Raw genomic sequence first — 178,469 nt, 5'->3', positions numbered from 1 at the left:
AGATACAAAAAACACATGTGAAAACCTAAGTAAAAAACTAAAAACCAGTCGGTTAATCCTAGTGAGTTTAGAAATATAAAAACAAAAAGGTCGGAAGATTTTTTCTTCCGACCACTACTACCTAAATAGGCAACCTTTTTTCACTATTAATCAAAAACTACTTACTTAACTGTAAGTGTATATTGTGGTGTTGGGTTTAAAGGACAGAAATAAACATACTCTCCTTTTGTTAATTTAGTAACATTTGTTTTTTCAACCTTACCTTCTTTAACAACTGTTGTTACATAGGCTGTTTTAATATGGTTTTCTGGTTTACTAGCATCTTTACCTTTAGGTACTAATACTAAACCTACTTCTTTAGCCGCATGATTGTTAGATACTGCAAACACATAAGATCCTTCGCTTAATGTTAACCCTTTTTGAGTAAACTCTCCTTTAGTTTGTTCTAAGGATACCGTTTTTACATTGTTCATGGCATCTTGTGCATTCGTGTTCATTGAAAATGCTAATGCGATTACTAAAATTGAAATGATTTTTTTCATGATATTTAAAATTTATTAGTGTGATTATTTATTAATTATTTTTATTATACTGCTACCGCTTCTAATGGTTGTGCCACTGGAAAATCTACAGGTACTCGTGTCGTTTGGTGTACGTAATTAGAAATTGTTTTATCTCCTACTAAAGAGATTGTATCAATTAAGTTACCTTTAGTATATCCTGCGTTAAAAAAGTTTTCTAAAACTGCTTCGTCTGTCTTTCCTCTGTTTTCTGTAATGTTTTTAGCTAATTGTGCTAATGCATTTAATTTAGAGTCGAATGAAGCTTGACCTGCTCTTAATTCTAAGATTTGCTCATCGGTAAAACCATTCATTTTTCCGATAGCGGTGTGTGCCGACAGACAGTAAACACATGCATTCACTTCACTTACTGCTAGATTAACAACTTCTTTCTCTTTTGCTGATAATGATGTTTTTGCATTTGAAAAGTTTAAATAGTTTTCTAACGCTGTATCACTATGTGCATAGGTAGCATATAAGTTTGGTACAAAACCTAACGCTTTGTTTAAGTTATCGAAAATAGCTTGATTGTTTTCGCTTACGTCTTCTCTTGTTGGTACATTAAATGTGCTCATAATTTTAATTTTTTTAAATATTTATTATTCTGAAATTTTGTTGTTTTTAATTCTGGTACAAAGATGCAATCATATAAAAGGTTATACCATGTAAGTTCTTCCTTTATGATTGTCAATTTTTCCCTTTTCTATTTTTAAGGTAAAATATCAGTATCTATATAAGGTCTTTCCACGTCACAATAGAAATCGTGAATGTGTTTTTGCTCACAATGCGTTTTAGGGCTTATGGTATTTAGCACCTTTTTTCTATTATGTGTGAATATTTCAATTAAATTGAAGATGGATATGTGTTTTAAGTTCATAACGTTTGCTGTTTAAATTATACAGTACAAAGATGCATTACAACGAGGTGTAATGAAATGAATGAATTTCCCTAAAATTTGTCAATTTTTCCTAAGAAGCAGATTTTAGTTGCTTTTTAAAATCTGAAGGAGATAAATCTGTGTGTTTTTTAAACAACCTGCTTAAATGCGATGCGTCTTCAAAGCCAATTTCGAAAGCAATTTCTTTAGCCGTTTTATTGGTGTAAACCAATAATCGTTTTGATTCAAGAACAAGACGTTCGTGAATTATTTTTAACGGACTTGTATTTAATTTAGCAAATGTATTGGATAACGTTTTTGGAGATTTAAAAAGTTTATCTGCATAAAAACCAACACTGTGTTCTTTTCTAAAATGAGATTCAACTAGAAGATTAAAACTTCTAAGTAATTCTGTTTTTGAATCTTTAGAAATGGGTGTTTCCTCAATATTATCTTTAGCTTTAAGTATACGTGTGCTTTTAATTATAAATCTGGCCATAAGCATACGCAACATTTCTGCCTGAATATTATCTTTAGTTTCTAACTCATCAACAAAAACTTCATGAAGTGTATCAAACTTTGTTCTTTCTTTTCCATTTAAGCAAATAAGGGGCATGTGTTCATTTCCAAAAAAGAGCAAACCGGCACAACCAACTTCTTGATCGTGATCCTTAATGCAATAAAACTCTCTGTTAAATTGATATACAACCAAATCTTTACCTTCTATGAATTGTAAATATTGAATGTTTGTTAATGCTAAAACACTATTGGGTTCAATTTTATAGGGAATGCTATCTACAATAATTTCTGTTATTGAATCTTTGGTTCTTATAAACGTGTACAATTCTAATTTCTTAGATTGTTTGTACGGTTCTAAAAGCAACTCATTACCTACTTTTAGAATAGCATTTGTGGAAAATTCTGAAAATAAATGTGTCATGTTTACATAGGTCTGAAATACAACAACAACATTACAAATTGTTGCGGTAAATTCCTTTAAAGACCTGAAAGATTTATTTTAATAACAATCAGATATTTACAATTAAATAAACACATGTTTTCAAAACCATAAAGAGGTATAAATTATTACTTATGTAATTTTAATTGAATACGCTTTCGCGGAATATCAACCTCTAACACTTTTACTATAATTTGCTGGTGTAAACTTACGTGCTCATTAACATCTTTAACAAAGGAATCTGATAGATTAGAGACATGAATCAATCCACTTTCTTTGATACCTACATCTACGAAACAGCCAAAGTTTGTAATATTATTTACAATTCCAGGGAGTAATTGACCTTCTCTTAAATCTGAAATGGTTTTTATATTCTGGTTAAACGTGAATACTTTTGCTTGCTCCCGAATATCTAATCCCGGTTTTTCAAGCTCTTTAACAATATCCTCTAGTGTTAGTAACCCAACAGATTCTGTACAATACTGTTTTAAATCTATTTTTTTAAGTAGATCTGCATTACCAATAAGGTCTTGAATACTTTTACCTAAATCTTTAGCCATTCTAGTAATTACGGCATAACTTTCTGGGTGTACCGCAGAATCGTCCAATGGATTTTCAGCATCTTTAATTCTTAAAAAAGCAGCCCCTTGTTCAAAAGCTTTGCCCCCTAAACGTGGCACTTTTTTAATATCATTTCTTGATGTAAACACACCATTCTCATTACGAAAATTAAAAATATTCTCTGCTAATTTTGGTCCGATACCAGACACATAACTTAATAAACTTTTACTTGCTGTATTGATATTTACTCCAACAGAGTTTACACAATGTTCTACAACTGTGTCTAACGATCTTTGAAGTTTTCCCTGATCTACATCATGTTGATATTGCCCAACGCCAATTGACTTTGCATCAATTTTAACTAATTCTGCTAAGGGATCTTGTAAGCGACGTCCAATAGATACCGAGCCTCTTACGGTAACATCGTAATCTGGAAATTCCTCGCGTGCAATTTTTGATGCCGAATAAATACTCGCCCCCGCTTCACTCACTACAAAAACCTGAATGTCATTTTTAAAATGAATCTTTCTAATTAAGGCCTCTGTTTCTCGTGATGCTGTTCCGTTACCAATAGCAATGGCTTCAATTTTATAGGCATCTGCCAACGAACTTATTTTTTTCATCGCACCCGTAGAATCACTTTTTGGAGGGTGTGGATATATAGTTTCATTATATTTTAATTGTCCTTGTGCATCTAAGCACACTACTTTACAACCCGTTCTAAAACCCGGATCGATAGCCAAAACTCGCTTTTCTCCAAGTGGCGACCCTAATAATAACTGTTTTAAGTTTTTTGTAAATACATTAATGGCAGATTCGTCTGCTTTGTCTTTAGCTATTTGTAAAGCTTCATTACTTAATGATGGTAATAATAAACGTTTATAGGCATCTTTAATAGCTAATTCTATTTGGTCTGCACATTCATTATGACTACGAATCATTCTACTTTCTATTTTGTTTAAAGCTCTATCGTTATCAATTTCTATTTTAACGCGAATAAAACCTTCATTTTCTGCTCTTAGAATAGCTAACAGTCTATGTGAAGGGATTCGGTTTAAACTCTCAGACCAATCAAAATAATCCCTGAACTTTTGAGCGGCTTCATCCTCTGCTTTTGTTTTTACCACCTTTGTAGAAATCATAGCAAAACGCTCTAATTGATGACGAATATTATTTCTAATATCGGCACGTTCGTTCACCCATTCTGCTATAATATGTCTCGCACCTTCTAAAGCATCTTCAACCGAATTGATATCGCCTTTTATATATTTAAATGCTATAGATTCTACATCATTAGCATTTTGACTCATAATGATTTTTGCTAAAGGTTCTAATCCATTTTTACGAGCAGTTTCAGCTTTTGTTTTCCTACTTTTCTTAAATGGCAAATAGATATCTTCTAATGTTGTTAAATCTTGAGTAGATTCTATTTTTTGTTTTAATTCTGGTGTTAGAACACCTTGTTCTTCTAACACTTTTAAAATGGCTTTTTTTCGCTTTTCTAAAGCTTCATACTGCTCTTTATATTTTACAATGCCTCCAATTTGAACCTCATCTAAATTACCAGTTCGTTCTTTTCTGTAACGCGAAATAAAAGGGATTGTGCAATCCTCATTAAGTAATTCAATCGTGTTTTTTACAGATTGCTCTGGGAGTTGGGTCTGGGTCGTTATAAACTTTAAAATATCAATCATTTAGTAATTCGAATTAATTGAAGGCACAAAAAAATCTCGTTTTCAAAAATAACATTGAAAACGAGATTTATGCAAGTTTATTTACAATTTTAGTTATTCGCCTGTGCTTTAGCTTCTTTAATCATTTTTTCATTAGGTAAAATAGCAATATTTACACGTCTGTTCTTTGCTCTTCCTTGAGCAGTTGAGTTATCATGCTTAGGTTGAGTTTCTCCAAACCAATTTGTAGTAAATCTACCAGAACTAAGGCCTTTATTTTTTAAATAACCAGTAACAGCATACGCTCTGTTTTTAGACAAAGTCATATTATAATTAGCATCACCTGCGCTATCTGTATGTCCTACAACTAAAATATTAGTATCTGGGTATTCTTTAAAAACGCCTACCAATTTATTTAATGTTATTTGAGAAGCTGCATTAATATTATACTTATTAGTATCAAAATAAACACCACTACCTTCATCAAACGTTATTACAATACCATCATCTACACGTTCAACTTCTGCTCCAGGGATTTCTTCTTCTATTTTTTGAGCTTGCTTGTCCATTTTATTTCCAATAAGTACACCAGCACCTCCTCCAATAACGCCTCCAATAACAGCTCCTAATTCGCCATTACCGCCTTTACCTACGTTATTACCAATAATAGCACCTAAAATAGCGCCTCCTGCTGCTCCTATTACCGCACCTTTTTGTTTATTATTGGCATTTTTTACTGCTGTGCAATTAATAAAACCAAATACAACTATTATGCTTAAAAATGTTATTACTGACTTCTTAATATATTTCTTCATTTCTTAAATTTTTTGAAATTGTTATAATTTAAATTTTACTGTAGTTTAACAAAATTCATGTTTATTGTAAACGGCTCACCATCTACGGAAACTGTTTGCTGCCATTGCATGTCTGTATTGGATAGTTCGCTAAGTTCTATTCTAAATCCTCGGTTTGTCTCAGACTTACCTTTTATATCTGTTGGTTTTAATAAGAAATGATATAACCCTGTTTCTGCATCAACTTCTTGAACAGTGAAATTGAAGTATCTATCTCCTGTTTCACAGTTCCCATTATTGATTGCATAGATTCCCGTATTATTGTTAGATACAAATTTCCAGGTACTACCTTCAAAACACTCTTTAGAAACGTCGCTCAACAATTTTATCTTGTAAGTTCCAGGTTTATCATAGCTTATTGAACTTAGTGACCAATCACCTTTAATTACTTTTTTTGAAACCCTTACGGTTTTTGATGTTCCACAGGACATCAAACTAATTATAATTAAAAAAATAAATGTGTTTTTCATAGAATTAAAATTTAATAAATGTCTAAAGTATTTACGAACTCATCTTGTTTTCAGATGTTCTTCATCTGTTTTTTCTGAAAAAATTTTCAGCCCATGATGTTTGACACAAATTAACTAAATAGGTCACTTGTTTTATACAATCACTTAGATAATAATGAGTCTAAAAAGACGAAAAAATTGTATTGAAGTTTTAAAAATTTTGGCTCAAATAATTATAGGTATAATTAACCCTTCGATATTCCGTTAATTATAAACCACTTAACACAAACAATAAACATCTACGATATGAAAAATTTGTTTTGTTTGCTTTTGATTTTCCAAATTTATAATGTGTCTTTTTCTCAAGAAAAAACGAACAATAATATTGTAGAGACAAGAAATGCAAAGGCCGATATATTTAAGTTTCATCCAAACCCGGCAGATAATGAATTATTTGTAATTGGCACTAATAAAATCAAGAGCATTGAAATTATTGACGTTCAGGAAAATGTAGTTGCTTCTTATTTTTTCAATAAGATCATTATAAAAATAGATGTTTCACAACTAAAAAGTGGTGTGTACTTTATACAGGTGAAAAATGAAAATAATAAACAGGAAACTAAAAAGTTAATTATAAAATAAACTAAGCCACTTTTTTAAGCAAATCAAAACAAGGGCATTTTTTACAGCGTTTATTTTCGCCTTTTTTAAATTTTTTACAACAACTTGTTTTTACTTTATCGGTAGTAATAATACCAATTTGTTGTAATTTTTTAATTGCCTTTTTTTTCTTCTTTTTGCCCAAAACAGAATCTAAAATTTAGATAACTTGGCAAAAATACTTATTTTTATTTAATCTAAATAAGTTTTGTTGTTAAAATTATTGAGGCGCATTGGTTGCTGCAGTTGTCACGGTTAAGTTTTCAATATCTCTATCGAATAAATACAAACCGCCTTTGTCATCACCAATCATATTAATCTTGTCAAGAATAGTACGAGCTACTGCTTCTTCTTCTATTTGTTCTGCTACATACCATTGTAAAAAGTTGTGCGTTGCATAATCTTTTTCTTGAAGGCTAATATGTACTAATTCATTAATACTTTGAGATACAAACACTTCATGTTCAAATAACTTCTCAAACATCTCTTTAAAAGATTTAAAGGTTACATTCGGTGCTGCTAACTGAGAAATTTTTGCATGACCACCTCGTTCGTTAACAAACTTTACTAATTTTAACATATGTTCGCGTTCTTCATCAGATTGTGCATACATGAAATTTGAGACACCTTCCAAGCCTTTTACCTCAGCCCAGCAAGCCATAGCTAAATAAATTTGAGAAGATTCTGCCTCTATTCTTATTTGATTATTTAATGCGTCTTCTATAGTTTTTGATAACATAATATTTCTTTTTATGTAAAGTTAAATAATTCTTTAATGTCTGTAATAATATTAAGATAAAATTAAGTCAATACCATGTGTGTTTTGCACAAAATACTTTAGGGCTAAACGATTAACTTATCTGCAACCCATTGGTTACAGCAGTATCATCTGGATTTACAAAGACCAATTTCCCATCGGGTGTTTCTGTCATTAAAATCATACCTTCACTCTCAACACCTCTTAATGCTCTTGGTGCTAGATTCACTAAAACGGTGACCCGTTTTCCAACGACTTCTTCGGCTGTAAAACTTTCTGCTATACCAGAAACAATGGTTCGCACATCAATACCCGTATCTACTTTTAAAACGAGAAGTTTTTTTGCTTTTGGCATTTTTTCAGCTTCCAAAATGGTTCCAACACGCATGTCTAGTTTCGTAAAATCTTCAAACGTAATGGTATCCTTTTGCGGTTCTACGACAGCATTTTCTACCTCGTTTGCTTTTTTACTGGCTTCTAGTTTATCAAGCTGTGCTTGAATAGTAGTATCTTCTATTTTAGAGAATAGTAATTCCGCTTTTCTTATTTTATGACCTGCTGGAATTAAAATTTCTTTTGTTTTAACTTCATTCCAAGTGGATTCCGCATCAAGTGCGGAATGACAAAGAATATCTTTTAACTTTTTTGATGTGAATGGTAAAAATGGTTCGCTCAAAGTTGCTAAAGCCGAGGCTATTTGCAGCGCAACGTACATAATTGTTTTCGTACGTTCTTCATCTACTTTAATCACCTTCCAAGGTTCTTCATCTGCTAAATATTTATTACCTAGTCGTGCCAAATTCATAAGCTCCTGTTGTGCTTCTCTAAAGCGGTAGCGCTCAAGAGAACTGGAAATTACATCGGGATACGCTTTTACCGCTGCCAACGTTTCTTCATCTATTTGAGATAATGCATTTGGCTCGGGAATCACACCATCATAATACTTGTTAGTTAACACGACAACACGATTAATAAAGTTTCCAAAAATAGCTACTAATTCGTTATTATTTCTTGCTTGAAAATCTTTCCACGTAAAATCATTATCCTTTGTTTCTGGTGCATTGGACGTTAAAGCATAACGTAAAACATCTTGCTGACCAGGAAATTCTTCTAAATACTCTGGTAACCAAACAGCCCAGTTTTTTGAGGTTGATAGTTTATTACCTTCTAAATTTAAAAATTCATTAGCAGGTACATTTTCTGGTAAAATATAAGAACCTTCGGCTTTTAACATGGCTGGAAAAATAATACAGTGAAATACTATATTATCTTTTCCTATAAAATGAACCAATTTAGTATCCTTATCTTTCCAATAGGGCTCCCAATTTTTCCCTTCGCGTTCTGCCCATTCTATAGTAGATGAGATATATCCTATTGGAGCATCAAACCAAACATAAAGTACTTTTCCTTCTCCACCTTCTGCTGGCACAGGAATTCCCCAATCTAAATCTCGGGTTACGGCACGAGGACGTAAGCCATCATCAATCCAAGATTTACATTGTCCGTATACATTAGATTTCCAATCTTTTTTATGTCCTTCAAGAATCCATTCTTTTAAAAAGGCTTCATGTTTATCTAAAGGTAAAAACCAGTGCTTTGTCTGTTTTAAAGTCGGCGTATTTCCTGTTAGAGCTGACTTCGGATTTATTAAATCGGTTGCATTATGACTGGTGCCACAATTTTCACATTGATCGCCATAACTTTCTTCATTTCCACATTTAGGACATGTCCCAATCACAAATCGGTCTGCTAAAAATTGATTAGCTTCTGCATCATACAATTGTTCTGTTACTTCTTCAATAAACTCCCCTTTATTATTTAAAGTTGTAAAAAACTCTGAAGCTGTTTTATGATGAACCTTCGCAGATGTACGTGAATAATTATCAAAAGTGATTCCAAAATCTTCAAACGACTTCTTAATAATGGCATGGTATTTATCTACGACATCTTGTGGTGACACACCTTCGTTTTTCGCTTTAATTGTAATAGGGACACCATGCTCATCACTTCCACCAATAAGTATAACATCGTTTCCTGTTAATCGTAAATAACGTGCATAAATATCTGCCGGAACATAAACTCCTGCTAAATGTCCAATATGAATTGGCCCATTTGTATAAGGAAGTGCTGTGGTAATCGTATATCGTTTAGGTGCGCTCATTTCTTTTTTAAATAAGGGACAAAAGTACGCATTTTGACTACGATTTAGAAAAAAAATGTACATTTACATTATGTCAAAAATCTCATTAATTACTGCGTTGTGTTGTATTATTTTTTTCTTTGGGGAAAAACAGCTTGCAGCACAAAATACGTTGTCAACTAAAACAAATACATTGATACAACCACCATACTTAAAAGCAGGCGATACGGTTGCCATAGTGGCACCTTCAGGCGTTTTAAAGAATAGAACTAAGGAAGTGCAACAAGCTAAAGCACTTTTAAAAAGTTGGGGATTACATGCCGTAGTTGGCAAACATGTTTTTAGTCAAGCTAATCATTTTGCAGGGACTGACGATGAACGCTGTGAAGATTTCCAAAATGCTTTAGACGATCCTAAAATAAGTGCCATATGGTGTGCTCGTGGTGGCTATGGAACGGTTAGAATTTTAGATAAATTAGATTATACCAAATTTAAACAAAACCCAAAATGGCTTATTGGTTACTCTGATATTACGGCACTGCATAATCAAGTTCATAATGTAGGCGTACAATCTATTCATGCTATGATGTGTACTAGTTTACAAGACGATTTAGGGTCTATTAAAGAAACACTTTCAACATTTAAAGATGCAATTTTTGGAAAGTCTCTAAGCTATACTTTGGAAGGTTCTAAATACAACAAAACAGGACATGTATTGGCTCCTGTTGTTGGTGGTAACTTAACCATGCTACACACCATGTTAGGCTCGAAAACTAGTATTGATACTACTGGGAAAATTTTGTTCATTGAAGAAATTGGTGAATATAAATACCATATAGATCGTATGCTACAAAGTTTAAAACGCGCTGGTTATTTTAAAAACTGTAAAGGTGTTATTGTTGGTGATATGACTAAACTTAGAAAGAACACTACGCTTTGGGGGGCTTCTATCGAACAGCTTATTTTAGATGCTTTATCCGATTATAATTTTCCTATTGTATTTAATATGCCTGCAGGGCATGAAAAAGACAATCGTGCTATGATTTTGGGAAAAACCATTAAGTTAACAATTGGTAAAGAGCGATCTACAATCGTTTTTGAGGATTAGCAGCCATCCTTTAAAGGTAATTGAATTACAACTTCGAACTCAATAGCATCAGAAATAATATCGTTTTTTATATTGGCAAACAAACCTTTTGATTGGTATTCAATACCCCATCTGGTTCTGTCGATAATAAATTTTGAATTCATTTCATACCTCCCATCTACAACTTTATACTTTATATTAAAATGAACCTGATTGGTGATATTTTTAATAGTCAGATCCGCTTTCACCTTAATGGTATTTACATTTTTATGAACAACTTCGGTAAACTTTATTTTAGCAATAGGATATTTATCTACATCAAAGAAATCCTTATTCTTTAAATGTGATACTAACATCTCATTATATTTTCCATCGGTATTTACAATGGAATTCATATTTATTTCGAAATAGCCTCCCAAGATAACATCGTTGGAATTAATAATATGTCCGTTAATAAAATTTACAGTACCAAAATGCTTATTATATTTAAACAGATTAGATCCTGTCCATTTTACAATACTTTTAGAAGTATCTATTTCTGTACGGTTTTGAATATTATATTTAAACCAACTAGCCCCTATCCATTCTACAATACCTGTATAGGAGTCTATTTCTATAAGTCTTTGAGCATTTGTGATACCTGTAAAACAAATAATGGTCGCTAGTAAAATGATTTTTCGCATGATTTATATTTTTCAGTAAAACTAGTAGCAGTACATTGAATTTTTGTAAAAAAAATGTGAAAGAAGTGTGAAACGGGTGTAAAAAGTTGAAAATTTTCATTTATTTGATTGTTCTAAATATTATGATGAAAAAACGCATTATTTCTTTATTAGCTATATTATTCTTTACACTACTAGGCTGTACGGATAATACCCCTCAGAATCATTTTTCTGAAACCGTAAAAGTAGCTTTACGAGATGCTGGCAACACACTATTGCTTGCGAATAACGATTCTACATCATTAATTCTGCCTATTACTAAATTAGATGGGAACAGGTATGAGTTAGCATTTCAAAAGAAGCTCTCTATAACCCCAGATAGCCTAGTAGTTGCAATTACCAATAGTTTGAATGCTGCTAAGCTTCCAAAACAATATATTGTTGAAGTTTTTAACTGTAAGAATGAAGGCGTATTTTATAGTTTTCAAATTAAAGGCACTACCGAAAGTGATATTATTCCATGTAAAGGCAGAAATTTACCTATAGGCTGCTACACGATTCAGATACTATTTCTCGAAAACAACCCAACACTTAAAACCTATATTACTCTTTTAGTATTATTAGCTAGCACACTTCTTTTTGGTTTTTTCTATTTTAAAAAAAGAAACTCAAAAACAAATAGAAAAGAAGTAACTTCCTATTCAAAAATTGGTGATTATAGGTTTTATAAAGACCAAAGCAAATTAATTAAAGAAGCTGTTGAAATAAAACTATCTGCTAAAGAGTGTGAGCTCATGGCGATGCTTAGCGCGAATCTAAATCAAGTTGTAAAACGAGAAACCCTTGTAAAAGAAATATGGGAAGATCATGGTGTTTTTGTTGATAGAAGTTTAGACACCTTTATATCGAAACTTAGAAAAAAATTCAAAGACGATCCTTCTATAAGTATCGTAAATGTTCATGGCGTTGGCTATAAATTGGAAGTTCTTTAAAAGGCTTCGTATTTAAACTCCAAACTGATTTAAATGATGATCTATATGTTTGTAAAACATATTATTCCATTCTTGTTTAGATAATTTACCGAAAGAATGCGATTCCCTATTATCAAAATACGTTTCTCCTAAGTTTTGTGTTTTATTTAAGTAATTGATCAGTCGTTCTTTCTCCGTCTCAAAGTTTTTCGAATCAGTAATTAAAAACTCAGGTGCTGTTCTACCATTTTTCTTATATGGTTTTTCATTGACTACTATAGATTTAACAAATAACTTTAATAGTGCTTTTTTAAAACCCCCAGGTTTCGGGTGAATATTCTCAAAAACCAGTTCATAAGTCACATTACAATGCGCTAACATTTGATCTACACTCATTTTTCCCCATTTTGGCTGAGTTGTTGTTTCTAGATTATTAATTCTGTCGATAGCAGCATTAGTTTCGTTTAAATCAAAAATATTTTTCATAATCTTTAAATGAATGAGGTTTACAAATCCTATGCAATTTATTTATTTTATTTTTATCTTCAAACTATTAATATGGGCTTTTATGACTTAAATAAAGCAGATCGAATCCTCTTGGTTGAAAAAATAACTCAAGAGATTACTAATGATCTAACATCAATTGAAACAGAAAATATTATAAAACACTTTTCTGATGAAGACACTTACATTCGTAAAACTGGTTATTTAGCTATCGGCAAGCTTTTTTATTCTAAACCAGAACTACAACCTACCATACTTTCTACATTACAGGCTCTACTAAAATTGGATGCTTCGACTACGCTTACTACAAGCCCTGAAAAAGTACGCCAAACCGTAGTAAATGCTGCTGGCGAAATTGGTAAATTTCATTTTGAAAAAGTGCAATCTTTTTTTGATACTGGATTATTTGACGAACATCATTCCGTTAGAAATGCCGTTATTGGTTCTGTAAAGAAAATGGGAGAGAAAAACCCAATTCCAGTTTTAAATTGGGCAAAAACTTATTTGAAACACCCTGAAAAAGAAATTAGACGAGAGATTTGTCACGGTATTGAGTTACGAGGACGCACACACCCTCAAGATATTTTACCTTTATTAAAAACGCTGGAATTTGATGAGACTAGACGTGTCTCAGACACTCTAATTCATGTTTTAGGACAAATTGCTTACAAAAATGGGTGCTTAAAAACGGTTGTAGCCCATCTTAATACATGGAAAAATAAACCCCTTGTTGAAAAAGCTTTAGATGAAATTATTGATGTACACGATCGTTATAAAAAGTTTGCTGTTTTAACGCAGCAGGAAGCTATTGATTATGTTGATGAGCATTATAATTCAAAATAATTACTCTGTAAAACCCTTTAAATATATAATCCTAAAAAACCACCTCGCCTCCAGTTTCTTTTGAGAAACTGAATCCACTCCTTCTTAAAAAAGAGGAGAGTTTCTAATCGGAAAATTTGCACTAATTAAGATACAAACAATGCCTTCCCTAGGAAAGGGACGCTGGATTTAAACTCAATTAAGAGTTTAAAGACGGAAAGGTTGAAGTAGCAAGTTACATTGACCATCTTTAAAAAGTTCTAAGATTTTTTTATCGTTCATAAAACTGGTTTATTACTTAATGGTCAAATAGCTAAAAGGTCTCCTTAATTATTTCGATATTTTAAAATTTATAGAAACTTGTCATGTCGAAATGAGGCACGATTGAGGCATCGCATAATCGTGGTATTTTACGTTATGTGATTTCTGTTATCGTCGAAATAACACCTCTTTTCGTATTTAAGCAAAGAGCACTCTTTTTTTAAAACCCGCGTTCTTTCTGCAATTGCTCATAAGCCATTTGCACTTGTCTAAACTTCTCTTCCGCACCCACTTGATGCTCTTTACCTAAGTGAATGACTTTATCTGGATGATATTTTTTAGCCATTTTTCGATAAGCTTTTTTAATGTCATCAACCTTAGCACTTTTATCTATTTCCAGAATTTTATAGGCATTATCGCTACTATTATAAAACATAGCTTTAATACTCTCGTAATCACGAGAGCTAATACCCAAGTATCCTGCCATCGTGTAAATTTGCCTCTCTTCATCATCTGTTACCGTACCATCTGCCTTTGCAATACCAAATAAGAAATGCATGAGTTGCAAACGCGATGGATGATCCATCATTTGTTTAATCTGCAAACAAACCTGTCTAGTTGAAATATTATTTTGATTATTAATGTTTTTAAATAGTTTGAATGCATGATTTGCGCGCTCTTTACCATACATATTTGTAAATTGCTGACGTACAAAATCCAATTCTCTTTGGTCTTGTTTTCCATCAGCTTTTATGACGATAGATGCTAATATGAGTAAACTCACTTCAAAATCACCTGATTGCGTTTGCGAACGCTGTCTGGTTTGACTTCTAGAATTACCCCTTCTGCTTTGTTGTTGCCCTTCTTCTAAAAAAGGACTGCCTTTACCGTTAGATAAAGAATCAACAAAACTCCCTATTGCCACTCCAATAATAGCGCCTATTGGACCTCCAAAAGACCAACCTAAAGCACCACCTATCCATTTTGAAACACTCATGTAAGTATATAGATTTTAATTATGACCAAATATAATATTTGTTAGTTGATTGATTCATAATTTTGTTACACAATTGGTATCTTTGCAGTCTAAAATTATTAAAATTTAAAAATATGTATCCAGCAGAATTAGTAAAACCAATGCGCGAAGATTTAACAGGTGCCGGTTTTGAAGAATTACATACTTCTGAAGCTGTTGATGCTGCTTTAGCAAAAGAAGGGACAACATTGGTCGTTGTAAATTCAGTTTGTGGTTGTGCAGCAGCCAATGCACGCCCAGGAGCAAAAATAAGTTTACAAAACGCAAAACGTCCTACTAACATTGTAACCGTTTTTGCAGGTGTTGATAAAGAAGCTGTAGATAAGGCTCGTGGTTATATGATCCCATTTCCTCCAAGTTCTCCATGCATGGCTTTATTTAAAGACGGTGAGTTAGTACACATGCTAGAGCGTCACCACATTGAAGGTCGCCCAGCAGAACTTATTGCAGAAAATTTAGTAGATGCTTATAACGAGCATTGTTAAAATAGATTCTTAAGAAAGAACATTTAAACCACGATTATCGTGGTTTTTTTGTGCATAATACGCGCAACCTATTTATCAAATTGCCATCTTATAAAAAAAGACCTATGAAACTGTATTTAAAAACTGCATTCGTTTTTACCTACCTTATTTTGTTAGTTATAGCTGGCTGTTCTTCTAACGATGATAACGTATCAACTTACGAAAGTGAATTAGCTCAACTTAGTTTACTAAAGGCAGATATTGAAACTCTGGCCAATGCTTCGGTCTGTAGTGAGGATTTCGAATGTAAATTCATTGCCTTAGGGAAAAAACCTTGTGGAGGACCGTGGTCTTATTTAATATATACGACCTCAATTAATGTAGAAGAACTACAAGCGGCTATTAAAGATTATAACCAAAAAGAATCCGATTTCAATGTAAAATGGAATATACCTTCAGATTGCGCACTTACCATACGGCCAACTGGTGTAACCTGCGAAAATAACACCTGCGTCCTTGTGTATTAAGGCTTAGTTTTACTTATTTTTGCGCATGCAAAAATTGTTATCATACCCTTTAACCTTTATTTATGCGCTGTGTTTCTTAATAACATTGCTCATATTTCATCCTATTCAATGGATAGGTTTCAATGTTTTTGGCTATAAAGGGCATAAAAAGTGTGCAGATTTAATGAACATCTGCTTAATGCGTTGTCTTCATATTTTAGGGACTCGATTTACATTTAACAATGTACATCATATTGAAACAAACCAGCCTCTTATTGTTGTTTGCAACCACCAAAGCATGTACGATATCTCACCCCTGTCTGTTTTTTTAAGAAAATATCATCCAAAATTTATTAGTAAAATAGAATTAGGCAAAGGTATTCCCAGCGTTTCATATAATTTGCGCCATGGAGGTTCTGCTTTAATCGACAGGAAAAATCCGAGACAATCTTTACCTGCTATTATGAAATTTGGTGAATACATTGAAAAGAATAAACGTACAGCGGTTATTTTCCCTGAAGGAACAAGAAGTAAAGACGGACATCCAAAACCATTTCAAACAAAAGGTCTCGAGATTCTATTTAAAAAAGCACCATCAGCTATAGTCGTTCCTATCTCCATAAATAATTCCTGGAAAACAGTTCGTTATGGGAAATTCCCTATGGGTTTAGGAACTCATATCACTTTTACAGTACACAAGCCTATAAAAGTTAGTACCTTTGCTAATAAGCAAGAGCTTATAAATAATATTGAAACTACTATTAAAGAACATATACACCCTTAAAAAATTATAGATGTCGTTAAAGAATGTTAGATTAGAAGTGATGAAGTTTTTGGAAAAAGACGTCGAATCTTTAATTGAAAAATATTTAATTCCTATTGAAAAAATTTGGCAACCGACCGATTTTTTACCAAACTCTGAAGGAGATAATTTTTTTGAAGAAGTTCGTGAAATAAGAGAACTTTCTAAAGAATTACCTTATGACTTCTGGGTTGTTTTAGTAGGTGATATGATTACAGAAGAAGCGTTACCAACATATGAATCTTGGTTAATGGACGTAGAAGGAGTAGATCAGGTGGATGGAGAAAACTCTTGGGCTAAATGGGTACGCCATTGGACAGGTGAAGAAAACCGACACGGCGATGTCCTTAATAAATACTTATACCTTTCTGGACGTGTTAATATGCGAGAAATTGAAAAAACTACTCAATACCTTATTGCAGATGGTTTTGACATAGGAACAGATAGAGATCCTTATAAAAACTTTGTTTATACGAGTTTTCAGGAGTTAGCAACTTATATTTCTCATAATCGTGTTGCGAAAATTGCAAAAGAAAAAGGCAATAAGCAACTTGCTAAAATGTGTAAAATTATTTCAGGAGACGAAATGAGGCATCACCATGCGTATTCTGAATTTGTTGAACGTATTTTTAAAGTAGACCCTAGTCAAATGATGATGGCATTTCATTATATGATGAAACAAAAAATAACCATGCCTGCTGTTTTCTTAAGAGAATCCGGAAATAAAATCAGTACGGCTTTTGATGAGTTTTCTAATACCGCACAACGTATTGGTGTTTATACATCGAATGATTATGTAGACATTCTAGAAAAATTAATTGCTCGCTGGGAAATTGACAAAATCACAAACCTTACCGACGAAGCAGAAAAAGCTAGAGATTATCTTATGAGACTTCCTGCTAGAATGTATCGTTTAGCTGATCGTATTAAGATACCAGAAAATTCATTTCAATTTAAATGGGTTGAGCCTGCAATTATTAAATAGCTAAAAAATCATTTCGGAAAAGAATATTGATTTCTAAGAATGACATAGAAAAAGATTATATCGGTCGGATAAATCTGATTTTAAAACATATAGAAAATAATCTTGATTCTGAATTGTCATTAGAATCTCTTTCTGGTTTAGCCCTTTATTCGCCATTTCATTTTCATAGAATTTTTAAAGCCATTATTGGAGAAACACTCCGCGCTTACATTATTAGAAAACGTATTGAAAAAACAGCTTCTGTATTACTGCATAAAAGACATGTAAGTATTACAGAGCTTTCACTACAATATGGTTTTAACAGCAATTCTTCTTTTACTCGAACATTTAAAAAGTTTTATGGCATAAGTCCTTCTGAATTTCGAAAAAAGAACCCAAATAAATTTAGCAAGATAAGTAACGTTGAAAGCAAGAATGGGCAAGAAAATTTAATCTCGGAAAAATACATTTGCAACATTAATAATCACTTAAATTGGATTAAAATGAATGCAAACATTGACATTAAAGAAATTCCTGAACTAAAATTTGTCAGTATTACTCATTTTGGAGTACATGGTGTAGAAGATGTATTTAACAGATTAGTAACATGGGCAAATGCAGAAGGTTTAATGAGAAGTCCTGAAACTAAAATGGCAAGAATTTTTCATGATAGTTTTAAAATAACAGACCCAGACAAAGTTCGTATGAGTATTTGCGTTTTAACAAATACCCCTTTTTCTTTAAAAGAAGATATGGATACTGGAATCATTAAAAGCAGAAAATGCATTGTCGGTCGTTTTGAAATAACACCTAACGATTTCGAGAAGTCCTGGGTTAGTCTCTTTATCTGGATGAATGAAAATGGTTATAAAAAAACTGAAGAGCTTCCTTTTGAAATATACCATAATGACTTTCGCGAACACATAGAGAACAAATGTATTGTCGATTTACATATCCCCATTGAATAAAGCAACTTCGATTTATAAAGTAATTCCTTTCATTATCGAAAGGAATTTTTATTTTTAACTTATTATGACGTCAGAAAAAATTATACAAAAAACCATAACCTTTGTAAAAGCGCAATTAACTGGTGCAGAAGGAGGGCATGATTGGTTCCATATAGAACGTGTTTATAAAAATGCGCTGTTAATTTCTAAAAGTGAGCCTGTAGATACTTTTATTGTATCACTGGGAGCCTTATTACACGATATTGCAGATAGCAAATTTCATAATGGAGATGAAACTATTGGTCCAAAAATAGCTCGAGAATTTTTATTTAAACTCAATGTAGATTCCACTGCCATTGAACACGTTACAAACATCATTGAAAACATTTCCTTTAAGGGAGGACATGAAGTACAAAAATTTTGTTCGCTAGAATTAGATGTCGTGCAAGATGCTGACAGATTGGATGCCATAGGAGCCATTGGCATAGCCCGTTGTTTTAACTATGGAGGCTATAAAAACAGAGCCCTTTATAATCCTGATATTAAGCCCAACCTAAACATGAGCAAAGCAGAATACAAGGCATCAACAGCACCAACGATTAATCATTTTTACGAAAAATTACTTCTTTTAAAAGATAAAATGAATACTGAAACGGGGAGGCAAATAGCTTTAAATAGACATACCTTTATGGAACTATATCTAAAACAGTTTTATGATGAATGGGACGGTAATTTGTAAGGTCTTCTAATTAAAATTTGTGTTATTCAACAACTTTAAATAATTTTAAATCAGAAGGTATTTTGGTTTGAAATAAAATAATGACTAGTTTTCCTTAGCAACTTCTAATGCGGTCATCTTATATTCTAGTATAGATAGTTGTTCTCCGTTATATATTATTTGTTCTGCAGTTAGATTATTATTAGAGTTTATAAAATTTAAAATTTCATTAATTTTCACGTTGTAATACTCTATTGTTATATTGATTTTATTATCTTCCATCATTGATTATTATTGAATAATATGCTTTATTTCCTTTCTATATTGCGAGGCACTTTTACCTGTTATTTCATTAAACTGTTTATTAAAATGTGAGAAATTATTAAAACCACATTCAAAACAAACATCAGCAATACTCATTTCACTTTCATTTAGTAGTTTGGTTGCATGCACCACTCTATATTCGTTAACCAATTTAGTAAATGTTTTACCTGTAATACGCTTGAAGTATCTACAAAATGCAGGAACTGTCATGCTTACTTTATCTGCTATTTCGTCTAAACTAATATGATTTTGAAAATTCCTATTAACATGTTTATAAATCAAACCAATTTTACCGCTATCCTGTGGTTCTGCTTCAAAAGCAAAGCCATCGGCGTTTAAAATAATATAGTCATCTGTTTTTGCTAAATAATTCAATATTTCTAAAAACTTTAAAACCCTATCCAAACCTTCATAATTCAGCAGATTCTCAATTTTTGGCCCAATAATCTTTTTTGTTTCTACATTAAATCGAATTCCCTTTTTCGCTCTGTCAAATAATGATGTTATTAATGCCATCTCTGGTATATTAACAAAATCATCTCCTAAAAAATTCGATTTAAACTGAACGGTTGTTTCTGTACCATTGGCTGTTAATCGGTCTGTAAAACCATTGTGAGGCAAATTAGACCCTATTAATATGAGTTGACTATTATTAAAATAAGATAAATGGGTGCCTATATGTGTTTTTCCCTGTCCTTTGTTTACATAAACAAGTTCTAGTTCTGGATGGAAATGCCAAAAGGCATTATACTTATCAACCTTGACCATATGTTGTTTAACGAGTATAGAGCTTCCAAAGCTAGGGCTAAGTTTCTCTAAAGTAGGTTTTTTATTAATCATAGCGGAGCAATTAAGTAACAAAATTACTATATATTATCTTTAAAACCTATATTCAATTATCACAATTATATACTATATTAACTTTACATACATTTAACATTCATTTAACAGATAAAATAACACATAAAATGATCAAATTTGATGTTTTTCATCTTCTTATTCCTACATACCTTTGTAGTGTTAAACGATGTAAAATACAAATTATGAAAAACGTAATTAAAACAATCGAAAAAAACCTATTATTAGTAACAATGATGTTGTTCGCTGTAATGATAGGTAACGCTACTGAAATTTCTTCTTTTAATGTTAAAGGAGATCTTAAAGGGACTGCATTAACAATTGATAATGTGAAGAAAGGAAATCTTTTATCTATAAGAGACTATAATGGTATCATCATATATAAAGAGCTAATTCAATCAACAGGTTCTTACACAAAAGGGTTTGACTTGACTGAATTACCTGATGGAAACTATTTTTTCGAGTTAGATAAAGATCTTCAAATTGAAACCATTCCTTTTGCTGTAGAAAACAATAAAGTTGTTTTCGACAAAACTAAAGAGGCTATCATTTTTAAGCCTTATATAAGGAAAAAAAACGACTTAGTTTATATATCTAAGCTTGCCCCAAACCTTGAACCATTAAAAATAAGAGTTTACGCAAGAAGTTACGACGGTGCTTTTCAATTAATGCATACAGAAAAAATTGAGGGTGCTCAAGTTGCAAAAAAAATATATAAGCTTAGAAAAGGAGGAAATTATAAAATAATACTCAATGCTAACGACAAAGAGTATACAGAATTCATTAACAATTAAGTCACAAACGTTAATTTCTTATTTAGTTTGTTTAGTTTAAATTGGTAAAGAAGTGGGTATTTTGGAGCCCACTTCTTTTATTTATTTTTAATAAATCGCAAAATATATGAAGTCCCTTTTTCTACCTGTGGTGAATAGCTTAAATAAAAAACATCATTTCCGTATTAAAAAATATTATTTAAATATTATTTGGAGTACCCTACATACAACGATTATATCAATAATAACCGTAAAAATGAATGGAACCCCATTCAAATTTTGGCTATCTGCTATTTTAATTTATGTCTTTTTTTATTGGATTATCACTAACATTCTAATAAAATTTATGATTCATAAAGAAATAAACCATATTGACGATTAGTTTAAAACAGTTTCAATTGCCCATCTTTAAATGCTTCATGCAAATCAAGATTAAGTTTAGGCATCATTTTGTTACTAAAATACTTTCGTCTGGCCAGTCGAACAAGGTTATTAATTTGTTCTGCAATTTTTCCTTCCCCTCGCATTCTTGTTTTATATCGAGAATCGTTTAAGCTGCCCCCATGACAGCTTTCTATTTGATGCAATACCTTATCGGCACGGTCTGGCATCGTTTTATAAATCCAATCCTTAAAAATTTCGCCAATAGCACCATTTAATCTTACAATAGTATGAGCAATTGACAGCGCGCCGTGTTCTGATGCTGCTTTTGCCAGAGGTAGTATTTCATGACTATTTATAGACGGAATAATAGGCGCTAACATCACATTTACAGGAATTCCGTTTTCACTTAAAATTTTAACCGTTTCTAAACGTTTTTTTATGGTTGCAGTTCGCGGTTCTAAAATACGTCTTGTGTCTTCTGACAATGAGGTGATTGATATATTCACGCCTACCAAATTATCTTTTGCTAGTGCTGTTAAAAGATCTAAATCTCTAAGAATTAAGGCGTTTTTTGTAATAATACCAACTGGGTGTTTATATTTTAAAAACACTTCTAAACATTGTCTGGTAATTTCAAATTGTTTTTCAGCAGGCTGATAACAATCTGTGTTTCCAGACATAACAATGGTGTGTGCTTTCCAGCTTTTTTTCTTTAATTGTGCCTCTAATAGTTTTGGAGCATCTTTTTTAACCAAAATTCGGCGCTCAAAATCTAAACCAGCACTATACCCCCAATATTCATGGCTATTGCGTGCATAACAATAAATACAGCCATGTTCGCAACCTTGATACGAATTCATTGAATACGTCATACCAACATCTGGACTCTCAACTTTATTGACTATCGTTTTAGGAAATACTTCCAGGTATAGCGTTTTGTTTTTATCGCTTATCTCGCCTTCTTTGCGGCAGAATTCAAGAAAGTCGTCACGCATTTCATGACTCAATTCGAAGAAACGATTAGGGACGTTGAGCTGAGCACCACGTCCTTTTATGGCAGATTTTAGGTTCATTACAGTAAAATTAAAGGTTGAATATGCTTTGAGTAGCTCTTTAAAATTACTTATAAATTCTATTCAAAAATGTTAAAGTAAAAAGAGGTTATTAACAAACTCGATATATCGAGATTCGATTATTAAAAGACATAAACCATACTTGATTTTGTAAAAAAAATCAGCTAACTTCGTTTAACGTTGTATATAAATCATTAAAACGGATTCATATACTTGATAACATTGTACGTCATGCCGAAAACTTCTAATTTCATGTTAAACTGAAAAACAAATCAAATTAAAGTACTATATTTGTAAAAATATTACAAATTTTAAACTTAAAATGGTTTTAGAAATAAAGTTAAGTAATTTTTTCTCAATTAGTGATGAAGTAGTATTGGACTTAAGAGCTGGTAATATTAATACTGAAAAATCAAGATTATTAAAGGATAATATCTTCAAATATGAGGATATTGAAGTATTAAAAACAGTCGCTCTTTACGGAGCCAACGCATCTGGAAAATCTAATATTATCAAGGCTATTCGTTTTTGCATTGCAATGGTTTATGATTCTCACAAACATAATGAGAACTCTATTTTTAATTTTAAGCCATTCAAATTCAAAGGATATTCTAATAAGCCAAGTAATTTCTTCATTCGTTTCGTACATGAAGAAATTGAATATAAGTACTCTTTTTCGCTATCTAGAAATCAAATCTTAAATGAAAGCCTTTATTATTATCCAAATGGTAGAAAAGCCAAAATTTTCACTCGTGATGAAAAGGCTGGGGAAAATAAAAGAGACAAATACTCTTTTGGAACATCTGTAATAAAAAGACCATTTGATGTTGCCGAAAGTACATCTAACAAAACTCTTTTTATATCAAGAGCAAGTCAAATGGATAGAGAGATTCCTAAAAAAATATTTCATTTCTTCCATAGTATGTTTATTAGAAGACATTCTAGTTATAGTATTAGTAATGTAGATGGTTTAATCAGAATCTATAAAGACCATTTACTAAAAGGATTGCAAATGGCAGATAGTGATATTGTCGATTTCAAGCATAGAGTAATAAAGGAAAAAGGTAAAAAAATTAGAGCAAATGTAGATACACAAGAAGCATTTTTCGAAGATGATGAATTAGAAAGTATTGAATTAAAAACTTATCATCGTTACTCGCCAAAAGTTGCATTTGATTTCATGACGGAAGAATCTGATGGTACGAAAAAATTGTTTTTCATGTTATTGACTATTCTTGATATATTAAGAAACAACAAAACTTTGCTAATTGATGAAATTGAAGATAGTCTACATCCAAAAATTGTTGATTATATTATCAAACTCTTTAATGCAAGTGATAGCGCTCAATTAATTTTTTCAACGCATAATACAAATTTATTAGACTTAAATAAATTCAGAAAAGACCAAGTTTGGTTTGTAAATAAAACAATAGATGGTTATTCTGACCTTTATTCTCTCTATGATTATAGTGATTTTAGAGATACAATGGATTTAGAAAAAGCATATTTACAAGGAAGATTTGACTCAATTCCAATCATTGATGATTCAATTGAAAATCTAAAATCAATTATTAGCGAATAAATGGCTAGGAGTAGAAGAAAATCAAAGGGTAAGAAAATTAATCCAACACTATTTGTGTTTTGTGAAGGAGATACTGAAGAGACATATATTAATATGCTAAAATCCTTATTCAGATTATCTTCAATTCAAATACATCCAAAAATTGGCGGAAACAATATTACAGAAAAGTATATTCAAAATTATAAAAAAGATAAGCCAACACATGATAAAGACATTGATTATTTAATGTATGATTTAGATGTTCCAGAAATAGTTGACAGATTAAACAAAATTGCTAATTGCACATTGCTTTTATCTAATCCATGCATAGAATTATGGTTCCTACTACATTATAAAAATCACAAAGCAAATAATGATGGTGCATATTTTTGTAAAGAATTAAAAAATAGAAATAAGACTTATAAAAAAGGTGTTATCGACAAAAAGCTAAAAGAAAAATTAACAACAAAAATCGATGATGCAATAAAAAGAGCGAAAAGCCTAGACGAATCTAAAAACCCGAGCTCAACTATATATAAGTTATTAGAAAAACTAGATGAATTAAAAAAGTAAGCACGAACGTACAATAACGTGTATAGTCAATTGCTAAGTTTTAGCTTACTTGGAAATTCCTTCGGAATTTCTTCTGGTTAGTTTTCTTTTGCTAATTTAGTTACTAGCCAACGCAACTAACCATACACGAACACCTTAAACGAACCTCCAAAAATAAAGTAAAACTTCTTTTTAAAGATAAAACCTTACTTCCCAGGAAAATCAGCCTTTCGTTTTTCTAAAAACGCTGTCGTGCCTTCAGCAAAATCGGCACTACCAAAACAAGTACCAAATTCCTGAATTTCTGTATCAAAACCATTAACACCATCTTTAAAATTGGCATTTATGGCTCTTATAGCTGCACTAATAGCAATGGATGAGTTACGAGATATTTTACCAGCTATTTTTTCGCATAAAGGCAATAATTCTTCTAAGGTCGTTACATGATTTACCAGACCATCATTTAAAGCCTTATTAGCATCAATCATTCCAGCAGTCATAATAAGCTCCATAGCACGCCCTTTTCCTATTAGTTGTGGTAAACGCTGAGTTCCACCATAACCAGGAATAACGCCCAGAGACACTTCTGGCAAGCCCATTTTGGCATTATCGCTTGCCACTCTAAAATGACAGGCCATGGCTAATTCTAGACCACCACCAAGCGCAAACCCATTAATTGCAGCTATGGTAGGTGTAGATAAATTTTCTATAAAGTTAAATAATAGTTCCTGCCCTTTGGCTGCTAACATTTTACCTTCCTCTATATTGTAATCTGCAAACTCACTAATATCCGCACCAGCAACAAAGGCCTTTTCTCCGCTACCAGTAACAATAATAACTTTGGTACTACTATCTAAATCGGCTTCTTTAAAAGCCTCATGCAGCTCATTAATCGTTTCTTTATTAAGCGCATTTAATTTCTTTGGGCGGTTAATAGTTATCGTAGTAATTCCGTTATTTTTTTCTGATAGTATATTAGTATAGCTCATAGCTTTATTTTAGTTTATTGAATAGTAATTTCAAAATCATCATATCCGGGTACACAACTCGCATCGTTACAAGTCATGAATTCAATTTCGCCTGCAACCTTAACTTTTTTGGTTTTTAGCTTAATACGCTGTTTAAAATTCGCAGAATTTTCGAAATATTTGATATTTAATTCGAAAATAGAATCGAAAGCAGTATGCCCCTTATCTTCTATCATATTTCCAACTAACTCATAATCTTCGCTATCTTCAAATATAAAAACGGTTGGTAATGGTCCTCCTTTAGGCACTTTTAACGAATACAAATGGTAGTTTGGTTCTATCTCTGCACTTATAATTAAATCGTATTCTAAATTAGACACTTTTTTTATACTAGTTGACCACTTAACTGGATCTAAAATCTGTGAATGCCCTATTGAAGTTATCAAAAAGACTAATACAAGAATTTTTTTCATTTTTATAAAATTTATACTATGTTATTCTTTAGGAAATGTTACAGTAAACGTCGTTCCCTTTTCTTTTTCCGATTTGAATGTTATGGTTCCGTTATGGGTTTCTACTATGTTTTTCACCATGGCTAAACCAAGTCCCATACCACTTGTTTTTGTTGTGAACTTAGGCTCAAAAACTTTAGTTTTATTTTCTTCAGAAACACCAGAACCGTTATCTGCAACTGTAATAACAACATCATTATTACTTGTCGCAACATTAATAACAATCTTTGGTATTTGATTTTCCGGCATCGCCTGAATCCCGTTTTTAACTAAATTAGTAACCACTCGAATTAACTGTGTTCTATCAAATTTTGCAATAATTTCTTTGTCTTCGGCTGTAAAGAAAATATAATCCTCATTAAAAATATCCAGTGCCAGCTTTACAATTTTTACAACATTAAGCGTCTCATTTTGTTGCGCAGGCATCTTTGCAAAGTTTGAAAATGCTGATGCAATAGAACTCATCGTATCAATTTGCTGAATTAACGTTTTACTATACTCGTTTAATTTAGAATGAATGTTTTCATCGTTTGCATCAAATTTACGCTGGAAATTTTGCACAGTTAAACGCATAGGCGTTAACGGATTTTTAATTTCATGAGCCACTTGTTTTGCCATTTCTCTCCAAGCCTGTTCTCGCTCACTTTTGGCTAATTGTACGGCACTTTCTTCAAGTTCATCAATCATACTATTATACGAGTTTACCAAGGTTGAAATTTCCTCGCTCGTATCATTTACATCAATCCTCTCATTACGCTTTTCTAATCTTGTTGCATTAATTTTGTCGCTAATTGTTTTTAAAGACTTGGTAATGTATTTAGAGAGTATAAAAGCAATACTAATAGCCATTAGCAATACAAACATAAAGGCTAATCCTATACGCTGTAAAAACTCGCTTAACTCTTCTTCAAGAAAATCGTCCTTTTCTAAATAAGGTAAATTTAATATCGCTATGGGTTTAGATTTTTGATCTGTAATATAAGTATAAGACGATTGGTATGTCTGTCCATTTTCCTTATGCTTATCGACATGCCTATGCGTTGCTGTATGTGAAATCGCATTCAAAATTTCAGCAGTAATACATTTGTCGGCAGCAATATTTAAACTTCCTTTAGATGATACTAATAAAGTTCCATCCAAATCATATAAATTAATTTGAAGTTTATGTATATCGGCAATATTATAAATCTCTTCTTTGAAAATTAAGGGAATATTTTCAGTTTTTATCTCCCAGGTATTTTGCTTACCATTTAAAACTTTTTTATGATGTTTTTGAATGTTTTGTTCTTTACGTTCTAAACGTCCCTTATGGTAATCGGCACTTTGTTCCTTATATTGATAAATAGCTACCGCTGCAATCAATATCGACGCCAATAGCACCAGCAAAATCATAGCGATAAAAATACGAGTACGTAAGGAGAGTTTTTTTAATTTCATTAAAAATTATAGTGCTTTTAAAAGTTCAATAAATATAGCAATAATCGAACCAAATATGTCCTTTAAATAAAGAAGTGATTTAAACTTTTTCCATTTACTAAAAAATTGCCCTTTTTAGTTCATTTTTGTCTTTTTTGCCTTCCGTAGCTCTGCTATGCAACTTAAAAAAGCCTTCAAATGATTCAAAAAATGACTAATTTTCGCTTAAACACAAAAAGTTTAAATCACTTCAAATTCAAAAAAACAGAATCAAAAAAAGAGGAACGATTCCTTTTTGGAATTTGATATTTAAGCGTTAACGTTAAGCATCAGGATTCTTATCTCTAATATTTTTATAAACCTTAAAACCTAACATGATAAGAACTCCTAAAACAAGAATCCCAACAACACCCCAAATCCAGTTGATGGCACTTTTTAAAATCACCAAAAAAATCACAGCAAAAAGGATGAATGTTGCGCCTTCATTCCAAATACGCATGAAACTTGATGTTTTTTTAACGACATTATTTTGAAGTTGCTTATAATATTGATGTGTTTTAAGATGATATATAATTAGTAGAACGACAAAGGCTAATTTTACTTGCATCCAATCCTGATAAACAAGTGTAGGGTTTAAATAAAATAGCAACAATCCAAAAAACAAAGCTAAAATAGCTGATGGCCATGTAATTATAAACCACAAGCGTTTAGCCATTAATTTCAATTGTTTCCCAAGTATTTCTTTTTCTGGTGATGACTTATGAAACGCTTCTATTTGATAAACAAATAACCTAGGAATATAAAACAATCCTGCAAACCAGGTGATCACAAAAATAAGATGAAACGATTTTATATAAAAGTAATATTCCATAGGCTAACTAACGTCAACTAGCGATTTTGACCATGATGTGATCCATTTTGAAAGCAAATTAACAAATTCGTCATCGTCATTTAAACAAGGAACCGTTGTAAAATCTTTACCACCCATTTCATGAAAAATCTCTTGACCTTCCATGGCTATCTCTTCAAGGGTTTCCAAACAATCACTAACAAACGCAGGTGTAACAATAGCCATGTTTTTTATGCCTTGTTTTCCCAAGCGTTCAATAGTTCTATCTGTATATGGTAGTAACCAAGGATCGAAACCTAAACGTGATTGAAAAGAGGTTGAGTACGTACCTTCTTTAAATTCTAATGTTTCGGCAACCAATCTGGTCACTTCATAGCATTGATGCCTGTAACAAAACTCATGAGCTTTTGATGGCGTAGCACAACAGCTGCCATCGATTTTACAATGCGATTTTGTAACATCACTCTTTCTAATATGTCGTTCTGGAACACCATGATATGAAAACAATACATGCTCGTAATTTTTATCTTCTAAATGACGTTTTATTGAATTAGAAAGTACCTCAATATAGTCCGGCTTATTATAAAAAGCTAGAACCGATTCTATTTTTAAATTCGGGAAATATTGTTGGCGTAATTCTTCTGCTAATACCGTAATGGTTTCGGTAGTCGCCATAGCATACTGAGGATACAACGGAAATAACAAAACCTCATCTATCCCTTTATCTACTAATTCCTGAAGCCCTTTTTTTATAGTCATACTTCCATAACGCATCGCTAATGCTACAGGGACATCCACCTCTTTTTGTATTTTATTTTGAAGTCTTTCTGATAATACAATCAAAGGAGACCCTTCATCCCACCATATTTTTTTATAGGCTGCAGCAGATGCTTTTGGTCTAGTGTTTAAAATAATACCCTTTACAAGTAAATTTCTTGCCCAAAGAGGTACATCTATAACCCGTTCGTCCATTAAAAATTCACCTAAATATTTTTTTACATCTTTTGGGTCTGGACTATCTGGAGATCCAAGATTGACCAGTAAAACTCCTTTTTTCATCAATAGATTTCTTTTTTACGAAGATAATGACATTACATATTTTTTAGGCGTTGTACCATATTTCTTTTTAAAAGCAGCGATAAAATGGCTAGACGTACTATACCCTACTTTAAGTCCTACCTCATTCACATTATCATCCCCAGATTCTAATAGTTTTCTGGCAACTTCCATTTTATAATCAAACAAAAAGCTAAATACCGAATCGCCATAAATTTGTTTAAAGCCTTCTTTTAACTTTTTAAGATTCAATCCTATTTCATCAGCTAACTCCTGCAAACTAGGGGGTTCTGCCATACGAGCAATAACAATCTCTTTAGCTTTTCTAATTTTAATCACATTTGTTTCATCTACTAAAAACGGACATTGCTCAACGTCAGCATCTTCACTTCTATTAAAATACAAACTCAAAAGCTCGTATGCCTTTCCTTTGTAATAAAGATTTTTAATAGATTGATTAAGATTGTAATTGATTAATTGATTTAAAACAATTGCCATTGAAGGTGAAATGACACCATCTTTATAATATTTTTTATCCTTATTATCATCACTTAAAAAAGTAATATAATCTGCTTCTTGAGAAAATAATCCATGAAAATTCTTTATGGATATTAAAATTGAAACGATCCAGGAATTAGGATCTATTTGCAAATTTATTGGTAAATCGCGCTGTGGGTTATATAATAATAAGGAGTTCTCTTCTAGAATATTTAAAATATACCGCCCTTCATTAAAAACAAACCGACTCGATCCTTTTACACAAAAATGAAATTGAATATAATCACTATCTATTTCTTTAGCAAGAGATTGCACTTTATTTGATTCGTTTTTATAAGTAAGAACCAAAGCACCATCATCTACTCTTGTTTCATCAAAAGGACTTTGAGCGACACTTTTACTAGTGTTTATTTCATCTTTCATAGCAATTTTATTTAGATTGGTTCTAAATAAATTAAGCAAAACCTGCCTAATTATCTACAAAAATATGACATTTATCATATTATTAGAAAAAATATCGTTAAAAAACCACAAACGATACTAAAAGTTCTTTCAGCGTTATTTTTTTAATAAACATCCATATACATTTGCTCTGAATTATCAGGTATCCGCATGCAAAAGTACAATATATCAAGAAGTAATTACTTTTATGCCATTGGTTTAAGTTATAAAAAAGCCGATGCAGACATAAGAGGACGTTTTAGTTTGGATGATGAAGGCAAACAAGCTTTACTTAATCAAGCTAAAGAAAATGATATTGAAAGTTTGGTAGTCACATCTACTTGTAATCGAACTGAAATCTACGGATTTGCACAACACCCTTTTCAATTAATCCAATTACTTTGTGATAATACAAGAGGTACCGTTGAAGAATTCCAAGAAGTAGCATATATATATAAAAATAAAGATGCCATTGCTCATATGTTTCGAGTAGGTTCTGGTTTAGATAGTCAGATCCTTGGGGATTTTGAAATTATTAGCCAATTGAAATCCAGCGCCCGTTCTTCAAAAAAACACGGGTTACTTAATCATTTTTCAGAACGACTCGTAAATGCAGTCATTCAAGCCAGTAAGCGTATAAAGACCGAAACGAATATTTCATCTGGTGCAACCTCGGTATCTTTTGCTTCTGTTCAATATATTTTTAATTCGGTAGAAGACGTATCAAACAAAAATATTCTACTTTTCGGAACTGGAAAAATAGGCAGAAACACTTGTGAAAATCTAGTAAAACATACTAAAAACGATCAAATCACCTTAATTAACAGAACAAAAGACAAAGCTGAATTAATTGCTGGAAAGTTTGACCTGATCGTTAAGGATTATGCTAATTTACAAGAAGAAATTAGTAACTCTGATGTTTTAATTGTTGCTACTGGGGCTCAAAGACCTACTATCGATAAGCACATTATTCAATCTAAAAAACCACTTTTAATTTTAGACTTGTCAATTCCAAAAAACGTGGATGCTAACGTTGAAGAATTAGATAATGTAACCTTGGTTCACTTAGATCATTTATCCAAAATCACGGATAAAACTTTAGAAGAAAGAAAAAAGCATATTCCTATAGCCGAATCTATTATAGAAGAAGTGAAAATGGAATTTAATCAATGGTTAGAAACGAGAAAATTTGCTCCAACCATAAAAGCGTTAAAGCATAAACTTGCAGATTTTGCTGCGGCAGAACTAGAAACACAACGCAAAAAAAATGCTGATTTTAATGAAGCTCAAGCAGAATTAATTAGCGGCAACATCATTCAAAAAATCACCAACCACTTTGCTCATCATTTAAAAGATGACAATATCTCTACCGATGAGAGTCTGGAACTTATAAAAAAAGTGTTTCAGTTAGAACCAACAACGCATGTCTAAAACCATTAGAATTGGCACGCGCGATAGTGAATTAGCACTATGGCAAGCCAAAATAGTACAACAACAACTCGAAAACTCAGGCTATAAAACACAATTGGTTCCAGTAAAATCTACCGGCGATTTAGTTCTGGATAAACCTTTGTACGAATTGGGGATCACTGGTATTTTTACTAGAACCTTAGATATTGCTATGTTAAATCATGACATTGATATTGCGGTCCATTCATTAAAAGATGTCCCAACGGTTTTACCTAAAGGCATCGTACAGGTAGCCGTTTTAAAACGAGGCAATGTAAATGACACGTTAGTTTTTAAAAACAATGAAGAGTTTTTAGGATCCAAAGAAGCCGTTATTGCAACTGGAAGTTTACGCAGACGTGCTCAATGGTTAAACAGATTTCCAACACATAAAATTGTTGACCTGCGAGGTAATGTGAATTCTCGTTTACAAAAACTAGAAGATAATGCCGATTGGAATGGTGCCATTTTTGCTGCTGCTGGCATTGGTCGTATTGGTATAAGACCTGAGGAAGCCATTAATTTAGATTGGATGATTCCTGCTCCAGCACAAGGAGCTATTATGATAACAGCTTTAGAGGAAGACGATTTTGTTAAAACGGCTTGTGCTGAATTAAATCATGAAGAAACCGAAATTTGCACCACAATAGAACGTGAGTTTTTAAATAAATTAGAAGGTGGCTGTACAGCACCTATTGGCGCACTTGCTTATATTAAAAACGAAGAGATCAATTTTAAAGGCGTATTGCTAAGTGCAGATGGCACTAAAAGAATTGATGTTACTCGTGTAAAAAAACTGGGAGAACATAGCGATATGGCTTCGTTTTGTGCCGATTTTATTATAGAACGAGGCGGTAAGCGTTTAATGGATAACATTAAGCACGCTAATAAAATAACAAACGTCTATTCAACAAAATCACTTACAGAAGACCAACGACTTCTATTCCATGAAAAAGTGGTTTCAAAAAGTAGCGATTTTATAAAAATAAGCTTGAATAGAATTCACCCTAGGTTCTTGAAAAACGAAATTCAGAATGTAGTCATCACCAGTAAAAATGCAGTGGAATCTTTAATTACTAATTATTCTTCAGCCGAGTTACAGTTTAAAAATATATACTGTGTTGGTAGACGTACAAAACGTTTAGTAGAAAATAGAATCGGTAAAGTCACTCATTTCGAAAAAAGTGCAAAAAAGCTAGCAGAGTATTTAGTTGAATATATGGAAGGTAGCGAAGTAACTTACTTTTGCAGTGATTTAAGGCTAGATGATTTACCAACTATTTTAACCGAAAACAATATAAAAGTAACCGAAGTAGAAGCCTATCAAACCAAGTATGATGGGATAAAAATAAACGATTCTGTTGAGTGCGTTATGTTTTACAGCCCATCTACCGTAAAAAGTTTTGTGCAAGAAAACGATACAGATGTTATTGCTTTTTGTATTGGAGATACCACTGCAAAAGAAGCAAAAAAGCATTTTAAAGATATTAGAATTGCTAAAGTACCAACCGTAGAAAGTGTAATTGAGTTAGTTAATGAACACTATATTTAATGGTTTATCTAACAGTTTTATTATTTGTAAAAGAAGGAAAAGAAACTATATTTAATGAATATGAATCTTTAATACTTCCAATTATAAATGATTATAGCGGAACATTAATTTATAGGATTAGACCAACACAGGACAATTTTGTAAGTTCTGAAGGCGAATTGCCTTATGAAATACATGTTGTTTCATTTGCAACTGATCAGGATTTTGCGAATTTTATAAATGATGATAAAAGGAAGCGTTTTGTGAATCTGAAAGAAGATTCTATAAAATCTACTTTCTTAGTTAAAGGTAAAAGATTGTAATAATATACCCCTGTCTGTCACACTGAGCGCGCAGTCGAAGTGCCTATAAACAGGAAGATGTTATATAAAAATTTAAATTAAAAAGATTCCCGTCTCCACGGGAATAACAAAAAAAGATGAGTATAAAGAACGATTTATTTTTAAGAGCTTTAAAAGGAGAAACCGTAAACCGTCCACCTGTTTGGATGATGCGTCAAGCTGGTCGTTACCTACCAGAATTCATAGCTATTCGTGAGAAATACGATTTCTTTACACGTTGCAGAACGCCAGAATTAGCTAGTGAAATTACAGTGCAGCCTATTAGACGCTATGGAATGGATGCTGCTATTTTATTCAGTGATATCTTAGTGATTCCTCAAGCTATGAATATAGAGGTACAAATGAAACCCAATTTTGGCCCATATTTACCAAACCCTGTACGCACTCAAAAAGACGTTGATAATGTTATTGTTCCAGACGTCACAGTAGAATTAGACTATGTATATCAAGCCATAAAAGCAACAAAAGAATTACTCAACGATGATATTCCTTTAATTGGATTTGCTGGTTCACCATGGACTATTTTATGTTATTGCGTACAAGGCCAAGGAAGCAAAACTTTTGATAAGGCCAAGGAGTTTTGTTTTACGAATCCGATTGCGGCGCATCAATTACTCCAAAAAATAACAGATACTACCATTGCTTATTTAAAAGAAAAAGTAAAAGCAGGTGTGAATGCCGTGCAAGTCTTTGATTCATGGGGAGGTATGCTATCACCAGTTGACTATCAAGAATTCTCTTGGCAATATATAAACCAAATCATTGAAGCTTTAAAAGACGACGCTCCGGTAATTGCTTTTGGTAAAGGCTGCTGGTTTGCTCTAGGTGATATGGCAAAAAGTAATGCCTCTGCTTTAGGTGTAGACTGGACATGTTCACCAAGAAATGCACGTTACCTATCAGGTGGAAATATTACGCTTCAAGGTAATTTCGACCCGTCTCGTTTACTATCGCCTCCTTCTGAAATAAAGAAAATGGTACACCAAATGATTAATGAATTTGGTAAAGACAAATACATTGTAAATCTAGGTCATGGTATTTTGCCTAACATTCCATTAGATCATGCCAAAGCATTCATAGATGCAGTAAAAGAGTATAGCCCCTCTTAATAGAGGAGAAACTACGATATAATTAAATAAATTTAAATTTTTAATAAATTAGATAGATTTTAATAGTTTAATGTAATTAATTCCCTCTACTTTGGAGAGGGCTAGGGAGAGGCTTTATGATTAAAAACATAATATTAGGAATCAAAGCATATTTCGGCGCTTTTAGTTTAATATCTAAATTAAAGCTTTGGAAATATTTTGCAATTCCTATGCTTATAAGTTTTATAACAGCCATTGCTATTTTCACCTCAGCTTATGGCTTATCTGATAACGTAGGAGCTTTCATTTCAAAAATCTGGATTTGGGATTGGGGAAAAGAAACCTTTGCAACAATTAGTTCTTTTATTGGCGGACTCTTTATTATTGTTATCGGACTAATCCTTTTTAAACACATCATCATGGCATTATCTGCGCCATTTATGAGTCCTGTTTCCGAAAAAATAGAAGCTCATTTAACAGGAAACGCTCCGCATTCACATAGAAATACAACGTTTTTAGAACAGCTTTGGCGTGGTATAAGAATTAACGGAAGAAACTTACTCATGGAGTTAGTATTAACTATTCCCATACTACTCTTAAAGTTTATACCTTTTATCAATATATTCTCTACCATATTACTCTTTTTAGTCCAAGCCTATTATGCTGGTTTTGGTAATATGGATTATACCCTAGAGCGCCACTTTAAATACCAACAAAGCACTGCATTTGTTAGAAAAAACCGAGGATTAGCCATTGGTAATGGTGTTGTATTTATCTTGTTTTTATTAATTCCTGTTATTGGTGTGATACTAGTATTACCACTTTCTGTAACAGCAGCAACCACTAAAACAGTAGAAGCACTTCAATTAAAAACAAAACTTCAAAATGCTTAGTTTTAATGGATATAATATCGCACCTATACAACTAAAAGATGCTTGGAGTATTTGTAATTTTATTGTTGCCAATGAAGACCGATTAAAACGCTATTTTCCTAAAACATTAGAACAAAATTTAACACCAGATCTATCTAAATTCTTTGTAGACAAAAAAGTAAAACAATTTCACTCAAAAGAGGAATTCTTATTTACTATTAAAGAAAATGAATCTGGTGAATTAGTCGGTCTAGTCTATATAAAAGAACTAGATTGGGATAAAAAGCAAGGAGAATTTGCCTATTGCATAGGCTACCCTTTTAAAGGACAAGGAGTCATCACAAAAGCTATTAGCTGCTTATCAGATTTCGCTTTTTCTGACTTAGGCTTAAAGACTCTTCAAATCATTGTTCATAAAGACAATATAGCTAGCGTAAAAGTTGCTGAAGATTGCAATTTTACATGGATTAAAACACTTAAAAATGAGTTTGCGCCTCCTGGAGAAGCTCTTTTAAATATGGAGTTATATGAACTGTATAAAGAAATAGAAACTTAATATGCCTCACTTTATAATTGATTGCTCAGAAAATATTTTAACAATGCAACAACCTGATACCATCATGCAGGAAGTTCATAAAGCAGCTACAGATACTGGTTTATTTGAAGAAGCAGATATTAAAGTACGCTTAAACCCTTTTAAAGAGCACTATTTAGTAGGTGGTAAAAAAGAGGATTTTATACATGTTTTTGCAAATATCATGGAAGGCAGAACGACAGAGCAGAAAGCAAACCTTTCCAAACAAATTGTTTCTCAATTAAAAACCTTATTTTCTACCATTCCTTTTATAGCGATTAACATAAGAGATTTTGAAGCAGCAACATATTGCAATAAAGATATGATCTAAACATGATTAGACCTGTCAGGTTTTGAAAACCTGACAGGTCTGGAACAGCACAACAACTTAAAATTAAAAAAGATATTAAAAATAAATCCTACCAATATTACACAAGACCGTAGCATATCAAAACTAGAAGTTATTGATAGTAAAGCAACTTTTCATGATGATATAAAAAACCTTGTTTGTAGGTCTACATAGAAATAGATGAATTTAGAAAAACTGGAAAAAGACTATTATTATCACATTTTCAATCGAGGAATAAACAGTGACATTATTTTCAAAACTGAAGATAATATGTCGTATTTCTTGAAATTAATTGAAAAACATTTAACAGAAAAAGTTGATATTCTTGCATACTGTTTAATGAACAATCATTTTCATTTAATTATTAAGGTTAATGAAGATGAATCCACGGTCACTCAATCATTTTCAAATCTTTTTAATGCTTATGCCAAAGCGTATAATAAACAACAAAACAGAACAGGAACACTTTTTGAAAGACCTTATAGAAGAATAAAAATTAAAGATGAAAATTATTTAAAAAATTTAATCTTATATGTCCATAAAAACCCTGAAAATCATAAGATTGTAAAGAATTTTGAAGATTATAAATTTTCATCATATAAAGATTACTCTACGAATAGCTACACTATCATTTCAAAAAAAAAGCCTTATATTTTAAATCTTTTCAACGATTTGAAAAATTTTAAATATACACATAACTCAGATCTATCAGGTTATGAAAACCTGATAGATCTGGATCAGCAGCAACAAAACAAAAAATTAAAAGATATCAAAAATAAATTCTATATATACATACAAAACTTACAAGATACCATCACATCAAAACTTGAAGCTATTGATGGCAAAGCAACATTTCAAGAAGATATCTGGAAACGACCAGAAGGTGGTGGCGGACGTACCCGTGTTATTGAAAACGGACATGTTTTTGAAAAGGGAGGCGTGAATATTTCTGGTGTTCATGGTAAACTTCCAAAATCGATGCAAGCCTATTTTAAAGTAGGCGATGTCGATTTTTTTGCTTGTGGACTAAGCTTAGTTTTACACCCTAAAAACCCTATGGTTCCTACCGTTCATGCTAACTGGCGTTATTTTGAAATGTATGATAAGCAAGGGAATATTATTGATAGCTGGTTTGGTGGCGGACAAGACCTAACCCCTTACTACTTGTTTGAAGATGATGCCAAACATTTTCATCAAACCTGTAAAAATGCCTGCGATAATCATAATTCAGAATTTTATCCAAAATACAAAGCGCGTTGCGATGAATACTTTTATAATACACACCGTAATGAGGGCAGAGGTATAGGAGGTTTGTTTTTCGATTATTGTAAAGCTTCAGAAACCATGACCATGGAAAACTGGTACGACTTCGTAACTGAAGTTGGCGATAGTTTCCTAGAAGCTTATGTCCCAATTGTTGAAAAACGAAAAACATTAGAATATACAGATGCCCAACGAAATTGGCAAGAAATTCGTCGTGGTCGTTATGTAGAATTCAATTTAGTACATGATAAAGGCACGCTTTTTGGGCTAAAAACTAACGGACGTATAGAAAGTATTTTAATGAGCTTACCACCTCATGTACAATGGATTTACGACCATCAACCTGAAGCTGGAAGTGAAGAAGAAAAATTAATAGATGTTTTAAAGACTCCAAAGAGCTGGGCTTAGTTATTTCCAGACAATTACCTGTTTAGATACTTTTTTAAAGGCATTATAAACGTGAAATAATCTTGCCTTTAATAATAATTTTCTGCCCTCAAGATGTCTGGTATAAAATAACTTATTCCTTCCTAAATTTATACGCCAATGTTTTTGGAATATTAATGCATTTGTTTTTTTGTCTCCAAAAATTTCTGGAACAGAATAAAAATTCTCGATATTTAAACGTCTTCTAAAAAGACTTGTCTTTACTATTAAATACCTTGGAGATTTTATAGGCTCCAAAATTTCGCTTAAAGCTGTTGAAAACAAAGAATTTTCAAACGGATTACCACCTATTAAATCACAAATAATATCACCATTATTAATACGTCTGGATTCAACATTCACTAAGCTTTTATTAGTCATTATAAACCCTAATTCAAATAAAGTATCAAGTATTGCCTGCCCAATTTTCTTTATTTTTCTATCTAGATATCCATACCTTATATAAAGCATTACTGCTTTGTACAATTTATAACCAAATGATATTATAAATGCAATCAAAAAAGTATATAAAAAATACGTAACACCTCGACTAAAAGCTATATGAATGTTTTTTAAAATGAACTCCAAATAAAATAGCAAAATTGTAAAAGATAATTCCACTACAAAAAACCACACAACATCAAAATAATAGATTTGCTTTTGTTTTTTATACGGGAGTTCTCCCAAATGATAAATCTTAGTTTCTTTTGTTAATTGAGTCCCTTTTACAATAGCCTCATCCCATTTTTTTATAATACTATTTCTGTTTTTAGCATGACTTAACGTTTGTAAATTTAACGTTTCAACATGGTCTTCTAAAATTCGCTCAGGAAATTGTAAGCGTTCAAAACTGTTTTCGATATATGATTGATTACCATTAGAAACACCAACAAAAGCTTCAAATCTTCGCCTTAATATATCAACATCTCTACCTCCATTTGACACAGTGCTATCAAGACATGCTAAATGCCAAATATTTCCTGTTTTGTTTAATTTATCTGGATCTTTTCTAATAGCCCTACCTCGCATTTGGTTTGAAGACACAAACGAACCAATAAATGATGCTAAAACTAAACTGTTTATAGATGGCGCATCCCAACCTTCTCCTAGTAAGGATTTTGTGCCAACCAAAACTTTAATATCTCCGTTTTCAAAAAGTTTAGTTATAATATTTATAATCGAATTTTTTGTTTTCTTTTTCGATCCTACCAATAAAAACTCGCTATCAACCTGTAATGGTGTGAATGAAAAATAATCACAATGCTCAATGAGATTAAAAGCCTTTAAAATAGTCTTATGAATAATAACCAGGCTTCCAGAAACTACTGCTAACGATTCTTTATTTGAAAAATACGTTCTTAAATACTGAAAAATAGGAATGACACCTATTTTATTAATCGTCTTTATTTTATTGGCTTCAGTAGTTAAAAACTCTTTTCTAATATAATCTGTTAAAACAACGCACCTTAAATCATTATCTAAACTCTTATACTCTGAAGTAACTATGCTAATAATACTTTTAAGCTTACTTGGACTGCTCGCTAAGGATTTATAAAGTAAATCTTCACCTATAAAATTTACTTTCCGCTTTTCGAATACATGTATCTTTCTTAATTCTTTTTCTAAGCTTAAAAGATATGATTCATTTTCTAATAATTGCTCCCTATCATGAATCAGTAAATTTTGAAACAAAACCTCTAACCATTCCAGTTCCAAAGTCGGAAATGTTATTGTCTCTTCTTTATTAAAACCTAATATCTCTAATTTAGTTCTTTCAATGGTTATACCACATGCATTTAAAAAAATTAGAATAGCTGAAAAATATTCAGCATTAGAATAAAGTTCCTCTAAATAAACTTCTGGTTGATTAAAGAAACGATGTTGTTTTATAAAAGAAATAAAAACATCATCGTGAAGCAATTTATCTTTAAAATCAGCAATTTTTCGTCTATACTCAACAATAAAATTAATCTCTAAATCTTCCGGTTTTGAAAAATAAACAAAGTCTTGATGCGCACATAAATCAGTCTCTTTCACCAAATCTGGAACTGCAATTTCATCATCTATTTCACCACAAAGTGTAAAATATTTTGACACTTCGCTTCTGCTACTATCATAAGGAGGTGTTGCTGTTAACCCCACAATAAAAAAAGAGCGGTTGTTTTTTAAATCAATCAAACAGTTCCACCATTCATTTTTTAAATGATGTGCTTCATCTAAAACAAGAGTCTTGATATTGTGTTTTTTAAAAAAAGCGTAGTAGTCGTTTTTATCTTCAAATGTTTTATAAAAAGCATGTAAAGATTGATAGGTTGCAAATGTAATATCACTAGGTGATTTTACATTAAAGGAGTACGACTCAAATGTTTTACTTTTAGTAAAAAAAGATTGTAGTCTATCTTCCCATTGGTTTCTAATAGTAAGTGTAGGAGCAAGAACCAATGTCTTTTCACCGAGTCGTCTTATAATTTCAATCCCTAGAATTGTCTTTCCAGAACCAGGAGGTGCTATAACGTGGAAATGGTTATCTGATATATGGTTATCAAAATTTTTTAAAAGCTTTGCTTGATAACTTCTCCAGGGAAAATTAAATTCTAAATAACCCAACGACTCATTCAATATAAACTAGGTTTTAATGATTAACTTTGCAACTGATAAAAATAACAATTATCAAGAATTTTATAGCCATAAATTATGTATCCATTAAAAAGAAATAGAAGACTAAGAACTGGTGAAGCTATTCGTTCTCTAGTTCGTGACACTATAATTACTCCTGATGATTTTTTAGTACCTCTGTTTGTTGTAGAAGGGAAAGGTATTAAAGATGAAATTCCATCCATGCCAAATTACTTTCGCTATAGTTTGGATTTACTTGAAGGTGAAGTAAAAGAATTATGGAAATTAGGTTTAAAATCGGTATTACTTTTTGTAAAAGTTCCAGATAATTTAAAAGACAATAAAGGCACAGAAGCTTTAAATCCTAATGGATTGATGCAACGGGCTATTAAAACGGTAAAAAATATATGCCCGGAGATGGTCGTTATGACCGATGTAGCATTAGATCCTTACTCGGCCTACGGACATGATGGTATTATTGAAAACGGACACGTTCTAAACGATGAAACTGTAGATGTTTTAAGTGAAATGAGTGTGTCTCATGCAAAAGCTGGAGCTAATTTCGTTGCTCCAAGCGACATGATGGATGGTCGTATTCTATCTATTCGTGAAGCTTTAGAAGACGAAGGTTTTATAAACACAGGTATTATGAGCTACTCAGCAAAATATGCCTCAGCATTTTATGGCCCTTTTCGTGACGCACTAGATTCTGCTCCGGTAGATTTAGTAAATATTCCAAAAGATAAAAAAACCTATCAAATGGATTATGCGAATCGTTTTGAAGCTATTAGAGAAACTGAAATGGACATAGATGAAGGCGCAGATATTGTTATGGTGAAGCCTGGACTATGCTATTTAGATATCGTGAGAGACATTAAAAATGAGGTTGATGTTCCTGTTGCAGTATATCAAGTTTCTGGCGAGTATGCTATGCTAAAAGCCGCAGCGGAAAAAGGTTGGCTAGAACATGATGCCGTAATGATGGAACAGGTTACAGCAATTAAACGTGCTGGAGGAGATATTATAGCGTCTTATTTTGCAAAAGATGTCGTTAAAATTTTAAACGCTTAAAGTCAAGTCATCCATTAATAAATGACTAATAATTCTAAGACAGAAATTAGTATTCTAAATGTTGGATGTTTTCTAGTTTTTGGCATGCCAGAAGCCATCTAACTTTTTAAGTAAATTATGATGTTTTTCTTTTAATAATAAATACACTCTTTGACTATGCCCGCAAGAGCATTTAATAACTAAATAGTCATCAAAGGTGTTTTTTCTTGCTGTTTTATCATGTATTGAGGGATTAACCTCTATATCTACAGCTGGTTTATCAATAACTTCACAAATTGAAGAAATAATGACACTGAATGTTTCATTACATTCTTTTTTTGCACAAGTAACTTCTGCAAACTTATAGGATGGTTTTTTGGTTGTCATAAATTTGTTTTTTTAATTATGCTACTAAATAATAAACTAAGAAGAGAAAAAACCCATACAAAATAACAGTATTTACTTACACAAGTTACAAAATAAATTTTAACTATTTTAGCCATAAATCAATTTTAATGAGTGTATTAATTTTTTGGGCAACTATTTCCATTTTCTTTTCATTTTTATGTTCAATTCTTGAGGCCGTTTTATTAACGGTAACGCCAACATTTATAAATGTGAAAAAGCAAGAAGGCAAAGACTATGCGTTTACATTAGAGCGTTTAAAAAAAGATGTAGACAAGCCGCTAATTGCTATACTTACTTTAAATACTATAGCACATACATTGGGAGCAATGATGGTTGGTATTGAAGCCGAAAAACTGCCTTATAAGCTAGAATTAGCTGGAATTAATACCGTTGGAGTCGTCTCTGCTATTATGACCTTATTAATATTAATTGCTTCAGAAATTATCCCAAAAACCATCGGTGCAACTTACTGGAAAGGCTTAGCCAATTTCACTTCAAAAGCATTAGTTGTTTTAATGTTTCCTTTAAAATGGACAGGTATCCTATGGCTTTTACAGCTCACTACGAAACTTATCGGAGATAAAGGTCATGGCAGTGTATTAAGTCGCGAAGATTTTCATGCTATGACAGACATCGCTCAAGAAAAAGGTGTATTTCAGGAAAATGAAAGTAAGATCATTAAAAATTTATTGACTTTTAAAGAGGTTTTAGCAAAAGATGTTATGACTCCTCGAACTGTTATGTTGGCGGTTGACCAAGATACGACTGTCAAAGATTTTTTTAATAAAAACATGAATCTTCGTTTTTCAAGAATTCCTATATATTCAGAAGAACCAGATGACATAAAAGGGTTAGTGCTTAAAGACGAAGTCTTTAAAGAAATGGCACTAGGTCATGGAGATAAAAAACTAGTTGATTTAAAACGACATATTATTATTGTTAACCGTAATTTACCTATTCCAAGTTTGTTCGAACAATTAGTTGAAGGCAGAAATCATATGGCTTTGGTTGTTGATGAATATGGTTCTGTAAGTGGTTTAGTAACTATGGAAGATGTTATTGAAACTCTTTTAGGCTTAGAAATTATGGACGAAAGCGATAATGTTTCAGATCTTCAACACCTAGCACGAAAAAGTTGGGAAGCTAGAGCTAAAAAATTAGGTATTTTTGATGAATAAACCTCTAAAAAATGGAAACTTGCATCATACAGTCACCTTTAGGTTATACTAAAATAAATGGTGATAATAACGGGATCTCTTCCGTTATTGTTTTAAACTCTGAAGAAAAAGTAACCGATATTATCCCGATAGAATTAGAAGATTGTGCTCGCCAGCTTAAAGAATATTTTGAAGGGAAACGCAATCAATTCAATCTAAAATTAAATCCTCAGGGAACCGAATTTCAAAAAAAGGTCTGGGAACTTCTTGAGCAAATTCCTTATGGAAAAACATGTTCTTATTTAGAATTATCAAAACAACTAGGCGATGTAAAAGCCATTCGCGCCGTTGCAAGCGCTAATGGAAAAAATCCTTTATGGATTATTGTTCCTTGCCATCGTGTTATTGGTAGTGATGGTAGTTTAACTGGTTATGCTGGTGGTTTACACCGTAAAAAATGGTTGTTAGAACATGAGAGCCCTTATAAGCAACAATCTCTTTTTTAAAATGTACAAAACCATCACTAAAATCTTAAAGAGCTTTTTAACAGATGCCCAAATTTATAAACATGGATTTAATTGGTCGCCTATGTACAGGCGTACAACAGGTAAAATTATTAAGGTTTCTAATGATTTATTGTATGTTAAAATAGCAATCCGATTAAGCATGAAAAATAGAAACTATGTAGGTTCTATTTTTGGAGGCAGTCTCTTTTCTGCAACAGATCCTATCTACATGATTCAACTTATGAATATTTTAGGTGATAACTATATCGTTTGGGATAAAGATGCTACCATAAAATATAAACGTCCCGCTAAAGAAAATGTGTATGCGGAATTTTCTTTTTCGTCTCAAGAAATAGAAAATATTAAAAATCAAGTAGCTGAAAATGGTGAGTTAGACTTGGTGAAAACAACTAATCTAGTGAATAATGAACATATTGTTTTTGCTGAAGTGATTAAAACTATTTATGTAGCAGACAAAGCTTTTTATAAAGAAAAACGTAAGCTAAAAGCAACTCAAAAATAACCTTGTTTTATTCGCGTAGAATTTTCTTATCTTTAATTTCTACAAATAAAATTGACTTATGAAATTCTTGAAAAAACTTTTTAAATGGATTGTAACTCTGTTTGGGTTACTGATTGTCCTTCTGTATATAACAGATACAGATTATCTAATAAAAGCTGTTAGAACGATATATCTAACAGGACATTCAACTGCTTATTTAGAAGACTATAAGAAATTTGATAATCAACCTATTGAAAACGGAACACCTCAACCTTGGCCTAATCATAAAGATTATAACAGCGTAAAAGAGACAGAAAGTTTAAACAACATAAATAGTGAAAATGGTACGATAGCCTATGTTATTATTAAAAACGATAGCATTTGGTTTGAAAATTATTACGACGGTTTTAATGAAGATTCGCAGTCAAATTCTTTTTCAATGGCAAAAAGTTATGTATCTGCTCTTATGGGAAAAGCCATTGAAGATGGTTATATAAAAAGTTTAAACCAACCTGTTGGTGATTTTATAACAGAATTTAGTGAAGGCTTAGCTGCTAAAATGACTGTTGGCGATTTGTCAAGTATGGCCTCTGGAACTAATTGGGATGAGGCCTATTACTCACCGCTTTCCATTACAACACGTGCATATTTTGACGATGATTTAGAAAAAGTTATGCTAGGTTTAAAAGTGGTTGAAGAGCCAGGCCAAAGGTTTAAATATTCTAGTGGTGATACCCAAATGTTGGCTATGGTTATTGAAAAAGCAACTGGTAAAAAAATGTATGATTATTTAACTGAAAGTTTTTGGAAACCTCTAGGTTGCGAGAATCCAACACTTTGGCAAGTTGATAGTGAAGGGCATGATTTGGTAAAAGCCTATTGTTGTATTGCCAGTAACGCTAAAGACTTTGCTCGTTTTGGAAAACTCTATAAAGATTACGGAAAATGGAATGGAAAACAAATTTTAGATTCTGCTTTTGTCGCCAAATCTCTTGTACCAAGATTTAAAGATGGTAGAGACTATGGATATGGTTGGTGGTTAAAAACTATTGGTAATAAAAACTTCTTCATGATGCGTGGTCATTTAGGACAGTATGTAATTGTAGAACCTAATGACAATATTATTATTGTAAGACTAGGGCATTCTAAAGGGACAAATAATGTAGTGGGAAACTTCACTTCGGATATTGATACTTACATTGAAGAAGCTTATAAGATGCTAAATAAATGATTTCGAGATTAAATTTAGAAAATATTCTATTTCTAGACATAGAAACTGTTCCAGAAACACAGTATTTTTCAGACTTAGATGAGGATAAGCAAGCCCTTTGGGATAAAAAATCTCAATACCAACGCAAAGACGAATTTACTGCCGAAGAATTTTACGATCGTGCAGGTATTTGGGCCGAATTTGGAAAAATAGTTTGTATTTCGGTCGGATATTTTAATATTTTAAATGATGTACGTGCCTTTAGGGTAACATCCTTTTATGGAGATGAAATTAAGATTCTAAAAGATTTTAAAAACTTACTAATATCTCATTTTGGTGAAACAAAGCATCTTCTCTGTGCACATAATGGTAAAGAATTTGACTTTCCTTACATTGCGCGTCGCATGATAATTAATAATATTGAACTACCTTACAAACTAAACCTTTTTGGGAAAAAACCATGGGAAGTTCCACATTTAGATACTTTAGAACTATGGAAGTTTGGAGATTATAAAAGTTATACATCATTAAAATTACTAACCAACGTTTTAGGTATTCCATCACCAAAAGATGATATTGATGGTAGTGAGGTGTGCGATGTGTATTACAAAGACAATGACATTGATAGAATTGTTGTTTATTGCGAAAAGGACACCATCGCTGTGGCTCAAATATTTTTAAGATTGCGTGGTGATGACCTTTTAATTGATGATGAAATTATTCATATATAAATGCAAGAAAACACCATTTTAAATATTAAAGACCTGTCAATCTCCTTTGGAAAAAATGAAGTGATTCACCATATTTCATACCATCTAAATAAAAACGAAATATTGGGTATTGTGGGGGAATCTGGTTCAGGAAAATCAGTATCTTCCTTAGCTATTTTGGGTTTACTTCCTAAAAAGATTTCAAAAATCACATCAGGTAGTATTAATTATAATGGGTACGATTTAACCACACTTCCTTCAAAAGCATTTCAAAACATTCGAGGAAAAAAAATTGCTATGATCTTTCAAGAACCGATGAGTTCTTTAAATCCGTCAATGGTCTGTGGAAAACAAGTTCAAGAAATATTATTACAACATACTAAATTATCTAAGCAAGAAGCAAAAGATGAAACTGTTTTATTATTTGAAAAAGTAAAACTTCCAGATGCTAAGAGGGTCTATAATTCTTATCCACATGAGATTTCTGGCGGACAGAAACAACGTGTTATGATTGCTATGGCTATTGCTTGCGAACCCGATATTTTAATTGCAGATGAGCCTACCACAGCACTTGATGTTACTGTTCAAAAGGACATTATCAAACTACTAAAAGCATTACAGGTCGACACAAAAATGAGTGTTATTTTTATTACTCATGATTTGGCTTTAATTTCCGAAATAGCAGATAGAGTACTCGTTATGTATAAAGGCGATATAGTTGAACAAGGGGATGTTTCAACTATTTTTAAAACGCCCAAACATGTTTATACAAAAGCGCTTATTAACTCGCGCCCCTTATTAGATACGCGACTAAAAATATTACCTACTATAAATGACTATTTAAACAATACAACTTCGAACGACGTTATTACAACAGAGCAACGTAAACTTCAACATGAAAAACTATATAAAAAAGCACCTCTGCTAGAGGTTATAAATGTTGAAAAAGAATATATCTCTAAATCAGGTTGGTTTACTAAACCACAATCATTTAAAGCTGTAAACGATGTTAGTTTCAAATTATACGAAGGTGAAACATTAGGATTAGTAGGAGAGTCTGGTTGCGGTAAATCAACATTAGGAAATGCCATCCTTCAATTAGACAAAGCAACCGCTGGACAAATATTATATCAGGGAACTGATATTACTAAATTGCCAAATTCTGAAATTAAAAAACTCCGAAAAGACATTCAAATTATTTTTCAGGATCCATATTCCTCATTAAACCCCAGAATTCCTGTTGGCGAAGCTATCATGGAGCCTATGAAGGTTCACAACCTTTATAATTCTGATAGCGAACGAAAAGAAAAGGTTATTGATATTTTAAACCGGGTTGGTTTATCTGAAGATTATTTTGAACGGTATCCTCATGAATTTTCTGGAGGGCAAAGGCAACGTATTGGGATTGCACGAACTATAGCATTACAACCCAAATTAATTGTATGCGACGAATCCGTTTCGGCATTAGACATATCTGTTCAAGCACAGGTTTTAAATCTTTTAAATGAGCTTAAAGACACTTTTGATTTTACATACATCTTTATTTCACACGACTTGGCCGTTGTAAAATATATGTCTGATCAATTACTGGTTATGAATAACGGTAAAATTGAAGAATTAGATGATGCTGATGCCATCTACAATGCACCAGCAAAAGAATATACTAAGAAGTTAATTGAAGCTATCCCCAAGGGATTATAGCATAAATATCTTCTTTGTTAAGTATAGTAGGCTTTTTAAAAAACGTAAATTCTCTTTAAGGGTTTCTTTGAATTTACTTTCGTTTAATGTAGGTTGTTCAGGTAGATTTGTTGCAAATTTCATAAGTTTTCAATTTATGGTAGATTTGGGGGAAATCTATAATATTTATTTGGTTTCTGGGGACAACAAATATGAAACATTTATTTAATAAATCAGATTAAAAACATAAAAAATCGATGAAATACATTTATTTTTAACATTTATATCGATTGAATCGCAATTTATACGATTTTAAAAACTTTTTAATTAAAAAAAACCCTCAAACAAAATGCTTGAGGGTTTTAATTTTTAGTATTAGAATAATTATGTTATAGTTCCATTTCTGGAATATCTCCGTTAACAATTAAGTTACCCTCGGTGGCATTCTTTATCTCTTCTACTGAAACCCCTGGAGCACGTTCCAAAAGTTTGAATCCATTATCTGTTATTTCAAGAACCGCCATATTAGTGACTATCTTTTTTACACAGCCTACACCTGTTAATGGTAATGAGCATTGCTTTAATAATTTAGATTCACCTCTTTTATTTGTATGCATCATAGCAACTATGATATTTTCGGCGCTAGCAACTAAGTCCATAGCACCCCCCATACCTTTTACCATTTTACCTGGTATCTTCCAATTAGCTATATCGCCATTTTCTGCAACTTCCATAGCTCCTAAAATGGTTAAGTCTACATGTTGTCCTCGTATCATAGAGAAACTCATAGCCGAATCAAAAAAGCTAGCTCCTGGCAATGTTGTTATAGTTTGCTTTCCTGCATTTATAACATCGGCATCCTCTTCACCCTCAAACGGAAATGGTCCCATTCCTAAAACACCATTTTCACTTTGAAATTCCACTTCTATATCGCTTCTTACGTAATTTGCAACCAAGGTCGGTATACCTATGCCTAAGTTTACATAATAGCCATCTTTTACTTCTTTAGCTATTCGTTTTGCAATTCCGGTTTTATCTAACATCTATTTTTTCTTTTTGTCATTCCCGCGTAGGCGGGAATCTTTTTAATTGAAACTTAATATTTTAAAATGGCCAGCCTTCATCACTTCGACTGCGCGCTCAGTGTGACACATAGGAATGATAATCACTTTAATCTCTTTGCCTTACGGTACGTTGCTCAATACGCTTCTCATAATGAGCTCCTTGAAAAATGCGCTGAACAAAAATCCCAGGAATATGAATTTGGTTGGGGTCTAATGTTCCTAAAGGTACTAACTCCTCAACCTCAGCAACTGTTATTTTTGCAGCGCCACACATATTAGGGTTGAAGTTCCTGGAGGTTCCTTTAAAAATTAAGTTACCCGCAGCATCTCCCTTCCATGCTTTTACAAATGCAAAATCAGCTTTAAAAGCATGTTCTAACACATACATCTTTCCATCAAAATGACGAGTTTCTTTTCCTTCTGCTACTTCAGTACCATAACCTGCAGGTGTATAAACAGCCGGGAAACCAGCTTGGGCAGCTCGACAACGCTCGGCTAAAGTTCCTTGAGGTATTAGCTCTACATCTAATTCACCTGAAAGCATCTGCCGCTCGAACTCATCATTCTCGCCTACGTAAGATGAAACCATTTTCTTTATTTGCTTTTTTTGAAGAAGTAAACCTAACCCAAAATCATCAACACCAGCATTATTAGAAATACAAGTTAATCCTTTGACTCCAAGTTTCACCAATTCAGAAATAGCGTTTTCTGGAATACCACTTAGTCCAAAACCTCCAAGCATAAGTATCATGTTATCTGACACACCTTTTAGAGCATCTTGTACATTAGCAACTTTTTTATTAATCATTTTTATTAAATTTTTACTGTATAAATTTACGTATAATTGAATTATTTATAAAATAATTCCCCAATAAGTTATTTATCAATAAAATTAAACGATTAGTATAGGATTTTGTTTGTTAAAAAAGCAATAAAAAAACCATCCGATATGAATGGTTTTTTATTTATATTAAGATAAGAGTTTATCTATTAAAAACCCCCTAAATCATCAGGAATATCATCACCAGGATCATCATCAATAGTCTCTGAAGCTTTAGAGCAATCTACATTTATAGATAAGTTTGCTGGCTTTTCAAATGCCTCCTTAGAAATATTTAACGTTTCATCTGCATAACAACTTTTCATATATAAGCCCCAAATAGGTAATGCCATAGAAGCTCCTTGCCCATATACTATAGACCTAAAATGAGCAGCTCTGTCTTCTGCTCCGACCCAGACCCCGGTTACCAGGTTAGGCACCATACCCATAAACCAACCATCACTTTGGTTTTGAGTCGTTCCCGTCTTTCCTGCTATTGGGTTAGTAAATCCATAAGGATAACCTGTTATTATTTCTTTATACTCTGGTCTGCTAGTTGCATATTTGTGTCTTAATCTTGTGCCAGACCCACCATGCGTAACACCTTCCATAAGCTGGACTGCAACATAAGCAGTTTCTTCATTTAAAACATCTCGTGTTACTGGCTTAAATTGATATAAAATAGTTCCGTTTTTATCTTCAATCGTCGTAACCATGACAGGTTTTGTATAGACGCCTTTATTTGCAAATGCAGCATAAGCACCCACCATTTCATAAACACTTATATCTGGAGTACCCAAGGCTATCGATGGCACGGCTAATATTTCTGATTCTATTCCCAAGTTTTTTGCTAGATCTACAACAGGTTGCGGACCCACTTTATCAATTAATCTTGCCGTTATGGTATTTACAGAATTTGCTAAAGCATTCTTTAAAGTCCTGGTGCCTCCATAATCATTATCTCCTCCAGAGTTCTTAGGACACCATTCTTCTGGATTACCATGTTTGTCTTTTTCTATACAAAAAGGTGTGTCTGGAAATTCATCACAAGGCGAATAATGTAATTGATCTATAGCTGCTGTATAAACAAGAGGTTTAAATGTAGAGCCTATTTGACGTTTTCCTTGTTTTACCATATCGTACTGAAAATGTCTGTAATTCATACCGCCTACCCAAGCTTTTACATGACCTGTTAATGGATCCATAGACATCATACCTGGCTTTAAAAACGATTTATAATATCGCATAGAGTCCATAGGTTTCATAATAGTGTCCACTTCTGAAGGTTTACCGTCTTCCCATTTAAAAACAGTCATTTTAGTGGGCTTATCAAATGACGCCTCAATCTCAGCATCAGACTTCCCTGCCTTTTTTAATATTCTCCATCGCTCACCTTGCCTCATTGAGCGTTTCATTAAGGCTTTAATTTCCTCTCTATCTAGCTCTAAAAATGGTGCTGTAGGATTCCTTTTAGGTGTATTTTGATTAAAAAACTCAGCTTGCAATCTAGGCATGTGTTGTTGTACCGCAGCCTCAGCATACCTTTGCATGCGTGAATCTATGGTGGTATAGATTTTTAAACCATCATTGTATAAGTTATAATTTGTACCATCTGGTTTCGGGTTCTTCTTAATCCAATCTTTCATGAACCCATCTAAATAGCCTCTAAAATACGTCGCAATACCATCACGATGAGATTGTGGTGTATATCGTAAATCTAATTCCGTTTTTTGAAGTGAATCTTTTACTGTTTCACTAATGTAATCATAGTATTCCAGCTGATGAAAAACGACATTACGTCTGTTTTTAACACCTATAGGATTTCTTCTTGGGTTATATAGTGAAGAATTTTTAAACATCCCAACCAACATAGCAGATTCTTTCATATCTAATTCACCTGGCTCTTTATTAAAATAGATCGCTGCTGCACTACGAATACCATCTGCATTGTTACCAAAATCATAAATATTAAAATATTGAGCAATAATTTCTTCTTTGGTATACTGACGTTCTAAACGAATGGCTATAATCCATTCTCTAATCTTTTGAGAAAGCTTTTCTATAATATTGGCTTTTTCCCTTCTATGAAATAATTGCTTTGCAAGTTGTTGAGAAATGGTACTAGCGCCTCCTTTTGTTCCTAAAAAAACAGCAGCTCTTATAGTCCCTCGTGCGTCAATTCCTGAATGCTCATGAAAACGTGCATCTTCAGTAGCTACTAATGCATCTATTAAATTTTGTGGTAGCTCATCATAACCAACAGGTGTTCTGTTATCATTTAAATAAAATTTACCTAAGGTTTTCCCATCAGATGAAATGATTTCGGTCGCTAAATGCGTTTTAGGGTTTTCTAATACAGTGTGATCTGGCATTTCACCAAAAGCACCCCATGAAGCTAATAGGAAAATAAGAATCACAAGAAGGACTCCTCCTGTAAATAACATCCAAAACCAACGTATATATTTTGAGAAATCTTGAGTTGTTGCTTGCTTTTTTTTTGCCATTAAACTTTATAATATTAAATATTTACTAGATGCAATTCTAAGAACATTTAGAATTATAGGGAATTCTATTTATTCGCTTTGAGATTTTTCAATTCTAAAACCAATATCTGTGATCCCTTCAAGTTCTATAACACCATTAACCTTGCCATTTTCTCTCATGGCATGTTGTATGTTAACGGTATAGTCCCCAGTTTCTTTAAAAATGACTTGTTCCTTATACCAAAGCTTATTCTCTTTAACATCGGTAAGTCCCGTGCCTAAGAGTTTTCCACTGGGATCTGCCATTCTATATTCTAATGTGTCTTTAATAGTCTTCCCATGAGGAAAGCCCATTTCAACAATTAAATACAAGTTATTATATCTATAATCATTCGTGTTTCTTAAATTAACAAACAAATTATACGCTTTTGTAGAATCTGGAGGCGTTACTTTAAAACTAATTATAGAGTCTTTATGCCATTTGTTAGGTACCGATTTATAGGTATCGAAAACACGATTAGAATCGCAGGACACAAATACTAAAGAAACCATTAAAAGAAATAAGAATACATTATTTTGTTGCATTTTTACTGTTTTGAGGTTTTCTTTTCTTTTTATTACTCCTATTATTTTTATTGTTTCTTCTCTTATTATTTTTACGTCTATTATTGGACTTTGGACTATCAAAACGTGTTAAACTATCTTGACCAACAACGTTTTCAAACTCAGCCTTAGCTTCTTCTACCAATTCTGAAGCAAATTCTTCAAGACTTGCTATTTTTTCGTTTTTCTTGTTTAAGCTAATAATTTCATTGGCCTGAGTAGTCGTAATTTTATGCCAATGATTCCATTCTCCTTCATAGGCATACCACATGTGCCCTTTAAAAATGTCTGTTTTTTGGCACACTGCAGTCCCTTTTTCTGTGTATATCTTGGTGTCTGTCTTAGGAAAGTTTTTTAAGGCATCAAGATACGTGTCTAATTCATAGTTTAAACAGCATTTTAATTTACCACATTGCCCTGCTAATTTTTGAGGGTTTAATGATAATTGTTGGTATCTCGCTGCCGACGTACTTACTGATCGGAAATCTGTTAGCCATGTCGAACAGCATAATTCACGACCGCAAGATCCAATACCACCAAGTCTTGAAGCTTCTTGACGGAACCCTACTTGTTTCATTTCTATGCGTGTTCTAAATTCGCGAGCAAATACTTTTATAAGTTCTCTAAAATCGACACGTTCTTCGGCTGTATAATAAAAAGTAGCTTTACTGGCATCACCTTGAAATTCGATATCGGAAATTTTCATTTGTAATTTCAAATCAATTGCAAACTGACGCGCCCTAACCTTCATCGGTTCTTCTTTGTCACGTGCAGAAGACCAAATATCAATATCTTTTTGACTTGCTTTTCGGTAAATTTTTAAGGCTTCTTCTTCATTATCCGATATGTTTTTACGCTTCATTTGAACGCGTACCAATTCCCCTGCAAGGGTAACCATACCAATATCATGTCCTGCCTTTGCTTGTGTGGCTACAATATCTCCAATGCTCAATGTTAAGTTTTCAGCATTCTTGTAGTATTCTTTTCTTCCGTTTTTATAACGTACCTCAACCCAATCGAATGGTTTTTCACCGTTTGGGAGCGACATATTAGCCAACCAATCGAAAACAGTTAGTTTATTACAACTGTCTGTACCACAAGTCCCATTATTTTTGCAGCCTTTGGGTTGACCGTCTTTAGTTGAGCAGCTCGCGCAAGCCATATACGTTATATATTGAATTCGTTAATAATTAGATTATTACGAATGAAGATTAATAATTCTTTTTGAAATGTAAAGATATGATTATTATGTTGACTTTAAAAAGCTAAAAATTTATTTAAATATTCTTAACACTAATTATATTTACAGGGCAGGCTTTAGACGCTCTATCACACGCATCAAAAATAATGTCGTCGTTAGATTTTACAGTAAAAAAGCCTTTTTTATCTTTTGAATGTAAAAGAACTGTTTTGCCATCTTTCTTGGACATTTGAAATTGACTAGGCGCTAATTCTACACAGTAATTGCAACCAATACACTTATTACGTTGTAAGGTAATAACAACCATTAAGCTTCTACTTTATTTTCAACAATTTTATATAATTTATCTGAAGGTCTTATTCTAAACTCTAATGGTATTGTTATCGTATCACCTTTAGATCCCATGGTTAATTTTTCATCATTTACCAACATCTCACTAACTTCCATTTCTTTTGCTCCTGTTGTAGGTCCGGTGACTAAAATAGTGTCTCCAAGAGACACATTGTAAGCATCAATTTTAAACTCACCTATTTTAGCTTTGGTATAGAAGTGTATGCCTTTACCGATATACACCTTTTTTTGAGTAGCATGTGATCCAGATCCGTTACTCCATTCACCCAATTTCTGACCTAAATAATACCCGTTCCAAAACCCTCTGTTATAAACTTTCTCTAATTCTTGCATCCAAGAAACAACCTTTTCTTTTTCATAGGTTTTATTTTCAAGACTATCAATAGCATCTCTATAACATTTAATAACTCTAGCAACATATTCTGGAGCTCGACCTCGACCTTCAATTTTTAATACTTTAATACCAGATTCTGCTACTTGATCTAAAATATCTATAGTACATAAATCTTTGGGAGACATAATATATTCATTATCTAGCTCCATTTCGAAACCAGTTTCTTGATCGATAACAGTGTATTTCTTTCTACAATTTTGTTTACAAGCGCCTCTATTTGCTGATGAGTTTTGGGAATGCAAACTCATATAACATTTCCCGGAAACAGCCATGCAAAGTGCGCCATGACCAAATACCTCAATTTCAACTAATTTACCAGAAGGTCCCTTTATTTGTTCTTTTTCGATGTCTTCGGTTATTTTCTTTACCTGACGTAAGCTTAATTCTCTACTTAACACCATCGTATCCGCAAATAGTGCATAAAACTTAACGGTTTCAATGTTGGTAATGTTAATTTGCGTTGAGATATGTACTTCTAGATCTAGCTCTCTGGCACAAGTAATTACAGCTTGATCCATTGCTATTACAGCCGTAATATCCGATTCTTTTGCTTTTTTAACAAGTGTTTTTACAATGGATAAATCATGATCGTAAATAATCGTATTTAATGTTAAATACGTTCTTACGTTTTTTGCTTTACATCGTTTTGAAATTTCGGGTAAATCATCCAAAGTAAAATTTATAGATGCCCTTGCTCTCATATTTAACTGTTCTACACCAAAATATACTGAGTCTGCTCCGTTATCTAAAGCAGCCTGAAGTGATTCAAAGTTTCCAGCCGGAGCCATTAATTCTATTTGCTGCATGCTATTTAAATTTTAAAGATTCAGACCTTCCTTTTTTGAAAATATCATTACTATTTCCTTGTCCTTTACGCAGTTCTTTTTGCGCTTCATAGGGTAACCTGTTTATTTCCATGCATTCTGTAGAACAGCAATTTTCCATGTTTTCTTTACAAGAATCACATTGAATAAATAATAAATGACAAGCAGCATTAGCACAATTAGTATGTACATCAAATGGGTTCCCACATTGATGGCAATTAGCTATAACATCATCACTAATACGCTCTGCTCTTCGATCATCAAAAACAAAATTTTGGCCTAAAAACTTATTCTCCAGGTTTTCTTCTTTTACCTGTCTTGTATATTCAATAATACCTCCTTCTAATTGATATACGTTTTTAAACCCTTTATGTTTAAAGTAGGCACTTGCTTTTTCACAACGAATACCTCCTGTGCAATACATAACAAGGTTTTTATCTTCTTTGTGGGGTTTTAAATCGTCTTCAATAATGTCTAAAGATTCTCTAAAAGTATCTACATCTGGTGTTATGGCATTTTTAAAATGTCCAATCTCGCTCTCGTAATGGTTACGCATATCTACCAAAACCGTCTTTTCATCTTCTATAAGCTCATTAAACGCTTCTGCACCTACATGAACCCCTTTATTGGTTACATCAAACGTATCATCATTTAAACCATCTGCAACAATTTTATTACGCACCTTTACTTTTAACTTTAAAAACGATTTGTTGTCTTGCTCTATAGCAACATTTAATCGAATATCTTTTAAAAATGAAATGGTATCTAAATGAGTTTTAAATTCATTAAAGCGATCTGCCGGTAATGATAGTTGACCATTAATACCTTCATGAGCGACATAGATTCTTCCTAGAACATCTAATGAGTTCCAGGTAATGAACAGGTGATCTCTAAAAATTTGCGGATTGCCAATTTTGGCGTATTGGTAAAAAGAAAGCGTTAATCGATTTTTTCCTGCTTTATCAATTAATTCGGCTCTTTCTTTCGCGCTTAATTTATTGTACAGTTGCATGCTATACTAATTTATAAGGTTAAAGACTATTTTAAAGCGCAAAAGTACAATTTTAAACAGAAGTGGGAAAGTAAATTCTCTAGGGCAAGCTTTCCGATATTTATCTCTAAAAAATAAATCTCGTTTAAACTCCACACAACTGGAGTTTTCTTTAATAAAAAAAACACCTTATGTCTAACAAAGTGTTTTTTCTTGACTAATCCGTGGTTAAAATATTAATTTATTTTCTCTAACTAATATCCCACGAATTTAGCCACCATCGGCTTTACAGTTACTATTTACAATAACAGTAACTGAAACACCTAATGCGTTTATTAAAATTGTTTGTTTGAAAAATTTCATTTAATTCTTCTTCATAGCAAAATTTCCCACTTTACTAATAGATGTAAAATATGCAAAAAGGTTGCGTGCAGGTTACTTATTTTTATTTCTAGAGTTAATAAATAAGCTTTTTTGCTTCTAAATTTATGTTGAAAACTATTATTGTATCATGATAAAAGATGTAGTATTTTAGCAAGCATAACTAGAGAAAAAAAATTATAAATGAGCAGCGAAAAAGAAGCTAAATTAAAAGCACTTAAACTTACATTAGATAAATTAGATAAAGCATACGGCAAAGGAACTGTAATGAAAATGAGCGATGCAGCCGTACAAGATGTAGAAGCCATTTCATCTGGCTCTTTAGGTTTAGATATTGCTTTAGGCGTTGGAGGTTATCCGCGCGGACGTGTTATAGAGATTTATGGTCCGGAATCTTCTGGTAAAACCACGCTTACACTACATGCTATTGCTGAAGCTCAAAAAGCTGGTGGCATTGCTGCCTTTATTGATGCTGAACATGCTTTTGATAGATTTTATGCTGAAAAACTTGGAGTAGATATTGATAACTTAATTATATCGCAACCAGATAATGGTGAGCAGGCTCTTGAGATTGCCGATAATTTAATTCGCTCTGGAGCTATTGATATTGTGGTGGTTGACTCTGTGGCAGCATTAACACCTAAAAGTGAAATTGAAGGTGAAATGGGAGACTCTAAAATGGGTTTACATGCCCGCTTAATGTCTCAGGCTTTAAGGAAACTTACTGGCTCTATTAGTAAAACCAACTGTACGGTTATATTCATTAACCAATTGCGTGAAAAAATTGGTGTTATGTTTGGTAACCCAGAAACAACTACTGGTGGTAATGCCTTAAAATTCTACGCTTCTGTTAGGTTAGACATAAGACGTTCAACTCAAATTAAAGAAACAGATGGTAGTGTTGCTGGTAACAAAACCCGAGTAAAAGTGGTTAAAAATAAAGTGGCTCCTCCTTTTAAAATGGCTGAATTTGATATCATGTATGGAGAAGGCGTCTCTAAAGTTGGTGAAGTATTAGATTTAGCTGTAGAACATGAAATCGTAAAGAAAAGCGGTTCCTGGTTTAGTTATGAGGACACCAAGCTAGGGCAAGGGCGAGATGCTGTAAAAGCGCTCATTAAAGATAACCCCGAGCTCATGGACGAGCTCGAAGGAAAAGTTAGAAAATTAGTAACAGAATAGTTAAAAAAATCCCGTTAATTCGGGATTTTTTATTTTTATACGCAACCTTTTTGCCCATTGTGCATCTACAGAGAGCAAACATGTATAATACCCTAAGTTCTTTTGCTATGAAAAAGTTTTTTGTTTTTTGTTTTACGGTCCTATTACTTGTCTCATGTAGTGTTGATGATGGACCAAATTTTAGTTTTGAAATTTTACCAGTTGAGAGTGTTGATATCCCTAGTGAATTTACTTTGGGAGAAACATACCCAATGACTGTTTCTTACCTTAGGCCAACAACTTGTCACACGTTCAAAGAGTTTTATTACTTAAAAGAAAATAATCAACGAACTGTTGCGCCGATAAACTATCTTTTTGAAAGGAACGATTGCCAGACCTTAGAAAGTGAACTAGTAGAATCTACTTTCAACTTTATAGTTACAAGTAACGGTTCTTATATTTTTAAATTTTGGCAAGGTGAAGACACAGATGGTGAAGATCAATTTTTAACAATTGAAGTACCGGTAGTTGAATAAAAAATTAAGTTTTTAATTTAATACATGTTTAATTTTGAGTTTAAACCAACTCATAGAAAATTGTAAAATTAATGATACTAAAGCCCAAGGAGAACTATATAAACTCTTTTCGAGTAAACTATTCTCTTTATGCTTGAAGTATTCACGAAATCGTGTTGAAGCAGAAGACAATCTGCAAGATGCATTTTTAACAATTTTCAAAAAAATTGAACAGTATAAAAATAAAGGTTCTTTTGAAGGTTGGTTAAAACGCATTACTATAAATACAGTATTGCAACGATACAGAAACGAAAAGGTTTTTGATATTATAAATGAAAATATAATTGAAGATGTTGAATTAGAGGTTGATGAAGACACGGTGTCCATTGATTATCTTTTGAAAATCATTCAAGAATTACCAGACAGATATAGATTAGTTTTTAATCTGTATGTATTAGATGGTTATTCACATAAAGATATAGCAGATATGCTAGATATAAATATAGGAACCTCTAAATCTAATTTGGCTCGTGCCAGAATTAGTTTGAAGGAGACTATTGAGAATTACAAGACCATGCAAAGTTTACAATCATTATAATGAGTGATAAAAAACATATTGACAGATTATTCCAGGAGGGCTTTAAAGATTTTGAAGCCGCACCTAGTGATGCTGTTTGGGAAAATATAGAGGCTAAGCTTAACCAAAAAGAGAAAAAACGTCGTGTTATCCCTATTTGGTGGCGTTATGCTGGTGTTGCAGCATTATTATTACTATTATTAACTGTTGGTGGTATTTATTTTGATAATACTGACAGCGCTCAACCAACCAATAAAATCGTAAATACTGAAGATACAACACTGCCTATAAATTCTGAATCTGAAAAAGACAATCCTAATAATTTAGATAATATAGAAAAAGATAATGCTATTGCAAAGACCGACAGTAGTGACGATAATAAAAATGAAGGACTAGACAATATTGCTACTCAAAAAGATCTCTTATCTAATCAAATAATTACTTCAAAAGAAGCATCAGTTGCTGAAACACCTGCTACTCTAGGGAATGATAGCAAAATTGAAAATAGCCTATCTAACAGTTCAAGTAATAAAAAACAGCATGCTGCTGCCAACAAATTATTAGACACAGAAGAAAGTAGTCATACTGTTGCGAATAATCTTAAAGAAAAAAACAACAGCAATGGGATGGTTGATGATTCTAAAAAGAATGCTGTTATTGCAGATAATCCCAAAGAGAAGCGTTATGTAAATCCATTACAAAACACTACCGCCATTGCTTCTAACATCGATTCTGAAAATAAAAATCATGATAATGGCATTCAAAAAAATAAAGAATCATTAATCGATAAAGAGCAAGCTAAAAAAATCATTGGTGACGCTTCAGAAAACAACCATGCTATCGCAAAAACCGAAGCTAGAAACACGGACACTGCAATTAGTGATGACTCTAAAAAAAATAGTCTTACTATAGAAGAGGCCATAGATAAAACTAAAGATATTATTGAAGAAGATGATAACGTAAATAGGTGGAGTATCTCCCCAAATGCTGCGCCTGTTTACTTTAACACGCTTGGTAAAGGTTCTTCCATAGACCCTCAATTAAATAGTAATTCTAAAAGTGGTGAACTTAATATGAGTTATGGTATTTCTGCTAGTTATGCCATTAATAAAAAGTTAAGTATCCGTTCTGGGATTAACAAAGTTAATTTAGGCTATAATACTAACAACATAGTTTCTTTTCAAGTTGTAGGGGTATCTTCAAGTAGCCGCTCATTTCAAAATGTTAATTCTGTAAAAACGTCGAACGTTAGTAATACTGAGGCCTCTTCAGATAACGTATTTATTAGTGGAGAGAGTCTAAATGCAAATGAAATTCCTGAAGCATTTTCAACATCTAACAGTTCTATTAATCAAGATTTAGGTTATATAGAAGTTCCTTTAGAAATTGAGTACGCGCTTTCAGATAAAAAACTAGGTGTAAATCTTATTGGAGGGTTTAGCTCATTCTTTTTAAGCAATAATAGAATATTCTCTGATTCGCAAGAAGGTGGAAGAACATTTTTAGGTGAAGCAAATAATATAAATAAAATAAGTTATAGTGCTAATTTAGGATTAGGTTTAAATTATAAAGTATCTAAAAAAATAGACTTGAATTTAGAACCTATGTTCAAATATCAAATTAACACATTCAATAATACATCTGGCGACTTTAAACCTTACTTTATAGGGGTTTATACAGGGTTTGCCATTAAATTCTAGGTTTTTGGTTAGATCTGGATAATGATTTTTATTAAGCTCAAAAATCATTATCGAAAAAAAACTGCTCTCCCCTGAGCAGTTTTTTATTTAATAAAGAATTTCTTTAAACCAACTGTTTTCAAAGCAGAGCCATAGGGATATTTCGCTGGTTTTATACCCAATCAAGTTGAGCATAGGTTTTGATATCAAAAGGCCAAAAACCAAGATTCTGTATTTAGATCCCCGTTTTATTCATTATGTTATAATTTTTATAATAATAAATTCATGAATCTTGCTATTTCACGGGAATGACAATTTCAACGGAAACCCAAAAAAGACAAAACCTAGGAGAATCCTTTTCGATTAAAGACTTGTAATTGCTTTAAGATAATATTTCTGGCCTTTTCATTTAAAAGCTTAGTATCATCAATACTTAAATTTTCTGTAGATAAAAATTCATGAATCTTAGCTCGCATTTTCCCTGGGCTACCACTAAAAAACGTATACGGAAATCGTTTTTTATTATCGGCAAAAGTTAATGGTACAATGGGTATTTGATGGTTTATTGCTAACCTAAAAGCACCATTTTTAAATTCATCTAGATCTATATCCTCTTCTGGCACACCTCCTTCAGGGAAAATGCAAATGCTCAAGCCTGATTTTAATCTGCGTTGCGCTCTTAAAAAAACAGCTTGTCTGCTTTTAGGTGAACTTCTGTCCACTAAAATACACGTGCGTTTATAAAAGAAACCGAAAATCGGAATTTTAGCAAGTTCTTTCTTTCCAACAAATACAAATGGATTTTTAACCGAAACCAGCATAAGCATAATATCTGCCATTGAGGTATGGTTAGCTATAAACATATAGCTTTTACCTTTCTCTGGTATTTGTTCTCGATCAATACGATATCCAAACCCCATGCCTATTAAAATCACCTTTGCCCAAACTCTGGCAATCTTAAAAAAGAACGGATACCAAGATTCTTTTAAAATAGAAATTAAAAGTATTGGGAACATTATAAATATAGGCACTCCTACAAGTATATAAAACCAAATACGATATAATACCCAGAAAATGTATTTGAAAACTATCATAAGCTTCAAAAATACTATTATAAATTGATTATATTTAAATCATATTAACTTTAAAACAATTAAAATTATGTCTTTACTTTATTCACTTTTAATTGGAGGTATTGCTGGTTGGTTAGCTGGAAAGCTAATGAAAGGTGGTGGTTTCGGAGTTCTCTTTAACATTGTAATTGGTATTATTGGCGGTATGGTTGGAAATTGGCTTTTTACAAAACTTGGCATTTCCCTAATGAGTGGTATGGTTGGTGATATTTTAACTGGAGCTATTGGTGCCTCGGTAATTCTCTTTATTGCTGGTTTATTTAAAAAATAGCTTTAAGCATACATTATATACTAAAAAGTGGCATTAGCCACTTTTTTTATTGTGCAACAAATACGTATTTTCGCAGCATTATTTAATTAAAAACAGATTCCTGCCTAGCAGGGAATATTATGGCAAGAATACTTACAGGTATACAAAGTACGGGAACACCACATTTAGGAAATATTTTAGGAGCCATTATGCCTGCTATTGAAATGGCTAATACCCCAGAAAATGATTCTTTTTTATTTATTGCAAATCTGCATACTTTAACTCAAATTAAAGACGCCAAAACATTACGGACTAACACCTATTCTACTGCTGCTACCTGGTTAGCTTTTGGTTTAGATATAGAAAAAACAGTATTTTACAGACAAAGTGATATTCCTCAAGTTACCGAACTATCTTGGTATTTAAGTTGCTTCTTTCCTTACCAACGTTTAACATTAGCTCATAGTTTTAAAGATAAAGCGGACAGACTTGAAGATGTAAACTCAGGGTTGTTTACGTATCCAATGCTTATGGCTGCAGATATTCTGTTGTATGATGCCGAAATTATTCCTGTTGGAAAAGACCAATTACAGCATATTGAAATGACACGCGATGTTGCTTCACGTTTTCATGCTAAAGTTGGTGACACTTTTGTATTGCCTGAAGGAAAAATACAAGAACACACAAAACTCATTCCTGGAACCGATGGTGAAAAGATGAGTAAGAGTAGAAATAATATTATCAATATATTTTTAGCTGATAAAAAACTGCGCAAGCAAATAATGGGTATTCAAACGGATAGTACACCATTGGAAGATCCTAAAGATTGGAAAACTTGTAATTGTTTTGCTATTTATAGTTTATTGGCAAACGATGAGCAAATAGAAACCATGAAAGCTAATTATGAAAATGGTGGTTATGGTTATGGACATGCAAAACAAGCCTTATTTGAATTGATTATTGAAAAATTTGCGACACAACGCGAACGCTATAACTACTACATGGATAATCTTGGTGAAATTGATAAGGCCTTAAATTTAGGTGCTGAAAAAGCGAAAATAGTTGCTAATGCTGTTTTGGATAGGGTTAGGGAGAAAGTAGGATATTAACTTATTCCTGCGAAGGCAGGAATCTCATTAATCAGATTATACCCCATAAATAAGTCATTTAAGGTTTTAATTATAAAAGCAACAATATTTCAATAACAAAAAAACTTCTGGTATAAGATTCCTGCTGTAGTTTATCTTGAGCGAAGACGAAAGGCAGGAATTAAACAACCTCAAACAATTTCCCAGGTAACGGTCTAATAACTCCTTTAAGTTCCATAGCAAGTAATACGCTTGCTATTTTAAAAATAGGCATCTTACAATTAATAGCAATCGTGTCTAGTTGTTGTTTTTCGTTTTCTTTTAAATATGAATAAATGGTTTTTTCTGTAGTATCCAATTCTACAAACAATTGTTTTTGTATAGCTGGTTTATTGGGTTCTTCTAATTCCCAGTTGAGAATATAGGGTACATCCAGAGGTGTGGTAAGCATATGTGCTTTTTGATGCTTTATTAAATTATTACACCCCATACTCTGGCTATCTGTAGTTCTTCCCGGAACAGCAAAAACATCTCTATTGTAAGAATTAGCAATATCTGCAGTCACCAAACTCCCTCCTTTTTCAGCAGATTCTATAACGATGGTTGCTTCACTTAAACCTGCAATAATTCTATTTCTTTTTAAAAAATTATTTCTATCAAATGAATCACTACTCCAAAAATCGGTAAAAAAGCCACCATTCTTCTCCATATCAATCATGTATTTTTTATGTGTTTTGGGGTAAATTTGGTTCAATCCATGCGCTAAACAAGCAATAGTTTGTAACTTGTTTTTAATAGCTACCTTATGTGCCGTAATATCTGTTCCATAAGCAAATCCAGAAATAATAATAGGGTTATACGGTGCTAAAGTTTCCACTAACTCTTCACAAAATGCCATGCCGCTAGTTGTAATTTTACGAGCGCCTACAATACTAATAAGCTGTTGTTGTTTTAAATTAATATTCCCAGATTGAAACAATAAAATAGGGCCATCAATACAATGTTTTAGTTTTGGGGGGTAATGGTCTCCCATAAAATAAGAGACCTTTATCTTATTCGATTTTATAAAGTCTATTTCCTTTTCTGCAGCCTGTAAATGATACGACTTAAATAAATCACTTAAAATAACACTTCCTACACCGCCAATTTTAAGCAGGTTTTGCCTCTTTTCCTTTAAAACAGCTTCAGCAGTACCACAATGTGAAATAAGACGTTTTGCTGTTATATCCCCAATATTAGGCACATGTTGCAACGCCAAAGTATAAAACAAATCATTTTCTGTCATGCTATATCATTGATTTTAAAGCTGCAATAAAAGGATTTTTATACTGTTAATAAATACTTGTGTCTAAATTTTATATGAAAGCATAATTTTTTAACTTTGTTTTATGCAATTAGAGACCTACATAAGCGATTTATTATATAGATATGAATGTGTTACCATTCCTGAGTTTGGTGCTTTTTTAACACAACGCGTATCTGCGACCATTCATGAAACCACAAATGCTTTTTATCCGCCTAGTAAAACGGTATCATTTAATGAGCAAATTCAAAAAAATGATGGTTTATTAGCACATTATATTGCAGATGTGGAAAAAATCCCTTTTGAAGTTGCCAGTAAAAAAATTGAAAAGCGGGTACATATATTAAAGAATTATCTAACTCAAGGAGAAACGCTTACTTTTAAAAACATTGGAGAGATTGTTTTTAACAGTGAAGGTAAAATTGTATTTGAACCTTCAAACCATCTTAATTACCTAACAGATTCTTTTGGTCTATCTCAATTTGTATCTCCAAAAGTAACTCGTGAGGTTTACAAAAAAGAGGTTGAAAAAATCGAAAAAGTAATTCCTATTGCTATTACACCCGAAAAGCGTAAAACGGCACCGTCCTATTTAAAATATGCTGCAATTGCTTTAGTAGCCTTAACACTTGGTGGTCTTGGTGGCGCTAATTATTACGTGAATAAAGTTGAGGAACACAATCAATTAGCACAAGAAGAAGCTGCTCAACAATTAGACTCTAAAATACAACAAGCAACATTTAATTTAAATCCGTTTCCTGCTATTAATTTAAATGTCACGAAGCAAACTGGTAACTACCATATTATTGCTGGCGCATTTAGATTTGAAGAAAACTGCAACAAAAAGGTTCAACAACTTAAAGCAGAAGGTTTCAGCGCCAGAAAAATCGGTGTTAACAGATACGGTTTACACCAAGTTGTTTATGCAAGTTACGAAGATAGACTTGAGGCTTTAAAAGCTTTAAGAACTATAAAGAACACGCATAACATAGATGCTTGGTTAGATGTTAGAAAACTAGATTAGTTTTTACAAATTCACTCATATTTTACTGCTTTAATACTTAACTTTGCCACATTATTAAATTCATGTGATGAAAGCAAACACTCCTGAACAATCTAAAACGATCCTTACCGACATGGTTTTGCCTGGTGAAACCAACCCTTTAAACAATTTATTTGGAGGGGAATTACTAGCAAGAATGGATCGCGCTGCAAGTATTGCGGCAAGACGCCACTCAAGACGTATTGTAGTAACCGCTTCTGTGAATCATGTGGCCTTTAATAGAGCCGTTCCTTTAGGGAGTGTTGTCACTGTTCAAGCTAAAGTATCTCGTGCTTTTAAAACGTCTATGGAGGTGTTTATTGATGTCTGGATAGAAGATAGAGAATCGGGAGATAAAACAAAAGCTAATGAAGCTATTTACACCTTTGTGGCGGTAGATGAAACAGGACGCCCTATAGCAATCCCCGAAATTGCTCCAGAAACTGCTTTAGAAAAAGAACGCTTTGATGCGGCATTGCGTCGTAAACAATTAAGTTTATTATTAGCTGGAAAAATAAAACCAAATGAGGCTACAGAATTAAAAGCTTTATTTGAATAAATTACAGGGTTAGTTCCTTCTTGTCAACACATAATACCTTATTTGCTTTAACACACAATTCTATATTGTCGATAATCATATTTGCTGGAATCAATGCTCTATTGTTAAAATATATAGCAGGAAATAACTTAAAGAATCCATCAAATCCTTTTCTTGATAAAAGATTCGTTCCTGTGTTGTAGCTCATGTCGGCATGAATGATACCAATAACCTTTAACCCTATTTTACAATGTTTTTTAACGGCATTGTTAGCTCAGATTTATCTAGTAGTACCATTAATGTGGCTATAATGGCATAATGTGGCAGTATAAAACTGTCTGGCAGTGTATACGTTTCTGTTTTTTCCATAAGTTACATTTTTACGTTTTACTTAAGCTTTTAAGATTATAAGTTGAGCCTACCTGTCCGGACAGGCAGGTTAATTCCATTTTTAGTGGATTTAGGTATTATAATATACAACTTGAAGTTGCCTAAATAAATGAGACAAACCCTAATAAAACCTGTGATGTTTGGAAACAAAAAAGGCGTGGAACTCAACTTATTGCACTAGAGGTACTGGTATACCGAGGAACAGCAAGCGAGCCCACGCCCAAAGACGCGAGCATCTTACTTATCACCTCGTTCCTATAAAATCACCAGTTTTCTAGCGCGAGATTCAAAGCGAATGCTTCAATATTTTTGATATAAAGAATCGCAAAATTACATAATTGAGTACAATATAGTAAAATATTTATTCAATACAAATTTGTATCGAATTAACTAGGCTATTTTTTCAAATTTTACACTATGGGAAAGTATGGAGAAATAGAATTACATCTTTTAAATATTCAATTAGGATGTGTTCTTAGACTAGCTAGACTAAAGAAAGGACTTTCTCAACACAGCCTTTCTTTAATGTTAGGCTCAAATCCAACAATGGTGGGAAGAGTAGAAAGATTTGAAAACGTTAGCGGTTGGGATAAGATATATTCTATAAGTCAACAATTAGATGTTGATTTTTCTAACTTATTTATTTTAAAAAGTAAAGATAATTTATTATCCATTGTAGAAGAGTCTTTAAAGCTTGAAAATAAACTTACTCAGGACAAAAGGGACTATTATACTTTTTTGAAAACAACAATCACGAACAAATATAATTTACTAAAGAAAAGAAGCTAAGTTATATTGTTATACAAAGGTTAGATCTTCACTCAAAATAGAAGTAATGAACGTTGATAATGCATTAAATAAACTTTTAATCGTTTTTGGCAAAAGAGTTAAAGAACTTAGAGAGCGTAGAAACTATACCCTTGAAGAGGTAGATGCACTATGTGATATAGACCCAAGCGATTTTAGCAAGATTGAAAAAGGAAAAACAAATATTACTTTTCGTACTTTAATTAAAATATCTAAGGGTTTAAATGTTAACCCTAAAGAATTATTAGATTTCAAAATAGAAAAAGATGATTTTAAATAGATGGTTTTTTTAACTACTTCCTTGCTATAATAGAATTACAAACTTCTTAGAATTTAAAGTTAAGACATCATTTAATTATGAAAGTCATTTCTTATATTTGATTTGTCTATAATAGAAATAAACGAAGCTTTATTACGTATATCCAGAAATATAAAGGAATAAACAAAATATTGTGTTTACACAATAGTTGTAACACATTATGAAAAAACTCATTTTAGGAATTTTACCTTTAATTTCGACATTATGTTATTGTCAAAATAATGTAGAAACCGACTCTGTTAATTTGAGGATATTCAATAATGGAAAATATTATATTAAGGAGGCGAAGTTAGAAATTGGCAGAAACGAATACGTAATAAAAGATGTTTGGAAAAATAAATATTCTGAATTTATAAAAGTTCCTTACATATAGAAGAATAATGGAATTGAAGTAACTGTTATTATAAAGCGAATGTTCAAATATGACGAGTGGTTTACCGCTCTAATTTTGCCGATTGACTACGTTGGAGAGAAAAAAATTGAGAGCGGAAATTATACACTGGAATTAAATACTCGACTGAAAAAAAGAGGCTCAAAATAGAGCAAAATTTAATTGAAGTAAAATAACGTGTTACAACAATGACTAACACAAAATAAAAAGCATTAAAAACGGCTTTTTATTTGAACCGTTGTGTTTAATACAAAAAACACCTTACTTTAAATTGAAAAGAAAAATTTCAAACTTTTTATCTCAAGCATACCCTTTTTATTATCAAGGGAAAGAATTATACATAATAACAGGCTTATTATTCATTATGACCCTTTTATTTGGTTATTTTTTTGAGCCTTTTGAAGTTTATCAACCTGAACATAAAATGGGATACTTTTGGATTACTTTAATACATTCATGTACTCCTGTTTTTATGGTTTTAATATTTTTTTCTTTAAAAATATCTTCATTTGAAAAAGAGAATTGGACTATAAAAAAAGAAATAATTTTAATCGCTTTGTTTTTACTTTTTGTAGGCATTGTACAATTTCTTATTAGAGATATTATCTACGATAATCCCAATAATTGGTCTTTACAATATTTTTACGAAGAGTTACGAAACACCTTTCTAGTTGGGATTTTATTTGCATTTATATTAGTACCTGTAAATCACCACAGACTAAACACTAAAAATGTCAAAAATGCAAATGCCCTTAATATTTCAAAATCAACTGCTACTATCGCTAACGAAATTTCGTCATATATAAATGAATTGGATGTTGATTCGGAAAATATTTTATACGCAAAAGCAGAAGGTAATTATGTTGAATTATTTTTAATCAACGGAAGTAAAATATTAAAAAGACTAACAATGAAAAGTTTGGAAAATATTTTGGACTCTTATTCCAACTATATAAAAACACATCGTTCTTACATTGTTAATATGAGCCAAATTGATTCTGTTTCAGGTAATGCACAAGGCTATAAATTACTACTTAAAAACTGTTCTAACATCATTCCTGTTTCAAGAAATATGATTTCAATATTTAATGAAAAGATGAATTCTCATTAAATATCTTGCTTCTCATCACTAAAGTTTGTCAGTCATCACATTTAAAAAATAACAATACTTTTTTTTAATAGTTTGATCAAAAAAATAGATTTGATGCGTAGACACGATTTAGATTGGTTAAGAGTAATAGTATTTGGATTACTAATTTTTTACCATGTGGGAATGTTTTTTGTTCCTTGGGAATTTCATATAAAAAATAATGTCATATATGATCGGTTAGTCTATCCTATGTGGTTTCTCAATCAATGGCGACTGCCCATATTATTTGTTATTTCTGGTATGGGGACCTATTATGCTTTACAAAAAAGAACCGGAGCGCAATTTACTGTGGAACGTATTAAAAGACTAGGATTACCCCTAATATTCGGAATGATTTGTATTATTTCTCCTCAAATATATTTTGAACGATTAGATAAAAATCAGTTTGCTGGAAACTATTTTGATTTTTGGCCCAGTCAATTATTTATTGGAATTTATCCAGAAGGTAATTTTAGTTGGCACCATTTATGGTTTTTGCCTTATTTGTTGGTTTTCTCAATTATATTAATCCCTTTGTTCTTCTACCTAAAAAATCATCCAAATAATAAGTTCATTTCTTGGATAAAAAGAATAACAGTTAGGCCTATAGGATTATACATTTTTATCATTCCATTATATTTCATTGAAACCTTAATCGAACCTATCTTTCCAGTTACTCATGCCTTATTAAACGACTGGTTCACTTTTATAAATTGCATAACATTATTTTTCTATGGATTTATCCTAATTTCTATAAAAGACACCTTTTGGCGTACTGCTAAAAGGTATAGAAAACACTTTTTAATAGCAGGAATATTAAGCTTTAGTATCATGCTATTTATCACACATCAATATCAAGATTCACATATAAGACATTACACAGAAGCTTTCTTTAAAATTGCTAACTTATGGTCTTGGATACTCGCTTTATTTGGATTTTCAGCCACATACTTAAATAGAAAAAGTAATTTATTAAATTATGCCAACGAAGCAGTTTACCCATTCTACATTTTACATCAGACTATTATGATTGTGATTGCCTATTACCTAATAAAATTAGATTGGTCGTTAGTTGTAAAGTCTTCAATAATGATTTTAGGCACTTTTATTTTTTCATGGTTTTTTTATGAATTCTTAATTCGTCGTTGGAAATATATTAGACCACTTTTTGGCCTAAAGAAGAAGATTAAAGTGGTACAACAAAAACGGGCACCGTGTTAAGCACTACAAAACCAAGACCTGAGCGGGATGTAGACTAAAAGAAAAGTACACCAATAATAAAAATGGTCGATTTATTGAACGTAACTATTACCAAGAGTACTTGGAGGGAAATCAAAAACGGGTAGAAAGCCGTCCGGACTATTACAAGCAAAGGCAACAGATTACCGAGTACCAGTTCGGGACGCTCAAGCGACAGTGGCATTTTACTCATACTCTGGTAAGAGGTAAAAAGAATCATAAAATTTTAAATACATATAACTTATTTAATTGAATTAATTCTCTTATTTTTATTCATAAAAGAGACTTTTTGCAAGGTCTCCCGTTCTCAGTAATTACCTATCACTGTCTAATTTGTATGCCATAAAAATATTTTCACGGAAAACAGTGTAATGTAAATAGTATTCTGTACTTACCTTTGCTTAAAAGTTCTTACTAAGAAGTCATTTAAACTTTTTCCATTTACTAAAAAATTGCCCTTTTTAGTTCATTTTTGTCTTTTTTGCCTTCCGTAGCTCTGCTATGCAACTTAAAAAAGCCTTCAAATGATTCAAAAAATGACTAATTTTCGCTTAAACACAAAAAGTTTAAATCACTTCTAAGAATAAGTTAATCATATTGTATAGAAATTTGAACAAGAAAAAATGGTATATAACTATTAGCATTAATTCTCATAATAATATAAGTAATGAAAATATTTAAACTACTAATAATTTTTAATCTAATACTAAATTATACTCCTTGTTATTCTCAAAATACAAAAATGGATAAAGAGGTAAAAGAACTCATAGCTTTAGGAAAGGATTCTATAGTAGAATTAGCATTAAAGTCCCTTAATTCTAGATCATATCAGACTAATGAAAAAGCAAGCAAGGAGAATTTTAAAAAAATAGAAGTATGCACAAACGGTAAAATAATTTATGTATCATTTTTTAATCCAATAAAATACATACCCCAAAAAACAGTTTTTTATTGTGATGTTTTAGTAGGGCTTTTAGGAGGAGTGAGTAGTAAAGATGCAGTTTCTAACCCTGCAGATTATGGTTCAACTATTCCAAACTATAAAATACCATTCTATAAAGAAACAAAAGAAATGAAGAGGAATATGCAATTTGTTTTTGAAGCAATTGACAAAAGTAATGAAATTGGATCTGTAGGTGGTATATCAAATTTTGTAGACGATATGACAATTCGCGAATATGAAAACTACTATGACATTCTTGTACTTTCAGAATCTCAAGAATCATCATACAAAATAGAAAAAATAACAGGTAAAATATATGATGATCAACATGCTCATCTTGAACCAGATCCATTTGAGATCGAAAATGAATATAAAGATATAAATTGGAATTAAGTAAAGGAATAAAACGGGTATTAAAGAATGTTTCATTAAAAACAAGAAATTAAAAAACATAGAAACTCCTACCCTACCTAATAAAATGAGGCTAAAACTCACTTAAAATTAGTCTATTAGGTTTTTCGGCATATTATATTGGCTCTTAATTGGATTCTCATTTCGAATAAATTAAAACATTTACCAAAAAATATTCTCGGCATCAAAACGGTTACTAACACAAAATAAAAAGCACTAAAAACGACTTTTTTATTCGAGCCGTTGTAACACATTTGATATATACTGTAACATATAACCGATATGTTCGTCTTATTTTTTAATCAATCTTAAAACAGAATCGGAAAATGAAAAAAACACTAATTCCCTTAATGGGAATCATTACTTTATTTACTTCTTGCAAAGAGACTCATCAAACTGAAAATATTCTAAAAAAAAGAATTGAATATTATTTAAGAGAGTGTGAAGATAATGGAGTTTCTGGTAGTATCTTAATTGCTCAAGAAGGAGAAGTATTATACTCGGGAGGACTAGGTTTAAGTGATCGAAATAAAAAAACACAAACTAACGAAGAAACCATTTTCACCATAGGCTCTATTACAAAACAATTTACTGCTTCAGCAATTCTGAAATTACAAGAGGAAGGTAAATTATCTGTAAAAGATTCTTTAGCAGGTTTCTTTGACAATGTTCCTGCTGATAAGAAAAATATTACTATTCACCAATTACTAACCCATACCTCAGGAATTATAGGAAACCTTACTAATGGAGGTGATTTTGTTTTAATTGAAAAAGAAGATTTTTTAAGTAAAGTTTTTAATTCAACTCTAGATTTCGCTCCTGGTAGTTCATATTACTATTCTAATGTTGGATACACTTTATTAACAATAATTATTGAGCAAATAACCCAACAAGATTATGAGGTATACTTAAATGACGTTTTCTTTAAAAAGGTTGGGATGGAAAACACAGGCTATATATTACCTAATTGGGATAAAAACAACATCGCATATGCTTACAAATGTGGAGAAGATAGAGGGGCACATATAGAAAAATGGAAAATAAACTCAAATAAAATATCGTATCATCAAAAAGGAAATGGGGGAATTCTATCTACACCATCAGACATGTACAAATGGTATACCACTTTAAAAGAGCATAAGATTCTTAGCGAAGAATCAACTAAATTTTTGGTAGAACCTCATGTATTGATAAACAAAAATCAGTTTTATGGTTATGGATGGGTCGTTTTAAAAAGTGATAGAAACACAAAAAAAATTGCTCATAGTGGTTTTAATGGCGTTAATTATTCCAACTTTATCAGACTTCCTGAAGAAAAAAATACCGTTATTATTTACATGACTAGTCTTGTTAGGTACGATACACGCAGAATTGGTAAAGAGATAGAAAAATTAATCTTTGATGAAAACTATGAACCTATCGTTCCTAAAATGAATAGTACTAAATATAGTGCTGGCGAAGAACCTAATAAAAACATGACTGTTATAAACAAATTTGCATCTATCTTATTGAAAATAGAGACTGAGCAAACAATAGAAAGCTTTATGAAAGCCCATATTCCTGATACTGGTAAACACAAACGTTTTAAAAATTATTTCCGTGCGATGCAAAAGGAATTTACAGATTACAAGTTAGTACACACATTAGAATACGAAGACGATACTTATGACATACTATTAGAATCAAAACGAGGAGTAATTGAAGAATTAACTCCTTGCTTTGACCTAAAATTCAATGAACAGAATCAAATTACGGCTTTTGGCTGGTGATTTAAAAACGAGTTACAGGTTGTGTTTAAAAATTACTATTTTTAGCTAAACCAAAGTTAGTTGCTTATTTATTAGCTTAATGTACCAATTGGCAGTAATTACAAAAAAATGACAGAAGTAGAGAATTTGATTTATCAGTTTGACAATACGCAAAGAGAAATAATGTTATTCTTTCATAGTATATTGACAAATGGCTATTCGTTGACAAGCAAAATAACTTTTAAGAATCCCTGCTATTACAAGAAGAGTTGGATTTGCTATTTAAAACCTCTAAAGAATGAAAAAATAGAGCTTGCCTTTATGAGAGGTAATGAATTATCAAATAATCAGGGGCTTTTAAAAAGTAACGGAAGAAAGCAACTTAGAAGTATTGAGTTTTCTAATTTGAAAGAAATTCCATTGGAAACTATTAAAGAGATTTTACATGAAGCCATATTGCTGGATGAAACAAAACCATATGAATCTAAAAGAAAAAGTTAAAATTCGGCTCTGTGTTGATCTGAAAAATTAGTATCTTTTTACACGCTATGTTACATACACAAACCATTCGTGGCAATAAAAATAATGAATTCTATGTCCAAATTATTAAAATTGAAAACAGGTGGCAAATATTAGACATAACTTAACAATTACGGCATCTGCTAAACAAGTATATGATGCAATAACATTGGAAGCTGGCTTAAAGGGTTGGTGGACACATGAAACTACTGCAAAACCACAAGAAGGACACGTAAATCATTTTAAATTCGGTGACGAATATTTCAACAAAATGAAAATTTTAAAACTGAACTCACCCAATGACGTTCATTGGGAATGTGTAGATGGAGATAAGGAATGGATTGGAACTAATTTATCTTTTGAACTGAAAGAAAAAGACGATACTACTTTCCTTAAATTTTCTCATCTAAATTGGGCAGAAGAAAGTGAATTCTTTGGATTTTGCAATCATCATTGGGGTCGATTTTTGGACAGTCTTAAATCACTATGTGAAACTGGAGAAGGCCAGCCATTTATAAAATAGGTCACTGAATATAAAAGCCTCTAATACTATGCACATTTAATTCTAAATTAGATACTTAATCAAAAGTTTGTGCTGTTTTGTATGATCATCTTGATAACAATACTAAACGATAGTAATTAAAGGACTATTAAAAAATTAAAATAGTATGAAGACAACACCCGAACATGATGCTAGAATTGCAAAAATGACATTTGCATCGGTGTATCCTCATTATGTCACAAAAGTCGAGGGCAAAGGCAGAACAAAGGAAGAACTACACCAAGTAATAACTTGGCTAACAGGCTTTGATGACAAAAAACTACAAGAACTGATTGACGAAAAAGTAACTTTTGAAACATTTTTTGTAAATTCAAAATTGAATCCAAATGCTTCTTTAATTAAAGGAGTTATTTGTGGTTATCGGATAGAAGAAATTGAAACTCCTCTAACAAGACAAGTAAGGTATTTAGACAAAATAGTGGACGAATTGGCGAAAGGCAGGAAGATGGAAAAGATTTTGCGAGAACCGAAAAATTAGTTAGTTAGTCAAGATTTGAGATGTCAATTTAAAAAACTTTATAAAGCGTAGTTACAATAACCCCTTTATCATCATTTAGAATAACAGACAATAATTGTTTTTCTTCCTTTACTTTAAAATTAAATGGTGGGGCTAATACGTTTAAACCACTTTGTTTTTTTAGTCTAATTCCCTGTCCTGAAATAATGTCTTTATTAGGTACAAAATCTCTATTAGGTAAATGCTCTGTTAAAATAACATACTTAAAACCTGTTAGCTTTCTAACTACATTTTGTACTTCTGCATTCGATACATGTTGCAGGACTTGCCTTAGTATAGCACAATCCCCAGAAGGCAAATCATCTACTGCGATATCCAAACAGTGGAACTCTAAATGTGCTTCTTTAAATTTTTCTTTATTACGCTCTATAAGACCTGCTACTATATCTACCGCAATATACTTCTTGGTATACTTTACCAATTCCTTCCCTACATTAAAATCCCCACAACCTAAATCACATACTACTAGAGGGCTTTTAAAAGAGGTTAAAAATGATGTTAAAACATTTATATATGGATTTAAGATCTCAGGATGATGCGATCCAGCACCTGAATAAAAATCAGATGTGTTACCACCCCATAGTTTCATGGCATAAACCTGTTCCATAGCATCTTTAGTTGGCCAAGGTTTCTTTATTCTTTTAGTTCCATTTTCTTTGTTCTTCATAAATACGCTATTGATCCATACAAGCTATACAAACACCTTTATACCTATTCAAATGAAATGTTAAAACTAAATAAATGCATTGCTTTGTGCTAGGCTTGCTGTTTCATAAACTTCTGTTCCGTACAACTCACATATTGAAGATTAGTGATAATTAGATAAAATGAAAGCTAATCTGTCTCAATATCTTGAAACGATGAAAAAATCACTAACAAAAACAAAGAATAACATTACATTTTATAAATCCAAGAAGCTGGATTCTCTGTTTTTGTACCTTTAGAAATTGTAAAACTCAAAATGGTTTCTCCGTTTGAAGGATTTGTAAATACGTTGCCAATAACTTGTTTGGTTAATACTTTATCTCCTTTTTTAACATTAACGCTAGATAAGTTTTTATAGATCGTTAAGTAATCTCCATGGCGAATCATTACGATGGGGTTTACGTTTTTCATTCTAAGTATTTCACTTACCTCTCCACTAAAAACAGCTCTTACTTTAGCTCCTTTTTGCGTAGCAATACGCACACCGTGACTCTTAATTGTTAATGATTTATCTATAGGGTGTCGTTGTGTACCATAACCTAATCTTACTACGCCTCTTTCAACTGGCCATGGTAATTTACCTTTGTTCGATATAAACTTAGAAGCTAAAACTCTTTCTTCGGCCGTAAGTGCAAAACTTTTCGAACTAGCCACCTTCCCTGCTTTTCTATTAGATTTAACAATAGCGGCTTTAATAATACGATCTATTTCATTATCAATTCTATCAGCTTCTCGTTGTTTTTTTCTTATTTGAGAGGCATATAACGATAAGTTCTTTTTAATTGACCTCATTAACACTTCATGTTCCTTACGCTCCGTTTCTAAAGTTTTTTGAATCTCTTTATTATCGGCAATCAATCGCTTTTTGTTTTCTTTTTGATCTTGTAAATCTCTATTTATACCTTGTAATTCAAATGTTTTAGCCTTTATAATTTCTCCTTGTTGTTTCTGGTGATCTGAATATTGTTTTATATACTGTAATCGTTTATATGCTTGTTTAAAATCGTTAGAGGATAACAAAAACATGATTCTACTTTGCTTATTTTTACTTTTATAAGACTTTACTATCATGGCAGCATAATCTTGTTTAAGCTGCTTTAATTCTTCTCTAAGCGTACTTATTTTCTTTTGATTTGAATTAATTTTACGGGTTATTAAATTAGCTTGCTGATTAGTAACTTTGATAAGATTAGATAGCACGCTTATCTTATAATTAAAATCTTCAATTAATGATATTTGTGATTTTTCTTTCGACTTATTTTCAGCCCGTAATTGATTAATTTTTTGAATTTCTCTACGTAATTCTTGCCGTCGAGATTCTAATTGCTTTTGTTTATTATTCTGTGAAAAAGCAAAAGACCCGCCTAATAAAAATGCTAGAAAAAAAATGATCGTATATGAAGACTTCTTATTTAGCATTAGAGCTTTATTTCTTTAAATCCAGATGGTATTTTAAATGGAAATCGCAATGCTTCATTTAGAGAGACATTTTTAAACTCTAAATTTATTATCGTTTCTTCATTACTTTCCAGAGCGATTACTTTTATCTTTTCTGGAAGAATCTGTTTTTCAACTTCTTGATGTGATAAATAATCAATCTGTAAATGCCTAAATTCTTTTGGTTGTGATATTTGCTGGGACTTCACTTTAAAATGTGATGGGTCTAACAAAAAGAATATCTCGAATAGCTCTCGTTGTTTTTTAGGTTGAAGAACATAAGATTTATTATCGACAGAGGCTTTATAGCCTCCATTTTTTAAATCGAAAATAGCCTCTCCTAGCAATAAATTTTGAACCTTTTGAAAATCTAATTCTGTTCCCAATAAATCACTTAAATATTTGTAATCGCCTTCAAAATAAGTGTTATCTAGTTTATTATAGAAACTTACTTTTTCTGGTGTAACTAATGCTTTTACTATCGAAAATGTGGCACTAATCCATAAAGCTTCATCTTTTTTGGCTCTAAAACTTACTGAATACGATTGCGAGTTTCCTTTTTGTATATAGGTTATTTTAAGTGTAGATTTAAGTGTTTCAAAACTAGGAACCTGTTTTGCATTTTCCTTTATTAATTGTTTTGTAGAGAGTTTATAATTAGGATCTCCTCCAGCAATTATTTTTGATGATTTACAATTAAATACTAATAGGACTAAAAGAGCTAAAGTGAATTGAGAGCGTATTTTCATTAATTTGAACTTTCTAATTGTTTTGCTTTATCACTAAACGTTTTTGCTTTTGCCGTATTGTTTAATAAACTATAGGCTTTACTTAACTGATTGTAAAAATCGGCTTCCATTTTAGTATCATCAATAATATAATCTAAACCTAGCTCTAAAGCCTCAATTGCTTTTTTGGGTTGATTTAATTTATTTAAAGCAACACCATTTATTAAATAAAATAGAGGTTGAGATGGATATTTCTGAAGCACTTCATTACTTTTTTCTTTAGCTAGGTCATACTTCTGCAAATCTATATACAGTAATAATACATTGCGTAAAACACCAAAGTTATTTGCTTCTAACTTTAATGCTGCCTCAAAGTATTCTAAAGCTTTTTCCTTATTTTTTTTAGCTAAATAGTATTGTCCTAACTCAATAAGTGTTTTACTATTATTATGGTTACCAACCATAGCTGTAGCTTCTACCAAATCTGCTTCATACTTCGGGTTATTACCAACAAAACTCACAAAATCTGTTAATACTTTAAGTTTTGCTTCTGGTTTTATTTCTTTGCTTTTAACAACAATTTTCATAGATTTAATCGCCTTTTCGGCCTCGTTATCATCTAAATAAAATTTATACAAAGCCAAATGTACTAGCTGTGAATTCGGATTAATCTTTAACAGTTCTTTAGCTGTTTCAAAGGCTTTTGCTTTTTCATTGTTTTCGCTATAACGAAAGATTAATGCCAAGTAATTAGATTCTTTATCTGGATGACTTTCTACTCGTTCTTCCAGATTCTTTATTTGATCTTTTTTACGCCCTGTTGCTTCGTAAATTTTGTTACGAATGACATCACGAGATACCGAAATTCCAAATTCTGAATCTAATTCATCCAATAACTTCAAAGCATCATCATACTTTTTAGATCTAAAATAAAGGGATGCTAAATCTTCTTTGTAGTCTGGATGATATTTAACAAGTTGCTTGATCGTTTTTATAGCTTTATCATAATCATTCTGCGATACATAAAACCCATATAACTCATCTAAAAACCATTCATTATCTGGTTCTTTGCTAACGGCTTTCTTTAATGCTTCTTCTGCTGCACCAAAGTTTTTAAGCTTATTATAATTCTTTCCTAATTCGTAATATAAAACCGGTACAGAATTATCTAATTCTATACACTTTAAAAGGGACTCAATTGATCTATCGTAATTCTCAATCCCTTTCTGCTTTAAGGCTTCATAAAAAGCTTCTTGAAACGTGTCCTCTACATTCCCTAAATCATCATCTGGTTTTTTATTAAAATCTACTTGTGCATAGCTGTTCTGTGGAAAGAATACGATTCCTAAGAGTACTAATAATATGTAGATTTTATATTTCATTTATTAATTTATTATGTGATGTCTCACTTTGTTCGACATGACGAATAAGTTTCAAATAGTGTTCCAAAACTCATTTAACGAGATTCCCTCCTACGAGGGAATGACAAAAAATTACTCTAATATTGAATAATCACCAATACTTATAGATGTATAATTGCCATCATATTTAACATGATTCCCAATCATAGCTTCATCTAAATTAGCATTTTTAATTGTGGTATTTGTTTGAATTAAACTATTCTTAACATTAGAATTCTCAATAACACTATTATTACCTATAGATACATAAGGCCCTATTGTACTATCTTTGAGAATAACATTTTCGCCAATAAAGCAAGGTTCTATAATGGTTGAGTTATCTAATTTTGCGGAAGTCGATACTAATTGTTCATCTCCATCTGACTTTAGAAAGCCTAGCATTCTTTGATTTGTTTCAATAGTTATCGCTTTGTTTCCACAGTCCATCCATTCATCAACGGTTCCTGTTTTAAATACTTTTCCTTCTGCCATCATACGTTTAATACCATCGTTAATTTGGTATTCTCCTCCATTCATAACGTTTTCATCCAGAATCTCTTGTAATTTTCCTTTTAAAACAGCAACGTCTTTAAAATAGTAAATTCCAATGACTGCCTGATCACTTACAAAGTTTTCTGGTTTTTCAACTAACTCAACAATCTCGCTATTTTTATTTAATTTAACAACACCATAAGCTTCAGGGTTCTCTACCTGTTTTGTCCAAATCACACTATCTGCTGTTGCATCTAAATCAAATTCAGCTCTAATTAATGTATCTGCATATGCGATAACTGCAGGGCCAGACAATGATGGTTTTGCACACATAATGGCATGACCTGTTCCTAAAGGTTGATCTTGACGATAAATGGAAGCTTTAGCACCTAAACTTTTAGCTAAATCTTCTAAGCTCGAAACCACATCGTCACCAAACCATGCTGGGTCTCCTAAAACAAAAGCTATTTCTTCAATAGGTTGTTTTAAGACTTTAGCAATATCTTTTACTAACCTATACACAATAGGTTGTCCCGCTACAGGAATTAATGGTTTTGGAACCGTTAAACTATGTGGACGTAGACGAGAACCTCGTCCTGCCATTGGTACTATTATTTTCATTGAATCTTGTTTTTATTCCCTCGCAGGAGGGAATCTTTTAAATTAAATTTCTATTTCAAAATAGGTTTCGACTTTAGTTTATCTTGAGCGCAGACGAAAGACTCAACCTACTACGTAACTTATTTACTTTCTTTTCAAATTTCGTTAATCGTAATTTGTCAATCACTTCACTCCCGTACTACCAAATCCACCATCACCTCTGGAAGTTTCAGACAATTCCTCTACATCAATCCATTCGGCTCGTTCGTGTTTTGCAATCACTAATTGCGCTACACGCTCACCGTTTTCAACAGTAAAATCTTCATTTGAAAGATTTACTAAAATAACCCCTATTTCTCCTCTATAATCGGCATCAACAGTTCCAGGAGCATTTAAAACGGTAATTCCTTTTTTTGCTGCTAAGCCACTACGTGGGCGTACTTGTGCTTCAAACCCTATGGGTAACTCAATAAACAATCCCGTTTTAACGATGGTACGCTCCAAAGGTTTTAACGTAATTGATTCTGATATATTTGCTCTTAAATCCATTCCTGCAGACGCTATGGTCTCGTAATTTGGTAAAGCATGATTGGATTTATTTATTATTTTAATTTGCATGTTATCGCTTTAATAATTGTTTTATTTGATTTATTTCCGAAAAATATATGATTGTCAAAAATACAATTAACATAGATATTCCCATTATATAATTCTCTCTAAATTGATAGAATGACAACCCTGAAAAACTAATAGAAAGGACTAAGTAAAGTCCAATCTTTTTAAGATTGTAGGGAATTGGATAATATTTTCTTCCAAAATAATACGATAATAGCATCATTATTGCATAAGCTACGAGAGTTGCTATAGCTGATGCTTTATAGCTATAGGCCTCGATAAATAGAATATTAATAACCAGTGTTACAACCGCACCAATAATTGAAATATAAGCTCCAAACTTGGTCCTATCGGTTATCTTATACCAAACAGATAAATTATGATAAATCCCTAAACAGAAATTTGCCAACAAAACAATTGGAACAACCCACATAGCTTCCCAATAGTCTTCACTTCTTACTATTATTGGTTTTAAAACATCAACAAAAACAACAACACTAAGTAATATAACGGCTCCAAAAGCCACGAAAAACTCCAATATTTTAGCATAGTTTTTTTGAGGATTTTCCGTTTTAGCATGACTGAAAAAGAAAGGCTCAATACCAAGTCTATAAGCTGTTGCAAACAAGGTCATAAATAATGCTAATTTATAGCAAGCTGAATACATTCCTATATGGACTTTAGCAATATTTTCGGGAAGTAGATAATCTAATAAAATGCGGTCAAAAGTTTCGTTAATTGAAAAAGCAATACCTGCAATTAAAACAGGAAGCGCATAGCGCATCATTCTTTTCCACAATTTAGAATTAAATATATATTTAGTCTTAGTATAGAACGGAAACATTAATGCTAGAGTTACTGCACTTGCTATTAAATTAGCAATAAAAATATAGCTGATTTCGAAGTTTGATTTATAAATACTTTCGAATATTGAGTCGTTAATAGCTAAGTTCTTTAAAACTATTAAGAAAAATATATTTAACCCTAAGTTAAAAACTACATTTAAAATTTTAATTATTGCATAACGCATAGGTTTTTGCATGGCTCTTAACCATGCAAAAGGGATAATAACAAGAGCATCTAGTAATAAAATCCAAATAACTAGATTAATATATTTTACATCAATACTTATTAACGATGCTATTTGATTTTGGCATATTAAGGCTATTACAAAAAAAACAATGGATGATATTATTAAAGAAATTACTGAGGTTCCTATAACACTATGTTTATCATCTTCTTTATTAAAGAATCTAAAAAAAGCTGTTTCCATACCATATGCTAAAACAACATTAAATAGTACGAAATATGAAAAAATAACCGATACTTCTCCATACTCGGCAACAGAAGATAATACACCATCGGAAGTATAAAGCGGCACTAATAAAAAACTTAACATTCGAGGAAGCACAGTTGCTAGTCCGTAAATAAATGTTTGTTTAAATAATGATTTGAGTCCGCTCAACGATTTATTTTTTATTCTGCTAAAAATACGTTTTTAGCTTATGTAAACCAAAAGATTAGCTACTACCTATTTGATGGAGCTATAGGATACTCTGTAGACGCCTTTTTGGTAATATTAGAAATTTTATAGTATAATGTCTTATTTCCTTTTTGATAGCTAATTATACATTCTGTATCATTCAATTCAAAAGGCATTTTTTTTGAAATTTTTGGGACTGAATTTCCATATTCAGCCAATGGATCACTACTCATGATAATGTCTTGCCTCTGATTAGCTTCAGATTTAAAGCGTCCTACAAAAACGGATGCACTTTTAGATTCCAACTTCACTCGCTTTCCTTTAAAATAAAGACTGTCTAAAACTATTTTGCTAGGGTTTGATTTAATTGGAATGAATACATTATAACCTGAACCGCCACCTCTAACTCCTGAAACCCAATGTTGAGAATAGACTTCTCCTATTTCTAAAGGTAGTTTATTTTCTAGTTTTTGAGTGCTGGCACATTGATAAAAACCTATTGTAATTAGCAAAAACAGTAATGAACTTGGTATATTTTTTAATGATTTCATTATAATAAGTTTAATATTTATAAATATACAATTTCAAAATTGATGCCATAAAAAAGCCTCACAAAAGTGAGGCCTGATATTATAAATACTGAAAATAAATTCTGCATTAGAAATGTAATTATTCAAAGGTTAGTGTTTTTTGAATATTTTACTTCGGTTGCTCTTCGTCTAATTATTTAAAGTTACTGTTTTTTTAGCATTTGACCTCACCTCTGTTCGGTCTAATTGTTCAACGCTTCCGCTTTTTTAGCATTTGACCTCACTCTGTTCGGTCTAATTGTTCAACGCTTCCGCTCCACCAACAATTTCTAATATTTCGTTGGTAATAGCTGCTTGACGTGCTTTGTTATATGTTAGCTTAAGTTGGTCTCTTAACTCCGTTGCGTTATCTGTCGCTTTATGCATGGCTGTCATACGTGCTCCGTGTTCACTTGCAAAAGAATCTCTAACACCCTTATAAAGCTGTGTTTTTAACGATTTAGGTATTAACTCTTCTACAATCTCTACTTTAGATGGCTCAAAAATGTAATCTGCATTATTATTTGCATCTCCTTCAACTGGAACAATTGGTAAAAACTGTTCTGTCATTATAATTTGAGTCGCTGCATTTTTAAACTTGTTATAAACGATTTCAATTTTATCAAACTCGCCTGAAACAAATTTATCCATTAATAATTCGGCAATTTCCGCAACATTATCAAAAGTCAAATCTTCAAAAACGTCACTCTTATTAGCTATAACTCTATCTTGTTTAGAGAATGCATCATTCGATTTCTTTCCTATTGCTACAACAGACACTTTTTTATCTGCATAAACAGTATCAATCAAATGTTGCGTTTGCTTAATAATGTTTGAATTAAAAGCCCCACATAAACCTCTATTAGAGGTAATAGGAACAATTAATACGTTTTTCACTTCACGTTGTGTAGAATATTTACTTCCAGAATCTGCATCTAAAGTCGCACTTAAGCTTTGTAAAAGCTCTGTTAACTTATCTGCATAAGGACGCATAGCGGTAATGGCATCTTGTGCTTTCTTTAACTTAGCAGCAGATACCATTTTCATGGCACTGGTAATCTGCATTGTTGAAGATACCGATGATATTCTGTTACGTATTTCTTTTAAATTTGCCATTTTTTCCTCTCCTAACCTCTCCAAAGGAGAGGGATTGATTCGTTAAAATTTAAAATCCCATTTCAGTTTCTCCCTTTTGGGGAGATTAAGCTCTATACTTTCCTGATAAATCTTTTGCTACAGTTGTTAATGTATCTGTAACTTCATCAGTTAATTTACCTGCTTTTAATGTACTAAGTACACCTGCATGTTTTGCTTTTAAGAATTCAATAAAATCTCTTTCGAATTCTTTTACTTTTTCTACAGGGACATCTCTTAATAAGTTTTTAGAACCTGCATAAATAATAGCAACTTGATCTTCAACAGTAAATGGATCGTTTTGAGCTTGCTTTAAGATCTCTACGTTACGTTTACCTTTTTCAATTACATTTAAAGTAACTGCATCTAAATCTGATCCAAACTTAGCAAACGCTTCCAATTCACGGAACTGAGCTTGGTCTAATTTTAAAGTACCTGATACTTTTTTCATTGATTTAATCTGTGCATTACCACCAACACGAGATACAGAAATACCTACGTTAATTGCTGGACGTACACCAGAGTTAAATAAATCTCCATCTAAGAAGATCTGTCCATCTGTAATAGAAATTACATTTGTTGGAATATATGCAGAAACGTCACCCGCTTGTGTTTCAATAATTGGTAAAGCTGTTAAAGAACCGCCACCTTTCACTAATGGTTTTAATGAATCAGGAAGGTCATTCATATCCTTAGCAATACTATCATCATTGATAACTTTTGCTGAACGCTCTAATAATCTTGAGTGTAGATAGAAAACGTCACCTGGATACGCCTCACGTCCTGGTGGACGACGTAATAATAAAGATACCTCACGGTATGCTACTGCTTGTTTAGATAAATCGTCATAAATAATTAATGCTGGACGACCAGTATCTCTAAAATACTCTCCAATAGCAGCACCTGCCATAGGAGCGTATACTTGCATTGGAGCAGGATCTGATGCGTTTGCTGCTACAATAGTAGTATAAGCAAGAGCACCTCTATCTTCTAACGTTTTAGCAATACCTGCTACAGTAGATGCTTTTTGACCTACAGCAACATATATACAATATACAGGTTCACCTGCATCATAAAATTCTTTTTGATTTAAGATGGTATCAATACAAACTGTTGTTTTACCAGTTTGACGGTCACCAATAACAAGCTCACGTTGTCCACGACCTACTGGAATCATTGCATCGATAGATTTAATACCTGTTTGTAATGGTTCTGTTACTGGCTCACGGAAAACAACACCAGGAGCTTTACGCTCTAAAGGCATTTCGTAAGTATCTCCTGTGATAGGTCCTTTCCCATCAATAGGGTTCCCTAAAGTATCTACAACACGTCCAACAATACCTTCACCAACATTAATAGAAGCAATACGTCCAGTACGTTTTACAGTAGATCCTTCTCTAACTCCTACAGAAGCACCTAATAATACAATTCCTACATTATCTTCTTCAAGGTTAAGTACAATACCTTCTAATCCACCATCGAATTCTACTAACTCACCGTATTGAGCGTTAGCCAATCCGTAAGCACGTACAATACCATCACCTACTGTTAATACTGTTCCAACTTCATCCAATGAAGCTCCTGCTTCAAAACCTGAAAGTTGTTGTTTTAAGATTGCTGATATTTCAGCTGGTTTTACTTCTGCCATCTTTAATTATGTTTAAATTTCGTTTTTAAACGCATTTCGACTGCGCTCAATGTGACAAAACGTTTTTAATTTAATGTAAATTCTCTTTTTAATTTGTTTAGTTGATTTGCAATACTTGCGTTGTATTGTATATCTCCTATGCGTAAAATGAAACCACCTAAAATGCTTTCATCTATAATGTTTTCTACTTCAACGTCTTTACCAGTAAGTTCTTTCGCTTTTGCTAAGACTTTTTTCTCTAAATCTGCTGTTAAAGCAACTGCTGTTGTAACTGTTGCTAGTTCAATGCCTTTTGATTGATCAAATAATTGATTGTATTTTAAAGCTACATGTCCTAAAATATCAATTCTATTATTATTAACTAAAGTATCTATTAAGCTTAAAGTTGTTTTATCTGATTTTTTAAAAACCTCTAATAAAACGGCTTTTTTTACTGAAGAACTGATTACAGGACTTTGAAGTGTATCGTTTAAGTCTTGACTTTCTGCAATAGTATCAGCAATTAACTTCATATCGTTATTTACAGCTTCAGCTGTTTTTTGATCTGATGCTAAGCTTAATACCGCCTTTGCGTAACGTATTGCTGCTCTTGCTCCTGCCATTATGCTTCTGTTAATGATTTTTCACCTAACATTGTTTCAACCAATTGTAATTGCTTGTCTTTGTTAGATAATTCATTACGCACTACTTTCTCTGCAATATCTAAAGATAAACCTGCTACGTGATTTTTAAGTTCAGCCATAGCCGCTTTCTTTTCACTTTCAATAGCGGCTTGCGCTTGCTGAATCAATTTATTAGCTTGATCTTGAGCTTCACCTTTAGCGTCTTCAATCATTTTATTTTTGATATCACGCGCTTCCTTCAACATCGTTTCTCTTTCTGTTCTAGCTTCTTTTAATAACTTTTGATTATCAGCTTGAAGGTTTTCCATTTCTAATTTTGCTTTTTCAGCAGAATCTAATGCATTTTTAATACCTTCTTCTCTATCATTAACTGAATCTAAAATTGGTTTCCATGCAAATTTCTTTAATAATAAAACAAGCAATACAAATAAAAGTGCTTGCCAAAAAAACAATCCTAATGAAAACTCTTCAAGTAATTTTTCCATAATTAATTTATATATCTAAAATAACTTTTGTTTAATTTTAAAAGAACAGCTATAACCAACCGTTATAGCTGTTTCTCTTTTTTGTTTGGTAATTATACTGCAAATAAAGCAGCAAATCCAATACCTTCAATTAAGGCTGCTGCAATAAGCATAGCCGTTTGAATTTTTCCTGTAGCTTCAGGTTGACGTGCAATTGCTTCCATAGCTGAACCACCAATCTTTCCGATTCCGATTCCTGCTCCAATTACTACTAAACCTGCTCCTACGATAGCTGGAATTTCCATAATATATATAATTAAAAATTAAACATTCAATATTAAATTCTCACCTTTCACTTCGGCTGTGCTTAGTGCAATGTGAGAACGATACTCTTATTATTTAATGTGCTTCATGATGATCGTGTTCTTCAACTGCTGCTCCAAAATATAATGCAGACAACATAGTGAAGATGTAGGCTTGAAGTGCTGCTACTAACAACTCTAAAATTCCTAACACAAATGCTAACAAAAATGATAACGAGCTCCCTAACCAATTTTGGAAGGTAAACATCATTGCAATTAAACTCATTAATACAATATGTCCTGCTGTTATATTTGCATATAAACGTATCATTAATGAGAATGGTTTTATAATAGTTCCTAGCAACTCAATTGGTGCTAAAATTATTTTCATTGGAACTGGTACCCCTGGCATCCAGAAAATATGTTTCCAGTAATCTTTTTTTCCTGAAAATGTCGTAATCAAATAAGTAATAATTGCTAAACAGAAGGTTACGGCAATGTTATTTGTTACATTAACACCAAGTGGTGTTAATCCGAATAAGTTTATTATCCAAACAAAGAAAAACACAGTCAATAAATAACTCATATATTTCTTATAATGTTTTTCTCCAATATTAGGGCGCGCTATATCATCACGAATATAAAGTACGATTGGCTCCAATAAACGCCCCATGCCTTTTGGCATGCCGTTATTCTTTTTATAAGCTTTAGCCATTCTACTAAACATGAAAAACATGATTAAAAATACCACAATAATCATTGTAACGTTTTTAGTTATAGAAAAATCTAAAGGTTTTTCATTAGTGGCATGATGATGATCATCTAAAACAATCTCTCCGTTTAAACCATCAACTTTATATATTTTGCCGTGATGTTGCTTATAAAAGCTCCCACCTACCTCAGCAACTGTTTCACCATGATGGAATTTAGAAGAAGAAAACACTTTTAAACCATTATCCCAAAGAATAACTGGTAATGGAAAGCCTACATGCTTATGCTCACCTTTATCTGTTGTATATGAAAACAAACCGAAATCGTAGGTGTCTTGTAAGTGATGTTGAATATAAGCTTTTCTTTCTGCCTCTTTATCGGTTTTCGATTCATCGTGACCTCCTTGTTCTTTACCAAAAGAAACAAAGGTTACTAAAAGCAGTAATAATGTAATTGGTTTTAAAGATATTTTTCTACGCATATTACTCTAAATCATAGTGGCTTAAAAATCGCTGCAAAGGTATGTTTTTATATCAAAAACAAAAACAATTTTGCTTTTTATTTTAAAGGATTGTTTTAATGAAAAAATAATCCTGACTAATCCAGTTTATTTAACCATTTACTTAAGCTTGCAGATTCTAAAATTAAACCAAAAACATAAGGCACAAAAAAAGCTGCAAACTCAAGTTTGGCGATGTTATTGTCTAGCTTATAAAAAGGATAAAACACCATGAAAAAGACAGCAAATTTTAAAAAACTGCCTGCCAAAAACAAAAAACCTAACTGACTTTTGTATTTTCTTTTAAGTAGATAAAGCACTCCAAAAATAACAATGACTAAAACAAGATTTACGATATATGATAATATGATTCTATTTTCAAAAAGCGGAAAGTTTAAAACATGTAATATGCCTAAATGAATGCAAAAAACCGCCGTTAAAAGAATAACAGCTTTTATTATAAAATTAATAAAAGGGTTCTTCATTAATTATTAATTCTATTGACTTGCTTGAGAACAGCATATAACGAAATAGCAACCCCAGAAAGTGTCATAATTATAATATATAGTTTTTCACCGTCATTATAATTAGTATCGAGCCACTTACCTAGAAGTACAAACAGGTAAATAGTGATTCCCATTTGCAGGCCTATCCCTGTAAGAATAGCAGCATTTTTAAGCTGTTTTTTCGGTTTCTGGTCTTTGTCTTTGTTGTTGTTGTCCACCTTTATTCATTTCTTTTACGGTGCCTTTCATAATACAAGTTACATTAAATGTAGCTCCAGGCTCAACAGCTAGTTTCCCTGCAACAACCTCACCTTCAATAAAAGCAGATGTTTTTAATGTTAATGTACCTGATAGCGCTAATTTTCCGGAAAATTTACCTTCAAAATAGGCATCAGTGCCATTTAAAGTTCCTTTAATTAAACCTGATTTACCAACAACTACTTTTCCTGAAGTTTTAATATTTCCTTCTATAATGCCATCAATTCTAAAATCGCCTTCGCTATTAAAATCACCAACCATTTTGGTGCCTTGCGATATAATGTTTTGACTTGGTTTTCCTTCTACCATTTGTTTTTCTTTTTTATTATCGGAGAACATAATGCTATTAATTTAATTATTATCTACATTTAAATAGACATCCAAATTTTTATGAATTTGAACAATTTGATAATTTTCAGATGCTATTGCAAAATAGGGTTCTTTTATTTTGTTTTTATCTTCTTCAACTATTAATTGACGAAATGCTTTTGCTACTTCTGCGTTTTTCAGTCCATGAACAACCACAAATACTGTACTAGAATTATACACATCAACAGAAGATTTTAAATCATAATATTTTATATTTTTTAAAACATCATCCAAGCTTTTTTGAAAGCTAGAAACTTCTTCCATTTCTGGATTTTCAAACTTAAAAATAATTTTGTAATTAGTGGTTATATTATCATCAGAAATAAAATCTTTATTTATAAGCTTAGGCAACATACTTGTTTCAATATTTTGAGCCTGTAAACCCTCTTGTGTATTTGCATAAGTAATAGCCACGTAATTGACTGCTTTTTTATAAGCGTCATATCCGTGCAATCTTCCTATGGCTGTAGCCTTTAACAATTCGAATTTTGGCACCATTGCATTTCCATCAAACATATTTACATACATTTCACTTTTAGAGATTACTTCAGCATATTTCTGATTTTGATGTTGCTCATAAAGTGCTTCGTATAAACTTTCCGGACTGTTTTCATCTCGCCCTGATGCTAATTCTGGATTGCTTAAAATAGTAGCATATCTAGAATCTGGATATTTTGAAATAATCTCATTCTTAGCTATTTCTGCTTCACTTTTTTCGCCTAAAACTTCATAAATCTTATATAGATTATATTTAGATGGTAATATTAATCGTTCTTCAGGGTTACTTTCAAGTAAATTTTGAAATTTACTCTTCGCTAATTCGTATTCTTTAAACTTCTCTTTATAAATTAATCCTAATTGATAATAAGCATAGTTACGTTCTTTAGATATGCTATCAATTTCTTTTTCTTCAGAAGGAATTTTAGAGATGTAAAATTGAGGGTCGAACAATTCTTCTTCTGTTGCCGAAGCTAAAATATCAACATTGTCTACACCATCATTAATGCTTCCAGATTTTACTTTGCTAGACCATCTCCAATCGTCTTCTAAATTTCTATCTCCCCAAGTTTTTATGAATTCATTTTTTCCATATGCTACTGTAGTAGGATTATAAAAATAAAATACAGTTGCTTGATTAGGCGTACCTCTTTGAGGGTTTTGACCTCCAAATGCATTATTAACTGTTTCTAAACCGGTATTGCGTTTTGCAGCTTCTTCTCTTTTATTCTTCTCTTCTTCTTCTTTTGCTTTAGTTTTTAGTTTCTCAACTAATGACTCAAAGAAAGTTAACCTATCTGCTTCAGAAAAATTTACAAGTCTTAAAATACTATCATTAACCTGTGCTTTTGCCTCATAATAAATAACATCTTCCAAATTATCTCGCTTACGCTTAATAACACGATACGGCTTTGAGTTTAAAACTAAAGTTCCTAATGTACTATCGTAATATTCACCTGCAGCTTTATAAATCGACTTGTCAAAATTCATGTCCCCAAGAATCTCGTAGTTTCTGGCTTTTAATAATTTGTCTCTAGAATTAGTCCGCAATGATTTATTATAATAAGCCGTAGCTAAAGAGTCTGATTGATTATTTAAATGGTATTCTCCAATTTGATGATAAATTTTATCTAAGTAAGGCCTATTTTCTCTATTTTCCTGAAGCTCTGTAAGTAATTCTGTTAACTCTAACTTATTACCATTCTCATAATCGAAATTTTTAATTTTTTCAATATGAGCACCTATCATATAAATTCTAGGTGTTTTTCGGTTTAATTCAATCACTTTATCAAATGCTATGTTTGCACTATCCTTTTTACCTAATTTATTATACAATTGCCCTTGTATAAAGCGATAACGTCCACGTTCATCATTACTCTTAGTTGCATTAGATGCTATTTCTAATTGTGTTATAGCACTATCTATAGATTTTGTATTTAAATATGCTTGCGCTAGCATGGATGTAGCATCTGCTAAGTCTTGACCTCTTAAGTCCTCTTGATATAAGAGGCGTTTTAAATTTTGAACCGCTAAATCGTCGTTATCTAAACGAATATTTGTTTTTTCACGCCAAACTTTTGCTTGATTTATCTTATCACTAGCTGGATATTTGTAAAGGATATAATTAAATGCTTCTAAGGCAGGTATAAAACGCTGATCAAAATATCTAGACTTTCCTAATAGTAAATAAGCTTCGTCCATTTGTGGGTTTTTTTCTTTCCCATCAATATTCATACTGTGTTTCTGAATAGCTTTTACAGCCTTTTCTTCTGCTCTGGTAAAACTTTCATTTTTAGATTGTCCAGGTAGCACAACCTCATCAAATATCTGCATACGTTCTATAGGAAGAACATCCCAATAGTTATCTGTATAACCTTCATTAAGGCTTAGCCTTCCTTCTTCTAGAGCGTTATAACCATTATAAAGCGTATTAAACTCTGCAGCAACAGCATGGAAGTTTCGAGTTATAAATTTGTCCTTTTTTCTGGAGCAACTTACAACCAATAAATTAGCACATAGAATAATTAATATCGCTTTAGAAGGTCTTTTCAATACTAGTATTTTTTAGTCTAACTAAATAACTGTAAACTCACACAAATATTATGTAAGCAGGTAAAAATAAACATCTTTTTTGATTAACCTATAAAATCATACGACTTTTGGGTTAAAAGTCTCTTGCTAAGTTTTGGAATTATATGCGACTGTCTGGGATTAATAAGTGTTTTCTTGCAGGCCCACAGAGATACTAAGTTTCTAGTATTAGCTGTGTTCTCTCGCTAAGGCGCAAAAACGTTAAACTGAGACCTAATACTGATCACTGTATCCCAAGACTGCTAACTGAAATTAATATCTTATGGATAAAAATCTCTTGCTAAGGCGCGGAGGCGCAAAGACGGTAAACTGAGACTGAATGCCCCCTACAGAACATCCATTCCAGTAAAATGTACTTCAAGTTCTTTTAATGTAGCTTCACTAGTTTTTAAGTCTTTTACGATTTCGCCTTTCTCAAGTACAACAATACGTTCACAAACATCGGTAATATGCATTAAATCATGACTGGATATTAAAACGGTTGTACCCTGTTTTTCTGCCAAATCCTTAATAATTTCTTTAAGGCGAATTTGAGTAGTTGGATCTAAGTTTGCAAAAGGCTCATCTAGAATAATAACTTCTGGATTCCCTATTAAAGCAGCTACAATTCCTGCTTTTTTCTGATTTCCTTTACTTAAATCGCGTAAATATTTTTTCTGTCCTAATATTTCTCCATGAAAAAAGTCTTCAAACTGTGCCACTAGCTTATCAACATCTGCTTTGTTTTGTTCTCGTAATTCTCCAATAAAATAAAAATATTCTTCGGCAGTTAGATAACCTATTAAAAAGCTTTCATCAATAAAAGCAGAAGTAAATGGTTTCCAATCTTCACTTTTATTAACTTGAACTTCATTATTTACTATATGACCTGTTGTAGGTTGTATTAAATCCAATAACAAACTAAAATAAGTGGTCTTACCTGCTCCATTATTACCAACGAGTCCAAAACTCTGTCCTTTTGGAATTTCTAAAGCGTCAATTAGTAAAACTTTATTGTCTTTATATTTTTTTGAAAGATTTGATGTTGTTATCATATTTCTGTTTATTAATTGTCTTGATTAAATGCATCAATCATTTTGTATTTTGATTCTAAATATTTTTTTGTGATAAAAAGCATCAACTTTTGGTGAAAAATTATTCCAATAACCCCTATAAGACCCATGACTAAACAACCTATCTCGAAGCTGAAAATGGCATAAAAAATACCAAAAATTACTGCAGGGATTATCATTAAAGGAATTCCGATAAGCCACTGCACAGCACCTGTCCCTTGATAATTAAAAGCCGCTTTTTGATCTAAATTTATTTTTTTTCGGTTAAACGAACCCCCGTACATAATTACATGGGTATTAACGCCAATATTGTAAATAGCAGCTGCAAAATGAGCAAGTAAAATTTTCCAACCAAAATAAACATATGGAACACCTAGTACAAACATAATAACAACACTCATTGCCATGAGCATAAATTTAGATTCTAAATATCTTTCATATTTTATGTTCTGACTCATAAGCATCTTATAATAGCTACTATCCCAAGCTGGTATAAACTGTCCAAAGTTCATTAAAAAAATACCTGTGCTAAAAATGCCTATAAAAATAAAGAACCAAGGCTTGTCTATATAAGTGGGTTGAGGATAAAAGAACAACCCATAACATAATCCTAATAGCAGCATCCAAACAGTAGATTTTGAGCGTTTGTTGCGCCAAATCAGTTTCAAATCTAATTGCATGAATGGCGCTATATCACCAAAGTTTTTAGTCCATTCCAGATTAGATGTGTTTACCTCAATCACTTTATTCTTTAGAGATGCATCAAGGAAAAGCTTTTTTCTAAGTATTCTAAAGTTTATATAGTACACGACTATCAAGATTGCTATTAGAACACATATTAGAATAGGGTTTTTGTAAATAGCGTTGAAAGCATTTGATAAGATATTGCTAAATGAAATAATGCCAAAATACTCTAGAGTATATAAAACACCAGATGTAATAGTTAAAGGTAAAAAGGCTAAATCTGTTTTTGATGAAAAACTTTCTATAATAAAATTTAAAAAGTTATTTATTTGTGTGTAAATTATTAATGCTAGCATCCATGCTAAAACAGAATTGACAGGATAGTCTTTATAAATAAGGGTAATTCCAAATGGAATAATAATAAAAAGTGGTAAAAAATTGAAGAACGATAGGGTTGATTTTCCTAAAACATAATTAACAATTTTATGACGTTTAATTGGTAGGGTTAGCAGAGGCATAACACTCATAACAGGCAACTTCTGAAAGAAAAAGCGAAACATTAAATCGCCCAAAATCCAATAGAAAATAAAATTATTTACAACCAGTAACGGATCTGCATCTGGAAATAACTTATTTAATGCAGGATACAAGCTAAGACCAGTTCCTAGAAACATTAAAAGTAAACACAAACCAAGAAAACCCATAAATATTTTAACACCTATGCTTTTTCCAATATTAGGATCTCTAAAAGCGGATTTCCACTCTAGATTTATAAAATGCTTAAACATATATTGGGTTTAGTTATATTTTTGAGCAATCCCTTGTACTTCCATACCCCAAGATTGTCCAAACATCATTGCTTTTTGAGTTAAACCTAGTTGTTTTTCTGATAATTTCTTACCTAATTCTGTTTTATAAAAAGCAACCAATTCTTTAATCTCATCTATAGTAAATTCAGCCATATAAATATCGGCCATTTTAACATATAGTGGCTCTAAAGTTTTATTCGCTTCATTAGTATAAGCTTCTTTGTTGGCTTCTGAAACTCCCGCACCAATTTGTCCGATAGCACTTTCAAATGCTGCGCCCGCACCAGTAAGTTTTATAAATTCAATTGTTACATTTTTAAATTCAGTATTTTCTTGAGCTTTAACAGTTATTGTTAACATAAGCAAGCATACAAATAAGATTTTTTTCATTTTCAGTGATTTTATTGGTTAATGTTTAAATTTATGATTATTAGTTTATACGTGTTAGTAACTTTTTTAACAGAATTGTTACGGTCAAAGTTAAAATTTGCAAATCAACTTTATTACTTTTGTCAAAAATTTATATATGTCATCATTCCACAAACTTACGGTTGCTGAAATAAAAAGAGAAACTAACGAATCTATTAGCATTGCTTTTAATATTCCTGAAAATTTAAAGGACGCATTCACTTTTAAAGCAGGTCAATATATAACTCTAAAAACTGTAATTAAAGGGAATGAAGTAAGAAGGGATTATTCTCTGTGTATATCCCCTAAAAGTGGCGAATTAAAAGTTGCTGTAAAAGCTGTAAAAGATGGTACCTTTTCATCATATGCCAATAATGAATTAAAAATAGGAGACACCCTAGAAGTTGCCCCACCAAAAGGGCGCTTTGTTTTTGAGCCTAACGATTCTAAAACAAAAAACATTGCTGCATTTGCTGCGGGTAGTGGTATTACTCCAGTTTTAAGTATTATTAAGTGTGCTTTAGAAGAAGAAGTTTATAGTCAAGTTATTTTGGTTTATGGCAACAAAACAATGAAAGACACTATGTTTCTCAATGAACTTTTGGAGCTTCAACATGCATATAAAGACCGTTTTTCTATTCAGTTTGTATTTAGCCAGCAAGATGAAGATGATTCAATTTTTGGACGTATTGAAAAAAGCACCGTTAATTATGTGATGAAAAATAAACACAAACATGTAGAGGTTGATGCTTTTTATCTTTGTGGACCAGAAGCCATGATTCATACTGTAAAAGATGTTTTGACAGACCATGGTATTGACGAAAATCGTATACATTTTGAGCTTTTTAAGGCTGCCAAGCCAGCAGAAATAAAAGAAGAGCTTGTAACAAATGGTAAAACAAAAACAACCATTATTGTTGATGACGAAGAATTCTCATTTGAAATGCCTCAAAAACAAACTGTACTTGAAGCAGCTTTAGATGAAGATATTGATGCTCCTTATTCTTGTCAGGGAGGTATTTGCAGTAGTTGTTTAGCACGTATAAAAGAGGGGGAAGCAACCATGAGACAAAACAATATTTTAACCGAAAATGAAGTTGCCGAAGGCTTAATTTTAACATGTCAGGCACACCCAACTACACCGACGCTTGTCATAGACTTTGATGACGTTTAAAAGGCACTTTTTTAGAATATAAGTACACAAATTATATCACAATTTTCAACCTTGGATTGTCACAAATAATTTCAAATATTAATCTTCAATTTTTACAAAAAATATGCTATACGTTATTTAGTAACCGTAACATCTGCAGATGAAACGTTTTTACAACGAGCTATTGAAATTATAGAAAAGTATATGATGAACACCGAATTCAATGTTAAATTCCTTGTTAAGGAGATGAATTTTAGTCGCTCTAATGTTTTTATAAAATTCAAAGAATTAACAGGTTTGTCTTCTGGTGAATTTATTAGAAATATTCGTTTAAAACGTGCTTTACAGCTTTTAGAAACAAGTGACCTATCTGTATCTGTAAGAGATAATTTATATGACTGGTTTTAATATGGCTTCCTATTTTTCTAAGTGCTTTAAAAAACAATTTGGTGTTTTACCGAGTGAATACATTAAAAAAATGAAAAATGACGAAAAGATGAATAAAAATCAACTTGACAAATAACAGAGAATAACTTTGTTTTTATACTATTTCAGCGATTTTTTCAATAATCTTTTTTGGAGAAATACTTCTTGACGCTTCTTTATAACTTTCCGGATACTTATTACCATAAATAGACGTAGGAATTTCTGGAAACTGGTTTTTGTCAGATAATAGAGTATAACTTTCTGGTTGATTAAATGGTGTAAAACCAGCAAATGGGTGAGTTACTCCCCAAATAGTTACAACTTTCACCCCTAACATCGCTGCTATATGTGCATTACCAGAATCCATTGAAAGCATCGCATCTAGGTTTGAAATCACATCTAATTCTTCATTAAGTGATAGTTTACCCGCAACACTTATTACATGATCCAAACTTTTTTCAAAATCATTTAAAATAGCTATCTCTTTTTTACCTCCTCCAAATAAAACGACTGTATATTTTTTTGATAGCTCAGCAATAACCTCCTTCATTAAATTTAGAGGGTACATTTTGGCTTCGTGAGCAGCAAAAGGAGCTATTCCTATCATTCTTTTTGAATCTGGTTTTAAAAGCTCTTGAACCTCTTTTTTTAAAATGGCTTTTTTTGGAAATTTTGGATTTGATAAATTTAGCTTAAAGCCTAAACCTTCAAACACATCCGCATACCTTTGATGCGTTGTCTTTAATTGCTGAAATATTTTACCAGAAACCAACGCTTTCTTTTCTGCCCTACCTTTATCAATCTGACTGAACGGTGTTCCAAGAAAAAAAAACTTTAAAATGTTACTTCGTAGAACATTATGTAAATCAGCTACGACATCAATCTCTAGCTTTTTTAATACTTTAGAAAGTTTAAAAAGTCCCCAAATACCTTTATGTTTTCCTTTAACATCAGCAGGAAAAACAGTAACATTTTTTAAGTCTCGAAAAAAAGGCGTGAAAAAGGCGCGAGTAAGCACTGTAATTTTAACTTTCGGATACTGCCTGTTTAATGCTTGCAACACAGGAACAATCATTGCAACATCTCCCATTGCCGAAAGACGAATTACTAAAATATGTTTTGGATGTTTTGGCATCTCATTCAACAAAGATGAGATCCTGAAACAAGTTCAGGATGACAAAATCTTATTTTTGTCCTCTCAATACTGGGTTTAACTCATCGTCATTGTACATCTTCATTTGTTTATAAACCTTCATGTACTTATCCCCTTTTTCAATATCACTAAGTAAGGTGTCAATAGCTGTAGATAAGTCGACACGTTGCTCTAGTAAAATATTCAATTTTTTCTGGCAAGCATCTCTATGAGCATCTGAAGCATCTGTTCTTGTAGCTTCTTCATTCATATGATAAATTTTCAATGCCAAAATAGATAACCTGTCTACTCCCCAAGCTGGGCTTTCAGTATTGATCGTCGCATCAGCTTTCGCTATAACAGCATTATATTTTTCAAGAAAATAGCTATCAATATATTCAACCATGTCCGTTCTATCCTGATTTGAAGCATCTATTTGTCGCTTCAATGTTAAAGCCGCAACAGGATCTATTTGAGGATCTCTTATAATATCTTCATAATGCCATTGTACCGTATCAATCCAACATTTTCTGTATAATAAATGCTCTAATAAACGACTCTTATCATATGCATTTTCAAAAGGTTGGTCTACTGTATTTATTACGTGATATTTTTCAATAACATCTTGAAATATTTTATTGGCTTTTTCTGTAAACATGTTGTCTTAATTTAAAGTACAAAGATACTTTATATTTAATTAACTTTACTATTCAAAAAACAATATACGCACCATGAATGTTCACAATATCTCAAAAGAAAACTCTGTATTAAATACTTTTATTTCTGAAATTAGAAATATTAATATTCAAAAAGACAGTATGCGTTTTCGAAGGAATATTGAACGTATAGGTGAAATTTTGGGTTATGAAATGAGTAAATCTTTAAACTATAGTATATCGAAAATTGAGACTCCTTTAGGGAATTGTAATATTGAATTATTAGATAATAATATCGTTTTATGCTCTATTTTAAGAGCTGGTGTCCCTCTGCATAACGGACTCCTTAATTATTTTGATACTGCCGAAAATGCTTTTATTTCGGCTTACAGACATCATAAACACGATCCCGAAAGTTTTGAAATTATTGTAGAATATTTGGCTTGCCCAAATTTAGAAGGAAAAACACTCATTCTTGCAGACCCCATGCTTGCAACAGGGCAATCCATGCTTGCAACATTTGAAGCCTTAAAACCATTTGGAGTCCCAAAAGAAGTCCATTTAATTAGCGTTATTGGAGCTCAAGAAGGTGTTGATTTTCTTGAAAGTAATTTTGATAGTGAAACACATTTGTGGATTGCTGCCATTGACGACAAACTAAATGATAAAGGTTATATTATTCCTGGACTTGGTGATGCAGGCGATTTAGCTTTTGGAGAAAAGCTACAACAATAAGGTTATAAATGGAACTATAATAAGTAAAGAAAGAAAGACTTCCTTAAACCATTTTTCCTGAATAACCTCAACATAATTTGTTATAATTATAACTATTGGCGCAAAAATAAATAGAAATTCACTTCCGTTTTTTTCAGGAGCTTGAATTACTATAAAAAAAGCAATTACAGCAGATACAATAATGATTTTAAAAGAAGCTCTAAAGGCTTTTTTCTTCTTTTTTATGTTTTGTAAATAAAATATAGATGACCATACTCCGAAAGACAACAATAATGTAATAGCAACTAAGAACTTTATTGAGTTATAATTACTAAAATCGTAGCTAACTTTTGGTGGGAGATTAAATATTTCGAAAAAACTATCGTATATAATTATGGAAGCACTTATGGACAGTACAAAAATAGTAACGACCCCTAAAAAAGGGATAATCCAGTGTCTCAATTTATTATCTGTATATAAAATCAGAGAAATCAATATTAAAGCAAAAAACAAAATAGCCCAAAAATAAAAGAGGGATGCAATTGCAATCCAAAAAGCAGCATCAAACAATTTATTTTTTACTCTTTTTTGAGATCGCAAACTCATTATACGCCTTAGTCCTAAAAGAATAAAAAAATTAGAGAGAATGATCTCTGTATTACTAGTGGTTTGTGTAATTAACAACAAAAACAAACTAAAAAATAAGATTTCATAGTTATTTTTCAATGTTAAATTGTTCTTACTAACAATAAAGCTTAAAAGTAAAATGGAAGCATAGCAGACTAAAATTAGCATAGTTTGTTTTAATACAACCACTAATGTTATTGGTTTGTTTATTAACTCAACTCTAGCTATTATAAACGCTAAAAATGTAATAAAAAAAACAATGATGAAGTTTATGGATTTAGATTTACTAAAAATGCTTGTTATCATTAACTCTTTTTGTATTTTTGCTACGTAAATATACTAACTAAAATTAGTTAAAAACAATAAATATAACCCATGAAAGATTTCTTTTACGCTATACAGGATTTATTTGTTAACGTTCTTTTTGCTCCATATGACGCTTTACGGGCTCTTGAGCTAGAAAACTGGTTTGCTGCAAATACCGTTTCTTGGATTTTCCTTATTATTGGCTTTGTTGCTATGGTTTATTGGATGAAGCAACTTAAAATATTTAACGATAATAATGAAGAAGACAAAAGTGTTTCTTCACACTCATTTTTGTAAAACCACTTTCATTATAAATTTACTTGAATGAAGAAGTGTTTATCTTCTTCTTCTTTATATAAATTCATGATGTAATTAGTTTAAATCGAATCCTATATCCTTACGATAATTCATCTTATCGAAATGTAGCTTTTCTATATTTTGATAAGATTTTTTTATGGCTTCTTGGTATGTGTTTCCATATGATGTTATAGCCATAACACGCCCCCCAGAAGTCTTTATTTTACCTTCATTCAACTGAGCACCAGCATGAAATGGTATTGAATCTTGAATATTTTCTATCCCTGAGATTTCTTTTCCTTTTTCATATGCTTCAGGATATCCTCCAGATACCAACATAATCGTTGTTGCTGCTCGTTCGTCTATTTCTATATTAATTTTATCTAATGTACCATTAGACATTGCTTGAAGGATTTCAACAAAGTCATTTTTTAGTCTAGGCAATACCACTTCTGTTTCTGGATCCCCCATACGGACATTGTATTCTATCACTTTCGGGTCGTCTCCAACTTTAATAAGCCCAATAAATACAAATCCTACATAAGGTAAATTATCTTTCTTAAAACCGTTAATAGTAGGTTTTACAATACGTTCTTCAATTTTATTAAGGAACTCGTCTGTTGCAAAAGGAACAGGGGAAACGGCACCCATACCACCTGTGTTTAATCCTGTATCTCCTTCTCCTATTCGTTTATAATCTTTTGCTGTTGGTAGAATTTGATAGTTTGTACCATCCGTTAGCACAAAACAGCTTAATTCTATTCCATCTAAAAATTCTTCAATAACCACTTTAGTGCTCGCTTCACCAAATTTGGCATCAACCAGCATACTTTTTAATTCTGCTTTAGCTGCTTCTAAATCATTTAAAATAACCACTCCTTTTCCAGCAGCTAGTCCATCTGCTTTTAAAACATAAGGTGCTTTTAAAGTTTCTAAAAATGCATACCCTTTTTCTACGGTCTCTTTCGTAAAACTTTCATACGCTGCCGTTGGAATATTATGTCTATATAAAAATTCTTTAGCAAACTCTTTACTGCCTTCTAATTCTGCTGCTACTTTTTGAGGCCCTATAACAGACACATGTTTAATAGCTTCATCAGTCAAAAAATAATCATGAATCCCATTAACCAAAGGGTCTTCAGGGCCAACAACAACCATATCTATACTTTCATTCAAAACAAGTTCTTTAATCGCATCAAAATCATTCACTCCAATATTTACATTCGTTGCGATTTGAGCTGTCCCAGAGTTTCCTGGAGCAACAAATAGTTGTTTACACTTTGTGCTTTGTGCAATTTTCCAAGCGAATGTGTGTTCCCTTCCTCCAGAACCAAGAATTAAGATATTCATTGTATTGTGTTTTTAGATTCCCATTTGCATGGGAATGACCATTTATTGTTTTTCAATGCTTTTGCACTAAAAGTATTTTCTCGAATGCAAAAATAAAACTAATGCCACGAATACACGAATATTTTTTATTTACTTTACAGAACAATTTTATCCTCATTTATTTTGAATCTATTTAATCTTTCTTTAAAACTTAAAGGCTTTCCCATACGAAAAGCTAAACTCGCTTTGAAAGAGATTCAAAAGAAAAACGATACTGAGTTTAAAACTTATGTTGAAACCAAAAAACAAGACATCGTTGCTTATCATCTAAAACATAATTCGTTTTATAAATCGTTTGCAAAAAACACGAATCCATTAGATTGGAGTTCTGTTCCAGTTATGACAAAAAAAGATTTGCAACAACCACTAGAAACACTTTTGTCTGATGACTTTTCAACAAAAAACATTTATATAGATAAAACCTCTGGAGCTTCAGGAGAGCCATTTGTTTTCTCTAAAGATAAATTTACCCATGTATTAACTTGGAGTGTTATAATGGATCGGTTTTCCTGGTTTAATCTTAATTTTAACACCACAAAACAAGCACGATTTTATGGTATTCCTCTGGATAAAAAAGGATATTATACCGAAAAACTAAAAGATTTTATTAGTAATAGGTACCGGTTTAATGTATTCGATTTAAGTGATCAAGCTCTTGAAAATTGGTTAATTGATTTTAAAAAGAAGCCTTTTGTCTATATGAATGGTTACACAAGTCCTATTCTTCAATTTGCAAAATATCTTCAGCGCAAAAACATCATACTTAAAACTATTTGCCCTACTTTAAAAGCTTGTGTAGTAACGTCTGAAATGCTTTTTGAAGATGACAAAAAACTCATGGAAAAACAATTCGGAGTTCCTATCGTTAACGAATACGGTGCTTCAGAATTAGATTTAATTGCTTTTGAAAATACAAACGGTGAGTGGATTATTAATAATGAAACATTATTTGTTGAAGTTTTAGACGAAAGCAATAATCTCTTATCAAATGGTGAAAAAGGACGCTTAGTAATTACTTCTTTATATAATAAATCGCAACCATTTATAAGATATGATATAGGCGATATAGGGGTGCTTTCAAAAAAAAGCACTCTGAAAAAACCTATTTTAGAAAAATTAATAGGGAGAACAAATGACATTGCTATGTTACCTAGTGGTAAAAAAGCAGCTGGGTTAACATTTTACTACATTACGAAAAGTATTATTGAAGAGGATGGTAGCGTTAAAGAGTTTGTTATTGAACAATTAAAGCTTGATACTTTTAAAATTTACTATGTTAGCAACAGTGATATTCCTCCAAACAAAAAGGAAATGATAAAGAATGAAATGAGACATTATCTAGAGAGTGGACTTACTATCTTATTTGAAAGACAGACAGCATTAAAACGTTCGAAAAGTGGTAAATTGAAACAATTTTCGTCATTAATACAAACCCAAGAATGAATATTACTATAGTTGCCGGTGCCCGACCTAATTTTATGAAAATTGCTCCTATTATTGAAGCTATTGAGAATAAAAAAAAGGATGGTGTTCATATTAATTATAGACTTGTACACACTGGACAACATTACGACAAAAACTTAAGCGATACTTTTTTTGAGGAATTAAATATCCCTTTCCCAGACAACAATCTCGATGTTAAAAGCGGGACACAAGCAGAGCAAACCGCAGCCATTATGATTGGTTTTGAAAAGGAATTAGAACAAAATCCATGTGATTTGGTTATGGTTGTTGGTGATGTAACCTCAACTATGGCTTGTACCATCGTTGCTAAAAAAGCAAATACAAAAGTAACACATATTGAAGCTGGAATTCGTTCTGGTGATATGAAAATGCCTGAAGAAATTAATAGAATTGTAACAGATAGTTTAACCGACTACTTTTTTACGACTTCAATCTATGCTAATGAAAATTTGACAAAACTCGGTATTTCAAAATCGAATATCTTTTTTGTTGGCAATGTCATGATTGATACACTTTTAAAAAATGAAACTAGATTAAAAAAACCCATGCTTTGGGAGGATTTGGGCTTATCAAATAAAAAGTATCTTGTTATGACACTACATAGACCTAGTAATGTAGATGAAGAAGTGCTTCTAAAAAAATTAATCACTCAAATTATAACATTAGCCAAGGATTATCCTATCATTTTCCCAGTACACCCCAGAACCAAAAAGCTTCTAAGTAGTTTAGATTTAAATTTTAATAACCTTCATTATGTAAATCCACTAGGCTACTTAGAGTTTAATTATTTAGTAAAAAATGCTTTTGCTGTATTAACGGATTCAGGAGGTATCACCGAAGAGACTACTGTTCTGAATGTGCCTTGTATTACGCTTAGAGATTCTACAGAGCGCCCTGAAACTTGTGACATTGGAACCAATGTATTAGTTGGAAACGATTCTAAAAAAATTGAAAATGCTTTTAAGCTATTGTTTTCAGGATCTTGGAAACAAGGAACTGTTCCTAAGTTATGGGATGGATCTGCTTCAAAAAGAATTGTTGATCATTTACAGGGTATTTATAAGTTATAATGAAAGATATTCTCATCATAACCAATTATTTTCCTCCAGAGACGGGAGCAGCTTCAAATCGTATTTTTCATTTGGCAGAAGGTTTGCAAAAACATAATTTTAAAGTATCTGTTATAACGCCTTTACCTAATTACCCAACAGGTAAAATTTTTGAAGGTTATAAAGGGAAATTTAAGTATTCTTCCACAAAAAATGATATCACTGTTCATCGTTTATGGATTTATGCCAGTAACTCTAAAAATAAGCTTTTACGCTTAATAGCCATGTTGTCTTATAGCTTTAGTTTATACTGGTTTTTTACATGGAATAAAATCCCGAAAACTGTTATTATACAATCTCCCCCATTGCTTGTTGCATTTACTTCTGTTTTCTTTTTGCGTTCTAAAAAACGAAAACTCATTTTAAATGTAAGCGACTTATGGCCCATTGCAGGATTAGAATTGGGTGCTTTTAAAAAGAATTTCAGTTATAAATTACTCGAAAAAATTGAACATTTTAATTATAAACATGCTGATTTAATTTTAGGACAGAGTAATGAAATTATAAGTCATGTGAAATCTTTATTTCCTAAAAAGGATACTTTTTTATATCGCAATTTTCCAGATTTTATACCTCCAAAAATTTCTAAAACGGTAACTCGAACAGGAAAACTAAAAATTGTATATGCTGGTTTATTAGGCATAGCACAAGGAATATACAAATTGTGCCAAGAATTAGATTATACTTATATTCAATTTCATATTTATGGTACTGGTGTAGAACAAGATAAGATTCAATCTCTTATTTCTAATAATCCAGAATTAGATATTATATATCATGGTGAGGTCTCAAGAGATAAATTACATGAAGCTCTTATGAGCTATGATTTAACCATTATCCCATTGTTAAATAGAATCCATGGATCTGTACCTTCAAAAATATTTGAATACGCTAGGTTGGGCTTACCTATGATTTATTTTGGTGGCGGTGAAGGAGAAAAAATAATTAAACAATATAATCTAGGCTGGATTGCTAAAGTGGGTGATTATAACAATTTGAATGCTACAATTTCCAGAATTAAACCTTCGGATTTAGAATTAAAAAACGGAGAACGAATAATAAAAACGGCTATTGAATATTTTGACTTTAATAAACAATTAGATTTGTTAGTTGAAAAAATCTAATAGGCTTTTTCTTCTCCTTTAATGGCATTTAAAAATGTTTGTAGCATAATCTTTAAATCCAATAATAAAGACCAGTTTTCAATGTAAAAAATATCATATTTTACACGATTAATAATGTCTTTTTCTTCTTCTATTTCTCCCCTAAATCCACTTATTTGAGCAAGCCCAGTAATTCCTGGTTTCACAAAATGTCGCACCATAAATTTATCTATTCTCTGTGCATACATATTAGTATGACTAACCATATGTGGTCTAGGTCCAACAACTGACATATTTCCAAACAAGACATTAAAAAATTGAGGTAACTCATCTATACTTGTCTTACGAATAAATGCTCCTATTTTTGTAATTCGTTGATCTCCTTTTGTTGCCTGATGCAAATGAGCCTTTTCATTTGGCCTCATAGATCTAAACTTATAACAATCAAATTCCTCATAGTTAAATCCATTCCTTGATTGTTTAAAAAACACAGGACCTTTAGATTCTAGCTTTATCAATATGGCCAAAATTGGTGTTAACCAAGACAATACAAACACAATAATAAAAGAAGAAAATAGGATGTCAAACAATCGTTTAAGAAATTTATTTAATGACTCTTGTAATGGTATTTCTCTTATGGATAAAATTGGTATATAATCATAATATTCATATTTAAGCTTCCTTGAAAAGATATCCTTATTATCTGGAATAAACTTGAGTTCTCTCAAATTATTATCAGCAAAATCAATCAATTGATTAATTTGTTTATTGGACAATGCAGATACAGAAAAATATATTTCATCAATATCATTATCTATAATGTATCTTAAACATTTTTCTAAAGAAAAATCTCCCTCATTAACATTAAAATCACCTTTAAACTTATATCCAAAGTCTAGTCTTTTGTTGAATGTTTTTATTAGTTGCCTTGTCTTTTCATTCTCACCAATAACTATAATATTTCTGGTATTACCACTTAATACCGATCTATATTTTTTTAATAAAATAAGTGTTAAAACCTTAAATATAGAGATCAATAAAAAAATCAGCATTAAATAATTTGCTAACCCTAATCTACTAATATTAGGTTGTTTAAAAAACCCTATATAGGCATAAATAATAATTGCAAAAAACACTATTTGCCTTAATAAAAGTGTTATGATTTGAATTATCCGAGTGTGTCTTTGAACTTCATAAAAATGATTTATAAAAGATATCGTTATCCACATTAATGAAATATAAGCACTGAACACATAGACATTTATCAAGTTTATCTCAAATAAAAAGACGGCACCATTTATAATTCCCAAATCGACTAAATACGAAATAGGTTTCAAAAACCCTGAATATCTTCCTTTTTTGTAACTCAAACTATCTCTTTATATGATCTTTAAAATCTTTATGATCTCTCTTATGCAAATCTTCCTCAGATAAGCTCTTAAAATAGTTGAAGGTTTTTAACATACCCTCTCTTCTTTCTATTTTTGGTTCCCAATTTAATATTTTTTTTGCTAAACTAATATCAGGTTGTCTTTGAAGAGGATCATCTTGCGGTAGCTCCTTATATATTATTTTTTGATTCACCCCGGTTAATTTAATGATTTCCTCGGCAAAATCTTTAATGGTTATTTCATGAGGATTTCCAATATTAACAGGGTAAGAATAATCACTAAACAATAACCTAAAAATACCTTCTATTTGATCATCTATGTAACAAAATGATCTAGTTTGAGATCCATCACCAAATATAGTTAAATCTTCTCCCCTTAGTGCTTGTCCCATGAACGCAGGAATTACACGTCCATCATTAAGTCTCATACGAGGACCATACGTGTTAAATATGCGAACTATACGTGTTTCTAAACCATGAAATCTATGATAAGCCATAGTTATAGATTCTTGAAAGCGTTTTGCCTCATCATAAACGCCTCGAGGACCAATAGTGTTTACATTTCCATAATAATCTTCTGTTTGGGGATGCACTAACGGGTCTCCATATACTTCGGATGTTGAAGCAATTAGGATTCGTGCTTTTTTTACTTTTGCTAAACCTAAAAGATTATGGGTTCCTAAAGAACCTACTTTTAATGTTTGAATAGGGATTTTTAGATAATCTATAGGGCTTGCTGGTGAAGCAAAATGTAATATATAATCGAGAACGCCTTCAATATTTATAAACTCAGTAACATCATGTTCAATAAATTCAAAATTTTGGTGATTATCTAAATGAATAAGGTTTTTTTTATCACCAGTAATGAAGTTATCCATACCAATAACATAATAACCTTCATTTATAAATCGATCACATAAATGCGATCCTAAAAATCCAGCAGCTCCTGTAATTAGGACTTTTCTCATAATAACTTAGTTTCCTGTTCCTATATTATAATAGATAAACCCTATTTTTTCTAGCTCTCCTTTATTCAAAAGACCTCTGCCATCAAAAATAAAAGCAGGCTTTTGCATATTTTTATAAATACCTTCCCAATCGTAACTTTTAAACTCATCCCATTCTGTTAAAATAGATATCGCATGAGAATTCTTACAAGCCTCATAAGGGTCTTTATTTACGGTCAATAAGCTTTTGTTTTCACTTGACGAACGAGTATTTAGATAATCTAAATCAGTATATACTTTTTCTTTTGGAACCTTAGGGTCGTAAACAGATATCCTAGCTTGTTCATTTAATAAATTATCGGCAACCTTAATAGCTGCAGATTCACGAGTGTCATTTGTATCTTTTTTAAATGCCCATCCCAAAAATGTTATTTTTTTTCCAGAAACTGTATTATATAAAGTGCTTACAATATTATCAGAAAAACGATTTTTTTGATGTTCATTCATTATAACAACTTGTTCCCAATAATCAGCAACTTCATTTAACCCATAACTTCTGGCTATATAAACTAGGTTTAATATATCCTTTTGAAAACAAGATCCACCAAAGCCTACTGAAGCATTTAAAAATTTTGAACCAATTCTAGAGTCCATTCCAATAGCTTTTGAAACTTCCTTTATATCTGCTCCTGTTTTTTCACATATTTCAGACATCGCATTTATAGATGAAACACGTTGTGCTAAAAAGGCATTTGCAGTAAGCTTAGAGAGTTCTGAAGACCATACATTAGTTGTTAATATTTGCTTTTTAGGAACCCAATTTGAATATATCTCTACTAAAGCTTGAATGGCAACCTCCCCTTCATTAGTAGAAGTATCTCCTCCAATTAATACTCGATCCGGTTTTAATAAATTCTGAACAGCAGTTCCTTCTGCTAAAAACTCAGGGTTTGATAAGATTTGAAATTGAACACCATTTCCTGTATTATCTAAAATACTTTTAATAGCAGATGCTGTTCTTACTGGAAGGGTTGATTTTTCTACTACTATTTTGTTTTGTTTTGCTACTTTGGCTATTTGACGAGCACACAATTCGATATATTTTAAATCCGCAGCCATTCCTTTCCCTTTTCCATAGGTCTTTGTAGGTGTATTTACAGAAATAAAAATCATATCGGCTTCATCAATAGCTTTACCTACGTCTGTTGAGAAAAAAAGATTTCGTCCCCTAACTTCTTTAACTACATCATTCAATTCAGGTTCGAATATTGGTAGCCTGTTAAGATTATTATCGTTCCAGGCTGCAATTCGAGAAGCGTTAACATCTACAACAGTTATTTTAATATGTGGACATTTCTGAGCAATAATAGACATAGTCGGACCTCCCACATAGCCTGCTCCAATACAACAAATAGTTTTTATTTTCATTAAAAAAGTCTATAAAACAAAAATAAGAAAGTAACTTGGTTTATGATCAATCTAAAGAAATATGTTTAAAACTTTTCTCATTTCACCTATCTATTAAAAGTAAATTTTAGTTGAAAAACTAAAACAACAAAATATGGAATAACAGGAGCGTTAGTGAAAAAACTTCCAGCAAAAACAGCACATAAGCCTAAAAATAACATTGGAATTCTTAGCTCAATATTTTCTGTAAAAGTTCTTATAAGAATTCCATGAATCAAATAAATGTAAATAGCACCACCTAATAAACCAAAAAACCAAAACAAATCGATTATTTCTATCTCAGTACGTGCTATATGGAAGTTCGATCCGCCAAAAAGGAAATTAACCCAAGTCCATTTCTCCCTTATATAAGGAATTAAATCATTTGGTATAGATTGATTCCTAGTAGAAAAAATCATAGTTATTAACCCTTCTTCTTTATAAATTTGATACAATATATCAAATTTGCTTTTAAATATTTCTACTATAAACACTCTTGAAATAAAGATAATACCACTTACAAAACTAAAAATGGTTAAAAATATCTTTAAAGAAAATCTTTTGTATAAAATATGTGACAAAAAAAGAAAATTGAACAAGAAAATCGTTTTAGTAGCAACAATAAAAGACATGATTATAGACACTATCAAAAAAAGTGAATTCTCTTTTATCTTATTTTTAAGATACTCATTGTAAAAGTAAAGAATATAAATACAGTAAACATAGCTTGAATGGCTAGCATGTAAAAACATACCATTATATCCAAACCTTCCATTTGTACCAGGGTACGTTTGAAAAATATCAATTGAAAAAACACACCCAAAAAGAATCGCAATAGAGTTGGTTATGAAAATAAGTTTTAAAATTTTATCGACTAATCTTAATTGAAAATATAAAACTTTTTGATCATCTAAATTCTGAGGTTTTAAAGCATAAAACAGTATGAAAACAAATAAGTATCCATTTAACGAGTAAATGTTTACAATAAACTCATTTAAAGAAAATCGAGGAAAGAGAAAAAAATGACCAAGAAAATATACTACAAAAAAAGTTAAACAAACACTTATAAGAATTCTCCAGTTTTTCTTTTTCCTTTTAAAAACATATACTAAAATTAAAATTTCAAAAACTAGTTTTACTAAACCTGAAACCCGGTTAAAGTCACCCCCATTAAATTTTAAAATCTTACTTATAAACTCACTTACAAAAAAAATCACTAAAATTAATGCAGGCACATAATAAGTTACGTTATAAAAATCACACTTTTTTAACATAGTTAATATTCCACTTAATCAAAAACTTAAAAATGCTACTAATATTCCATAAATTATATTTACTAAAAATATTTTTTGCACTAGTTTCATTTAAATGATGAAAAACTGAAGTATCTGAATCTCCTATAACTTTAAGTCCCTTATCGTGCGCCTCAAAACAAATATCTATATCCTCACAATACAAACGATATCTTTCATCCAATAACATGTTATTGTTTTTCATTAACACGTTACTTATTAGCATACACGCTCCTAAACACCAATCAATATCTGGACCCGCCATTGTCTTTTCATTAATAGCTTTTAATAGTCCCAACCTTTTTTTTAATACAGTAAAGAAACCTGGAAACTTTTTCCATGTTATTTGCAATCTACCATCTGGGTATTTTAATACTGGAGTAATTATACCAATAGAGGCATCCAACTCCATCTTATTATATAATATACTTATAAAATCTGAGTCAAAAAAAGTGTCTGGATTTAGCAATAAATAATATTTGGTATCAATATTAAAGTGCCTTATTAAATCGTTATTGTTTTTAGAAAAGCCTTCTAATTTTTTTTTCGCTAAAACATTAGCTTTATATGGGCTTTTTTGTAAAATTTCTAAAGTGCCATCAGAAGAACAAGCATCACAAAAAAAAACATTTGTAATTTTAAAGCGAACTAGAGAATTAATCAGTTTATGAATATACTCTGAATGATTGTGAGTAACAACTAATACAGATATGGTTGAATTCATTAAAGCTAATATTTATTTATTTTTTGCTGTACCACTTCCAAACAATTTATTTTTTACCTGAACAAGATTGTTATAATTTGCTGCCACAATCTTTTTTAAAGCAGATGATTCTTCATCTGGAAACCAATCTGTTGTTCTTGGTTTTTCGATTAAATTAACATGTTCTGTGTAAGCATATGTTGCAATTGAAGTTCGATATTGTCCTTCAGGGAAATTTGTCATTGCATATCCATGTAAGGTATACCCTCGAGTCTGCTGAATAATTAACCTATTAAAAGGCACTCCTAATTTCTCTTTATCACCAGTTCTTAAATCCTCTATATCAAGATGCCCTTTATATTCCTCTTTCCAATCTTTATTTATATATAAGAGCAAGTTCATATTCCTAAACCAATTTTTATATAATGGATGATAATTAAAATCTAAATGCATGTCTAAGAAGCTATTCTTTTTACCTTGATGTATACCTCCTCCATGATTTTCTGGATCTACAAATACTTTTTCGGAAGAAATAAAAGATAAGAAACTATTCATCCTTTCAGATTTCAAATCCTCATATAATTCATCGAACACATTACCTAAAACCTTATAATTTGACTTCTCAAACTTATTATTAGCAAACATATAGTCCTTACTCTTATTCTCTAAATCAGGAATAGCGTCATAAAGTTGAGTTAATTTATCTTCATCACAGAAGTTATCAATTATTAAATAGGGAAATGGGTTGGCTGTTAAATAATTCAACCTCAACTGTTCTTTGTTTTTTTCAATTTGTTCGAAATTTATCATCCTCTCTAAATATTATTTTATATAAATTAGAAATAAAATCTTCAAAAGAATAGCCTTTCAAATATAATTGTCTAGATTTCTCATCTACATTTGTAGACAGCAAACTATTTATATCAGAAAACACTTCTTTATTGATTTCACTTATTATAAGCCCATTCCCGTTTCTTACGACTTTTTGACTAACGACCTGTTTTGTTGTAATGATTCCCAAGCCAAACATAAGAGCTTCTATGTAAACCAAGGGATACACTTCAGAATTCTCTTCACTAGTAAACAAAAGTAATGAATGTTTTTGAAAGATTTTCTTTTTCTCTTCTACACTTTCTATAGCACCCAAATATTCAATAAAATTATATTTTTTCAAAAGACAATTCAACCTTTGCTCCGTATAAGCATCTAAAACACCTCCACATATAGTTAATTTATAGGGGGTTTTCATTTCTTTATACATTAAATCACAAAAGTCACACAGAAAGTCAATTCCTTTTAAAATCGATAAATTAGAAAAAAACAACAGTTTTTGCTGTTTAGTGTCTGTGCTGTTATTTGTATTGTAATCTGGTAAAGAATTATCTAATAAATAAATATTATTTAAATAACTCAAATTCCGTAATTGCCTTTTATTTATTACTACAACATTGATATTTTTCAAGAGTTTCTTTAGAAATGTTGAACTCCTATTTTCATGTCCATTTTCATGTATATGAAGTGTAATTTTATGTGATAAAAATTTACTAGTAATAATAAAAAATAAATCTCTATAGTATGCAAAACCTTTTGCTGTAAAATTAATGTATACAAATGATTTTCTGGGAATACTCAATATCTTCAATAATATTTTAAAAGATTGTATTACCTTAGAAAACTCAAACCTTCCAAAATTACTAAATTCTCTAGCTTGGGCTAAATCGATTAATTCTAAATTAACTCCTTTATCTCTTAATTTTTCAATGATATGGTTAGATATAATCTTAACACCATTGTTTGGGCCTGAAATTGGAAAAACAACAAATAACTTATTCATATAACGTTTAAGGCTTTGATAAACTCTTTTCTTTCTTTAAATGGAACAAAAAGCATGAAAAAAAAACAAAAAAAACAATTCCTTTATTTCTAACTAATGCTGACTCAGTTAAGCTAAAAACAAAAAAAATGATTCCAATTGCAATCAAATAATTATTCCCTTCTAAGAGCCCTCTCCTAAAAATGATCAAAAATAAAACTATTAAACCAATAAACCCGAATACTCCTGTATAAATAAACTCTGTAAGGTATTGGTTATGCGAATTAAAATTCCTTTCAACACCATGTCTGAAGTTATTACGATGATAGCATCTTAATAATTCCTCTTTCTCATCACCTGGGGCTACACCAATCCAAAAATTATCTAATATTAAATCGACAGAGCAATATAGCTTCGCCATTCTTGCTTTAACAGCTGTAAATTGAGTTCCTGAAAAATCCCTGTTCACTAAATCATTCTTCAAATCTAACCCCTTAAACTTGTTATAAATAAAAAAAGAAGAGAAAATCATTGATGCCAAAAACAATAATACTACTATCCCCTTCATTATTGAATGAATTTTTTTTAGGCGTATAAGTAATATTGAAAAGTATACGAGAACAATTAGGGTCAAAGCTGTTAAAAGAAAAGAATTAAGCAAAAATGAAATTATGGTAAAAAGTAGAATACATAATAGCCTTAACACTGGTTTCAATTTAATAATCTCATCATTTTCAAAATAATCATTTCCAAGAATAAATATTGAAAACAAAACATAAGTTCCAAAATATATGGGATGTATTTCATCAAGTACATTGGTAAATTCTATATATGAGAAGAAATTCCCATTTATTTCATTAAAAGGGTTTAACGATCCAAAATACAATGTTTTCTTTGTGGCTACTATTAAAATAATAAAAACTGCGACCAGTATAGAATAGACAAACCATTTCAATATTTTTTTAATCAAACTACTGTTTATGTATTTAGTAAAAGAAAAACAAATCAAAGGTAAAACTATAAAAAGTAAACGTTGCTCAAGTTTTTGAAATCCTATTTTCAAATTAGCAGTATATAAAAGTGCAATTATCATTAAAGCATAAAGAAATATGTACGCTGTATAAATAGACTGCCAGATTCTCTTATCTTTTTTGAACTTAAAAAAGTAAATTATACTAGTTGATAATCCTAAAATAACAACAATGTTATTGAATAGCATCCAAAATGGAATTGTAATTGCCATGCCAATAAAAAAAGCTTCAACAATAGCATTAAATACTTTCTCTCCTTTCATCTAAATTATTATTATGATATAATACAATCATTAAATAAAAAATAAATAATGTGTCGAAATATATAAAAACATTATCTGACAAAAAGAGAATATTCATAAAGATTAATATTGGAACAGCCTTAGCACTTACCAAATTTATTTTAAAGAAAGTAATTAGCCATATTAAATAAGATACAATTCCTAATTCCAAAATTATTTTCAAAATATCTGAATGAAGGAAATGAATATTTGGAAAGTTTTCTTTTAAAAACAGATTTGTTGAACCTAGTGAATTGCCGAAAAGTAAATTATCATCAAAATGATTAACACTATCTGTATAAATTCTTAATCTTCCTTGTGTAAAATGATTTGGGCTTAAACCCGTTATATCTTTTATAGCTGCGTCAAAGTTACCTTGAATAAAATTATATATAATAATTAACAAAGCACTATTTAAAACAATAAACCAAACAAATGCTCTATTTGGATTAAATGTTTTCTTTCGATATTTATAAAAAAACCAAAAAATTAGAAGCGCTAAACAAGCCGCAAGAATCGAAATTCTTTTAAAGGCGAGTACAAAGAATAAAAGAGCAATAAATGCTCTTAATTTTCTTCTCTGCAAAATATAATGCAACGAAAATAAACCAAATGGAAATGCCATCCACGATTCAGTAGGCATAGTAGAGGTTCTTAAAGCATCAATAAACTCGTTAACAATATTTGGGTTGAAAAAAAACTGACTATTGCCAACAAAAAAGACAATACCGTATACAACAAATAAATAATCTAATATATTGTGTATGGGTGTTTTTATTATAGATGTAGATACTATTACTGCTAAAATCGGAATTAATATTAAAACCGATTCTTCTATAAATCTTATAGAAAGGTTAAAAGTAAAAAGAGAATAAATAAAGTTGATAATTATAAGCACCAAAAAAAGTTGAAGGTTCTTTATAGGAACTCTATAAACTTTAATCTTTTTATAATTTATTAGTAAAAATAAAGAGAAAAATATTGGAATAGTATATTTAATGTACCTCAAACTAGATCCTATATTTGTTGCTACTACAGACATTCCAATAAACAGACATAGTAGCAAAAGGAGCAATGTGCTTTTATTAATTTTAAGACTCATTTAACAATGCGCTTAGATTAAAATCATTCTTGCTACGAAATTCTTTAAAAAGATTATCTTTTAATAACTGATGTTCGTAATACTTCACTTTGCATCCAAACTCTTTTGCATAGAACAATAGAGATGTTGCAAAGCCATAAACAGTAAGGTTTGGATTATTCAAAATTATTTGCTCGAACGCAATATTATCAGGAATAACCTCTACTTCTTTATTTTGATCAACTATAATTCTTAATATTTTGTCTTTGTTTTTAGAATTTTGAGCTGGATGAAATTTAACTGCTATTCGATCACTTTTAATATCGTTTAGAATAACCTTGATCCCTTCTAAAAACGGCTTTAGGTTCAAATTTCCTTGTTCAACAGCGCCTTCCAGAACCAAAACGTGATTACTTTTTAAAGTGTATTGAGCGACCTTTTCAGAAATCATTTCTACTCTAACGATCTCATAAGGCAGACCTTCAAACCCTTTTGATGTAACTGTGTAAAAAATAGGATTTATACTTTTCTTAAACTTTCTAAGATCAAAATTTTTTATAAAGAAGATTCTTCCCTTACCTACAAACGGCAATAAATTCAATATTCGCTTAACGACACCCTTAACAATACTTTTCTCTTTAAAATGCATAAAATAGTTTGAGTAAGCATTTACTCCCTCTTCTATAATATGTAATTCTTTACAATTAGTATTGGTTCCTATTATTTGCATTATTGGGTGAAATACGTGTGGCAAAAAAACCCTAAATTCTTCATCTTTCAATACATTCTTTAAAACATTATCAACATCTTTAATTAGTGGTAATTTTTTATTAAAATTTAAAACGCCAAAAGAATCTAATTCATTGTGAATTAAGGTAAAGTCTATACACTTTGATTTGGATAATGCATCATTCTGATACGATCGAGAAATTATATATATCAAAGAATCTGGGTTAAAGCCTAAATACTTTATAACACCTTTAGCAACAAAATATGTAATATGACTATGTATATAAAAGATATTCTTCATAATTTTCGTTTAATAAAATTGATCAATAAAGATTGTTTCATCACAAATATAGTTACCACATAGTAAAACATAGCCATAGGAACTATGTAAAAATTATGTTGTACAAAATAGCCACCGTTATAAACTAGATATAATGGTAATATAATAAGTATCGAGTAAATCAATACTTTTAATAGGTACACCATTGGAAAATAAGTAAAAAAGCTAGTTGACAGTCTTTTGTTTATAAAACCTATAGGGATTAGCACAGTAATATAACTTGCTATCAATGTTGCAATAACAGCCCCCATTACTCCGATTCTGGGAATGAGTATCAAGTTACAAACCACGTTAACTATACCACTCGCAATAACATGAACTGAAGCGAAATTCTTTAGCCCTATAACCCCCATATAAATACTAAAAGGAAAAACTGACAATAAAAACCGTAATGTGTATATTCGAAAAATTTCTCCAGAATACTCAAACTTATTCCCAAAAAGTAGCACTATAATTTCTGTTGAAAAGAAAAAGCAAAAAACAATTATGGGTAACAATAATAATGTTATTTGCTTTATGGTTTGATTTGTTAATTTTAAAGTTTCTAAGATTTTGTTTTGATCAAGCAATAGAGCTATTTTGGGAGTCGCTATAGTAAAAAAAGAGGTAGTTATTACACCTATAAATGGAATATTAAATGCTCCCACCTGATATAGTGCAAAAACTTCAGGAGACTCCATAGATGATATCATATATTTATCTATCTGCATATTTAATATGCCTGCCAAAACCAAGAACATTGTTGGTATAATAAATTTGAACTCTTGCTTATTAACAATAAGATTTTCACTTACTTTAATGTTTTTTAATGTTTTTACAAATGGTATAAACAATAGTGTAAACTTCAGAACTTCATATATCATAAAAAATGATAAAACATAATTTACGTTTAAGTTATTAAACCCACAGTAAACAAACCCAAACAAATAAAGAAATAGAAAGCTAGCACTTACACCATTTAGAAAATTAAGCTTATTTATAAAAAGATAGTAATTAGAGAAAAAAGCATTAATGACTTTAAAAAACAAAATAACAACAAAATAGCTATTGAATTTTGTAAAATAATCATTTTGAAACCATTTGAGAAATTGGTTGTCTAAGACAGCTATAACAATACTAGACATAAATGCAAATGCAATCATTGAAAAGAAAAACCTTTTAAACAGAGTATTTCTCATGACATTTGTGACATGTTTTCCAATAAAAAAGTTAAGAGAGGTCGGAAAAGCTGAGGAAACTGTGACCAAAAAAGTTACAATTACAAAAAACTGCTGTAACTTTCCAAATGTTGACAAATCTAAGATTATTCTTGCAAGACCAATATTTAAGGTAAGTGTTTCAAAAAGTTTAATTAGATTACTGAAACTATATTTAAATTGTGTTTTCAAAACTAAATACCTTCTAAACTTATAAAATTATCTATGTATTTATGCTTTAATTTTTTCAATTCGAAATTATTATAACCATAAAAAGTAATATTGTTAAATTCGGCTGCCTCGTAATCATTTATTGAATCTCCTATGAGACAAGTTTGGCTTTTGTTATAACTCTGTTTTTCTAAAAGCATTGACACTAGTTGTTTTTTGGGAGTTGGAGAACCATGGATAGAGATAAAATATGAATCAATACCTAGCTCTTTACATAAAAATCGTAATTCTTCTTGATCTGAACCAGAAACGATATGAAAACAATACTTATTGAAATTTTGTTTAATAAAATCTACCGAATCCTGAATTAAGTTTTCTGGATTTACAAGCTCTTTTCTCATGAGTTTCGAAAACTCATTAGCATATAGTAAAACCTCTTCCTCAGTAATAGACATTCCTAAAATCTCCTCATAAAAATATCTAATTTTCACATAACGAGAAAGCCCACCATTATTGCTATGAAATGTTATTAACCGATCAACTTCCTCATTAGTAAAGCTATTAAAAATCTTTCTAAATCCCCAATCTCTTATTGCCATGGAATCAAGAATAACGCCATCAAAATCCCAGAGTATAGTATTCATTATTTTGTAAAATAAACATTATCATGAGTTACTGACTCATCTAAATCAATCCAAGCTCTAGCAACAGCTAAGTCAAGAAAATCATCAATGTCTACACATGCCCTCTTGTTTAATTCCATTTTATATGGATTAACCCCATGAAAATAATTCCATTTTACCATCTTCTCCCTAGGAGCAATTAATATTCCATCTGTTACAAAATAATAAACAGGTAACTCTTGAGAAGGTACATGCTTAACACCTAATTCATAATTCATAGGTCCATTTTCATCCCATAAATATCTTTTAAAAGATTCTACACTTATAAGTGAATCATACTTGTTTTCTTCTAAAACCTCTTTTTTATAAAGCTCTATCCCTTCTTCGTACATCTTAGGAAAAACCAAAGGGCTTGTGCAAGTTGCCCAAACAATATTTTCCCCTTTAACCGATTCGGCAATATGAGCAACTACTTCTCCAAAAGATTTAGTTTTTTCATCGCAGTACTCAGGTGCTCTTTTATGGGTTTCCACACCTACTTCTTTTGCAAAATCCAACATCATATCAGAGTCTGAAGATACAACGATTCTATCTATGGATTTTACATTTTTTAATTGCATTATTTTATACAATAACAAGTTTGTTCCTCCAAATGGGGCTATATTTTTGTTTTTAAGTCTACGACTGCCTGCTCTTACAGGGATAATTGCTGTGAATTTATTACTCATGTTTAATTTTTTTTATTTTACTTTTAAGGGCTTCCATTAAAATACCATAATCTACAGAATATGATATATAATTGATACCTAACTTTTTCCACTTTATTGCTATCTCAATCGAATCGCAGGCACTCTCACAATTGGTGTTATTCCTGAAAGTTCAGCTGCTCTTATATGACTCTCGATTGTTTCATATGAGGCATTCCCGTGTTCGTTATGCAAAATAATAAAATCAAATCCTGCATAACCAGCAATTTCAACAACAGAACTATCCAATGTTTTTAAAAAAATCCCAAATATATTATGATTAAGTTTTCTTTTGAAATTAGTTATTAATTCATGTCTCATATTCTAAAAGCTTTATTTTAGATAAGAGTAAATAGATCGCTTTTTTAAACTATATCTAGTATCAGTAATGGCAATTAAGTTTAAGTTCATTTGCTCAAATTTATCTATTAGATATTGATTTTCAACTGAAAGCTCTAATTCTTTAGTGCCTAAATTTTCTCCATACCCATCATAGCCAGCCAAATATATATTCGCAGCTTTAAACTCTAAAGATATTTGAAGCGCTAATGCAAAATACGAGTCTTTATATTTGTCAGTAAAATTAACGCTTTCTAATTCGTATGAACTTTCTATTACTTCTTTAGGAATAAAAGTCCCCATCTTTCTTGGATATGGAGGCAAAATGCAAGTATAGGATTGATTGATTAAGTCACTATTGAATATTTTTTGCATTCTATATCCTTCACTCCCTACCAAACAAAAAAATTGTGGAATATCTAGACCCTTGTAATAACCGGCATTCTTTGTGCTTGCGTGAATTACACAAGTATCTTTATACGATTTTATAAACTGTTTAATCGCATTTTTGTGGTGTACAGCACTTTCCCCTCCTCCTATTATTAAAACATTTTTAAAACAAGTTATAGAAAAGTCAAAATTAGCTAATTTTTTATTGTCCATGATGCTACCACTTTTATTTCGTAAGGCAGTAATAATGCTACTGATTGGGTAAGTTTGCTTTGAAATCCACGACATTACATCTTTTTGAGGTTGTGATAAAATACCAGATACCATATAAGGTAAGTTCGTTCCCCATTCATAATGCTTCTTTAATTTTTCAAATTCTGTGACAAGGCTACTTAATTCAGTAAATGATACATGAAAAGCATTGATGCTTTCTAAATATGTTAACAATAATTCTGTTTTTAAATTGCCCGCACCTCTACCCATTCCAGTAATTGTAGCATCAACTAAACTACAGCCATGATCCATAGCAGTAAGAGTATTAATTAATGCCATTTCCAAGTTATTGTGTCCATGAAAGCCTATTGGCACATTAGTTTTAGATTTAACCAAAGATAATACCTCTATTATATCATTAGGCAAAACTCCACCAAAAGAATCTACCATGTAAAAGTAATCTATAACATCATCTATACCATCCAACAAATCTAAAAAAGAAGTATCCTCTTTCCAACGAGACATATACATTACATTGAATGCTACTTCAAATCCCATCTTTTTTACTTTTTTAGCTAAAGTAATTGCTTGCTTAAAATTTTTTGGATCAATAGCCATACGTACCATTGAAATATATGGAATACATGGTTTTAATAAAGCATCTATATGTTCTTCCCTTATATTTTTCTCATCTAGAATAATAACTAGTTTTTTTGAAGGCATTAACATCTTCAAAAACTTCATTACATACTCAGGGCAATAAAAATACTCACCTAAATATCCATCCAATGGAATGCTTCGGTATCCTACTTCTACATAGTTTATAGGTAAGGCCTCCATTGCTTTACAATATTCGGTTACTAATGCTTTATCAAAATCCCAGTTTGTATAATATCCCCCATCCCTAAGTGTACAGTCTAAAAGTTTAACGTTATTCATTTGAGCTTTCATTAAAAAGATTATTTACAATATTATCTACATTAATACTAATTAAAAAAGGATCATAAACACCTTCAATAGCTTTTCTTTCATAAGTATTTGAAGATGTTTTTTGCTCTAAATACTTGTTAGGTCTAAAATATTTTGACAACTGAGCTCCTTTAAAAGAAAAATGTTTTGCTCCATTAGAAAAACTAATTTCCTCAATCCAAATGGGGGTTTCAATCTTTTTCACACCTACATCTAATCTAATTTTTATTGGGTGAATGCCCTTAGGCAAGTTAAATACAATATTTTGACAGTCATCTCGTCCTTTTATATTAATCTCTACGATGTCATCTGGGTGATATTGACGGATTATTTTTTCAGAAAAATATAATTGAAACTTATCATCTTCTATGACCTTAGCTTTAATAATAACTGTCATATAGTCATTCATTATAGAACCAGTTATATTGTTTTTTCCTTCTTCACCTTTATTTTTACAATTGGTTATAAGCAAAATACAGTTCAAAAATAATAATTTTCTCACAGCATTCTAACTTTATATTAATTTTAAACAGTTTATTAAACTGTCCCTCCAATTAGAAATCTCAATTTCCAAAACAGATTTTATTTTACTCTTATCCATTACGCTATAAGCTGGACGCTTAGCGGGTGTAAAATATTCACTAGTACTAACAGGATGCGTTTCTATAGTCGTTTTTGTAATTTCAAAGATAGCTTTAGCAAAGTCATACCAACTTGCCATACCTTCATTGCTATAATGGTAAAGACCAAAATAGTTACTCTTGTTGGAAATAAGGTTTAGTATTACTAATGCTAAATCCTTTGCATAGGTAGGTGTTCCAATTTGATCATTTATAATACTTAACTTGTTTCTCGTTTCTGCTAAATACAACATGGTTTTCATAAAATTATTCCCATGTTCTGAATATAGCCATGAGGTTCTTATTATAAAATGCTCTTTTAAGATATTTATTATTGCCAATTCTCCTTGCAATTTCGTTTCTCCATATACACTTATGGGATCAGCTTCGTCTTTTTCAATATAAGGTTTAGAAGATAAACCATTAAATACAAAATCAGTTGAGACCTGAATTAATGTAGTGTTATACATTTTACATGCTAATGCTAAATGTTTAGCTCCTAATACATTTATTTTATAAGCCTTTTCCTTTTCTTCTTCTGCCTTATCTACAGCTGTGTAAGCTGCGCAATTGATGCAATAATGTAATGGTTCATTTGCTTGAAAAAAATCATTCACTGCCTTCTCATTGCAGATATCTAATTCTAGATAATCAGTAAAAACAAATGATAATCCGTTATGTTCTTTTGCGACATCTTGGATACATTTTCCTAATTGCCCATTAGCTCCTGTTACCAAAACCTTAATCATAATATTGCTTTTTCAAGTTTTGGTAATATTAAATCTTTTTCTGAAACAATAAAATCTGATTCATTTAACTGCCAATCTATATTCAAATTCTTATCATTAAAAATAATTCCAGCTTCCGCTTCCTTATTATAAAAATTATCACATTTATATGAAAAAATAGCAGTGTCACTTAAAACAATGAACCCATGAGCAAAACCTCTGGGAATGAATAATTGATTTTTATTTTCTTCTGATAACTCTAGAGACACATATTGACCAAAAGTTTCAGAGTCTTTTCTAATATCTAAAGCTATATCTAGCACTTTTCCTTTAATAACTCTAACTAATTTTGCCTGTGCAAACTCCCCTCTCTGATAATGTAAACCTCTTAGTACGCCTTTTGAAGAAAAGGATTCATTATCTTGAATAAAACTAATGTTTTGTCCAATTAATTTGTTAAAGTTATTCTGATTAAAACTTTCAAAAAAATAACCTCTATTATCTTCAAAAACTTTAGGTTCAAGAGCAAAGCACCCCTTTAGTTTAGTTTCTTTTACTCTCATTATTTATTTCTAAGTAATCCTAACAAATTTTTACCATAACCACTTTTTAATAGTGGTTGTGCTAAGTCCTTAAATTGTTCCTCGTTAATATAGCCCATTTCGAATGCTGCACCCTCAATAGCTCCAATTTTCAAACCTTGTCGTTCTTCAATAACTTCAACAAACTGAGATGCTTGCATTAAAGATTGAAAAGTACCAGTATCTAACCATGCAGTGCCTCTATCTAAAATACTAACATTAAGTTTCTCTTGTTTTAAATATTCTTTATTAACGTCTGTAATTTCAAGTTCGCCTCTATAACTAGGCTTCATATTTTTGGCAATTTTTATCACAGAATTGTCATAAAAATAGATACCTGGAACTGCAAAATTAGATTTGGGTTGTTTAGGTTTTTCTTCAATGGATATAGCTTGTCCATATTCATTAAACTCTACCACGCCATAACGTTCTGGGTCATGAACTCTATAAGCATAAATAACTCCTCCATCTGGATTATTGTTCGCCTGTAAAAGTTTGGCTAATCCCGTACCATAAAAAATATTATCGCCTAAAATCAATGCTACTTTATCACTCCCTATAAAACCTTCTCCTATAATAAATGCTTCCGCTAACCCATTAGGAGCTTCTTGAACGGCGAATTCAAACTTACAACCATACTTTTTTCCATCTCCTAATAAATCTTGAAATAATGGTAAATCTTTAGGGGTTGATATGATTAATATTTCATTTATTCCCGCATACATCAGCGTAGACAATGGATAATAAATCATTGGCTTATCGTAAATAGGCATTAATTGCTTACTTATTGATAGTGTTAATGGATGCAGCCGAGTTCCTGAGCCTCCTGCCAATATGATTCCCTTCATTTAATATTATATTGTTTTTCGTTATACAACTTATAATCTCCGCTAGTAACACTATGTAACCAATTTTCATTATTAAGATACCAATCTATAGTCTTATCTAACCCTTCTTCAAAGGTTACTGATGGTTTCCAGCCTAATTCATTTTTAATTTTATTTGCATCTATAGCATATCTTAAATCATGACCTGGACGATCTTTTACATAGGTTATCAATTTTTCTGATGTTCCTTGTGAAACATTTAATTTGCCATCCATTTGTCTACATAGTAGTTTAACCAGATCTATGTTTTTCCACTCATTGAATCCGCCTATATTATATGTTTCTTTATTTTTTCCTTTATGAAAAACTAAATCGATTGCTACAGCATGATCTTTTACATAAAGCCAATCCCTCGTGTAATTTCCATCACCATAAACAGGTAATGGCTTGTTATTTATAATATTATTTATGAAAAGAGGAATTAACTTTTCGGGAAATTGATTTTCCCCATAATTATTTGAACAATTCGTGATTACATAAGGTATATTATAAGTTTCTCCATAAGCTCTTACAAAATGATCTGAGCTTGCTTTTGAAGCAGAGTATGGTGAATTTGGATCGTATGCGGTAGTTTCAGTAAATAGCCCTTTTTCTCCTAAAGTACCATAGACCTCGTCTGTACTAATATGATAAAACAACTTATTAACATAGTTCTCTTTCCAAATATTTTTAAAAGCATTTAAAAGAATCATTGTTCCAATAACATTTGTTTTAACAAAGGCTAGCGGATCTTTAATAGATCTATCAACATGAGATTCTGCCGCTAAATGTATAACCGCATCAAATTTATGTGTCTCAAACAACTCATTTATGAAATCACCATTGGTAATATCTCCTTTTACAAACGAATAATTTGATTTATTTTCAATATCACTTAGGTTTTCAAGATTCCCTGCATAAGTAAGTGCGTCTAAATTAAAGATATTGTAATTAGGATATTTCTCTACAAATAATCTTACAACATGAGAACCAATGAATCCTGCACCTCCAGTTATTAAAATAGTCATATACTATATTTTATCTTTATAACGTTCTAAAAATTTAACAGCTCTTAAACAAAGTAATGTTATAAAAGTAAGCCCCATTAAAATAATCACGTAATATATTTTAGGACTAACCGATTTACCCAAAAAATCTTTACTGTTATCTATTGTTCCACTATCTTGTTTACTAGATGTGATTTCAATGATATGTTCCTTATCGGCTATCTCTCTTTCAATTTCAACTAACTCTTTTCTTAATTGCAAATCTTTGGTATAAAGATCGAATTCTTTGGTTGAACTTTTATTACCTCTTTCTATTGTGATTTGCGCCTGAAAATCGTTATTATTTTCAGCAGATTTCACAATCGCCTTTTGATAAACAGCTAATAAAGTGTCCGATTTAATTAATGATTTAGAAATCGCAAGAGCTTGTTCTCTTAGTTCTTTTAAATCTTTTTCATGCTCTCGTTTAAAATAAGAATTCGAATTAATATTATCTATAATTTTATCAAAAACCGTTTTAAAATTATTCCGTTCTTTAGCTTTTATTGTTATTTCTTGATATTGATGATTATGGTCTTTTGAATTTTTTAAAAAAGTTTTATATTCTACGTTTTTCACTAATGATGTATCAAGTGTTTTAAGATAAGCATCAAACTCTTGAAGTTTTTCATTCTCACTAATAACTGATTCTATTTCAAAATTTAAAATAGACTCCGCTTCTACTGTTCTAATACCTAAAACACTTTCTAAAGCACTTAAATCTCCTTGCTTTAATAAATCATTATAATAACCAATCGTGTTATATAAATTCTCTCCGGTATCATAGTTCTGTTTTAATGTAATAGAAGACTTATAAACAGGCTCTGATGTTTTTTCTAGGACTATCCCTAAAACAATACCTATAACACCAGCAATTACTAGTTTTAGAATATGCTTCTTTACAAAAAACACCAACCAGACAAATGCTAAAAAAAGCTTATTAAAAAGACTCCCTATAAAACGGAAAAAGTTGTTAAAAGCATTCCCTATTAGCTTAAAAAGCTGCCCTAAATCGACTTCTTCAGATTGCTGCGGTTGTGGCAAATCTTTACTCATAATTATATCTATTAATTAAGTATTTGTTTCAATATTGTTCTTGTTATTAAATATGTAGGTCTTACTCCCGAAGTTCCTAAACCCCCTGAAGCAAGTGTTGCCCCTGTTTCTAAAGGATTATCACTCGCATAATAAGCATATCTTACTTTTACATCGGAACTAATACTACTTCTTACTTTTGAAGCTGCTTGTATCGCTTTTTGATAATGCGCACCTTCCATTTCTAATCCTATTACTTGCCAGGTTGAGTTATAAAAGAATTTCAAAATATCTTTATTTTGTAATGAAGTCCCTAAAACAGTAATCATAGATCCTTCATAAATATCAACTCCTTGACCTTGTAAATCTTCTTTTTTAAGTTCATTTTCAAAAGGATAATTATCTGCTGTACCCTCAAAAATATGTGCCGAAGGTATCATAATATCTCCTTTGTCTCCTTCTAAAATTCCTGCTTTACCCATAATTGACACCGATTCCACATTTAAATGCGTGTTCTTGTCATTATTTTTATATGGCTTCAACAATTCATCAATAGTCTCATAGGCTTGTTCTCCGAAAGCATAATCCATTACTAATATAACAGGTTTATCTTCTTTTAATACTTTTTCACTAATGTCAATATCTGTTTTAGAAATGTCTATTTTACTAGTGTCAAAAATTTGAACATCAATGTTAGCTCCAGATGCGTCTTTAATATAAATCATCCCTCGCTGTAACGCTTCTTTATTTATTTTATTTCGAAGTGCTTCATTTTCTTTTTTACTTAAAGATTCATATACTTCGAAAACATCTTTTTTAGGCTTTGTTGATTTTAATACATTAGACACAAAAAGCGTATTCATAACGCTATGCATATTGGCACTTATTATATGTATAGGTCTTTCTAATAAATCATTTTTTAATAAAGTCGCCTTTATGTTATCTGCCCAAATCTCTCCGTGTATATGATGCCCTATTCGTTCTCTTAGAACTGGACTAAAAGTTACGGTTCTTTTATTATTATGTATTTGTTCTTCTATTGCTAACTTACCTAACCAATATACAATATGAAGTAGCCTTTCTGGTTGCGAAGCAGTTGCAAACTCACCATAAACACTTATTAATTCGTTAAAAGTTCTACCTAAAATATTAGCTGCATGTGTGATAGCAACTTCGCGCTCATCCTGAGTTAATTTCTTTTTTGATAAAACTGCTTTTTCTAGTTTTATCCAATCCCTTGTCGTTGCTCCCTGTTCATTAATTAAAACACGATTACTTATTTTATGAGATTCAATAAAAAGAAAGGTAAGGTGTGTTAAAATATCGTAGATTTCCGATCGTCCTCGAGTAATCTCGATATTCATTTGTTCAACATCTATTCTATAGCAATTACGCCGTCTTTTTTCCGGAATGATAGGCTTAAAATGTGAATTCCCATAGCCTTCATCACTTGTTAAATTAATAAATGTACATTCTTCAATTCCAGCAGGAAGTCTATCTATTACATAAAGCAATCCTTCTAATTCGGCTTTTTCTTCTCCAATGGAGCCATATATCTCCGGACGTAAAAGCAACAAAGATTGCCGTAAAGTTTCACCCGAAATCCCCATAGGTTTATAGAATCCTCTATTAAATAAATGACGCATGGTAATATACATCCTCTCGATGGCATTCGAGCTTTCTTGAGCTCTCGTTCTAGAATGATGTTTTTTACTACTCATTAGTCTTTTTTATCGCTCCAAAGATAGTATTATTTGGTTTAATTCTTACGAGGAAATCGTTCAACTATTTTTCTATCATTTGACAACCTCGGTAATTTATTTTGTCCCCCCAACTTTCCAATAGATTTCATGTAATCTTGAAAGCCTCCTCTTTCAACCTTAGCTATTTTAAGGGGTTGCAATACTTTACCTTCTATTAAATCGAAATAATACGAGTTTTGCTTTTGAAGTGATTCATCAATTTTCTTAGCTAATTCAGAAACATTTTCAGGTTCATTTTCAAATTCTATAAACCATTCATGATATGGCAACCCTTCTTTGGGGTTTATTTGAGGGGCTACCGTAAATTCTGATACGCTAATATTTGAATCTTGAAGCGCTTCTTGCATCGCTTGTTCCACTTCTTTACCTATTACATGCTCACCAAAAGCCGAAATAAAGTGTTTTATACGCCCAGAAACAATAACTCTATACGGTTTTATTGAAGTAAATTCAACCGTGTCTCCAATATTATATGCCCAAAGTCCTGCGTTGGTGGAAATGATCAACACATAATTCACACCAATTTCAACATCTTTAATCGTAATTCTTTTAGGGTTTTCATTAAAGAATTCATCTGCTTTAACAAACTCATAAAAGATTCCAGAATTCAATTGAAGTAACATGCCTTTTTCTTTTTGGGTATCTTGAAATGCAAAAAAACCTTCACTTGCTGGGTATAATTCTATGCTATCAACTCTTCTTCCTATTAAATTTTCAAACTTAGCTCTATAAGGCTCATAATTAACACCTCCAAAAATAAATAGATTGAAATTTTTAAAAATATCTCCAACTTTTTTACCTGTTTTTTGTTGAAGTTTTTCAAAATACATTTGCACCCAGGAAGGAATACCAGAAATAATGGTCATATTCTCTGGCAATGTTTCTTCAACAATGGCATCTACTTTTGTTTCCCAATCTTCAATACAATTTGTTTCCCATGAAGGAAGTCTGTTTTTTTGAAGATATTTGGGAACGTAATGTGCCACAATACCAGAAAGTCTTCCCAATTGAATGCCGTTTTGTTCATTTAGAATTGGACTTCCTTGAAGGAAAATCATTTTTCCATCTACAAACCTACTGTTCCCTGTTTCATAAATGTACATTAAAATAGCATTCCGAGCTGCCTCAACATGGGCTGGCATGCTTTCTTTAGTAATGGGGATGTATTTAGACCCTGATGTAGTTCCTGATGTTTTTGCAAAATAAACGGGTTTCCCTTTCCAAAGAATATCTTCTTCTCCAGCGACTACTTTTTCCACATACGGTTTAAGGGCTTCATAATCTCGAATTGGAACTCTTTTCACGAAATCTTCATGAGAATTTATGCTTACGAAGTCGTGGTCTTTTCCGAACACAGTACCTGCGGCTTTTGAAATTAAGCTTTGAAACACTTTGCCTTGTGTCTCAACAGGATTCTTAGCCCATTTTTGAATACTTTTATAAATACGTTTTGCAAATGGTTTTGCAAGAACTGATTTTAATGATATCATCTATTATTTAAAATCTATAAAATTTGTTGGATTAATAGGATAGCCATCATTCCATAACTCAAAATGTAAGTGAGGCCCTGTTGATAGCTCTCCTGTATTTCCTGCAGTAGCAATAACTTCTCCTGCTTTAACCAAATCACCTTGTATTTTTGTTAGTGCGGCATTGTGCTTATAAACAGAGATTAATCCATAGCTATGCTCTATAATAATAACATACCCTGTGCTAACTGTCCATTCTGCAAAAATCACAATACCATCGGCAGTTGCTTTTATAGGCGTGTCTTTTGCTAATACGATATCTACAGCGTAATGTTTTTCTTTTAAATTATATGGTTCACTTATAGTACCATTTGCTGGTGGAAACAACACAAAATTAGTTGAAGATGTTGCCGACTCAAATAAATTGTATTTATCTTCTTTATCTACTTTATCTCTTAAAATTGAGTCTTCTAATATAGGTGCAAAATCGACTTCGCTTGCTTCTGTCCTCACTGCTTCTACAATAGAGTCTTTATTAAAATCACTAGCGCTTACATCTCCTTTTAATACTTTTTTTATCGATGTATAATACAGTTCATTCATGGCAATAACCCGTTGTAAAGAATCTGTTTTATAATTTAATTCTGTGGCTTGCTTTTTTAAAGCCGTTGACGAATACCCCGGAATATATTCTCTAAGCGGCGTATAGGCAATTAATAAATACGTGAATGTTATTAAAAAAACGGCTATTAAAGAGCTCAAAACAAAAACATTTAATCGTGTTAACTTAAATGACAAGCGTTCTTCAAATGTGTTTTCATTAAGTATAACTAATCGATACTTATCTAATAATTTTCGTTTTATCTTTTTAGGTTTCTTATTTTCTTCCATTAAAAACAAAATTAAATAAAATTATTGCAAGACTTGTTTCTCTTTGTGCTAAAGTTATGCTTAAAACGATATTATTAAACATTAATTATTAACTTTGCATTAATAAAATTATTATTATGAGCTTATATATGTTACCGTTAGCGATTGGACCTTGGCAAATAGCATTAATAGTACTTGCTGTTTTGTTATTATTTGGTGGAAAAAAAATACCAGAATTGATGCGTGGATTAGGTAGTGGTATTAAAGAGTTTAAAGACGCGAGTAAAGAAGAAGAAGAAGAAACAAAAGAAGATAAAAAAGAGTAATCTTTTACTTTTTAAATAAAAAAGACCTGTATGTACAGGTCTTTTTTATTTAAAATATTATTTGTTTTGGCTTAATCAATTTTAACAGATTTAATAATAGCCTCAAGCTCTAACATATAGTTACGCTTTTCAACCGATGGCGCAAATATAAACCCTTCAACACCAACCCATCGTTTATTTACTTTATCCTCGATAGTATAATTAATAAATGAACCTCCCATAAAATCATTGGTTAATTCCCAAAGACCTTTGGTTTCAAAAGTTGGTTTATTATCTAAAATTGTTTCGCCATGAAAAGGGGCATAAGCATCTTCAGTTATCATAAAAGAACTCACTGTATCTCCATCTGCATTTACAGTTCCGTCTAATCGTCCTTTAAAATAAGCTTTCCCTATAGAATCTCTAATTTTAATTATCTGAATTACTGTACTATCGCTCTTTTCAAGAGCTTCAAAAGGCAATTCGTAAATCATCAAATGTGAATGCCCTGTTGTAATATCTTTTCTAAACCAAAAGAAATTATCAGTCTCCTTAGCAACTTCGTAAATAGATGGAAATTGAATTGACAACCCTAATTTTTCTTTGATTGAAGTGAATTTATGAGGTGATTTACTCATTTGACGTCGTCTCTCTGCAATCTCTTCATTTCTAAAAGTTTCCATTATTTTTTCCTCATTTTGAGTGATCAAATCAATAATATCTTGTTTTGTTTTACCAGAAACTAAAATAACCTTTTGCGGTTTCGCATATACATCTTTTAAAACCTTAAAACTAGCTTCCTTATTCATTTCCACTTTTAAAATGGTTCTGTTTTTAGTTACAAAATCAGAAAAAACAGCTGGGGGTATTTGACTAATAGAAAAAGTAGGTTCGTCTTGTGGTAAGCCATAAATTGGCTTGGCTAGTACTGTTCTTATCGTTTCTCCAACATTACCATTCCATAGTTTATTATCAATAACTACTGAAACATTGTTTATACTACCTGAAGAATCTAAAAGAAACTTTTCATTTGATGACTTTTTATCTCCGCAAGAAAAAAAGAATAATAATGATGCTAAAAAAATAATATGCCTCATGATGGTTTTCGTTTTTATCGGAATTTAACCTTTTGATATCTTAAGTTTCATTCCCGGTTTTAATTTATTACTACTAATACCGTTCCAATCTTTAATGTTTTGGATAGAAACTCCAGGGAATTTTTGCGAGATAGTCCATAATGAATCTCCATTTTCTACAACATAGGTAATGACATCGCCAGTAATAGGGGTAATTTTTGTGGTTGTTTTTGCTGAAGTTGGTGGTGCAACATATGGTTTCCTCGGGTAAATAGTTAAACGTTGTCCTATTTTCAAATTATTACTTCTTAAACCATTCCATTTTTTAATATCACTAACCCTAACGCCATATCTTCTAGAAATTTTCCCTAAAAAATCTCCAGATCTAACTTTATAACGTACCCTATCGGTTGCATTAAAAAATTGAGGTAAAGGCTTTTCACGTCTATCAAATTCTGACTTAGCAAATTCGTAAATTTTTTCTTCATTATTCACGAAATCACCAATAACATCAATTGGCAACCTTAAAACATAATTTTCTCCTTTAATAATTGGAATAATATCTAATTTATATGATGGGTTTAAAAATTGAAGCTCTTCAATTGGTGTACCAGTCACTTCTGAAACCTGATCTAGAGTAATCATATGTTTTACCCTAATAGTATCTGTTTCAAAATGTGCCGTTTCTGGTTTATACTGTTTAAAACCGTGTTCTTTTGCATATTCAAAAATATACATATTAGCTAAAAATGCTGGCAAGTATCCTGCGGTTTCACGAGGTAAATTATGTCTTATATTCCAATAGTTTTTATAACCCCCTGAACGCCTGATTGCTTTGGTAACATTTCCTGGCCCTGAATTATATGCTGCTAAGGCTAAATCCCAATCACCAAAAATCTCATAAAGTTTCGATAAATATTTAGCTGCTGCCTCTGTAGATTTAATAGGGTCGCTACGCTCATCAACATAACTGCTTACATCCAGTCCATACATTTTACCAGTACTAAACATAAACTGCCACAAGCCAGTAGCACCTACTCTAGATTTAGCTCTGGGCCTTAGTGCAGATTCAACAATGGCTAAATATTTTATTTCTAAAGGAATATCATGATTATCAAGCTCTTGTTCAAACATAGGAAAATAAAAGCCACTTAGCGTTATTAGTTTTTGAATAGACTTTCTTCTGTGTTTTAAGTATGATTTAATAACACTTTCTAATGCTGGATTATATGCCACATTAAAAGGTGTTCTGGCATCCAATTCCTTTAAACGTGCTTTAAGCGTATCGGTATGTAGTTCGGGGTAATCAACTGCTTCAAAAGTTAATTCTGTAACAGATTTATATATGGTATCAAATAGTGTATTACTATATAATTCTTCGAACCATTTTTCATCTAATTTCGCAGCAAATTCATTGTCTTCAAGTTTCTTTATTGAAGTACTATCTAAAACGGCTTTAATAAGTTTAATGGTATGTGGTTTCCCATCAATTAAAGAGTCTTTAATTTGTTCTTTTTGTGAAGACACAGAATCTTTAACTTGTGGATAACAAGTTCCAATATTTAAAAGTATAATAACTATAAAAAAACGAAAAGCCATAAAATCTATTCAGGTAATTATTGAACGATACTATGGCTAAAATCGTATTTTTTAAGCTAATGTGAAAGCTTAATTGAATATTATTCTAAAATGGCAGCTATTCCAGGTAATGTTTTACCTTCTAAGCTTTCAAGCATGGCACCACCTCCTGTGCTTACATAACTCACTTTATTTTCGAATCCAAATTGTTTTACAGCTGCAACAGAATCACCACCTCCAACTAAAGAAAATGCACCATTTTTAGTGGCTTCTGCAATAGAATTTCCTAATTCTATGGTTCCGCCAGCAAAGCTTTCCATTTCAAAAACACCCAGTGGACCATTCCATAATATAGTTTTAGACTGCATCACGATATCGTGAAATTGCGCTCTCGATTTTGGTCCTGCATCAACACCTTCCCAACCATCAGGAATCTCGTTTATATCTAAAGTTTGCGTATTGGCATCATTGCTAAAATCATCGGCAGCAATGACATCAACGGGAATATGTACTTGTACATTTTTCTCTTTCGCTTGTTTTAAGATGTCTAAAGCCAATGGCATTTTATCATCTTCGCAAATTGAGTTACCTATTTTCCCTCCTTGTGCCTTAACAAAGGTAAACGACATACCTCCTCCAATAATTAAATGGTCTACTTTATCTAAAATGTTTTCTATAATCGTGATTTTAGATGATACTTTTGCGCCTCCCAGTATTGCTAATACTGGCTTCTCTCCAGTTTTCATAACTTTTTCAATACTTTCTATTTCTTGTGCTAATAAACTTCCAAAACATTTATTCTCTGGAAAAAACTCTGCTACTATAGTTGTAGAAGCGTGTGCTCTATGGGCTGTACCAAAGGCATCATTTACATATATATCTCCTAATTTGGATAACTGCTCTGCAAAGTCTTTATCGCCAGCCGTTTCTTCTTTATAATAACGTAGGTTTTCTAGTAGTAAAATCTGTCCTGGCTCTAAGCTTGCTGCTGCTGCTTCAACCTCAGCTCCGACGCAATCTTTTACAAATTTTACTTCAACACCTAAAATATCTTCAACTTTTTCTGCAATATGGCTTAGCGAAAACTCGTCTTGAAACCCTTTTGGGCGTCCTAAATGAGACATTAAAATACAGCTTCCGCCATCTTCTAAAATTTTAACTATGGTTGGTTTTGCAGATACAATTCTAGTGGCATCTGTTACTTCAAAGTTTTCGTTTAAAGGCACATTAAAATCTACGCGAATTAATGCTTTTTTATTTTCAAAATTAAAATCGTTAAGCGTTTTCATTGGTTCGTCTTTTATTATTTTTTATTATTAAATGTCATATTTGTGTCAAGGTTATATAAATACTAAACATAAACATTTCATTCATATTTATTTTGTGTTTTATCAACTATTTAACACACAAATGTAACTAATTAAAAATAGCTATAAAACCTGTTTTTTCACGAAAACGATATAGCTTGTGAAGATTATTAATAAATTGATTTTTTATACCAATTTAACTTTGAAATAGCACATATAAATCGTTTCTTTTTTGCCTACTCTTTGTTAAAAAATATAACCGTAGTTTAGACTATGCTTAGATTTTTCGCCTTGATTAAGCAGAAAATAATTCAATTTACTTATGCACAATTTCAAAGTTAAATTGGTATTCTTTACTTTTTTGTTGAAAATCCAGAGTCTATAAGTAGAATGAGCTCATTAATATTTTCTGGGATAATTTTCTTTATATTCTTTTTCATGAGCCATTTCATAAGAATTCCGAAAGGTTTAAAATCTGCAAAAACTTCTACACGAAGCTTTGTATAACCGCCGTCTATTTCTTCCAGAATAAAATAGTTATTCATTCGTTTAGTAAAAGGGACATTGGTTGTAGATTCACCATAGACTAATTGGTTTTTGCTAACCTTTTTCTTAACTGTAGTTTGTTCTACTTCTTCGTTTTTATTTACTAAACATTTATGTTTTTGTCCTGCGCGATTCACTTTATTTTTATCATATTCTAATTTATCAACTCCCTTTGTCCAAAGCAGTCTATAATCAAAATTACTAATCACCTCATAAAGTTCTAAAGCGGGAAGTTTTATCAATTGAGTTTCATCGAATAACTTATGCTTAGGAACATCATCTGGAATGGGTTCAATTTCAGGAAGCTTTTCTTTTAAATGCGATAACGGATTATATGTAAAAGTAATAGAACCAAAATCATAGTCTGCAATTAGCTTATTCGCTTCATTCACAGCTCGAACACTTTCAGTAAAAATAGCATATTCTTTTAGAGGTACGTCATTTTTAAGCAAACGATGGATTTGTATCACATGGCTTCCATATGGTTTTTTATAATCCTTAACTTCTATAAATTCAATCTCCCCATAATGAACCACAAACTTAATCTTTAAATTATAAGCAGAAGAACAGGCTCCACAATGACAAATCCGCTGATATTCATATCGTTTAATATGCGTATGAAACGCTAAATACATGGCTTCAATCTGTTTCTCGATAGCTAAAATATCAACTTGATTATCAAGCCTATACATAAACAAGGCATCACCTTCAATTTCAGCTAATTCTAAGCCTATTGTATTTGTATCAATCAACAATTCTAATAGTTCGGAAACGATATGTCTGCTATGACTAATATTTGTATGATGTACAAATTCTGTAAACCCTGAAATATCAGGGATAAAAAGAATAGCGTTTTGAGTCATTTTAATTAATCTGAGTTTATTGAAGTGCTTTAAACTTTTTATAATTGGCTACAAAATATTCTTTTATCCTCATATTTTGTCTTTTTATTACTCTGTAACGATTGCTATGCAGCGAATAAAACACTTCATTGAATATATAAAAATAAGTCGATTTATTTTGTGTTTATTACAACATTATGTTAAATACCCATAAGTATTCTTACGGTATAAAAAATCATTTATAAAAATAGTAAGATTATTCACTTTACTTATCGTTTCTATGCTTTAACATCTAATAAAAAATGTGTAGGTTTGTTTTATGCTTTTTGAGGATGTTTTAGGTCAGGATCATATTAAAAATCATTTAACACAAAGTGTTGATAATGGTAGAATTCCTCATGCACAATTATTTGTTGGAAATGAAGGCTGTGGCACTCTACCAATGGCATTGGCTTATGCCCAGTATATTTTATGTTCGAATACGGGTGGAAAAAACACCACCGGAAATGAAGCTTGTAATTTAAAGTTTAAAAATTTATCGCACCCTGATTTGCATTTTGCTTTTCCGGTAACTACCAGCGACAAGGCAAAAAGTCATCCGGTTTCCAGTATTTATCTTGAAGAGTGGCGTCAGTTATTAAAAGAACAACCTTATGGAAATCTTTTTGATTGGTATAAGTTACTTGGTGTTGACAATAAGCAAGGACAAATAGGTGTAGACGAAGCCCATGAAATTGTAAAATCTTTAACTTTAAAATCTTACGAGGGCGGTTATAAAGTCATGCTTATATGGATGGCAGAAAAAATGAACACTGCTTGTGCCAACAAACTTTTAAAGCTTATTGAAGAGCCTCCAAATAAAACCATCTTTATTCTTATTGCTGAAGATGAGGAACAAATAATTAATACGATTAGGTCACGCTGTCAAATTTTACATTTTCCGCCTTTGGCTGAAGATGTAATAAAAGATGCTTTAGTTAAAAGTTATAGTTTAGATATATCTGTTGCAACTAAAATTGCACATCAATCTAATGGAAATTACAATAAAGCTTGTGATTTAGTTTATCAGGATTCTGAAGATTTACAATTTGAAGAATGGTTTATTTTCTGGATTCGAAGTGCTTTTAAAGCCAAAGGGAATAAAGCAGCCATACATGATCTCATTTCATGGAGTGAAGATATAGCCAAAACTGGGCGGGAAACACAAAAGCAATTTTTACATTTCTGCTTAGATTTTTTTAGACAGGCATTATTACTAAATTATAATGCTACCGACTTAGTTTTTTTAGAACCAAAAACACCAAAATTTAAGTTAGAAAATTTTGCGCCTTTTATACATGGTAATAATATTTTGGACATTAGCGACGAACTTCAGGACGCTATTTACCATATTGAACGCAATGGTAATTCTAAAATTATTTTAACCGACTTATCTATTAAGCTTACACGCTTGCTTCATAAGAAGCCTTCTTAACAATACACTAAATATCCTAAAAACATTAACAAGAAAACTTACCTTAGTTTAGTTATTGTTTTTTTTGACAAATAAAGAATTTCTTCATAAATAGTTTAGAACAAGTACCATTTTACTTATTCTTTTTTTAGTGGTTTACATTCAACAAAAAGCTTTAAATGTATGTAAACAAAAGCGTTACTAACCATTAGTTTTTAGCACAATTAAAAAAGCAGGAAAATAAAGAGGGTTTTATTATTTACAATCGTTCAATATTAATTAAACCTCATAAAATAATAACATGAAACAAAATCTACTTTTAATTTTCCTTATCCCTTTTTTTAGTTTAAGCCAAATACAAATAGGTGGTAGTATTGATGGTGAATCAAGCCTTGATCTATCTGGTTTTAGCGTGTCACTTTCTGGTGACGGCTCCACATTGGCCATTGGTACAATAGGGTATAATTCTTTTTCAGGCCTTGTACGGATTTATAAAAACACATCAGGTATATGGACACAGATAGGTAGTGACATTTATGGTTTGGCTGGCAATTGGTTCGGATATCGGGTATCTCTTTCTTATGACGGAACTATACTTGCTATTGGTGCACCTTATAATAATAACGCTAATGGTAATAATTCGGGTTATGTAAAAGTTTATGAATATAAATCTAATGTTTGGAGTCAACTAGGAGACGATATTTATGGCAAAGCAGCCGATGACTTGTCGGGTTCAAGTCTATCGCTTTCCAAAGAGGGTCATATCGTTGCTATTGGTGCCATAGCAAATAGTGATAATGGTAATCGTTCGGGTCATGTACGAGTTTACGAATATAAATCTAATACTTGGAGTATCATAGGCAACGAAATTAACGGTCAAGCAGCTGGTGATCAATCAGGCACAAGTATTTCACTATCTTCTAATGGTCATGTTATTGCTATTGGAGCTCCCGATAACGATAATATTAATGGTGATAAATCAGGACATGTAAGGATCTATAAATATGAAAACACACTTAATAACTGGGAACAATTAGGCGATGATATTTATGGAGAATATGGCAATGATAAATCTGGTTTTAGTGTATCACTTTCTTCCAATGGCTCTATAGTAGCTATTGGCGCCACAGATAATACTGCTAATTCTGGTCAAGTGCGAGTTTATGAGAATTTACCGAGCGGTTGGTCATTAATAGGTAATAGCATTGATGGCGGTGCAATCGATGATAAATTAGGCTGGAGCCTCTCTCTTTCTTCAGATGGTTCTATAGTAGCTATTGGAGTCCCTGGCGGTAATGGTGGTGCAGATAGCTCTGGTCAAGTAAGTATTTATAAAAACATATCAGGCCTTTGGAAACAAATAGGCAGCAATATAAATGGTCAAACTACAGATCGTCAGTTTGGTCATAGTGTTTCACTTTCTGCTGATGGTTCTATGGTCGCTATTAGCACACCAAATAATAACAACGGTGGCTCTACAAGTGTTTTCGATTTAAATGCCATATTATCATCAGATTCTTTCGTTTTATCCCGGTTTCGTATATCTCCTAATCCAGCTACTTTTCAAACATCCATTAAACTAAACAAAGGTTTAATCTTAAAAAAAATATCTATCTACAATAATTTAGGTCAGTTTATAAAATCCACTAAAAAAGACATTATTGATACCTCTGACTTATCTTCAGGAATGTATTATCTACAAATTGTAACCGATAAAGGTAACGCTACCAAGAAATTAATTATTAAATAATAATCACTTTAACCCCTTAAACATTATGAAAAAAAATCTATTCTTAGTTTTCTTTATTCCCTTGCTTAGTATAAGTCAAATACAAATAGATAATGATATTGATGGCGAAGCCGATGACGATCAATTTGGATATAGCGTGTCACTTTCGGGTGATGGTTCTATCATGGCTATTAGCGCTCCTAAAAGCAATGATAATGGGAATAATTCTGGTCATGTAAAAATTTATGAGAATGCACCCTCTGGTTGGACACAGATAGGGGATAAAATTGAAGGTCAGGAGCTCGAAGATCAATTCGGTTATAGTATATCCCTTTCCAATGATGGCTCTATAGTAGCTATAGGATCACCCTACAATAATGGAGTAAGTGGTATTGATTTTGGTCAAGTACAAATTTATAAATACAATGAATTATTAGACACTTGGGAAAAGGTAGGAAATGATATTAAAGGTAAAGCAGCAGGTAATTTATTTGGGCATAGTGTATCGCTTTCCAATGACGGTTCTAAAGTTGTTGTTGGAGCAACTAATTTTAGTGCTGTTAATATAAGCTATGTACAGGTTTATGAATATAATGAATCTTCAAGCACTTGGGAAAAATTGGGTGACGATATTTATGGAGAAACTGCTGGTAATGGAGCAGGGTATAGCGTGTCATTTTCTGGTAATGGAGCTGCTATAGCTGTTGGAGCTCCTCGCAATGATTTTAACGGTGGGCATGTAATCGTTTATGAGTATAATTCATCATTTGGAGAGTGGATAAAAATGGGCGATAACATTGATGGAGAAGATCGTGGAGATCAATCGGGGTATAGTGTATCACTCTCAGACGATGGTTTAACAGTGGCCATAGGCTCTCCTACTAATAGTGATCTTCTTGTTACATCAGGGCACGTAAGAGTCTTTAAATATATATCTAATTCATGGCAACAATTAGGTTCCGATATTGATGGAGAAGCAGCTTCTAATCAATCTGGGACTAGCGTATCGCTTTCTGGAGATGGCACCATAGTAGCCATTGGCTCTCCTCAAAGCAACCTAGCATCTGGTCATGTTCGGGTTTTTAAATACAACGTATCATCAAAAGATTGGATAAAGATTGGGGCTAATATTGATGGTGAAGATATAGCCGATCTTTCAGGTTCTAGCGTATCGCTATCATCAAACAATGGTTCTAAAGTAGCCATAGGAGCTCCAAAAAATTTAAATGCTACAAATTCTGGTCATGTACGTGTTTACAATTTAAGACCTGTTTTATCTTCAAACTCTTTTGTTTTATCCCGGTTTCGTATATCTCCTAATCCAGCTACTTTTCAAACAACCATTAAATTAAACAAAGGTTTAATCTTAGAAAAAATATCTATTTATAATGGGTTAGGCCAGTTTATAAAATCCACTCAAAAAAGCATTATTGATACCTCTGACTTATCTTCAGGAATGTATTATCTACAAATTGTAACCGATAAAGGTAACGCTACCAAGAAATTAATCATTGAATAATAATCACACGAATAACGATCAATAATAAAATAGCAGAAAAACACAATTATGTAATTTGTGTTTTTCTGCTATTTTCTATAAATGCCATATAGTTTAATTCACCTTATTTCTATTTTTCAATTTCATCTTCATTCAGAAGTGTCATAGATATGGGATTATATCTCCATAAGTATCTTAACATTTTTATCAAGTTTGTCTGAAAATAAATCTCTGTCGGATTTTAACCCAAGAGCTATCACTACTCTACCTAACATCCTCAACGTTTCTCATAAAACAAGCTATTTTAACGCTCTAGAAACCTTTTCTTTTTTATTGCATAACGTAGAAAAAATACGATTAAAAATTTTAAATGTAACTTTGCACAAAACTTAATACAAATCTTCACCACTCAATTAAGTTTAAAACAACTAACTCCTATTACTTTATGGGAACGATTATGAATTAAATTATAAATGACAAGAAAGAAAAAAAGGAAATCGAAAAAAGGAATTTCCAACCTAACAAATACCATTCTAAGTATTTTAAAAAAAGATAGAAACCAATCATTCAACTATAAACAAATTGCTGCAAAACTTGGCGTTAACGATGCCAGTAGCAGAAATCAAATTATAAAAACCTTAGCAAAACTTGCCGCTAAACAAGAGATTATACAAGTAGAACGAGGGAAATTTAAAGCCGTTATTAATACAGAATATCATACAGGTATTTTAGATTTATCTGCTAAAGGTTCTGGTTATATTATCTGTGACGAATTTGATGACGATGTTTTTATAGCATCCAACAATATTAATAAAGCATTAAATGGTGATGAAGTAGAGTTCTATGTATATAAACGTAGAAAAAGAGGAAAATTAGAAGGCGAGATAACCAACATTATAAAACGCGATAAAAGCGAATATGTTGGCGTTATTCAATTACATAACAACTACGCCTTTGTAATTGCAGATAGTACAAAGATGCATAAAGATATCTTTGTTCCCATTAATAAGACCTTTAAAGCAGAAGATGGAGATAAAGTATTGGTAAAACTTGAAGACTGGCCAGAAAAAGCCGATTCACCTTATGGTAAAGTGATCCAGGTACTTGGTAAACCAGGAGACCATAATACAGAAATCCATTCTATTTTAGCCGAGTATGGATTACCTCATGAATTTCCACACGAAGTAGAAGATTTTGCAAATAAACTAGACACTTCTATTACGGCCGAAGAAATCTCTAAGCGTAGAGACATGCGTAAAGACTTAACCTTTACAATTGATCCTAAAGACGCAAAGGATTTTGATGATGCCTTGTCTTTCGAAATCTTAGACAATGGATTGTATGAGATAGGTATTCATATTGCAGATGTATCTCATTATTTACAAGAAGGTACCGTTTTAGATGATGAAGCTTATGAACGTGCCACGTCTGTTTATCTAGTAGACAGAGTAGTCCCGATGCTTCCCGAGGTGTTATCAAACAAAGCGTGTTCATTACGTCCACATGAAGAGAAATACACCTTTTCTGCTGTATTCCAAATGAATGATACATGTGAGATAAAAAACGAATGGTTTGGGCGTACAGTAACTTATAGTGATGCACGATATGCTTACGAAGAAGCTCAAGCTATTATAGAAAATAATATAGGGCTTGTCATTCCTGCGAAGGCAGGAATCCACAACATTAATGAAATTAATAATACCATACCAAAAGAAGTATCGCTTACAGGAAAAGAATATCAAACGCCTAAAGAAATAGCGCAAGCCATTTTAAAAATGGACGAACTAGCTAAAATTATGCGACAAAAACGTATGGGATCTGGTGCCATTTCTTTTGATAAAGTAGAAGTAAAATTCAATTTAGATCAAGAAAGTAATCCCGTAGGTGTGTTTTTTAAAACCAGTAAGGACGCCAATAAACTTATTGAAGAATTTATGCTATTGGCAAACCGAAAAGTATCGGAATTTATTGGTAAAAAAGATCCGAAAAAGACATTTGTCTATCGTGTACACGACGAGCCAGACGACAGTAAATTAGCTAACTTACAAAGTATTGTATCTAAATTTGGTTACAAACTTAATTTTAAGGACAGAAAAACAACATCGGCATCACTTAATAATTTACTCAAAGAAGTTAATGGTAAAAAGGAACAAAACCTTGTTGATACCTTAGCCATTAGAAGTATGAGTAAAGCCGAGTATACCACTCGCAACATTGGACATTATGGCTTAGCATTCGATTATTACAGTCATTTTACATCACCCATTCGTCGCTATCCAGATGTGATGGCACACCGGTTATTACAACATTACTTAGATGGAGGTAAATCTGTAAGCGAAGAAGCCTACGAAGATAAATGCAATCATTCTAGTGCTATGGAAAATCTAGCCACTAAAGCAGAACGAGATTCTATAAAATACATGCAAATTAAATTTATGCAAGACCATAAAGATGATGAATTTGTAGGCGTTATTTCTGGTGTAACCGACTGGGGTATTTATGTAGAAATTATTTCTAATAAATGTGAAGGTATGGTAAGTGTTCGAGATATGAAAGATGATCATTACGCATTCGACCAAGACCAGTACGCTATGGTTGGCAGAAACACCAAAACAATGTATCAACTTGGAGATGAAGTTCTTGTAAAAGTTAAAAATACAGATCTGGTTAAAAAGCATCTTGACTTTAATTTAGTAGGCAAAAATGACGTTATTTTTTTGTAACAATTATTAAGACCATTCAACTAATAATAAAATAAATCATGGTTTTAACGACAACAAATTCGATAGAAGGACACACAATACAAGACTATTTAGGTATTGTTACTGGTATAAATGTAAGTATGCCCAAAGCAACTTTTTCTTTTAGTATGAATAAGTACTATCAATCTTATGAGAAAAAAGTTGGTGAGTGTAAAGAAGAAGCCTTTCAAAAACTTAAGAGTAATGCTATAAATTTAAAGGCCAACGCTGTTGTTGGCATTAGTATTGACGTAGAAGCAAACCCAACGTCAGGCTTAATTATAGTATCCATTACAGGAACAGCAGTAAAAATTATTTAATCGAAAAAAATTCTCCGACGATCTGCATCGAACCTACCTGTCTGCAAAGGTATGGTTTACGTTGAAATTGTCATTCCCGTGTCTGTGCTGAACTTGTTTCAGTAAAAATGGGAATCTAAATACAAGAATTTTGACTTTTGCCTCCGAAGGATAAAATGAAATAAGCGAAATAGCTCTGTGATTCTGTCTCAAGAGTAGTTCGTTTCAAAAATTCTTTTATTTTTTAAAAAAGGAATAATTATTGATAACTTTACGTTTAAATAAAAAAAATTCATACATGAAACGTCTAATAGTAATATTAACCATTTTAGTTTCTACAATAGTTGTAGCTCAAAAACCAATAGAAAAATCAATTGGAGAATTTACACATTTAAAAGTATATGATCTAATAGATCTAGAACTCATTAAATCTGATAATGATAGAATCGTTATTACAGGAAAAAACAATAAAGATGTTCTCGTAAATAATAAAAACGGAACACTCAAAATCAAAATGAAACTTGAAGAAGCTTTCGATGGCAACAAAACAAAGGTGCAATTATACTATACAGCATTAGATGTTATTGATGTTAACGAAGGTGCAAAAGTCACTTCTAAAGAGACTATTGAACAATTTGAAATAGATTTAAACGCACAAGAAGGTGGAAAAATAATAGTAAATTTGGATGTAAAATATGCTAACATTAGATCGGTTACAGGCGCTACTATTGAAACTACAGGAAGTGCAAAACACCAGGACATATCCATTTACACAGGAGGTATTTATGATGGTGAAGATCTTAAAACAGAATTTACAGATGTTTCCATAAGAATTGCTGGAAAAGCATATGTTCGCGCAAAAACCTTAGTAAATGCAAAAATAAGAGCTGGTGGTGATATATTCATTTATGGCAAGCCAGAGCGTGTAGACGAAAGCAGAGCACTTGGCGGTAGAATAAAACGTATGGATTAAGGTCTTATTTGTTTAAAAAAAACCTTCTTTTCCAAAAATTATAAACTCATTTAATTTTCTGCTTAATAATACGTATTTCTGAATATATTCATTATTAAGCAGAGAATATATACTCATATTTGGTGCCTATTATATACTATAAAGCATGTTTATCTTAAAGTCCTTAAAGAGATATAGGTGCCCAAAAGAGCCTTTATTCATTAATAAATATTGCATAAAATGAAATACATATACTTTGTAATAATTTTGCTTTTAACGCCAAATACGCTATTACTTTGTCAGGAAACAATTATTACTGATGTAGATTATAAAGGCTCCTTAAAAAAAGAACCTATACCTTCTAGTTTTTATTCTCTAGAGGAAGCCTTGAAATATAAAGAAAACGTTACATCTCTTCAGTTATACGGTGAAGAAAAAACAGAAATACCAAATTCTATTAAGACGTTAAAAAACTTAAAGACGTTACAATTAACAAATTATAACGCAGATAAACTTCCAGATTTTATTGGAGAACTAACACAATTAGAATCTCTAGATCTATCTGAAAACAACTTTGTAGAGTTACCTGAATCTATAGGTAATTTAAAAAGGCTAAAGTCTTTGACTATTTCTAAAAATAATCTTGAAATATTGCCCGAAAGCTTAGGGAATTTGGTAGCTCTAGAAATATTACATGCTTCATCCAATAACCTAAAAAAACTTCCTGATAATGTTGGGAAATTAACTAAACTTAAAGAATTAGATCTTTCAGCAAACCATTTAACAATTTTGCCAACTTCTATCGGTAACTTAACTAAGTTAACACACCTCTGGATTAAAAATAATCAACTAAGAGAACTCCCAAAAGAAATAGGAGAACTTAAAAAGTTATCAAATCTTCATATTAGTAAAAATAAAATTTCTCAAATCCCTAATTCTATAGGCAAGTTAAGCAACCTAAAATTTCTAAGTATAAGCCAAAATAATTTAATAGAACTTCCAAATTCCATTGGTAACCTTGTAAAATTAAAAGAACTGTCTCTAGATGAGAATAATATAATAAAAATACCTAATCAATTATGTAATTTAAGTTTGTTAAACAGTTTTACAATTGATAAAAATAAGCTCACTGAATTTCCTTTGGATTGTAAAAATTTAAAATCTTTAGAAGTATTAAATCTAAATTTCAATGAAATAAAAAAACTTCCTGAAGACATAAGTAATATGACTAGTCTAAAGTACTTAAATATATCAGGAAATCAATTAACGACACTTCCTGGTAGCCTTGGAAAATTAATCAATTTACGAGGTATAACTTTAGATAATAATTTATTGACTGATATTGGAGGAGCCTTAAGTAAGAACAAAAACCTGGAGTGGCTCTCTCTTTCAAATAATAAGATAGAAAAATTCCCAAATATTGAATTCAACATGAATCTAAATATGCTGAATGTAGAAAATAATAAAATTCCAAATATTGGTATTTATATCGGGAATTTAAGGAAATTAACAGTCTTAAAATTAGACAATAATAAAATTACCGAACTACCCGAATCTATTTGTAAATTAAAAGAATTAAAAAGTCTCGAATTAAACAATAATGAAATTAAAAAGCTTCCCAAATCTTTTATTGAACTAAATAACTTGGAAACTTTGAGGCTTGATAATAATAATATTAATGAGTTTCCTGATTATTTTTCAAAAATGGAACACCTGATAATCATCAAATTAAATAGAAATATGCTTTCTTCTTTTCCCAAGGATATAAAAAATTACAGTGATAAAATGTATGTCTATTTAGACGGAAATCCATTTTCTGAAAAACAAAAAGAGTCAGCTGAAACTTTTAGGTGTAATTTAAGGTTTGATTAAAAAACATTTGTTAACAAATTGTATAATATGAACTCATATGGATTCAAATACATTGCACAAAAAACAGATACAAATAAAGTACAAACACACAACAAAATATCCTACAATTAATCTTATACAGAATTAATTACTTGCCGAAATTCTTTTGGATTTCTTACTCCTTAATTTGTTCCTTTTTTAGCAAAAAAAAGAGCTCATTAAATTTTTAATAACACACTTTTGATTACTTCATAAACCAAAAAAGAGGTGCCACCCTCATTTTGAACAAAACATCCTACAAAAAAGAAATATCTCTCACCTATTAAGTGTTTTTTTACGTGTAAATTTAAGAGTAATAAAAATTAAAACCGCTGTGGGAGCTATTTGATTAACCTAATAACAAACAAATTAATTTATGAAACAATCATTAAAATTATTTCTGTTGGTATTATCTATCAGCTTATTACCCCCAGACATGCACGGGCAGACAAATCTTTATGTTTCTCCTACAGGAAACGATTCAAATTCGGGAACAATAAATTCCCCTTTAAGAACTTTAAAAGGCGCACGAGACAAAATTCGTAGTATAGGCGTTTCTTCTGGTGGTGTTACCGTTAATTTTAGAGCAGGGAGATATCCTGTAACAACAGTAACTACTTTTGGGAGTCAGGATTCAGGAACTTCAGGAAGCCCAGTAGTGTACACAGGGTATCAAAATGAAAAAGTTATTTTTGATGGTACCATTCTTATAGACAATAGCGCTTTTGAGCTGGTTCCATCAGGGGATAATGGTATACTACATGCTACAGCACCAGGAAATGTATATGTGCAGACACTAACCGATCAAACGGTCATTAATGTTATAAAAAAATCTCAAACGGCTCAGATGTCCATGGATGATAAAATGATGACACCATCAAGATATCCAAACATTGGTTTTTCTGCTATTAATGACAATACGATCAATAATTCAACAGAATCGGCACCTCCATCAGGGCAACAATCGGCTAAAGGAACAGCAAGTAACCCTTTAGGAGCAAAATTTAAGATGGACAATGCTTTTTCATTTAATGCATCCAAATGGAATGCAGAGTTAAATCGAACAGGAAGTGCTTTTATACGAGGGTACGTTTCTGCAGATTGGTTTAAAGGAACATTAGCAATTAATAGTGTTAGTAATTCCGGTGAGATCCACTTACGTGATGGATCGCGTTATGGTATAAAAAACAGACCGGGTCCAAATCGCTTTTTTGTATCTCACTTATTATGTGAATTAGATGAACCTGGAGAGTGGTATTTTGATGAGTCTAATAATAAACTATACATATGGCCATTGTCTACAATAACAAATGAGTCAACAATAGGCGTATGGGCTGGTCCTCAAATGGTGGAAGTTAATGGTGGAAGCTATATCCATTTTGAAAAAATGACGATTCAGGGATTGGGAGCAGGTGTTAATGGAGATGCAGCTTTGAATTTCAAATCTGGAGATAACTTCTTTGTAGGAGGCGTTACATTTAGATACATTTCAGCTCCTATATTGGCTCTTAACTTTTTACATGATGTATCTAATTCTACAGCTAAAAGTTGTGATTTCTTTGACATTCCTAACTGTACAAGATTGTATGGCGGATCTTTTTCCTCAGATGGAACCATAGTAACTGGTAACAATAGAATTGAAAACTGCCATTTTACTCAAATTTACTCAAAAGACTTTAACGGAAAAGCAGCTGGAATTCAGGGCGTTAGAAATATTTTTAAAAATAACTTGGTTCATAATGAAAATATTCAACCCATTACTTATGGAGGTATAGACCATATAATAGAACGTAATGAGGTTTTCAATGTAGGTATTGAAGAAGGAGATGGAGGTGCCATATATTCTGGAGGAGATATTATGAGTTATGGAAATATGCTAAGACATAATTTTATTCACCACATCATGTCTATTCCAACATTATTAGGACGTGCATCTATTTTCTCAGATGATTTTGATGGAGGAGATCAAATGCGAGAAAATGTGACTTATAAAGGAGGATGGGAAGTTTTGAAAATGAATGGAGGTGCTGGGCATACTGTACAATTTAATGTTATAATGGATGGTAACAGAGGAATTCGTCAAGGTAAAGGAGGTTCTTCAAGGTACAACAGCTCTATAGAGTATATAAATAGTACCAATGGCAAATCACCGACTTCTTCAAATAAAGAAAATTATATCGGGAGAATGCTACAGAAAATTGGGGTTTCAGGATGGCAATCCGGATTGAATGAAACAAACTGGTATAGTAGAATTGAACAGTTTTGGAAGGATAGGTATCCATTCTTTAATTATTCAATGAAAGCTTATTCAGATAACAATCAGATGAATGGATATCAATGCAGGTATTATGACAATATGTTTTGGAGTAATGACAAAGATGTTGAATTAGGAGGAGATACGAATGCAGCAGTTCAAAGAAGTCAAGCGATTAACTTGAGTATCTTTGAAAACCCAAACGATATGAACTTTAAGTTTAAAGAACCTAGACCCAGTTATGCTCCTAACATTCCTTTTGAGAGTATCGGATTATATTCAGATTCGTATCGATGTGCCGTTCCAAACAAAAACGATTATCGTCGAATGGTTAAACAGCATTTTGAAGGCTTAGCATCATATACAAGCGATCCATATAATCCGGCAACTATTAATGATAGATTGTATTATAACACTGGTCAACTACTTTATTCCATGACGCCTTGTGCCGGTGTATTTAATGAGACCAGTTTCTTTTTTGATTTCGGAACAACAACTTCAACTGTATTTAGCGGTTATCAAAGAGTTTCTAACGAAACTACAGGGGGATTATACGGTTGGACTAATACCAATGGTGTAAATGCTACAGATCGTGGGACTTCCGGAGGTGTAAATCATTTAAATAGAGACCTTGTTTATGGAAGTTCACCCAGAACTTTTGAAGTTAAAGTTCCAAATGGAAGTTATGAAGTTTTAATCACATTTGGAGATGCAACTTCTGTTCATAACAACATTATTGTAAAAGCAGAAGGCGTTACAAAGCTCACGAATGTAAATACTACAACAGGTAATACGTTCTTTAATAGAATTTTTGAAGTTGCTGTAAATGATGGTCTGTTATCTGTAGAATTTTCAGATGGAGGCGGAAGCGACCCAAATTGGGTGCTAACAAGAATGATTATTAAACCAATAGAAACGCAAACGCAATCTCCACTTCTATTCGATTTAGGAACACCAACATCTGCAGTATTTACAGGCTACAATAGAGTATCTCAGTCTACCACAGGAGCCTATGGATGGACTAATGCATCAAATTTAGATTCAAGAGATCGTGGAACTTCTGGAGGGGTTAATAACTTGAATAGAGATTTTGTCTTTTCCAGTCAACCAAGAACATTCGAAGCAGATGTTTTAAATGGCGAGTACAATGTCTTAATTACCTTTGGAGATGCTACAAATTCACATGATGATATTATTGTGAAAGCCGAAGGCATTACAAAACTAACCAATATAGATACAACACCAGGCAATACGTTTTTTAATAGAAATTTTGACGTTACCGTAAATGATGGTAAGCTATCTATAGAGTTTTCAGACGGAGGTGGAACCGATATAAATTGGGTTGCTACCAGAATTATTATTACTCCTAAGCCTTCAACATCTAAAGTTGCTGATACGAAAGCTATCAATGCCGAAAGTATTGTAGAAGAAAACACCATAGATGAGGAAGGATTCAAGTTATATCCTAATCCTGCTGGACATGTTTTTAATGTAGAAGTTCCACTGTCTACTGATTTAAAAACAAATGCAAGTTTAGTTTTTTATGACCTTGTTGGTAATGTAGTCCTATCTCAATCCTTAACAAATCATAATACTCAAGTAGTATTAGATAATCTTAGTTCTGGAGTTTATGTAGTCGTTTTATCTACCAATAATAAAGTTATAAGAACACGATTAGTAAAGAAATAATAATATAAAACACCTCTATACTAGCACAAAAAAATGTAGAGGTTGTCTTACAAAACATAAAATCCTTAAAACCCGCTCCTGTAGCGGGTTTCTTGTTAATATATTTTTTATCACCCATACAAAAACCATACAACACCTCTTACAAGCCTTATTTTTACTATCTTAGTAGTACAACAAATAATATTTTTGAGACGATTCTATTTTTTGCTTTTCAATTTATTTTTCTTGGCATCAAACTTCTTATATGCACAAGAACACCCTCCTATTGAAATTTTTTCACCAAAAGATTATGGTGCCGAAACTCAAAATTGGTCCATTTCTCAATCTAAAGAAAATTACATTTATGTAGCCAATAATAAAGGACTCCTTGAATTTAATGGAGCAAATTGGCAATTATATGTGTCCCCTAATGAAACTATTATTCGATCTGTTAACGTTATTGATAATTTAATATATACAGGCAGTAATAGAGAGTTTGGATATTGGCAACGAAACGAATTGGGGCAGCTATATTATACATCGCTATCTGAAAAATTAAAAGTAGACTTTTTAGAAGATGAAGAATTCTGGAACATTATAAGTGTAGATGACTACATATTATTTCAATCTTTAAAGAGAATTTATATTTACAATAAAACAGATGCTTCTTATAGTATCATCGATTCTGAAACTATTATTTACAAAATATTCAAAGTTGATAAAACCATATACTATCAAAAAACGAAGGACGGCATCTACAAGATAGAGAACGGCAAATCAAAACTCGTTTCTGATAATATAATTCTTAAAGAAAATAGACTCGTTAATATTTTTAATAAAAATGGGCACCTTTTAATAGCGACTGAGAATAACGGGTTTTATATTTTAAATGATGAAAACCTTTCTAAATGGGATATCTCTGCAAACAAAAAACTATCAGAGGTTAGTGTATTTCGTAGCATTCAGTTAAAAGACAATAGTTTTATATTAGGAACCAGATCTAATGGTATTTTACATCTAACTCCAGATGGTACCATTGATTATAATATCAACACATTTCATGGACTAAGTAATAATACCGTGCATGGGGTTTTTGAAGACGTAGAAAACAATATCTGGTTAGCCTTAGAAAATGGTATTAATTGTATAAACATTAAGTCTCCATTTAGAATTTATCCCGATGAAAAAGGGAAAATAGGAACTATATACACGACTTCCGTTTTTAACGGTAATTTATATTTAGGTACCAATCAGGGATTATTTTATAAGTCTTTGGAGGCACAAGAAAATTTCAAAGGAGTTGAAGGGGTTCAAGAAGCTGTTTGGAGTTTAACTATAATAGATAATACATTGTTTTGTGGACACGACACAGGGACCTCTGTTATAAATAACAACATAGCTGAAAAAATTAAAGGTATACAACAAGGTACCTGGGATATAAAATCAATTGACAAAACAGACTTACTATTACAAGGTAATTATGATGGTTTGTACATCCTTCAGAAAATCAATAACAAATGGGTATTTAAAAATAAGATAGACGGTTTTGACCTATCAAGTAAATTCTTTGAGCTTTACAATAATCAAATTTTTGTAAGCCACGAATATAAAGGTGTTTTTAAAATTGATGTAGACAAAAATTTCACAAAAGCTCTAAACATTATAAAAGATCCAGATCTTGGAAAAGAACTAAACTCCAGTATTACTAAATACAATAATAAACTATTATATATTTATAAAGAAGGTGTTTTAGAGTATCATTCCGAAATTAATAAATTTTTAAAAGATACTGTTTTAAGTACACTTTTCTCAAAAGAAGATTATACTTCAGGGAGGCTAGAATTTAACAAAGAAACAAATACTTTATGGAGCTTTTCTAGAAGTAATCTTAATTATATCTCTCCGAGTAAATTAAGTAATGCCCTAAAGGTTAACAGAATCCCTTTTTCCAAATCATTGCCTCGGGGCTTAACAGGTTACGAAAACATATCCTTCCTATATAACCAGAAGTATTTAATAGGAACCTCAACAGGTTTTGTTGTTTTAGACCTAGACAAAATATCTAATATGCCTTATGAGATTTCAATTAATTCGATCACCAAACACAGTATCTCCAATACTTGGGAAACCGTAAATAAAAATATTAACGGAAATTTTGAAAATAAGGACAACAATATAGAGTTCTCGTTTAGTGTTGCAGAATTTGATAAATATCTCGATACAAAGTATCAATATCAGTTAGAAGGGATGTATCCAAACTGGAGTAATTGGTCCTCCAAACCTAATACATTATTCGAAAATTTACCTTTTGGCAATTATACATTTAATGTAAGAGCAAGGGTCGGTAATGCCCTTACTAAAAATATAGCTTCCTATCGTTTCAATATAGAAAGGCCATGGTATCTTTCTAATATAATGATAGCAGCATATGTCATTTTTGTTTTATTGTTTTCATTAATGATGCACCATATTTACAAACGTTATTACAGAAAACAAAGAGAAGCATTACTACAAAAAACCAAACGGGAACTAGAACTAAAGGAGCTTGCAAATAGACAACAACTCATGAGTTTTAATAATGAAAAATTAAGACAAGATATAGACAATAAAAATCGTGAACTGGGTATTTCAACAATGAGCTTAATTAAAAAGAATGAGTTCTTGAATAGTTTAAAAAAGGAATTACAAAATGTTAATGACATTAAAAATGTAAAACATGTCATTAAAATAATTGACAGAAATATAAATAATACAGATGACTGGAATGTCTTCGAAGAAGCTTTTAATAATGCAGATAAAGATTTTCTAAAAAAGATCAAACAGGAACACCCTTCGCTTACTTCTAACGATTTAAGATTATGTACATATCTTAGGTTAAACTTATCCTCAAAAGAAATAGCTCCGCTACTCAATATCTCGCCAAGAAGCGTTGAAGTAAAACGATACAGATTAAGGAAAAAGATGAATTTACAGCATGAATCTAGCTTAACAGACTATATTCTAGAAATTTAAAAACACAACACACACCTTTTTTACCTATACAACACCACAACATTGAGCTTTTTTCTTACTTTTTTAAATTCGTTTTTTAGAAATAAAATCTTAAAAAAACCTAATAAATACTGAGTTTTTAATAAAAAAATATCATTTTTTTTATCATGTATGTTTTTTGTAGAGGTGTTTTTTGACAAGTTCGCAATTAAATAAAGTAATTTTAAAAAAGCTAAAAAGTCTCTTTCAGGCCATTTACGAAATCTCCCCCAGTAAATGCCTCTGAATAAAAAATGACTAACTCAAATAATTTAAACTGAAACTATGAAAAACAATTTTCTAAGATTAGTATTCTTCTTATTTACGGTAACAGCATTTGCACAGTCAGATGAAGTATCCGTTGTAAGTAATGATGAAGGCATGAAATTAGTTGTTAATGGAAAAGATTTCATGATTAATGGTATGAATTGGGATTACTTTCCAATTGGCACCAATTACTCCTATAGCTTATGGAAACAATCTGATGCTGTAATTAAAGCAGCACTAGATGCCGAAATGGGTCTGTTAAAAAACATGGGGGTAAATGTTATAAGACAATACACAGGCGTACAACCTAAATGGATAAAGTATATCTATGAGAATTATGGTATCTACACCATGCTCAACCATTCATTTGGTCGATATGGTTTAACCATAAATGGCGCATGGGTAGCAGTTACAGACTACAGAGATCCAGCCACTCAGAAATTACTTTTATCTGAGGTAACAACAATGGCAAAGACCTATAAAGATACTCCCGGACTATTATTATTCCTGCTTGGGAACGAAAATAATTATGGTCTATTCTGGGCTGGAGCCGAAACAGAGGACTTTCCGGATGAAGAAGATAAAAAACGAGAAGTAGGTGAAAAGCGCGGAAGACCTATGTATAAATTAATGAACGATGCTGTGCTTAAAATGAAGGCCATTGATGCGTCGCACCCGGTAGCCATTTGTAATGGAGATTTATTGTTTGCCGATATCGTAGCAGAAGAATGTAAAGACGTCGATATTTATGGTGTAAACATGTATCGTGGTAAATCGTTTGGTGATGCCTTTGAACGCGTTAAAAACGAATTAAATAAACCTATCTTGTTTACAGAGTTTGGTTCTGATGCATTCAATGCCATTACAAATAAAGAGGATCAAAAGATGCAAGCCTTTTTTATGGTAGAAAACTGGAAGGAAATCTATCAAAATGCTGCTGGTTTAGGAAAATCAGGAAACTCTATAGGAGGTTTTACATTTCAATTTAGTGATGGCTGGTGGAAGTTCGGGCAAACAAAAAACCTTGATGTTCATGATAATAACGCTTCTTGGGCCAATGGAGGCTATTACCTCGATTTAGAGCCAGGACAAAACAACATGAACGAGGAGTGGTTTGGAATTTGTGCAAAAGGACCAACTAACGAAAGAGGTTTATATGACTTATATCCACGTGCTGCATATTATGCTTTAAAGGAAGCACACAGTTTAGATCCTTATGCTAAGGATGTCACTTTAGATTTTGTTGATAATTATTTCAGCAATATAGAGTTAATGGATGCGGTATTAAGAGCCAGAGGTGATAAGGCGGCACTTGGAGCAAATAGTGCAGGTAAAATACGATTAAGCAATTTACGAGCTGAATTTACCACATTCAGTACAGGAGGTTCTTTATTAACAACCCCAAAGACTGCAAATCCAAATGAAGAAGCATTTCCTAATCAGCTTGGTTTTGACCACATGCAATCTTATTATGTTGGTGTTAAAGGGAATCCCACCTCAAACATGAGAGCTGAAGTTAACTTCAATATTCTTGGCAATGTAGCACAAAACCCTATTAATGAGATATTTTACGAGAACGTAGGTAGACCAGTTACAGTTACCAATACAAACGGCGAAGAAGTTATTATTACAGATAACAACAGAGTGAGAGTGTACAATGCTGAGTTTGAATGGAAATCTAAAGTGGCAGATGTAAGAGGGTTTTACAGAACCGGCCACTACCATTGGGGGTACGAAGGCGATTTCTTTGGCTTATACCCAGAAGCTAACTACGGACCAAACTTAGATATTTACAATGGTGAGATTCTGGGAATGGAGATTGATGGAAAAGGGTCTTTAAAAGGCCTTAAAGCTGCTTTTGGCCCACAATTATGGTGGGGAGCAAATCCAACGGTATTATTAAAATACAGAACTCATTTTAAGCATTGGGATATTACTGGTATTTATCATAGAGATTTAGATACGAGCCTAGAATTTGATGATAATGGACTACGATTTTTAAATGCTAATCAGGTACAAAGTGGTGTTATTCCACCTTGGCCCACAGAACGTGCTACCGTAGTTTTAGAAAGAGACTTTGGAGCCTTTGGTATCTCCTTAGGAGGTATTTGGGGAGGAAGTCCTCTTAACGGTAGTACATTTCAAGATGTAACAGGTGGTCCAGGTAACTACGTAGTATATCAAGATAAAATAAACTCAGATGATAACTGGGGAGGAAAAGCCAAAATAACCTATGAAAAAGGACGGTTTAATTTCTATGCACAAGCTGCATATATGGGATTGGTCGCCAATGGAGGCGCAGATGCTACAAGAACATTTACGGGCTGGAAACTTAAAGACTCTGGAAGTGGTAACCAAACCAATATACTTTCTGGTTTCACATACAGCATTGGAAATTGGCAAATAGCACCAAATTTCCTTTGGCAAAAACCTCTAGTAGATCCTATGCCTAATGATGTAATCGCACCAGGAAGATTAAGAAACTTTATAGACGACCCATTCGCTGTAAGAGGTAACAGAGAAACCACAGCAGGAGAACTACTCTTAACCTTCGATCCAACCCCTGGATCCTGGTTTTATGAGTGGAACAACGATCGTGCTGAAGATGCAAAATTTGCTTTTAACTTAGGTTTTGTATTTAGACATCAGCCAACATCACAAGATGCACATATTGGGTTTTTAGCAAATCGTACATTTTTTGCTTTTCCACAGGCTGCACCTGCACAAGACCTCTGGGAATTAAGTTCTCGTGTTGTTTCTAAAGTAAGTCCAGACTTAGGTATTATTGGGAATTTTTATGGAGGCAACGCTCAGGCAAATGGTGATAGTGACAGAACGATAGAACGCTTTGGAGGTGACATCAAAATGATATACAAAAAGTGGAAAATAGAATATGGTTTCAAGGTTAACGATTGGGGACCTTTTGATTACCATCGTGATTTCAACTTGACTTTCCCGGTTCAAAACATGATCGATATTTCTACATCCATAGGTAAGCCAGATTGGTTTATTCTTCCAGATACTAAAATAGGTCTCCGTGGTACTTGGCGTTCCTTAGATCAAAACTCACCAAGATATTCACCAACTGCTGTTCCTCCAAACACATTTCCGGCTATACCTCCTATAAGTCCTGTAGGATTTGATAACGGAAGCGAATGGGAGATTAGAACATATGTACACATCAATATTGGTAAATAAAATAAGACTAAGATGAAAAATACAAAATTTACATATACAAAAATGACCTGCCTTTTAGGATTCATTTTTACAATTTTAGTAAGCTGCGAAAGAGAATTGTCCGATGAAGCCGTATTTGCAACATTCCCAAACACAGCAGAAATTTTTACGGACTCTCCTGTTGGTTTAGGCACTGATTTTTATTTTCCTTATATCGGATCAAAAGCCACAGCCTGGACTGTAGATAATGAAGTAAGCTATGAAGGTACTGCATCTATGCGTTTTGATGTGCCAAATGCAAACGATCCAGATGGAAATTATGCTGGAGCCATCTTTAGAGTCGATGGGGAAGGCTCTGGTAGAGATTTATCAGGTTTTGATGCCTTAACGTTTTGGGCAAAGGCTTCTCAAGCTGTTACGATAGGAGAAGTGGGGTTTGGTGAAGATTTTGGTGAGAACAAATACGTAACCACTAGAACAAATATAGACTTAACAACAAATTGGGTAAAATATACTATTCCTATCCCAGATCCGTCCAAGTTGATTCAAGAACGTGGTTTATTAAGATACTCAGCAGGAGGTATCGGTCCAGTAGGTAGTGAAGTAGGATATACTTTTTGGATAGATGAAGTTAAGTTTGAAAAACTAGGAACAGTTGCGCAGCCACAACCTGTTATTTTAAGCGGTCAGGATGTAGAACAACAATCTTTTAACGGCAGTCAAATAGACTTGGCAGCAAGTGGCCTTACACAAACGTTTAATACAAATGGAAGGAATGTAACAGTAAACACAGCACCTGCCTATTTCACGTTTACGTCATCAGAGCCAAGTGTTGCCAGTGTAGATGAAAATGGCTTGGTCACAGTTAACAGTCAAGGTACAGCAAGCATAACCGCAGTTTTGGCGGGTGTTGAAGCTAAGGGATCGTTAAAAGTAACATCCAATGGTAGTTTACAACCAGCTCCAACACCAACACTACCAGAATCCAATGTCATATCGATTTTTAGTGATGCCTATACAAATATCCCGGTTGATTTTTACAACGGAAATTTTCAGGGTCAGGGCACCACAGGAGGTGTAGCTAGTTTAGGGAATGACAATATTCTCTTATATAATAATTTTGATCAAGATTTTGGTTTTGTAACCACACAATTTGTAAACCCGACGGTAAACCTAACCAGCCAGAATAGAATACATTTTGATTTATATATCCAAGAATCAATCGACTCGGGTGATCAATTAACGGTGGAACTAGTTAATGCTGGAAGTGACGGTGTCATAGAACCTTTTGTTGATAATGGTGGTGGACTTAGTATACCTTCAAGCGAATTAACAAGTGGAACATGGATGAGTTTCGATCTATCATTGGACAATTTTACAAACCCAACAGGTGGCAATAATTTTAGTGGTGGTATTGCCAATAGAACTCATATGGGTTCAATAACATTTGTCTCTGGACTTACACTTTCATCCATTATTGTCGATAACATATACTTCTACACAGAATAAGCTAGATACTATAACTTTTAAAAAGAAATTAAGATGACTAAAAAACATACATATAAAATAAAAGAGCTATTCATTTCAGTGCTCTTGATAGTTTCCTTTTTTGTGATATCTAGCTGTGAAACTAATGAAACACAAACTGTAGCAACGTTCACAGAACTCGTTATGGCAGATGAGTTTGACACAGATGGAGCGCCTAATTCAACCATTTGGGGGTATGATATAGGAACAGGACAAAACGGTTGGGGAAATAATGAGTTACAATATTATACTGACCGTACCGAAAATGTTACAGTACAAAATGGTGTGCTCATTATAACGGCAAAACAAGAACAATTTGAACAATCTTCTTATACTTCAGCAAGACTTTTAACTAAAGGAAAGTTTGAACAAACCTATGGGCGTTTTGAAGCTCGTATCAGGTTACCTTACGGACAAGGTATCTGGCCTGCATTTTGGTTATTGGGAGACGATTCTAACGGTACAGAAGTATGGCCACAAATAGGTGAAATAGATATCATGGAATATTTAGGAAATGAACCTTCTAAGATATTTGGTACCGTTCATGGCCCTGGGTATTCTGCTGGTGAATCTATAAGTAAATCATACATATTAGACAACGATAGATTCGATACAGGTTTTCACATATTCGGTATAGAATGGGGGCCAGACTATATTAATTTTTATGTAGATGATGTATTGTATAATCAGATAACACCCGAAGACGTTCCCGGAGAATGGGTGTTTAATCAAGGCCCTTTCTACATCATATTAAATGTAGCTGTTGGAGGAGAATTACCAGGTGCTCCAAACGCAGAAACCGTATTCCCCCAAACCATGCTTGTAGATTATGTACGTGTTTATAATAGAAGCAACTAACTCAAAATAAAAAACAATGAAAACTATAACAAAAACATTTAAATATATATCCATTTTGATATTGGCATTATCCTTCAATGCATGTGAAGATGATGATGCCGTATTACCAAGAGTTGAAGCTGGTTTTAGTTATACCGTTGATATGAATACGGGAACCGTAACCTTTATCAATATATCAGAAAACGCAAATACCTATGAATGGAATTTTGGAGATGATGACACATCTACTCTCATTAATCCAGTAAAAGTTTATACCAATGGTACTTACACTATTGCACTTAAGTCTGTAAATGTTGCAGGAGCATCTGATACGTTTGAAGACGACATCGAGATAGCAATTCCAGAAGCTGTTGTGTTTCCTATCTCATTCGATTCGGACAATGTGAATTATGGTGGTGACCCTTTTAGTGGTGCTTCTTTTGCAATAGTAGATAATCCCGATCCTTCAGGGTCAAATACGGATGCTTCAAAAGTTGGAGCATTAACCAATAGCGGAGCTACTTTTGAAGGTATTGCTTTCGAGTTAGGAACTTCAATAGACCTATCTACAGAAAAAACCATAAAAATGGATTTTTGGTCAGACGCTCCAATAAGCGTACTACTTAAACTTGAAATTTCAGAAAATGATTTTGTCGAAGTTACGGTTAATCATGGCGGTACAGGTTGGGAAGAATTATCTTTTAACTTCTCCGATTCGGGAACATATCCTAAGCTCGTGATTTTTGTAGATGGCCCAGGCACAGCCTCAGGAACTTTTTACTTCGATAATTTAGAGCAAGTTGAAACAGATACTACAGGAGGAGCATGTACAGATACGCCTGTTGCAGCAACTGTATTCCCTGTAGATTTTGAAGCCTGTGAGTCTTTTGTAGACTCATTTGCCAACGACGGAAGTATAACTACTGAGCTTTCAGGCAACCCGGATAAAGCTGGTGTAAACACCTCAGATAATGTATTAAAAGTAGTTAAAGCTAACGGAACTAACAGATGGGCTGGATTTCAAAATGCATTTCCTGAAAATTTTGATGCGACCAAAACACTTAAGGTGAAAGTATACTCATCTAAGGCTAATGCTGTTATGAAATTTGAGGTAAACAGCAACCCTCAACCTGCTGGTTCTGGAAACCCCGGCCCACAATACGCGACTATAACAGATGCTAACACGTGGACTGAAGTAGAGGTAATATTTACGGGAATACCTGGTAATAACACAGGTCTTAATCAGTTGGTTATAAAACCAGATAATCCAGATGGTACAGACGGTACCTTAACAGATTCTGAAGAAACTTATTATTTCGATGATATTTCCTTTGGTGATGGTGGAGGTGGTACATCTACTGAGCCAACAACTGCAGCACCAACACCAACTCAGGACGCTGCAAATGTTAAATCAGTATTTAGTGATACCTATACAGACATAGCCGGTACTAATTTAGATACCAATTGGCAAGGCGATTTAGTTTCCGAAACGGTGGCAATTCAAGGTAATGATGCCATAAAGTATAGCAATGTGAAATTCATAGGGATGCAATTGGCAGGAGATACCGATTTCTCTGATATGGAATTTTTACATGTCGATATTTGGACGCCGGATGCTACGGTATTAGAAATAACGCCGATAAGCCCTCCAAATGAATTATTAGTTGGCTTACCAAATTTAACACAAGGTGAATGGAAGAGTTATGATATTCCTGTAACTGATTTTACAGGGGTTGATTTTACTAAAATATTACAGTTCAAAATTGATGCACAAAAAGGTGTGAATCCAGCTGTAGTCTATATGGATAACCTATATTTCTATAAATCAGGAGGATCCGCTCCTACAGAACCAACCATGGCAGCACCAACACCTACTCAAGATGCTGCTAATGTAAAATCTGTATTCAGTGATACATATACCGATATAGCGGGTACTAATTTAGATACCAACTGGCAAGGTGATTTAGTTTCTGAAACTGTGTCTATAGCTGGTAATGATGCGATAAAATATAGCAATGTGAAATTCATAGGGATGCAATTGGCAGGTGATACGGATTTCTCCGATATGGAATTTTTACATGTCGATGTTTGGACACCAGACGCTACGGTGTTAGAAATAACGCCGATAAGTCCTCCAAACGAATTATTGGTCGGCTTACCAAATTTAACACAAGGTGAATGGAAGAGTTATGATATTCCTGTAACTGATTTTACAGGGGTTGATTTTACTAAAATATTACAGTTCAAAATTGATGCGCAAAAAGGTGTGAATCCAGCTGTAGTCTATATGGACAACCTGTATTTCTACAAATCAGGACCTGCGCCTACAGAACCAACAATGGCGGCACCAACACCAACTCAGGACGCTGCGAATGTAAAATCAGTATTTAGTGATACGTATACGGATATAGCGGGTACCAATTTAGATACCAATTGGCAAGGTGATTTAGTTTCCGAAACGGTGGCTATTCAAGGTAACGATGCGATAAAATATAGCAATGTGAAATTCATAGGGATGCAATTGGCAGGTGATACGGATTTCTCCGATATGGAATTTTTACATGTCGATGTTTGGACACCAGACGCTACGGTATTAGAAATAACGCCAATAAGTCCTCCAAACGAATTATTGGTCGGCTTACCAAATTTAACACAAGGTGAATGGAAGAGTTATGATATTCCTGTAACTGATTTTACAGGGGTTGATTTTACTAAAATCTTGCAGTTCAAAATTGATGCGCAAAAAGGGGTGAACCCAGCTGTTGTTTTCATGGATAACCTATATTTCTATAAGTCAGGATCAACTGGTGGTACTGGTGGATGTTCCGGTTCGGCAGTTGCTGCGACAGCATTCCCAGTAGATTTTGAAAGCTGTGAATCTTTCATTAGCACCTTTGCTAACGATGGAAGTATTACGACAGAGCTTTCAGCAAACCCTGCAATAGGGGGAATAAACACTTCAGATAATGTATTGAAAGTCGTTAAAGGCAACGGAACGAATAGATGGGGTGGTTTCCAAAATCCTTTCCCTAGTAATTTTGATGCTACTAAAACATTTAAATTCAAAGTGTATTCAACCAAAGCAAATGTGGTTATGAAGTTTGAAGTAAATAGCGATCCTCAACCTCCAGGTTCAGGAAACCCAGGACCACAATATAGAACCATAACACAGGCCAATACTTGGACTGAGGTAGAGGTAGTATTTACGGGCATCCCTGGTAATAATACCGGACTTAATCAACTGGTTGTAAAACCAGATAACCCAGACGGTACAGATGGTACCCTTACAGATTCAGAAGAAACCTATTATTTCGATGATATAAGACTTGAATAAGATTAGTTCAAGAAGCATAAAAAAACATAGTGTAAATAAAAAAAGGCTAGCACAAATGTGATCCACTAGCTAGCCTTTTTATTAAAACAAACTTTAAAAAAGTTAAATGAATAGTACAGTTTTTATAGATGAACCTAAAATTTCAAATCATATGAGTAGTATAAAAGGGGACTATGTGAGCTTTGAAAATGAAACCTATTATAAAATTTCTAATAGTGATGCGATGCGCTCTTTCTTTATGAGCATAGTCAGCGATTCTAATCACTGGATGTTTATTTCAAGCAACGGGGGCTTAACTGCTGGAAGAAAGAATGCGGAGTTTTCATTATTTCCTTATTATACAGATGATAAAATAACCGAATCATCGGAAATTACTGGAAGTAAGGCTATTTTCCAGATACATAAAAATGGAAAGCCACACATATGGGAACCATTTTCTATTCGCCAGATGGGTATTTACAAGACCCAAACAAACCTGTACAAGAATATATATGGGAATAAAATTGTTTTTGAAGAGAATAACCTTGATTTAGGCTTAACATACAGATACCATTGGAACACTAGCAATGAATTTGGATTTGTAAAAAAATCAACGTTAATAAATAATTCTGATTTTAAAATTAATGTTAATGTTTTAGATGGATTACAAAATATTTTACCCGCAAGCGTAACCGCCGATACACAAAGCGGTAGAAGTAATTTAGTAGATGCCTACAAAAAGAGTGAATTACAGATAGAAGTTGGCTTGGGTGTTTATGCATTAAGTGCTGTTATTGTTGATAAAGCAGAACCAAGTGAAGCTTTAAAAGCTAACACGGTATGGTCTGCAGGGCTTCAAAATCCTACTCATTTATTGTCCTCACTACAATTAGACAATTTTAGAAAACGTCAAGACATTCATCAGGAAGTTGACATTAAAGCAGAGAAAGGCGCTTATTTTGTCTCAGCCGAAATAACATTAGATGCAGGAGCAGAAAAAAATTGGATGTTTGTAGCGAATGTTAATCAGTCCATTTCAGATATTGTTAAGGTTTCAAAAATCATTAAAAACGAAAAAGATATTACTCGTCTTATTCAAAAAGATATTGATGCCGGAACTAAAAACTTAATTCAGTTAACAAGTGCTTCAGATGGATTACAACTAACCGCAGATCCTTTAATCAACACTAGGCATTTTTCAAACACACTATTTAATATTATGCGTGGTGGTATTTTTGATGATGGTTATACTATTGAAAAAACTGATTTTATAAAATATATAGCCAAGGCTAATAAATCCTTTTTTAATAAAAAGAAAGATCAGTTAAAAAACTTACCTGAAACGTTCACACTTAATTATTTAAAGAATCTTGCAGAACAAGACGTAGATGATGTCTTTAAGCGACTTAGTTTTGAGTACTTGCCATTAAAATTTAGTAGAAGACACGGTGACCCTAGCAGACCTTGGAATAAGTTTTCGATAAATACACATAGCGAAATTGATGGTTCTAAAATATTAGACTACGAAGGCAACTGGCGGGATATTTTTCAAAATTGGGAGGCACTTGCACATTCATACCCAGAATTTATAGAGAGTATGATTCATAAGTTTTTAAATGCTACCACATTTGAAGGCTATAACCCATATCGCGTCACAAAAGATGGCTTCGATTGGGAAGTTATTGAAGAGAACGACCCTTGGTCTTATATTGGCTATTGGGGCGATCATCAGATCATTTACCTTTTAAAGTTTCTAGAATTTATAGAAGACCATTATCCCGGAAAACTTGAAGCGCGCTTTGATCAGGATATTTTTGTTTATGCCAATGTACCTTATAAAATTAAAAGTTATCAGGATACACTCATTAATCCAAAAGACACTATTGATTTTGACCACAAGTTAGATGCAAAAATTAATGAAGCTAAACAAAAATTAGGAGCAGATGGTGCATTGCTAAGAGATAAAAAAGATGCCATTTACAAAGTCAATTTAATTGAAAAATTAATCACTACGGTATTAGCCAAAGTGTCTAATTTTATTCCCGAAGGTGGTATTTGGCTAAACACACAACGGCCAGAATGGAACGACGCTAATAATGCCTTAGTAGGTAATGGCGTATCTATGGTCACTCTATACTATTTATATCGCTTTTTAAATTTCTTCGAAAACATTATTGAAAAATCCGAAACAAAACAAATCGAAATATCTGAAGCATTAAAAATCTTCTTTGATGAGATTGTATCAACATTAGAAACAAATAAACACACACTTTCAGGAAACGTATCAAATAAAGACAGAAAGACTATTCTGGATGGTTTAGGTTCAGCAGGAAGTAAGTATAGAAATACCATTTATGAAGAAGGGTTTACAAGTAACAAAACCGTTATAACCCGATCGGCAATTTTAAGTTTTATAGCAATAACAAAAAACTATTTACAACATACTATTGATGCTAATAAGCGAAAGGATAATATGTTCCATGCCTATAACTTAATGACGGTTGAAAATGACGAAGAAGTATCCATCTCGTATTTACCAGAAATGTTAGAAGGACAAGTAGCTGCTTTAAGCTCTGGTTATTTGTCTCCAAAAGAAGCTTTAGATCTATTAAATTGCTTAAAAAATAGTGCGCTCTTTAGAGACGATCAATACAGTTATGTTTTATACCCAGACAAAGAATTACCTCGATTTGATAAGAAAAATAATATTCCGTCTGAAAAAGTAGAACAATCAGATTTATTAAAGCAATTAATAGAAGATGGCAACAGTCATATCGTTGAAAAAGATGTTTTAAGTGGGTATCATTTTAATGGTAACTTCAATAACGCTAACAGTTTAAAAGAAGCTCTAGAAAATTTACCAAAAGACAGTTACGAACCTCTTGTAGAAAAAGACACCAAACTGCTACTAACCATTTTTGAAGAAATTTTCGATCATAAATCATTCACCGGGCGTTCAGGAACATTTTTTGGTTACGAAGGTTTAGGGTCTATTTACTGGCACATGGTATCTAAGTTATTATTAGCTGTTCAGGAAAATTGTTTACAGGCAATAAACACCAGTCAAAACGAAAAACTCATCGGAAAGCTTTTAGATCATTATTATGAAATAAACGCTGGTATTGGCGTACATAAGTCGCCTGAGCTTTATGGTGCATTTCCAACCGACCCATATTCCCATACACCAGCGACCAAAGGTGCTCAACAACCAGGAATGACCGGTCAGGTTAAAGAAGATGTATTAAACAGGTTTGGTGAACTTGGTGTTTTTGTAAACAATGGCCGTATCACATTTAACCCACGTTTATTACGTAAAGAAGAATTTTTAAAAACCCCGAAAACTTTCACCTATACAGATGTTAAAAAGATGGAATGGGAAATGTTATTGGAAGCAGATACACTTTGCTTTACCTACTGCCAAGTTCCTATCAAATATCAGCTTTCAAATAAAGATAGCTTACAAGTCTTTTTTAATAATAATAGACAATTGAACTTTGATAATTTAAGCCTTATCTCAGAAATATCGAAATCAATTTTCCAAAGAAAAGGTGAAGTAACTCAAATAAATGTATTGCTAAAAAGATAAAAGCAAACCGATGAAAACAAAGTTAAAAAGACTCTTATTACTAACCATTTTAATTGCCACAATAGGATGTGCAAATAAGTCTAAAAAAGCAATAAAAAAAGTGACTGAAGAAAAACATATAACTGCAGCAGATATTTTAGGAAACCCGGAGTATTTAGCCATTTCATATGGAGGTTACAGACAAGTCTCCCGAGATATTCAACCAACAATACCTCAGCTAAAAGAAGACATGAAAATTTTAGCAGCTATGGGAATTAAAATATTACGTACTTACAATGTACAACTGCAACAAGCTCCAAACATATTAAAAGCCATAAGAGAATTAAAAAGCGACGACCCAACTTTTGAAATGTATGTGATGCTAGGTGCCTGGATTGATTGCCAGAACGCATGGACTGATAAAGCACCCAACCATGACGTTGAAAGCGAAAACAATGCAGCCGAAATTGAAAGAGCAGTCGCATTGGCTAAAACATACCCAGATATTGTAAAGATTATTGCTGTAGGAAACGAAGCTATGGTAAATTGGGCAACAAGCTACTTTGTTCGCCCCAATGTCATTTTAAAATGGGTAACCCATCTGCAAGGATTAAAGACATCTGGAGAGCTTCCAGAGTCTTTATGGATAACCAGCTCAGATGATTTTTCTTCTTGGGGTGGTGGAGACGCAAGCTATCACACAGAAGACCTTGAAAAACTAATTAAAGCCGTAGATTATATTTCCATGCATACCTACCCAATGCACAATACCCATTATAACCCTGAGTTTTGGTTAGCTCCTGATGATGAATCTAACCTGTCTGATGACGAAAAAATTGAATCAGCTATGCAGCGGGCACTTAATTTTTCCAAAACACAATACGACAGTGTTTCAAGCTATGTAAACAGTTTAGGAATAAACAAACCTATTCATATTGGAGAAACAGGATGGGCAACCCTCTCAAATGGACACTATAGTAAAAAGGGGTCTAGAGCTACAGACGAATATAAATCTGGGCGTTATCATGAATTGATGAGAGACTGGACTAATAAAACAAACATCTCCTGCTTCTATTTTGAGGCTTTTGATGAGCAATGGAAAGATGCCGCAAATAAATTGGGCTCAGAAAATCACTTTGGTCTCATTAATCTAAAAGGGCAAGCCAAATATGCCTTATGGGACATGGTTGATAAAGGCATATTCGATGGATTAACCAGAGACGGCAACCCAATAACAAAAACCTACAATGGAAATAAAGAAGCTTTAATGCAAGAGGTTTTAGTGCCTCCAACGCATGCAGAGTTTAGTGTTACACATTAAAATCTATTGTAAATGATTATGAAACATTTAAAATATTATGTCTACTGTCTTTTATTCATGATGATGAGTTGTACGGAATCAGAAAACAAATTGCAAGCTGCCGTTTTTGAAACTTCGGCTAAAGGAAATCAACTGACTAAAATTAATGAGTTTCAAAAGTCAGATATTAAAGTAAACATCCGCTTAAAACCAGAGCAAACCTTTCAAACTATTACAGGCTTTGGAGGAGCTTTTACAGAGTCATCAGCTTACCTATTAAACAAGTTAAGTAAAGAAAATCGTGATACTATTTTAAGAGCTTATTTTGCTAAAGAAGGTGCTAGGTATTCGCTTACACGAACACATATGAATTCTTGTGATTTTTCATTATCCAATTATTCATATTCACCAGTAGAAGGTGATAAAAACTTAGAACATTTTACCATAGAAGAAGATATGGACGACCTAATCCCTGTGATAAAAGATGCTTCGGCAATCTCTGAAGATGGGTTTAAAATATTTGCGTCTCCATGGTCTGCGGCACCATGGATGAAAGATAATAACAGTTGGGTTGGTGGTAAATTGCTTCCAGAGTATTACGACACCTGGGCACTCTTCTTTTCTAAATATCTAGATGCCTATAAAGCCGAAGGTATTGATATTTGGGGATTTACGGTTGAAAATGAACCTCATGGAAATGGTAATAATTGGGAGAGCATGCATTTTTCTCCCAAAGAGATGACAGACTTTGTCCAGTTTCACCTAGGGCCAAAATTAGAACATGACGGATATGGCGATAAAATTATTTTAGGCTACGATCAAAACCGAGCAGGTTTAAAAGAATGGGTAGATGAAATGTACAGAGATGAAGCCTCCTCAAAATACTTTGATGGCACGGCTATACACTGGTATGAAAGTACTTATGACTATTTTCCGGAGGCCTTGCAATATGCCCATAATAAAGCTCCTGAGAAACTCTTAATAGAAACTGAGGGCTGTGTAGATTCTGAAGTCCCAAAATGGAAAGACGATGCCTGGTATTGGAGCAAAGAAGCAACCGATTGGGGATGGGATTGGGCATCGGAAGAAGAAAAACATTTACACCCCAAATATGCACCGGTAAATAGATATGCCAGAGATATCATTGGGTGCCTGAACAATTGGGTAGATGGTTGGGTAGATTGGAATATGGTCTTAGACCGTCAAGGAGGGCCTAACTGGTTTGAGAACTGGTGTGTAGCTCCAGTAATTGTTGATCCAGATGCCGATGAGGTTTACTTCACTCCTATTTATTACACAATGGCTCATTTTAGCAAATATATCAGACCCGGAGCAAAAATTATCGGACTTGAAAACTCAGATGAAGAACTTATGGTTACAGCAGCTCAAAACCCTGATGGATCTATCGTTGTTGTGACTTTTAATGAAACCGAAACCCCTAAAAGTATTAACCTGTCGATGCATGGAAAAGTAAAAGAATTTGCAATAGACGCTAAAGCCATTCAAACTATTGTAATTTCTAACTAAATGAAGTTTAACTAACTAATTAGCTAAGATATGTCAAATATAAAAACTGCAGCGAAAGATAGAGTACCAATAGGGCAAAAAGCCGCTTTTGGAGCTGGTCACTTTGTTCTTAATTTATTACCAGGTGCCTTAGGGTTCTTTATGTTCTTTTTACTTACCGCTTTTGGAATGGATCCGCTTTATGCAGGAATATTAGGAGCACTTCCAAGACTTTTTGACGCGCTTTCAGATCCTATTATGGGATTCATCTCTGATAATACAAAGTCAAAATGGGGGCGACGAAGACCCTATATATTTATTGGCGCTATTTTAAGCGGAATATTATTTGCTTTATCATGGCAAATGTCACCTGAAAATTCTCAAATGTATAATTTCTGGTATTTTCTTATACTATCCATACTATTTTTAGCTGGTAATACGATGTATGCTACGCCGTTAGTAGGTCTGGGTTATGAAATGACATCAGATTATAATGAGCGTACCAGACTTATGGCTTTTTCAAACACTATGGGTCAAATTGCCTGGATGATTGTGCCTTGGTTTTGGGTAATCATTGCCGATCCTCAAATATATGAATCGCAAGCTGTAGGAGTAAGACACCTATCCATAATTGTAGGTATTGCTTGTGTTATTTTAGGCTTACTACCTGCTATTTTCTGTAGAGGTATTGACTCTGCAAATATGGAAAACAGAAAAGAAATTACGTTTAAAACACTAGCCTCAAACCTTAAAGATTTATGGGATGGTATTAAACAGGTCTCAAAAAACAAACCATTTATGAAGCTTTGTGGTGCAACATTCTTAGTCTTTAATGGTTTTCAAATGGTCGCGGCTTTTAGTGTATATATTATTGTATTTTATATGTATAATGGAAGTTATGCAAATGCCGGCACATGGCCAGCCTGGTTCTCGACAATCACAGCAGTTATAACCGCTTTTATTGTGATTCCTATTATTTCTAAAATGGCAAACAAATGGGGGAAACGAAAAGCCTTTATTATATCAACAGTCATTTCAATAATTGGCTATATCTTAAAATGGTGGGGGTTCGATAATGGACTAAATGAAAACTTCAACAAAACAGCATTTGGTCAATCTCTAAATAGTGGTGTAGCGTCTTTATTTGAATCTTTAAATCCATTTTTAGAGAGTGTAGGTATGTCTTGGTTTAGTATTGATACAAGTCAAGGGTCACCGTGGCTAATTTTTATGCCCATACCATTTATAGCCTTTGGCTTAGGAGGTTTGTTTACTTTAATGATGAGCATGACCGCTGATGTATGTGATTTAGATGAGCTAGAAAATGGCATGCCTCGTAAAGAAGGAACTTTCGGTGCTATTTATTGGTGGATGGTTAAAATTGGACAGTCTATCGCTTTGTTTTTAGGTGGTCTGGTTTTAAAATTAGTAGGCTTCATTTCTGATGCTGAAACTCAAAGTGCTGAAACCATGCATAGCCTAAGAATTGCAGATATAATAATACCTTCTTTAACTGCTGGAATAGCTATTTGGATTATGTATAAATATAGTCTAAATGAAAAAAGAGCAAGAGAGATTAAAGCAGAGTTAGTAAGAAGGAGAGGAGAACTATAAATATAAAATCAACAAACTATGTCGTACAGATCAGATAAAATTATGGCCCTATCTGGCCTTAACCTAGAAAACAAAACAATAAAAGGGTTACAGAATACATTTAAGAGAGTCCTTAAAAGTGGCATGCATGGATTATGCTTTAGTCCTTACGAAGAAGGGCAGTCACCTGGAGACCAAATAAATGTTGAGCAAATTAGGCGCCGTATGGAAATTATAAAACCCTATACCAAATGGATCCGATCGTTCTCCTGTACAGACGGCAATGAATTAATTCCTGTTATTGCTAAAGAGTACGGTATTAAAACCTTAGTAGGAGCATGGTTAGGTGATGACACTGAAATAAACAAAAAAGAAATATCTGGGCTTATAAAACTTGCAAAAGAGGGTTATGTAGATATTGCTGCAGTTGGAAACGAAGTGATGTATAGAGGTGATTTAAAAGAAGATGAGCTTTTGGGTTTCATTTACCATGTAAAAAATAAAATTCCTGATACTCCTGTTGGCTATGTAGATGCTTACTACGAATTTACACAACGACCAAAAATAACAGAAGCATGCGATGTTATTTTGGCCAATTGTTATCCTTACTGGGAAGGGTGTAATATCGAATATTCATTGATCTATATGAAAGATATGTTTAACCAAGCCGTAAAAGCAGCCAATGGTAAAAAGGTTATTATATCTGAAACCGGATGGCCTAGCCAAGGTGAGGGCTTAAATGGTGCTTTACCTTCATTTATAAACGCGATAACGTACTTTATCAATACCCAACAATGGTCTAAACAAGACGATATCGATATTTTTTATTTTTCATCATTTGATGAATCGTGGAAAGTAGGAGATGAAGGAGATGTTGGTGCATTTTGGGGATTATGGGATAAATACGAAAAACCCAAATTCTATTCAACTCCTGTACTTTTTAATAAAAACAAAACCTCTGTATAGGTATAAACTAAGAAATAGCCGTTTCATAAGTATTTAGTTTGTTTGATTCGCTAAGAAAGGGTGTGATTTTACTATCACACCCTTTTGTTATTTGTGGCTATCATACTTATATTAGTTACAAAATATTTCTTTACTTTGTATAAACCTTCACTTAAGTTATGTTTGATGATGTCTTAACCGCCATTCCCTTTGGAATAATACTAGCCTTTACTATTGGTCCTGTATTTTTTGTGCTTTTAGAAACAAGTGCCACAAAAGGTTTTAGAAGTGCTTTAATATTCGATTTAGGTGTTGTTCTTGCCGATATTATTTTTATTGTTATCGCTTTTTATAGTACCAATAACTTAAGGGGGAAAATTAGTAACGATCCGAGTTTTTTAGTTTTTGGAGGTGTTTTATTAATTGTTTATGGCGTCATTTCCTTCATAAAAACATCAAAATCTTTTAGGGCAATCGTTAAAGAATATCACAAAGTTGAAATTCAAAAAGACTATGGCAAGCTTTTTATAAAAGGCTTCTTACTTAATTTTATAAATATTGGTGTTCTAATTGGTTGGCTAGGTTTCATGGTATTGGGAGATACATTAACAACATCAGAAAACGGCGATATTGTTTTTATTGTTACCATGATAATATCTTATTTTGTTACGGATCTAATTAAAATCTTGGTAGCCAAAAGATTAAAAGCAAAATTAACACCACGACTTATTTTTAAAACCAAAAAAGTAATTGCCATGGTTATTTTAGGTTTTGGAATTTTGTTATTTGTTCAGGGATTGTTTCCTGAAGCATATGAAAAAAATAAAGAAAAGTTAGAACAAATAACCCCTATAAAAGAAAAGCTTCCAGAATAATCTGAAAGCTTTTTTTGAGGCGTCGAGCGGATTCGAAAAATAAATCTGGATAGAAGGTTTTGCTTTTCTTTAATTAATTTTTTCTAAAAATTTATCATAAAAAAACCCTCAAGAGAAACTTGAAGGTTCGTTTGAGGCGTCGAGCGGATTCGAACCGCTGTAGAAGGTTTTGCAGACCTCTGCCTAGCCACTCGGCCACGACGCCATTTATAAATGGAATACAAAAGTAAAAAAAAATATAACTTATCCTTACTTTAAATTACTTTTTACGCTTATCGGTCATTTTTATCGTTACCCTTTCAACATCGCCTCCAATAGGTGGGTTTAATTTACTTACTAAAACCGTTGCTTTTTTCACCAATTTATCTTCATTAAAAATTCTATCAAGTATACGCCTAGCTACTGTTTCAAGCAAATAAGAAGGAACTTCCATTTCCTCTTTAATAATTCGATTTAAAAACACGTAATCAACCGTATCAGATAACCTATCTGTCTTTGCCGAATTTTGTAAATCAGCTTTAACCTCCAGATCAACACGATAATCACTTCCTATTTTAGTTTCTTCTTTAAGACAACCATGATAGGCAAATACCCTAATATTTTCAACTTTTATAATACCCATTAATTTGTAAAGAAATCAAAAACGTTGCTTAGTGCACTCGTTTTGGTTTTGTAAAATTCTGTATAAGTGCAACGTTCGCATGTAACAGAAGTAAATTTCTGATTTTGTATATCAAAAATCTTAGAAAATGTTCCTCCTGTTGCTCTCATCTGACCTATTTTATAAGCTTTACTATGACATTTTGGACACTCATATTTTAAATTTTGCATGGGTTAAATAGTTATGAAGTTATTACTATACACATTATAAGTCTGTGTAATTAAAAGTTTGTTACGCTTCTTAAATATATGATCCCAAATAGTATTTCCAAATGTTTTTAGTATTGGGCTAAAATAACTCGAATTTCCGTAATTTTGGGGTTTATTTAGTTGAAATAAATCAGAAAAATGTCTGAAGAAAGAAAACCACTCAATTTTATTGAGCAAATTATAGAAGAAGATTTATCTAATGGTATATCAAAAGACGCGTTGCGTTTTAGATTTCCTCCAGAACCCAATGGTTACTTACATATTGGTCATACAAAAGCCATTGGTATTAGTTTTGGTTTGGGCGAAAAATATAACGCTCCTGTTAACCTTCGTTTTGATGATACAAACCCAGCAAAAGAAGAGCAGGAATATGTAGATGCTATTAAAGAAGATGTTGCCTGGTTAGGTTACAAATGGGATAAAGAATTATTTTCTTCAGACTACTTTCAACAACTTTATGATTGGGCCATTGTTCTTATAAAAGAAGGAAAAGCCTATATAGATTCACAATCTAGTGAAGCTATGGCAGAACAAAAAGGAACACCAACCCAACCTGGTGTTGATGGGCCTTTTAGAAATAGGAGTGTTGCTGAAAATTTAGATTTATTTGAACGTATGAAAAACGGTGAATTTGAGGAAGGTTCACATATACTTCGCGCTAAAATAGATATGCAGCACCCAAATATGCTCATGCGTGATCCGATTATGTATCGTATTTTAAAAAAACATCATCATAGAACAGCAAACGATTGGTGTATATACCCTATGTATGATTGGACTCATGGAGAAAGCGATTATATAGAACAAATATCGCATTCACTATGTTCTTTAGAGTTTAAGCCTCACAGAGAGCTTTACGATTGGTTTTTAGATCAGGTCGTAGACACATCGCTTATTAGACCTAAGCAACGGGAATTTGCTCGTTTAAACTTGAGCTACACAATTATGAGTAAGCGTAAGTTACTTCAATTAGTTAATGATGGTGTTGTAAGCGGGTGGGATGACCCACGTATGCCTACTATTTCTGGTTTACGCCGTCGCGGTTATACGCCAAATGCTATTAGAAAATTTGTAGAAACTGTTGGTGTTGCAAAACGAGATAATATTATTGATGTGTCTCTTTTAGAATTCTGTATTCGGGAAGATTTGAATAAAACAGCACCACGAGTAATGGCTGTTCTTGATCCCGTAAAGTTAGTAATTACTAACTATCCTGAAGATAAAGAAGAATGGTTAGACGCTGAAAATAATCAAGAAGATGAGCGTGCTGGTTTTAGAAAGGTGCCTTTCTCTCGCGAGCTATATATTGAAAAAGATGATTTTAAAGAAGAAGCTGGTAATAAATTTTTTAGACTGAAATTAGGAGGTGAGGTTCGTCTTAAAAACGCATATATAATTAAAGCTGAAAGTGTTAAAAAAGATACCGATGGGAATATTATAGAAATCCATTGTATCTATTCCGAAGACACTTCCAAAAAAGTAAAGGGAACCTTGCACTGGGTATCCATTAAGCACGCCATAAAAACAGAAGTTAGAGAATATGATCGTTTATTTATGGACGAAGCTCCAGATAGTCATCAAGATAAAGACTTTATGGATTTTATAAATCCAAGCTCTTTAAGAATTATTCAAGCTTTTGCTGAGCCAAGTTTAACAGATGCTAAAATAGGAGACAGGTTTCAATTTCAACGATTGGGGTATTTTAATGTGGATGACGATACTACTTCAGAAAAAATTATATTTAACAAGACTGTTGGGTTACGTGATTCTTGGGCTAAACAAACCCGTGCTGAGCATAGTCGAAGCAAACCGGCTCAAAATAATTCTAATCAAAAACAACAAAACAACAAATCGCAGCAACCAAAACGAAAACCGATTGATATTATTCAACAACTAGGAAAAAAGTACACAAACTTACCGGAAATAAAACAACAAAAAATAAAAGCTGAGATTCAAGAGCTTGCTAAAAATGTAACATATGAAGAGCTGGAGCCTTTATTTAATACCGCAGCTAAAAAGGTGGGAACCAGAATCGCAGTAGTGCTTACTTTGGGTGTATTATTAGAAAATGGACAAGTGAAAAATGACGCTATAAATAATTTTATTACTAAAGCTCTAGAAGACAAAAATCCATTGTTAGTAACTGAGTCTGAGGCCATTTAAAACATAATTTGAAAACCCCATAAATCACTAAAAATGATGATTGTGTTATAATTTTATTTATATTTATATTCTAACTATAACTAATTTATTATGGAATTTTTAAACTTTCCAGCAATAATTGTTGCTGCAGTTTCGGCATTAGTTGTCGGATTTATTTGGTACAACCCAAAAGTGTTTGGTAATGCTTGGATGCAAGCAGCAGGTATGACAGACGAACAAGTAAAGGGAGGGAATATGGCTAAGATTTTTGGCTTAGCACTCTTATTCGCTTTCTTATTAGCTACAGCACTTCCTAGTATTGTAATTCATCAAATGGGTGTTTTTAGTCTAGTTGGTGGTGATCCTTCTGTTGCATTACCATCTTATGAAGCTCTAATGAATGATTATGGTGATGCTTTTAGAACCTTCAAACATGGTGCCTTACATGGTGTTATAGCGGGTGTTTTTATTGCACTTCCTATTATAGGAACAAACGCTTTATTTGAACGAAAAGGAGCTAAATATATTTTTATTAATAGTGGTTATTGGATTGTAACCTTAGGCGTTATGGGAGCTATTATTTGTGGCTGGAAATAATCATTTTGTAAAGTTTTAACATATTTAAAGACTGAAAACTGTAATTTTCAGTCTTTTTTATTATTCCTTTTGAATAAAACATCTCACATTTATTATTCTGCTAACAACCTTCCCGAAGGTTGGGATGCATTTGTAAAGCATGATATCTTTTTACAAACAAGTTATTTAAAAGCTTTAGAAGAAGCGTCTCCAGATAATATTCAGCTTTTTTACGTTGGCGTTTTTAATGACGACCTTTTAGTTGGTGTTGCTATTATTCAACGCGTACAATTGTACCTAAAAGACATGTTTAGAAAAACAAAAGTGTCCTGTTTAAAAGAGTTTTTTCAAAATATCATTTCAAAAATCCTTAAAGGAAATATATTAGTTGTTGGAAACCTAACACATACGGGGCAGCACGCTTTGTTTTTTGATGAAAACGACATGACACAATCAGATTTTTTCAACGTTATTTTTGAAAAATTAGATACGTTAAGAATAAAAATAAGAGAGACTCAAGGAAAAAAAATAAGAGCGATCATGCTTAAAGATTTTTTTATTGAAGATCCTATTCATAAAAATAAGGATTCTTTTAATGCTCATAAATTGCATGACGTGTTTGTCCAACCTAATATGATTATGTCTACACGCTCTAACTGGGTGAAAATTGAAGATTATACAGCAGATTTAAATAAAAAGTATCGAGATCGATGTAAACGAGCAAAAAAGAAATTAGGAACCATACAATGTATAGAATTAGACCTGAAATCTATTGAAGCCTATTCAAAAAAATTACATAGTTTATATTTAAATGTTTCTAATAATGCGAAGTTTAACACCTTTATTCTACCAGAAAAACATTTCTATATTTTAAAACAAAATTTAGATGAGCATTTTAAAGTATTTGGTTATTATTTAGAGGATAAATTGGTAGGGTTCTATACATTAATTTTAAATGGTAAAAACTTAGAAACTTATTTTCTAGGTTATGATAAAGAGCACCAATATTCAAATCAGTTATATCTAAACATGCTTTACGATATGGTGAAATTTGGGATTGAAAATAAATTTTCATCAATAGTATATGCTAGAACTGCGATGGAAATTAAAAGCTCTATAGGAGCAAAGCCAAAGGCTATGTTGGTATATTTAAAACATACCAATACGTTTATGAATACGATCTTAAAAGCTATCTTCGGACTTATGAATCCAACTCAAGATTGGAAAGAGCGACACCCATTCAAAAACTAAATTGGATTGCTTTTGTTTGGATATGTTTATTTTTTCGACATAACCCTTATAAAATAAATATTATGAAAACACTAACGTTCGTTTTATTATTCCTTCCATTCTGCATTTTTTCTCAGGATATGAATAACGAAAAACTCAGTAAAATTTATATATCTGTTAGTGATTCCATTCAAGGAAATCCTGGAGCCTGGCAATTTTTTGTTAAAGAAACTCCACTTATAAGTATTACAGATACGAATCATAATAGAATGCGAATCATGTCTCCAATTGCAGATTCAAATAGTTTGAGTGATGAACTAATTAAAGCGGCCTTAGTTGCAAATTTCCACACGGCTTTAGATGTTAAATATGCTGTTTCAGATGGTGTTTTATGGTCTGTATTTATTCATCCGCTAAAGGAATTATCTGAACACCAAGTAAAAGATGCTGTTAGTCAAGTGTATCATGCACATATTAATTTTGGAACAACGTTTGCAAGTACCGCTTTAACATTTCCAGGAAGAGTACTGAGTAATGATGATGGTGACCTCGAAAAAAAGAAAGAACAACCTGAGTATAAAAAGTTATAGGGTTAAAAAAAGCAAGGAGATCATCTAAAAAGGTAAATAAAAATTAAATGTCTGTTCGAGCGCAGTCGAGAACTAAAAACACCTTATTAAATAAAGGAGGTTTCGACTGCGCTCCTTTAGATTTGTTTTTTATAAATTTAAGAAAGAGAAAGGAAATAAAGTAAACTATGACAAGCGCTCAGAGATTCTAGTCTCAATATGTGATTTAGACTTTATTTCCCTTT

At 32.1% G+C, this 178,469-nt stretch carries 163 protein-coding genes, 1 tRNA gene and 1 pseudogene; 77 read left to right on the top strand and 88 right to left on the bottom strand.

What is annotated here, in order from left to right; all coding sequences use genetic code 11:
- Positions 1-161 precede the first annotated feature (161 nt).
- From Q4Q39_RS18455 to Q4Q39_RS18430, 6 genes are all read right to left on the bottom strand, one after another.
- Complete coding sequence (locus Q4Q39_RS18455; protein WP_303284050.1) at positions 162-542, bottom strand: cupredoxin domain-containing protein; 381 nt, start codon at positions 540-542, stop codon at positions 162-164.
- A gap of 44 nt (positions 543-586) precedes the next feature.
- The gene (locus Q4Q39_RS18450) at positions 587-1,135 is read right to left on the bottom strand and encodes a carboxymuconolactone decarboxylase family protein (RefSeq protein WP_303284049.1); all 549 of its coding nucleotides are present in this window, start codon (positions 1,133-1,135) and stop codon (positions 587-589) included.
- A gap of 393 nt (positions 1,136-1,528) precedes the next feature.
- Positions 1,529-2,377 (bottom strand): helix-turn-helix domain-containing protein, encoded by an 849-nt coding sequence (locus Q4Q39_RS18445; RefSeq protein WP_303284048.1) that lies wholly within the window; start codon positions 2,375-2,377, stop codon positions 1,529-1,531.
- 146 nt (positions 2,378-2,523) lie between these two features.
- On the bottom strand, positions 2,524-4,650 hold the full coding sequence (locus tag Q4Q39_RS18440; RefSeq protein WP_303284047.1) for a Tex family protein: 2,127 nt from the start codon (positions 4,648-4,650) through the stop codon (positions 2,524-2,526).
- Between the two features lie 89 nt (positions 4,651-4,739).
- The gene (locus Q4Q39_RS18435) at positions 4,740-5,444 is read right to left on the bottom strand and encodes a YiaD family glycine zipper/OmpA-like lipoprotein (protein ID WP_303284045.1); all 705 of its coding nucleotides are present in this window, start codon (positions 5,442-5,444) and stop codon (positions 4,740-4,742) included.
- Between the two features lie 35 nt (positions 5,445-5,479).
- Positions 5,480-5,953 carry a lipocalin family protein gene (locus tag Q4Q39_RS18430; RefSeq protein ID WP_303284044.1) on the bottom strand — a complete coding sequence of 158 codons (474 nt, stop codon included), beginning with the start codon at positions 5,951-5,953 and terminating at the stop codon, positions 5,480-5,482.
- A gap of 285 nt (positions 5,954-6,238) precedes the next feature.
- Here Q4Q39_RS18430 and Q4Q39_RS18425 point away from each other — a divergent pair, with 285 nt between their 5' ends.
- Entirely contained in the window at positions 6,239-6,574 is a 336-nt protein-coding gene (locus Q4Q39_RS18425; RefSeq protein ID WP_303284043.1) for a T9SS type A sorting domain-containing protein, read from the top strand.
- A 238-nt stretch (positions 6,575-6,812) separates the two neighbouring features.
- Here the strand turns inward: Q4Q39_RS18425 and Q4Q39_RS18420 are convergent, their stop codons facing one another.
- Together Q4Q39_RS18420 and metG are read right to left on the bottom strand one after the other, a co-directional pair.
- Entirely contained in the window at positions 6,813-7,331 is a 519-nt protein-coding gene (locus Q4Q39_RS18420) for a ferritin (RefSeq protein WP_303284042.1), read from the bottom strand.
- A gap of 112 nt (positions 7,332-7,443) precedes the next feature.
- Positions 7,444-9,573, bottom strand: coding sequence for a methionine--tRNA ligase (gene metG / locus Q4Q39_RS18415; RefSeq protein WP_303284041.1), 2,130 nt, complete (start codon positions 9,571-9,573; stop codon positions 7,444-7,446).
- A 7-nt stretch (positions 9,574-9,580) separates the two neighbouring features.
- Here metG and Q4Q39_RS18410 point away from each other — a divergent pair, with 7 nt between their 5' ends.
- Complete coding sequence (locus tag Q4Q39_RS18410) at positions 9,581-10,597, top strand: S66 peptidase family protein (protein WP_303284040.1); 1,017 nt, start codon at positions 9,581-9,583, stop codon at positions 10,595-10,597.
- Here the strand turns inward: Q4Q39_RS18410 and Q4Q39_RS18405 are convergent.
- A complete protein-coding gene (locus Q4Q39_RS18405; protein WP_303284039.1) occupies positions 10,594-11,259 on the bottom strand; it encodes a YceI family protein in 666 nt (221 codons plus the stop codon). The two genes, Q4Q39_RS18410 and Q4Q39_RS18405, sit on opposite strands and share 4 nt — an antisense overlap.
- 122 nt (positions 11,260-11,381) lie before the next feature.
- Between Q4Q39_RS18405 and Q4Q39_RS18400 the strand changes: the two genes are divergently transcribed.
- Complete coding sequence (locus tag Q4Q39_RS18400) at positions 11,382-12,230, top strand: helix-turn-helix domain-containing protein (protein ID WP_303284038.1); 849 nt, start codon at positions 11,382-11,384, stop codon at positions 12,228-12,230.
- A 12-nt stretch (positions 12,231-12,242) separates the two neighbouring features.
- Here Q4Q39_RS18400 and Q4Q39_RS18395 read toward each other — a convergent pair whose 3' ends face one another.
- Positions 12,243-12,695: a DUF1569 domain-containing protein gene (locus tag Q4Q39_RS18395; protein WP_303284037.1), complete on the bottom strand. Its 453-nt coding sequence runs from the start codon at positions 12,693-12,695 to the stop codon at positions 12,243-12,245.
- Between the two features lie 9 nt (positions 12,696-12,704).
- On the opposite strand from Q4Q39_RS18395, the gene Q4Q39_RS18390 reads away from it, so the two are divergent.
- Positions 12,705-13,556: a HEAT repeat domain-containing protein gene (locus Q4Q39_RS18390; protein ID WP_303284036.1), complete on the top strand. Its 852-nt coding sequence runs from the start codon at positions 12,705-12,707 to the stop codon at positions 13,554-13,556.
- Positions 13,557-14,016: 460 nt separating this feature from the next.
- On the opposite strand, the gene Q4Q39_RS18385 is transcribed toward Q4Q39_RS18390, so the two are convergent.
- Positions 14,017-14,793, bottom strand: a complete 777-nt coding sequence (locus Q4Q39_RS18385; protein WP_303284035.1) for a TerB family tellurite resistance protein — start codon at positions 14,791-14,793, stop codon at positions 14,017-14,019.
- 113 nt (positions 14,794-14,906) lie between these two features.
- Between Q4Q39_RS18385 and Q4Q39_RS18380 the strand changes: the two genes are divergently transcribed.
- From Q4Q39_RS18380 to Q4Q39_RS18355, 6 genes are all read left to right on the top strand, one after another.
- Entirely contained in the window at positions 14,907-15,317 is a 411-nt protein-coding gene (locus tag Q4Q39_RS18380) for a BrxA/BrxB family bacilliredoxin (RefSeq protein ID WP_303284034.1), read from the top strand.
- A gap of 104 nt (positions 15,318-15,421) precedes the next feature.
- Positions 15,422-15,823: a hypothetical protein gene (locus Q4Q39_RS18375; protein WP_303284033.1), complete on the top strand. Its 402-nt coding sequence runs from the start codon at positions 15,422-15,424 to the stop codon at positions 15,821-15,823.
- Between the two features lie 25 nt (positions 15,824-15,848).
- Positions 15,849-16,586 (top strand): lysophospholipid acyltransferase family protein, encoded by a 738-nt coding sequence (locus Q4Q39_RS18370; RefSeq protein WP_303284032.1) that lies wholly within the window; start codon positions 15,849-15,851, stop codon positions 16,584-16,586.
- 10 nt (positions 16,587-16,596) lie between these two features.
- On the top strand, positions 16,597-17,589 hold the full coding sequence (locus Q4Q39_RS18365; protein WP_303284031.1) for an acyl-ACP desaturase: 993 nt from the start codon (positions 16,597-16,599) through the stop codon (positions 17,587-17,589).
- A 26-nt stretch (positions 17,590-17,615) separates the two neighbouring features.
- Positions 17,616-18,536 (top strand): AraC family transcriptional regulator, encoded by a 921-nt coding sequence (locus Q4Q39_RS18360; RefSeq protein ID WP_303284030.1) that lies wholly within the window; start codon positions 17,616-17,618, stop codon positions 18,534-18,536.
- A gap of 64 nt (positions 18,537-18,600) precedes the next feature.
- On the top strand, positions 18,601-19,254 hold the full coding sequence (locus Q4Q39_RS18355) for an HD domain-containing protein (RefSeq protein ID WP_303284029.1): 654 nt from the start codon (positions 18,601-18,603) through the stop codon (positions 19,252-19,254).
- Positions 19,255-19,524: 270 nt separating this feature from the next.
- Here Q4Q39_RS18355 and Q4Q39_RS18350 read toward each other — a convergent pair whose 3' ends face one another.
- A complete protein-coding gene (locus tag Q4Q39_RS18350) occupies positions 19,525-20,397 on the bottom strand; it encodes an AraC family transcriptional regulator (protein ID WP_303284028.1) in 873 nt (290 codons plus the stop codon).
- 203 nt (positions 20,398-20,600) lie between these two features.
- Between Q4Q39_RS18350 and Q4Q39_RS18345 the strand changes: the two genes are divergently transcribed.
- Positions 20,601-21,209, top strand: a complete 609-nt coding sequence (locus Q4Q39_RS18345) for a hypothetical protein (protein ID WP_303284027.1) — start codon at positions 20,601-20,603, stop codon at positions 21,207-21,209.
- A 362-nt stretch (positions 21,210-21,571) separates the two neighbouring features.
- Here Q4Q39_RS18345 and Q4Q39_RS18340 read toward each other — a convergent pair whose 3' ends face one another.
- The gene (locus Q4Q39_RS18340; protein ID WP_303284026.1) at positions 21,572-22,645 is read right to left on the bottom strand and encodes a PA0069 family radical SAM protein; all 1,074 of its coding nucleotides are present in this window, start codon (positions 22,643-22,645) and stop codon (positions 21,572-21,574) included.
- A 322-nt stretch (positions 22,646-22,967) separates the two neighbouring features.
- Between Q4Q39_RS18340 and Q4Q39_RS18335 the strand changes: the two genes are divergently transcribed.
- Positions 22,968-24,227 carry an AAA family ATPase gene (locus tag Q4Q39_RS18335; protein ID WP_303284025.1) on the top strand — a complete coding sequence of 420 codons (1,260 nt, stop codon included), beginning with the start codon at positions 22,968-22,970 and terminating at the stop codon, positions 24,225-24,227.
- Positions 24,228-24,779, top strand: a complete 552-nt coding sequence (locus Q4Q39_RS18330) for an RloB family protein (RefSeq protein ID WP_303284024.1) — start codon at positions 24,228-24,230, stop codon at positions 24,777-24,779.
- A gap of 185 nt (positions 24,780-24,964) precedes the next feature.
- Here Q4Q39_RS18330 and Q4Q39_RS18325 read toward each other — a convergent pair whose 3' ends face one another.
- From Q4Q39_RS18325 to Q4Q39_RS18300, 6 genes are all read right to left on the bottom strand, one after another.
- On the bottom strand, positions 24,965-25,747 hold the full coding sequence (locus tag Q4Q39_RS18325; protein WP_303284023.1) for an enoyl-CoA hydratase/isomerase family protein: 783 nt from the start codon (positions 25,745-25,747) through the stop codon (positions 24,965-24,967).
- 14 nt (positions 25,748-25,761) lie between these two features.
- Complete coding sequence (locus tag Q4Q39_RS18320; RefSeq protein ID WP_303284022.1) at positions 25,762-26,199, bottom strand: protein-disulfide reductase DsbD domain-containing protein; 438 nt, start codon at positions 26,197-26,199, stop codon at positions 25,762-25,764.
- A gap of 21 nt (positions 26,200-26,220) precedes the next feature.
- A complete protein-coding gene (locus tag Q4Q39_RS18315; RefSeq protein ID WP_303284021.1) occupies positions 26,221-27,675 on the bottom strand; it encodes a sensor histidine kinase in 1,455 nt (484 codons plus the stop codon).
- Between the two features lie 301 nt (positions 27,676-27,976).
- Positions 27,977-28,525 (bottom strand): CopD family protein, encoded by a 549-nt coding sequence (locus tag Q4Q39_RS18310; protein ID WP_303284020.1) that lies wholly within the window; start codon positions 28,523-28,525, stop codon positions 27,977-27,979.
- A gap of 3 nt (positions 28,526-28,528) precedes the next feature.
- Positions 28,529-29,563: a ferrochelatase gene (gene hemH / locus Q4Q39_RS18305; protein ID WP_303284019.1), complete on the bottom strand. Its 1,035-nt coding sequence runs from the start codon at positions 29,561-29,563 to the stop codon at positions 28,529-28,531.
- 15 nt (positions 29,564-29,578) lie between these two features.
- Complete coding sequence (locus Q4Q39_RS18300; protein ID WP_303284018.1) at positions 29,579-30,481, bottom strand: helix-turn-helix transcriptional regulator; 903 nt, start codon at positions 30,479-30,481, stop codon at positions 29,579-29,581.
- Between the two features lie 189 nt (positions 30,482-30,670).
- On the opposite strand from Q4Q39_RS18300, the gene hemA reads away from it, so the two are divergent.
- The 9 genes and pseudogenes from hemA (at position 30,671) to hemF (ending at position 38,395) form a co-directional block, all read left to right on the top strand.
- A complete protein-coding gene (gene hemA / locus Q4Q39_RS18295) occupies positions 30,671-31,930 on the top strand; it encodes a glutamyl-tRNA reductase (RefSeq protein WP_303284017.1) in 1,260 nt (419 codons plus the stop codon).
- Complete coding sequence (hemC, locus tag Q4Q39_RS18290) at positions 31,923-33,500, top strand: hydroxymethylbilane synthase (protein WP_303284016.1); 1,578 nt, start codon at positions 31,923-31,925, stop codon at positions 33,498-33,500. The genes hemA and hemC overlap by 8 nt, the downstream gene beginning before the upstream one ends.
- Positions 33,500-33,802 (top strand): hypothetical protein, encoded by a 303-nt coding sequence (locus Q4Q39_RS18285; RefSeq protein WP_303284015.1) that lies wholly within the window; start codon positions 33,500-33,502, stop codon positions 33,800-33,802. Before hemC ends, Q4Q39_RS18285 begins: the two co-directional genes overlap by 1 nt.
- Before the next feature lie 116 nt (positions 33,803-33,918).
- Entirely contained in the window at positions 33,919-34,950 is a 1,032-nt protein-coding gene (gene hemE / locus Q4Q39_RS18280) for a uroporphyrinogen decarboxylase (RefSeq protein WP_303284014.1), read from the top strand.
- 116 nt (positions 34,951-35,066) lie between these two features.
- Positions 35,067-35,822 (top strand): EI24 domain-containing protein, encoded by a 756-nt coding sequence (locus Q4Q39_RS18275; RefSeq protein WP_303284013.1) that lies wholly within the window; start codon positions 35,067-35,069, stop codon positions 35,820-35,822.
- Entirely contained in the window at positions 35,815-36,357 is a 543-nt protein-coding gene (locus Q4Q39_RS18270; protein ID WP_303284012.1) for a GNAT family N-acetyltransferase, read from the top strand. Before Q4Q39_RS18275 ends, Q4Q39_RS18270 begins: the two co-directional genes overlap by 8 nt.
- A gap of 1 nt (position 36,358) precedes the next feature.
- Entirely contained in the window at positions 36,359-36,706 is a 348-nt protein-coding gene (locus Q4Q39_RS18265) for a 5-carboxymethyl-2-hydroxymuconate Delta-isomerase (protein WP_303284011.1), read from the top strand.
- A 198-nt stretch (positions 36,707-36,904) separates the two neighbouring features.
- A pseudogene (locus tag Q4Q39_RS18260) lies at positions 36,905-37,255 on the top strand (transposase); the annotation flags it as partial.
- A gap of 237 nt (positions 37,256-37,492) precedes the next feature.
- Entirely contained in the window at positions 37,493-38,395 is a 903-nt protein-coding gene (hemF, locus tag Q4Q39_RS18255; RefSeq protein ID WP_303284052.1) for an oxygen-dependent coproporphyrinogen oxidase, read from the top strand.
- On the opposite strand, the gene Q4Q39_RS18250 is transcribed toward hemF, so the two are convergent.
- Positions 38,396-41,032 (bottom strand): DEAD/DEAH box helicase family protein, encoded by a 2,637-nt coding sequence (locus Q4Q39_RS18250; protein WP_303284010.1) that lies wholly within the window; start codon positions 41,030-41,032, stop codon positions 38,396-38,398.
- A gap of 75 nt (positions 41,033-41,107) precedes the next feature.
- Here Q4Q39_RS18250 and hemB point away from each other — a divergent pair, with 75 nt between their 5' ends.
- Entirely contained in the window at positions 41,108-42,100 is a 993-nt protein-coding gene (gene hemB, locus Q4Q39_RS18245; protein WP_303284009.1) for a porphobilinogen synthase, read from the top strand.
- A gap of 72 nt (positions 42,101-42,172) precedes the next feature.
- Here hemB and Q4Q39_RS18240 read toward each other — a convergent pair whose 3' ends face one another.
- Entirely contained in the window at positions 42,173-42,466 is a 294-nt protein-coding gene (locus Q4Q39_RS18240; RefSeq protein WP_303284008.1) for a hypothetical protein, read from the bottom strand.
- 128 nt (positions 42,467-42,594) lie between these two features.
- On the opposite strand from Q4Q39_RS18240, the gene Q4Q39_RS18235 reads away from it, so the two are divergent.
- The 6 genes from Q4Q39_RS18235 to Q4Q39_RS18210 are packed head-to-tail and all read left to right on the top strand — an operon-like array spanning position 42,595 to position 48,273.
- On the top strand, positions 42,595-43,665 hold the full coding sequence (locus Q4Q39_RS18235) for a CNNM domain-containing protein (protein ID WP_303284007.1): 1,071 nt from the start codon (positions 42,595-42,597) through the stop codon (positions 43,663-43,665).
- 11 nt (positions 43,666-43,676) lie between these two features.
- A complete protein-coding gene (locus Q4Q39_RS18230; RefSeq protein WP_303284006.1) occupies positions 43,677-44,150 on the top strand; it encodes a methylated-DNA--[protein]-cysteine S-methyltransferase in 474 nt (157 codons plus the stop codon).
- A gap of 1 nt (position 44,151) precedes the next feature.
- Positions 44,152-44,673, top strand: coding sequence for a PaaI family thioesterase (locus Q4Q39_RS18225; protein WP_303284005.1), 522 nt, complete (start codon positions 44,152-44,154; stop codon positions 44,671-44,673).
- Between the two features lie 58 nt (positions 44,674-44,731).
- Positions 44,732-45,883: a serine hydrolase domain-containing protein gene (locus Q4Q39_RS18220; RefSeq protein ID WP_303284004.1), complete on the top strand. Its 1,152-nt coding sequence runs from the start codon at positions 44,732-44,734 to the stop codon at positions 45,881-45,883.
- Positions 45,880-46,593, top strand: coding sequence for a 3'-5' exonuclease (locus tag Q4Q39_RS18215; RefSeq protein ID WP_303284003.1), 714 nt, complete (start codon positions 45,880-45,882; stop codon positions 46,591-46,593). The genes Q4Q39_RS18220 and Q4Q39_RS18215 overlap by 4 nt, the downstream gene beginning before the upstream one ends.
- On the top strand, positions 46,594-48,273 hold the full coding sequence (locus Q4Q39_RS18210; RefSeq protein ID WP_303284002.1) for an ABC transporter ATP-binding protein: 1,680 nt from the start codon (positions 46,594-46,596) through the stop codon (positions 48,271-48,273). It begins immediately after the preceding gene.
- Between the two features lie 368 nt (positions 48,274-48,641).
- Here the strand turns inward: Q4Q39_RS18210 and Q4Q39_RS18205 are convergent, their stop codons facing one another.
- From Q4Q39_RS18205 to trhO, 8 genes are all read right to left on the bottom strand, one after another.
- The gene (locus Q4Q39_RS18205) at positions 48,642-49,295 is read right to left on the bottom strand and encodes a CoA transferase subunit B (protein ID WP_303284001.1); all 654 of its coding nucleotides are present in this window, start codon (positions 49,293-49,295) and stop codon (positions 48,642-48,644) included.
- Positions 49,296-49,422: 127 nt separating this feature from the next.
- Positions 49,423-50,124 carry a CoA transferase subunit A gene (locus tag Q4Q39_RS18200; protein WP_303284000.1) on the bottom strand — a complete coding sequence of 234 codons (702 nt, stop codon included), beginning with the start codon at positions 50,122-50,124 and terminating at the stop codon, positions 49,423-49,425.
- Between the two features lie 182 nt (positions 50,125-50,306).
- Positions 50,307-52,640, bottom strand: coding sequence for a transglycosylase domain-containing protein (locus Q4Q39_RS18195; RefSeq protein WP_303283999.1), 2,334 nt, complete (start codon positions 52,638-52,640; stop codon positions 50,307-50,309).
- 69 nt (positions 52,641-52,709) lie between these two features.
- Positions 52,710-53,204, bottom strand: a complete 495-nt coding sequence (locus tag Q4Q39_RS18190; protein ID WP_303283998.1) for a gliding motility lipoprotein GldH — start codon at positions 53,202-53,204, stop codon at positions 52,710-52,712.
- Positions 53,191-54,384, bottom strand: a complete 1,194-nt coding sequence (locus Q4Q39_RS18185) for a PSP1 domain-containing protein (protein WP_303283997.1) — start codon at positions 54,382-54,384, stop codon at positions 53,191-53,193. The genes Q4Q39_RS18190 and Q4Q39_RS18185 overlap by 14 nt, the downstream gene beginning before the upstream one ends.
- Before the next feature lie 115 nt (positions 54,385-54,499).
- Positions 54,500-54,730, bottom strand: coding sequence for a ferredoxin (locus Q4Q39_RS18180; RefSeq protein WP_303283996.1), 231 nt, complete (start codon positions 54,728-54,730; stop codon positions 54,500-54,502).
- Positions 54,730-55,974: a peptidase U32 family protein gene (locus Q4Q39_RS18175; protein WP_303283995.1), complete on the bottom strand. Its 1,245-nt coding sequence runs from the start codon at positions 55,972-55,974 to the stop codon at positions 54,730-54,732. The genes Q4Q39_RS18180 and Q4Q39_RS18175 overlap by 1 nt, the downstream gene beginning before the upstream one ends.
- A 1-nt stretch (position 55,975) precedes the next feature.
- A complete protein-coding gene (trhO, locus tag Q4Q39_RS18170) occupies positions 55,976-57,004 on the bottom strand; it encodes an oxygen-dependent tRNA uridine(34) hydroxylase TrhO (protein ID WP_303283994.1) in 1,029 nt (342 codons plus the stop codon).
- Positions 57,005-57,547: 543 nt separating this feature from the next.
- On the opposite strand from trhO, the gene recA reads away from it, so the two are divergent.
- The 4 genes from recA to Q4Q39_RS18150 all read left to right on the top strand — a co-directional run bounded on the left by recA (position 57,548) and on the right by Q4Q39_RS18150 (position 61,317).
- Positions 57,548-58,546: a recombinase RecA gene (gene recA, locus Q4Q39_RS18165; protein ID WP_303283993.1), complete on the top strand. Its 999-nt coding sequence runs from the start codon at positions 57,548-57,550 to the stop codon at positions 58,544-58,546.
- Positions 58,547-58,653: 107 nt separating this feature from the next.
- Positions 58,654-59,061 (top strand): hypothetical protein, encoded by a 408-nt coding sequence (locus Q4Q39_RS18160; protein ID WP_303283992.1) that lies wholly within the window; start codon positions 58,654-58,656, stop codon positions 59,059-59,061.
- Positions 59,062-59,095: 34 nt separating this feature from the next.
- Entirely contained in the window at positions 59,096-59,638 is a 543-nt protein-coding gene (locus tag Q4Q39_RS18155; protein WP_303283991.1) for an RNA polymerase sigma factor, read from the top strand.
- Positions 59,638-61,317 carry a porin family protein gene (locus Q4Q39_RS18150; protein ID WP_303283990.1) on the top strand — a complete coding sequence of 560 codons (1,680 nt, stop codon included), beginning with the start codon at positions 59,638-59,640 and terminating at the stop codon, positions 61,315-61,317. The genes Q4Q39_RS18155 and Q4Q39_RS18150 overlap by 1 nt, the downstream gene beginning before the upstream one ends.
- A 323-nt stretch (positions 61,318-61,640) precedes the next feature.
- Here the strand turns inward: Q4Q39_RS18150 and Q4Q39_RS18145 are convergent, their stop codons facing one another.
- The gene (locus Q4Q39_RS18145) at positions 61,641-62,390 is read right to left on the bottom strand and encodes a lysophospholipid acyltransferase family protein (protein WP_303283989.1); all 750 of its coding nucleotides are present in this window, start codon (positions 62,388-62,390) and stop codon (positions 61,641-61,643) included.
- A 67-nt stretch (positions 62,391-62,457) separates the two neighbouring features.
- Here Q4Q39_RS18145 and Q4Q39_RS18140 point away from each other — a divergent pair, with 67 nt between their 5' ends.
- Together Q4Q39_RS18140 and trpS are read left to right on the top strand one after the other, a co-directional pair.
- Positions 62,458-62,700: a GlsB/YeaQ/YmgE family stress response membrane protein gene (locus Q4Q39_RS18140; protein ID WP_303283988.1), complete on the top strand. Its 243-nt coding sequence runs from the start codon at positions 62,458-62,460 to the stop codon at positions 62,698-62,700.
- A 119-nt stretch (positions 62,701-62,819) separates the two neighbouring features.
- Positions 62,820-63,788 (top strand): tryptophan--tRNA ligase, encoded by a 969-nt coding sequence (trpS, locus tag Q4Q39_RS18135; RefSeq protein ID WP_303283987.1) that lies wholly within the window; start codon positions 62,820-62,822, stop codon positions 63,786-63,788.
- Positions 63,789-63,948: 160 nt separating this feature from the next.
- Here trpS and dprA read toward each other — a convergent pair whose 3' ends face one another.
- Positions 63,949-65,052, bottom strand: coding sequence for a DNA-processing protein DprA (gene dprA, locus Q4Q39_RS18130; RefSeq protein WP_303283986.1), 1,104 nt, complete (start codon positions 65,050-65,052; stop codon positions 63,949-63,951).
- A gap of 103 nt (positions 65,053-65,155) precedes the next feature.
- On the opposite strand from dprA, the gene Q4Q39_RS18125 reads away from it, so the two are divergent.
- Both Q4Q39_RS18125 and Q4Q39_RS18120 read left to right on the top strand, forming a co-directional pair.
- Positions 65,156-66,094 (top strand): HU domain-containing protein, encoded by a 939-nt coding sequence (locus tag Q4Q39_RS18125; protein WP_303283985.1) that lies wholly within the window; start codon positions 65,156-65,158, stop codon positions 66,092-66,094.
- Between the two features lie 67 nt (positions 66,095-66,161).
- Positions 66,162-66,671, top strand: coding sequence for an acyl-CoA thioesterase (locus Q4Q39_RS18120; RefSeq protein ID WP_303283984.1), 510 nt, complete (start codon positions 66,162-66,164; stop codon positions 66,669-66,671).
- 219 nt (positions 66,672-66,890) lie between these two features.
- On the opposite strand, the gene Q4Q39_RS18115 is transcribed toward Q4Q39_RS18120, so the two are convergent.
- Positions 66,891-67,019, bottom strand: coding sequence for a hypothetical protein (locus Q4Q39_RS18115; RefSeq protein WP_303283983.1), 129 nt, complete (start codon positions 67,017-67,019; stop codon positions 66,891-66,893).
- A gap of 438 nt (positions 67,020-67,457) precedes the next feature.
- Here Q4Q39_RS18115 and Q4Q39_RS18110 point away from each other — a divergent pair, with 438 nt between their 5' ends.
- The 9 genes from Q4Q39_RS18110 (at position 67,458) to Q4Q39_RS18070 (ending at position 75,586) form a co-directional block, all read left to right on the top strand.
- Positions 67,458-67,829 (top strand): helix-turn-helix domain-containing protein, encoded by a 372-nt coding sequence (locus Q4Q39_RS18110; protein WP_303283982.1) that lies wholly within the window; start codon positions 67,458-67,460, stop codon positions 67,827-67,829.
- Between the two features lie 46 nt (positions 67,830-67,875).
- The gene (locus tag Q4Q39_RS18105) at positions 67,876-68,127 is read left to right on the top strand and encodes a helix-turn-helix domain-containing protein (protein ID WP_303283981.1); all 252 of its coding nucleotides are present in this window, start codon (positions 67,876-67,878) and stop codon (positions 68,125-68,127) included.
- A gap of 701 nt (positions 68,128-68,828) precedes the next feature.
- Entirely contained in the window at positions 68,829-69,668 is an 840-nt protein-coding gene (locus Q4Q39_RS18100; RefSeq protein WP_303283980.1) for a LytR/AlgR family response regulator transcription factor, read from the top strand.
- A 93-nt stretch (positions 69,669-69,761) separates the two neighbouring features.
- Positions 69,762-70,907 carry an acyltransferase family protein gene (locus Q4Q39_RS18095; RefSeq protein WP_303283979.1) on the top strand — a complete coding sequence of 382 codons (1,146 nt, stop codon included), beginning with the start codon at positions 69,762-69,764 and terminating at the stop codon, positions 70,905-70,907.
- A 760-nt stretch (positions 70,908-71,667) separates the two neighbouring features.
- Positions 71,668-72,261, top strand: coding sequence for a hypothetical protein (locus Q4Q39_RS18090; RefSeq protein ID WP_303283978.1), 594 nt, complete (start codon positions 71,668-71,670; stop codon positions 72,259-72,261).
- A gap of 344 nt (positions 72,262-72,605) precedes the next feature.
- A complete protein-coding gene (locus Q4Q39_RS18085) occupies positions 72,606-74,048 on the top strand; it encodes a serine hydrolase domain-containing protein (RefSeq protein ID WP_303283977.1) in 1,443 nt (480 codons plus the stop codon).
- Between the two features lie 108 nt (positions 74,049-74,156).
- Positions 74,157-74,528, top strand: a complete 372-nt coding sequence (locus tag Q4Q39_RS18080) for a DUF1801 domain-containing protein (RefSeq protein ID WP_303283976.1) — start codon at positions 74,157-74,159, stop codon at positions 74,526-74,528.
- A 121-nt stretch (positions 74,529-74,649) separates the two neighbouring features.
- Entirely contained in the window at positions 74,650-75,069 is a 420-nt protein-coding gene (locus tag Q4Q39_RS18075; protein ID WP_303283975.1) for an SRPBCC family protein, read from the top strand.
- A gap of 145 nt (positions 75,070-75,214) precedes the next feature.
- Positions 75,215-75,586, top strand: a complete 372-nt coding sequence (locus Q4Q39_RS18070; RefSeq protein WP_303283974.1) for a DUF2200 domain-containing protein — start codon at positions 75,215-75,217, stop codon at positions 75,584-75,586.
- 28 nt (positions 75,587-75,614) lie between these two features.
- Here the strand turns inward: Q4Q39_RS18070 and Q4Q39_RS18065 are convergent, their stop codons facing one another.
- From Q4Q39_RS18065 to Q4Q39_RS17965, 21 genes are all read right to left on the bottom strand, one after another.
- On the bottom strand, positions 75,615-76,292 hold the full coding sequence (locus Q4Q39_RS18065; RefSeq protein WP_303283973.1) for a class I SAM-dependent methyltransferase: 678 nt from the start codon (positions 76,290-76,292) through the stop codon (positions 75,615-75,617).
- Positions 76,293-76,519: 227 nt separating this feature from the next.
- The gene (locus Q4Q39_RS18060) at positions 76,520-77,749 is read right to left on the bottom strand and encodes a murein hydrolase activator EnvC family protein (protein WP_303283972.1); all 1,230 of its coding nucleotides are present in this window, start codon (positions 77,747-77,749) and stop codon (positions 76,520-76,522) included.
- Complete coding sequence (gene lolB1, locus Q4Q39_RS18055; RefSeq protein ID WP_303283971.1) at positions 77,749-78,516, bottom strand: lipoprotein insertase outer membrane protein LolB1; 768 nt, start codon at positions 78,514-78,516, stop codon at positions 77,749-77,751. The genes Q4Q39_RS18060 and lolB1 overlap by 1 nt, the downstream gene beginning before the upstream one ends.
- A complete protein-coding gene (locus Q4Q39_RS18050) occupies positions 78,516-79,877 on the bottom strand; it encodes a tetratricopeptide repeat protein (RefSeq protein ID WP_303283970.1) in 1,362 nt (453 codons plus the stop codon). Before Q4Q39_RS18050 ends, lolB1 begins: the two co-directional genes overlap by 1 nt.
- Positions 79,878-79,988: 111 nt before the next feature.
- Positions 79,989-81,008, bottom strand: a complete 1,020-nt coding sequence (locus Q4Q39_RS18045) for a sugar nucleotidyltransferase (protein ID WP_303283969.1) — start codon at positions 81,006-81,008, stop codon at positions 79,989-79,991.
- Between the two features lie 162 nt (positions 81,009-81,170).
- The gene (gene dut / locus Q4Q39_RS18040) at positions 81,171-81,605 is read right to left on the bottom strand and encodes a dUTP diphosphatase (RefSeq protein WP_303283968.1); all 435 of its coding nucleotides are present in this window, start codon (positions 81,603-81,605) and stop codon (positions 81,171-81,173) included.
- A 1-nt stretch (position 81,606) separates the two neighbouring features.
- Positions 81,607-83,067, bottom strand: coding sequence for a lipopolysaccharide biosynthesis protein (locus Q4Q39_RS18035; protein ID WP_303283967.1), 1,461 nt, complete (start codon positions 83,065-83,067; stop codon positions 81,607-81,609).
- A 62-nt stretch (positions 83,068-83,129) separates the two neighbouring features.
- Entirely contained in the window at positions 83,130-83,636 is a 507-nt protein-coding gene (locus tag Q4Q39_RS18030) for a hypothetical protein (RefSeq protein ID WP_303283966.1), read from the bottom strand.
- Positions 83,637-83,909: 273 nt separating this feature from the next.
- A complete protein-coding gene (gene atpG / locus Q4Q39_RS18025) occupies positions 83,910-84,770 on the bottom strand; it encodes an ATP synthase F1 subunit gamma (RefSeq protein WP_303283965.1) in 861 nt (286 codons plus the stop codon).
- 85 nt (positions 84,771-84,855) lie between these two features.
- Positions 84,856-86,436, bottom strand: coding sequence for a F0F1 ATP synthase subunit alpha (gene atpA / locus Q4Q39_RS18020; protein ID WP_303283964.1), 1,581 nt, complete (start codon positions 86,434-86,436; stop codon positions 84,856-84,858).
- A gap of 65 nt (positions 86,437-86,501) precedes the next feature.
- Positions 86,502-87,038: an ATP synthase F1 subunit delta gene (atpH, locus tag Q4Q39_RS18015; protein ID WP_303283963.1), complete on the bottom strand. Its 537-nt coding sequence runs from the start codon at positions 87,036-87,038 to the stop codon at positions 86,502-86,504.
- Entirely contained in the window at positions 87,038-87,544 is a 507-nt protein-coding gene (locus Q4Q39_RS18010; RefSeq protein WP_303283962.1) for a F0F1 ATP synthase subunit B, read from the bottom strand. Before Q4Q39_RS18010 ends, atpH begins: the two co-directional genes overlap by 1 nt.
- A gap of 92 nt (positions 87,545-87,636) precedes the next feature.
- Positions 87,637-87,828: an ATP synthase F0 subunit C gene (gene atpE / locus Q4Q39_RS18005; protein WP_076698954.1), complete on the bottom strand. Its 192-nt coding sequence runs from the start codon at positions 87,826-87,828 to the stop codon at positions 87,637-87,639.
- 94 nt (positions 87,829-87,922) lie between these two features.
- Positions 87,923-89,017 (bottom strand): F0F1 ATP synthase subunit A, encoded by a 1,095-nt coding sequence (gene atpB, locus Q4Q39_RS18000; RefSeq protein WP_303283961.1) that lies wholly within the window; start codon positions 89,015-89,017, stop codon positions 87,923-87,925.
- 116 nt (positions 89,018-89,133) lie between these two features.
- A complete protein-coding gene (locus Q4Q39_RS17995) occupies positions 89,134-89,520 on the bottom strand; it encodes a hypothetical protein (RefSeq protein ID WP_303283960.1) in 387 nt (128 codons plus the stop codon).
- A complete protein-coding gene (locus Q4Q39_RS17990; protein WP_303283959.1) occupies positions 89,520-89,759 on the bottom strand; it encodes an AtpZ/AtpI family protein in 240 nt (79 codons plus the stop codon). The genes Q4Q39_RS17995 and Q4Q39_RS17990 overlap by 1 nt, the downstream gene beginning before the upstream one ends.
- Positions 89,710-90,138 carry a bactofilin family protein gene (locus Q4Q39_RS17985; protein WP_303283958.1) on the bottom strand — a complete coding sequence of 143 codons (429 nt, stop codon included), beginning with the start codon at positions 90,136-90,138 and terminating at the stop codon, positions 89,710-89,712. Before Q4Q39_RS17985 ends, Q4Q39_RS17990 begins: the two co-directional genes overlap by 50 nt.
- A gap of 12 nt (positions 90,139-90,150) precedes the next feature.
- A complete protein-coding gene (gene porW, locus Q4Q39_RS17980) occupies positions 90,151-92,718 on the bottom strand; it encodes a type IX secretion system periplasmic lipoprotein PorW/SprE (protein ID WP_303283957.1) in 2,568 nt (855 codons plus the stop codon).
- Positions 92,719-93,083: 365 nt separating this feature from the next.
- Complete coding sequence (locus Q4Q39_RS17975; RefSeq protein ID WP_303283956.1) at positions 93,084-93,791, bottom strand: ABC transporter ATP-binding protein; 708 nt, start codon at positions 93,789-93,791, stop codon at positions 93,084-93,086.
- 11 nt (positions 93,792-93,802) lie between these two features.
- Entirely contained in the window at positions 93,803-95,281 is a 1,479-nt protein-coding gene (locus tag Q4Q39_RS17970; RefSeq protein WP_303283955.1) for a DUF5687 family protein, read from the bottom strand.
- Positions 95,282-95,290: 9 nt separating this feature from the next.
- On the bottom strand, positions 95,291-95,692 hold the full coding sequence (locus Q4Q39_RS17965; protein WP_303283954.1) for a DUF2059 domain-containing protein: 402 nt from the start codon (positions 95,690-95,692) through the stop codon (positions 95,291-95,293).
- 136 nt (positions 95,693-95,828) lie between these two features.
- On the opposite strand from Q4Q39_RS17965, the gene Q4Q39_RS17960 reads away from it, so the two are divergent.
- Both Q4Q39_RS17960 and Q4Q39_RS20650 read left to right on the top strand, forming a co-directional pair.
- The gene (locus Q4Q39_RS17960) at positions 95,829-96,884 is read left to right on the top strand and encodes a ferredoxin--NADP reductase (protein ID WP_303283953.1); all 1,056 of its coding nucleotides are present in this window, start codon (positions 95,829-95,831) and stop codon (positions 96,882-96,884) included.
- Between the two features lie 183 nt (positions 96,885-97,067).
- Positions 97,068-97,271: a helix-turn-helix domain-containing protein gene (locus Q4Q39_RS20650; protein WP_345075291.1), complete on the top strand. Its 204-nt coding sequence runs from the start codon at positions 97,068-97,070 to the stop codon at positions 97,269-97,271.
- A 133-nt stretch (positions 97,272-97,404) separates the two neighbouring features.
- Here the strand turns inward: Q4Q39_RS20650 and Q4Q39_RS17950 are convergent, their stop codons facing one another.
- Together Q4Q39_RS17950 and Q4Q39_RS17945 are read right to left on the bottom strand one after the other, a co-directional pair.
- On the bottom strand, positions 97,405-98,424 hold the full coding sequence (locus tag Q4Q39_RS17950) for a glycosyltransferase family 9 protein (protein WP_303283952.1): 1,020 nt from the start codon (positions 98,422-98,424) through the stop codon (positions 97,405-97,407).
- A 49-nt stretch (positions 98,425-98,473) separates the two neighbouring features.
- Positions 98,474-99,079, bottom strand: coding sequence for a DUF4254 domain-containing protein (locus Q4Q39_RS17945; protein WP_303283951.1), 606 nt, complete (start codon positions 99,077-99,079; stop codon positions 98,474-98,476).
- Positions 99,080-99,152: 73 nt separating this feature from the next.
- Here Q4Q39_RS17945 and upp point away from each other — a divergent pair, with 73 nt between their 5' ends.
- Positions 99,153-99,812, top strand: a complete 660-nt coding sequence (gene upp, locus Q4Q39_RS17940) for a uracil phosphoribosyltransferase (RefSeq protein ID WP_303283950.1) — start codon at positions 99,153-99,155, stop codon at positions 99,810-99,812.
- On the opposite strand, the gene Q4Q39_RS17935 is transcribed toward upp, so the two are convergent.
- Positions 99,801-100,724: a DUF6427 family protein gene (locus Q4Q39_RS17935; protein ID WP_303283949.1), complete on the bottom strand. Its 924-nt coding sequence runs from the start codon at positions 100,722-100,724 to the stop codon at positions 99,801-99,803. The genes upp and Q4Q39_RS17935 overlap by 12 nt on opposite strands.
- Positions 100,725-100,793: 69 nt before the next feature.
- On the opposite strand from Q4Q39_RS17935, the gene Q4Q39_RS17930 reads away from it, so the two are divergent.
- Positions 100,794-101,021: a DUF6341 family protein gene (locus Q4Q39_RS17930; protein WP_303283948.1), complete on the top strand. Its 228-nt coding sequence runs from the start codon at positions 100,794-100,796 to the stop codon at positions 101,019-101,021.
- Between the two features lie 75 nt (positions 101,022-101,096).
- Here Q4Q39_RS17930 and purD read toward each other — a convergent pair whose 3' ends face one another.
- Entirely contained in the window at positions 101,097-102,371 is a 1,275-nt protein-coding gene (gene purD, locus Q4Q39_RS17925) for a phosphoribosylamine--glycine ligase (RefSeq protein ID WP_303283947.1), read from the bottom strand.
- A gap of 162 nt (positions 102,372-102,533) precedes the next feature.
- Here purD and Q4Q39_RS17920 point away from each other — a divergent pair, with 162 nt between their 5' ends.
- The 3 genes from Q4Q39_RS17920 to Q4Q39_RS17910 are packed head-to-tail and all read left to right on the top strand — an operon-like array spanning position 102,534 to position 106,107.
- Positions 102,534-103,853, top strand: a complete 1,320-nt coding sequence (locus tag Q4Q39_RS17920; RefSeq protein WP_303283946.1) for a phenylacetate--CoA ligase family protein — start codon at positions 102,534-102,536, stop codon at positions 103,851-103,853.
- The gene (gene wecB / locus Q4Q39_RS17915; protein WP_303283945.1) at positions 103,850-104,944 is read left to right on the top strand and encodes a non-hydrolyzing UDP-N-acetylglucosamine 2-epimerase; all 1,095 of its coding nucleotides are present in this window, start codon (positions 103,850-103,852) and stop codon (positions 104,942-104,944) included. Before Q4Q39_RS17920 ends, wecB begins: the two co-directional genes overlap by 4 nt.
- Positions 104,944-106,107, top strand: a complete 1,164-nt coding sequence (locus Q4Q39_RS17910) for a glycosyltransferase family 4 protein (protein WP_303283944.1) — start codon at positions 104,944-104,946, stop codon at positions 106,105-106,107. Before wecB ends, Q4Q39_RS17910 begins: the two co-directional genes overlap by 1 nt.
- Here the strand turns inward: Q4Q39_RS17910 and Q4Q39_RS17905 are convergent.
- The 24 genes from Q4Q39_RS17905 to Q4Q39_RS17790 all read right to left on the bottom strand — a co-directional run bounded on the left by Q4Q39_RS17905 (position 106,104) and on the right by Q4Q39_RS17790 (position 130,785).
- Positions 106,104-107,456 (bottom strand): undecaprenyl-phosphate glucose phosphotransferase, encoded by a 1,353-nt coding sequence (locus tag Q4Q39_RS17905; protein WP_303283943.1) that lies wholly within the window; start codon positions 107,454-107,456, stop codon positions 106,104-106,106. The two genes, Q4Q39_RS17910 and Q4Q39_RS17905, sit on opposite strands and share 4 nt — an antisense overlap.
- A 1-nt stretch (position 107,457) precedes the next feature.
- On the bottom strand, positions 107,458-108,444 hold the full coding sequence (locus Q4Q39_RS17900; RefSeq protein ID WP_303283942.1) for a UDP-glucuronic acid decarboxylase family protein: 987 nt from the start codon (positions 108,442-108,444) through the stop codon (positions 107,458-107,460).
- A 6-nt stretch (positions 108,445-108,450) separates the two neighbouring features.
- Entirely contained in the window at positions 108,451-109,851 is a 1,401-nt protein-coding gene (locus tag Q4Q39_RS17895; protein ID WP_303283941.1) for a UDP-glucose 6-dehydrogenase, read from the bottom strand.
- An 86-nt stretch (positions 109,852-109,937) separates the two neighbouring features.
- Positions 109,938-110,450, bottom strand: coding sequence for a hypothetical protein (locus tag Q4Q39_RS17890; RefSeq protein ID WP_303283940.1), 513 nt, complete (start codon positions 110,448-110,450; stop codon positions 109,938-109,940).
- A 676-nt stretch (positions 110,451-111,126) separates the two neighbouring features.
- Entirely contained in the window at positions 111,127-111,885 is a 759-nt protein-coding gene (locus tag Q4Q39_RS17885) for a glycosyltransferase (RefSeq protein WP_303283939.1), read from the bottom strand.
- A 12-nt stretch (positions 111,886-111,897) separates the two neighbouring features.
- Positions 111,898-112,674, bottom strand: coding sequence for a 2OG-Fe(II) oxygenase (locus Q4Q39_RS17880; protein ID WP_303283938.1), 777 nt, complete (start codon positions 112,672-112,674; stop codon positions 111,898-111,900).
- Entirely contained in the window at positions 112,652-113,698 is a 1,047-nt protein-coding gene (locus Q4Q39_RS17875) for a glycosyltransferase (RefSeq protein WP_303283937.1), read from the bottom strand. The genes Q4Q39_RS17880 and Q4Q39_RS17875 overlap by 23 nt, the downstream gene beginning before the upstream one ends.
- Positions 113,699-113,705: 7 nt before the next feature.
- Positions 113,706-114,971, bottom strand: coding sequence for an O-antigen ligase family protein (locus Q4Q39_RS17870; RefSeq protein ID WP_303283936.1), 1,266 nt, complete (start codon positions 114,969-114,971; stop codon positions 113,706-113,708).
- Positions 114,949-116,091 carry an O-antigen ligase family protein gene (locus Q4Q39_RS17865; protein ID WP_303283935.1) on the bottom strand — a complete coding sequence of 381 codons (1,143 nt, stop codon included), beginning with the start codon at positions 116,089-116,091 and terminating at the stop codon, positions 114,949-114,951. Before Q4Q39_RS17865 ends, Q4Q39_RS17870 begins: the two co-directional genes overlap by 23 nt.
- Complete coding sequence (locus tag Q4Q39_RS17860; RefSeq protein WP_303283934.1) at positions 116,081-117,100, bottom strand: polysialyltransferase family glycosyltransferase; 1,020 nt, start codon at positions 117,098-117,100, stop codon at positions 116,081-116,083. The genes Q4Q39_RS17865 and Q4Q39_RS17860 overlap by 11 nt, the downstream gene beginning before the upstream one ends.
- Positions 117,097-118,281 (bottom strand): oligosaccharide flippase family protein, encoded by a 1,185-nt coding sequence (locus Q4Q39_RS17855; RefSeq protein ID WP_303283933.1) that lies wholly within the window; start codon positions 118,279-118,281, stop codon positions 117,097-117,099. The genes Q4Q39_RS17860 and Q4Q39_RS17855 overlap by 4 nt, the downstream gene beginning before the upstream one ends.
- 248 nt (positions 118,282-118,529) lie before the next feature.
- The gene (locus Q4Q39_RS17850; protein ID WP_303283932.1) at positions 118,530-119,150 is read right to left on the bottom strand and encodes an HAD family hydrolase; all 621 of its coding nucleotides are present in this window, start codon (positions 119,148-119,150) and stop codon (positions 118,530-118,532) included.
- Positions 119,150-119,857 (bottom strand): acylneuraminate cytidylyltransferase family protein, encoded by a 708-nt coding sequence (locus Q4Q39_RS17845; RefSeq protein WP_303283931.1) that lies wholly within the window; start codon positions 119,855-119,857, stop codon positions 119,150-119,152. The genes Q4Q39_RS17850 and Q4Q39_RS17845 overlap by 1 nt, the downstream gene beginning before the upstream one ends.
- A gap of 99 nt (positions 119,858-119,956) precedes the next feature.
- Positions 119,957-120,196, bottom strand: a complete 240-nt coding sequence (locus tag Q4Q39_RS17840; RefSeq protein WP_303283930.1) for an HpcH/HpaI aldolase family protein — start codon at positions 120,194-120,196, stop codon at positions 119,957-119,959.
- 12 nt (positions 120,197-120,208) lie between these two features.
- Positions 120,209-121,756, bottom strand: a complete 1,548-nt coding sequence (locus tag Q4Q39_RS17835; protein WP_303283929.1) for an aldolase catalytic domain-containing protein — start codon at positions 121,754-121,756, stop codon at positions 120,209-120,211.
- Complete coding sequence (locus tag Q4Q39_RS17830; protein WP_303283928.1) at positions 121,749-122,288, bottom strand: hypothetical protein; 540 nt, start codon at positions 122,286-122,288, stop codon at positions 121,749-121,751. Before Q4Q39_RS17830 ends, Q4Q39_RS17835 begins: the two co-directional genes overlap by 8 nt.
- A gap of 12 nt (positions 122,289-122,300) precedes the next feature.
- Positions 122,301-123,155, bottom strand: coding sequence for a dTDP-4-dehydrorhamnose reductase (rfbD, locus tag Q4Q39_RS17825; RefSeq protein WP_303283927.1), 855 nt, complete (start codon positions 123,153-123,155; stop codon positions 122,301-122,303).
- Positions 123,152-123,697, bottom strand: coding sequence for a dTDP-4-dehydrorhamnose 3,5-epimerase (gene rfbC, locus Q4Q39_RS17820; protein WP_303283926.1), 546 nt, complete (start codon positions 123,695-123,697; stop codon positions 123,152-123,154). The genes rfbD and rfbC overlap by 4 nt, the downstream gene beginning before the upstream one ends.
- Positions 123,697-124,563 (bottom strand): glucose-1-phosphate thymidylyltransferase RfbA, encoded by an 867-nt coding sequence (gene rfbA, locus Q4Q39_RS17815; protein WP_303283925.1) that lies wholly within the window; start codon positions 124,561-124,563, stop codon positions 123,697-123,699. The genes rfbC and rfbA overlap by 1 nt, the downstream gene beginning before the upstream one ends.
- On the bottom strand, positions 124,560-125,609 hold the full coding sequence (gene rfbB / locus Q4Q39_RS17810) for a dTDP-glucose 4,6-dehydratase (RefSeq protein ID WP_303283924.1): 1,050 nt from the start codon (positions 125,607-125,609) through the stop codon (positions 124,560-124,562). The genes rfbA and rfbB overlap by 4 nt, the downstream gene beginning before the upstream one ends.
- Before the next feature lie 3 nt (positions 125,610-125,612).
- The gene (locus Q4Q39_RS17805) at positions 125,613-126,683 is read right to left on the bottom strand and encodes a hypothetical protein (protein WP_303283923.1); all 1,071 of its coding nucleotides are present in this window, start codon (positions 126,681-126,683) and stop codon (positions 125,613-125,615) included.
- 11 nt (positions 126,684-126,694) lie between these two features.
- The gene (locus tag Q4Q39_RS17800; RefSeq protein WP_303283922.1) at positions 126,695-128,383 is read right to left on the bottom strand and encodes a DUF6909 family protein; all 1,689 of its coding nucleotides are present in this window, start codon (positions 128,381-128,383) and stop codon (positions 126,695-126,697) included.
- A 38-nt stretch (positions 128,384-128,421) separates the two neighbouring features.
- Positions 128,422-129,915 carry a GH3 auxin-responsive promoter family protein gene (locus Q4Q39_RS17795; protein WP_303283921.1) on the bottom strand — a complete coding sequence of 498 codons (1,494 nt, stop codon included), beginning with the start codon at positions 129,913-129,915 and terminating at the stop codon, positions 128,422-128,424.
- A 3-nt stretch (positions 129,916-129,918) separates the two neighbouring features.
- The gene (locus Q4Q39_RS17790) at positions 129,919-130,785 is read right to left on the bottom strand and encodes a M23 family metallopeptidase (protein WP_303283920.1); all 867 of its coding nucleotides are present in this window, start codon (positions 130,783-130,785) and stop codon (positions 129,919-129,921) included.
- Positions 130,786-130,901: 116 nt separating this feature from the next.
- On the opposite strand from Q4Q39_RS17790, the gene tatA reads away from it, so the two are divergent.
- Positions 130,902-131,090, top strand: coding sequence for a twin-arginine translocase TatA/TatE family subunit (gene tatA, locus Q4Q39_RS17785; protein WP_303283919.1), 189 nt, complete (start codon positions 130,902-130,904; stop codon positions 131,088-131,090).
- Positions 131,091-131,161: 71 nt separating this feature from the next.
- Here the strand turns inward: tatA and Q4Q39_RS17780 are convergent, their stop codons facing one another.
- The 4 genes from Q4Q39_RS17780 to Q4Q39_RS17765 all read right to left on the bottom strand — a co-directional run bounded on the left by Q4Q39_RS17780 (position 131,162) and on the right by Q4Q39_RS17765 (position 136,439).
- A complete protein-coding gene (locus tag Q4Q39_RS17780) occupies positions 131,162-132,166 on the bottom strand; it encodes a DUF4837 family protein (protein ID WP_303283918.1) in 1,005 nt (334 codons plus the stop codon).
- Positions 132,167-132,190: 24 nt separating this feature from the next.
- On the bottom strand, positions 132,191-133,744 hold the full coding sequence (locus Q4Q39_RS17775) for a lytic transglycosylase domain-containing protein (protein ID WP_303283917.1): 1,554 nt from the start codon (positions 133,742-133,744) through the stop codon (positions 132,191-132,193).
- Between the two features lie 80 nt (positions 133,745-133,824).
- Positions 133,825-135,012 carry a phosphoglycerate kinase gene (locus Q4Q39_RS17770; protein WP_303283916.1) on the bottom strand — a complete coding sequence of 396 codons (1,188 nt, stop codon included), beginning with the start codon at positions 135,010-135,012 and terminating at the stop codon, positions 133,825-133,827.
- A 371-nt stretch (positions 135,013-135,383) separates the two neighbouring features.
- Complete coding sequence (locus Q4Q39_RS17765; RefSeq protein WP_303283915.1) at positions 135,384-136,439, bottom strand: DUF2652 domain-containing protein; 1,056 nt, start codon at positions 136,437-136,439, stop codon at positions 135,384-135,386.
- A gap of 298 nt (positions 136,440-136,737) precedes the next feature.
- On the opposite strand from Q4Q39_RS17765, the gene Q4Q39_RS17760 reads away from it, so the two are divergent.
- The 19 genes from Q4Q39_RS17760 to Q4Q39_RS17670 all read left to right on the top strand — a co-directional run bounded on the left by Q4Q39_RS17760 (position 136,738) and on the right by Q4Q39_RS17670 (position 172,837).
- Positions 136,738-137,892 (top strand): DNA polymerase III subunit, encoded by a 1,155-nt coding sequence (locus Q4Q39_RS17760; protein ID WP_303283914.1) that lies wholly within the window; start codon positions 136,738-136,740, stop codon positions 137,890-137,892.
- Between the two features lie 280 nt (positions 137,893-138,172).
- Positions 138,173-139,621 (top strand): T9SS type A sorting domain-containing protein, encoded by a 1,449-nt coding sequence (locus tag Q4Q39_RS17755; RefSeq protein WP_303283913.1) that lies wholly within the window; start codon positions 138,173-138,175, stop codon positions 139,619-139,621.
- Between the two features lie 25 nt (positions 139,622-139,646).
- Positions 139,647-141,119, top strand: a complete 1,473-nt coding sequence (locus Q4Q39_RS17750; protein WP_303283912.1) for a T9SS type A sorting domain-containing protein — start codon at positions 139,647-139,649, stop codon at positions 141,117-141,119.
- A gap of 452 nt (positions 141,120-141,571) precedes the next feature.
- On the top strand, positions 141,572-143,821 hold the full coding sequence (locus Q4Q39_RS17745; RefSeq protein WP_303283911.1) for a ribonuclease R family protein: 2,250 nt from the start codon (positions 141,572-141,574) through the stop codon (positions 143,819-143,821).
- Between the two features lie 38 nt (positions 143,822-143,859).
- On the top strand, positions 143,860-144,159 hold the full coding sequence (locus tag Q4Q39_RS17740; RefSeq protein ID WP_303283910.1) for a heavy metal-binding domain-containing protein: 300 nt from the start codon (positions 143,860-143,862) through the stop codon (positions 144,157-144,159).
- A gap of 277 nt (positions 144,160-144,436) precedes the next feature.
- Positions 144,437-145,111: a head GIN domain-containing protein gene (locus Q4Q39_RS17735; protein ID WP_303283909.1), complete on the top strand. Its 675-nt coding sequence runs from the start codon at positions 144,437-144,439 to the stop codon at positions 145,109-145,111.
- 219 nt (positions 145,112-145,330) lie between these two features.
- Positions 145,331-146,962: a leucine-rich repeat domain-containing protein gene (locus Q4Q39_RS17730; protein WP_303284051.1), complete on the top strand. Its 1,632-nt coding sequence runs from the start codon at positions 145,331-145,333 to the stop codon at positions 146,960-146,962.
- Positions 146,963-147,356: 394 nt separating this feature from the next.
- Positions 147,357-150,923 (top strand): T9SS type A sorting domain-containing protein, encoded by a 3,567-nt coding sequence (locus tag Q4Q39_RS17725; protein WP_303283908.1) that lies wholly within the window; start codon positions 147,357-147,359, stop codon positions 150,921-150,923.
- 225 nt (positions 150,924-151,148) lie between these two features.
- Positions 151,149-153,914: a helix-turn-helix and ligand-binding sensor domain-containing protein gene (locus Q4Q39_RS17720; RefSeq protein ID WP_303283907.1), complete on the top strand. Its 2,766-nt coding sequence runs from the start codon at positions 151,149-151,151 to the stop codon at positions 153,912-153,914.
- A 303-nt stretch (positions 153,915-154,217) separates the two neighbouring features.
- Complete coding sequence (locus Q4Q39_RS17715; RefSeq protein WP_303283906.1) at positions 154,218-157,397, top strand: glycoside hydrolase family 2 TIM barrel-domain containing protein; 3,180 nt, start codon at positions 154,218-154,220, stop codon at positions 157,395-157,397.
- A gap of 12 nt (positions 157,398-157,409) precedes the next feature.
- The gene (locus tag Q4Q39_RS17710; RefSeq protein ID WP_303283905.1) at positions 157,410-158,885 is read left to right on the top strand and encodes an immunoglobulin-like domain-containing protein; all 1,476 of its coding nucleotides are present in this window, start codon (positions 157,410-157,412) and stop codon (positions 158,883-158,885) included.
- Between the two features lie 33 nt (positions 158,886-158,918).
- Positions 158,919-159,761: a glycoside hydrolase family 16 protein gene (locus tag Q4Q39_RS17705; protein ID WP_303283904.1), complete on the top strand. Its 843-nt coding sequence runs from the start codon at positions 158,919-158,921 to the stop codon at positions 159,759-159,761.
- Positions 159,762-159,777: 16 nt separating this feature from the next.
- Positions 159,778-163,074 carry a PKD domain-containing protein gene (locus Q4Q39_RS17700; protein WP_303283903.1) on the top strand — a complete coding sequence of 1,099 codons (3,297 nt, stop codon included), beginning with the start codon at positions 159,778-159,780 and terminating at the stop codon, positions 163,072-163,074.
- Between the two features lie 106 nt (positions 163,075-163,180).
- Positions 163,181-166,639 (top strand): 1,3-beta-D-glucan phosphorylase, GH149 family, encoded by a 3,459-nt coding sequence (locus tag Q4Q39_RS17695; RefSeq protein ID WP_303283902.1) that lies wholly within the window; start codon positions 163,181-163,183, stop codon positions 166,637-166,639.
- Between the two features lie 10 nt (positions 166,640-166,649).
- A complete protein-coding gene (locus Q4Q39_RS17690) occupies positions 166,650-167,939 on the top strand; it encodes a glycoside hydrolase family 17 protein (RefSeq protein ID WP_303283901.1) in 1,290 nt (429 codons plus the stop codon).
- Between the two features lie 18 nt (positions 167,940-167,957).
- Positions 167,958-169,445 (top strand): glycoside hydrolase family 30 protein, encoded by a 1,488-nt coding sequence (locus Q4Q39_RS17685; protein WP_303283900.1) that lies wholly within the window; start codon positions 167,958-167,960, stop codon positions 169,443-169,445.
- Positions 169,446-169,475: 30 nt separating this feature from the next.
- Positions 169,476-171,038 (top strand): MFS transporter, encoded by a 1,563-nt coding sequence (locus tag Q4Q39_RS17680; RefSeq protein WP_303283899.1) that lies wholly within the window; start codon positions 169,476-169,478, stop codon positions 171,036-171,038.
- Positions 171,039-171,056: 18 nt separating this feature from the next.
- Entirely contained in the window at positions 171,057-171,983 is a 927-nt protein-coding gene (locus tag Q4Q39_RS17675; RefSeq protein WP_303283898.1) for a glycoside hydrolase family 17 protein, read from the top strand.
- A gap of 158 nt (positions 171,984-172,141) precedes the next feature.
- Positions 172,142-172,837, top strand: coding sequence for a LysE family translocator (locus Q4Q39_RS17670; protein ID WP_303283897.1), 696 nt, complete (start codon positions 172,142-172,144; stop codon positions 172,835-172,837).
- Positions 172,838-172,971: 134 nt separating this feature from the next.
- Here Q4Q39_RS17670 and Q4Q39_RS17665 read toward each other — a convergent pair.
- From Q4Q39_RS17665 to Q4Q39_RS17655, 3 genes are all read right to left on the bottom strand, one after another.
- A tRNA-Cys gene (locus tag Q4Q39_RS17665) sits at positions 172,972-173,042 on the bottom strand.
- Positions 173,043-173,096: 54 nt separating this feature from the next.
- A complete protein-coding gene (gene folB / locus Q4Q39_RS17660) occupies positions 173,097-173,459 on the bottom strand; it encodes a dihydroneopterin aldolase (protein ID WP_303283896.1) in 363 nt (120 codons plus the stop codon).
- Positions 173,459-173,668, bottom strand: a complete 210-nt coding sequence (locus Q4Q39_RS17655) for a zinc ribbon domain-containing protein (RefSeq protein WP_303283895.1) — start codon at positions 173,666-173,668, stop codon at positions 173,459-173,461. Before Q4Q39_RS17655 ends, folB begins: the two co-directional genes overlap by 1 nt.
- Before the next feature lie 177 nt (positions 173,669-173,845).
- Here Q4Q39_RS17655 and Q4Q39_RS17650 point away from each other — a divergent pair, with 177 nt between their 5' ends.
- The 4 genes from Q4Q39_RS17650 (at position 173,846) to Q4Q39_RS17635 (ending at position 178,245) form a co-directional block, all read left to right on the top strand.
- Positions 173,846-175,870: a glutamine--tRNA ligase/YqeY domain fusion protein gene (locus Q4Q39_RS17650; RefSeq protein WP_303283894.1), complete on the top strand. Its 2,025-nt coding sequence runs from the start codon at positions 173,846-173,848 to the stop codon at positions 175,868-175,870.
- A 90-nt stretch (positions 175,871-175,960) separates the two neighbouring features.
- Entirely contained in the window at positions 175,961-176,446 is a 486-nt protein-coding gene (locus Q4Q39_RS17645; protein ID WP_303283893.1) for a DUF1761 domain-containing protein, read from the top strand.
- A 69-nt stretch (positions 176,447-176,515) separates the two neighbouring features.
- Complete coding sequence (locus Q4Q39_RS17640) at positions 176,516-177,676, top strand: GNAT family N-acetyltransferase (protein ID WP_303283892.1); 1,161 nt, start codon at positions 176,516-176,518, stop codon at positions 177,674-177,676.
- Positions 177,677-177,738: 62 nt separating this feature from the next.
- Positions 177,739-178,245, top strand: coding sequence for a hypothetical protein (locus Q4Q39_RS17635; RefSeq protein ID WP_303283891.1), 507 nt, complete (start codon positions 177,739-177,741; stop codon positions 178,243-178,245).
- The last annotated feature ends 224 nt before the right edge of the window (positions 178,246-178,469 follow it).

Origin of the sequence: Flavivirga amylovorans, assembly GCF_030540875.1 — a bacterium.
Classification (GTDB): domain Bacteria; phylum Bacteroidota; class Bacteroidia; order Flavobacteriales; family Flavobacteriaceae; genus Flavivirga; species Flavivirga amylovorans.
Note: the sequence above shows the minus strand (reverse complement) of the source record. Positions and strands in the feature narration are given on the sequence as shown.

Coding starts and splice junctions, on each gene's coding strand:
- Q4Q39_RS18115 (WP_303283983.1), bottom strand. CDS start 67,019: ATGGAAAAAACAGAAACGTATACACTGCCAGACAGTTTTATACTGCCA.
- atpB (WP_303283961.1), bottom strand. CDS start 89,017: ATGCGTAGAAAAATATCTTTAAAACCAATTACATTATTACTGCTTTTA.
- Q4Q39_RS18350 (WP_303284028.1), bottom strand. CDS start 20,397: ATGATTAATAAAAAACCTACTTTAGAGAAACTTAGCCCTAGCTTTGGA.
- Q4Q39_RS17715 (WP_303283906.1), top strand. CDS start 154,218: ATGAAAAACAATTTTCTAAGATTAGTATTCTTCTTATTTACGGTAACA.
- Q4Q39_RS17850 (WP_303283932.1), bottom strand. CDS start 119,150: ATGAATACTATACTCTGGGATTTTGATGGCGTTATTCTTGATTCCATG.
- Q4Q39_RS18320 (WP_303284022.1), bottom strand. CDS start 26,199: ATGAAAAAAATTCTTGTATTAGTCTTTTTGATAACTTCAATAGGGCAT.
- Q4Q39_RS17695 (WP_303283902.1), top strand. CDS start 163,181: ATGAATAGTACAGTTTTTATAGATGAACCTAAAATTTCAAATCATATG.
- Q4Q39_RS18315 (WP_303284021.1), bottom strand. CDS start 27,675: ATGAAATTAAAAAAACTCTCCTTACGTACTCGTATTTTTATCGCTATG.
- Q4Q39_RS18395 (WP_303284037.1), bottom strand. CDS start 12,695: ATGAAAAATATTTTTGATTTAAACGAAACTAATGCTGCTATCGACAGA.
- Q4Q39_RS17950 (WP_303283952.1), bottom strand. CDS start 98,424: ATGCCAAAACATCCAAAACATATTTTAGTAATTCGTCTTTCGGCAATG.
- Q4Q39_RS17870 (WP_303283936.1), bottom strand. CDS start 114,971: ATGAAAGGAGAGAAAGTATTTAATGCTATTGTTGAAGCTTTTTTTATT.
- Q4Q39_RS18375 (WP_303284033.1), top strand. CDS start 15,422: ATGAAACTGTATTTAAAAACTGCATTCGTTTTTACCTACCTTATTTTG.
- dprA (WP_303283986.1), bottom strand. CDS start 65,052: ATGACAGAAAATGATTTGTTTTATACTTTGGCGTTGCAACATGTGCCT.
- Q4Q39_RS17750 (WP_303283912.1), top strand. CDS start 139,647: ATGAAAAAAAATCTATTCTTAGTTTTCTTTATTCCCTTGCTTAGTATA.
- Q4Q39_RS17735 (WP_303283909.1), top strand. CDS start 144,437: ATGAAACGTCTAATAGTAATATTAACCATTTTAGTTTCTACAATAGTT.
- hemE (WP_303284014.1), top strand. CDS start 33,919: ATGAGTATAAAGAACGATTTATTTTTAAGAGCTTTAAAAGGAGAAACC.
- atpE (WP_076698954.1), bottom strand. CDS start 87,828: ATGGAAATTCCAGCTATCGTAGGAGCAGGTTTAGTAGTAATTGGAGCA.
- Q4Q39_RS18425 (WP_303284043.1), top strand. CDS start 6,239: ATGAAAAATTTGTTTTGTTTGCTTTTGATTTTCCAAATTTATAATGTG.
- Q4Q39_RS18220 (WP_303284004.1), top strand. CDS start 44,732: ATGAAATTCTTGAAAAAACTTTTTAAATGGATTGTAACTCTGTTTGGG.
- Q4Q39_RS17800 (WP_303283922.1), bottom strand. CDS start 128,383: ATGAGTAGTAAAAAACATCATTCTAGAACGAGAGCTCAAGAAAGCTCG.
- folB (WP_303283896.1), bottom strand. CDS start 173,459: ATGGGTATTATAAAAGTTGAAAATATTAGGGTATTTGCCTATCATGGT.
- Q4Q39_RS17865 (WP_303283935.1), bottom strand. CDS start 116,091: ATGAGTCTTAAAATTAATAAAAGCACATTGCTCCTTTTGCTACTATGT.
- Q4Q39_RS17705 (WP_303283904.1), top strand. CDS start 158,919: ATGACTAAAAAACATACATATAAAATAAAAGAGCTATTCATTTCAGTG.
- Q4Q39_RS17880 (WP_303283938.1), bottom strand. CDS start 112,674: ATGATAAATTTCGAACAAATTGAAAAAAACAAAGAACAGTTGAGGTTG.
- Q4Q39_RS18095 (WP_303283979.1), top strand. CDS start 69,762: ATGCGTAGACACGATTTAGATTGGTTAAGAGTAATAGTATTTGGATTA.
- Q4Q39_RS18235 (WP_303284007.1), top strand. CDS start 42,595: ATGAGTGTATTAATTTTTTGGGCAACTATTTCCATTTTCTTTTCATTT.
- Q4Q39_RS18160 (WP_303283992.1), top strand. CDS start 58,654: ATGAAAAAGTTTTTTGTTTTTTGTTTTACGGTCCTATTACTTGTCTCA.
- Q4Q39_RS18195 (WP_303283999.1), bottom strand. CDS start 52,640: ATGGCAAAAAAAAAGCAAGCAACAACTCAAGATTTCTCAAAATATATA.
- Q4Q39_RS18090 (WP_303283978.1), top strand. CDS start 71,668: ATGGATAAAGAGGTAAAAGAACTCATAGCTTTAGGAAAGGATTCTATA.
- Q4Q39_RS17885 (WP_303283939.1), bottom strand. CDS start 111,885: ATGAATTCAACCATATCTGTATTAGTTGTTACTCACAATCATTCAGAG.
- Q4Q39_RS17965 (WP_303283954.1), bottom strand. CDS start 95,692: ATGAAAAAAATCTTATTTGTATGCTTGCTTATGTTAACAATAACTGTT.
- Q4Q39_RS18065 (WP_303283973.1), bottom strand. CDS start 76,292: ATGAAGAACAAAGAAAATGGAACTAAAAGAATAAAGAAACCTTGGCCA.
- Q4Q39_RS18405 (WP_303284039.1), bottom strand. CDS start 11,259: ATGCGAAAAATCATTTTACTAGCGACCATTATTTGTTTTACAGGTATC.
- Q4Q39_RS18175 (WP_303283995.1), bottom strand. CDS start 55,974: ATGCAGCAAATAGAATTAATGGCTCCGGCTGGAAACTTTGAATCACTT.
- Q4Q39_RS17740 (WP_303283910.1), top strand. CDS start 143,860: ATGGTTTTAACGACAACAAATTCGATAGAAGGACACACAATACAAGAC.
- Q4Q39_RS18030 (WP_303283966.1), bottom strand. CDS start 83,636: ATGAAATCATTAAAAAATATACCAAGTTCATTACTGTTTTTGCTAATT.
- Q4Q39_RS17970 (WP_303283955.1), bottom strand. CDS start 95,281: ATGTTTAAGCATTTTATAAATCTAGAGTGGAAATCCGCTTTTAGAGAT.
- Q4Q39_RS17725 (WP_303283908.1), top strand. CDS start 147,357: ATGAAACAATCATTAAAATTATTTCTGTTGGTATTATCTATCAGCTTA.
- recA (WP_303283993.1), top strand. CDS start 57,548: ATGAGCAGCGAAAAAGAAGCTAAATTAAAAGCACTTAAACTTACATTA.
- Q4Q39_RS17935 (WP_303283949.1), bottom strand. CDS start 100,724: ATGATAACAAGCATTTTTAGTAAATCTAAATCCATAAACTTCATCATT.
- dut (WP_303283968.1), bottom strand. CDS start 81,605: ATGCAAATTAAAATAATAAATAAATCCAATCATGCTTTACCAAATTAC.
- Q4Q39_RS17680 (WP_303283899.1), top strand. CDS start 169,476: ATGTCAAATATAAAAACTGCAGCGAAAGATAGAGTACCAATAGGGCAA.
- hemB (WP_303284009.1), top strand. CDS start 41,108: ATGTATCCATTAAAAAGAAATAGAAGACTAAGAACTGGTGAAGCTATT.
- Q4Q39_RS18300 (WP_303284018.1), bottom strand. CDS start 30,481: ATGAAAGATGAAATAAACACTAGTAAAAGTGTCGCTCAAAGTCCTTTT.
- Q4Q39_RS18105 (WP_303283981.1), top strand. CDS start 67,876: ATGAACGTTGATAATGCATTAAATAAACTTTTAATCGTTTTTGGCAAA.
- Q4Q39_RS17710 (WP_303283905.1), top strand. CDS start 157,410: ATGAAAAATACAAAATTTACATATACAAAAATGACCTGCCTTTTAGGA.
- Q4Q39_RS17975 (WP_303283956.1), bottom strand. CDS start 93,791: ATGATAACAACATCAAATCTTTCAAAAAAATATAAAGACAATAAAGTT.
- rfbB (WP_303283924.1), bottom strand. CDS start 125,609: ATGACTATTTTAATAACTGGAGGTGCAGGATTCATTGGTTCTCATGTT.
- Q4Q39_RS18265 (WP_303284011.1), top strand. CDS start 36,359: ATGCCTCACTTTATAATTGATTGCTCAGAAAATATTTTAACAATGCAA.
- Q4Q39_RS18010 (WP_303283962.1), bottom strand. CDS start 87,544: ATGGAAAAATTACTTGAAGAGTTTTCATTAGGATTGTTTTTTTGGCAA.
- Q4Q39_RS17910 (WP_303283944.1), top strand. CDS start 104,944: ATGAAAGATATTCTCATCATAACCAATTATTTTCCTCCAGAGACGGGA.
- Q4Q39_RS17835 (WP_303283929.1), bottom strand. CDS start 121,756: ATGAATAACGTTAAACTTTTAGACTGTACACTTAGGGATGGGGGATAT.
- Q4Q39_RS17765 (WP_303283915.1), bottom strand. CDS start 136,439: ATGACTCAAAACGCTATTCTTTTTATCCCTGATATTTCAGGGTTTACA.
- Q4Q39_RS17795 (WP_303283921.1), bottom strand. CDS start 129,915: ATGATATCATTAAAATCAGTTCTTGCAAAACCATTTGCAAAACGTATT.
- Q4Q39_RS18445 (WP_303284048.1), bottom strand. CDS start 2,377: ATGACACATTTATTTTCAGAATTTTCCACAAATGCTATTCTAAAAGTA.
- Q4Q39_RS18325 (WP_303284023.1), bottom strand. CDS start 25,747: ATGAGCTATACTAATATACTATCAGAAAAAAATAACGGAATTACTACG.
- Q4Q39_RS17690 (WP_303283901.1), top strand. CDS start 166,650: ATGAAAACAAAGTTAAAAAGACTCTTATTACTAACCATTTTAATTGCC.
- Q4Q39_RS18385 (WP_303284035.1), bottom strand. CDS start 14,793: ATGAGTGTTTCAAAATGGATAGGTGGTGCTTTAGGTTGGTCTTTTGGA.
- Q4Q39_RS17685 (WP_303283900.1), top strand. CDS start 167,958: ATGAAACATTTAAAATATTATGTCTACTGTCTTTTATTCATGATGATG.
- lolB1 (WP_303283971.1), bottom strand. CDS start 78,516: ATGAAAATACGCTCTCAATTCACTTTAGCTCTTTTAGTCCTATTAGTA.
- Q4Q39_RS18205 (WP_303284001.1), bottom strand. CDS start 49,295: ATGTTAGATAAAACCGGAATTGCAAAACGAATAGCTAAAGAAGTAAAA.
- Q4Q39_RS18150 (WP_303283990.1), top strand. CDS start 59,638: ATGAGTGATAAAAAACATATTGACAGATTATTCCAGGAGGGCTTTAAA.
- Q4Q39_RS17650 (WP_303283894.1), top strand. CDS start 173,846: ATGTCTGAAGAAAGAAAACCACTCAATTTTATTGAGCAAATTATAGAA.
- Q4Q39_RS18045 (WP_303283969.1), bottom strand. CDS start 81,008: ATGAAAATAATAGTACCAATGGCAGGACGAGGTTCTCGTCTACGTCCA.
- rfbD (WP_303283927.1), bottom strand. CDS start 123,155: ATGATTAAGGTTTTGGTAACAGGAGCTAATGGGCAATTAGGAAAATGT.
- Q4Q39_RS17960 (WP_303283953.1), top strand. CDS start 95,829: ATGTCATCATTCCACAAACTTACGGTTGCTGAAATAAAAAGAGAAACT.
- Q4Q39_RS18355 (WP_303284029.1), top strand. CDS start 18,601: ATGACGTCAGAAAAAATTATACAAAAAACCATAACCTTTGTAAAAGCG.
- atpH (WP_303283963.1), bottom strand. CDS start 87,038: ATGGCAGGAGCAAGAGCAGCAATACGTTACGCAAAGGCGGTATTAAGC.
- tatA (WP_303283919.1), top strand. CDS start 130,902: ATGAGCTTATATATGTTACCGTTAGCGATTGGACCTTGGCAAATAGCA.
- Q4Q39_RS18455 (WP_303284050.1), bottom strand. CDS start 542: ATGAAAAAAATCATTTCAATTTTAGTAATCGCATTAGCATTTTCAATG.
- Q4Q39_RS17900 (WP_303283942.1), bottom strand. CDS start 108,444: ATGAGAAAAGTCCTAATTACAGGAGCTGCTGGATTTTTAGGATCGCAT.
- Q4Q39_RS18200 (WP_303284000.1), bottom strand. CDS start 50,124: ATGATTAATAAAAAAGTTGCTAATGTACAAGATGCTCTAAAAGGTGTG.
- atpA (WP_303283964.1), bottom strand. CDS start 86,436: ATGGCAGAAGTAAAACCAGCTGAAATATCAGCAATCTTAAAACAACAA.
- Q4Q39_RS18410 (WP_303284040.1), top strand. CDS start 9,581: ATGTCAAAAATCTCATTAATTACTGCGTTGTGTTGTATTATTTTTTTC.
- Q4Q39_RS18080 (WP_303283976.1), top strand. CDS start 74,157: ATGACAGAAGTAGAGAATTTGATTTATCAGTTTGACAATACGCAAAGA.
- metG (WP_303284041.1), bottom strand. CDS start 9,573: ATGTACATTTTTTTTCTAAATCGTAGTCAAAATGCGTACTTTTGTCCC.
- upp (WP_303283950.1), top strand. CDS start 99,153: ATGAATGTTCACAATATCTCAAAAGAAAACTCTGTATTAAATACTTTT.
- Q4Q39_RS18365 (WP_303284031.1), top strand. CDS start 16,597: ATGTCGTTAAAGAATGTTAGATTAGAAGTGATGAAGTTTTTGGAAAAA.
- Q4Q39_RS18050 (WP_303283970.1), bottom strand. CDS start 79,877: ATGAAATATAAAATCTACATATTATTAGTACTCTTAGGAATCGTATTC.
- Q4Q39_RS17875 (WP_303283937.1), bottom strand. CDS start 113,698: ATGAATAAGTTATTTGTTGTTTTTCCAATTTCAGGCCCAAACAATGGT.
- Q4Q39_RS20650 (WP_345075291.1), top strand. CDS start 97,068: ATGATGAACACCGAATTCAATGTTAAATTCCTTGTTAAGGAGATGAAT.
- Q4Q39_RS17895 (WP_303283941.1), bottom strand. CDS start 109,851: ATGAAAATAAAAACTATTTGTTGTATTGGAGCAGGCTATGTGGGAGGT.
- Q4Q39_RS18430 (WP_303284044.1), bottom strand. CDS start 5,953: ATGAAAAACACATTTATTTTTTTAATTATAATTAGTTTGATGTCCTGT.
- Q4Q39_RS17845 (WP_303283931.1), bottom strand. CDS start 119,857: ATGAGTAATAAATTCACAGCAATTATCCCTGTAAGAGCAGGCAGTCGT.
- Q4Q39_RS17755 (WP_303283913.1), top strand. CDS start 138,173: ATGAAACAAAATCTACTTTTAATTTTCCTTATCCCTTTTTTTAGTTTA.
- Q4Q39_RS17700 (WP_303283903.1), top strand. CDS start 159,778: ATGAAAACTATAACAAAAACATTTAAATATATATCCATTTTGATATTG.
- Q4Q39_RS18140 (WP_303283988.1), top strand. CDS start 62,458: ATGTCTTTACTTTATTCACTTTTAATTGGAGGTATTGCTGGTTGGTTA.
- Q4Q39_RS18370 (WP_303284032.1), top strand. CDS start 15,849: ATGCAAAAATTGTTATCATACCCTTTAACCTTTATTTATGCGCTGTGT.
- Q4Q39_RS18190 (WP_303283998.1), bottom strand. CDS start 53,204: ATGCAACAAAATAATGTATTCTTATTTCTTTTAATGGTTTCTTTAGTA.
- hemC (WP_303284016.1), top strand. CDS start 31,923: ATGTCTAAAACCATTAGAATTGGCACGCGCGATAGTGAATTAGCACTA.
- Q4Q39_RS17645 (WP_303283893.1), top strand. CDS start 175,961: ATGGAATTTTTAAACTTTCCAGCAATAATTGTTGCTGCAGTTTCGGCA.
- Q4Q39_RS18345 (WP_303284027.1), top strand. CDS start 20,601: ATGAAAAACGTAATTAAAACAATCGAAAAAAACCTATTATTAGTAACA.
- Q4Q39_RS18380 (WP_303284034.1), top strand. CDS start 14,907: ATGTATCCAGCAGAATTAGTAAAACCAATGCGCGAAGATTTAACAGGT.
- Q4Q39_RS17760 (WP_303283914.1), top strand. CDS start 136,738: ATGCTTTTTGAGGATGTTTTAGGTCAGGATCATATTAAAAATCATTTA.
- Q4Q39_RS18125 (WP_303283985.1), top strand. CDS start 65,156: ATGCAATTAGAGACCTACATAAGCGATTTATTATATAGATATGAATGT.
- Q4Q39_RS17780 (WP_303283918.1), bottom strand. CDS start 132,166: ATGAGGCATATTATTTTTTTAGCATCATTATTATTCTTTTTTTCTTGC.
- Q4Q39_RS18400 (WP_303284038.1), top strand. CDS start 11,382: ATGATGAAAAAACGCATTATTTCTTTATTAGCTATATTATTCTTTACA.
- Q4Q39_RS17855 (WP_303283933.1), bottom strand. CDS start 118,281: ATGATTGCATTTGCATTTATGTCTAGTATTGTTATAGCTGTCTTAGAC.
- Q4Q39_RS18390 (WP_303284036.1), top strand. CDS start 12,705: ATGAATGAGGTTTACAAATCCTATGCAATTTATTTATTTTATTTTTAT.
- Q4Q39_RS17945 (WP_303283951.1), bottom strand. CDS start 99,079: ATGTTTACAGAAAAAGCCAATAAAATATTTCAAGATGTTATTGAAAAA.
- Q4Q39_RS17995 (WP_303283960.1), bottom strand. CDS start 89,520: ATGAAGAACCCTTTTATTAATTTTATAATAAAAGCTGTTATTCTTTTA.
- Q4Q39_RS17635 (WP_303283891.1), top strand. CDS start 177,739: ATGAAAACACTAACGTTCGTTTTATTATTCCTTCCATTCTGCATTTTT.
- Q4Q39_RS18270 (WP_303284012.1), top strand. CDS start 35,815: ATGCTTAGTTTTAATGGATATAATATCGCACCTATACAACTAAAAGAT.
- Q4Q39_RS18420 (WP_303284042.1), bottom strand. CDS start 7,331: ATGTTATCAAAAACTATAGAAGACGCATTAAATAATCAAATAAGAATA.
- Q4Q39_RS18225 (WP_303284005.1), top strand. CDS start 44,152: ATGTACAAAACCATCACTAAAATCTTAAAGAGCTTTTTAACAGATGCC.
- Q4Q39_RS18450 (WP_303284049.1), bottom strand. CDS start 1,135: ATGAGCACATTTAATGTACCAACAAGAGAAGACGTAAGCGAAAACAAT.
- Q4Q39_RS17730 (WP_303284051.1), top strand. CDS start 145,331: ATGAAATACATATACTTTGTAATAATTTTGCTTTTAACGCCAAATACG.
- Q4Q39_RS18330 (WP_303284024.1), top strand. CDS start 24,228: ATGGCTAGGAGTAGAAGAAAATCAAAGGGTAAGAAAATTAATCCAACA.
- Q4Q39_RS17655 (WP_303283895.1), bottom strand. CDS start 173,668: ATGCAAAATTTAAAATATGAGTGTCCAAAATGTCATAGTAAAGCTTAT.
- Q4Q39_RS17930 (WP_303283948.1), top strand. CDS start 100,794: ATGAAAGATTTCTTTTACGCTATACAGGATTTATTTGTTAACGTTCTT.
- Q4Q39_RS18145 (WP_303283989.1), bottom strand. CDS start 62,390: ATGATAGTTTTCAAATACATTTTCTGGGTATTATATCGTATTTGGTTT.
- Q4Q39_RS18110 (WP_303283982.1), top strand. CDS start 67,458: ATGGGAAAGTATGGAGAAATAGAATTACATCTTTTAAATATTCAATTA.
- Q4Q39_RS18060 (WP_303283972.1), bottom strand. CDS start 77,749: ATGCTAAATAAGAAGTCTTCATATACGATCATTTTTTTTCTAGCATTT.
- Q4Q39_RS17805 (WP_303283923.1), bottom strand. CDS start 126,683: ATGAGTAAAGATTTGCCACAACCGCAGCAATCTGAAGAAGTCGATTTA.
- Q4Q39_RS18210 (WP_303284002.1), top strand. CDS start 46,594: ATGCAAGAAAACACCATTTTAAATATTAAAGACCTGTCAATCTCCTTT.
- Q4Q39_RS18230 (WP_303284006.1), top strand. CDS start 43,677: ATGGAAACTTGCATCATACAGTCACCTTTAGGTTATACTAAAATAAAT.
- atpG (WP_303283965.1), bottom strand. CDS start 84,770: ATGGCAAATTTAAAAGAAATACGTAACAGAATATCATCGGTATCTTCA.
- Q4Q39_RS18185 (WP_303283997.1), bottom strand. CDS start 54,384: ATGGCTTGCGCGAGCTGCTCAACTAAAGACGGTCAACCCAAAGGCTGC.
- Q4Q39_RS18435 (WP_303284045.1), bottom strand. CDS start 5,444: ATGAAGAAATATATTAAGAAGTCAGTAATAACATTTTTAAGCATAATA.
- Q4Q39_RS17775 (WP_303283917.1), bottom strand. CDS start 133,744: ATGGCTTTTCGTTTTTTTATAGTTATTATACTTTTAAATATTGGAACT.
- purD (WP_303283947.1), bottom strand. CDS start 102,371: ATGAATATCTTAATTCTTGGTTCTGGAGGAAGGGAACACACATTCGCT.
- trhO (WP_303283994.1), bottom strand. CDS start 57,004: ATGCAACTGTACAATAAATTAAGCGCGAAAGAAAGAGCCGAATTAATT.
- Q4Q39_RS18440 (WP_303284047.1), bottom strand. CDS start 4,650: ATGATTGATATTTTAAAGTTTATAACGACCCAGACCCAACTCCCAGAG.
- Q4Q39_RS18085 (WP_303283977.1), top strand. CDS start 72,606: ATGAAAAAAACACTAATTCCCTTAATGGGAATCATTACTTTATTTACT.
- Q4Q39_RS18070 (WP_303283974.1), top strand. CDS start 75,215: ATGAAGACAACACCCGAACATGATGCTAGAATTGCAAAAATGACATTT.
- Q4Q39_RS18335 (WP_303284025.1), top strand. CDS start 22,968: ATGGTTTTAGAAATAAAGTTAAGTAATTTTTTCTCAATTAGTGATGAA.
- hemH (WP_303284019.1), bottom strand. CDS start 29,563: ATGAAAAAAGGAGTTTTACTGGTCAATCTTGGATCTCCAGATAGTCCA.
- Q4Q39_RS17985 (WP_303283958.1), bottom strand. CDS start 90,138: ATGTTCTCCGATAATAAAAAAGAAAAACAAATGGTAGAAGGAAAACCA.
- hemA (WP_303284017.1), top strand. CDS start 30,671: ATGCAAAAGTACAATATATCAAGAAGTAATTACTTTTATGCCATTGGT.
- Q4Q39_RS18240 (WP_303284008.1), bottom strand. CDS start 42,466: ATGACAACCAAAAAACCATCCTATAAGTTTGCAGAAGTTACTTGTGCA.
- Q4Q39_RS17670 (WP_303283897.1), top strand. CDS start 172,142: ATGTTTGATGATGTCTTAACCGCCATTCCCTTTGGAATAATACTAGCC.
- Q4Q39_RS18310 (WP_303284020.1), bottom strand. CDS start 28,525: ATGGAATATTACTTTTATATAAAATCGTTTCATCTTATTTTTGTGATC.
- wecB (WP_303283945.1), top strand. CDS start 103,850: ATGAATATTACTATAGTTGCCGGTGCCCGACCTAATTTTATGAAAATT.
- rfbA (WP_303283925.1), bottom strand. CDS start 124,563: ATGAAGGGAATCATATTGGCAGGAGGCTCAGGAACTCGGCTGCATCCA.
- Q4Q39_RS18340 (WP_303284026.1), bottom strand. CDS start 22,645: ATGAACCTAAAATCTGCCATAAAAGGACGTGGTGCTCAGCTCAACGTC.
- Q4Q39_RS18215 (WP_303284003.1), top strand. CDS start 45,880: ATGATTTCGAGATTAAATTTAGAAAATATTCTATTTCTAGACATAGAA.
- Q4Q39_RS17745 (WP_303283911.1), top strand. CDS start 141,572: ATGACAAGAAAGAAAAAAAGGAAATCGAAAAAAGGAATTTCCAACCTA.
- Q4Q39_RS18275 (WP_303284013.1), top strand. CDS start 35,067: ATGATTAAAAACATAATATTAGGAATCAAAGCATATTTCGGCGCTTTT.
- Q4Q39_RS18120 (WP_303283984.1), top strand. CDS start 66,162: ATGAAAGCAAACACTCCTGAACAATCTAAAACGATCCTTACCGACATG.
- rfbC (WP_303283926.1), bottom strand. CDS start 123,697: ATGAGAGTAAAAGAAACTAAACTAAAGGGGTGCTTTGCTCTTGAACCT.
- Q4Q39_RS18180 (WP_303283996.1), bottom strand. CDS start 54,730: ATGGTTGTTATTACCTTACAACGTAATAAGTGTATTGGTTGCAATTAC.
- Q4Q39_RS17790 (WP_303283920.1), bottom strand. CDS start 130,785: ATGGAAGAAAATAAGAAACCTAAAAAGATAAAACGAAAATTATTAGAT.
- Q4Q39_RS17675 (WP_303283898.1), top strand. CDS start 171,057: ATGTCGTACAGATCAGATAAAATTATGGCCCTATCTGGCCTTAACCTA.
- Q4Q39_RS17840 (WP_303283930.1), bottom strand. CDS start 120,196: ATGAGACATGAATTAATAACTAATTTCAAAAGAAAACTTAATCATAAT.
- Q4Q39_RS18285 (WP_303284015.1), top strand. CDS start 33,500: ATGGTTTATCTAACAGTTTTATTATTTGTAAAAGAAGGAAAAGAAACT.
- Q4Q39_RS17770 (WP_303283916.1), bottom strand. CDS start 135,012: ATGAAAACGCTTAACGATTTTAATTTTGAAAATAAAAAAGCATTAATT.
- Q4Q39_RS17860 (WP_303283934.1), bottom strand. CDS start 117,100: ATGAAGAATATCTTTTATATACATAGTCATATTACATATTTTGTTGCT.
- trpS (WP_303283987.1), top strand. CDS start 62,820: ATGGCAAGAATACTTACAGGTATACAAAGTACGGGAACACCACATTTA.